The organism is Sphaerimonospora cavernae (assembly GCF_042435035.1).
Lineage (GTDB): Bacteria > Actinomycetota > Actinomycetes > Streptosporangiales > Streptosporangiaceae > Sphaerimonospora > Sphaerimonospora cavernae.
On sequence record NZ_JBHMQT010000032.1, the window covers coordinates 1 to 230686 of the forward strand.

Below are 230686 nucleotides of genomic sequence, written 5' to 3' on the forward strand. Positions count from 1 at the left end.
ATCGCCACCGCCGAAGGTGATCCGTCGCTCACCAGAACCGGCATGGTCACCGGATCCCCGAGTTTCATCGCGCCCGAGCGGGTGAGCGGCGCCCAGGCGGATCCGGCCTCCGACCTCTGGTCGCTCGGCGCGTCGCTGTACGCGATGGTGACCGGGAGATCGCCCTTCCACCGGGACAGCGGCGGGATGGCGGTGCTCGCGGCACTCATCAGCCGGGAGGAGGCCGATCTCTCACCCGTGCCGCCCGCGCTCCGTCCCGCCGTCGGCGGCCTGCTGGTCAAGGACCCCGCCCGCCGCATCGGCGCCGCGGAGGCGGACCGGCTGCTGGCCATGGCGGAGGCGAGCGACCCGGGCCAGGCCGTACGGCCGTTCCAGGCGGAACGGACGGCATCGGCCGCCGCCGGCGTCGAGTACCGGTCCCCCGCCACCCCGCTCCCGCAGCACCCACCCCTCCCGCGGCATCCGCCGACCCCACGACACCACCCGTACTCGTCGCATCCTCAGACTCCGCCTCCTCAGACTCCGCCTCCTCAGACTCCGCCTCCTCAGACATGGGCTCCGCCGGCACGGCGGAGGACACTCGGGGGCGGCGGCATGTCAGTGCTGATCGGTACGGCCCTGGTCCTCCTCCTGGGCGCGATCGGCGGCACATGGGCGCTGATGCAGGAGGAAGAGATCCCGAAGGGACGGACGCAGCCGACTGCGTCGGCGACCAAGCCGGCCCCGCAGCGCAAGGTGCTGACGCTGCTCCAGTTCCCGATGACGGGCGGCTGGTCGCTGCGGGCGCCCAAGGCGTGGCTCTCCGAATCCGGCGACGACGAGTACCGGTGGTGGAACCAGAAGAAGAGTGCCGTCCTCACGGTTCAGGTCGCCTCCCGGTCCGATCCGCACGAGGTGGGCGACGTGGGCGAGCCGCAGGGAATTCTGGCCAAACTGGAGGCCATTCAGCAGGCGGAACCCGGGAACGGATACCGCCGGGTCCGGTTCGGCAGGACGCGGGTGCCCAAGGGGCAGGCAGCGGAGCTGGAGTACACGGCCGTCGCGGCCAGCCCCGACCCGGAGAGCCCTGAGGTGAAGGGGAGATATCGGAGGGTGGTCCGGGTCGTCACGCTGGAGTCGGCCATATGCATCCTGGACTGGCAGGTGCAGGAGAAGTCGTGGAACGCCTACGAGCCGACAATGCGGGCGGTCTTCGATTCCCTCGTCTCCCCCGCCTAATGGGATGTCCGACCTTTCGAGAGGGCTCAGGGGGCGACGATGAGGGTCTGGGGAGCGATCTGGCGCATCAGGGTGCGTAGCCACAGCAGGTGTGCGGCCGTCTCGGCACCGCAGTGGCGGACCACGTCGAGCAGTTCCTCGTCCCCGACTCCCTCGGCGGCCTGCGCGATCAGCGTCCACGAGATCTCGCACTGGGTGGCCAGCAGATAGAGGTCGTGCAGGTCCCGCAGCAGGCCGAGACTGCCCCGCCGGGCCCCGGAGAACAGCGCGGAATGCATCCGCTCGGGCTCCTCGGACAGATGTGCCGAATACCTCCGGACGAACGGCTCCAGCCGGCGGGCGTTGTTCCCGCACTGCACGGCCAGACGCTCGCACACGCCGGTCAGGTCGGGCTCGTCGGGATGAGCGCGCCGTACGGCGCGCAGGGCGTCCGCCAACTCGTGCTGAGACCGGTGAAGCAAACCGAGGTAATGGGCGAGATGCATGCTCACCGGCCGTCTCCCTCCGGGTAGGTTGACCTGTCTGAGCTTCAGCCGCCGGCCGTCACCTCCCGGATCTCGTCAGGCCCTGATGGTCATGCAGGTCGAGTCAGACCTCCTCCAGCCGTTCGGACACCGGACCGCCCCCCGTCGTAGCCGCCACCCCGGACTGGATGAGGGGATCGAGAGGGGACGCGGCGGAGTAGACGCCGCCGACGTCGACCGCCACGGGTGCGACCGGCGGCGCCGGAGCGAGCAGCGGCTGCCTGGCGACCGCATCCCATCCCGTGACGACCGGCGCCCCGTCCACGGCGCCGTCCGCGCCCCCGTTCAGGACATTCAGGTGAGTGCCGCCGTTCACCCGGCCGTCCAGATGCCCGTCCGGGGACGGCGCGGCTCCGTCCAGGGGCATGGTGGCGGCGTGCTGCGGATGCTCGTACTCCGCGGCCCGCAGGAAGGCCCGGGCCTGCCGCCCGGGCGCCCGGTACGACCCCGAGCCGCGCTCGCCGCCGGGCTGTGCTCTTCGGTACGGCTCCTCGCCCGACTGTGCCCTCCGGTACGGCTCCTCGCCCGACTGTGCCCTCCGGTACGGCTCCTCGCCGTACTCGGCCCCGGTCACCAGGTCATGGCCGTACGTCTGGCAGGCGTCGGGGTCGGTGTTGAATCGTCCCCCGGCGTAGAGGCGCTCGGTGCCGTGTGAGGAGGACGGCGTGCAGGGCCATTGGATCCCGCCGCGGCGCAGCCGTTCGTAGGTGATGCCGGTGTAGTCACACGGGCGGCCCCTCGAGCACGCCTGCCACGCCTCGAAGGCCGACCGCGGATCGTGCCAGCCGATGAGCGGCGCGCCGTCCCGGTCGCGGAAGTCCATCCGGCGCGCGTAGTCGAGAAAGACGTCCAGGTCCGGCCGGGCCTCACCGGGCGGTTCCACGGCCTTGCCGCAGATGTGCACCGTGCGGTCGGCGCCGGTGACGGTGCCGAGCTTCTCGCCCCAGCCGGCGGCCGGGAGCACCACGTCGGCGAGCCGCGCCGTCTCGGTCAGAAACAGGTCCTGTACGACCACGAACAGGTCCTTTCGCCGCAGGATCGGGCCGGCGCCGGGCAGCGAGCGCACGGGATCGGCCCCCGAGATCCACAGCAGCCCGATCGAGCCCTCCTCCGCGTACCGGAAGATCCGCATGGCGTGCGTGGCCGGCCCCCAGCGGGGGAGGTCGACGTTCCACAGGGCAGCGAGTTCGCGCGCATGACGGGGGTTCGCCCAGTTGCGCAGCCCCGGCAGGCCGCCGGCCGCACCCGTCTCCAGCGCGCCACGCGCCGAGGGCGGCCCGCCCGCATGCAGCACACCGGCCCCCGGGCGGCCCAGCATGCCGCGCAGCAGGTGGACGTTGTTGACCTGGCAGGTGGCCGCCGTGGCCTGCCAGGCGAGGTGAAAGCCGCCCGCCACGACGGACACGAGCCGTTCCGCCGCCCCGAGGATCTCGGCGGCCTGCTCGACCAGCGTCACCGGTACGCCGCAGATCTCGGCGGCCCGCTTGGCCGGGTAGGCGTCCACGGCCCGGCACAGCTCGTCGAAGCCCGCCGTGTGGTTCGCCACATAAGCCTCGTCGTACCAGCCGTTGGCGATCAGCTCGTGCAGTAGGGCGTTCATCAGGGCCACGTTGGTGCCGCGCCGTACGGCCAGGTGGACGTCGGCCTCCCGCGCGGCCGGTGTGCCCTCCGGTCCGACGACGATCAACGCCGGGGGGCCGGGGCCGAGGCGGCGGTCGAGCACGCGCTCCCACAACACGGGCTGCACACAACTTGGGTCGCATCCCCACATCGCGATCGCGTCGCAGTGGTCGAGGTCGCCGTACGAGCCGGGCGGCCCGTCGGTGCCGAAGCTCTCCATGAGGGCCGCGGACGCCGCGGCCGTGCTCAGGCGGGTATCGCAGTCCATGTGCGGCGTGCCGATCCCGGCCCTGCCGATGACGGCGAGGGTGTAGTACTCCTCGAGGAACAGCCGGCCACCCGTGTGAAATCCGACGCGGCCCCACCCTCCGGGTCTGGCCAGCAACTCCCGGGACCGGGCGGCCACGCGGTCCATGGCGACGTCCCAGGTCGTCTCGACCAGCCGGCCGTGCTCCCTGACCAGTGGCCTGGTCAGGCGCCCTCCCCCGTCCTGCCCTGCGTGCCGCCGGCCCTGCCGGCCCTGCCGGCCCGGCCACTCCTGGGGGTCGAGCCGGCCGTGGTTGACCCGGTCGGCGGCCTGGCCGCGCACCCCCACCACGCGTCCGCCCCGAACCGCCAACTCGAGCGCGTCACCGCCCGAATGCAACATGGACACCGCGGGCACCCAGGACTCGACATCGTCCTCAGTGATCCCGTCGTCGAGAAGGACGTCGACCCGCACCGGCCAGGGACTGCCGGAACGGATCTCGGTGGGCAGTGCGTCGCGCAGACGTCCTGGGAGGGCCGCGGCCAGCCGTTCCACCGACCCGGGAGGCCCGTACGGCGTGCGCGACCCACTGCGCGACCCACTGCGCAACCCACTGCGCAAACCATTGGGGGCGGCGATCCGGTCCAGCACCTGACACCTCCGCGGTGACGATGTGTGAACGACGCTCCCCGTACCCGGTAGTACGCACCCCTCATCCAAGAATCGGGCGAACTGACCGGTTGCTTTTCGAATGCTTGCCAAACAGCGTTAATTACGGCCCGTGACCCCTTTCAGGGCCAGAGATCTGTAAAGTGCGTTTACTGGGGCCTGTCGACACGGCTGACCGGGATCGAACGGATCCCGTCACTTGGGGTAGGAATGGACGAACGTACGGCCCGGCCGGTCGTGACGGGCGCTCAACCGCGGCTGGTCGGCCGGCGGGACGCGCTCGACACGCTGCACGGCGCACTCGACGCGAGCCTCCGGGAGGGATTCCAGCTCGTCGCGCTGGCCGGTGAGCCGGGCGCGGGCAAGACACGCCTGCTGGGCGAACTGGCGTCGCTGTCCACCGAACGCGGTTTCGTCCAGCTGTGGGGGCGGGCCGCCGAGTTCGAGCAGGTGATGCCGTTCAGCGCGCTCGTGGACGCGCTCGACGACCACCTGGACACGCGGCGCCGGGAGATCGCCGAGACCCTGCGGGCCGCGCACACCGTCCCGCTGGCGCGGGTCTTCCCGGCGCTGGCCGCCACCGGTCCGGTCCCCGACCCACCCGAAGGGGAGCTCGATGACGATGACCGCAGCGGCCTGGGCCGCTACCGGGTCTACCGCGCGCTGCGCCATCTGATCGGCACACTGGCCGGGCCCTCGGGACTCGTGCTGATCCTCGACGACCTGCACTGGGCCGACGACGGCTCGATGGAGTTCCTCGACCACATCGTCAGGCACCCGGTGGACGCACCGGTCCTGATCGCGGCCGCGTACCGCCCGGCCCAGGCCACGCCGCGCCTGACCACGCTCGTCCACGGAGCCGGGCCGCGCGGCCACGAGATCACGGTAGGCCCGCTCGGCCCCGCGGAGGCCGCGGAGTTCCTCGGCCGGTCGGTGGCCCGAGGCCGCGGCCGGGCGCTGTACGAGGCGAGCGGCGGCAACCCGTTCTACCTGGAGGCCCTGGCCCGGATGGGCGGCGCCGACGTGACCACGCTGCCGCCCACCGCGCTGGCCGCGCTCCGGATCGAACTGGGCGGCCTGCCCCCGGCCGCGCTGCTCCTGGCCCAGGCCGCCGCGGTGGCCGCCGACGAGTTCGAACCGGCGATCGCGGCCATCGCCGCCGAGATGCCGCTGCCCGCCGCGCTGACCGCGCTGGACACGCTGGTGGAGCGGGACATCACCCGTGCTGCCGGCTCCGGCAGGTTCCGTTTCCGCCACCCGCTCGTACGGCAGGCCGCCTACGAGTCGGCCGCCCCCGGATGGCGCCTGGGCGCCCATGCGCGGATCGCCGCGTACCTCGCCGGTCTGGGTGCCCCCGCCACCGCGCGAGCCCACCACGTGGAGCAGTCGGGTTCGTTCGGCGACAGGCGATCGGTCGGCGTGCTGGTCGAGGCGGCCCGGACGGTCATCGCGCACGCGCCGGCGACCTCGGCGCACTGGCTGCGGGCGGCGCTACGGCTCATGCCGGACGACCAGGACTCACGCGAGGACCGCCTGGCGCTGCTGCTGGAGCTGAGCTGGGCCCAGGGCGTCAGCGGCAGGCTCGCCGAGGGCCGCGACACCGCCCGCGAGCTGCTGCGGCTGCTCCCGGAGAACGACTACCGGCGCAGGGGACGCGCGGCCCGGGTGTGCGCGCTGATGGAGCGCCAGCTCGACCGTCCGCACGAGGCCCGTGCGCTGCTGCTCGACGAGCTCAGCCGCATGCCGAACCCGCGGGCGGCCGAGGCGGTGCCGCTGCGGATGCGGCTGGTCGCCGAGAGCATGATGCGGGTCGACTTCCGCGCCGCGCAGGCTGTGCTGGATCTGATGCCGGACTCGGCCGACGACTGGGAGCCGGGTCTCGCCGTCGCCGTCGCCGCGCTGCGGCCGATGCCGGCCTTCGCCGCCGGACGGGCCGAAGACGCGCTGCGCAGCGCGGAGACCGCCGACCGGCTGCTCGCGGCGGCCCCCGACGAGCACCTGTCCGAGTGGCTGGACGCCGTCGCGTGGCTGTGCTGGGCGGAGAGCTACCTCGGCCGGTACGGCGACGCCCTGCGCCACTTCGACCGGGCCGCGGCCGTCGCCCGGTCGACCGGGCAGAGCTACATCCTGACGAACCTGCTGGCGGGCCGGGCCAAGACACTGGTGGCGCTCGGCCGGCTGGACGAGGCCACGGCCACCGCCGAGGAGTCCGTCGAGGGTGCGCGGCTGCTCGACTCGGGCCAGCAACTCGTCTTCGCGCTCACCCAGCTCTGCCTGGCGGCCACGTGGAGCGGTGGCGACGAGACCGCGGTGCTCGCCGGCGACGAGGCCGTACGGCGCGGCGTGGGCGGCGGCGAGGTATGGGAGGCCACCGCCCGCTTCGCCCGAGGCCAGGCGCTGATCAACGCGGGACGGCCGGAGGAGGGGGCCGAGGCCGTGCTGGACGCCTGCGACCGGTTCGAGTCGCCGAAGCTCGACCGTGGGACGCTGCTGCAGGCCTGTGAGTCGCTGGCGTGGGCGGCGGCGCTCCGCGGCGAGGACGTTCAGGCGTCGGCCTGGGCGGAGCGTACGGCGCGGCTCGACGACCCCCGGCTGCCGGCTTTCGCCGGGCTCGTCCCGCTCGCCCGCGCCCACGGCCTGCGCCGCGCCCAGCCGGCCGACTCGGCCGCCGCCGCCGAGGAGGCGGCCGGCCTGCTGACGGGATGTGAGCGGCGGCTCGACGCCGGGCGCGCCATGCTCGCGGCCGGCCTCGCCTACCAGGAGGCCGCGCAGCGGAGCCGGGCGCGCGACTGCCTCAGGACCGCCGCCGAGATCCTGGAGTCGTGCGGTGCGCGGAGCCTGACGGCGCGGGCGCACCGTGCGCTGCGCAGGCTCGGCGTCCGGGTGCCCACCGCCGCGCCCTCCGCCGTGCTCGGGCTGTCCCCCCGGGAGCTGGAAGTCGCCAGGCTGGTGGCACAGGGCCTGACCAACCAGCAGGTCGCCCAGCGGCTGTTTCTCAGCGTGCGCACGGTCGAGACGCACCTGTCGCGGATCTTCGCCAAGCTCGAGGTCTCGTCGCGGGTCGGCGTGGCCACCGCGCTGAACGCACCCGGCGAAGGCCGCGCGCGCTAGTTACGGCACTGGTTACGGGTTTTCCACGATGCCGTCGCACGGGCGAGACTGGGATGGTTGCCCCCGTGCCCTGAAGGCAGGGGTATGAGGAGGTGAGGATGGAGCACCGCATCCCGCGGTTCACGCTGGCGGGAGTGGACGACGCCGAGGTTTCGGTGCATCCGTTCGCCACGGAGGACGAACTGGGGCTCACCCTGACCCGGTTCCGCCGGGGCGGGCAGGACGGACGAGACGGTCACGACGACGTCGTGCTGCTCGTCCACGGCCTGACCTCGTCAAGCGACATGTTCATCATGCCGGAGCATGTGAACCTGGTCCGGTTCCTGCACCGCAACGGGTACGGCGACGTGTGGGCGCTGGATCTGCGGATGAGCAACCGGTTCCCGTACAACGTGGAGACCCGCCGCCGGGACACGCTGGACGACGTCGCCTGCTTCGACTTCCCGGCGGCACTGCGTGAACTCCGCCGCCGCACGGGGGCGCGGCGGGTTCATGTCATCGCGCACTGCCTGGGGTCGGTGGCGTTCCACATGAGCCTGTTCGGCGGCGTGATCGACGGGATCGCGAGCGTGGTCGCCAACAGCGTGGGCCTGACGCCCCGGGTGCACCCCTGGGCGCGGCTCAAGCTCATGCTCGGGCCGGCACTGCTGCGGTACGGCATGGGCCTGCCGTACCTGGATCCCCGGTTCCGGGACGCACCCCCGCTGACCGGCCGGTGGCTGCTGGCCAGGGCCGTCTCCCTTGCCCATCCCGAATGCGGCGAGCCGGCCTGCCACATGCAGAGCTTCATGTGGGGCAGCGGCAGGCCCGCAATGTACCGGCACCGCAACCTGCGGCCGCAGACCCATGTCCACGAGCGCCTCGCCGACCTCAACGGCGCCAGCGCGCTGCACTACTACCGGCACATGCGGAAGATGGTCGCCGCGGGGCGGGTGGTGCGGTTCGACCCGGGCGACCCGCGGCACGCGGCGCTGCCGCGCCACTACCTGGCCCGCGCCGCCGAGATCGACACGCCGGTCCTCTATCTGACCGGCGACCGAAACGATGTGTTCACCGACTCCAACGTGGTGTGCCACCGGCTGCTGTCACGGATCAATCCCGGGCGGCACGAGTTGCGGGTCATCCCCGGTTACGGCCACATCGATCCCCTGATCGGCGGGAACGCCCACCTGGACGTGTTCCCGCACATCCTCGACTTCCTCAAGCGGACTTCCTGAAGCGGCTGACGTCGCGGCGAAACTGAAAGCAACGGACATAGATGGAACACGTCGACGCTGTCGTGGTCGGCTCCGGATTCGGCGGAGCGGTGACGGCCTACCGCCTGGCCGAGGCCGGGCTGTCTGTAGTGGTGCTCGAGCGAGGCCGGCCGTACCCGCCCGGCTCGTTCCCGCGCGGACCCGCCCAGTTCGGCCGCGCCTTCTGGGACCCCGACGCCGGCCTGTACGGGATGTTCGACGTGTGGAGCTTCCGCGACTGCGACTCCGTCGTCGGCAGCGGGCTCGGCGGCGGGTCTCTCGTGTACGCCAACGTGCTGCTGCGCAAGGACGAGGAGTGGTTCGTCCACGAGCAGCCGCTGCCGGGCGGCGGCTACGAGTCGTGGCCGGTGACCCGGACCGAGCTCGACCCCCACTACGACGCGGTGGAACGCATGATCGGCGTCTCGCCGTACCCGCTGGCCCATCCCGTCTACGCCGACACGCTGAAGACGCGGGCGATGCGGGACGCGGCGGCCGAGCTGGGGCTCGACTGGCGGCTTCCGCCGCTGGCCGTCAGCTTCGCCCCCTCTCCCGGCGCCGAGCCGGGCCCGGGGTTGCCGATCGCCGATCCCGAGTACGGCAGCGTCCACGGGGTGCCCCGCCGCACCTGCCGTCTGTGCGGGGAATGCGACATCGGCTGCAACGACGGCGCGAAGAACAGCCTGGACCACACCTATCTCGCGGCGGCCCGTCATCACGGGGCCGACCTGCGGACGCTGCACGAGGTGCGCGGCATCCGGCCGCGGGTGAACGGCGGCTACGACGTGGCCTACATCGTGCACATGCCGCCCGCCTCGCCGGACGCCGGGGACCGCCTGCGGCCGCGGTGGACCGGCCCGCACACCATCAGCTGCGACCGCCTCGTCCTCGCCGCCGGAACGTTCGGCACGTCCCAGCTTCTGCTGCGCGACCGCACCGCGTTCCCCGGCCTGAGCCGTACGCTCGGGACGCGCTTTTCCGGCAACGGCGACGTGCTGGCGTTCCTGCTGCGGGCCACCGACCGCAGCAGGACCCGGCCGATCAACGCCGCCCGGGGGCCGGTGATCACGAGTGCGATCCGGCTGGGCGACTCCTACATCGAAGACGGCGGCTACCCGGCGTTCGTCGACTACCTGGTCGAGGGCGCCGACATCCGGGCCGGTCTCGGCCGGGCGGCGCGGTTCGTGCTGGAGCGGGTGCGCGGCCTGCTGACGCACGACACGAACCTGTCGGCCGAGCTCGCCCACCTGATCGGCCGGGGCGAGCTGTCGGGAAGCTCGCTGCCGCTGCTCGGCATGGGGCTGGACGTGCCCGACGGGGTGCTACGGCTGCGCGACGGCCGGCTCGACCTCGTCTGGTCGCCCGAGACGAGCAAGGACTACTTCGACCGGCTGCGCGCGACCATGCGCAGGATCGGCGACGTGCTGGGCGCCGACTACGCCGGCATGCCCTCCCGGTGGCGCGACCGGGTGATCACCGCGCATCCGCTCGGCGGGGCGCCCATGGGCCGCCACCCCGGGGAGGGGGTGTGCGACGCCTACGGCGAGGTGTTCGGCTTCCCCGGGCTGTACGTCGCGGACGGTGCGGCCATGCCGGGACCGGTCGGGGCCAACCCGGCGCTGACCATCGCGGCGCTGGCCGACCGCATGAGCACGAGGATGCTGGAGACGCGCCAGGATACGCCGGGACCTCTCGCCCATGGCAGTCCCGGCACGCGCAGCGCCACGCCGACGGCACTGTGGTTCATCGAGGAGATGCGGGGCCTCCTCGGGGCCGGCCGATGCGAGTTCAGGCTCACCATCACGGTCGACGACGCCGACCGATTCCTCGCCGAGCCGGAGCATCAGGCTCGGGCCGAGGGCTGGATCGACGCCGCCATTTGCGGGGGCCGGCGTCCCATCGCGCGGGGCTGGTTCAACCTCTTCGTCCCGGGAGAGGCACCCGACCACAGGCGCATGCGCTATCGCCTGCACTTCTGGGACGGTTCGAACCAGCCCCGCACTCTGACGGGCTGGAAGGACGTGCGCCACGGCCCGCCGACCCGGCTGTGGCTGGACACTTCCACGCTGTACGTCCGGCTGCTGGCCGGCCACGTCGCGGAGGACGAGGACGGGGACGCCGAGGAGATCGCGTCGGGGACGCTGCGGATCATGCCGGTCGACCTGGCCCGCATGCTGGCCACCTTCCGCACGGAGGGGCCGGACGGCGCGGCGGCGCTCGCCCGCTTCTGCGGGTTCTTCCTCGGCGAGCTGTGGGACGTCTACCGGCCGCGCCAGGGTGCGTAAGATCGCGCGCTAGATCACCCCTCGGCAACAAGCGTCGCGTTGGTTCTACCATTCGACCGGTTTCGCCCTAGAATCCGCCCTTGTGAACGAAGGTCACGAAGAGCCGCCGCGGCTTCCCACGCGGGAGCGGTCCCACCGGCCCGGAGGCGGACGGCACCGGCGGCCGCTGCCCGCGAATCTGCCGCCAGAGGCGCCGACCCTGGTCCTGGCCGTGCCCGGGAAGGTGGGGACCGCGGCCGACGACGTGGACGTGGCGGCCGAGGTCGCCTCCATCGTCCGGGTCGACAATCCCCAGATCGACCTTCGTCTCGTCTCGCTCGCCGACGGGGGCGCAGAACTGGTCAAGGAGATCGGCGTGATCTCCGCCGAGCGCACCGCCGAGGGCCCCGCCGCGGTGGTGGTCCCCCTGGTCACCGGTCCGCACCCCCGGTTGATGCGCGCGGTGCGCGACGCCGCGGCGCAGAGCGAGGCCGACGTCAGGATCACCGAACCGCTGGGGCCCCATCCCGTGCTGGCCGAGGCGCTGCACGTCCGGCTGGCGGAGGCGGGCCTTGCCCGTGCCGACCGGATGCGGCTGTTCAACGTCTCCTCGCCGGTCGACGGGATCATCGTCGTCACGGCCGGGGGTGACGAGGCGGCACGGGGGGCCGACGCCACCGCCGTCCTGCTGGCCTCCCGGCTGACCCTGCCCGTCGTCCCGGCGGCGATCGACGGGGTGCCGTCGGTCCGGGACGCCGCGGAAAGGCTGCGCAAGATCGGCGCCAACCGGCTGGCGCTCGTCCCCTTCGTGATCGGACCGGAGGCCGACCACAGTCGCATCACCTCGGCCGCCGAGGCGACCGAGGCGGGCTGTGCCGCTCCGCTCGGCGCCCACGAGGCGGTCGCCCGGATGGTGTGCGTTCGGTACGGCGCGGCCTTCGGCGGGCTCGACGGCTTCGACGACCTGTCCGATTAGACCATCCGCCTGATCAGACCATCTGGCTGATCAGATCAACGCCCGCCAGACCTCGATGGCGAGGACCGGGCGCATACCGACCGACAGGTAGAGGTCGAGGGCGGGCGTGACGTTGTTCGAATCAACGTGAAGGATCGTCCCTGCCCGGTGCGCCCCGGTCGACGGTGACCCCGGGCAGGGACGCCCACTCCACCCCCTGATGATCGATCCGCATGCGGTGGAAGCCGGTCGCGGGCTCGAACCCGCGCGCGCCGGCCGCGGCCCGCACCATGTCCCACAGGAGGTCCGCGGCCTCCGGATCCCTGGCCTGGACGTCGATGTCCACGTTGTCACTCATGCCCTTGCGCTGGGCGTAGCCCCAGCCCACCATCCGGTCGCCGGCGTGTAAAACCCAGGCGTCATTGGCGAGGTCGATCTCGGCGAGCGTGTCGGCTATGTCCTGGAAAGTCCAGTCCGGCTTGCCGATCACCTCGGCGTCGTGCTCAGCGACCAGTTCGTGGACCGCCATGGCGTCGGCCCGATCGGGCCGTCTGATGTCGAATTCGTTCACGCCATTGTTAGTACGATGCGACACTTGGCGGTGACTTGCGTGTGATTTGCAGGATTCCGAGTGGAGATCCGCGGGTCGGATCAGGGGTTGCGATCAGCGTTGAAGCGGTGTCCGATCAGATGAGCCCCATGGCGAGCATCGCGTCCGCCACCCGCTTGAACCCGTCGATGTTGGCACCGGCGACGTAGTCGCCCGGCATGCCGTACTCGTCGGCGGTCTGCAGACAGCGGCGGTGGATGTCCTTCATGATCTCCTGCAGCTTCCGCTCGGAGAACTCGAACGTCCACCTGTCGCGGCTGGCGTTCTGCTGCATCTCCAGGGCACTGGTGGCGACGCCGCCCGCGTTGGCGGCCTTGCCCGGCCCGAACGACACACCCGCCTGCTGGAAGACCCGGATGCCCTCGGGAGTGGTGGGCATGTTGGCACCCTCGCCAACCGCCATGCAGCCGCCCCGGACCATCGCCTCGGCGTCCTTGCCGGTGATCTCGTTCTCCGTGGCCGACGGCATGGCCACCTCGCACGGCACCTCCCAGACGCTGCGGCCGGCCACGAATGTGGCGTCGGTGCCCCGGCGCTCGGCGTAGGCGCTCAGCCGGCGCCGCTCGACCCCCTTGATCTGCTTGAGCAGGTCGAGGTCGATGCCCTTCTCGTCCACGACGTACCCGGAGGAGTCGGAGCAGGCGACGACGGTGCCGCCGAGCTGCTGCACCTTCTCGATGCAGTAGATCGCGACGTTGCCGGCACCGGAGACCACCACCCGCCTGCCGTCGAACGACGTGCCGCGCGCCTTCAGCATCTCCTCCACGAAGAAAGCGCAGCCGTACCCGGTGGCCTCGGTACGCACCTGCGCGCCGCCGTAGGTGAGTCCCTTACCGGTGATCACGCCGGATTCGTACCGGTTGGTGATGCGCTTGTACTGGCCGAACAGGTAGCCGATCTCGCGTCCGCCGACACCGATGTCTCCCGCGGGCACGTCGGTGTACTCGCCCAGGTGACGGTAGAGCTCGGTCATGAAGCTCTGACAGAAGCGCATGATCTCGCGGTCGGAGCGTCCCTTCGGGTCGAAGTCGGAGCCGCCCTTGCCTCCTCCTATCGGCAGACCGGTCAGACCGTTCTTGAAGATCTGCTCGAATCCCAGGAACTTGACGATGCCCAGGTAGACCGACGGGTGGAAGCGGAGCCCGCCCTTGTACGGCCCGAGCGCGCTGTTGAACTCGACCCGGAAGCCGCGGTTGATGTGCACCTCGCCCTGGTCGTCCTCCCAGGGCACGCGGAAGATGATCTGCCGCTCAGGCTCGCAGATCCTCTCGATGATCTTGTGCTCGGCATACTCGGGGTCCTTTCCGAGGACAGGCCCGATGCTCTCCAGCACTTCCCGGACCGCCTGATGGAACTCGATCTCACCCGGGTTGCGGCGCAGCACGTTGTCGTACACCGACGACAGTCTCTCGTGCAGCATCGACCATCCCTTCTCTTGATGTCGTGATATTGCCCGCTTCACTGTAAGCGCGACCGCGAGCAACGGCCACATCGGGGCAGGCCCGGCATATAGTCCAACCAACGAGGTGACACCAACGCCTCCCAAGACCCGGCAAAAAGCGCTCCTGCCCGGCAAACGACAGGCGGGCGAGTCCGGGGCCATACCCCGCACTCGCCCGCTCGTGTCATCTACAGCCGTGGCTTTGGTCGCAGTTCATCACTCAGCCGAGCCAGGGCATCTCCTCAAGCCAGCTCGGCCAGTAGAGATCGTCATAGTCGACCTCACAGTATGGAGCGTGCTCGCCCGTGGGCCGGCAGCCCGGCTGGTACGCGGGCGGACAGGTGTGCTTGCACGTGGGCGAATACGCCTTGCACGTCGGCGGGCAGGTGTGCTTGCACGCGGGCGAACAGGTCTTGCACGTCGGCGGGCAGGTCTTGCACGGGCAGTGAGAACCCGGCGGACCCTGAGGCCCCTCCGGACCTTGCGGACCTTGCGGGCCCTGAGGCCCTTGTGGACCGCCAGGGCCCTGCGGCCCCTCGGGCCCCTGCGGACCTGTCGAGCCCTGCGGCCCCTGCGGCCCCTGCGGACCTGTCGGGCCGGTCTCACCCCGCTCACCAGGAAGACCCTGCGGACCAGCGGGGCCCTGCGGACCAGCGGGACCAGCGGGACCTGCCGGACCCTGTACGGTCCGGATGCCCGGGAAGGGCATCGCTCCGCCTGCCGTGCCCGGGAAGCCAGTGTTGGGCATGCCACCGAAGCCGGGGGTGCCCCCGGCACCGGGTCCGTTTCCACCCATGATCCCACCGGGCCCACCGGTCATCCCGGGCCCAGAATTCCCACTCGTCGCACCGGGTCCCACCGTGCCGGGCGGGCCCGCCGGACCAGGCGGTCCAGGTGGGCCGGGCGGTCCAGGTGGGCCGGGCGGGCCCTGCTGGCTGCGAGACCCGTGCGGGCCGGCCGGTCCACGCCGGCGTTTGGCGTCTCGCTGACCCCGCCGCTTTTTGTGCCCGCCGGACGCGCGTGGCCCCGGCCTGGGCCCGGGCGAGACGAGATGCGGAGCGGGAACCCCGTCCATCGCGCTCAGCGGGCCGATGCGCTCCTTCGCCATCTGAGGATGAGCAGCGGCATTCACGGGCAACTGGGCCGACGCCGCCGCCCCCGTCATCGCCACTATCAGGGCATATTTACGGAGACGACGACCGGCAAGCAGACCGGAGACCGACCAGCTTCCAGGAAGAACCAATTGATGCTCCCTTTAGATGTTGACACGTCTACAGTTCCACGGCTTTCCGATGACGCCTGCCGAAGCTACCTCACCGGTAAGCGCCGGACCGCGCCCCCATAATCAGAACCAGGTAAACATAGGGCACAGGAAAGAAATGCCACCCGATTTCCCCCGACGTTTTCCCAAATAGATGACACAATCCAACGAAAATGGATTTGCCTGGCAAAACCGCACTTTTCCTGGGTGGCTCAGCGGCCGACACCTGTCCACATTTCGGGTCTTGGGGGGCGGATCATCCGAATCCGTGGCCTTGTCAGCGCGCATCGTCGTCGTCAGACGCTGCCGGGTATCGGATTACGGCGGACTTGCGGCGACAGCGACCGGTAAGCGACCCGGCAACCGACCCGCTTCCAGGAAGAATCAATTGATGCTCCCCTTTGATGTTAATACGTACACAGCCATCGCTTTCCCGGCGATGCGCGCTGGAGATACCCTGACGGAGACATTCGGACGCCGACCTTGACACCAGAAACGGGTAAACACATAACACGCACGAGACAATACGACCTCATTTTCTCGGCGTTTACGGAATAGTCCTCACGGTCGCCGAAAGTGGATTGAACATCAAGATCAGCACACCAGTGTCACGATTTCTCGCATAGGGCATCCAGTCGGACAAATCTAGTCTCGACGACTCAGCGACCGGCCGGGGTCGTCTGCGGCTCGGTTCTGGCGATCCGTTGCTGGATAGGGTGATCCGCATGGATTACGTACGGCTCGGCAACACCGGTCTGAAGGTCAGCAGGATCTGCCTCGGCATGATGAGCTACGGCGACCCGGCCATGATGGAGTGGCTTCTCGATGAGCAGCGCGCCGAACCTATCGTCCGCAGGGCCGCCGACGGCGGCGTGACGTTCTTCGACACCGCCGACATGTACTCGCGCGGCGTCAGCGAGGAGATCACCGGCAGCCTGCTCCGCAAGATCTTCCCCCGCCGAGACGACTACGTGCTGGCCACCAAGGTCTACTTTCCGATGGGCGACGCCCAGAACGACCGCGGCCTGTCGCGCAAGCACATCCTGTCCGCCATCGACGCCTCGCTGACCCGCCTGGGCACCGACCACGTGGACCTCTACCAGATCCACCGCTGGGACGAGGAGACGCCGATCGAGGAGACGATGGAGGCGCTGCACGACGTCGTCCGGGCGGGCAAGGCCCGCTACATCGGCGCCTCCAGCATGTTCGCCTGGCAGTTCGCCAAGGCGCAGCACACAGCCGATATGCACGGCTGGACCAGGTTCGTCACGATGCAGGGTCATTACAACCTCCTCTATCGCGAGGAGGAGCGGGAGATGGTCCCGCTCTGCCTCGACCAGGGGGTCGGGCTGATCCCGTGGAGCCCGCTCGCGCGGGGCTTGCTGGCCCGGGCCGGCGTGGCCTCCGACACCAGTCGCCAGACGGGGGACGGGGCACGGCAGCGGCAGCTCTACGGCGACGCAGACGGCCGGTACGGCGAGGCCGCGATCCTGGAGCGGGCGGCGCGGACGGCGGCCGAGCGCGGTGTCGCGCCCGCGACCGTCGCCATGGCCTGGCTGCTGAGCCGGCCCGGCATCACCGCCCCGATCGTGGGCGCGACCAAGGAGCATCACGTGGACGACGCGCTCGCCGCCGTGGACCTCGCGCTCACCGACAAGGAGATCGCCTACCTGGAGGAGCCCTATCTCCCCCGTCCCGTCCAGATGTGACGACGATCCCGGCCGGAAGAGACCGGGTTGCCCGGGGGCCGCGATGAGCGGCAGGCTGGGCGGATGCTGATCCGCCGGGAGACTCCCACAGACGTCGGTGCCATCCGCGCCGTGACCGCCGCCGCCTTCGGAAAGGAGCCCGGCCGGGTGCCCGTCGAGGCGGTGCTGGTCGACGAGTTGCGTGCCGACAAGGGCTGGCTGCCCGGCCTCTCGCTCGTCGCGGTCTCCCCCGCCGGGGAGGTCGTCGGGCACGTGGTGTGCAGCCGCGGCCACGTCGGCCCGGTCCCGGCGCTGGGCCTCGGACCGCTGAGCGTGCGTCCCGACCACCAGGGCCGCGGCGTGGGATCCGCGCTGATGCACGCCGTGCTCGGGGCGGCCGAGGCCCTCGGGGAACCGCTCGTGGCGTTGCTCGGCGATCCCGGCTACTATTCGCGGTTCGGTTTCGCCGCTGCGGAAGAGCACGGCATCACGCCTCCGGTGCCCGCCTGGGGACCCTATTTCCAGGCGCGCGTGTTCGACGAGCCCACCCCCCCGCCCCGCGGTCTGTTCACCTATGCCGAGCCGTTCTCCCGGGTCTGACCGCGCTGCGAGTCGACGCCTGCGAGTTATGGAGCGATCGGTTCAAAAGGATTGATTACTGACACGCCGGTGCCCAAAAAATCCCTGACATTACGGCTGACCAGGGTCCAGCCGTTCACTCTGGCGGTCGCCGCGATCAGACCGTCCATGGTCGGCAGCGTCCGTAGGGCGTTGAGCCTGCCCCACTCATCGGCCACAGCCGGGGTTACGGGGACGATGCGGTCACGGAACTGCAGGTGGAGCCCGTGCAGCCACCGTTCCAGCGCCACCGCCTGCTTGGGGTCGGTACGTCTCCGTGATTCAATGCCCCGCCGGATCTCTCCGACCGACAGACTGCTGAGGTACAGCGTGGGTCCATTGGCCTCGGCGATCCACCCCTTCACCTGTGCGCTCCCGTTTCGCTTGCGCACTTCGGAGATCACATTCGTGTCGAGCAGGTAGCCGATGCCCCTCATCCGAAGTCGACCTCTCGGGGCAGATCCCTGTTGCGGGGAAAATCGATGTCATCATCCCAGTCCGGGTCCGACAGGAGGAAATCCCGGAAGTCGGGAGTATCGCCTTTGAGGCGGTGGTATTCGGCAATGTCGATCACCACGGCCACCTCCTCTCCATGGCGGGTGACCACCTGGGGGCCTTCGCTCACCGCACGCCGGATGACCTCGCTGAAGCGCTGCTTCGCTTCCTGGACCTGCCACCCATTCATCAGTCACCCTTTCTGTCCAGGCTGTCTAGACCGAGCATAATCTCGCCCTCCCTCGGTCGCGCCCACTTACGCTGGCTTCATGGGACGGGTGAACGACGAGGCGGCGGCGGCGCTGCAGGAGTATGCCGAGCTGTTCGCGCTGAGCGGCGGCGACGCGTTCCGGGTGCGGAGTTATCAGAAGGCGGCGAAGTCCATCGCCGGCTTCCCCGAGGACCTGCGGCACGCCGACATCCGCAAGATCCCCGGCGTGGGCGAGGCCATCGCCAAGAAGGTCGAGGAGTTCCTGGCTCGGGGAAGCTTCCGCCAACTCGACGACCTGCGCGGCCGGGTGCCCGAGGGGGTGCGCGAGCTGACGAGGGTCCCGTCGCTCGGGCCCAAACGCGCGCTTTTCCTGTTCGAGGAGCTCGGGATCGACTCACCGGCCGCGCTGGCCGACGCGATCAGAGACGGCCGGCTGGCCGGGCTGAGGGGTTTCGGCCCCAAGACCGAGGAGAACCTGCTCAAGGGGGTCGAACATCTGGAGCTGTCGGGCGGCCGGGTCCACCTCGGAATCGCCATGGACCTGGCCGAGCGGGTGATCGCCTCACTGCCCGCCGAGCGGATCGCCCACGCCGGCTCGCTGCGCAGGATGCGCGAGACGATCGGCGACATCGACATCCTGGCGGTCGGCCCGCCCGGTCTGATGGACCTGTTCGCCCGCCAGCCGTACGTCACCGAGGTGATCGCGAAGGGCGAGCGGAAGACCTCGGTACGGACCGACCGGGGGCTGCAGGTGGACCTGCGGGTGGTGCCCGCCGAGTCGTGGGGCGCCGCGATGATCTATTTCACCGGCAGCAAGGAGCACAACGTCCGCATCCGGGAGATGGCCGTCAAGAAGGGCTGGAAGCTCTCCGAGTACGGCCTGTTCGACGGTGAGGATCATCTGATCGCCTCGGAGACCGAGGAGGACGTCTACGACGCGCTCGGCATGCGGTGGATCCCGCCGACGCTGCGTGAGGACGGTGGCGAGATCACCGCCGCGCTGCGCGGCGAGCTGCCCCGGCTGGTCGAACTCGCCGACCTGCGGGGCGACCTGCACACGCACACCGATCTGACCGACGGCATCGCCTCGCTGGAGGACATGGTGGCCGCGGCCGCGCGGTGCGGCCATTCCTACTATGCGATCACCGATCATGCTCCGGACCTGGTCATGCAGCGGATGACGCTCGGCAAGGCCCTCGCTCAGCGTGCTCAGATCGCCGAACTTCAAGCGAAATATCCGGAAATGCGGTTGCTGCACGGCACCGAGCTGAACATCGCCCCGGACGGCTCGGTGGACTGGCCCGGCGAGGTCCTGGCGGGCTTCGACGTCTGCGTCGCCTCAGTGCACTCGCACTTCCACCAGTCACGAGAGGAGATGACCCGTCGCTTCGTCGCCGCCTGCGAGAACCCGTACGTCCACGTCATCGGGCACCCCACCACCCGCAAGATCGGCAAACGGCCGCCGGTGGACGCCGACTGGGATGAGGTCTTCCGCGCCGCGGCCCGCACCGGCACGATCATGGAGATCGACTCCTACCCCGACCGGGCCGATCTGCCCTCCGATCTGGTACGGCTCGCCCGTCACCACGGGGTGAAGTTCTCGATCGACAGCGACTCCCACGCGATCCCGCACCTGTCTCACCAGCGGTTCGGTGTCGGGATCGCCCAGCGGGCCTGGCTCACCCCCGACGACGTGGTCAACACCTGGCCGCTCGACCGGCTGCTCGCACACCTGCACCGCGCCGCCGTTTAAAGCCGCTGATCAAAGCCGCTGGTTAAACCGGACAGGCCGCGGGGACTAGAGACATCGTGGCAGGTGGCTGGGTCTCCCGCTGGCCGTTGGTGCGGCAGTTGCGGGGAGAGGACGGCAGGCGGGAGGCGGCGCGCTCGGCGCGGACCGACGCGCTGCGGCCGCGGGTCGAGCGGGCCGACGCGGTCGCCCGGTCGGTCTGCCCCTACTGCGCGGTCGGCTGCGGTCAGCTCGTCTACGTCGAGGACGGCAGGGTCACCCAGATCGAGGGCGATCCGGACTCGCCGATCTCCCGAGGCCGGCTCTGCCCCAAGGGCTCGGCGAGCAAGCAGCTCGTGACCCATTCCGGCCGCGCGACGCAGGTCCTCTACCGCCGGCCGTACAGCACGGTCTGGGAGCCGCTCGACCTCGAGACGGCCATGGACATGATCGCCGACAGGGTGGTCAGCACCCGGCGGGAGACCTGGCAGCAGACGTGTGACGGCAGGGCGGTCAGGCGGACGACGGGCATCGCCCATCTGGGCGGGGCGACGCTCGACGTCGAGGAGAACTATCTGATCAAGAAGCTCTACACCGCTCTGGGCGCGATCCAGGTCGAGAACCAGGCGCGCATTTGACACTCCTCCACCGTCCCCGGTCTGGGGACCAGCTTCGGGCGTGGCGGCGCGTCCACGTTCCAGCAGGACCTGGCGGAGTCCGACTGCATCGTCATCCAGGGCTCCAACATGGCCGAATGCCATCCGGTGGGGTTCCAGTGGGTGACGGAGGCCCGGCTGCGCGGCGCGAAGGTGTTCCACATCGATCCGAGGTTCAGCCGGACCAGCGCGTCCGTCGACCGCTACCTGCCGATCCGGGCCGGGTCCGACATCGTGCTGCTCGGGGCGCTGATCAATCACGTGCTCGCGGGCGGGCTCGACTTCCGCGAGTACGTCCTCGCGTACACGAACGCGGCGACGATCATCAATGCGGAGTTCCGGGACACCGAGGACCTCGACGGCCTGTTCTCCGGCTACGACCCGGAGAGCGGCAGGTATGACCCGTCCTCCTGGGCGTACGAAGGCGACGTGGCGCGGATGCACACGTTGAGCGAGGGCGGTCTGGCGCACGCGGAGGCGGCCGGATCCGACTCCTATGGCGCCCGCGGGGCCGGGGCGAGCGCCCGCCCGCCTGCGGACCCGACGCTGCGCCACCCGCGCTGCGTCTACCAGATCCTCAAGCGGCATTTCTCCCGTTACACCGCTGACCTGGTCGAGGAGCTGTGCGGGATCTCCGCCGCACAGTTCGCCGAGCTGGCCGAGGCGATCACCGCCAACTCCGGCCGGGAGCGCACCACGGCCTGGGTGTACTCGGTGGGCTGGACCCAGCACACGACCGGGGTGCAGTTCATTCGCGCGGCCTCGATCCTGCAGCTCCTGCTGGGCAACATGGGCCGTCCGGGCGGCGGGATCCTGTCCCTGCGCGGCCACGCGAACATCCAGGGCTCCACGGATGTCCCGACACTGTTCAACCTGCTGCCGGGGTACATCGCGATGCCGCACGCCCATCGGCACGACGACCTGGACGACTACATCCGCCGGGAGGGCGCCGACACCGGCTTCTGGGGGAACCGACGCGCCTACGTGGTCAGCCTGCTGAAGGCGTGGTGGGGCGACGCGGCGACGGAGGAGAACGACTTCTGCTTCGACCACCTGCCGCGGCTCACCGGCGACCACGGGCACTACGCGACCGTGATGGGCCAGATCGACGGCACGGTCAAGGGCTACTTCGTCATCGGTGAGAACCCGGCGGTCGGATCGGCGAACGGCCGGGCGCAGCGCCTCGGTCTGGCGAACCTCGACTGGCTGGTCGTGCGGGACCTCACCCTGGTGGAGACCGCGACGTTCTGGCAGGACGCCCCGGAGATCGAGACCGGGGGGCCGCACCCCGGCGAGATCGGCACCGAGGTGTTCTTCCTGCCCGCCGCGAGCCACGTGGAGAAGGAGGGCACGTTCACCAACACCCAGCGGCTGCTGCAGTGGCGGGAGAAGGCGCTCGACCCGCCGGGCGACTGCCGCAGCGACCTGTGGTTCTTCTACCACCTGGGCAGGCGGATCAGAGAGCGGCTGACCGACGACGAGATCGACCGGCCGGTGCGCGAGCTGACCTGGGACTACCCCGAGGAGGGGGCGCTTCGCGAGCCCTCGGCGCGGGCCGTGCTGCGCGAGATCGGCGGCGTCGGGCCAGGCGGCCGGGCGCTCTCGCACATCAGGGAGCTGCGGCCGGACGGGTCGACGAGCTGCGGATGCTGGATCTACTGCGGGGTGTACGCCGATGAGGTGAACCAGGCCGCCCGGCGCAGGCCTGGGCGGGAGCAGTCGCGGGTCGCGCCGGAGTGGGGCTGGGCCTGGCCCGCCAACCGGCGCATCCTCTACAACCGGGCCTCCGCCGATCCGGAGGGCCGGCCGTGGAGCGAGCGCAAGCGGTATGTCTGGTGGGACGCGGACCGCGGTGTGTGGACCGGGGCCGACGTGCCGGACTTCGAGGAGGGCAAGCCGCCGGGCTACGAACCCCCGGAGGGGGCGAAGGCCGAGGCCGCGCTGCGCGGGACCGACCCGTTCATCATGCAGTCGGACGGCAGGGGCTGGCTCTACGTGCCGTCCGGGCTGTCCGACGGGCCGCTGCCCGTGCACTATGAGCCGCACGAGTCGCCGGTGCGCAACACCTTGTACGGCACCCGGGCCAACCCCGCCCGGCGCGCCTTCCACCGGCGCGACAATCCGTACAACCCGCCGCTCTCGTCGCGGTTCCCGTACGTGTTCACGACCAGCCGGCTCACCGAGCACCACACCTCCGGCGCGATGAGCCGGACCCTGCCGTATCTGACCGAGCTGCAGCCGGAGCCGTTCTGCGAGGTGTCGCCCGAGCTCGCCGCCGAGGTGGGACTGGTCAACGGCGGCTGGGCGACGATCGTGACCGCGCGCGCCGCGATCGAGACGCGGGTGCTGGTGACCGAACGGGTCAGGCCGATCCGGCTGCGCGGTACAACCGTGCAACAGGCGACCGTGCACCAGGTGGTCCTGCCCTACCACTGGGGGTATCGCGGGCTGGCGACCGGCGACGTGGTCAACGATCTGATCCCGATCGTGCTCGACCCGAACGTGTTCATCCAGGAGAGCAAGGCCGGCACGTGCGACGTGCTGCCGGGCAGGCGGCCAACGGGCACGGCGCTGCTCGAACTCATCGAGAGGTATCGGCGTGGCTGAACGGATGGGCTTCTTCACCGAGCCCGAGCAGGCGCCGGAAGTCCACCGGCCATGCGGACGACCAGCAGACCTGAAGCACCGCGCGCAGTTCTGGCACGGTCTGGTAGCCGACGCCCGCCCTGAGCCGTAGACCGGACACTGCGAATTGACCCAAGCAATGCTACGCGACCAGCCGTTAACTCGTTACACACTAGTGTTGCAAGCGTGATTACGAACAGGACAAAATGCCCTGATATTGTATCAAGCGATCGATACCCCCAAAAGAGGATCATGAAGTACGTAAGGTTCATCCCGGCCGTTCTGGCACTCGCTCTGGTCACCGGGTGCAGCGGACAGGTCACCCCTCAGTCCCTCATCAAAGAGCTCCAGGACGCTGGTTACTCCTGTGAATCTGGCGATCCAAGCCCCATGGGTGGCGGTGACAGCATCGTCGCGCGTTGTGGTAACGCCTGGGCTAACGTCTATCACAACCAGGATGAGCTTCTTAAGTACGGCTTGATGCCCAAGGACTTACAGCAGGCATACAAGGCTCGCGGCGGCAGCGCCTTCAAGTCCCAATGGACGATGACCGAAGACCTCTCGTACCCATTTTGGGAAATTCGCTGCCTCGACCAGGGCTGCGCCGAAGCCGCCAGCACTCTCACCTCGGTGAGGTCTTTTAACGGCACTCTCGATGCGCCTTAACGCACCGAGATGGCACCCCCGAAGAAGATTATGAAGACTGTTGGGTTCACCCTGGCCACCCTGGTGCTCTCGTTGATGACTGCATGCGGCCAGTCCGACGGGTCGGCTTCGACCTTCGTCCGGCAGGACGATGGTGGATCGTTCCAGTCCCTGCAGGAGTTGCTCAAGACGTTGGAAGACCTGGGCGCTCCTTGCACTGACCCCAAATTCATTCAGATGGAGGTCGAGAGCGCTCTATGCTGGAGTGGTTACGCCAACGTCAGGCTCTATGTGGAGGGGCCGGGCCAGAAGTTGCCGCGCCATGCTCTGTGGGCTAACCCGCCCGCATTCCGCGTGCGAGGTAAGAACTGGTACCTGCGGGCAGACGGCGATCCGGACTACGGCAGGAAGGTGAAGAGCCTTCTCGGCGGCGATACCTACATCAGGTAAGCCGATGACCCTTGCGCAAGGCCGAGGGGAGCCACCTGACGCACGGATGGAACCCCTCGGCCCCCGCGTCGGTCCGGAGAATCGACCAGGCCTGCGGATGTCGCCCGGTACGTCTACCATCGACTCATGGCGAACACCATGGAGGAACGCTTGACCTACCTGGAGTCGCGGGTTGCCGTGCTGGCGGCCGAGGCCGAGCGAACCGCGCGCCTGGAGGAAGAGGTTCGTACACTGCGGGCCCGCCAGGACGCGATGGCCGGTGTAGCGATCTCTGAGACCTACCGCATCGTGCAGGAGACGCACGCTGATGTCCGGGACCTGCAGGCTACCCAGGCACAGCAGGGCGAGATCCTCGCCAAGCACACCGAGGTACTCGGCCGGATCCTGGAGCGACTCGACGCGATTGACGCCAGGCTGTCCCACCAGTAGCACGCGCCCCACGCCGGGCCGGAAAATCGGGCCGGCGATGGTTCCCCCACGACGGGGTACGGGCTGCGCCGGCTGCTGGTTGGCCAGGTAGGCCTCCGTCTCGGTGATCAGCGCGGAGATGTCATCCGGCTCGGGGCTGGTACTAACGTCGTTCATGGGTCCTCTCCTGGTCTCGCAGGTGGGGGATCAAGGCCCTGAGCAGGTGTTCACAGCACCACTCGGGGCCGTTCGCGTTGTCAGCGGATTTGGTGGCCGAGTCCGTCACGACGGCCGTTGAAAGTTTTGTCCCACTCCGACCCGGGCAGAGACGCCTCAGCGTTCTCCCAGGTCTGGGCAGAAACTCGGACACTCACCATTCGAGGGCTTCCCGTGACGGACGTAGCACCACATAGGTACGGCTTCTTCACCGACACGAGCATCTGCATCGGGTGCAAGGCGTGCGAGGTGGCGTGCAAGGAGTGGAACGAGGTGCCCGACGACGGTTTCGTCTTCCTGGCCACCTCCTACGACAACACCGGGTCGCTCGGCGCGGACACCTGGCGGCACGTGGCGTTCGTCGAGCAGGACGGCCGGTGGCTGATGTCGTCCGACGTGTGCAAGCACTGCACGCATGCGGCCTGCCTGGACGTCTGCCCCACGGGCGCGCTGTTCCGCACCGAGTTCGACACGGTCGTCGTCCAGCCCGACGTCTGCAACGGCTGCGGCTACTGCGTCCCGGCCTGCCCGTACGGAGTCATCGACCGCCGGCAGGGGGACGGCCGGGCGTGGAAGTGCACGCTCTGCTACGACCGGCTGCGCGGCGGGCTGGAGCCGGCCTGCGCCAAGGCCTGCCCGACCGAGTCGATCCAGTTCGGGCCGCTGGACGAGCTGCGCGAGCGCGCCGGGGAGCGGGTCGGGCGGCTGCACGCCGACGGCGTGACCGAGGCCCGGCTGTACGGCGAGAGCGCCGGCGACGGCGTCGGCGGAACCGGTGCGTTCTTCCTGCTGCTGGACGCGCCCGAGACGTACGGCCTGCCGCCGGACCCGGTGGTGACCACGCGGGACCTGCCCGCCATGTGGCGGTGGGCCGGCGGTGCCGCGCTCGCCCTGGCCGCGGGCGTGGCCGCCTGCTTCCTGAGGCGGAACTGACGTGCCGAAACGACGGGATGAGACGGTGCCGGAGGCCGAGTTCCGCTCCTACTACGGCCGGCCGGTCATCAAGCGGCCCGTCTGGCACGAGCCGCACATGCCGGTCTATCTCTATCTGGGCGGCATGTCGGGGGCGGCCTCGATGATGGCCGCCGTGGCACGCGTCACCGGGCACGACCGGCTCGCGCTCACCGCGCGGGTGGCCGCGGCCGCCGGGGCGGGCGTGGGATCCGTCCTCCTCATCACCGAGCTGGGCAGGCCCGAGCGCTTCCTCAACATGCTGAGGTTGTTCAAGCCGACCTCGCCGATGAGCGTCGGCTCCTGGACGCTGGCCGCGCACGGCGGCCTGACGGCGATCGGCGCCGCCTGCGCCGTGACCGGCGTCCTGCCCGCTGTCGGGCGCGCGGCGACCGCGGGCGGCGCGGTGACCGGGCCCGTGATGGCGACCTACACCGCCGTGCTCCTGGCCGACACCGCGGTGCCGGCCTGGCACGAGGCCCTGCGCGAGCTGCCGTTCCTGTTCGCGGGAAGCGCGCTCGCCTCGGCGGGCGCGGCCCTCATGCTGACCACCCCCCGGGCCGAGTCCGGGCCCGCCCGCATCGCCGCCGTCGCGGGAGCCGCCGCCGAGACGGCGGCGGGCATGCTGATGGAACGCCGTCTCGGCCTGGTCGGCGAGCCGTACCGGCTGGGCAGGGCGGGCAGGTTGATGAAGGCGTCCCGGGCGTTGGCCCTCGGCGGCGGTCTGCTCGCCGCGGTGGCCGGGCGCAGCCGGGCGCTCACCGCGCTGTCCGGACTCGCCATCACGGCCGGTGCGCTGTGCACCCGGTTCGGCGTGCTCGAAGCCGGACGCGCCTCCGCCGCCGACCCGAAGTACACGGTCGTCCCGCAGCGGCGGCGTGTGGCGGCGGGAGTTTGATCTCAGGCCGACCCCTCAGTCCGACCCCTCAGGCCGGCCTCAGATCAGCCGCAGCGCGGCGGGCTCCCTCGGGACGAGCTCGCCGACGACCGGGGCGCCGGGGATCTCCCCCGCGATGAGCAGGCCGCCGGAGGTCTGCGCGTCGGCCACTAGGAGCAGATCCTCCTCGCCGAACCGGCCCGCGTCGAGGTGGGGCGCCACCCAGGCCAGGTTGCGGCGGGTGCCGCCGCTGACGTGGCCGTCGCGCACCGCCTCGCGGGCCCCCTCCAGATACGGCACGGCCGCGACGTCGACCACAGCGGTGACCCCGCTCGCCCTGGCCAGCTTGTACAGGTGGCCGAGCAGGCCGAACCCGGTCACGTCGGTGGCGCACCGGGCCCCGGCGGCCAGGGCCGCCAGCGACGCGTCCCGGTTCAGAGTCGTCATCGCCTCGATCGCCTGGGGGAACACCTCGCCGGTCGCCTTGTGCCTGGTGTTCAGGACGCCGACGCCGAGCGGCTTGGTGAGCGAGATCGGCGTCCCCGGCCGGCCCGCGTCGATGCGCAGCAGCCGCTCGGGATCGGCCAGGCCGGTGACCGCCATGCCGTACACCGGCTCGGGGCCGTCGACGCTGTGGCCGCCCGCCACGTGGCACCCGGCGGCCCGGGCGACGTCGAGGCCGCCGCGCAGCACCTCGCGGGCGAGGTCCATCGGGAGCGTCTGACGGGGCCAGGCGAGGAGGTTCACCGCCACGACGGGGGTGCCGCCGACGGCGTACACGTCCGACAGCGCGTTGGTCGCGGCGATCCGCCCCCAGTCGTACGGATCGTCCACCACGGGGGTGAAGAAGTCGGCGGTCGCGACGATCGCCCGGCCGCCTTCGACACAGACCACCGCCGCGTCGTCTCCGTCGTCGAGCCCGATGACCAGCTCTCCGTTCGGCGAAGGCGGCGTGAGCCCGCGCCCCGGTTGCTCACCCAAGGAGGGCCCGTGGGGATGCGCCGGTTGCGGTGCGAGCAGCTCGGCCACGATCGTCTCCAGCTCGCCCGGCGGGATCTTGCATGCGCACCCGCCTCCGCGCGCATGCCGGGTCAGCCTCGTCGTGTCCCTCTCCGTCGCCGTCATCGTCTCTCCGATCCGCCGCGCCCGTGGGAGGTTGGGTTCCCAGCCCGAATATCCCTCGTACAGCACGCCGCGTAGCGTACGACGCGCCGCGCCGGGCGGTGCCGTGACCTGGCCAACCGGCTCCGGTTAGATTTCCACGCGGAGTTCCGGTTCTCCTGGACGTCCGCTGCTCTTGGAGGTGTCTGGGCGCCTGGTGGCCCCCGCGGTCTTCAAAACCGACGAGGCCGAGGCTCTCGGCCTGGCGGGTTCGATTCCCGTCCACCTCCGCGTGGATCCACGAAGGCGGGTGCCGCGCACCGACGCCGTCCTGGCCGATGCCCGGCTGGCCGCCCTGACGGAGCGGCTCGGCCGCGCGGTGGTCAAGGACGCCGTCGCGCGCGCCCAGCAGCGGGTACGGCAGGGCGAGATCGGCCCGGAGTGCGTGACGGACGCCGCCCTGGCCGTGCTGCCGCCGCATCCCACGAGCCTCCGACCGGTGATCAACTTGACCGGTGTGCTGCTGCACACCAACCTGGGCCGGGCGCCGCTGTCCCCGGCCGCCGTCGAGGCGGTCACGGCCGCCGCCGGGGCGACCGACGTGGAGTTCGACCTGGCGGGCGGAGCGCGGGCACGCAGGGGACGCGGCGCGCTCGAGGCCCTCGCCCGGGCGGTGCCGGCCGCCGAGGACGTGCACGTCGTCAACAACAACGCGGCCGCTCTCGTGCTGGCGGCCACCGCGCTCGCCGCCGGACGGGAGATCGTGATCAGCCGCGGCGAAATGGTCGAGATCGGGGACGGGTTCCGAATCCCCGACCTGCTGGCGTCCACCGGTGCCCGGCTGCGCGAGGTGGGCGCGACCAACCGCACCACGCCCGCCGACTACCGGGCGGCCATCGGACCGGAGACCGGGTTCGTGCTCAAGGTCCACCCGTCGAACTTCCGGGTCGAGGGTTTCACCGGCTCGGTCGGGGTGGCGGAGCTGGCCGGGCTCGGCGTGCCCGTGATCGCCGACATCGGATCGGGCCTGCTGCGAGGCGAGCCGCTGCTGCCCGGCGAGCCGGACGCCGCGAGCACGCTCGCCGCCGGCGCCGACCTGGTGACGGCCAGCGGCGACAAGCTGCTCGGCGGCCCCCAGGCCGGCCTGCTGCTCGGCCGCCGCGACCTCGTCGACCGGCTCAGGCGCCATCCGCTGGCCAGGGCGCTGCGGGTGGACAAGCTGACGCTGGCCGCGCTGGAGGCCACGCTGCGCGGCCCCGAGACCCCCGTGCGCCGGGCACTGCACGCTGAACCGGCCGCCCTCGCCCGGCGGGCCGCCGCCCTGGCGGAGGCGCTGCACCGGGCGGGGATCGAGGCGAGAGCCGTACCCGCCGAGGCGACCGTGGGCGGCGGAGCGGCACCGGGCGTGAGGCTGCCGAGCGCGGCGGTCAGCCTGCCCGAGCGGCTCGCCGTGCCGCTGCGGACGGGCGATCCGCCGGTCATCGGCCGGTTCGAGGGTGGCCGCTTGCTGCTCGATCTGCGCGCGCTGCCCCCGGAGCGCGACGACGAGGTGCTGAAGGCCGTCCTCAGGGTAGGCCGGTGATGCGGGCCGACGCGGGATGGGTCCTCGGGGAGCGGGCCACCCGTCACCGCTGCGCGATGGCGCATCCCGAACTCCCGAACCGAGGAGGGCTGTTGCACGTCGTCGCCACCGCTGGACACGTCGACCACGGCAAATCGACGCTGGTACGGGCGCTCACCGGGATGGAGCCCGACCGGCTGGCCGCGGAGCGGCGACGGGGGCTCACGATCGAACTCGGCTACGCCTGGACGGCACTGCCCTCCGGCGAGCGGGTGGCGTTCGTCGACGTCCCCGGGCACGAACGCTTCCTCGGAACGATGCTCGCCGGGGTCGGCCCAGTGCCCGCCGTGCTGTTCGTCGTCGCCGCCGACGAGGGGTGGATGCCGCAGTCGGAGGAACACCTGATCGCGCTGCGAACCCTCGGCGTACGACTCGGCCTGCTCGCGGTGACCCGCGCCGACCTGGCCGATCCCGCTCCTGCCCTGGAGGACGCGCGGGCCCGCCTGGCGGAGGCCGGGCTGGGCGAGGCGGAGGCGCTGGCGGTGAGCGGGCGCACCGGTGAGGGGTTGGACGAGCTGCGCGCGGCGCTGGACCGGCTGGTGGCCGCGCTGCCCGCACCGGACATCGAAGCGCCGGTGCGGCTGTGGATCGACCGCGCGTTCACGGTGCGCGGCAGCGGGACGGTGGTGACGGGGACCCTCCCGGCGGGCCGCGTCTCTACCGGTGACGAGCTCGAACTCGACGGCGAGCGGGTGCGGGTGCGCGGCCTGGAGTCGCTGAAGGAGCCGGTGACATCCGTCGTCGGGGTGGCCCGGGTCGCCGTCAACCTGCGCGGGCGGATCGCACCGGAGCGCGGGCAGGCGCTCGTCACCCCCGATGCCTGGTATCCGGCTGACCTGGTCGACGTACGGGTGTCCCCCGCGGTCGCCCTGCCCGCAAGAGTCGTCGCGCACCTCGGCTCGGCGGCCGTGGCGTGCCAGGTGCGGCCGCTCGGGCCGGGCGTGGCACGGCTGCGCCTGGCCCGGCCGCTGCCCCTGCACCTGGGTGACGTGCTGCTGCTGCGCGACCCCGGCGCGCAGCAGCGACAGCACAGCGCACACGGTGTATCGCGGGTGCGGGCGGGGGCGACCGTACTCGACGTGCGCCCGCCGGCACTGCGCCGCCGCGGCGCGGCCAGGGAGCGGGCGTACGCGCTCGCACACGCGTCGGCGGACGCGGCGTCCCTCCTGCGCACGCACCTGCTGCTGCGGGATAGCGAGCTCGTCGCGATGGGCTGCCCGCCGCGGACACGGCCGGTGCTCGCTGACTGGCACGCCGACCCGGAGCACTGGGCCGGTCTCGCCGCCCGGCTTCCCGAGGTGGTACGGCGCCACGCGGCCCGCGATCCGCTGGAGCCCGGGCTGCCGCTGGAGGCGGCCCGCCACGAGCTGATGTTGCCGGACCGCCGCCTGGTCGCCGCGCTCGTGCGACCCCCGCTCGCCGTCGTGAACGGACGGATCGTGGATGGACGGATCGCGGCCGGCTCTGCACGCCTGCCGGCTCCGGTGGCCCTGGCCGTACGCAGCCTCCTAACCGGACTCGCCGACACACCGTTCCGTGCGCCGGAGGCCGGACGCCTGGCCGAGCTGGGCCTGGGACCACGCGAGCTGACGGCGGCCGTACGAGCCGGGGCGCTGCTGCGCGTGGCCGACGGCGTCGTGCTGCCGCCGGACGCCGATGAGCGCGCCGCCGCCCTGCTGGCCACGCTGCCCCAGCCGTTCACGGTCGGCCAGGCGAGGACCGCCCTGCGCACCAGCCGCAGGGTGGCGGTGCCGCTACTGGAGCACCTGGACCGAAAAAGGCTGACCGAGCGGCTGGACGACATCCACCGCCGCTGCCGTTGACGCGCTCCCCAGCCTGATGGGGATTCAGCCCGTGCCGCTTCATTCTCACGGATGATCTCTGTGGAGAGCCGGTGGTGGAACTCGCGGCGTGCATCAGCGACCTTCGCATGCTGACGAGCAACCTTCCGCCGGGCTTCGGCCTGGTTGTTCGGCCCCTTGGCCGTGCGGGGCAGGGACCGCCGAAGCTTCTTGAGTTTCTTCTCGGCGCGGCGCAGGAAACGCGGGGTGTCGAGTTTCACTGGCGTGCACCCCCTCTTCCCGAGGCCGCCCCGCTCAGTCAGGATCAAGTCCATGCGACTGTTGATTCTCGGAGGCACCTGGTTCCTCGGTCGAGCCCTGGCCGAGCATGCCTTACAGCGCGGTCACCACGTCACGACGTTCACGCGTGGAAAGTCCGGCAGCGACGTCCCCGGCACGATCCCGATTCGGGGAGACCGCACCAGCGTCGAAGACCTCACCGCGCTTGCCGTCCACGGCCCCTGGGATGCCGTCCTCGACACCAGCGGTATGACACCCCACCTCGTTGAGACGTCCACCAAAGCCCTGTCGGACGCCACGGAGCGATACGTGTACGTCAGCACCGTGAACGTCTACCAGGGCTGGCCCACGCTTCCCCTGAATGACTCCTCGTCTGTCCGCCCCTACACCCCGGAGGGGCCGCCCGGGGAGAGCGGTGCCGACGCCTATGGCCGGGAGAAAGCCGGCTGCGAGAAGGCCGTCAGCGACACCTTCGGTGACAGGTCCGTCCTGCTGCGGCCCGGCGTGATCGTCGGCCCTCATGAATACGTCGGCCGGTTCCCCTGGTGGCTCCGCCGTATCGCCGCAGGCGGTCGAGTACTCGCACCTGGCACGCCCGACTGGCCGATCCAGCCGATCGATGTCCGTGACGTCGCCGCCTTCGCCCTGGACGCCACAGAACGCTACCTGTCTGGGCCCTACACTCTCGCCGCGCCCATCGGCTCGGCCACGTTCGGCGACCTGCTGGAGACCTGTCGGCAGGTCACCGGCAGCACGGCCACGCTGGAGTGGGTGAACCACAACTTCCTGATCGAGCAGCGGGTCGGCGAGTGGACCGAGCTGCCGCTGTGGCGGCCGTATGCGGGAACGTGGCGGGTGGATGCTGCCCGCGCCCGGGCGGCCGGTCTGACTTGCCGCCCCCTGGCCGTCACCGTCGCCGACACCTGGGCGTGGCTGAACGACGGCGGTCCGCTTCTGGGCCACGAACGGGCCGCCGAACTCGGCATCAGCCCCGAGCGGGAGGCGGCGATCCTGGCCGAGTGGGACGCCCGGCGCGGCTAGGCTCCCGGCGGCAGTGCCCGCACCGTGCTGCCCTGGATGAACGAGGCGAGGTCGTCGCTGAGCTGCTCGGCGGCCCGCCCCGCCGGGGTGAGCGCCAGCTGAGTGCGCAGCCCGTTCAGCCGATGCAGGACGGGGAAGGTCCGCAAGTCTGCCGGTAGCTCCAGTACCTCGGTCAGCGTCTGCCGGGCGTTGGGCAGATCGCCGAGGATGACCCAGGCGGTGGCCGTCTCGATTCCGATGGTGGCCTCCACCGTCTGCGACCGGTCCTCGTCCGGTACCGCTTGGGCGTCCTCAAGGGCTTGACGGGTGTAGGCCAACACCTCGCCGGTGAATCGGCGGATGGCCGACTGATCGAAGTCCGCACGCCGTAGTTGCAGCAGCTGCAGCAGGGCCGAGCTGTAGCAGCGCTGTTCACGTACAGGATCCCAGTCGAACACGCCGCCGATCGCCTGCAGTTCGTCGCCGCGTTCGTCTGCTGCCCTGGCGTTCATCGCCACACGGATCGACTGGACGGTTTTGTCGGTCTCGCCCATGTGGGACCAGGCGCGGGCCGCGATGCTGTGCACCCGGGCTGCGGCAATTCCGACTGGCCGATGCTGTTCCGCCTTGCTGATGGCTACGACGGCATCCCGAGGCTGATTCGCCCAGTACGCGCTGGTGGCCATCATGCCGCGCGCCCACACCGCGAGCGGCACATGGTCGATGCTGGCGGCGTAGGACCAGGCAGCACGGGCGTGATCGACGGCCATTTTCATCTCGCCGAGATCGATACACACCTCGGCCAGCAGCGTGCTCGATACTCCGGCCAGGAAGTTCAGATCGGAGAGCTGCGCGGGTTTGCGGGTCTCGGCCATCTTGGCGAGGATCCGTTCGCGAACGGCGACCAACTCCGGGAACAGGCCCATCGGCGACCGCAGCAGGTAGGTGCGCGCCAGGTGGACGACATCGTCTTGCAGTTGCTCCATCGCCGCCGGCCCGAGTTCGCGTTCCGCGTCGCCCGCGGCATCCCTCGATTGGGAAGCGGCATCTTTCATCATTTCGTACATCCCCCTGGGCTGGACATCGACGGGCGCGGCAACCAGGTGGGCAGGGGTGAGTCCCTGACCCGGCTCGGTGTCGACGCCGTCAGTGGTGCTGGGAGCCGCTGCGAAAAGCTCACTCGCCGGCAGGTCGAAAATGTGCTCAAGCACCTCGCACGCCTTGGGGTAGGGCAGGCCTTTCAGCCGGGCCGACAGCCACCGATCCCACTGCCGCTCGCCGATCGCGAGGTTGTGGTAGCCAAGCTCCCGGGCTGCCGCCTCATAGGCACGGGAAAAGTGGCGGTAGGCCACCAGCCCCTTGGCCTGAGCGAGCTGCCTCAGCACAGTCACCATCGTGGCCCTTCCTGCCGGACGCGCCGCGGTTCTTGTGCCCAACGGTAGAACCGGGGGCGACACGGTGAAAGGAATTCCGGCCTTTACGGCAAGGAAGTCCGGACAAGTCGACCAGAAGTCGAAACAACGTCGTGGAGAGGTCGGCGATGACGCTTGTCCCGTCGTGGTGATGTCGACGCTGGGCAATGACGATTCACAGGCCATCACATTCACCAATTCCCCGTGAGGTACCGACCGATATGGAAACCGGCGCCTACTCTCCGCTTTCTCGGCCGTATGCGCTCTCACCCGCAGCGGAGGCGATCCGCCAGTTGGACGCCCACCTGTTCGCGACCCACGGCGTCACCGGCAGCATCATTGTCGGCACGGAGATGGCCATACTCCGGCTGAACGGCCTGACGGTGTGGTTCGCGGAGGGCGAGTTCCGCTGGACCAACGGCCTGCGAGACGCTGACGGCCTGCCGGACATGGACAGCGAATCGGCCACGAGGCCCGCGACCACTGCCGACCGCGTCTTCGAGCGCTATCAGCAGGTGCGGCACGAAGCCGGGTACTTCGCCGTCCGGATTGACTGACCGGCGATGCCGCCTGCTCGTCGTCGCAACCGACGTGCAGATACAAGATCCGCTCGTGGTCGGTCCTGACGCCGGCCCGCGACCCGTTCGCTGCCCAGACAGTCCTTCCGTGAACGGCTCTGGGAGCAAGAATCACCACGCTGAAGCACATCTCTCTGGACACCGAATCGAGAGGGGGAAACACACATCGTGGACGAGTTGAACCTGCCGAGTGTGAACGGTAATGCCGTACGGGTGACTGCCGGGGAGACATCGGTGATCGTCAGCTCACCGGACCCGGGGATCATCGACTGGATCACCGGCTACGTCACGCCGTGGTGGCACATCGCCTCCGCTAACGCTGCCGACGGTCCCCTGGTGGTCGCGACGGTGAGTGGAGTCGATGAGGTGGCTGCCGAAGTGGCCGCCGGCGCCTGGGAGGAGGTCGGGTATCCGCGTGCCACGACGCGCTACGCCCGCAAGGAGGACGACACTGTGATAGCGGTTACGCCAGGTGAGCGTGTCGCCTACCGCTATACCCCTTCCCTGCATCGGATGGACGTTCACGGCCACGAGTCGTTGACGCTGGCGCGGGCGAGTGTTCGGGTGGCACGGGAGCTGGTGCGTGCCCAGATGGTCGGGGCGGGATGGACGCTGTTGCATGCCTCGGCGGCCGTCATGCCCGACGGACGGGCGGTGCTCACGCTCGGCGGGCGGGGCGCGGGAAAGTCCACAGTGGCCTTCACTCTGGCGTCCCGTGGCGCCGGGCTGCTGGGGAACGACCGGGTGTTCGCCCGCGTCCACCGGGACGGTGGGGTGGAACTGGCGCCGTGGCCATCCGGTGCCGCCGTCGGTCTGGGACTGCTGGGTGCGCTGGGCTGGATGGATATCGCTCGCCAACGCCTTGCGAACGGAGCTGGCCCTCACCCGTCCCAGGACCCGCGGGTGACCGCCGCGCTCCTGGCCGGGACCACGACAGCCCTGCGGGAGGGCACTCGTGAGCTGAAAGCGCACATCCGGCCAGAGGAGTTTTTCTCCTGGTATGGGCTCACCGGTGCCTCGTCGGGGCGGGTGGCTGCGGTGCTCTTCCCCGCCTTCCATTCTGATGCGGAGCCCAAGATCGAACCTGGACGTACGGCCGCCGTGGCGGATGCGGACTTCGTGATGGGGGCGCAGGAGGACTCCTACCCCGATATCTTCGGCCTGACGGGAGGGTTGGGAGCGGGGTCCGCGCATGCCCGGGCCGCGGTCGCCGCTGAGCTGGACAAGCTGCCGGGCTATGCGGTCGTCCTGAGCCACGACCATGGCGCGAACGCCGTACTTCTCACGTCCGTCGCGCAGGGCGCGGACGCCGACGTGCCAACGGTGCGTGGCTGATGGGCAGGTGGGAGCGGCAGGCCCTGACGGTGTGCAGCGCGGGGCGGGTCCTGACGGTAGACGCTCCGGCGGGGCTGGCGTCATGGTGGCCGCAGATCACGCCGCATCTGCCCGGGGTCGCTTCCGGTCTCCTCCCGGCATCGGCTCCGCCATCCGCCCGTTTCATAAGGATGCCGGACGGGCTGGGGCAGAGGGATGTGCGGCGCTGGCTGGGGGCCCACCTGCACCGGTTGCACTTGGCGCACGGAACCGTCTGCGTGCACGCGGTTTGCCTCCAGTCGCCTGTAGGGGGCGGGGCGGTGGTGCTGCTCGGGGGACACGGCGCGGGAAAGACGCTGGTCGCGCTCGCCCTGACACGGCACGGCTGGCGGGTTCTCGCCGGCGACGTCACTCTGCTGGACTGCTCTGGTCCCGGCGACCCACTGGCGCTGGGCGGCACCAGTGCGTTCTTGATCCGGCGCGCCTCGGTCCGCCGCTGGTTTCCCGAGTTCGGACTCGAGTCCTCCGGGCCGCCCAAGGTGGACGTGAGCGACCGGCCCGACCTGGCTGTCCTTTCCCCCAGCGGTGATGTGCGAATCGCAGCCGCCCTGGTGGTCGATGTCGATGGCGGCCCCTTCGAGAGCAACGCTGCTGTCGAGCAGGTCGATAGGCATACGGCCGCGAACGTGTGGTTGAGAGCCAGTGGACACCTGTTGGAGCGCGTGCTCGACGCAGGGCACGGTGATGGAGTGGCGCTGCGCGAGGTCGAGGATGTCACGGCGTATCGGCGGCGTATTTCCCTGGTCCGTGGCCTGGCCGAACGCTTGCCGCTGTACACCGCCTTCGGGACGCCGGAGCGGATCGCGGCCTGCGCCGCTGGTCTGGTAGCCGATCATCAGTTGACCCGCGGAGTGGGAGACCGGCGATGACGGCCATGGATACGCGCGTTCCCCGTCACTATGCGGGTGCGCGCGTCGCTCTGGCTTACGGGCAGGCGCGGGTGCTGCCACCGCTGTCAGGCGGAGTGCCCACGGGCTGGGCGGCAGGGCGATGGAGCGTGTTGAGTCCGGGAACGGAGCGGCGGCACCTGACCGGCCCGCCACGAGAGGCCGGCTATATGACCCTCGGCCGCCGCAGCGACCAGGAACGTTGGGCTCTGGCGCCCGTGCCACATGGCGCGGTATTCGACCCGGTCTGCCCCGGTGCCGTCGTGGTGCCGGCAGGGGTGTCAATACAGGTTGCGGCGGTGGCCCGATTCCAGCAGATCGCAGTGCTGGGCCTGAGCCGCATCCCGGCCGGCGTCGACATCGACAACGCGGTGGTGGTCGGCTCGGGGCCGATCGCGCTTGGCTGTGTATTGGAACTGCACCGCCGTGGCGCCACCGCCGTGCGGGTGGTGACCGCGCGCAGGCTCACGTCGATCGCCACGATGACCTACGTGCGACGCGTGAGCGCGGCAGATCTCGGCACGGCTCCGCTCGTGATCGACGCGGCCGGTGCGCCGCGGCGTGCGGCGGGCTTGCTCTCCCCCGGCGGTATTCTCGGCCTGCTGGGAACGCCGATCGCTGAGGAGAGCATTTCAGCGCTGGCAGCGCATCGCGGCGGGTGGACGGTCCTGGGGATGCACGAACTCGCGCCGGCTGCGCCGGGCGGTTACCAGAGCGCCTACACCGCAGCCGTCACCTGGCTGGCCGGACACATCGATCGGGCGCTGGTCGAATCCTGGTGCCGCATCGTTCCCGGCCGACGCGCCCCGGAGATCTATCGACTGCTCGACTCGCCTGAACGTCCGGCTGAACCGGTCGTCCTCTTCGACTGGGAGACATCGTGATCCCAACGCAGGTGGGTCTGTACAGCATCTCGCTGCGCGGACTGGACGTCCCCGATCTACTTGTCTGGGCCGCGGAAGAGCGAGTGCCGTTCGTGCATCTGCGTGGCGGCTCACGTGGGTTTGATCTTTTGCGGCAGACGGCGAAGGCGCTGGGCGAGTGGCGCGCGTGCGCCGAGGACACGGGCGTGCCGGTGACCGGCGTCACCACGGATCTCGATCTGGCTGACCTGTTCACGGGATCGGCCAAGGCCCAGGTACGGGCGCGGGATGAGCTGGCCCGGTTCGCCGAAGCGGCCACGGTGCTGGGGGCGAGGTGGGTGCGGCTGCTGGCCCGCGCTGAACCGGGCGGCGCCTATCTGGCGGCTCTGTGTGATGACGTCGTGCCCTGGGTGCCGGTGCCGGTGCTGGTCGAACTTCATCATCCGCTGTGCCTCGCGCCTGCTGCCCGCACCATGCTGGAGGCACTGCTTATGCGTACGCCACGGCTACGGCTGCTGGCCGACACCGCACAACTCGCCGCTGCTCTCCTGCGTGCCGGGGACGAGAGCGGTTCCGCGCTCGCACGCGTCCTCGCGTATGCGGAGGTACTGCACCTGTCGGACTGCGGCAGGGGACTGAACAGTCCCGGCTCCGTCGACGTGGGCACGCTCGCCGCCGCCCGGATCGCTGCCGGTCAGCAGGTCGAGGTCGCGGTGGAGTGGACCGGTGCCCTGCGCACCCCGGCCGAGTGCCTTGCCCGCTACCGACGCGCGGTCGCATGGTGGCACAGCCGTCTCGGCGAACCGCAACGATCCCGGCACCTCGGGCATCCGGCCAAGCCCCAGTGTGACAAGCCTCAGTGTGGTTGGCCGTTCACCAGCGGTGACGTGAGAGAAAAGGAGCAGGGAGACATGCCGAACCCGGCCGCCGTGCAGGTCACCGAGGTCCTGGCCGACGCCTACGGTCTTATCGGGGCAAGGTTGGCCCGGCTGGACGGACAGGTCAGCATCAACTATCGCGCGACGACGGCCGAGGGCCGCAGAGTGTTCGTCAAGAGCTACACCTGCGGCTCAGACCTCGCGGCGGAGGAGGAGGCGATCGCGCAGACCAGGCTGGCCGGTGACCATGGTGTGCCGGTCGCCGCCATCGTCCCCTCGGTCACCGGCGAACTGATCACCCGCCGTGGCGATACCGCTGTGTCCGTCTGGGAATGGCTGCCGGGCCACTCCGTGGAGAGCGGGTTCAACGCCGTGCAGCAGGTCGCCACCGGCCGGATGCTGGGCCGTGTCCACCGTGCTTTCGCCGGCCACCCGGCCAACGCCCACCCCTCTCCCAGAGCCAACCGATGGCTCAACCCTGATCTGAGCAAGCGCGTGGCGACAATCGACACGCTCCTGGCCCTCATCAAAGATCGAACGGAACAAGAGCCCTTCGATCGGCAGGCCGCCGACACGTTGGCCGAGCGCCGTACTCAACTGCTGCGTCTGCCAAGCTTGATCGCCGCGTTGCCTCCACTACATGCCCAGGTGCTGCACGGCGACTACAGTCCCAAGAACCTGCTCTTCCACGGCAACGCCATCACCGCGGTGGTGGACTTCGGCCCGGCGGAGCCGTTCCTGACCAGCTACGAACTGGGTCGCATCGCGTTCGATCCCCGGTCCGTCGCGCTCGGGGAGGACTGGATCGCCTCCGGCATGGCCCTGGTGGCCGCCTACCTGGAGGAAAACCCCTACCTGCCCGCCGCTGACGTAACCGCCTGCGCCCGTGTCGCCCTCATCCAACTGATGGTCAGTCTCTACGGCGTCAAAGAGCACTACCTGCAGCCCGGATTGATCCAAGACGACCTCGATCGGTTCTGGCTGCTGCGCCACCGCGCGGCATCACGTCTGCTGCACCACTTGGACGAGGTCGAGGAAGCGCTGGCGACCGTCGCCCCCAGCAGTTCTATACAGCGCGGGTAAACGGCCGCCCGCGCTCCGCCATCCGGCGGCCCTGATCCATTCATGAAGGAAGGAATCCCCCAGATGAGCACCACATCCCCCGAGGCTGGCCAGGCGCCCTGGACGACCCTGCGCGGACCGATCACCAAAGAACAGATCCACGCGATCACGAAGGCAGCCGCCACAGCGCACCGACTCACCGCTGACCACCCCACCGACCGCGTCGTACGTCTGACCGACCCGGCGTGTCCGTCGTCCACGGTAACGGTGCGCTGGAAGCCGCTTCCGCCACAGCCGCCCCGCACGCTGGGCTATCAACTCCCCCCGCCGTCCCAGGTCGAACTTCTCATCACCCCCGGAACCGGCGAGGTCAGCCACGTCCTCGCGGTAGAACTTCATGAGCGCCTGGCCGAGGCCACGCTGCCGTACACCAGCAGTGAACTGGACGGAATCCGTGATTCCATGCCCCTTCTGCGGCGTTACAGCAGCCCTGACCCTATCTTCGAGTCATGGGCGCTGATCTTCCGCGATCACTTCCTCGAACACAGCGTCGGGTTCGTCCTCGGCATGGAGAATGCCGGGATTCCGGCTCAGTGGATCTACGTCTTGGACAAGGGTGATCGCACGGCGGGCCGCGACCGTATCCGCGCTACCTTCCGCACACGCGGCTACCGCACCGGCCTGCTGGACAACACCGCTGTCAACGAACCCGGCGCTCACGCTGCCGAGCTGGAACGCGTCATGACGGACATCGATGCGTTCATCGACGACGCTCATGCCGCCGGCCGCAAGGTGCTGGTGGTGGACGACGGCGGGCTGCTCGCCCGAGGATATGGCGGGGCGGCTGCCGCGCGGCGTGTCGATGCCGCCCTGGAGTTGACGGTCAGCGGCATCAAGCGCATCGCCGCCGCCGGCCCGCTGGGCATACCGGTGCTGAACATGGCCCGCAGCACGGTAAAGACCAGGCTGGGTTACCGGGAGATCGCCGACTCCTGCACGCGTAGACTGCGCACGATGCTGCCCGACCACAAGGTCATCGGCCGTCCCGTGCTGCTCATCGGCTACGGCACGCTCGGGTCACGCATGGCACCGGCATTGCGCACGCTCGGCTGCCGGGTAACCGTCGTCGACACCGACCTGCCCGCTCTCATCGACGCCGCCGAGGCCGGTTATGCCACCTACCGCACCGCGGCCGAGGCCCTGCGCAGCACCAGCGCGTTCCTCGTGATCGGCACCACCGGTGAGCCAGCACTAACCGAAAAGGACCTCGCGCTCCTGCCCGACGGCGCGCTCCTTGCCCCGTTCGCCACCCGTGATTTCTCCGTCCTCACCGAGCATGCCGAGAAAGCAGCCGAGATCCCCGGCATCGGGCTACAGTTCCGCTTCGATGACGGCCGCGCCATCACCCTCCTGGGAAACGGCCGCAGCTTGAACCTCTTCGAGGCCGACTCCATCCCCAACCAGGGCTACGACGCCTACCGCGCCGCCACACTCATCGCCACCCGGCACCTGTGCACCGACCCCGACCGCGTCCCACCCGGTCTGCATACCCAACCAGCCGACCACGCCATCGCCAGCGCCGGCCTTTTCGAGGCCTACTACGACCTCCACCTCGCACCGCACAACCACGCCCGCCGACTTCCCGCTACCGCGACGGTGCGGGAACGCCCTGTGGCCAACGCATGTGTGGTCGGCTACGGCGTCGCCGGTCGCCTGCACGCCACGATCCTCGAAGATCTCGGCGCCCGCGTGACGATCATCGACCCAAAGCATCAGCACCTGCCCAAGACCCAACGCGCGTTCACCCAGCAGGTCAGTGATCTGCCCCCGAGCGTGGCCGAAGGCGTCGACCTGTGGTCGATCTGCTGCCCCACCACGGACCACCTCCCGGTCCTACGAGCCGTCCTGGCCCACAACCCCGCAGCACGCATCCTGCTGGAGAAACCCGCGTGCCAGGGACACGAGATCGACACCTTCGCCGACCTGCTCACCCGGCACCCGATGTCCCGCGTCGTCGTCAACGACCAGTACCGCCGCTCCCGGGCGGTGCCCGCGCTCAGCGGCCTGATCGCCCGCTTCGAGCCCGACACCGCGATCAACCAGATCGCGATCACCTTCACCAAGGACCGCAGCGGAGATATCACCACCGGCAGATTCATCGATCGCGACTACGGAGTCCTGGGTTATGAGTGGCTGCACATGCTCGCCGTCTTCGCCGGGATTCTTCCCGCTCCGATATTGGACGGCTATCTGACAGGCGACCCGGGATCCAGCCAGTTGTGGGCGACCTACGACCCGAGGCTGTTCGTCGCCGCGCTGACCGAACGCACGACTGTCCACCACGATGAGGGCAAACCGCTCCACCTGGAACTGGCCTCCTCCATCCTCGGACCCAGCATTCTCCTGGGTCACGTCCCAGCACCCCGTCCCCCCTGGCGGCAGGACATCCGGCCCTCCGATGACCGACACCGGCACGTCGCCATCCATGCCGGCACCACCCACTTCGCCCTGCACCTCGAACCCGTCACCGCCCCCGACGGCTGGCAACTCGACCGCAACCACCACCGTCTCACCGCGACACGCGACGGCCGAATCCTCCACGACGAAGTCCTTCACGACTCCCCCATGGAAAACTCCATACGCCACGCCGTCTCGCAACTCACCGGCACGACGCCATTGCCATCGCTCGACCTCACCCCGCTGCGACGCATCGCCGCACTCGCCAACGTCCTGCACAACACCATGCCCCAGTACATCGGATCATCCCCTGGGCACCGGGCCAGCGCGTGAAGCCGCCCAACCGAGCGTGTCATCGCTTTCGAGAAGGCGGAGCACCAACTGAGGCAGCCGGCCGCCGATCGGCGGCCAGCACGGGGCCCACACGCGGCACGAGCGCCGCGTACACGAAGGCGGCGCGGTTGGGATGTGTCGAGGTAGCGGGCCGCTGCCTCTGGTCGATCTCGGCCTGACGCACCCATCCTCGAAGCACCTCGCGGTGGACGCCGAGCCGGCCGAGCACCCGGATGATCGCCCCAGGAGCGCCGCCAGTCTGCCAGCGGATCTCAAGGCGCGGCTTCTGAGCCTTTGCGTACGGCTTACCCGCCTGTGGGCTGTGGCTTCGGCCGGATCGCCGGGCGTCCCGTTACCGTCATCCCAGAGAACCGGAATGTGATCCCACGGCCGCGAGCGGGAGGACGGCGATGCGCCAGTTGACGGCACTCGACGCCCAGTTCCTGAGCGTGGAGTCGGCCACGACGACCACCCACGTCGCCGGCCTGGCGATCCTCGATCCGACGCCCGCACCGGGTGGCTCGGCCGGTCCGGTCGCGGGCGGCCCGAATAACCCTCGTGGCCCGAACAACCCTGACTGTTCAGGCAACCCTGGTGGCCCGGTGACCCGCGACCGCCTGGTCGCCCTGCTGCGCGAGCGTCTGCACCTTGCCCCTCCGCTGCGGATGCGCCTGGCCAACGTGCCGTTCGGACTCGACCGGCCGTACTGGATCGACGACCCGAAGGCCGACCCGGACCGCCACGTACACGAGACCGTTTTGCCGGCCCCGGGCGACGACCGGCAGCTGGCCGAGCACGTGGCCGGGATCCACGCGCGGCAGCTGGACCGGCGGCGTCCGCTGTGGGAGGCGCACCTGATCCACGGCCTGGCGGGCGGCCGGGTCGCCCTCTACATCAAGGTCCACCACTGCGCGATCGACGGCGTGTCCGGGTCGGAGATCCTCTCCTCGCTGCTCGACCCGTCCCCCGAACCGCGCGCCGTCGAGCCCCCGCCCGAGGTCTCGCCACCCGATCCCGGGCCAGGGGTCTTCGGGATGCTGGCCGGGGCGATCACCCGGTCGATCGTCCAGCCGGTCGAGACGCTGTGCTCGCTCGCCCGCGCCGCGGCCGACCTGGACGCGCTGCCCATGCTGGCCGTGCCGCGCACGCCGTTCAACGGTCCGATCACATCCGAGCGGGCCTTCTCCTTCGGATCGGTCCCGATGAGCGAGGTCAGGCGGGTCGCCCGGGCCTTCGGGATGGGCCCGAACGACGTCGTGATGACGCTGTGCTCCTCGGCGCTGCGCCGCTGGCTGCTGGCCCGCGACGCGCTGCCCGGCCGTCCGCTGGTCGCGGCCGTCCCGGTCGCGCTGCGCAGGTCGGCCGGCGGGGCGGGCGACGGAGTCGGCAACCGGATATCCGCCATGATCACGCCGTTGGCCATCGACGTGGCGTGCCCCAAGGAGCGGCTGTCGGCCGTCCGCTCGGCGATGGCGACGGCCAAGCGACGCTTCGCGCGCTCCCACAGGAGCTGGCTGAGTGACGTCTGCGCCGTGCTTCCCTCGACGCTGTCCACGCTGGCCACTCCGGTGGCGTTCCGGCTGGCGGGGCTGGCCGGGGCCGGGGTGAACCTCATCGTCTCCAACGTCCCCGGACCGCGGACGCCGCTCTACCTGTGCGGGGCGCGGATGGTATCATACCACCCGCTGTCCGTGGTGACCGACGCCACCGGCGGGATCAGCATCACCTGCGTGTCCTACGACGGGCGGCTGGACTTCGGCATCGTCGCCTGCCCGTCCCGGGTGCCGGACGTGTGGAGCATGATCGGCCACCTGCGCGACTCCATGGACGAACTCCTGGATCTCCTCTGACCTATGCGAGGTTGCCGAGTGCGTGGGCGATCAACTCGGCGACGGCATCGGGGTCGATGTGGTGACCGGTGAGCAGGCAGAGGCTCTCCTGGTAGATCAGGACGGCGGCGAACGTGGCGGCCGCGGCCTCCAGCCGGGCGGCGTCCCCGCGGCTGCCCGGCAGCGCGAGCTCCAGAGCGAACCGGGCCCGCCTGATGATCTCACTGTTGAGGCGGCCCAGCCGCTCGCGGACGCTGCGGTGGGTGTCCGCCTCACGGAACAGGATGCGCCGCATCGCCGGGGAGGCACGCAGCGGAATCCGGCGGGCCAGGCGGGACAGCGTGCCGGCCGGGTCTCCCGGGAAGGCCTCGACTTCCTCGTCGGTCACCACCGTCCGCTCGTCCACCAGCGAGATGAGCACGTCGATCTTCCGGGGGAAGTAGTGGAAAACGAGCCCCTTGGGCACCCCGGCCAGCTCCGCGATCCGCGCCGTGGGGGTGGCGTCGTAGCCGCCGCCCGCGAACAGCTTCTCGGCCGCGTCCATGATGCGCGCGCGAGCGCCGGCGTCCGGCGCTTCCTTCCTGTCCACAGGGCAGACGATAGCCACTGCCGACCCCCTCACACCATGCCGCCACGGTCAGGGCGGCCACACCCCGACCGTGGCGTACGGACGATCATCAGACGATCAGTGCTGGGAGGCCTTCTCGGCGCCGAGGCCGGTGAGCGAGCGGACCTCGATCTCGGCGTACTTCGCCGCGTTGTGCTCCTTGCTGAGGATCGTCCCGAGGTATCCGGCGAGGAAGCCGATCGGGATCGACACGATGCCGGGGTTGGACAGCGGGAACCAGTGCCAGTCGGAGTCGGGGAACATCGACGTCGCCGCACCGGACACCACCGGCGAGAAGAAGACGAGGATGACCGACGCGATCAGACCGGCGTAGATCGCCGAGACCGCGCCCGCCGTGTTGAACCTCTTCCAGAAAAGGCTGTAGAGGATCGCGGGCAGGTTGCCGGAGGCCGCGACCGCGAAGGCCAGCGCGACCAGGAAGGCGACGTTCAGCGACTGGGCGAAGACGCTCAGCGCGATCGAGACCGCGCCGATCACGAAGGCGGAGATCCTGGCGACCACCACCTCCTGACGCTCGGTGGCGTTGCCGCGCTTGAACACGTGGGCGTACAGGTCGTGCGCGAAGCTGGAGGAGGACGCGAGCGTCAGCCCGGCGACCACGGCGAGGATCGTGGCGAACGCGACCGCCGCGATGACCGCGAGCAGGATCGTGCCGCCGACCTCGCCGAAGATCAGCTCACCCGCCTTCTGGGCGAGCTGCGGCGCGGCCGTGTTGCCCGTCTTGTCCTGCGCCACGATCGCGTCGCGGCCGACCAGCGCGGCCGCGCCGAAGCCGAGCACCAGCGTGAGCAGGTAGAACACGCCGATGATGCCGATGCCCCACTGCACGGACTTGCGGGCGTCCTTCGCGGTGGGCACGGTGTAGAAGCGGATCAGGACGTGCGGCAGGCCGGCGGTGCCGAGCACCAGGGCCAGGCCCAGGCTGATCAGGTCGATCTTGCCGGCGAGTCCCTGGGCCTCGGTGCCGTACTTCAGACCGGGCTGCAGGAACGCCTCGCCCTTGCCGCTCTGCGCCGCGGCGTCGCCGAGCAGGCCCGACAGGTTGAACCCGAACTTGCCGAGGACGAGCAGGGTGATCAGTGCGGCGCCGGTCATCAGCAGAACGGCCTTGACGATCTGCACCCAGGTGGTGCCCTTCATCCCACCGAAGACCACGTAGATGATCATCAGCAGGCCGACCGCGATGATCGTCCAGATCTTCCCGGCCTCGGAGTGAACGCCCAGCAGCAGGCCGACCAGCGCGCCGGCGCCGACCATCTGGGCCAGCAGGTAGAAGATGCTCACGACGATCGTGGACACCCCGGCCGCGGTGCGCACCGGGCGGGGCGACATCCGGAACGCGAGCACGTCGGCCATGGTGAACTTGCCGGAGTTGCGCATCAGCTCGGCGACGAGCAGCAGCGCCACCAGCCACGCCACCAGGAAGCCGATCGAGTAGAGGAACCCGTCGTAGCCGGACAGCGCGATGATGCCGGCGATGCCCAGGAACGACGCGGCCGACATGTAGTCGCCGCCGATCGCCAGGCCGTTCTGCAGGCCGCTGAACGACCGGCCGCCCGCGTAGTAGTCGGCGGCGGTCTTCGTGTTGCGGCCGGCCCAGAAAGTGATGCCGAGCGTGGCGGCGACGAAGACGACGAACAGGATCGTCGACAGGGTCTCGTGACTCACTTGTCCTCCTCCTCGGCACGCAACTCGTCGGCGATCGGGTCCAGCTTGGCGGCCGCGTGCCGCGAGTACAGCCAGGCGATCAGGAACGTCGAGACGAACTGCAGGATCCCGAACAGCAGGGCCACGTTGAAGTGGCCGAACAGCGTGGTCCCCATGAAGTCGCGGGCGAAGCCCGACAGCAGCACGTACAGCAGGTACCACACCAGGAACGCGACAGTCATCGGGAAGGCCCAGGAGCGGTAGCGCCGGCGCAACTCCTGGAACCGTTCACCCGCCTGTATCCGCTCGTAGACCGATGAATCATGCTGAACGGTCACGTGCCCTCCTTCGACAGTGATCTGGATCACCTCAACGTATGAGCCCGCTCCCAGCCCTTTCGAGACCCGCACGGCGACGCGTCGCCCAGCCGTACCGCCCGGTCGTTCACATGAGAAGCACGTGCGACGAAAGGTCGATCCCGCGCGCCGAACGGTCGAGCCTCAGACCGAGCGCGGACGCCAGTCGCCACGGTCGACGTTCAGCGTCTCGGGGGTGTGCAGGCGGACCATCGTCCTGGCCACGCCGGGCGGCACCCGCGACGGCGTGAGCAGGGAGACCAGGATCATCACCGCGAACGCCACAGGCACCGTCCAGGCCGCCGGCTGGGACAGCAGCGCGCCCGTCCAGCCGTCGTACGGCCCGCCGGTGATGGTGGCGAGCACGGCGACACAGGCGAGCCCACCCCCGACGAGCAGTCCCGCCATCGCCCCGGCCGTGGTAAGCCTGCGCCACCAGATGCCCAGCACGAGCAGCGGGCAGAACGACGAGGCGGCCACCGCGAACGCCAGCCCGACCACGGTGGCGACCGGCAGCGACCTGGCGGTCCCCGCCAGCACGAACGGCACGACGACGGCGAGGACCGTGGCGATCCGGAACGAGCGCACCCCGCCGCGCAGGATGTCCTGCGCGATCACGCCCGCCACCGACACCGTCAGCCCCGACGACGTCGACAGGAACGCGGCGAACGCTCCCGCCGTGACCAGCGCGGTCAGCAGTTCGCCCAGCGTCCCGCCGATCACCCGGTCGGGCAGCGCGATGACCACCGTGTCGCTCTCCGGCAGGCCGTACACCCGGCCGAGGTAGCCGTAGGCGGCGGGGATCAGGTAGAAGGCGCCGAGCAGGCTCAGCACCACCAGCGTCGTCCGGCGGGCCGCCCGCCCGTCGGGGTTGGTGTAGAAGCGCACGAGCACGTGCGGCAGCCCCATGGTCCCGAGGAACGTCGCCAGGATCAGCGAGTACGTCTCGTACACCACGTGGTCGCGGCCGTGCAGCGGCAGCGCCCACGTGTCACCCGGGGCGAGCCCCGGCGCGCCGTCGGCCCGCCAGGCGAGCAGCATGAACACCAGCGGCACCGCGAGCGCGGTGAGCTTCAGCCAGTACTGGAACGCCTGGACGAACGTGATCGACCGCATCCCGCCCGACAGGACGTTGACCGCGACCACGACGGCCACCAGCAGGCAGCCCGTCCAGGCGGGCGCGCCCGTGATCGTACGGAAGACCAGCCCGGCGCTCTGGAACTGCGGCATCAGATAGAGCCAGCCGATCAGCACGACCAGCACGCTGGAGACCCGGCGCACGGTCATCGACTCGAGTCGCGCCTCGGCGAAGTCCGGCAGCGTGTACGCCCCCGACCGGCGCAGCGGGGCCGACACGAGGACCAGCAGCACGAGATAGCCGCCGGTCCAGCCGACCGGCAGCCAGAGCATGTCGGCGCCGTGCGCGAGGATCAGCCCGGCGATGCCGAGGAACGACGCGGCCGACAGATATTCGCCGCCGATCGCCGACGCGTTCCACAGGGGTGAGACCGTCCGGGACGCGACGTAGAAATCCGAGGTCGTGCGCGAGAAGCGGATGCCGAACGCGCCGATCAGGACCGTCGCCAGCAGCACGATGACGACCGCGGTGATGCCGCTCACTCAGCATCCGCCGGGTCCGCGACCGGGTCCGCCGGGGCGACCGGGTCCACGATCTCGGCGAAGTCCCGCTCGCCCCGCTCGGCCTGCCGGACGTAGAGCCACGCGCCGACCACGAAGGCGGGGTAGATGAACCCGGCCAGCACCGCCCACGCGAGCGGCACGCCCAGCAGCCGTACCTCGCCCAGCTCGGGGACCAGCAGGAACAGCAGCGGCAGTCCGCCCACCACGCAGGCGAGCAGGGTGCAGACGAACAGCGCCAGGCGGAACTGGGTCCGCACCAGCGACCGCATGTAAACCTCGCCGAGTTGGGTCTGCTCGTCTATCTCGCGGGTCAGCGGATGGCGGGGGCGGCGCGCGGCGCCGGTACGCGGACTGGTCACCACGACCCGGCGCGGCTTCCCGCTCATCGCGCACCCATCGGCTCACCCATCGCACTCAGCATGACTCATCCGTCCCGCTTGGCCCGGCGGGCACGACGCACGAGGAGATCGCGTAGCTCCCGGGTATGACGGCGGCTGACCGGGATCTCGGTCTCCCCGACCCGTACGACGCACTTGCCGGAGTCTATGTGCAGCTCGTCGATGTGCTTGACCGCGACGAGATGGCTGCGATGGACCCGCAGGAAGCCCGCCGTCGCCCAGCGCTCCTCCAGCGTGGCCAGCGGGATGCGCACCAGGTGACTGCCGCTCGCCGTGTGCAGCCGGGCGTAGTCGCCCTGGGCCTCGACGTACCGCACCTCGGTGCTCGCCACGAAGCGGGTGACCCCGCCCAGCTCCACCGGGATCGTGTCCACCTCCTGGCCCTCTGACGAGTCGGTACGGCTCCCGCACACGCGCCTGATCGCCTCGGCCAGACGCTCGGGCCTGACGGGCTTGAGCAGGTAGTCCTCGGCCTTGAGCTCGAACGCGTCGACCGCGTGATCGTCGTACGCGGTCACGAACACGATCTTCGGGGGCCGGGTGAACCTGGTCAGCAGCCGGCCGAGCACGACGCCGTCGAGGCCCCGCATCCGGATGTCGAGGAACACGGCCTCGACGGGCCGGCCGTCCGCCATCGCTCGATCGAGCAGCTTCAGCGCGGCGGCCCCGTCACGGGCGGTCAGCACGTCTCCGATCCGCGGGTCGGCCCGCAACAAGTAGGCGAGATCCTCCAACGCGGGCTGCTCGTCGTCCACCGCCAGGACGCGCAGGCCGGTCACCACACACCCCTCTCACCGCCGACGATCCCCTAGAGAGTGATGACCCGGGCACTGGAAAGTCAACGACTCTCACCATCACGACAGGGTTACGTCCGATGTCAGGAGCGGTACGGGCATCGCCGGCGGATCAGGTCCGGCGGCGCAGCAGGGTGGCGGGGTCCACGGTGACCCGGAACGGCTCGGTGATGGTGACCGGACCGCCGGCCAGGACGTTGTGCCTCTCCTGGTACTCCCCGGCGACGAGTTCGAAGGCGATCAGTCGCGGCTCCGACTGGTCGAGACGGACCACCCAGTAGTAGGGGATGCCGATGCCCGCGTACACCTGCCGCTTGGTGATCATGTCGCGGGTGACGGCGTCCTTGCCGGTGATCTCGATGGCGAGCAGGATGTCGTGGCCGGTGAGCAGGTCGTACCCACCCTCGGTCAATTTGTAGGGGATCGTGACGAGGTCCGGACTGCGATAGCCGGGGTGCGGGCCGGGGATATCGACATCGAGCGGTCCGAGGGTGACCACGTCCAGCCCCGCGTCCTCTGCGGCATCATCGAGAAGACGCATGAGTCGGTTGGCGACGTACTGGTGCTCGGGTGCGGGGGAGTTCATGACCAGGAGGTTCCCGTCCTCGATCTCGTACCGGAATCCTTCCGGCAGGTCGCGCGTGTCCTCCCGGGTCCATGGGTAGAGCGGCCCGTGCTGGCCGAACTCGATCGTCATAGTCATCAGGGTAGGTCCTCCGGGCGTCGTGCGGCCTGACCAGGAGAGACGCTATACGTAATCAATTGGATACGTACAGTGTTTCGAATGGTAAAGGTTCGCAGTGGTAAAGGATCACCCGGGTCAGGCCGAGACGGCCGGGTGGTATTTGGGGAGCCGGAGCGTGACCTTGGTGCCGGCGCCGGGGGCGGTCTCCACCACCAGGCCGTACTCGTCGCCGTAGACCTGGCGGAGCCGCTCGTCCACGTTGGCCAGGCCGACCCCGCTGCCGCCCGTGCCGGAGCGGTCCTCCCCCGCCAGCACCCGCCGCAGGCGTTCGGGATCCATGCCGGCGCCGTCGTCCTCCACGCTGATGGCGCATTCGGCGCCCGCGTCCTCCGCGATGATCGTGATCCGGCCGACGCCCTCGAGGCCGTGCCGTACCGCGTTCTCGATGAGCGGCTGCAGGCACAGGAACGGCACGGCGACGGCGAGCACCTCCGGCGCGATGCGCAGCGTCACCTGGAGCTGGTCGCCGAACCTCGCCCGCTCCAGCGTGAGATAGCGGTCGATCGACCGCAGTTCCTCGGCGAGCGTGGTGAAGTCCCCGTGACGGCGGAAGGAGTATCGGGTGAAGTCGGCGAACTCGAGCAGCAGCTCGCGGGCTCGTTCGGGGTCGGTCCGGACGAACGAGGCGATCGTGGTCAGCGAGTTGTAGATGAAATGCGGCGAGATCTGCGCACGCAGCGCCCTGACCTCGGCCTCCATCAGCATGGTGCGCGACCGGTCGAGCTCGGCCAACTCGAGTTGGGAGTCGACCCAGCGCGCCACCTCCTGCGCCGCCCTGACAAGGCCGGCGGAGGCATGATCGCCGTACACCGCGAGCGAGCCGACCACGCGGTCGTCGGTCGTGAGCGGTACGACCACGGCGTGCCGGACGGGGCACTCGGGCGACCCGCAGTCGAGCGGGAGCACCTGGGTCCTGCCGTCCTCCAGCGTGGCTCCGGCGTGCCCGAACGCCTCACCGGCGTGGTGCTCCCCCGCGCCGTCGTAGACGAGCAGCTCATCCCGATCGGTGATCGCGATGGCCGGAGACCCGAGCAGCTCCCGCAGGTGGCGCGACGCCCTGAGCGCGCCGGCCTGGGTCAGCCCGGCCCGCAGGGGCGGCGCCGCGAGTGAGGCCGTGTGCAGGGTCTCGAACGTCGCCCGCTCGGCCGGACCGCTGCCGAGGTCGCGGCGGCCGCGCAACACCCGCCACAACACCACGGCGGGCACCCCGATGAGCGCGGCGACGACCAGAGCGGCTACGACGGGTTCCACGCCGCCGGAGCCTACTCGGTCACCTCCCCGGCTACGTGAACAGCCCGGTGAGGCCCCGGCGCCCCCTTCTGGCCGGCCGCGTCACGCGGGCCATTCGCGCCATGCGCCGCATCCGCGCCATGCCGGCGCTCCGCACCGATCCGCGCATGGGCGTGCGGCCGATGCCCGGTATGCCTCGCATGCCGAAGATGTTGCGCAGACCCGACATCCGGCGGAGGCCAGACCCTCGCCGCAGGCCAGAAATCCGGCGCAAGCCGGACCCTCGCCGCAGGCCAGAAATCCGGCGCAGGCCCGACGTCCGCCGCAGGCCAGCCATCTGACGTGAACCAGATATGTGACGTAGACCGAACATCCGGCGCAGGCCCGAGACACCGCGGGTGCCCTGGACGGCCATCTTCGGTGTGGTCCGCCGGTTCCGGGCCATCCGGGTGATCCCGCGTAGGATCATGAGCCCGGCGGCCAGCGTGCCTGCCCCCGTCGCGGCCGTCATCGGCCGCCGCCTGGCCTGCTCCGTGACCTTGCCGGCCGCCCCCTTGACCGGCTCGGGCGTGACCGCCCGCACCCTGTCGGCCACCCCGGCGGCCTTCTCCCGCGCCAGCGTGGCGGTCGCGTGCATCCGCTCCTGCGCCCGGCCCTTCAAGTCGGCTTTGGCGGCGAGGGCCTCGATGGTGTCGCCGAGGTCGTCGCGCGTCCGCTCGATGTCCTCGCGCACTCTGGTGACGTCGTCCCCCGGATTGCCACGCTGACGGCTGCGCTCGTGCTGCGCCGGCGGAGCGTCGAGGAGTTGCGGTACGGCGTTCCGCGACTCGGCTTCCGTCACCGGTTCGGCGACGTCCTGTCTATGTACTCCCATGCGTCCGGCAGTGGTCCGAGCACTTCCGGGATCGGTCTCGGTCATCTGCGTACGCTCTCCTTCATCATTTCGAGATCCGTCTTGAGGCTCTGGATCGTCTGGTCCGGGGTCGGCCTGGTGACCTGGGACACCTGCTGCTTGCCCATGAGGCCGAGCAGTCCGGCCACCAGCAGCAGCCCGACGCCCACGATCAGGGCACTCGCCCACGTGGGCATCACCAGGGCCAGCCCCAGGATCGCGGCGGCCACCAGGGCCGCGGCCCCGAGCAGCGCGACCACTCCCGCGCCACCGAGCAGCCCGGCTCCGGTCCCGGCCCGCTTTCCCTTCTGCGTCATCTCCAGCCGCGCCAGCCGCAGCTCGTCGCGCACCAGGCGTGAGACGTCATCGGACAGCCTCCGGACGAGCTCGCCGGTGGACAGCGTTTCCACTTGGTTGGTCATGGACTGCCTCCCTTCCGGATTGGGGAGCGCCTACCCCCAGCCGAGAGGCCTAACCACGGCCCCGCGCAGGGCCGACTCGCTCGCGGCGGAAGATGAAATTTTCAGTAACGCGACGGCGAGGCATTCCCCATGCCGGGCAAAAGGCCAGCCCTCGATCGGAACGGCGCGAACGCCGTACCGTCGCCCGTGACCCGCACCCCCGCCTGACCTTCCCAGCAGACCGCCTCCCCCGGGCGGGCCCGTCTCCGGGGAAGGCGGGCATCCATTTTGTCGCTCTTTACGGCTGACGCCCCGGATCAACCGCTGGTGATCGTGACGGTCTGGGGGGACTCGTCGACGTGGAGGGTGAAGATGTCGGGACGGCCGTAGTGGCCGGTGGCGTCGAAATCGAAGCGGGCGCGAGCGAGGTCGTCGAGGTCGAGCTCGGCGGTCAGGATGCCCTCACCTCCGCGCAGCGGCCCGGCCAGGACCTCGCCGAGCGGGGAGACGATGACGGAGCCGCCGCCGATCAGGACGGTGTCGGGCTCGTCACCCTGAACAGGGTGCAGGTCGGCGGGCAGGGCGTCGCGACGCAGGTACTGGCTGGCGCAGAGGACGAAGCAGCGGCCCTCCAGGGCGATGTGGCGCATCGTGGCCTGCCAGGCATCGCGGTCGTCCACCGTCGGTGCACACCACAGGTCGACGCCTTTGGCGTACATCGCCGTGCGGAACAGCGGCATGTAGTTCTCCCAGCAGATCGCCGCACCGAGGCGGGCGATGCCGGTGTCGATGACGGGAAGGGTGGAGCCGTCGCCCTGGCCCCACAGGTAGCGCTCGGCGGCGGTCGGCATCAACTTGCGGTGCAGTCCCAGGTAGCCGTCGGGGCCGAAGAAGAGCGCCACGCAGTACAGCGTGCCGCCCCGGCGTTCGACCGCGCCGACCACGGCGTGGCAGCCGAGCTCCCTGGTGAGTGCGGCCAGTGCCCCGACCTCGGGGCCGGGGATCTCGACCGCGGCGGCGTGGTAGCGACGGAACAGGTCACGCCCGGCCGAGGTGCGGCTGCCGACCGTGATGCCGAAGTCCAGGCCCTTGGGGTAGCCGCCGAGGAACGCCTCCGGCAGTACGACGACCCGGGCGCCGCGGCCGATGACGGCCTCGCGGATCAGTTCCTCGGCTCGGGCCAGCGCGGCCGGCGTGTCGAACAAGGGAGCGGCCGCCTGGACGACGGCGACGGTCACGGTGCGCTGGGGTTCAGAGGAGGCGGAGGTCATGCCGTCGAGGATAGAAACTCTTCGGCCGTCGCGCTCCACTCGATCATCCACTTCGATCGCTCTTCGAGCTGCGCCTGTCAGGTGGCGTGCGATCACCCAACTGCCGCGACGACATCTGGAGACGTTGCCATGACAGACCACGAGCTCTCTTCTGAGGACTTCGGGCTCGAAGACGAGTTTGATTTCGATGAGGAGGAGTACGGAGACGACGATGGCGAGGAGCGACTGGATCTGGAGAGCATGGATGTTTATCAGCTCCTTGAGGTATCCGTTGACTCCGACACGGAGAACGACGACAGGATCGTGGCGGTTGAGAAGCTGATAAAGCTTGGTTCCTCATCAGCCGCGGCGATCCAGTGGCTGATGCACTCGCGTCACCTTCACCGGCTTGAGGGGTTCGATCACCGGAGCGAGGTGAACGATCTGGTCACCGGCCTCTCGCTCAGTGCTGAGGATCGAACGGCCGGACTCAAGGTGATCATTGAGGACACGCGTCTGTCCGACGTCGATCGGGCATCGGCGTTCGCCAAGAGCCTTGGCGACGGTCCCGGAAGAACGGCCAGATATGGATCTCTCAAGCCACTCATTCCCACACGCAATCTGATCTTCGGTCTTGAAGAGATGATGAGCGAGGGAGATCCGCTGCCGGCCATCGATGTGATCAGGGAAATCGCCGCCGACCGCAGCCTCATGGGCAAGGAGCGGGTCCGGGCGGTCACGGCGCTCACGGACGATGGCGACTGCCGGGATGTGGCTGTGGAGTTGTTCCAGGAGTTGCTGCAGGATCCGACCCTGGTCGATGCTGCCGCTCGGAAAGATGCCGAGGAGTGGGTCAACGCCCTCGGAGAGTAGTGCGACCTAGATCGTCCGGTTGATCGTGGCTGACCTCAGGTCGGCACTCGCACGCCATCTCCCTCGATGCGAACGACACCCGCTGCGGGTCGGGCTCCGCAGTGTTGAAGCGAAGGCCGGTTCTGCTTCAACAAGGAGCGGTGCGGGGCTGCCTTATTACGCCGAGCTTTAACATGCACCACCCCGAGGTCGCTGTATTAAAGATCAAGGTGCCTTCGCTTTAATATGCGAGCGGACGCGGCCGAGTAGTGAACCTCTCCGCCCACAAGCAGTGCCCCCGGCCCTGGGCCTGCGGAGCCTGACGCAGGAGCCGACGATCTATGCGTTGCGGTCGGCTGAGCCGAGGGCGAGGAGTTCGCGGAACTCACCGACGGCGGGGCGGTCGCGCTGGTCGTACGGTACGGCACGCAGCACCATGCGTCCGGTCTCGATGATGTGGTGGCTGCGATAGGGGGACGGGAGGGGATCGATCACCCTGGCCGCAAGGCGCATGCCCTCGTCGACGCCGCCCTGGACCACCGTGCAGAGTGCCTCGTGGAGCCGGACATTGGCACCGTACTGGTAGGTGCGAGCGAGCCCGAGCACGTCCTCCCGAGCCCGGTCCGCCGCCGACTCGACGCCCGCACCAGCGTAGACCCAGCTCTCGGCGAAATGGATCTGATCTGGTTTCCAGAAGCCGAAGGAGTCCGGCACGACGCCCGCTCCGGCCAACACGGCCAGGGCGTTTACCGTCTGCCGTGCCTCGTCGTGCCTGCCGAGCATCGTCAGGGCCTTCGCCCGGGTGGTCAGCAGGTCGACGCTGGGGCCGCTGGCGATCCGCTCGGCACTGTCAAGAAGGCGCAGGACGGTCTCCGGATCGCGCTGGCCGTATAGGCCGTGACCAGCCTCCTCGCCACGGACCAGCAGCCGCAGTCGCAGATCGCCCGAGGCGTCGGCCGTCTGGCGTGCCGTACGCCACCAGCGCAGCGCTCCCCCGTGCTCGCCCAGCCGGGTCAGCGCGTTGGCGTGGACGGACGACAGCGCAGCCGTGAACCGCTGCAACTCGACCGCATCAGCCGGGCTCGCGGTCTCCAACTGTCGCCGCACGGCCAGCAGATCGACCAGCAGATCAGCCGCCACCTGGGCCGGAGGACGCGTCCGCAGCGCGTACAGGTGATCCGCACACGCCAGGTCCCACTCCTCCAGACTGCGGAAATCACCGCCCACGGACTGATCGAGCAACCGGCGGACGGGTTCACCACACACGCCCAGCACACCGATCCCGGCGGCGGCAAGCTGCAGAAGACGACGGCGTTCCGTGGCGACCTCCTCCTCGGCGGGCCTGTTCATCGCCACCGTACGCAACCGGTCCAGCTCAACGACAGTGCCGTGCAGGGCCACAAGTTGTTGACCCGCACCCAGGGCCGCATCGAGACGGGTCACCACATCCGCGTGCGGACGAGCGAGCCCACGCTCCCATTTCGACAGGTCGCCGTCATCGACGTACGCCGCCTTGGCGACCTCACGCTGACTCAGGTGCCGCACATCCTCCCGCCAGTGCCGTACGGCAGCACCCAGCAGATGCCACCCCGACAGACTCGGATCCACCGGCTCAGAAACACGCGGCATGCCATCCCCCGATCAGTCATTGTCACTTTCTGAAATCAAATGATTACAGAAAGGACTGGCAAAGGCCAGGTAGATCAGGGCTGCGAAAGCTTCTTCGGAGGCGACGTGAGGGGCCTCCGGTTGCTGGTCGTCGCTGGAGGCCGGGGTTCCAGCGTCCAACCTCTTCCGAGCCTCCCGCCCGGTGCCCATGATGGCCACGGAAGGTCGATGACCTGGAAAATCAGGCGGGACCCGCAGGCGTTCGCAGCGCCGTACGGGTCCCTTGATCAGGAAGAGGTGTTCCTGACCTATGTCAAACGATAGGGCCAGCACGTCTGGCACGGCGTTCGCCGGGTGGCGGATCATGCGGAGCGACGCCGGACGCCTGTGGGCCAGCCGCGAGAAGCCGTTCTCCTCGGCGGCCGAGAACGCGGGCGCCTACCGCACGGTCGACGGCGACGACCTGCGCGAGCTGTGCCAGGCCATCGTCGAGCAGGAGAGCCTCGCCGACCTGGCGGTGACTCGTGATCAATAGCACTGTCGCCGACAACGGAACGAACGACCACGCCCGGGGCGACAGCACACGCGACGGTTGCCCGCCGTGGTGCATGGACGCCCATATCGACGAGCACCCCGACGAGCGCATCCACAACGCCTGGGTCCAGGCCGTCGACCTGCACGCCATCCCCCTCGCGGGGCTCCCTCAGCGGCTCTGGCTCGACCTGGTCCTCTGTCACGGCGACCACGAGCCTCGCGTCACCTCCAGATCGACGATCGCTCCCTCGTCGAGCTGACGATCACCGAGGCACGGGACACCGGGCTCCACCTCATCGGCCTGGCCGCCCTTGCCGACATGGAGACTCCATCGATCTCCCCCGCCCGCCCCTGACGCCCGCACCCGGGCAGTGCCCATGTCCGCCCACGCCCCGATGCTGTCGTAGGGCTTCTGTCCTTTCTCACGGAAGGTGGCGCGCAAAGCAACGCTCTGGCCTGCGGTACGCCAACTTCGGTGAGGCACCGAACGGGCTGTCGTCTCAATGAAGTTGGCGTGCGCCGGAGGAGTGCGGTCAGCGTCTCATTTGATCTGGCGCGTGATCATGGGAGTGCGTCCCGGCTCGCGTGCGCCGCCAGCTCTGCTGGCGTGTCGGCGACGTCAGGTAGGTGAGACGGAGCGGCAGATGCCGCCAGGTTCGGTGAGACCGCGCCAGCTCCCGTGAGACAGGACAGCTTCTTCGTTTCGTCGGAACCCAGCCGCTCACTGGGTTCCGACATTGTCAGCGGGACGTTTAGAGTTCGATCATGCCGATGCTTGCCGAATCCGCGACACCGCCCGGCTCGATGGCCGCGCTGCCCCAGCCCGAGATCCATGCGGACGGCGTGGTGCTCCGGCCGTGGCAACCGTCGGACCGCCCGGCCGTCGTGGCCGGGTACGCCGACCCGGCGATCCAACGCTGGCACTGCCGGTCGATGAGCGATGACGAGGCGCGCGACTGGATCGACGCCTGGGCGGACCGATGGCGAAGTGAGAGCGGCGCCGGGTGGGCCGTGCTCGAAACGGGCCATGTCGTCGGGCAGATCAGCCTGCGCCGGGTCATCCTCGCCGAGGGCCTGGCCGAGGTGTCGTACTGGGTGCTGCCCAGCGCACGCGGTCGCCGCATCGCCGTCCGAGCGCTGTCCGCGATGACCGCGTGGGCCTTCGAAACGCTCCGGCTGCACCGCATCGAGCTGTGCCACTCCACGGCGAATGCCGCGTCCTGCAGGGTCGCGCAACGCGCCGGCTTCCCCGCAGAGGGCACGAAACGCGGCGAAGCCCTCCACGCCGACGGCTGGCACGACACGCACCTACACGCCCGCCTCGACACCGACGTCTGATCGCGAACTATGCGGTGCCGCCGACGGACCCGAGGGTGAGGAATTCGCGGAACCTTCGGCTGGGTCATCCGTCCTCGGGCCCGTGCGAACCGGCGAAGCGGAGGTACGGCGCGGCCAGGGCCGCTTGTGGAGACCGCCCGTTCAGGCCGTGCACGTACAGGGAACTAGCGCATCGCTCGCGACAGGGTTTCAGCCGGTGGGGCGTTCGGGCTCGTCGGAGAACAGGTCGGCGGCGGACGTGGCGGTGACGGCACGCCGTGTCCATTCATCGAGCCGGTCCAGATCCGTACACATGGTGATGCGGGTGCGGTCGGCGTCGGAGACGGGGATGCCCCGCGCCTGGAGAATGGTCAACACCGCCCTGGCCTCGCCCTTCGCGAGCCCCTTCGCGAGGCCCTTCGCGAGGCCCTTCGCGAGACCTTCCTGAAGCCCTTCTTGAAGCCCTTCCTGAAGCCCTTCTTCAAGCCCTTCTGTTCGGCCGGCCTGAAGACCCTTGCCGTAGTGCTGGCGCGCGAAGGGGCTGTAAACCGGCCAGGCAGCTGATTCCATGAGCTTCTCCATCACGAGTTGGGCGGCCAGCGGGGCCAAGCGGTATGCGTATTCATAATATTGCGAAGCGTGTTCGCCGGGGAGGTGCTCCAGCGCTGCCATGAACGCCTCCACCACCGGCACATGCTCCCCGTGGGTCATCACCGACAACGCGGCCAGTTCCGGACGCGCCGCCGCCGCTACAGGATCGGTCACCGGCGGGACCTGCTCGGGGCCGATCACCTGGCAGGTGAGCGTCGTGCCCGGCAGGTTGGTGCGGATCGGCTCGGCCGCCCAGGCGGCGGTGTCGGCGTCAGGGCAGATCACCAGCGCCGTGACCGGACAGGACAGCTGCAGCCACAGCGCCGCAACGTACCTCGACAGCTGCCGCCGCTTTCCCTCCTCCCTCTTCCGCTGGATCTCCACGATGATGGCGTGCACGGGCGCATGCCGGGGCCCAACCGTGATCACAGTGTCGGGTCGCAGGTCCTGGGACGGACGGTCGTTGAGCTCGTTGCTCACCAGCTGGACCGGAAGCCCGCCGGGCACGTCCACGCCCAACTGGTCGCGCAGCATCTCCGTGGCGAGCTGCGGCCGGTTACGGAACATCAGATTGAGTGTGTCGTGCAGGGGGGAAGGCATGGCGCAACGTTACATCACAAATACTCTGTGTAATGAGACTTTTTCACTTCAACTCGTGGCGTCGCCGGTAGACCCGGCACGCTCACATGGGTGATCGATCAAGGTGTCAGCCACCGAAAGACAGGCCGCGCTCATCAAGCGCGGCGCGGAGCGCCTTCATCGCCGCTGGTCCCATGCCATGCAACTCCATGATCTCGACCTCGGTCGCCTGCGTCAGGCTCTCCAAGGTCGTGAAGCCGGCGCCCTGCAGTGCCCGCTGAGCCGGGGCGGCCAGCTTCGGCAACGGCGTCCCGTCTTCGGTGCTCATCATGGTCTCCCGCATATCAAAACGTCCGCGTAGGGGGCGCCGGCCGATCGGTGGGCCCGCAATGGCCAACGATCTGAAGGTACGGCACAGGCGGGACCGCACCGGCGATGACCTCGGCGGCGAGCGGGCACGGGCCACCCCATGTGCTGACAATTTCGTTGGAGCAGCAGGTCGCGAAGGTTCTTCCCGGCCGTCTGATCGGGCCGGAGACTGTGAAGGAGGTGGCAGCGAATGATCCGTCATACCGGATCTGACGGATATGTTCACGAAACGAGGCGATCGTAAATAATCTTGCCGCCGGAGTTGTCGCGTTCAACCGACATCGTGGGAGTCCGGCCCGTATGACCGATCCGTCACGCGCCCCTCAGCCGTCACCCACTCCTCAGCCGGCACCGACACCGCCGTCATCTCCGCCACCTCACGGCATCCAGCACTCTCCGGACAACATCCCGTCGCCGAGTGCTCAGCCCTCGGCCGCTCCGCCGCCCTCACCCCAGCCATCGTCAGGTTCACAGCCCGCTCCGACACCCTCCCCACGCCCGCAGACCGCCCCAACGCCCCCGCCTCGAGAGGTGAGCGGCGGTTTCTCGGGAATCGATCCCGCCGCGATGGACGACTTCGAGCGAGGCCTCGGCCGAGCGCAGGACGCACTCGGCCGGAACGAACCGCAGCTCCGCCGGGTATTGCAGCAACTCAACCTGGACACCTCACGCCTGGGCGCCCTGCGCGAGGTCCAGAGCTGGATCGGCACCACCCGTCCCGACCTGCGACGCCGCAGCGAGACGATCCGATCCGAGCACACCGAATGGGCGACCTCCTCCGGCGTACCCGGCGGGCTGACCGCCTTCAACGAGGAGCTGTACGGCAAGGCCGCCCACGATCCCGACGTCTACGCGGCGGTCGGCAAGCTGACCGAGGCGGCCAGGAGCGGCGAGGTCGACGAGAAGACCGCGGCCGCGCTGGAGAAGCGGACGGGAGACCAGACCTTCGCCGTCACGCTGATGAACGCGCTGGGCGCGGCGGGATTCCGCAATCTCATGACCAAGACGGTGAATCATCAGCAGGATAAGAACGTGGCACGGCTGCAGACCGCGCTCGGCAAGACCCTCGGCACAGCAAGCGCCAAGCTGAGCCCGGCCTGGCGTGACGAGCTCACCGACGATCTCGGCCGGTCCACCGTCGACTGGCGTTCGGGCTACGGGCTGGCTCTGACGCTCAAGGACGGCACCTTCGACTCCGCCTTTCTGGTGGCCGTCGCCAGGAAGATCGACGCGTGGAAGTGGACGGCGTACAACGCGCCGACCATCGGCATGAACCTCATGGAGGCGCTCAGCCGTAATCCCGCGGCGGCCCAGGACTTCTTCGCGGGCGATGCCAAGATGATGGAGCGCTACCTGACCTGGCAGACCATGCCCGACGGCGGTGCCGCGCTGGGCAAGGCGCTGGAGGCCGCCACGCTCACCTTCCGCGACCACGACGGTTCGCCGCAACAGCCATCGCGCGGCTACCTGTCCGCCAAGCTGACCTCGGAGTTCATCCACCTGGAAGCCCAACGCATCGACGAGGAATCTTCCCCCGATTCCCGCGTGCCCCCCACCACCACCGGCCACATCCTCGCCGGCTACATCGCCGACGTGAACCGTGCAGCTCAGAGCGGCCGAGACACGATCGCAACAGGAGTCACAGGGGCCGATCATCCCGGGGTTCCAGGTCAGGACCCCTGGGGAGCGCTATTCAGCAAGGCAGACTTGCGCCAGGTGATGCAGAAGGCGTTTACGGACGACCAGGCATTCGCCGCTGTCCTCGCCGCCCAGACGGCGTTCACCGGGCGGCTTCTCGATCAGGGCGCGAGTGAGACGGCCGCCCGGCGCGACATCGTCCCCCTCCTGGCCAATGCGAAACAGGTTGGGGCGAGCTTCGGCATGATCACCGATGCTGCGGGGCTGGCCAAGATTGAGGAAGGCAAAGATCTCGACGAGGCACAACAGCGGAACATGAAGGTCCTCACTGCGGTGGTCAACACCGGACTGGCCATCCCACAGGCGGGGGCATGGCCGATCACAGCAGGAGTCGTGGGCGCGTGGACCGGCCTGATCGAGGACAGCGTCAAGGGCGACGCCGAGACCAGGGCCCGTAGTGACGCCAACGCGGCCGTCGACCGAACCCGCAGCCTCCTACACGACCTCACGTCACAGGCCATGCTCAAGCACGGCCTGTTCGGCTCGGCTGACCCGCCCGCCTCGACCCATCCATGGGCAACCCTTGAAGGCCTGAAGAAGGGGGACGACCCGCGTGACAATCCCAACAACTTCCTCAAGAACGATGGCCGAACGCTCATGACCAGGGACGAGATGACCGACGAAAGTGCGACCAACAGCACCGATAAATATCGCCGACTCGAAGCCTACGAACGCTGGCTCCACGAGGGGCCCTCCGGGAACCCCTGGTTGAAAGCCGAAGATCGCGTGGATCAGGGCTTCTCTGATGGATTCGCGCAGTACGGATCATGATGAGAAATCTACTCATCGCGATAGCGATTGTGTTCGGGCTGACCCTGGCAACTGGCTGTCAGCATGATGAAGCCAAGGTTGACCACACACCACTGCCGACGGTGGCCGCTCCTCCCTACATCTGCGAACACATCCCCCTGCGGGCCGTGGAGCTGATGACTGGGCAGCACGACCCGCTGGTTCGCGGCCATTTCGATCTCACGCTGTCCGGAGGCCTCGGTGATGGGAGTTGCGTGGTCTATCGGCCTGGCGGCAATCGACTGAAGGTGCTGCAAATCGGCCTGACCCCGCAGGGGTATTCCGGTGGCGTTGAGGAGCAGCTCCACCTCGGCGCCCTCCCGCTGCCTGAGATTGTTCCCGGCGCTACCGGCTACTACTTCAAGGACCCGAACAGCACTAACAACGCTGCTCACGCGTTGCTCGTCTGGGGTAATGCAGAGCTCGGGATCGATCTGGTGATCGGTGTCGAGGGGCGGGACAACGCGGCTGATGTGGTGGCGTTGATGAAGCTGATCGCGCCGAAGCTGATAACCGACGCCAGCGCCCCCGGGGCGACCGTGTCCCCCTCCCCCTGAGAAGGAGTGATCACAGCATGGCCATGTTGGTGCCCAATCCGCTCCATCGGGCGTTGGGAGATGCCCTGCGTACGGCGGAGCCGCTGTTGCAGGAGATCACGAGCGGCATCGACACGCCGTTCCGGGCCTTCCACTCGGGCGGGGTATGGACGGGACCGGCCGCGCAGCGGTTCGACGCAGAGCTTGCCCACCATCGCGCCCGTGTCCGCGACAGCACCGACGCCATCCTGGCCGACCTACGCCAGGCGCTGGCCGGCACGCCGCCCGAGGTGACGGACGAACAGGCCAGGACGATCAGGATCAGGTACGGCCTGGCCTGAACGAGTCCGGCAGGCGTTCGTCGGGTGGCGGATCATGCGGGGGGCGCCCTTCTGTCTCCTCCTCACCGCTTTCTATGCCGACTCGGAAGTGATGCACCTGGACGAGTGGTGGGGCCACGAGGTGGACATCAACTTCCGTCCGGCGTCTCACCCGGCGGATCGTTCGGGTTCGTCGATGAACAGTTCGGCGGTGGAGGTGGCGGTGACGGCGCGCCGTGCCCATTCATCGAGCCGGTCCAGGTCGGTGCAGCCGGTGATGCGGGCGCGGTCGGTGTCGGAGACGGCAACGCCCCGCACCTGCAGGACGGTCAGGACCGCCCTCGCCTCACCTTCCGCCCGGCCTTCCGTCCGGCCCTCTTCGAGGCCCTTGCCGTAGTGCTTACGGGCGAAGGGGCTGTAGACCGGCCAGGTAGCCGAAGCTGATTCCATGATCTTCTCCATCATGAGTCGGGCAGCCTGCGAAGCCAAGCGATAGGCGTATTCATAGTAATGCGGAGCGTGATCCTCAGGGAGGTGTCCCAGCGCGGCTATGAACGCCTCTGCCACCGGCGGCTGCTCCCCGTGGGTCATCACCGACAGCGCGGCCAGCTCCGGATGCGCCGCGGCCTCCGCCGGATCGGTGATCGGCGGGATCTGGTCGGGGCCGATCACCGCGCACCTCAGCGTGTAGCCCGCCAGCTTGGTGTCGATCGGCTTGGCCGCCCACTCGGCGGTGCCCGCGTCCGTGCAGATCACCAGCACCGTGACCGGGCAGTCCAGCTGCAGCCACAGCGTGGCGGCATACCGGGGGATCTGCTTCCGTTTCTCCTCGTCTTTCTTCTGCTGGATCTCCACGATGATGGCGTGCTCGGGCGCATGCCGGGGGCCGACCGTGATCACCGTGTCGGCGTACCGGTCCTTCGACAGGCGGTCGTTGAGCTCGTTGCCCACCACTTGGACCGGAAGCCCGCCGGGCACCTCGACGCCCAGATGGTCGCGCAACATCTCCACGGCGAGCTCGGGCCGGTTGCGGAACATGAGGTTGAGTGTGTCGTGCTGGGGGGACGGCATGACACGAAACGTTACAACATAATTACAATAAGTGCTTGTCAATCAAGGGGCCATCCGCAGGGAGACTGTGACCTCGCCGAGGCGATCAGAGCCGTCGGCTCCGGTTTCACCCGCTGAGCCGTCACGTCCCGGGGAGTCTTCCCGGTCATGGACGACCCGCCGGCGTCCTGCTGAGAGCACTCTTCAGCCGTGCCGCGGCGGCCAGGGCGGGCCACAGGCGGGTGGCCAGGTTGCGGACCTGGATGCCGCGTCGCGTCGCGGGGACCAGGAGCGCCGAAACCTGACCGATCATCCGCTGCTTGGGGTCCACGAGGCGCCGGTGCGCGGCCTCGTAACCGCGAAACGCCGCCCGGGGGTCGTCCGGACAGGCGGCGAGTTCTTCGGCGAGGGTGTGCGCCCCCACCATGGCCAGGGTGCTGCCGTCACCGAACAGCGACACGCAGGACGCGGCGTCGCCGACGAGCGCGACCCGGCCGTTCCACCAGCGGGGCAGGCGTACCTGGCTCACCGAGTCGAAGTAGAGGTCGTCGGCTGCGCGCACGTGCTCCAGCAGTTCGGGCGCCCGCCACGACACGTCCGCGAACGCGCCGGTCAGCATCCGCTTGTGCTGCTCGGTGTCGCGGTGGTCGATGCCGGGCTCGGCGGGGCCGCGGTAGAGGAAGAACGCGCCGCTGGGGGTGGCGCTGACGGCGATCGCCTTGCCGGGTGTGTTGTGCATGAGGATGTCCCGGCCCAGTCCGGCCGCCCCGCCGTCGAGAGGCGTCGTCGCGACATAGAGACCCATGTGGCGGACGAACTCGCGCTCGGGGCCGAACGCGAGCCTGCGCGTCATCGAATGCAGGCCGTCGGCCCCGATCACGAGGTCGAATCGGCGGGGCGCGGCGCGGTCGAAGGCGACATCGGCTCCGTGCTCGTCCTGTTCAAGGGTGGCGATGGAGTCGTCGAAGAGGAACTCGACGTCGTCGCGGCTCGCCTCGTACAGGATCGAGGCGAGGTCGCCGCGAGGTAACTCGACCTCGTCCGGCTGCTGAAAAGCGCGCATGTCGATCCGGCCGACGCGCCCGCCCGCCGCGTCGACGAAGCTGACGCCCGTCGTGCCGACGGCGGCCTCGCGCAGCCGGGGCAGGACGCCCATCCGCTCGGCGACGTCCACGGCACGGCCTCTGACGTCGACCGGGTTTCCACTGGAACGCGGCTTCTCGGCATGTTCGACGACCGTGACGCGGAAGCCGTACCTGGCCAGCCAGTAGGCCAGGGTGGGCCCGCCGACGCCGGCTCCGGAGATCAGCACCGTTCGCTGTCTCATGACAACCTCTCCAACCGGAGGTATTTCCTCCATATAGCAGACGATACTCTAAGTGGAGGAAAATCATCCAATTAGCAGATCGCGTGGGGTGACAGTGGAGACGCGGAAACAGCCGGGGACGACGGGGCTGCGCGCCGACGCACGCCGCAACCGGGACCTGATCGTCGCCGCCGCCCAGGACCTGCTCCTGGAACGGGGTGCCGACGTGCCGCTGGAGGAGGTGGCACGCCAGGCGGGTGTCGGCATCGGCACGCTCTACCGCCGGTTTCCCGATCGTGACGCGTTGCTCCGGGCGGTCGGTGAGGAGTGTCTGCACCGCCTGGAGGATCTGGCGGAGAGCGCCTGGCGTGAAGAGCCGGACGCCTGGCACGCGCTGTGCCGCTTCCTGCGCGGCTGCGTGGAACTGCGAATGGGCGTGCTGTCGGCGAAGCTGGAGCCGCACCTGAACCAGCGACTGCGAGCCGGCCACGACCTGCACGAGATGCGGCAGCGGGTGGCCGCGGCCGTCCTTCGGATGACCGAGCAGGCGCAGGCGGACGGCACGCTGCGCGACGACATCGGCCCCGGCGACATCGCTCTGCTGATGACCATGCACGTCTACACGCCGCCGGCCATGCCCGCCGAGCAGGCCACGGCCCGAGTCTTGGAGATCGTGCTGAGCGGCCTGCGCGGCGGGTCGGCACCCGCCCTTCCCGGGACCGCGCTCACCGGCGACGACCTGCACCGCTACATCGCGGTGGAGTAAGGCTCAGCCGGATTCGATTTCGAACCCGCCCGTCTCGTGGCTAACGCGGCGTGAGGCCGGGCGTCTGCTCCTGGCCGAAGGTGATCACGATGTCCTTGCCGTTGGCGTAGCTGACCACGGGCCGCCGGAGCATGTCGCCCACCCTGCGGGCGACCGCCTGGAACAGCTCCACCATCTCCGGGGTGTCGGCGCTGATCCGGAACCGACCGCTGGCGGCGAGGTGCTCGGCGACGAGAGGAACGAAGGCCGCCTCGGCCCTGACCTTCTCCTCCGTGCTGAGCGGGGTGCGCCGAGGCGCGGGCCACGTGCCGACAGGGTTGGTCATCAGGTCTCCTCGTCATCGTCCTGAGTAAGTCCAGCATGCCGGAAAAGTGATGGCGCTGGGGGGTGGACTTCGCTGCTAGCGTTCCGGGGTGGCGGGAGGAGCCGGGGCGGGAGGAGACGCATGCTCGTGATCCACGCGGCCTGGGACGGCGGGAGGCTCGTGCTCTGGGCCGAGGAGACGACGGACGCGGAGCTCGTCACCTCCTCCCGGGCCAAGCTCCGCCCCCATCCCTTCGCCGCTTCGGCGGCGGCCCTGACCGCCGAACTGCCGCGCTGGGGAGACGCAGCGGCCGAGGCGGCGGGCAAGGCCGTGTCCGGCGAGGCGGTGCTGCTGCTGCCGAGCTCGGCCGGCGGCCCCCTGCCCTCCCCCGAGACCGGCCTTCAGGTCGGCGCGCGTCAGCCCAGGATCAGATCGTGGCGGGTGCCCGCGCTGCTGGTCGAGCCGGGCCCCGCGCTGCGCATGCTGACCGCGGGGCCGCTGACGACGGCGTTCGAGCCGCCGCCGACGGCCGGGCCGTCTCTGCGCTATCTCGCCGCCGTCGCAGCGCACGCCCATGAGCTGGTACGGCGCGGCCGGGTGCTGCCCCAGCTCGTCGCAGAGGACGACGGCTACGCGGCGCGCTGGCGGCCCGTGCTGACCGGGCCGCAGGCCGCCCGCTTCCGGGAGCTGGCCGCCGCGATGCCGCCGGTGTGCCGTGCCGTACGGGAGGAGCGGCCCTCCGCCCACGTGCTGATCGAGGCGCTGGCGTGCCTGGTCGACGCGGCCGTACGGCAGGCCCTGCCCGAGCGACTGCTGGGCGGGCATCGTCCCGGGCAGCGCAGTCCGCTGGCCGACCGGTGGACGGCGGCGCTGACCGGGGACGCGGTGGCGCTCCCCGGTGTGAGCCAGGCGGACGCGGAGAAGCTGGCCCTGCCGCTGCAGGAGTGGTTCCGGGCGGCCCACCAGCTCGACGGCCCGGTCAAGGTGTGCTTCCGCCTCGTCGAGCCGGAGCCGGATCCTGAGCTCATCTCGTCGCTGAGTCCGGACATCGCCGGCGAATACCGCGAACGCCCGGCCGTAGCGGACACCGGCGCGTGGCGGGTCGAGTTCGCCCTGCAGTCGGCCGAGGACCCGAGCCTCTATGTGCCCGCTCCCCTCGTCTGGGCCGGCGAGACCATACCCGGCCTGCCCGGGCGCCCCGACGAGACGCTGCTCGCGGGCCTGGGCCGGGCGGCCCGCCTCTACCCGAAGATCGACGACGCGCTCCGGGAGGCCCGGCCGGCCCGGATCGAGCTGGACGTGGAGGGAGCCTTCTACTTCCTCCGCCACGCCGCGCCGCTCCTGCAGTCGGCCGGGTTCGGCGTGCAGCTGCCCGCCTGGGCGGGCCGTACCAAGCTGGGTCTCAAGCTCACCACACGTTCTCGCAGCGGACCCGGTGCCGCCGCTGACCAGGGATTCGGGCTGGCGCAGCTCGTGGACTTCCGCGCCGAGCTGGCCATCGGCGACGAGACGATCAGTGAGGCGGAGCTGGCCGAGCTGGCCAGGCTCAAGGTGCCGCTGATCCGGGTGCGCGGGCAATGGGTCGAGCTGGACGCCCGGCAGCTGAACGCCGCGCTGAAGGCCGTGGAGCGCCGCGGCTCGGGTCAGACGACCGTCGGGGAGATCCTCCGGGAGGTGGTCGACGGCGGGGACGCCGACCTCCCGCTGGTCGAGGTGGACGCCGACGGCCTCCTCGGCGACCTGCTGTCCGGTGAGGCCGACCGCCGTCTCGAACCCGTCGCGACTCCGGCGGCCTTCCACGGCACGCTCCGGCCGTACCAGGAGCGCGGCCTGGCCTGGCTCAGCTTCATGTCCCAGATCGGGCTCGGCGGCATCCTCGCGGACGACATGGGCTTGGGCAAGACCGCCCAAACACTTTCACTCCTCGCAAAAGAGCGTGAATCCGGCGAACCGGTGGGGGCGACGCTGCTGGTGTGCCCGATGTCGCTGCTCACCAACTGGCAGAAGGAGGCCGCCAGATTCGCCCCGTCGCTGGACGTCTACCTCCACCACGGCGCGGGCCGACTGCGCGGCGAGGAGCTGGCCGAGCGGGTCGGCGCCGCCGACCTCGTCCTCACCACGTACGGCACGGCCCTGCGCGACCGCGATGCCCTGGCCGGGTTCGGCTGGGGCCGGATCGTCTGCGACGAGGCTCAGGCGATCAAGAACAGTGCGGCCAGACAGGCCCAGGCCGTACGGTCACTTCCGGCGCGGACCAGGCTGGCGCTGACCGGCACTCCCGTGGAGAACCACCTGGCCGAACTCTGGTCGATCATGGAGTTCTGCAATCCGGGCCTGCTCGGGCAGGCGGCCGCGTTCCGGCAGCGCTACCAGGAGCCGATCGAACGGCACGGCGACGAGGCGGCGACGGCCGCGCTGAAGCGGGCCACCGGGCCGTTCGTGCTACGGCGCCTGAAGACCGACAAGACGATCATCTCCGACCTGCCGGAGAAGATGGAGATGAAGGTCTGGTGCACGCTCACACCGGAGCAGGCGAGCCTCTACCAGGCGATCGTCGAGGACATGATGGACCGGATCGCCGCAAGTGAGGGCATCGAACGGCACGGCAACGTGCTCGCCACGATGACCAAGCTCAAGCAGGTGTGCAACCATCCGGCGCACCTGCTCAAGGACGGCTCCCGGCTGCCGGGCCGCTCGGGGAAGCTGGCCCGCCTGGAGGAGCTGGCCGAGGAGATCGTCGGCGAGGGCGACAAGGCGCTGGTTTTCACGCAGTACGCCGAGTTCGGCTCGATGCTGCAGCCGTATCTGACGGCCCACCTGGACCGCCCCGTGCTGTGGCTGCACGGCGGGCTGCCGAAGAAGCGGCGCGACGCGCTGGTGGAGCGGTTCCAGAACGACGACGAGCCGATGATCTTCCTGCTGTCGCTGAAGGCCGCGGGCACCGGGCTCAACCTGACCGCGGCCAACCACGTGATCCACGTCGACCGGTGGTGGAACCCGGCCGTGGAGAACCAGGCGACCGACCGGGCGTTCCGCATCGGCCAGCGTCGCAACGTGCAGGTCAGGAAGTTCATCTGCGCCGGGACCCTGGAGGAGCGGATCGACGAGATGATCGAGCGGAAGCTGGCGCTGGCGCAGAGCGTGGTCGGCACGGGCGAGGACTGGATCTCCTCCCTGTCCACCGAGAGCCTGCGGGAACTGTTCCGGCTCGGCCCCGAGGCGGTGGCGTGATGGCGCGGCAGCAGTCCGGCTGGTTCGAACCGTCGCGGCCGATCCGGGTCGAGGGCGGCATCCGGGTGCGTAACAGGCGCGGATCGATCGGCGAGCGGTGGTGGTCGCGCAGGTTCGTCGACATCCTGGAGCGCGTCTGCGACTCCGGCAGGCTCAGCCGCGGCCGCTCCTACGCCCGCTCCGGCCAGGTCCTCGACCTCGAGATCGGGCCGGGTCTGGTGAAGGCCCGGGTGCAGGGCTCGCGGAGGACTCCGTACCGCGTGACGGTCGGCATCGCCGCCTACGGCCGCGAGCAGTGGCACGAGCTGGTCGGCGCGCTGGCCGCGCAGGCGCTCCACCGCGCCAAGCTGCTCGCCGGAGAGATGCCGCCGGAGATCGAGGACGTGTTCCGCGGCTGCGGGCTGCCGCTCTTCCCCGAACAGCGGGGGCTGGAGATGGACTGCTCCTGCCCGGACTGGGGTTTCCCGTGCAAGCACCTGTCGGCCGTGCTGTACGTCCTGGCGGAGGCGTTCGACGACGACCCGTTCCTGGTGCTGGCCTGGCGGGGCATGGCCAGGGACGCGCTGCTCGACGCCCTGCGCCGAAACGACGACGGCGAAGCCGATGGCGGCGGGAAGCCCGGGCTCCTCGACGTGGCCGACGTCCCGTTCGTCGAGCGGATCGACGACTTCTACGAGCCGGGTGTCTCGCCGGCGCGGCTGTCCCCGTCCCAGGGTCCCTCGGACGGTTCGGAGGCGCCGCCCGATCTGCTGCTGCGGGCGCTCGATCCGCCGCCGGTGAAGGCGCGGCACATTCCGCTCCTCGACCTGCTGCGGCCCGCCTACCGGTCCTTCACGGAGTAGGGATCAGGTGTCGACGAAGTCCGCCGGGACCATCACGCGGACGCCGCCCGGGATCGTCCTGATGAGCAGCGGGGTGCGCAGCCGCACCTCTCCGTCGATGTCGGCGGCCATCGGCGGGTCGGTCTCCACCAGCATCTCGCCGCCGGTGACGAAGGGACCGCCGGCGAGGCTGCGCCATTTGCCGGTGGTGGCCCTGACCAGGGTCTCGCCGACCAGCCGCAGCCACTTGCCCGAGCCGAGCTGGTAGGCGACGAGCCCGCGGTCGTCGATGCCGGCGTCCTTGGCGATCTGCCGGCCTCCGTGGTGGCGGCCGTTGGCGATGTTGAGCTGGTGGGTGAGCAGTTCGTGGCGCACGCCGTCGACCGTGACGAAGGCCCGGAACGGCCGGTGGCCCGGGAGGATCCGCATCGCGGTCAGCGGGTATGCGACACGGCCGAGGGCGCGCTTGACCAGGGGTTTCACGGTTCCGGCCACCTCGACGGAGACGCCGAAGCTGGTCAGGCCGACGAATGGCCGATCACCGCACATGCCGAGGTCGATGTCGGCGACCTTGCCCCCGGCCAGCGCTCTGATCGCGCCGGCCAGGTCCAGGGGCAGACCGAGGCTGCGGGCGAAGTCGTCGGTGGTGCCGAGCGGCAGCACGCCGAGGGCGACGTCGCGGCCGGCGATGTGTTCGATCGAACTGCTGAGCATGCCGTCCCCGCCCCCGACGATCAGCAGATCCGGCTCGTCGGCGAGGGCCCGGGTGATGGACTCGCGCAGCCGCGCCGGGCCGGTCACCGCGTGCACGCCGGTGAGCCGGAAGCCCCCGGCCCGGAGCAGCCGCAGCGCCTCGGGGTAGCGGCGACGGCCCCGGAGCGACCTGGTGTTGACGACGACGGCGGCCATCCGCTTGTCGTGGATGGCCGCCGTGTGCTCCGCCGTGGTCCGCATGAGCTCACATGCTAGGCGTTGCTTTCACTTGTCATCACCCGTCAGGCGTCACTTCTTGGCGGGCGTGACGTAGAGGAGCGCGGACTTGTTGTTCGGCAGCGGGCTGACCAGCTCCACCTGGACGCCCAGCTGCTTGCCCACGTCGCCGGGGTTGCCGGTGCCGAGGATGGGGCCGCCGATGTCGGTGCCGTACAGCTCGGTGGCCGGGGAACCGTCGGGGTGGACGATCCGGGTCGTGTACGGCTCGTTGTCCTTGGACGGCACGACGACCGAGGCGTCACGGTGCCGGAAGTACAGCGCGCCGTCCCTGATCTCCAGGCCGGGGTACCAGCCCTTGGCGTCGGTGAAGGTCTTCACCGCCGGCAGCTTGCCGAACGAGGTGCAGTACTCCGTGAACGGCTCGCCCTCGATGCACTCCTTGAACGGGTAGGTGCCGAAGAAGTTGAACGCCGCGTTGGACGACTGCGGGCGGGACGGCAGATTCTTCAGGACGCTCCCGTCCTTCGCGGCCGCGGCACCGGTACGGCGCAGCGGCTCGAAGTGCGAGTCCACGAGGAGGAGCTGACCCTTCGGACCGACCGACGGCAGGTCGAACACCGGGTCCGACACGTTGTTGTTGTTGCGAGCGGCGTCGCGGTACCAGACGAGCAGGCCGGGCGCGTTGTACTTGATCCTCTCCACCTTCCACGCGCCGTCGCGCATGAAGGACGTGTCGTAGGTGTACTGCAGACCGTTGTCGAACCCGTCGAGGTTCCGCCACTCGGCCAGGTAGTACTGCGCGGCCTTCAGCTCGCCGGAGTGGGTCACCCAGCCGGCGCCGGTGGTGTCGGTGAAGGTGCCCTTCGTGGCGGTCCAGCCGTTCGCGCCGTTCTCGACGTCGTCGCTCCAGACGGTCGCGCCGCCACCGGTGACCGAGAAGTCGTCGTTGAACCAGCCGCGCTCCATGGCCGCCGCGTCCGTGGCGTACCGGAAGCGGACCTGCACGGACTTGCCGGCGAACGGCGCGAGGTCGACGTACAGGTGCACCCAGCCGCCGCTCTCACCGGTCATGCCGTACTTCTTGCCGCCGTAGTCCTGCAGGCGCTTGTTGGGGTCGTCGTAGTCGTCGCCGGTGCTGGCGAGCTCGCCGCCGTCGAAGTAGACCTTCTGCTCGGTCCAGGTGGCGCCGCCGTCGTCGGAGACCTCGAAGAAGCCGAAGTCCCAGTCCTGCTCGATGCTCCAGTCGCTCCACCACTGGAACTTCGCGTCCGCCGCGGCCGGGACGTCGACCGTCCTGGTCAGCTTGGAGTCACCCCAGGACTGGTCGTTGTTGGACCACCACAGGTTGGCGCCGCTGTGCGGAGTGGACATGACCACGTGCTTGTCCGGCAGGTTGATGCGCACGCCGTCCTCGGTGCCCTTGGGCGTATTCGAGGTCTGGCCGACGACCATCATCTCCTTCTTACCGCCCGGCTCGACGATCTTCGGATCGGCCCAGCCGAGCACCCACTTGTCCCACAGGCCCATGTGAGTGGGCATGGCCTGGATGATCGGCCCGGCGTGGGAGCCGCTGGACATGAGGTCCCAGAAGTCCACGGCCGAGTCGCCGTTGCCGCTGGTGTCGTACAGGTCCGGCAGACCGAGGTCGTGGCCGTACTCGTGGGCGAAGACACCGACGCCGGAGTCCTCCGGCTGCACGATGTAGTTGGAGATCTTCACGTTCGTGCCGGGAACGGTGTAGCCGCCGGCCACGCTGCTGGAGTGCGCCCAGATCGCGAAGGTCCCCTCGGCGCCGCCGCCGCCCGACTTGTCAGCACCGGCGTGGATCAGCACGAGGTGGTCGATGACGCCGTCCGGCTCGTCGTAGTTGCCGTTGCCGTTGTAGTCGGAGACGTCTTCCTTGTCGTAGTCGGCCCAGGGGAACGACGGGTTCTGGGCCGCGAGGGCGTTGACCGCGTCGATGGCGAGCTGGCCGGGGCCGCGCGGGTTGTCGGGGTGCCCCGACATGTCCTGCGGAATGGTGCCGCACTTGCCCGCGGCGTACCAGGCCTCGGAGTGCGGGACCTTGATCCAGCCGACCGCCTCACCGCTGACGGTGTAGGCGCCCTTCGACAGCTCCTCGTACATGTTCTTCATGGTGTAGCCGGAGAGGTCGATGCCCTTCCGGCCGTCCCGGGGGTCGGTCAGGTCCGTGCGGACCCGCTTGGTGATCCCCCTCGAGCTGTAGAGCATGTCGTTGTAGTGGGTCGTGCTGAAGTCCGGCACCCACATCGTGTTGTTGTCCTTGCCCCCGCCGGCCGCGAGCGCCGGGTCGGGGATGCGGTTGTGCAGCGGCCCGTTCAGCTTCGTGCCGGGCGGCTCGGTGACGCAGTCGTTGACGTCGTTGATCGTCTTGGGGTGCGACCAGCCGGAGAAGTCGTCGTTGGCCTGGTCGTTGAACTCGATGAGCAGCGTGAGGAGCTTGGCCTTCTTGGTGGTCTTCGACCTCTTGTAGAAGTCGGAGGGGTTCTGCCCGGTCCTGATGGCCTCCCGCTCATGCTTCGCGAGGACCCGCGCGGCGACGGGGTTGCCCATGGCGAACTTGCGGTCGACCGAGTGCGCCAGGGCCAGCGTGCGCCGGGCGCCCTTGTCGGGGACCCGCTCCTCGGTGAGCGTGGTGTCGCTTTGGATGCGGGGCGGAGCGTAGTTGATGTAGTAGTCGTTCGCCGAAGGCTGGTAGCCGGCGGTGGGGGTGGCGGCGGGGGTGGCCGCGCCGAGGGCGGCCAGACCGCCGGCCACCAGGCCCAGCGCGGGCACCATCGCGGCAAGACGCCGGAGTCTGTTGGACAACGAGATCCCTTCCCGTCCGGGGTTCCCGGACGCCCATGCTCGGCGCGCCGGGATGAGCGCGCATCGGGACCTTAAGGGAAAAAGTAAAGAGAACCAATAACGGTTGTAAAACCGTGATCTATCCGGAAACTTAGGCAAAGTTCCGGTTACCACCGCTGCCGGGAACATGCCGTAAAGTCCAGGCGTGGAAGACCTTATCGCCGCACTCCCGGACGGGCGGGTCCTCACCGACCCCGACGTGACCGAGTCGTACGCCAGAGACCGGACCTTCGTGCCGCCGGGCAGGCCGCTCGGCGTCGTCCTCGCCGAGACTCGGGACGACGTCGTCACGACGATGCGCTGGGCGACCGAGCACCGGGTGCCCGTCGTGCCCCGCGGCGCGGGCACCGGCCTCGCCGGCGGGGCGACCGCGACCGACGGCTGCCTGATCCTCTCGCTCGCCAGGATGACCCGGATCCGCGAGCTGTCGCCCCAGGACGAGATCGCGGTGGCCGAGCCCGGCGTCATCACCGCCGACCTGGACCGGGCGGCCCGCGAACACGGGTTGATGTACGCCCCCGACCCGTCGTCGTACGAGGTATCCACCATCGGCGGCAACCTCGCGACCAACGCGGGTGGGCTGCGCTGCGTGAAATACGGCGTGACCCGCGACTCCACGCTGGGGCTCGAGGTCGTACTCGCGGACGGGCGGATCATCAACACCGGCCGCCGGACCGTCAAGGGCGTGACCGGATATGACCTGACCGGCCTCTTCGTCGGCTCTGAGGGCACGCTCGGCGTGATCACGGCGGCGACGCTGCGGCTGCGGCGGGCGCCCGCCGAGCTCGCCACGGTCGCCGCCGAGTTCACCTCGCTGCGCGACGCGGCGTCGGCCGTCTCCGCGATCATCGCGGCCGGCTGCAACCCGTCGCTGCTCGAGCTGATGGACCGTACCACGCTGGAGGCCATCGACGAGTGGAAGAACATCGGGCTGGAGCCGGGCACCCGCGCGATGCTGATCGCCCAGTCCGAGAGCTCGGCGGACCAGATGGCCAAGCTGTGCGAGGCGGCGTCGTTCGTCGCCGTCTCGTCGAGCCCGGAGGAGGCCGACGAACTGATCGGCCTGCGGCGGCTGGCCTACCAGGCGAAGGAGCGACTCGGCCAGTGCCTGGTCGAGGACGTGTGCGTGCCCAGGTCGGTGCTGCCTGACATGATCTCCACCATCGAGGACGTGGCGGCCCGGCACGGCGTCAGGATCGCGACCGTCGCGCACGCGGGTGACGGCAACACGCACCCGGTCTTCATCTTCGAGCGGGGCCTGGCCGAGCCGCCGCCCGAGGTGTGGGCCGCCGCCGACGAGGTGTTCCGGGCCGCTCTGGCGCTCGGCGGCACGCTGACCGGCGAGCACGGCGTCGGGGTGATCAAGAGACGCTGGCTCGGCCTGGAGACCGGCCCGGTGGTCACCGAGATCCACCAGGGCATCAAGCAGGTCTTCGACCCGCTCAACATCCTGAACCCGGGCAAGGCGATCTAAGGTCCTGCCCTGTGGATCTTCTTGCCTCCCGCGGTCGCCGAAGTTTCACGGGACACTCCCTGACCGCTGCTAACGTTTCCGGCCAGGTCACATTGTTTGGTGCTAAACGGGGGCAATGGTGGCGTTAGGGGCAGGCGATCCGAGCCGGCTCGGGCCGTACGAACTGGTCGACCGGATCGGCGAGGGCGGCCAGGGCATCGTTTTCCTGGGCCGCGGCCCGACCGGCGAACCCGTCGCGGTCAAGCTGCTGCATCAGCGGTTCGTCATCGACCGCGAGGCCAGGCAGCGGTTCCTGCGGGAGGTGGCGCTGGCACAACGGGTCGCCCGCTTCTGCACCGCGCCGGTCCTGCACGCCGATCTCGCCGGCGACCGGCCGTACATCGTCAGCGAGTACGTCTCCGGGCCGTCGCTGCGTGAGCTGGTGGAGCGTGAAGGTCCCCGCCGCGGCGCGGCCCTCGAACGCCTCGCCATCAGCACGGCCACCGCCCTGGTCGCCATCCATCGGGCCGGGATCACCCATCGCGACTTCAAGCCGGCGAACGTGCTGATGGGCCCGGAGGGGCCCGTCGTGATCGACTTCGGGGTGGCCAGGGCACTGGACTCGCCCCAGGCGACGGCCACCGGCACCACCATCGGCACGCCGTCCTACCTGGCACCGGAGCTGCTCAGCGGCGGAACGGCCACATCGGCGGCCGACATGTTCGCCTGGGGCGTCACGATGGTGTTCGCCGCCACGGGGCGGCCCGCGTTCGGCGCGGACTCCATCCCCTCCGTGATCACCCGCATTCTGACCGCCGAACCCGACCTCGGTCTGCTGACCGCGCCGCTGCGGGACCTCGTCGCGGCCTGCCTGGCGAAGGACCCCGCGCTGCGCCCGTCGGCCGAGGCGATCGTCACCCAGCTCACCGGCGGACCCACCGTGCCCGTGGGCATGCCGCCCGTACGGCCCGGCTCGGCGGAAGTCGGGCATTCGGCGGGGCGGCGGAGGCCGCGCACGCCGGTGCTGCCGCTGGCCCTGGCGGCCGTTGTCGCGGTGGCGGCGGCGGGAACCGCGACCGCGGTGTCGCTCAGCGGCGGCGAGAGCGGGCAGGCCACGGCGGAGGCGCTCACCACGGACGGGGCCGAACCGGGCCGGACACCGGCGAATGTCGTTCAGGTGCCGGCCCGTCCGCGCACCCCGTCTCCCTCTCCATCGGCCCGGAAGCGGCCCACGCCCGGCGCCCGGCACACCGCCGCCCCGATCAGGCGGTCCGACCCGACATCCGTCCCGACGTCCAAGCCGACGCGAGTCCCCTCGCGGGGGCCGTCACCGACCCCGTCGCGAAAACCCTCCCAGCAGCCCTCACCGGAGCCCTCACCGAGCCGGACGCCGCTGCCCTCTCCCACGCCGGCACCGGAGCCTCCGCCCAAGCCTTCCGCGACGCCTGCTCCCAAGCCCTCGCCGAAACCATCGCCGAAGCCTTCCCCCACGCCTCCCCCGAAGCCGAACCCGTACACGGCCGCAGGGGTCTGCGGGGCCGGCTTCAAGGTGATCGACTCGCACGCCTACGGCGGCCAGGCGACCACCTACCTGCTCTACGACGCGTCCACCGGCAGGAACTGCGTGATCACGCTGTCGAAGTACGTGGTCCCCGGGAAGATCAAGATGAGTGCGGTGCTGAAGGTGAAGGACGGCGGATCCGCCACCGACTCCGGCACCTATACCGTGTACGCGGGGCCGCTCAGGCTGCCCGCGGCGCGCAAGTGCGTCACCTGGGGCGGCGGGTACGGATCCGCCACGTGGAGCAGCGGGTGGTCGCACTGCGGTTAACCTTCATCGCAGCCGATCTTTCCTTGACAGAGGGGGGCTTGATGGAACCGTTGGTTCGCCGGGAGCAGGCGGGCGGTGTGGCGACTATCACGCTCGACTCGCCGCACAACCGCAACGCCCTGTCGGCCCGGCTACTCGGCGAACTGGACGACGCGCTGGGCCTGGCCCTGGCCGAGCCGTCGGTCCGGGTGATCGTGCTGACCGGCGCCGGGCCGGTGTTCTGCGCCGGCGCCGACCTGAAGGAGCAGCGGAGCGGCGGCGCACCGGTCACCGCGTCCTTTCCTGACGTCCTGCGCCTGATCTGGGAGAGTCCCAAGCCGGTCGTGTGCCGGCTGAACGGCACGGCCCGCGCGGGCGGCCTGGGCCTGGTGGCGGCCTGCGACTTCGCCGTCGCCCCCGACACCGCGTCGTTCGCGTTCACCGAGGTGCGTCTCGGGGTGGCCCCCGCGATGATCGCGGTGACCTGCCTGCGGCGGCTCGATCCCCGGGCGGCGGCGGAGTACTTCCTGACCGGCGAGGTCTTCGACGCCCATCGCGCGGTGGAGGTCGGGCTGCTGACCCGGGCCGTGCCGGCCGGCGACCTCGACGCCGAGGTGGCCCGCTACACGGGCATGCTGCTGCGCGGCGGCCCCGAGGCGCTGGCCGCGACCAAGCGGCTCGTCCGTGAGGTGCCGCTGATGTCTTTCGACGAGGGGCTGCGCCGCATGGCCGACCTGTCGGCCGAGCGCTTCACCTCGGCGGAGGGCCAGGAGGGCATCCGGGCGTTCCGGGAGAAGCGGCCTCCCTCCTGGACGGCCGGCTGAGCAGCGCCATCACTTGTTATGGTTGACCTTAACCGAATCCGTATGGGTCGACCATAACGAAAGTGGTAGGTGCATGGCTGAACAGCTGGGCAAGCCGACCCGGGTGCTGGATCGGGACCGGGAGTGGGCGCTGCTGCGGGAGTTCGTGGAGGATCCGGCACCGCAGCTGCGCGTGGCGATCATGTCGGGGCGGCGCCGCAACGGGAAGTCGTTCCTGCTGGAGGCGCTCACGGAGGCGGCCGGTGGCCTGTACCTGACCGCCGTGCAGGAGGAGGGTCGGGTCCTGGCCCTGCAGCGGTTCAGCGAGGCCGTGGCCGAGCACGCGGGCGTACCCGTGGGTGCGTTGCGCCTGGAGGGGTGGGAGGAGGTGTTGACCACCGCGCTGGATGTGGTCAACCGTGCGCCTGGAGCTCCGCTGCTGGTGATCGACGAGTTGCCCTACCTGCTCCAGCACTCCCCTGAGATCCCCGGACTGCTGCAGTTGCTCTACGACCGCTCGCAGTCGGGAAAGGCGCCGGGCGGGCGGATCGTCCTGTGCGGTTCGGCGATGAGCGTGATGAACGAGCTGCTGTCGGGCACCAAGCCGCTTCGCGGCCGGGCCATGCTCGACCTGCGCCTGCAGGCGTTCGGCTACCGCACAGCACGGGAACACTGGCAGGTCGACGATCCCGAGGTAGCGCTGCTGGTGAACGCCTGCGTGGGCGGCGCTCCTGGCTACCGGCCCCTCGCGCCCGGTGGGAGTCCGCAGAGCACGGCGGAGTTCGACGACTGGATCCAGCGCACACTCCTCGACCCCGGTCGTGCCCTCTACTCACGGGTCGAGGCGGAATTCCTGCTGCGTGAGGACCCGCGAATCACCCATCGCACCCTCTACTACGACCTGCTGTCCGCGGTCGCACAGGGCGCCTCCACCCCGGCGCGGATCGGTGGCCTGCTGGAACGCCAGCGCTCAACTGTGATCGCCCCACTGGAGGTGCTCGAGTCGGCGGGCTACCTGCACAAGGCGCAGGATCTCCTCAAGGCCCGCAGCCCCGTGATCACCGTCGCCGATCCGGTGATCCGCTTCAACCAGCTGATCACCCTGCCGCTCGTGGACATGGTCGAGCACGGCCGCGCCCGGCAGGCATGGCTGGAGTCCCGCCCCACCTTCCACTCCAAGATTCTTGGACCGCACTTCGAGGCCCTCGTCCGCCAGTGGGTCCGCGCCTTCGCTCCGGACGAGACCGCTCTCCGAATCGGTGGGGTGGGCTCCACCGAGGTGCCCGACCCGGCGGCGAAGACGAAGCATGAGGTGGATGTGCTCGCGCTCGCTCCGGGCGAGCGTCCCCAGTCGGCCCATGCCCGGATCACTCTCATAGGCGAGGCGAAGGCGACGATCCAGCCGCGCGGTGTACGGGACGTGGAACGCCTCGAGCACATCCGGGACCTGCTGGCGGGCCTGGGCCACCACGCCGAGGACGCTTCCCTGGTCTTGTGTTCCCTCCACGGCTTCCACCCAGATGTTCAGCAGGCGGCGGCTCGACGCCGTGACCTGCTCCTGGTCGACCTCACGGCGTTGTACGGGGACGGACCGGTACGCGGCGGCCAGTGAACGACGATTCTTGAGCCCCGGGGTCGGCAACTCACTCAGAAGACGTCATGACCGGCATAATGTCCCGAAGCGGACAAATTCCCTCAAAGACAGGAGAGACATGCGGGTATCCGACGAGGTCGCCGGGGCGCTGGCCGACGGCAGGCCGGTCGTGGCGCTGGAGTCCACCATCATCTCCCACGGGCTGCCCCAGCCCCGCAACCTCCAGGTCGCCCTGGAACTGGAGGGGATCGTCCGGGAGGCGGGGTCCGTACCGGCCACGATCGCGGTGCTGGACGGCGTGCCGCACGTGGGTCTCGACAAGACCGGCCTGGAGCGGATCGCCACCGAGCCTGGCCTGCGCAAGCTCGGCTTCCGCGATCTCGCTCCGGCGGCGGCCCTGGGCCTCAGCGGCGCGACCACGGTCTCGGGGACCTCGTTCCTCGCCGCGAGAGCCGGCATCCGGGTGTTCGCCACCGGGGGACTCGGCGGAGTGCACCGGGGCTGGACGGCCGTGCAGGACGAGTCGGCCGACCTCGACATGCTGAGCCGTACCAGGATCACCATCGTCTGCGCGGGCGTGAAGTCGATCCTCGACGTGCCCGCGACGCTGCAGCGCCTGGAAACCAGGCAGGTCACCGTCGTCGGCTACCGTACCGACCACTTCCCCGGCTTCTACCTGCACAGCTCGGGCGAGCCCGTCGACTGGCGCGTCGAGACGCCGGCCGAGACGGCAGGCATCATGCGCGCCCAGGACGCGCTGGACGGCCCGGAGACCGCGCTGATCGTGGCCAACCCGGTCCCCGTCGAGCTGCAGCTCGACCCGTCGCTGCACGATCGTGTGCTGTCCGAGGCGCTGCGGGCGGCGGACGAGCGGGGCGTCACCGGCCAGGCGATCACCCCGTTCCTGCTGGAGTACCTCGTGGAGGGCACCGGCGGCGCGTCGCTGGAGGCCAACCTGTCCGCCGTACGGGGAAACACCCGCCTCGCCGCCGAGATCGCGGCGTCCTGGACCGCGCGAACCTGATGGGCGGGGGGATCTGATGACCGGCCTGCTGGTGATCGGCGACGTCGTCACCGACGTCGTGGCGCTGCACGCGCACCCGGTCGCCACCGGCACCGACACACCCGCCGACATCACGCTGCGTCCGGGCGGCTCGGGGGCGAACACCGCGGCCTGGGCGGCCCATCTCGGCGTGGACACCCGCTTCCTGGGCCGGGCCGGCCGCGACACCGGCGAGTGGCACATGGCCGAGCTGGCGCGGACCGGGGTGCGGCCGCACGTGCGGATCGACCCCGAGCAGCCGACCGCGATCGTGATCTCGATGGTCGACGGCGCCGCCGGGCCAGGTAAGGGAGAGCGGTCCATGCTCACCAACCGCGGCGCCGGCGGCCGCATCGGAGTGGCCGACTGGACGCCCGCGCTGCTCGACGGGGTCGGGCACCTGCACCTGTCGGGATACACGCTGTTCGCCGAGCCGGGGCTGGAGCTGGCCCGGCTGGCGATGCGGGAGGCGGCCGGGCGCGGCGTGACCATCAGCGTGGACCCGGCCTCGGCCGGATTCCTGCGCGGCTTCGGGCCCGAGCGGTTCCTCCGGGAGACCTCCCCCGCCGGGGTCGTGGTGCCCAACCTGGAGGAGGCCCTGCTGCTCGCCGGGGAACGGCGCGCCGACGCGGCGGCCGAGGTCCTCAGCACCCGGTACGGCCTGGCCGTCGTGAAACTGGGGGCCGAGGGTGCGCTGCTCGCCCGGGGCGGGAGGGTGATCGCGCGTGCCTCCGCACCCGCCGCGGCCGTGGTCGACTCCACGGGCGCGGGAGACGCGTTCGCGGCAGGCCTCCTCGCCGGCCTGCTGTCCGGGCTGGCTCCCGATGACGCCCTCCGGAAGGGTTGCGAGGCGGGATCGGCGGCGGTCGCGCAGGTCGGTGGCCGACCTGTGGCCGACCGGTCGCCGGGAACTTTATCCTATTGACACCAATTGCTCGTCAGCGGCGTAAGCTGCACCATTAGCACCATGCGTCACTCGCGGGAGGGTTCGGTCAAACCGATGGACGCCGAGTCAAGGATCTGCCTGAGCGACATGGTTCCCGCCCTGCGCTGGAGCCGTCCGCAGCAGGTGGCCGAAATGCTGGCCGACCCACGCCTGCCCGGCGGCTGGTGGGCCTCAATCACGCTCGGACGGGCCATGGAGGCGACCGGTGTCGACTGGCTCTGCGAGCGGCTCGCCCGGCTGGCGGTGGGCCGCTGGGACCATCTCCCGCTCACCGACCTGCTTCCCGCGCTACAGGTGCACACCGTGGACCCGGCCCTGCCCGGCTGGCCCGAACCGGTTCGCTCACTGGTCAACGGCCTGGGCGGCTGGTACCGGCTGCGCCGCCTCACCCCCTGCGACCTGCAGGCCCCCGCCGCTCCCGCCTCCCCCGAGGTCATTCTCGCCACCGTCTTCCGGGAGATCTTCGGCCATCTCGCCTCCTCCGGGACTGAGCCCGCCGCCGCGGCCCGGGCGGCAGCCGTACCGGCCTCCACCGCGGCGACGCCGACGCACACGGGGCCGATGCAGACGGCACCGATGCGGGCGGCGTCGCGGCAGACAGGGCCCATCACGACAGGGCCTGTTCCGGCGACGCCCGCGCAGACGGCACCTCCCCAGGCGGTTCCGGCACGACCTGCCCCCATGGCCGCCCCCATGGCCGCGCCCGAGCCTCCGCCGCCGCCGAGCGAACACCCGATGGTCGTGCTCGTGGACGGACTGTTCCGCGGCTGGGACCCGCTCACCAGGGCCGTCGCGGCCCAGCGGCTGTTCGCGGCCGAGCCGGTCGGCCTTCGCGAGCTCGCCCACAACCTCAACGTCGACCGCGATGCCCTGTCCCACGCGCAGCGAGCCGCAGAAGAGCGGGTGCTCCAGTGGCTGCGTTCCTCAGACTCCGCGCCTCTCACCGGTCACCTGTTCGGGCTGACCGAGTGGCTCGGCGCGGCCGCCACCCAGGACCAGCTCATCGCCGCCGACCCCTCCCACCCGGTCGAGGTGCCGGCCCTCGGTGTGCCGCTGTGGCGGGTGCTCGTCACGCTGATGCCCGACCGCCGCCTCCAGGACGGCTGGCTCGTCGTCGGCGACCTGTTCGGGCTGCGGGACAAGACCCGCCAGCTCCTGACGGGCAAGCCCGCCGACGCCGACGTCATCGAACTGCTCGGCCGTCTCGGCATCCGGGCGCACTCGGCCAGGGCCTGGCTGGAGTCGATGCCCCGGCCGGAGGCACCCACCGCACAGCCGGAAAAGCCCGCGCCACTGCCCCGCCGCACGCCCGGGGCGAACGGCCACCAGCACCGTGGCGGCGTACCGATCCCCTCGCAGGCGAACAACGGGCCCGACGCGGCGACCGCGCTGGCCGCGCTGAACGCGCTCACCGGCGGGGCGCCTCGGCAGCAGCCGCACCAGCAGCAGCAACCGCGCCAGCAGCCCCGGCCGCATCTCGTGCCGGGTCCCCGCCCGTCCTCCAGCCCCGCCTCCGACCCGCGCCGCTGGCAGCGGATCGACGTCACCAGCGAGCATCTGCGGGGCGGGCCGGTGGCCGTCCCCGAAGGGTACGCCGCCCAGCTCGGCATGCGCCCCGGCACGCTGCTGTCGGTCACCGGACCCGGCGACAACGCGGTCGTGCTCGTCTGGCGGGACCGGCAGCCGGTGTTCGACTCCCTCCAGCCCGTCCTGATGCGGCTGAACGCCCAGCCGGGGGACTCGGTCTACGTCACCGTCGACGGCTACCGCCTCGACGCCCAGCTCACCTCGCTCACTTCGTGATCTTGCGAATACTCGCAGATTGACCGGCTGACCTGGTCATTCACCTGTCGTGATCTTGCAGAAACTCGCAATCGTCCCCCTTGACCTGCGATTATACCTTTCGTGATCTTGCACTCAATACTGCAAGATCACGCACGACAAAGCCGCAGGCAGAGCAGCCTCCGTGCGAGTCTTCGCAAGATCACGGGGGGAGGGGGGATTCGGAGGGAAATCTGGGGCTGGGGTGGTTACTTGCACATTTTGCGGTAGTAGGTGCCGGCCACCTCGTACTTCAGGGCGCCGTAGAACTCGGCCGCCCGCCGGGTGGCCATCGCGACGTAGCCGGCTCCCCGCGAGCGCGCCCACGTCTCGAACTCGACGAGCAGCCTGCGGCCGATGCCGTGGCGGCGGTAGCCGCTGTCGATCATCGCCTCCTCCACCCAGGCGACCGGGCCGTTGGCGAACAGCGTGAGATGCGAGAAGCCGAGCAGATAGCCCCGGACCACCCCGTCGAGCGTGGCCACGATCAGCAGCGTGTCCTCGTTCTCGAGGAGCCGCGGAAAGGCCGCGTCGAACGGCGCACGCTCCGGCCGGAACGTCAGAGCGAACTCACGCGCCAGCGCGAAGATCTCATCCGCGTCGGACTTCTCGGCCTTACGGAGCACCAGTTCACCAGACGTCATGGGAAGACTCTAGGTTTACCCGGGGGAAAACGTCCAATGCCGTACGGCAGCGGTGAGACAGGCATCTCACCGGCTCATCGGGCGTCGACCGACGCGCCGGAGCACCGCCACGGCGGCGGCTCCGCGGGTCGTGTGTGGACATTTTCGTGTTCCGCAGTGAAACATCGGGCCGTCGAAGCTCCGTCCAAAGGGGGCACAGGAGGAGGAGCCACCTCCGCCCGGCCTTCGGCGGAGACGGAGCCTGTCATGCACCTCTTCTCCAGAATCATCCCCACCCCCACCTCCGACTCTCGGCGACCCTGGGGAACAACTTCACCGCGTCCAGTGGGCCGGCCGCCGACCTTTACGCCCCGAGATCGGGGCAGATGACGCTCACCCTCGACGGGGCGGCGGAATCAGCGGATCGATCGGCATCGTCGGCTATCGGTCGTACTCCGGATGGGGCGCCTACAAGGCGAAGATCTCCGGGTGACCGGTGGGTCCGGAGCTGCAGATTATGGTGAATCCCATCAAATGACGTGGAACGTTCAAAGACGCGCTCATACGATCCGCGCTATGAACGACCTTTTGGCCGTATATGCTCGCTGAACTGCTCGTTCCTCGCGAGCTCACCGATGAGGAGTTGGCACACCGCTGCATACGCGGAGACCGCCCGGCCTTCAATGAGTTGGCCCACCGGCACCAGCAGCGCATGTACTCGATCTGCCGGCGGATCACCTGCGACGAGCAGGACGCCAAGGACGCACTGCAGGAAGCCCTGATCGCCGCTTGGCGGCATATCCGAGACTTCGAGGGGAGAGCACACATCGGCACCTGGCTGTACCGGGTGGCCACCAACGCCGCGATCGACGAGGTCCGCAGGAAAGCGCGACGCCCGGCGCCCTCCGGGGAAATGGTCCTCCGCCGCACCGACTCGTCGCCACTGGAGGACGCCGTGAGCGACCGCATGACGGTCGACTGGGCCATGGCGAAGCTCCCGCCGCAGTTCCGGGCGGCGATTGTCCTCCGCGAATACTGCGGCCTGTCTTATCGGGCAATCGCTGAGATTCGGGACATACCGCTCGATACGGTGAAATCTCAGATCTCCAGGGGTCGGCAAGCGCTGGTCGAACTGCTCAAAATGTCATGAAGAAAAGCCACATGTCATGCTGAAATGATGTTCCTAAACGCGGGCCGGCTGACTACTCTTTCTGCCACACCGACACCGATCCACCCGGTGAAGGCAGGAGCCTGTGGAACGATCCGAAGAGCCGAGGCGCTGGCCTAGGGGTAGTTTCCTGGCAAGCCTGAATCCCGGCGACCGCGACGCGTTGCTGTCGATGGGGACCAGCCGCCGCTTCGACGCGGGCGCCGTACTGGTGCGGTCCGGAGAGCCGGGCACCGACGTGGCGCTGCTGCTCGACGGGTGCGTCAAGGTCATGGCGGACTCCAAGGAGGGGCGGCCCGTCCTCCTCGCCGTACGCGTCTTCGGCGACCTGATCGGGGAGCTGGCCGCACTCGACGAGAATCCGCGTTCGGCCACCGTGATCGCCGCGGTGCCCACTCGGGCCCGCGTCATGAGCCGGCAGGCGTTCCTCGGCTTCGTCACGGGCCGGCCCGCCGTCGGACTCACGCTGCAGCGCTCCATCGTCGCCAAGCTGCGCATGGCCACCCGCTACCGGATCGACGTCAGCGGGGCACCGGTCGTCATCCGGGTGGCCCGGATCCTCGATCAGCTCGCCGACTCGTACGGCCGGGCCGAATCAGCCGAGGTGCACATCGACGTCCCGCTGACGCAACCCGAAATAGCCGCGCTCGTGGGCGCCGCACTCCCCAGCGTCGAGCGCGCCCTCGCCTCGCTCAGGAAGGGCGGCATGATCTCCACCGGCTACCGGCACTACGTGATCCGGGACCTCGGGGCGTTACGGAGGCTGGTGAGTTGACCGGCACTCCGCCCGCGATCCGCCGGCTGTGCCTGCGACTGGACACGGAGGCCTACAGCGGACGCGACTGCCGCGCGCAGGTCGCGGTGCAGAGCCGGCTGCGTACGCTGACGGAGGCGAGCTGCCGATGGGCCGGTGTCGACATCTCGCGGTGCGAGTACCAGCCGAGCGGCGACGGGATACTCGTGATCTTCGCGCCGGGCATCGACGAGGGACGTGCCGTTCCCCGACTGCTGCAGGGCCTCGCCGACGGGCTGCGCCACGGCAACACCCTGGACTGGCCGGGAGACCGCATGCGGCTGCGCGCCGCGCTCGGCCAGGGGACGGTGCGGGTGGCCCCGAACGGGTACGTCGGCAGGGCCGTGGTGACGGTCTCCCGGCTGGTCGACGCGCAGCAGCTGCGCGCTGCCCTGGCCGCCCGGCCGGACCGCGACCTCGCCGTGATCGTGACCGACGACCTCTACCACGACATGCGGCACGACGCGCCCGCGCGGACGGAGGAGCCGTACGAGCGGGTGCGGGTGTCGATCCCCGGCAAGGGGTTCGAGGTCGACGCGTGGATCTCGGTGCCCCACCCCGGCTCCCTCCTGCGGCAGCCGTCAGGGCGAGCCCCGGAGGGAGGGACGGTCAAGCCGTCGGACCTCGCGATGCCGCTGGGGCTGGCCGGCGCGCTCGGCCTGGCGGCCGTCCCGGCCTCCGACCCCGGCTCCGACCCCGGCTCCGGCTCCGGCTCCGGCTCCGAATCCGGCATGGACGATTTCGGCGGCCATGACCCGTCCGCCCACGATCCCGTCGCTCACGATCCGCACAGCCCCGATCCCCACGGCCCCGATCCCGGCCATCACGCCGATGGCGGTTACGGAGATCCGGGTTGATCGGAAACATCGGCCGACCGGGAACATCGGCCCCCGCGGCATCGTCCAACAGGCCAGCCAGTACAAGGGCCGGTGGAAGAAAAGGGAGGCCTGCGCGTGGCCGGGTGGACGCTCGCCATCGACTTCGGGACCTGTTTCACCACCGTCGCCACGGCGGAGGGCGGCCGCGTGGAGATCGTCGAGGTCGAGAACAGCCGCTATCTCCCGTCGCTCGTCTGCCTGGGTGAAGACGGCGGTCTCATGGTGGGCCGCGCCGCCGTCAGCCGCGCCGCCATCCACCCCGAGCTCGCCGAGCCGGTGCCGAAACGCGCCCTGCTCGGCGCCCCGTACGTCCGGCTCGGCCACCGCGACGCGCCCGTGATCGATCTCGTCGCAGCGGTGCTGACCAAGGCGAGCGGCGAGGCCGTACGGCGTCGCGGGAGGCAGGCGCCCGACGCGGTGATCATGACCCACCCGGCCGCCTGGGGAGAGACCGAGCGGGCGCTGCTGTCCCAGGCCGCTAAGCGGGCCGGGCTGTGCCGTTCGAGCCCGGGCCGTCCGGGACCGGGCCGTCCGAGCTTCATGCCCGAGCCGGTCGCCGCCGCTGCGCGGTACACGACGGACTCGACGCCCGTGGGCGGCCACGTCGCGGTGTTCGACTTCGGCGGCGGCACGCTCGACACCGCCGTGCTGCGCCGTACGGCCACCGGGTTCGAGCTGGCCGGGCCTCCGGGCGGCGACCCCCACCTCGGCGGCCTCGACCTGGACGAGGCGCTGCTCGCGCTGGTCGAGGAGGAGGCGGGCCGCGTGGACCCACAGGCGTGGGACGCGCTCGTGACCGGCGACTCCCTCCGCTCGAAACGCGCCAGAGCCCAGCTCCGCCGCGACGTCACCGAGGCCAAGGAGGCCCTCTCCGACCACCTGGCGTACAGCATCGTGCCCGACGGATTCGCCGCTCCGATCCGCATCTCCCGCGCCGCGTTCGAGGCCAGGATCGACAACCTCCTCGCGCGCGGGGTGGAGGAACTGCTGGTCACCGTCGAGCAGGCCGGGATCACCCCGGCGGACCTCGCTGCGGTCTTCCTGACCGGCGGCTCCAGCCGGGTGCCCCGGGTCGCCTATCTCATCGCCGACATGCTGGGCGTCACGCCCGCGGTCCAGGACGATCCGAAGTGCGTGGTCGTGCTCGGCGCGCTGCGGGACATGACCCCGGCGCCCGCCGCCGTGCCGCGGCCCCGGATCCTGACCGCGCAGACCGCCTACCGGGCGGGCCGCGTGCCGCCCGAGCCCGTACCCGCACGTCCGGCGGCGCATACGGCACTGGCGCGTATGGCAGCACTGCCCTGGAAGGCGACGCACGGCGCGGGCGGGCGCGTGCTCGCCGCCCGGGAGGGGATGGTCTACGTGGGCGGCGCCCGGATCACCGGGTACGACTCCGAGACCGGCATCCCGGTGTGGAGCAGCCGTGACACCCCGCTGCTCGAGCGGCTCGCCCTGTCCGGGAACACCCTCTACGGCCGGGCCGGCGACGCGCTCCTCGCGCTCGACGCCGGGAGCGGAGGCCCGCGCTGGGCCTATCGCGCGTCCGGAACGGTGGTGCCCGCCGGAGACGTCGTCTACGTCCACGACTCCGGCCGGCTGCTCGCGCTCGGCGCGGACAGCGGACGCCTGATCTGGCACCGTTCCGCGGGCGCGCACGGCATCGCCGACCCGGGCGAGGGGGTCGTCTACGCGGCGGAACGCACCGAGGTGACCGCCCTCGACGCCAAGACCGGCGATGTGCTGTGGCGGTTCCGCCGCGCCTCGCGTACGGCTCCCGCCGTGCTCGGCGGCGTCCTGTACGGCACCGGCGACGGGAAGCTGTTCGCCCTGGACGCAGGGACCGGGGAGCTGCGGTGGGAGGTGGCGAGCGGGCCGGGGACGCCGATTCTGACCGATGACACGGTCGTCATCGCGGGCGGCGGCGGCTCGGTCGCGTCGTACGACCCGAGGACCGGCCGTCTCAGGTGGAAGGCGACGGCGAGCGCGCGGACTCCGCTGCCGCCGTCCGCCGGATCCGGCGTCGTCTGCGTCCAGGAGGACGCCGGCTGCCTCTGCCTGGACGCCGCCGACGGCCGGGTGCGCTGGCGGGCACGCGGCGTCCGCGGCGTCCCCATCGTCGCCGCCGACGCGGCGTACGCGGTCGTGGCGAGCCCGGGCCGTACGTCCCTGGGCGCCCTCGACCTGGCGAGCGGGGCCGTCCGCTGGGCGATCGACCTCGGGCGGGCGGCGGTGGCCGAGCCGCTCCTCATGGACGGCCTGCTGCACACGCTGACCGCCACCACCGGGTCGACCTCGACGGTCCTGGCCATCGACGCGGCCACCGGCCGGATCTGAGTTGGGAGAGACGATATGACTGCCTGGTCCCTGGCGATCGACTTCGGTACATGCTTCACCTGCGCGGCCGATCAACGGGCTGAGAGTCGCTCCCGTTGCCGCCATCTTCGGAGCGAACGCCTCGGGGAAGACCAACGTGCTCGCCGCCATGCGATGGATGCGGCACGCGGTGCTCGATTCCGTGGCGGATTGTGCCCGCCTCAAGGGAGTGCCGAGGCAGCGGTTCGCATTGGATCGTGAGGCGGCGCGGGAGAGCTCGCTGTTCGAGGTCGACGTGGTCATCGAAAGCAACCGCTACGTCTACGGCTTCGAGGTGTCCGACGTCCAGGTGGAGACGGAATGGCTGCACGTCTATCCGCAGGGCAGTCGCCGTCGGCAGGTCTGGTTCGATCGGGACGCGGAACGGGTTGATGAGTACCGCTTCCCCAGCGACCGGCTCAAGGGGCCGAAAAAGCCGCTGATCGAGTACACCAGACCGAACGCGCTGTTCCTCACGGCCGCCGGTTCCTTGCGAGTCCGGCAACTGCAGCCCTTGTTCGCCTGGTTCAACGACAACCTCTGGCTGGTCGGCCCAGACAACAATCAGCATGAGCGCGATGCCCACACCAGGCGGGAACTGCTGAAACCCGACTTCCGCCGACGCGTCGAAGGCATGCTGTCGGTCGCCGATCTGGGTGTGACAGGCGTTGACGCGGAGGATCGGGGCGATGAGCCACCTGAGATCTCCCTCGTCCACCAAGGTCAGGACGGCCCCGTGCCGTTCGACATCCGTCGTCAGGAGTCGTACGGAACGCTCGCCTGGCTGGCCTTTCTCGGCCCGATGCTCAACGCGCTCGACACCGGCGCCGTTCTGCTGGTCGACGAGCTGGATTCCAGCCTGCACCCGGTACTCGTCGCCGAGGTGATCCGGCTGTTCGAGGATGTCGTCGCCAATCCGCGGGGCGCCCAGTTGGTGTTCACCGCCCGTGATGTGACGCTGCTCAGCAAGGCGCATCTCGAACGGCCCCTCGATCGGGATCAGGTCTGGAAGAGGCGTACCGGCGAGTCCGAACTGTATCCGCTCACCGATGCCGGCGTACGCAAGGACGAGAGCATGGAGCGCGGATACCTCCGGGGCCGGTACGGCGGGGTGCCAAGGATCGGTCTCAGAGACGTGGCCGTAGAAGTCGGGCAGCACGCATCCGAAGCCAACCCATGAGACATCGAGATCAAGGACCTACAGAAGCTCGAAGTGTCCGAACCGGGAAGACAGCACCGCGTGGAAGTGTCGGGAGTCCAGGGTTGCGATCTTGGGGGTGCTCAGGCGCTCGGCCGTGACCATGACGGAAGCATCGGTGATGCCGAGGGGAAAATCGTGGTAGCGGGCAACGAACTCAGCGATCCGAGGCCGGTCATCCACTGCCACGGGTTCGACGCGGAAGGCACCGGCGGTGATGTCGTCGATGAGGGCGAGTTCGGTCTCCGCAGCCTTCTTCGCGCCTACAGCACGCTTCACCCGCGTATTGATGAAGTAGGAAACCTCGGCCAAGACGAGCTGAGGTTTCCTACTTCATGAAGTAGGAAACCTCGGCCAAGACGAGCTGAGGAATCACGAGCTGACCCTCAAACCCTTCCAGAAGAGCGACTGACCTGGCGTGGTCAGGGTCATCTGCGGAAAGGTAGGCGAAGACAGGGCCTGCGTCGACGATCAGTCTCACGCGGTGCCGGTCGCTTCCCCACGCATGTAGGCCTTGAGATCGCGGGCGTGCGGTACGCGGCTGCCGGCGTGCAGCACGCCCTTGCCCGCGCTGAACCGCCCTGCGGTCGACGCTATCTGGCCGTCCGGCTGTGCAGTTCCCGCTCACCTTCGATCAGGCGTACTTCCCGGAGTACCGCGAGCCGACAGGGTGGGACCGCGAGCTGACGGGCCCTGGTGCACACCCGCAAGGTCGAGAACGGCTCGGAGAGCCTTGGTTCCGGCTGGCATCCGGCCGGTGCGCTCCGCGCCGGCCGGCAACTCGCCACACTCCGGTGCCCGAGCCCAGCCTGGTCGCGCGCGGTAGTTCGATGACAACTCCCTTGGCCTTGACCATGCTGAGCTTGCCGGCGTCCAGGATCAAGATGCGCTGCGGCGTGACCACGAACATGCGGTACTCGTTGATGGCAAGGAAGATGAAGAATCCCGTCAGCCCGAAGAGCCAGTTGCTCAGGGTCTGACCGCCGAAGACGGCCTGGATGGTCTCACCCGGCCGCAGATATGGCGCAGCTGATGACCGCATCGAATCACGAAGTGCCAATGTTTCCCTCCTACGAGTGACTATGCGTCCTGGCTTGCCGTGGGGCTGGCCAGGTGCCGTGTCCGAGTGGATGGCAGACCGTTGGACGACGGTCCGGGGGCCGAATGTTCCCACGGCTGGTGGGTGACATTCGAAGACGATCTTGAAGATTTGGACGGCGGGAGGAAACAATCGTGCCGGGCGAAACGTCCAACACGTCGAATCGAAAGGCCTCGCCACCGCCGCTGACAATCCCTTCGAAGGACCACCGCCCGACTGGAGGTCGACGTCCCAGAGCTCCCCCCAACACCCGATCACCGGCCCGGATTCTGAGTTGGAGAGATGACCATGGCTGAGTGGTCCCTGGCGATCGACTTCGGTACGTGTTACACCGACACCACCACCTGGCAGGTCATCGTCGGAGACCTACCGCTAAGCGTGACGCGCACGGAGTTCGAAGCAGCAATCATGGAGGACCTGCGTGCGACGATCACCGCATTCGAAGAGGTGGTGACCAGAGCGGGCCTGTCACCCGGCGAACTGGCGGCCGTCTACCTCACCGGCGGCTCCAGCCGCATCCCCCTCGTCGGCGACCTACTCAGCCAACTCCTCGGCTGCACCCCCGACCTGGCAGGCGACCCCAAAGCCGTCGTCACCCTCGGCGCGCTCAGGGCGTGGGCCACTGACCCGAGCGAGACCGAGGAAGAGAAGTACGCGGGGCCGACGCGGGCTGTCGGGCGACCCGGCGGCCGCCCGATGGCTCAGGGGCCGCTGCTGCCACCTGGACCCCAGGTGGTTTCAGTGATCCCCAAAGTGCCCTACTTCTCCGAGCCGAACCCCGAGGCCAGGGGCGTAGCGGTCGGCAAGTCGCCGGTGGCCCAGCTGGCATCGCTCGCGATCACGGGAGCGATGGACATGGCGACCAAAGACCGGCAGATGCAGCAGGCGCTGCACACCGCCCGTGGGGTCTTCGATCGGTTCCTCAGCCAGATGGCGCTCTTCTGCCTCGGCTCGACGGACCCGGATCCTGACACGGTTCGCGAGCGGCTGGAAGAGCAGCACGAGATGTGGGAACCACTGCTGGAACGGCAGGAGGACGCTCTCGCCGTGAGCCACATCCGATCAGTTGCCGAGGACGTCGTCGCCTTCGTCCGCGAACACTATCGAATACTTCCCCAGGTGCCCGTCATCAAGCCCGTCAACGCGTGGACCAACTTGTGGATTTCGTCCAAGATGAAAAGCCGCTGGGCCGCCTACTCCACCTATCTGGAAGGGCTCGCGGCTTTCTTCGAGCCACCCGTGGAAGTCGACGGGCTGGGGCAGGCGATGCTGGGACTGCGTGGGCCCATCGCGCAGGCGAACGATATCCACATCCGGATCACAGCCATCGTGGGCTTGAGGAGCACGCCGATGTCGACGCGCGTCGAGCAACTCAGCGCTCAGCTGGAGCAACTCCGCGAGATCCTGCAGGGGATCGACAAGCAGGTACGGAAGGCCGTCGCAGAGGGAGAGCTGTGATGGGGGCGGCGGGTGGGGGGCCGTTGTGTGGGGCGGTGGCGCGGCTGTGCGAGGAGGCGGAGGGCCGCTTCCCGGAGGGCCCGGCGCGTACGGCGGTGCGGGAGGTGGCGGCACGGCTGTCGGAGCCGACGCTGCGCGTCGCGGTCGGCGGGCGGCTGAACGCCGGGAAGTCCACCCTGGTCAACGTGCTGCTCGGCCGGCGGCTCGCGGCGACCGACGCCACCGAGTGCACCCGGGTGGTCACCTGGTTCCGGCACGGCAACCGGGACCGGATCGAGGTGACGCCACGCGACGGCAGGCCGTACGAGATCGCGATGGGCCCCGGCGGGATCCCGGCCGATCTCGGCCTGCCGTACGGGCAGATCTCGTCGGTGACCGTGCACGCCCGCAACGACGTGCTGCACGGGCGGCACACGGTGGTGGACACGCCGGGCCTCGACTCGCCGACCGGGCTGGACGGCGACTCGCTGGTGGCGCTGCGGCAGGCGGACGCGCTCGTCTACGTGATGCCGCTGCCTGGCAAGGGGGATGAGGAGGCGCTGGCGGCGTTTCGCGCCGCGCTGTCGGGGTCGGGCCTGTCGATCGTCAACGCGGTCGGCGTGCTGAGCCGGATCGACGAGCTCGGCACCGGGAAGGGCGACCCCTGGCCGGAGGCCACCCGGATCGCGGGGGGCTACGAGGCACGGCTGCGCGCCCTGCTGTCCGGCGTCGTGCCGGTGGTCGGGATGCTCGCGCAGGCGACGCTGGCCGACGGGCTGACCGACCAGGACGTGCGGTGGCTGCGCGACCTGGCGGGGGCGGCCCCGGTGGTCGAGCGCAAATATCTGCTCTCCTCCCTCGACGACCTGCTCGGCTGGCGGGACTGCCCGGTCTCCCCCGAGAGGCGCCGTCGGCTGTGGCGGCTGCTCGGCGGCTACGGCCTGCGCGAGAGCCTGGCCCTGATCGACACCGGTACGGCGGGGCGGGCGGAGCTCACGGCCGCGCTGTGGCGGCGCTCGGGCGTGGAGGGCCTGTTCGACGTGATCCGGCAGCGGTTCGTCGACGGCGCCGACGGCCTTCGGGCCGGCGCGGCCGTGGCGGCGCTGGAGCGGATCGGCTGGGGCACCGTGTCGCCGGCGGAGCGCATGGCCGTGGCGGCGCTGCGCGCGGGCCTGTCCCGGGTGCGCGCCGAGCCCGCGATGCGCCGCGCGGAGCTGGCCGCGACCCTCAGCTCGGTCGTGGCGACCGGGGCCGCCATCCCCGCCGAGTTGGAGGAGGACGTGCTCGCCCTGCTCGACGACACGGGCAGGGACGGCGTGGCGACCCCCGCCAGGATCGCCCGCCTCAAGCGGGCGGAGTCCTCCTTCTCCCGGTCGACGGTACGACTCGCGCGGCTCGCCCGCGAGATGTGCGAGGCAACGCTGTACCGGGGTCGTTGAGGCACGGGGTCGTTCCCGTGCCGGGCCGTTGATGTCGAAACGTGCCGGAACATTCGCGGGCGTGGCCGTCGTCCAAGCACCGACAGAACTCCGACTCCGGCAGCAGCGGAAAGAACCGACTCATTTGACCTCCTCCTCTCTTCGATAGAAGGGGAGCCCAGGCTCTAGGAGAGATTCGATGGATGGATGGGCGATAGGCTCGGTGGTCGCCGCAGCCGCCTCGTTCGTCGCAGGCTGTGCATCCGGCCTCGCCTACGCGCGACGGGGCGCCCCGCCGGCCCCGCCCCCGCCGGAACACGAGGCCAGCACGTGGGCCGAGATCGACTACGAAGATCTCGCCGGAGGGCCGGCGGAGGAGCCCGCCGCCCAACCGGCCCGGGACGGGGAGCTGATCGGCATCTGCATCGACATCGCGAACCGGCTTCGGGACGACAATCCCGCGCTGTGGGAGCGGCTCAACGAACGACTCGCGAAGGTGGGCGTGGACGCGGTCGTCCCCGACGGGGAGCCGTTCGACCCGGAGGTGTACGACGCGGTGGACCGGCAGCCGACCGACGATCCAGCGCGGCATCTGACCGTGGCCTCGACCCTGTTCGCCGGTTACTCCGACCGCGGCACGTGGGTGCGCAGGCCCGAGGTCATCGTGTACGTCAACGAGGACCCGGCGGAAGAGACGGCGAAATGACCGGCACGGGCGAGGTGCGCCGGCTGCTGGGCGAGGTGGCGGACGCCGCCGAGGAGTTCGGACGAGAGGAGGCCGCGCGGGCGGTGCGCGCTGAGCAGGCGCGGCTGGGTGCGGGCGCCGCGACCGTCGTCGTGGTCGGCGAGAAGAAGCGTGGCAAGAGCTCGCTCATCAACGCGATCGTCGAGCGGCCCGGCCTGCTTCCGGTCGACGCCGACGTGGCGACCAACGTGCACCTGACCGTACGGCACGCCGGGGAGCCGGTGGCCCGGGTGTTCGACGGGCCGGAGGAGTCGGGGCGGTCAATCTCGATCGACGACATCGCCGAGTACGGCGCGCTCGATCCGCTGACCCAGGCCCCGCGCCATCCCGGTGTCCGGCATGTCGAGGCAGGCCTGCCGAGCGCGCTGCTGGCCGAGGGCCTGATCCTGATCGACACCCCGGGTGTCGGCGGGCTGGTGGCCGGTCACACCGCGCTCACACTGGCGGTCATCGACCGCGCGGACGCCCTGCTGTTCGTCGTGAACGGATCAGGCGAGTTCACCGAGTCGGAGCTCCAGTTCCTCGCGCAGATCACCGACCGGACCGCGACCGTGGTCTTCGCGCTGGCCCAGATCGACAAGTACGCCGAATGGCAGAAGGTCCTGGACCGCAACCGTGAGCTGCTCGCACGCCACGCCCCGCGCTTCGCCGGCGCCCCCTGGCATCCGGTCAGCGCGCTGCGCTACGAGGAGGCCGCCGAGGCGGAGGCCGACGGCAGGCCGGACATCGCCGCCGATCGCCGGGCGAGCAGCGGGGTACGGAACCTCCTCGACGGGCTGCGCGAGCGCGTGATCGCCAGGGCGGAGGCCGTACGGAACGGCAACGCGCTCCAGGTGGCCGCGACGACGGTCGGGGACATCCACGCCGCGCAGCTCACGCTGCTGGAGTCGCTGCGCGGAGATCCCGAACTGGCCCGGGCGGTGGCGGAGCGCAGAGACCGGCTGAAACGGGTGCAGAGCGCCGACGCGTCGTGGCGGTCCCGCCTGCAGACCAAGATGGCGGATCTGGAGCGGGAGCTCCACCACCGGCAGGGGCGACTGCGCAACGACCTGACCACGGAGGCGAACAACAAGATCGCCACCGGGACCCCGGAGGAGCTCCGCGCCTTCCCGCGGGAGATCGAGGCGGCGGTCGAGGCCATGTGGCTGGACCTGGACAACCGGCTGCGCAAGGGCGTGAGCGCCATCGCCGCGGAGACCGCCGCGGCCGTCGACGCCGAGGTCGCCCAGGTGTCCGAACGCAACCCGCTGCCCGACCGGCTGCGGCTGCCCGCCACCGGCATCCCGGAGGCGGAGGATCCGATGCAGGGCGGCACGGCCGAGCGCATGCTCACCACGATCGGACCCGGCCTCATGACCTTCGGCATCCTCGGGAACATCGTCGCGCCGGGCGTGGCGGCGCTCGCCGGCGTCGGAGCCACCGTCTATCTCCAGCGCGCCCGCAAGAAGCGCGAGGAGGCGGCGGCCGGCCGCAGGAACGCCGCCCTCCACCTGCAGATGGTGCTCCGCGAGATCCAGACCGAGGTGCCCGCCGCGATCCAGGGGGCGCTGCGCGACCTTCGGCGTCGAATCGAAGAGGGGATCTCCGCGCAGCTGGCCGACCGCGTCCGCGCCGCCCAGGAGGTCCTTGCCGAGTACGAGCGCATGGCCGCGGCCGCCGAGGAGGAGGTCGCGAGCAAGCGGGCGCTCGTCCAGTCGGGCGTGGACGAGCTGGCCGGCCTGCGTGACCGGTGCGCCGCGCTGGCCGCCGGCCCGGCTTCGGCATGACCGAGTCCGGCGACGACGGCTGGTGGTCGATGTCGCAGTTCCCGGAGACCGACCCCGATCAGGCGATCGGGCCGGACGACCTCGACGCCCTCCAGGCGGCGATCGGCTCCGCCCCGGTCGAGTCCATCCCCGAGGAGACCTGGCAGGGAATGATCCACGACAGCCGGCTCACCGCCGGTGACCCCAACCATTGGTTAGGAGAAACCATGTCCGAGATGACCTGGGACGACGGCCACTACACGAGCGACGACGTGATCGAGGCGGCGGATCACACCGGTTACCTGTCCATGGACGACTACATCCACGACAACAACGGCATGGACCCCGACGCCTGATCGCCCGGCCGTACGGAAAGTCGGCGAACCTGCGGCGGCCCGGGAGAAGCGCTCCCGGGCCGCCAAACGGCCAGCGGCACCGGCGGGCTGAAGACCGCCGTGCCACTGGCCGTTCCGCTGTGGTGCGAGCGCGGGTGAGGGAATCGCGGGTGCCGGCGCCTCGGCCAGAGTGCGGAGCGGACGAGGTTCGCCGGCGGCTTCAGGTCATGCGCAGGGGGGCATCGTTGCTTGGTCTGTTCTGGTGTATATGAATACGTCCGGAACGTACCCCCCGCCGTTTCCTTGGTTGATCCCGTTCCACAGGGTGCTGGCCACTCCATCGGGACGGACGACCTGGTCGCCCTGAGCGGTGCAGACGATGTACACCTGTGAGTTGTTGGGGATATATCCCACAATAGGTGCGTTCAACCGTGGAAATTGGAGGACAGGCAGCTGATTTCCGGTAGGGGATTGAGCCACTCCCACGAAATAGCGCGGCTCCTCCACACCATTCTTAGCGCCTCTGGTCGGCACCGACCCTGGAGAGTCGTCCGTCTCGGAGGTGTCATCCTCGTCCTCGTCCTCCTCGGACGTGTCATCCTCATCCGTCTCAGGAGTGGCAGCTGCCTCGGAAGTGTCATCAGCCTGAGGGGTGTAGATGATGGCCTCCGGCGAAGTTGACGCCGAATCGCTCTTGCCGAGATTCGGTAACAGCCACCCCAGCAGCCCGACGGTCACGACGACGGCGCCAACGGCCAGCCACACCCGCGCGGGTGACCGCCTGGGCTTCGGAGAAGGCGGCGGAGGAGGCGGCGGAGGAGGCGGCGGCGGGGGCACGACGACCGTGGTCTTGTCAGGCTGTGGGTGGGACTGGGGCTGTGGGTGGGACTGGGGCTGCGGTTCGTGCTGTCGCCGCAGGGTTCGCAGGGCACCGAGGGCGACGACGGCCTTGGGGTCGCCGCCGACCGCCGGAGGAGAGCCGAGAGCCTGGGCCATGAGGTCGGTGACGAGGGGGATCCGGCTGGAGCCTCCGGTGAGGTAGACGCTGCGAAGGTCGCTGACGGTGAGTCCCGCCGCGGCGACGGTCGCGAGGAAGCCGTCGACCGTGGATTTCACGTCATCGTGGATGGCCTCGGTGAACTCGGCACGGGTGACGCGGACCGCGATCCCGGCCATCACCGTGCAGCCGAGGGACTCCGACAGCCCCTCCTTGGCGGCGGTCACCTCCTGGCGCAGCAGCATCTGGCGGCGTCTGTCCTGATCGGTGGTTCCGGTGGACATGGCCTGCCACGCCTGCGGGTCGGCGGCCATGGCATGGGCGGCGACGATCCCCGAGAGGGCGTCGTCGAAGTCCTCGCCGCCGATCCGGTCGTCGCCACTCGGCTCGCCGACGACCTCGAACCCTTCGCCCGTACGGCGGAGCACGGCCACGTCGAACGTTCCGCCTCCAAGGTCGTAGATCGCGACGTGCTCCCCGGGCTCCACATCATGCTCGGCGGCGTAGTAGGCGGCGGCCGCGACCGGTTCGCTGACGAAGTGCGGGTCCGTCAGCCCGGCGCGGCGGGCTGCCTCGCGCAGCCGGTTCACGTCGTCTTCGCCCCACATGGCGGGGTGGGTCAGCACCACCTGGTCCGGCTTGCCCGAGCAGCGCCGGTAGGCCTCCGCGAGGACCTTGGTCAGGATCGCCGTGACCAGGTTGATCGTCTCCACCGGTACGCCGCCGAGCAGCACCCGCTCCCCGCTCACCAGCGCTCGCTTGGGCAGTCGCTCGGCCCGTCCGGGAAACATGGTCGCCTGGTTCACGGCCGCGCGGCCGACCAGGAGGCGCCCGTCATCGTCCCGGTAGACGAGCGAGGGAACGTATCTGCTGTTGTCGATCTCCAGCATCTCGGTGCGGTCACCGATCCGGATCGCCGCCGAGGTGAAGGAGGTGCCGAAGTCGATGGCGAGAGCCCAGGTGCTCATCACGTCACGCGCCTTCCGTGGCCAGGCGGCGACGGAGGCCGGCGATCTCGGCGCGAAGTCGGACCAGCTTCTCCCGCTGCGCTCTGGCCTCGGCGCGCGGGGCCTCCCGCTCGATCTCGGCGGCCTCGCGGTCCCGTTCGGCTCTCGCCAGCGCCTCTTCGAGCTCGGCCTCGCGGAAGGCGATCCGCTCGGTGACGGCCTCCTGCACCTCCCCCAGCACCTCGGTCAACATCTCCTGAAGCGCGGAAGGCAGCGTCTCACGCGCCCGGCGCAGCGTGTCGTCGGTCATCCGGCGCAGCTCCTCCTTCGTCTTGGCGACCCGGCGGAAGACGAAACCCGCGATCACCGCGCCCACGCTGGCGACGACGCCCAGAGCGAGGCCGAGCTTGCCGTACCTGGGAAGCTTCCGGATCCTGCTGCCGAGCCCCGAGGCGACACCGCCGACCGCCGGCGCCCACTCCGTGAGCTTGTCCTTGATCTGTTCCGCCGACAGAGAGCCATGGGCGGCTCCGTCGACCGGCGCGGGCCAGTCCATGGGCTCGCCGGAACCGCTCCCCCGGTATGTCGCGGAGTCCCACCGGTCAAGCAGGATCTCCGCCCTCGGGACGTAGACGCCGTGAACGCCGAAGCGGCCGGCGAGCTCTCCGACGAGCTTCTCGGCGCCCGTGTGGACGGTCCCCTGGAGGTCGAGGACCAGGCCCCGGATCCCGTCCTCCAGGCTGCGCGGCACCTCCCTGAGCGTCTCCCAGCCGCCCGAGTCGATCGCCTGCCGGGTCCGGCCGCCGACCCGCAGCAGACCCTCGTCCAGCTCCCGCCGGAGTGTCGACTCGAGCCCGCGGAAACCGACGCCGAGCTCGGTGCGCCACTGGGCGCCTTTCCCGCGGAGCGCGGCCAGCTCCGTCTGGCGTTCCCGCACGGAGGCGGTCAGCCCGGGGTCGAGCTCCAGGGAGCGCAGCCGCAGTTCCAGCTGCTCGTCGAGGGTGGTGGTGATCGCGTCGGCGGAGTCGAGCACCACCTTCAGCCGGTCGGCGGTGATGCGCAGCATCACGTTGTCGCGCAGCTCGGCGAGCAGCGGCGCGAATCCGCTGCGCTCCATCAGCTCCGCCGCGCGTTCTTCCCGGCCCTCCTCGACGGCCCGGTCGGCGTCCTGCTTGGCGCGGCTGCTCACCGGATACCAGGGCGCCGTGGCGAACCGCGAGCCGCGCAGCAGGCGATGGTTCTCCTCAAGCGCGGCGCGCCAGCCGCGATGGGCCTTGTCGATCCCGGTCAGCACGAACAGGACCGTGTGAACGCGCTCGGTCGCTCGTTCCAGGAACGCGAGCTCCGACGCGTGCAGCTCGGAGGAGCCGTTCACCACGAAGAGCAGCGCGTCGGCACGGTTCAGCGTGGCGAGCGTGATGTCGGCGTGCCCGGCGATGAGCCCGCCCACTCCGGGCGTGTCCACCAGCACCAGCCCCTCGGACAGCAGCGGCGACGCGACGCCCAGCTCGACCCGGTCCACGCCCGGATGCCGCTCCTCCCCGGTATCCGGGTCGACAGCGGCGGTCTCGTCGACGTACTCCGGCATCTCATCCAGCTTGATCTTCAGGCCGTCCGGGAACGCACCGCCGTACACGATGGCCTGGTCCTCGCCGGCGTACGACACGGCGACGTGCACCCGGGTGGAGATGTCCGTGTCGACCGGCAGCAACTGCCGCCTGCTCACCAGGGCATTGATCAGTGAACTCTTCCCCCGGTTCTTCTCACCGACCACCACGATCGTTGAACCGGGCAGCACTGCCAGGGTGCAGTCCTGGGCGAGAATTGTCGCGCTGTCGATATCTCCCACTGCCCGGGCCATGTCGGCCACGGCCGCCACCGCCAAGATGACCTCATCTGCGAGCGGGTGCCGGGATGCCTGAACCATTTCTCCTCCTGCCGCTGGATCGCCCCTTAGACGACGGGCCGCGGCAGGAATGTTTCTTACGGGAGAGAGAAATACATCGTCTCGAAGATCTCGCGCACCACGGTGGCGTGCAGCCTGGCCCTTCGGGAAATGGCGGCCTCCAGGATCTTCCACTCGTCGATGAGCTCACCGGTCCGGCCGCGCAGCGCGTCCGGCGAGGCGTCCCCAGGCAGCCCGACCCGCTGGGCGTCCGTCACACCGGTCATCAGCGTGTGCAGTTGGTCGGCGTTCCGTTGCGGCAGCGGCAACGTCCCGGCCGCGTGCGCCTGGGCGGCATCCGCCAACTCCACCCGGCGCAGCGCGGGATGCCGTCCGAGCTCCCGCAGCAGGATGCGCAGGCGACCCGCGACGTCCTTCTCCGCCGGGCCGGCGAGCTCCACCGCCGCGCGGAGCGCGGCCACGGCGGCGTCGGCGCGCAGCGCGTCAGCGCCCGCGACGAGCCGCTCCTGGACGCACTCCAGCAACCGGTCGATCCCCGATCTCTCGCACAGCGCGTCGCGCAGCGCCGCCAGGTCCCGGGCCCCGTGGTCGATGGCGTCCACCGCCTGCCGGATCCCGTAGAGGTCGAGCAGGCCGAGCAGCTCCCGCCGCATTCCGGTGTCGACCGGGACGGCGTCCGGCGCCATCGACAGGAAGTCGTCGTCGTAGGGGAGCATGTCCTCAAGCGTGCCGCGGTCCGCGGCGGCGAGGATGCCCAGCGCGTGCCGGTGCCGCTCGGTCAGCCGCTCGCAGCGGGCGGTCTCCGCCAGCATCGTGGCGACCGGGATCACCTCGGCCACCAGACCGGTCATCCGGCCCGCGGACCGGCCCGCGACCTTGTCCGCCTCCCGCCACACCTCCTCCAGGCCGGTGCCCAGGCCGAGCTGGTCGATCCTGGTGAGCACGCCCAGCACGTTCGCCGCCGACAGGCGTGAGCCGCGCATGGTCTCCTGGAACTCCCTGAGCGCTTCCGCGTCGCCCTCGCCCGGCTGCGGCATGGCGAGAATGAGCGCGTCGGCCTTGCGGATCGACGCCATCGAGTAGTCGTCCAGGGCGCTCACGGCGTCCCGGCCCGGCGTGTCCATCAGGGTGTAGTGCCGGCCGATGGCCTTGTTGGCCGCTTCGACGACGAGGTGGCTGACCTCGGTGTGGTCGTACGGCATGGACTCCGGCACTCCGCCGCCGACCCGGGAGGGGATCGAAACGGGAGGTCGGTCGTCGTGGAAATGCACCTGCACCCGGTTCATGTGGTGGCCCCTGAACCACGCGGAGACCAGGGTGGTCTCGGTCCCGCCCGTGGGGGCGAGGCGCTGGCCGAGCAGGGCGTTCACCAGCGTCGACTTTCCGGCGTTCAGCCGCCCCCCGACGGCGACCACGAGGGTGTCGTCGGCGAGCCGTTCCGCCACGGCGCCGACCGCGTCGGCGAACGGCCCCGGCCGCAGCGCCGCCAACGCCTCGGCGCACATGCCGCGGACACGGTGGCACAGGTCGTACGTCGCTTCCGCCACACGAGCCTCCCCGGCGAGCCACGGGGGACGGCTCGCCAGGCACGGATTGTTCCGTTTCACCCCGAGATCTTCAAGGTCGTACGGCGGGTGTCAGGCGTCCATGCCGAGCTCGCGGGCGATCAGCATGCGCTGCACCTCGCTGGTGCCCTCGCCGACCTCCAGGATCTTGGCGTCCCGGTAGAACCGGCCCACGGGGAACTCGTTCATGAAACCGTAGCCGCCGAATACCTGGGTGGCGTCGCGGGCGTTGTCCATCGCCGCGTTCGACGAGACGAGCTTGGCGATGGCGGCCTCCTTCTTGAACGGCAGGCCGGCCAGCATCCGCTCGGCCGCGTGGTAGTAGGCGAGCCTGGCCGTGTGCGCCCGGGCCTCCATGTCGGCGATCTTGAACTGCATGGCCTGGAAGCCGCCGATCGTGCGGCCGAACGCCGTACGCTCACGCGCGTACCGCAGCGACTCGTCCACGCAGCCCTGCGCCAGGCCGACCGACAGCGCTGCGATGGCGACGCGGCCCTCGTCGAGGGTGCGCAGGAACTGCGCGTAGCCCCGGCCGCGCTCGCCGAGGAGGTTCTCCTCCGGTACGCGGCAGTCGGTGAAGGACAGCTCACGGGTGTCGGAGGCCGACCAGCCGACCTTGGAGTACTTCTTCGACACCGTGAAGCCCGGTGTGCCCGAGGGGACGATGATCGTGGAGATCTCCGGCCGTCTGCCCTCGCGGCCGGTGATCGCCGCGACGGCGACGAACCCCGTGATGTCGGTGCCCGAGTTGGTGATGAACGCCTTCGACCCGTTGATCACCCACTCGCCGCCGTCCAGCACGGCGGTCGTCCGCATGCCGCCGGGCACGTCGGTGCCGCCGCCGGGCTCGGTCAGGCCGAAGGCCCCGAGCATCTCCCCCGAGGTCAGCTTCGGCAGCCAGCGCGCCTTCTGCCCGGCCGTGCCGTACCGCAGGAGGGGCATCGCGCCCAGCGAGACCGCCGCCTCCAGCGTGATGGCGACCGAGGAGTCGACCCGGGCCAGCTCCTCGAGCGTGAGGCAGAGGGCGAAGTAGTCACCGCCCATGCCGCCGTACTCCTCCGGGACGGGCAGGCCGAACAGCCCCATCGCGCCCATCTTCCGGACGATCTCGTACGGAAACTCGCACCGCTCGTAGTAGTCCCCGATCACCGGGGCCACCACCTCGCGGGCGAACTCCTCGACGGACTTGCGCAGCTCGATGTGCTCGTCGTTGAGCATCTACGACTCCTTGGAAAGAGCTTGGACGACCCGGGACGGGCTCGGACGGCCGAGCAGGTCGGCGAGCCACAGGCTGGTGGCCACCAGCGATCTGACGTCGACGCCGGTCTCCACGCCGAGACCGTCGAGCATCCACACCAGGTCTTCGGTGGCCAGGTTGCCGGTGGCGCTCTTGGCGTACGGGCAGCCGCCGATGCCGCCGGTGGAGGCGTCGACGACGGTGATCCCCCGGCGCAGCGCGGCGAGGGTGTTGGCGAGGGCCTGGCCGTAGGTGTCGTGGAAGTGGACGGCGAGGCGATCCGGCCCGACACCGGCCGCCTCGAAGGCGTCCAGCAGCGCGTCCACGTGGCCGGGCGTGCCCACACCGATCGTGTCGCCCAGCGACAGCTGGTAGCAGCCCAGATCGAGCAGCCGCCGGCCCACGCGCACCACCTGCTCGGGCGCGACCGGGCCCTCCCAGGGGTCGCCGAAGCACATCGAGACGTACGCCCTGACCCGCATTCCGCCCGCCAGCGCCCGCTCGACGACCGGGGCGAACATCTCGAACTGGGACTCCACGGTCCGGTTGAGGTTCCGCTGGGCGAACGACTCGGTGGCGCTACCGAAGATCGCGATGTCGGTGACACCCTGCGCTGTCGCACGGTCCAGCCCCCGCTCGTTGGGGACCAGCACCGGATAGCAGACGCCCGGCTCGCGCGGCATGCCGGCAAGCAGCTCGGCGGCGTCCGCGAGCTGGGGCACCCACTTGGGGTGCACGAAGCTGGTCGCCTCGATGGTCGTCAGGCCCGCCTCGGCCAGCCGCCGGATGAACTCCCGCTTGACCTCGACGGGCAAGGTCACGGACTCGTTCTGCAGGCCGTCGCGCGGCCCCACCTCATAGATCGTCACTCGCATGCCGTCACCCTCGCCAGGATCGCGTCGAGCTCCACGGACTGGCCGGGTCTCGCCCGCAGCTCGGCGAGCACGCCGTCGACCGGCGCGGTCAGCGTGTGCTCCATCTTCATCGCCTCCACGATCAGCAGCGGCTGGCCCGCGGTCACCGGGTCGCCCTCCGCCGCCTTCACGACCAGCACGGTCCCGGGCATCGGACTGCGCACCACCCCGTCTCCGGCGTGGGCGGTCGCCTCGCGGTCCCGCCCCGGCTCGGCCCGGGTGATCCGCCAGGCGTGGCCGCCCTCCTCGTGCCACAGCGCGCCCAGCCAGAGCGCGCCGTGGTCCCGCGCCAGCGCGTACCGCCGGGTGACCCCGCCGACCGTGACCGCCGCCTCATCGCCGTGCCGGTCGCCGTACGGCGTAAGCCGCGCCCGGCCGAGTGAACGACCGTTAACTTCGATCTCCGCGTCGTCCACCGTGCCGCGCACCCGCACGGGCACGCCGAGCCGGTGGAGGGTCCACGCCCGCTCCCCGATCCGCCAGCCGTCCGCGACATCCCATGGGTCCCCGGTCGGATGGCCGGTCCCCGCCTGGAAGACGAGCGCGGCCGCCGCGAGGACCTCGTCAGGCACAGCCGCCTCGGTCGTGTGCCGTTCGGCCGCGTGCCTCTCGACGAGGCCGGTGTCGAGAGTCCCCGCGGTGACGCCGGGATCGGCCAGCAGACCGCGCAGGAACGCGACGTTCGTGGTCACGCCGAGCAGCACGGTCGACCCGAGCGCCCGGTCGAGGGCCGCCAGCGCGCCCGCCCGGTCGGGGGCCCAGGCCACGACCTTCGCCAGCATCGGGTCGTAGTCGCTACCGACCACCATGCCCTCGGCCAGTCCAGAGTCGACGCGAACGCCGTCGCCATAGGCACCGCCCACCCGGATGCCCGTACCGGCCGGCTCGCGCAGCGCCAGGATCCGGCCACCGGTGGGCAGGAAGTCTCTGGCCGGGTCCTCCGCGTAGACGCGGGCCTCGACGGCGTGGCCGCGCAGCCGTACGTCCTCCTGCCCGAAGAGCAGCGGCTCGCCTGCGGCGATCCGGAGCTGGAGCTCCACGAGATCGAGTCCGGTCACCATCTCGGTCACCGGATGCTCCACCTGGAGCCGGGTGTTCATCTCCATGAAGGAGAACTCGATCGGGCCCCCGGTGGCTGACACGCTGCCGGACACGATGAACTCGACGGTCCCCGCGCCCACGTATCCGACGGATTTGGCCGCGTCGACCGCCGCGGCGCCCATCCGCTCCCGCGTCTCCGCGCTTATGCGCCCATCAGCAGGGCCGAGCAGCGGCGAGGGCGCCTCCTCGATGATCTTCTGGTGGCGACGCTGCAGGCTGCACTCGCGCTCACCCAGATGGACCACGTTCCCATGGCCGTCGGCGAGGACCTGGATCTCGATGTGCCGGGGACGCTCCACCAGCCGCTCGATCAGCAGCGTGCCGTCCCCGAACGCCGCCAGTGCCGTACGACGGGCCGACTCCAGCGCGGCGGGCAGCTCCTGCGCCGACCACACCGGCAGCATGCCCTTGCCGCCGCCCCCGGCCGAGGGCTTGACCAGGACCGGGAAGCCGATCGCGGCCGCGGCCGCCACGAGATCGTCGTCCGGCTCCGCGCCGCCCGGCACGACCGGCACCCCGGCCCGGGAGACCGTCTCCTTGGCCCGGATCTTGTCGCCCATCGCCTCGATCACCTCGGCGGGCGGCCCGACGAACACCAGGCCGGCGGCGGCGCACCGGCGGGCGAACTCGGCGTTCTCGGCGAGGAATCCGTACCCGGGGTGGATCGCCTCGGCCCCGGTCGCCCGGGCGGCCTCGATGACGGCGTCGATGTCGAGGTAGCCGCGGTCGAGCCGTACGGCGAGGTCGGCCTCGCGCACGTGCCGGGCGTCGCGGTCGGCGTCGCTGTGGACGGCGACCGAGCGGACGCCCATGGCCCGCAGCGTCCGGAGGATCCGGACCGCGATCTCTCCTCGGTTGGCGATCAGAACGCTCTGGAACATCACTGGCTCACATCCGGAAGACGCCGTAGCCGACGGGTTCGAGCGGGGCGTTGGCGGCGGCGCCGAGCGCCAGACCGAGCACGGTCCTGGTGTCCGCCGGATCGATCACCCCGTCGTCCCAGAGGCGGGCCGTCGAGTAGTAGGGATTGCCCTGGTGCTCGTACTGCACCCTGATCTCGTCCGCGTCGGCGTCGCCGACCATGGTCAGGACGGTGGCGGCCTGCTCCCCGCCCATGACGGAGATGCGGGCGTTCGGCCACATCCACAGGAAGCGCGGCGAGTAGGCCCGGCCCGCCATGGCGTAGTTGCCCGCGCCGAACGACCCCCCGGTGATCACGGTGAACTTCGGCACCCGGGCGCAGGAGACCGCCGTGACCATCTTCGCGCCGTGCTTGGCGATGCCGCCGTGCTCGTAGGCCTTGCCGACCATGAAGCCGCTGATGTTCTGCAGGAAGACCAGGGGGATGCCGCGCCGGTCGCACAGCTCGATGAAGTGGGCGCCCTTCAGCGCGGACTCGGCGAACAGGATGCCGTTGTTGGCGATGATCCCGACGGGGTGCCCGTGGATGCGGGCGTAGCCCGTGACGAGCGTCGGGCCGTACTCCGCCTTGAACTCCAGGAACCTGCTGCCGTCGACGACCCGGGCGATCACCTCGCGCACGTCGTACGGCGTCCGCGTGTCGGTGGGGATGATCCCGTACAGTTCGCGCGGGTCGCAGACCGGCGGTTCGGCGGCGGCGACGTCCCACGGGCGTGGGGCACGCGGGGCGAGGGTGGCCACGATGTCGCGGACGATCCGCAGGGCGTCGGCGTCGTCGGCCGCGAGATGGTCGGTGACGCCGCTGATCCGGGAGTGGACCTCGCCGCCGCCCAGTTCCTCGGCCGTCACCTCCTCACCGGTCGCCGCCTTCACCAGCGGCGGGCCGCCCAGGAAGATCGTGCCCTGGCCGCGGACGATCACCGCCTCGTCGCTCATCGCCGGGACGTACGCGCCGCCGGCGGTGCACGAGCCGAGCACTGCCGCGATCTGCGGGATGCCCCGGGCCGACATCGTGGCCTGGTTGTAGAAGATCCGCCCGAAGTGCTCCCGGCCGGGGAACACCTCGTCCTGCTTGGGAAGGAACGCGCCACCCGAGTCGACCAGGTAGACGCACGGCAGATTGTTGTGCAGCGCGACCTCCTGGGCGCGCAGGTGCTTCTTGACGGTGACCGGGTAGTACGTCCCGCCCTTGACCGTGGCATCGTTGGCGACGATCACACACTCGCGGCCCGAGATCCGGCCGACGCCGGTGATGATCCCGGCCGCCGGGGCCTGGTCGTCGTAGAGCCCGGTCGCCGCGAGCGGCGACAGTTCCAGGAACCGGCCGCCCGGATCGAGCAGCGTGTCCACCCGGTCCCTGGGCAGCAACTTGCCGCGCCCGACGTGCCGCTCGCGGGCCCGCTCGGAGCCGCCGCGCGCCGCTGCCGCCAGTCGCTCACGCAGATCCGCCGCGAGGCGCTCGTTCGCCTCGGCGTTCCGCTTGTACGGCTCGCCGCCGGGGTCGCATCGGCTCTCCAGCACCGGCCATCCGCTCGTGCTCATGCCCGGATGTTAACCATCATTAACTTGCTTCGTCTACCATGGGGGGCCATGGCCACCCCTACCCGCAATCGCCGCGCCGAGATCCTGGCGGCGGCGGCGGAACTGTTCGCCGCACGCGGCTTCCACGGGGTCCGGATCGAGGAGATCGGCGCGGCGGTGGGGATCTCCGGCCCCGCCCTGTACCGGCACTTCAGCGGCAAGGAGGCGCTGCTCGCCGAGATGCTGCTCGACATCAGCGTGCGGCTGCACGAGCAGGGCGCCCGGCTGGCCACCACGGCCGACCGGGCCGAGGCCGCGCTCGACGCGCTGCTGCGCGGGCACATCGAGTTCGCCCTGGGCGAGCCCGCCCTCATCCGCGTCCACGAGCGCGAACTCGACAACGTGCCGGAACACGCCCGCCGGGCGATCCGCCGGTTACAGCGGCTCTACGTCGAGGAATGGGTGACCGTGCTGACCGAGCTGCACCCCTCCTGCCCGCCGGCGCGCCTGCGCGCGGCCACCCACGCCGTCTTCGGCCTGCTCAACTCCACCCCGCGCAGCGCCGGGGAGCTCCCGCCCGGGGCCATGGCCAAACTGCTCCACCAGATGGCCCGCGGCGCACTCACGTCCACAGGGCACACATGAGTGCCTTCGGTTTGTCCACGTTGACTCGTGGCAGATTATGGGGGCTTTGCCCCCATGTGGGGGTGGAGCCGCGACCCCATACTGGCCTCCGTGAACCTAAGGACACCCACCGGAGCCGGTGAGCAGGCAAAAGGTACTCGTGCGAGGTTCGTCGGCGGCCGTACCGGGGAGAAGCCGTGGTCGGACTACCCTGGCCCGGACGCGGAAAGTCTGGATCTCCCACAGGTAAGCGGCGCTCTCGAGGCTGTGCGCACCTGGCTCTTCTCTGCTGACAACCGGGCGCTGGCACTGACGGGTTGCCCCGGTATCGGTAAGACCAAGCTGTTGGCCAGCCTGCGCGAACATCTGTCCCTATTCGACGACATCGCCGTGTTCGCCGCCTCCGCAGGAGACCAGGAGCCGTCAGGTGACCTCTTCGAGCGTTTGGACAGGGCCATCGGCGCGATTGGTCCGAGGTCACACCTGGTGGTTCTGGTCGACGACATCGGATTCCTGGACCCCGGCCGACGGCACGCCCTGCTGGAGCTGCCGCATCGCAACCCGCAGGTCCGCATCGTCCTCACCACGCACCGCAAGGACGAGCTGGACGGGGTGCTCACCCTGCCGATACGGCCACTGAGCGGCCCGGTGGACCAGATCACGTCCGATGCCGATCCGGCGCACTCCAGTGAGGTGGTGCGTTTCTTCCTCCGCCGCCTACGGCGCCGCGACCCGACATTCACTCTCGCTCCGGAAGACATCGGCAGCGTGACGCGCGTCTGCGCCGCCTCGTTCGGCATCCCGTCGGATGTCGACATGCTCGCCGACCTCGTCGCCCGGCACGGCCTGACGGCCGTACACGAGTCGGTGAGTGAGGACACCCCCCGCAATCGTCTGGCCGAGCTCCTCGGCGACACAGACTCCGCCCACCTCAGCCTGACCGGCGACGAGATGGTCGTCCTCGCGTCGATCCTCGCTCTGCCGGGCGGCGCCGGGATAAGCGTCCTGCGGCATTCACTGCCGCGTTGCGACGTCGACGGCCTGACCCGTTCGCTGGTCGAGCGCGGCCTGGTGTTCGGCGCCGAGCCCGGCCAGGGCGAATCCCGTGGCCGCTATCACCTGCGGGTGACCGGGTTCGCGGCCGCGAGCTGGTGTGCCGGCCAACCCGAGGTGTCGTTCGCGGCCATTCGGCAGTCTCAGGCCGACTACCTCTCCGCCCACATCAGACGCATGGCCGCCGGCTGTTTCTCCGAGTCGCAGCGCACCGTTTTCGCGGAATTCCAGTATGAGCAGCGCAACATGCGATGTGCGATCACGGAGCTGGTCGGCAACGGCAGATACGCCCAGGCAGTCGCACTCATGTGCGATGCCCTGCCGCTGCTCGCCCGCACCTGCGGGGTTACCGAACTGCTCCCGCACCTCCTGCCCATCATCCGGGAATACGTCCCGGCCACTGCGCAGGAACGGTATTCGCTGGCTGAGCTGGCCGTACGGGTCTTCGCCGCCGCAGGGGAGCAGGAGGCGGCCGAGGTCTGCTTCGAGGACCTGTCGAGGCTCGCGGTTCCGGACAGAACGGAGATCGCGCTGCTGGGCAACCTGGTCTGCGACGGTCGCGGGTCCGAGGAACTGGCCGAGGCTCTGGCCGAATGTGTCAGTGCCGACAGAAAGCGGGGAGATCTCACCCGGCTGAGCGAGTCGGTCAGCGAGTACATCGCGTGTCTGACCCGGATGCGGCTGTTCGAGCGGGCCGACGCCGAGTGCCGCACAGCATTGTTCGAAGCCATGCGCAACGGCGACGAGTACGCCGCCGGTTCCCTGCTGCTGTGGCGGGCGGTGGCCGCGTGCGCCACCGGATTGGGCGACGCGCGTCCTTACCTTGAGCGTGCTCTGACGAAACTGCTGCCGCTCGGGCCGGCGGCGACGATGTCGGCGGTCGCGACAGTGACCGAGGACCACCATCCTCGCGATCCGCACCAGGACGGCATCGATCTCGCGATGGTCTCCGGCTCGCTCAGCCGGACCTGCGCGCATCGGACTGACGGCGCCTCAGCGTGGTGGTCGGTCGTGGCTGAGGCGGACAGACGGCTTTCCATCCGCATCGGCGCGATTTCGCTGCAGCGGTGGTCGGCGGCGGGCGCCTCCGTCGACCTCGTCGATCTGCTCTGCGAGATCCTGCAGCGCCGCTGGAATGACAACCCGGCGGACGCCGCCATGTCTCGACGCCCCGGCATGGCACCCCTCGGAACGGCGGATCCGCGCCTGCTCAAGGAGCGGTCGGAGCTCACCGCCCGCGAATCCGAGGTGGCGAGCCTGGTCGCCATGGGATTGACCAACAAACAGATCGCGCGTCGGCTCCGCATCTCTGAATGGACGGTCATCAACCATCTCCGCCAGGTCATGCGGAAGCTCGACTGCAACTCGCGGGTGCAGGTCGCGCGCTGGGTGCACGACCTGGAGTCCACAGCCACCCCGGCGGAGGCCACCCGCCCCTAGGTCATGTCCCTCCCGCCGGGCCGAACACGGGTCAGGCGCACGCGATTCCGTCGAGTCCGGACCCGGCCAACGCCGGCGCCCGAGGGTCGAACCGGCCGACGGCGACGGTGTGCAGCCGGCCGGGATCGACGAGACCGCGGAAATCGTCCGCCATCCGCGCCGCGTCCAAAGAGCCGAGCCGGTCGAGGTGATCATCGATGTACGACTCGTCGATCCCGCATGAGACGAGTTCCGTGTACTGCTGGGCGACGGCCAGAGTGGACTCGTAGAGCTCCGCCGCGGTGCTGATCATGCGGCGGCGAACCCGCTCGAACAGGTCGGGGTCCACCGCGCCGTCGCGGACCTCGTGCAACACCCGCAGGATCGCCCCTGCCGCCCGCTCACTGTGCTCGGCATCCACCGCTCCGCTCACCACGAACATTCCCCCCGAGAAGAACGGCAGGAATCTCGCCTCGACCCCGTATGTGAGGGCCATGCGGCCGCGTAGTTCCGCATTGAGCAAGGAGTTCGGGCCCGCCCCGAGCAGCTCGGCCGCGGCCCTGGCCGAGGGCCACCGCGGATCCAGACGGTCTGTCGCGAAGCATCCCAGCATCAACCTGGTCTGCGGTCCACCGCGCCCGGGACGGCACAGCAGTCGCGGCCCGCCGCCGGGGGCCGGCGGTCGGTCGGCCACCGGGGGGCGGTCCCGGCCGGGATAGCCGCCGAAGACGTCGGCGACGGCCTTGGCCACGTCGAGCATCGACAGATCGCCGACAACGATCAAGGTCATCTGCCGCGGGCCGACCTGAGTCTCGTACACCTCCACGACGTCGGCCAAGGTCAGGTGTCGCCACGACCGCTCGGTGCCGCTCATCGGGCGGCTGTACCGGCTCGCGGGGTCGAGCACGGACTCGTGCAGCAGCTTGTTGGCCAAACCGGCCGGGTCATCCGATTCCACGGCGAGTTCGGAGGCGACCAGACGCCGGTGGGCGTCGAAGGAGCGGGCCGTCGGCTCGAAGCGCAGCAGCATGGCCGCGAGCGCCTCGAACAGCCGCGGCAGTTCGAGCACGGGGCAGTCCGCCAGGACCGCCGGGCCTCGATGACCACATTTGGTGGTGATCATTCCGCCGGCCTTCGCGACGTCGCTCACCCGGCCGGCCTTGGCATGCGGCGCGTCGGCGAGCATCATCGCGGAGTACGCCCCCACCACTCCCTCGGTCCGGGGGGTTTCCACCGCGGTGGGCAGGCCGACGACGACGGCGACCGATGCGACGAACCGGCCCGGCATGTCCACCAGCTTCACTCGCATCCCGTTGTCGAGCAGGAACGTGCGTGCGGCCGGAAAGCGCCAGGCGCGCGGGGCGGTCATGCGATCCATGTGGGGTTCCCCAGAGGGTCGGTGTGGAAGGCGACGACCGCCGGCCGCGCCAGCGATCCTGCGGCGATCGCCGCGACCTGGTCGGCGGTCACGGCGCGGACGGCGGCCAGGCGGCCGGTCACCCCGGCGGGGTCGCCGGACCAGGCCTGTTCACGGCACAGCTCCTCGGCGCACGTCCGGGCGCCGCCGAGCACGGCCAACTGCTCCTTGCCGCGTTTGGCCTTCGCCGCGGCGAGCACGTCCTCGCGCAGGCCGGTGCCGGCCAGGTCGGCCAGGCGGGTGGTCACCGCCTCCTCGAGCTCACACAGGTCGACACCCGCCGGCGCGACAATCTTGATCAGCCCGAGCGACGGGCCGCGGCCGCAGCGACCATGCTGGGCCATGGAACCCAGCAGCCGGTAGTAGTCGGCCAGATCGGCTCCGAGCACCGACCACGAGGCGCCCGCGAGGGCCGCCATGGCGACTTCGCCCGCCGCTGCCAGGTGCTCGCCCGCCGCGGGGAGGGCGAAGGCGTACCGCAACATCCCGGTCCGCTGCCCCTCCCGCACATCCTCTCGCCGGTAGCCGCCGGCCTCCGGCCCGGAGAGCACGAGCGTCTCGGGCCGGGGTCCGGCGGGCAGCCCGCCCAGGTGGCGTGCGGCCAACTCCATGGCGTGCTCGGGATGGACGGACCCGACGATCGACACGACGAGGCGTGCGGCCCCGTAGTGGCGCTCGATGAACCGTTCGACATCGACCGGTGTGATCTCGGCGATCTCTTCCGGGTCCCCGAGCGACGGCTTGCCGAACGGATGGTCCGCGCCGAACAGCAGCCGCAGGCTCCGCCGCAGCCCCGAACCGAACCGCCCGGACTCCTCACGTTGGCGGATCTCCTCCCGCACGATTCCGCGCTGCCGCTCCAGGCCTGCGGCCGTGATGCCCGCCCTGCCGCGCCTGATCCGCTCCACGGCTCTGGACAGCAGCTCGGGCAGCGTCTCGGGCGGCCCGGTGTCGACGTAGTTTGTGCATTCGTAGGCGGTGGTCGCCTGGGTGGATCCGCTCGGCTGAACGGATTCGGCCGCGCCCTCGGCGGGGTCGGACATCACGTGTTCGACGAGGTGCGCCAGCCCCGATCGCCCGGCGGGGTCGTGGATCGAGCCCGTGCTGTGCCAGACGTTGAGCGCCACGAACCCCAGCAGGGGGTCGGGCCGGACGATCACGGTCGCCCCGCCGGGGAGCCGACGGCTCACCACCTCCATCGGCAGGCGCGCAGGTGTCATGAGCATGTCGAGTTTCCTGTTCCGCCGGCTCCTTCGCCGGCTACGAGAGCGCGGCCGCCATAACGGCCTCGCCTTGATCGTGGGCCACCGCCCGATAGGCCGGGCAGGTGGCCAGCAGGGTCTCGTGATCGTCTACGGCCACCACACGGCCGGCCTCCATGACGGCGACGGATCGGGCGGCGGCGATCGTGGACGGACGGTGAGTGACGACCACCACCGCCCGCTCGCGGCCCAGCCGTGCCAGCAGGTCGACGAGCCGCATCTCGTTGATGCCGTCCAGGTGCGCGCTCGGCTCGTCGAGCAGGAGGATCTCCGCGTCGGTGAGCAGCGCACGGGCGATGGCCAATCGCTGCTCTTCGCCGCCGGACATCTGCACGCCCTCGCCGAGGACGGCGTCGAGCCCATCCGGCAGTGCCCGTACGGTCTCCTCCAGGCCGACCGCGCGCAGGGCGTCCAGCAGCTGTTCGTCGGTCGGGTCGTCCTGTCGGCCGAGGGTGAGATTCCGCCGGATGCTCGTGTTGAGCATCGTCCGGTCCTGCTCGACCAGTGCCATCCGCCGGCGTGCCTCACCGATCGGCCAGGCGTCCAGGGGGGCGCCCAGCAGCTCGACATGTCCGCTGCTCGGCTCCGTGAACCGTTCGACGACGTTCAGCAGGGTGGATTTGCCCGCCCCCGACGGCCCGACGACGGCGAGGACGCCCGTGCGCGGCACTTCGAGCGACACATTGTCGAGCACGAGCTTGTCCGCCAGTGTGACATCCACCTCGCGGAGCCGGAGAGCGGGCGCCTGCGGAGGCAGCGCGGGCGCCGGCCCGGCGTCGGGCGGCTCGGCCTCCGCGCCGAGCACCTCGTCGACCCGGGTGGCGGCGGCCCTTCCGACCTGGATCCTGCCGGCGCCCTGAGCGAGCGTCATCAGCGGGTTCACCAGCTGGAAGAGGTACATCAGGAAGGCGACGAAGCCGGCGATGTCGATCGCGCCCGACGACAGGCGGATGCCGCCCACGGCGAGAACACCGATGATCGCGATTTGCTGGCCGAGCCCCATGAGCGGGCTGATCGCCGCCTGCGCGCGGGCCGCCCGGATCGCCGAGGTGGCCGCCGCGCCGGTCGCCTCCTGCAGCGGCTCGACCGCACGGTCTTCCGCACGGTACGCCTTGACGGTAGAGATCATGGTGAACACGGACTGGGCGGACTGCGCCAGGCGGCCGAGCGCCGCCTGCTGGCTCTGCGCCGCCTTCCGCATGCCGACCAGGAAGGCGCGGATGGCGATCGAGGCGACCGCGAAGGTGCCCACGGTGACGGCCAGCATCACCCAGTCGAGCAGCCCCATGACCGTGATGTAGGCGGCCACCATGACCGCCGAGACCGGCAGGACGGTGACGCCCGTATCGGTGATCGCTCGTAGCTGCGCCGCGTCGGGACCCATCCGCGAGACGATCTCGCCCACCCCGATGCGGCGGATCACCGGGACGCGCAGCCGGACGGCGTGGCGCACCACCGCGATGCGCACATCCTCGATGGCGCGTTCACCGGCCGAACTCAGCAGGTAGGACGACCAGCCGCCGGCGAACGCCCCGGCCAGCACGCATGCGACCAGTTGGACGATCGGCACGGTCAGGTCGGTGTGCCGGCCGCCGATTCCGCTGAGGATGCGCGCGATCAGCAGGGGTGTGACGACCCCCGAGGCCGCCGACAGCAGCGCCAGCATGACGGCCGCCGAGAGCTGAGCACGCCGGGACCTAACCGACCGGGACAGCAGCCGCAGCGTCGGCGATTCCGGACGACGTGACATCGGCTTCTCCCTTCCGCGTTGTGCGGGTTCGCCGCTCGGCGAGCGCGGCGAATATGTCCCGGAGATCCTCGATGGTCGCCTGCGTGCCGTACATGTTGCTGACCGAGGTGGGGTTGATGACCACCTCGTCGACGCCTATCGCGTGGAATTTGGCGATCTCGTCGGCTATGTGGGACGCGTCGCCATAGAGGTAGATCCCCTCCTGGACGAGTTCGCGCGCGCCCGAGACCGGGTCGGAGGCGTCCACATCGAGGCCGGCCTTGCGCAGCATGTCCGTGTAGTGGGGGGCCTGAAGGTGGCTGATGCTGCCATGCTGGGCGAGCAGCATCGGGTTGCGTCCGGGCCGCCGCACCGCGGCATGGACCACCGAGACGATGCGAGGCGGCGCCTGCACCCCTCGTGCCCCCTCGGCCACCGCCGGCATCACGACGTTCTCGAGGTAGTTCAGCGGGGTCAGCCACGTCATCGCGAGGTCGCCGCTCCGGCCGGTGATCCGCGCCATCCCCGTGCGAAGCACACCCGCCCCGATCTCCACCTTGGGCGTCTCCATCGGGGCGAGCCTGGCGTGCACCTTGAAGTGCTCGCCGTCATGGGCGACCGCCTGATTGTTGGCCAACCTGCGGGCGATGTCGATGAACTCCCCCACCGCGGTGGCGGGCTTGGCGTAGGGCGCTCCCCGCACGCTTTTGACGAACTGGGGATAGGCCGCGCCGTAGCCGATGGCGACAGGATTGTTCATCAGCCGGGCGAGAGAACGCGCCTGCACAGCGGCGTCGTAGGGGTGCCGCAGGACGATCAGCCCGACGGCCATGCCCACCGAGATCCGGCAGCCGGTGCCCGCCAGGTAGGCCAGGGCCGGATGCGACTCGATGCGCAGCGACTGGCCCAGCCAGAGCCGTTCCGCTCCGATCTCCGGCACGAGCCGGCCGTACGGCACGATCGCGTCCGGATCGGTGGGCTGCTGCGGGAACATGAAGGACACACGGGTGGACGTCATGACACCGCCCCCGAGGTGGTCGGCGCCCAGTCGGGGCTGTCGTTGTTGCGGTGCGGCGCCCGCGGATCGACGTTGGCCTCGATGAAGGCGTCAGCGACCGCGGTAGGCAGATCCACACCCTGGAACAGGTGCGCGGCGACCGCATGGGCGATCACGGCGGTGCGGTGCTGGCCGAGGCTCATGCGGCCCCAGCCGATCCGGGCGTCTCGCGGCTCCCAGCCGAAGGCCACTCCGTCGGCGATCGGACGGGTCATGACCGAGTGCTCGGGATTCAGCCCCGGCAGGTGTCTGACCGCGTCGACAACGCCGTCCACCGTGTGCCATGACTCCTCGGTGAGGTAGACCACGATCGCGTCGCGCCGGGGGTACCAGCCCGCCCTGGCCAGAACCTTCGCCCGGTAGGTCACCCCCTGGGACTCCAGGTGCGTGAGTACGGCCTGCCACACGGCCGGAGCCGTCGACGCCTCATCGACGTGCAGGTACAGCCGGAGGACGTGCTTGCCGGACGCGTGGCCGCCGGCCGAGCCGTCGACCAGGAAGAAACCCGGGGAGAGAGCCGGGCGGATCGAGGGCAGGTCGAGCGTCGTCCTGGTGCCGATCTCGGGCAACGGGGACAGCACCTCGGCCCCGGGGATCCGCAGGCGGACCCGCCCCACGTCGAACAGGGCGTGCTGGCCGAACGGTCCGTCGAGCAGGGCGGACTTCACGATCGCCGGCGTCTTGCTCGTGCGGTGCGGGGTGGCCTCGCGCAGCAGGTCCTCGAAGTCGTAGTCCCGGCGGGGATCACGATCATCGGGGCGGCGTCCGGAGCCGGAGTGCCAGTGCCGGTAAAGCACCCCGCCGAGCTCCTGGCCCAGGCGCGTCTGGCTGTCCTGTGAGATCGTCTCGTCGCCGACGGTCACGCTCTTGCGCGCGTGGTCGATCCGCAGCTCGTCGAGGGTCTGCTCCAGTTCGTCGAGCAGGCCGGTGTGCACGGTCGTCATGGTGTCAGTCCTCTCCAAGGCCGATGGTGGCGGCGAATCGCTCGGGCTGGATGAGGGCGTTCCTCCCGATCCCGGCCGTGCCCCGCTCGACGGCGCTGAGCCTGCCGCCGTGCACCGCGCCCGCGAGCAGGCGGTCGAAGAAGTGCCAGCCGATATATCCGGTGGCGCGGACCGCCAGACCGTCGTCGATCTCCGCGACCTCCCGGTAACCGCACCAGAAGCGGCGGATGTGCTCGCGCACGTTCGCCAGCTGCTGGTCGCCGGCCGCCACGATGGCCTCATGGGCGGCGCCGGGGGCAAGGGCGGGATCGACGTCGAGCTCGGCGAACATGCGCACCACCGCGTGGTGGACGAATTCGCCGGCGAAGCTGCCGACGTCACGCGCCGGATCGGAGTAGCGGAACTCCTCCCAGTCGACTACGTAGAGGTCGTCGCCCGCGAATAGGAACTGGTCGAGCCTGATGTCTCCGTGCACGGCCGTGGCCGGGGCCTCGGCCGACGTGCGGTGCAGCCGGTTCAGCGCCTCCACCAGCACTTTGTCGTGCTGGAGCATGGCCCAGGCCTCGACCTCGCCCCCGCTGCAGTTGGCGTAGTCCTCTGGGCTCAGCGCGTAGAAGGCGGTCGCCTTGCGGCCTTCGACGCCTTCGGGGAGATCGGCCGCCGGTCTGGGCAGCCGGTGGATCTCGCCGAGAATCCGGCCGATCCGGTAGGCCGTCTCGGTGTCCAGCTCACCACTGGCGAGCAGGTCGGCGCCGGTGCGCGATTCGGGCACGTAGTCGAAGACCAGCAGACCTTGCTCGAGGTCACTGCCGCGGAACGGCACGGTACGCAGTTCGTCTGCCCGGTGCCCGGCGATCACCTGCTGGAACGCGAGCATCCGGCGCATCCGGGTCTCGACGTGAGCGCGATCGCCTCTCAGGCGTTTCACGAACAGGTCGCCCGCTTCGACGGTGGGGACTCGCCAGTTGTCGTTGCGTCCGACGAAGCTCTGCATGTCAGCCACGATCGGGGTGGCGCCGCTGACCGAGGCGATGGTTCGCGTGAATTCGGCCGGGCGCTTCATGGGCCTGGCCGGCACCAGACGTGCCGTCATCGGCGTCTTTCGGCCGGTTTCCTCTCTCACATCCATGACCGGAACCCTAGGGAGGCTCCAGAGTGACGCGATATCGCAATAACTCACCGGCAGCAGGCATATGACAGGTGCCTGACAAGAGCTTGCCGGCATTGACGGACATTCGCGCCCCGAATAGCAGGAGAACCGCAGTGTCCTGCAGGTCTATGACAGGTCAGGCGAGTCTGGAATACGCAGACTTTCGCCATTTCCCCCCGAGTGGCGATTTGTTTGGGTAGTGCCCGGACCGGAATGCACCCGGCCGGCCGTGCCTCGGCGCGGCCCTACTCGCAGACGACAGGCAGGTTTCGATGACGGACGAACTGATCGCGGGTTATGCGAACTACGCCTCCACCGAGGCGATCCTCCAGGAGCAGCAGAACGCCGCCGTTCAGCACGAGCAGGCGCTGCTCTCGATCACGCTCACCTTCACCATCACCATCACCGTCACCATCTGACGAGGAGCGGCCCGATGAACGAACTGATCGCAGGTTACGCGAACTACGCCTCCACCGAGGCGATCCTCCACGAACAGCAGACCGCCGCCGTTCACCAGGAGGTCTCTCTGATCACGTTCTCGAACTCGTTCTCGCTCACGATCTCGATGTCCTACACCATCGTCAGCATCTGACAAGGAATGGCCTGATGAACGAGCTGATCGCGGGTTACGCGAACTACGCCTCCACCGAGGCGATCCTCCACGAACAGCAGACCGCCGCCGTTCAGGCGGATATCGCGGTGATCCAGGTTCCCAGCCTCACCTACTCCATCACCGCCTACCCCTACACCGTCGTCACCGCCACCGTCACCTTCTGACAAGGAGCAATCCGATGAACGAACTGATCGCCGGCTACGCGAACTACACCTCCACCGAGGCGATCCTCCACGAACAGCACACCGCCGCCGTCAAGGACGCGAACGAGTCGATCACTCTGACCGTCACCGTGTCCTGGACCTGGACGTGGACCTGGACCTACTGAGTCCGCAGCGCCTGAGCGGTGGACGGGGGCCGTCGAGCCGTCCACCGCTCACGTGGCGCGTCATGCCGCTCGCTCTCATCACGGAGCGGTCTACTGGAGGAGCGTGGCCGCGTACTCACGTAATGCCGCCCGGTCGGGCAGCCCCGTCTTCGACAACAGGCTGGCCACATGCTTTTCCACCGTTCGTGGCGAGATGAACAGCCTCTCGCCGATCTCGACATTGCCGCGCCGTTCGGCGAGCAGGATCAGCACCTGATGCTCCCGCACGGTCACCCCTCGGTTGCGCAAGGGTGCGGGCAACTCATCGTGACCGGTCCGGCGGTAGGTCACGGCGGCCCCCGCCTCGCGCAGGAGCGCGCGGCAGGCTCCGGCGACCGCGGTTATTCGCACCCGATGGAAGTACTCCTCGGCGGTGCGCAACCAGGCCAGCGGCTCTCCCCACTGGTCTGCCAGGGCCGGCTCCGCAATCAGCCGCAGTCCCAAGTGTCCTGCCAGCGGATACGGCTCCGCCGCGGAGCGAGCCACCTCCAGCGCGCCCATCGCGCCCTCGGCATCGCCTCGCCTGCCCAGCAGCACCGCCTTGGCCAGGTAGAGGAAATGGCGATTCCATCTCAGCTCGGCGGCGGGCTCCTTCTCCGCGATCTCCCATTCGGCCAGACCCACCTCGGAGGTGAGCGCGTCCATCAGCACGCCCAGGCCGTACCGGCCGGTCATGTAGTAGATCGTGGGATGTTCGTCCTCCCACTCTCGGGCCCGCGTCAGCAGTTCGCGGCAGCGGTCGCGGTCCTCTTCCAGCAGCGAACACATGGCCAGGCACAGACCGTAGACCACCGGCATGTGGAGGCTCTGCTCCCCACCCCATCGGCGAAACTCCACCAGCGCGCGCTCCATGTCCGAACGTCTGGCCTGATGCGCGGCGAGGGTCGCCTGGGCCAGCAGCAGATACTGGGTATAGGCGGTGTGGCCCAGTCGGATGGTCGTCTCGATGCAGGAAGCGGCGATCTCGTCGGCGGTGTCGTACTCTCCCCGCAGCACCCGCACCATCGCGAGCGCGGCCTCCGCGCTGTGCACGAGGCTGATCGCGCCCGCCCGAGCCGCCGACCGGCGCACCTCTTCCAGCGGCTCGCTTCCCCCCGTACGCATGCTGTGGTTGCCCGCCAGACGCAGCATCGCGCGCAGCTTCCACAATGTCAGGTCGTGAACCTCCGCGATCGCCTGCATCCGGGTCAGGCACCGGTCGGACTCGTCGAATCCCCGGACTCGGGAGAGCATGGCCATGCGCTCCCATGCCTGGCAGGCGACCTCGGGTAGCGGGATGCGCTCGGCGACCTCCGCCGCTCGTCTCGCCAGGGCCTCCGGGACCGCCATCTCCTGTGTGTCGTGCTGGAGCACTCCATGGTCGGGGAACAGGAGCCCGGCCTCGATCACATCGATGGCGGCTGTGCGGGCCTCATCGGGGCAGGCGTCCAGGAGCCTGCGCACCACCGCCACGTGAGCGCGGCCGTCGCTGATCCCGCCGGTCTCCGCGGCCACCCAGGCCAGCTCGGTCCGTAAATCGATCTCATGGCGGATGGTCATGGTGAGGTCGTCCGCGAGCGAGATGTCCTTGGCCAGCGCGAGGGCCCGGTCTGCCCCGCCGCCTTCGGTCAGCGCATGCAGGAGCTGCCGAAGGGTGCGTGCCCGCAGATCGGCCGGCGCCGCCTCCTCCAGGGTGTAGGCGCGTTCCAGCATCGTCGCGGCGAGGTTGGCGGCACCGCTGTTCAGATAGCGGGAGCCCGCCTGCGCGAGCAAGCGGGCCGCGGCCAGGGTGTCCCCGCCGGCCAGCCGCAGGGTGGCCGCGATCTGGCACCATTCGCCGGGCAGGTCAGGATGCAGGCGCTCAAGCGCGTCGGCCGCCCGTTTCGCTAATGACGCGCGCTCGGCGGGGATCAGTGACGCGAGCAGGGCCTCGGCCGTCAACGCGTGCCGGAAGGCGTACCAATCGCCCGTGGACTCGTCATCCGGTGTGATGAGCCATGCCATGGTCGCCGAGCGCAGGATCTCCGCCATCTCTTGATCCTCCAGACCGAAGGCCTCCTGTATGACCGGGACCGGAAACCGGATTCCGAACACGGCGGCGGTCCGGAGCAGATCGTGAGTGCTCGGTCCGAGCGCGGCGAGGCGCATGCTGATGCTTCGGGCCAGCGTGGTCGGCGCCTGGATCGCCGAGTCGGTGCTCAACTGCCACTGCTCGCCCTCGTGCCGCAACGCCCCCATGCCGACTATCACACTGATGAACTCCTCGACGAGGAACGGCACGCCGGCTGTTTCACACTCCAAACGTGGGATGAGTGGCGACGGGAGGTCGCCTGGGGGGTTCAGGCAGGCCGCGGCCAGCCGCCTTGTCTGCGGCGGCGACAGCGGCGAAAGCTCGATGATCGCGGTGACCTGCCGTCGCGCGCATGCGTAGGCGAGGGTGAGGGCCGGGCCGGCGTGGCTGCGGAGGTTGACGAGTACGACGGCGGGCACTTCGGCGAGATTGTCTGCCAGGTACTCGACCAGAGCCAGCGTGTCGGCGTCGGCCTCGTGGAGATCTTCGAGGACCAGCAGACAACCGGTGTCGCGGCCTATCACCGTCAACAGCCGTAACACCGCTTCGGCCAGGATCGTCTTCGATTCGAGATGGGCGGCGGCCCCGTCCTGCCGCCATTCGGGGATCAGCGTGGTCAGCGCCGGTAGGTAGGGAGCCAGGGTGGGATCGCTGGGCGGCTGCCGGGATCTGGTGAAGGAGAAGAGGGCTTCACTGAGTGGTTTGAAAGGAACGTCCGCGCTGACGCTGCTACCGCGTCCGCGCAGCGTCGTCATTCCGGCCTCACGGGCCCGATGAAGGCATTCCGCCGTCAGCCGGGACTTGCCGATGCCGGGATCGCCCACGATGAAGACCACGCCGCCCCGGCCTTTCCCGGCCGCGACCAGGTGCGTGTCGAGCAGTTCAAACTCACGATCTCGACCGATTAGGACTGGTGAGGTGTACTGCATGGCGGCAGGATATCTGCCGCCATACAGGACATCTGGGTTTACGATGTGTCAACGGAAACGTCGATCTCCAGATGAGCGTCAGGTTTGTCGTGGCCGCTCAGCGCGGTGCGCTGACCGAGATGGGAAAGGAGCCATCGTCCGGCAACGCGATGACCATGTCCGTGGCGGTCTCCGGCGATCGGAGCACGAGCGTTGCCGCCGTCGTCAGTCCGGCCAGCACCAACGCACGCGTCAGGGGGCTGGCCGTTGCCATCAACCTGGCGGCCCTCCCCCGGTGCTCCGCCCGCTCATCTGACGATGTCACCTGCTCATTCACTTTTCTCTCCTTTCAGAGGATGACCGCAGCAGCAGCACTGATGCGGTGCTTTCGGGGGCGGCGAGCCTGAACAGCCCATGGCCGATTCCGGCCATGCCGTCAAGCAGCCCAGGGGTGGAGATGTGGCCAGGCGTGCCGCAGCGTGCGCCGCTGTCCACCGACGCGAGCAGCCTGCCGACACGGCGATGCAGGGATCGCCGAGCCGCCAGGCCCCCCCGAGGCGCACGGTCCCCCCGCGCCGCCAGGGCACTGAGCGCCTCCAGGCACCCCAGCTCTCCGTGGCACAAGCCGTGCCCGCTCAGGGGAACGTCGAGGACAGGAGGCGACGCCGGGTCATCCAGGAGCGCCAGGGCATCGGGGAGAACGTCGGCCAACGCCAACCAGACTCCGGGCAGACCATGGCACCAGGTCTGCCCCTCCGCCGACTGCGCGGCTCGTTCGAGGAGGTCGGCGCCGGTTGTTCTCGACCCATATCTGGCGAGTGCCCAGCCGACCCCGGCCAGCCCGAAGGCGAATCCCGGCGGCAGGTCGGCCGAGGGCGCCGCCGACTCCAGTCGTTCCGCGCACTCGCCGGCCAGACGCGCGGCGGTGGGCGACCCGGTGACGTCGTGAACGGCGAGCATGGCGGCGAGACAGCCTGCCACGCCGTCATAGACGTCCAGCCGGCTTTCGTCGGTGACCGCGGCGCCGGCGAGCTCCACGGCCGGCTCCACCCAACCGGTCACGTCACCATCGCCGAGCAAGTCTCCAAGCTGGGATAACGCGTACGCCATGCCGCCGAGGCCACCGAAACCACCGCATCCGACGACGTCGAGGAGGGGCCTGTGGGCCGCCAGGGTCTCCAGCAGCCGGGGAATCGGCTCCAACGCCTGCCGGGCGATCTCCATATGGCCGGACGTGCCGGTGGCGTGACCCGACTGTGCCAGGAACAGGGCTACTCCGAGGTATCCGGTCGCCAATCCGCCGCCCAACGGCATAATCGTGAAGCGGCGATCGTCCAGAGCCTCGAGCCCCAGCCAGTTGACGGCCCTGCCCTGCCGGTACAGCGTCCGGCACAACCGGTCGGCGATGCTTTCGGCCGCGGCGAGGAGAATCTCGGGGCGGGGTTCCTCCTCGGCCTGAAGCGGCCCCGCGTCGACCGGTGCGCCGGGATCGTGCCCTCGGCCACCCACCCGCGTCGCCAGTGACGCCTCTATGACCCACTCCTGCCGTTCCCGGTCGGCAGGTCCCATCCTCGAAAGCTTTCCGGTCACCGACTCGAGGCCGCTCTGGGGCAACTCCCACGGCAATCGGCCGGTGTCGCCTCCGTAGATCGCACGAGAGCCGGGACTCGCCCAGAAGTACGGAATATCCCCTGCCCGCAGATCAGCCCGCTCTGCGGGTATCGCGGCCAAGCGGGCAGAGTCGTCCACGGACATCGCCCGCAGCAGCTCGAAAAAGCCCTCATCGCGACCGGCGGCGTCCGCCATCACATCGGGATGGGTCGATTCCGTGAGCAATTCGTCATAGACACGCGTCGGTCGTAGCAGCATCCGCACCTTGACCTGTCCGAAACGGGGTAGCAGCCGGCGTGCCAGCTCCTCCCGTCCACTCACGATGGCCTCGTAAGCCTCGCGGAAACCCGCCAGCAGACTCGGTGCGTAATCAGCCGGATCGGCGTCCACACCGCACAGTCGCGGCCGATTGTCCGCCCCGGCGAACCGGACGGGCCCGCGCACCAGCCGCATTTCGTCCGTGCCCGCGTCCTGCCATGCGGCGGCGGAGAACGGATAGACCGAATCCTTGTCTCCGCCCAGTGCGGACACGTCCAGCGAACCCTGGTCACCGGTCAACATCGTGGGCAATATGGCCGTGCGCTGGACGGAGTCGTGCAGCGCGAGAAGCGCTGGATCGATCACGGCGGAGCCGGCGATCACCGGATGAAAGAGGGTCTCGACGTCCACCAGCACCGGCTGGTCGCCGCAGGCGATGACGTTCTCGTAATGAATGTCGCCGGCGTTGAGCGTGTAGAGGAGGGCCAGCAACCCGCCCGTACGTCGATAGAACGCCTCCACCTCGGCCACATCGGCACAGGGCCGCGGCTGGACGAACTCCGCCCAGCCGTACCGCTCTCCGCCCATCACTCGCAAGGTCCGCAGCTCGAGGTCGGGCGCACGGCCGTTGAGCCACCGCACAACCTCGTTGAAGCGAAGGTGAGCCTCCACAGGTCGCGGTCGGTAGACGATCTTCACTCCGGTGTCGAAGCTCAGCACCGAGACCGCCCGACCCCCGAGATGGGGATCTCCCGTGGCCGTGAACTCGACCAGGCTTCCCGGCTCGCACCCCAGCGACTCGCGAATCCCCAGATGATCCGCCGCGAACCGCGTCAACAGTTCCTGTCCGCTGTCCACTGCCCGATCGGCCGCCCGGGCCAACAGCTCACCCAGCACCGGATATGCCTTCAGGGACGCGTCCAGCCCACCCTTGGTCATCTGACGTACGAAGTCGGCGAAGCGTTCAGCCGGCGTGGCGCCCGACAACCGTCCTCCGGCTCGTCGCGCGTCGAGTTCGAACGCCAGAACCCGGCCGGCGATCCGCACCAGCATGGCAGACAGGTCCGCGGCGAACCGGTCACGGATCTGGGCCAGGTCGAGGTCGTCTTTCAGGCACGAACATTCGGCAACCAGTCGATCGGCCGCATTTCCGACAAACGGGTCGAAAATTGTGGAGAAGCTTTTCGCCCCGACCACGCCGACGCTCTCGGGGTCGAGGGCGACAGCACAGGACGCGGCGTAGGACAGGTCCGCGGCGCGCCCGGCGACGGCCTGGAGGGGAAGAGGGACGTCGCCGAGTTCCGCATGGTGCATCCAGCCATTATGCCGATCAGTCCACAAAAGAAAATAGGGACTAAATGCACACTACTGCTCCATATCGGGCTATTCGTGGCCAACAGCGACGAGCGTGTCGTAGGCGATCTCCCGCCCGTCGAGCGCCCGCACCGGCTTCCCGTGGACGTCCCGGTCACGCCGCGCCCGCCGCTCTACCTCTGGAGGAGGTCGCGGGCGGCGCGCTCGATGTCGGCCTCGGACATCAGGACGGTCTGCGCCGCCGCGCCGAGCGGGACGAAGCTGTCGCGGGAGGTGACGCGGGCGATCGGGCCGGTGAAGCCGTTGTCGAGCAGCGCGGCCATCACGCTCTCCGAGACGCCGCCGGTGCGGCGGGTCTCGTCGGCGATCAGCACCCGGCCGGTGAGCTCGGCCGCGCGCAGCAGGTCGGCCACCGGCAGCGGCGCGAGCCAGCGCAGGTCGAGCACCCGGCAGCCGATCTCCTCGGCGGTGAGCTTCACCGCGGCCCGCAGGCTCATCCTGACCCCGTTGCCGAACGTGACGATGGTCAGATCGCGGCCCTCGCCGTACGAGCGGGCCCGGCCGACGGGCACGTGCGTCTCCGCCCAGCGGGCCGGCGGCGCGTACGGCGCGAGCCAGCCGCCGTCGCCCTCCTCGAACAGGTCGCGGGTGTGATAGAGGGCGATCGGTTCGAGGAAGACGCAGACACTCCCGTCCACGCGGGCCGCGGCGAGGCAGGTCCGCAGCATCGCGGCGGCATCGTCCGGCCGGGCCGGCGAAGCGAGAATAATGCCGGGAATATCCCTCAATGCGGCAAGTGAGGAATCATTGTGGAAATGTCCCCCAAATCCCTTTTGATACGCATATGATGCCACACGCAGGACGAGCGGGTTGCGGTACGCCCCCTGTGAGAAGAACTGCAACGTCGCCGCCTCACCGCGAATCTGATCGAGCGCGTTGTGCAGATAGGCGAGATATTGCACCTCGGGCACCGGCAGCAGCCCGGACATCCCCGCGCCCAGCGCGAGCCCGAGGACGGCCTGCTCGTCGAGCAGGGTGTCGAAGACCCGTTCGGCGCCGAACCTGCGCAGCAGCCCCCGCGTCACGCCGTACACCCCGCCCTTGCGTGCCACGTCCTCCCCGAACACCACGACCCCCGGGTCGAGCGCCATCGCGTCGGCCAGCGTCCGGTTGACGGCCTGGGCGAACGTCAGCCTGCCCTCGAGCTCCGGCATCGTCCCGCCGAACGCCCGGTCCCGATCCGGGGCGACCCGCGCCGCCTCGGCGGCGACCGCGTCGGGACGGCGCGGCGCGATGGGCGCCATCACCTCCTCGGCCGAGGCCAGCCGCGGCCGGCGTGTGCACTCCATCGCGAGCTTCAGCACGTGGTCGCGCTCGGCCTCGTAGCGGTCCAGCAGCTCGTCCGGCAGCGCGAGACCGGCCTCGACGAGCAGCCGGGCCGTACCGACGAGGGGATCACGCTCGAGGTCCTGGGCGATCTCCTTGCGGGTCCGGTAGGCGATCTCCACGTCGGAGCCCGCGTGGCCCATCAGCCGCACGGTGCGCAGGTGCAGGAATGCGGGGCCCCGGGTGGACCTGACATGGTCGACGGCCCGCAGCGCCACGTCGTAGGCCTCGGCCAGATCGCAGCCGTCGGCCTGGAAATACTCCAGCAGCGGGTGCCTGGCCTGTTCCACCCACTCCGGCGGGGTCTTCACGCTGATCCCGATCCCGTTGTCCTCGCAGACGAACAGGACCGGCATCTGAAGGCCGCGGAACCTGCCATAGGCCGCGGTGTTCAGCCCGGTGAGCGCGGAGGCATGGTTGGCCGACGCGTCGCCGAAGCCGCAGACGGCTATCGCGTCCGCCGGCCACCCGCTCGGCACATCGAGCGCCCGGGCCCGCTCGATCGCGAAGGCCACGCCGGCGGCCCGGGGCAGATGGCTGGCGATCGTGGAGGTCTGCGGGATCACCGCGAGGTCCGGGTGGCCGAACACCTTGTGCCGCCCGCCGGCGATCGGCTCCTCGGCCGAGGCGGCCAGCCCGAGGAGCACGTCACGCAGCCCCTCCTCCGCCAGCCGGCCCGCCTGGGCCGACCGGGCCAGGTAGAAGGCGCCCGAGCGGTAGTGCAGGAGCGCGGGGTCGGACACGCGCAGGGCGGCGGCGACGGCGGCGTTGCCCTCGTGACCGGCCGACCCGATGGTGTAGAAGCCCTCGTCCTGCTCGCGCAGCACGCGGGCGGCGATGTCGAGGAGACGGCTGGAGAGCTGGACCGCGAAGAGCTCGCGGCACATTATCCCGGTCAGCGTCGTGCCCGGCCGCACCGGAAGTGTCGGATCTTTCGGCGGCCCCGGCGTCAGCGCCCCGACGGCCTCGGCGAAATGAGTCTCCACAGCGTCCCGCGTCACACGCCTGATTATGTCGCAGCCCACCGGCTCTCGCTTGTGGACCGATCCTTTTGACACAGATTGATGACAATAAGTCAGACGGCTGAACCTTTGCCGTTATTTGGACGTCTACTCATTGGCCAGCACCAAGCAAACCAAGCACCCTCACAAGGAAGGCCGGCAAATGTTGAAACGCATTCATGCCCTGGTCGCGGCGGTGGCCATGGGCGGCGCGATGTTCATCGCGCCGCCCGCCGCCGCGACCACGGCGCCCCCGGCGCCGGAGCACCTGGCGGTGTCGCCCACCCCCGTGATCGTCAGCACCGACACGGGCACGGCGGCGACGTTCACCTTCGAGACCGCCGCGGACACGAGCGGTTCGGCCAGGCTCATCGACCCGCGCGGCCACCACGTCTCCCTCACCGTCAGCGGTACGGGCACCTACACGGCGACGCGCACGTTCACGCCCGCCGACAGGCCCGGGTGGTGGAAGCTCGTCGCGACGGCGACCAAGGACGGCGAGTCGACCCGCGCGATCCAGCCGTTCCAGGTCAAGGTCCAGGTCCAGCGGGCGACGAGCCTGGACTTCGACGCCTCACCCGACCGGGTCGGGCGGGGTGACAGGGTCGACCTCCGCGGCACGCTGAAGGTCAAGGAGCGCACCTGGCAGGGCTACGGCGGCCAGCGGCTGAACATCATGTTCAAGCCGCTCGGCGGCTCCTACAGCCGCGTCGCGACGGCCACCACCGATTCCAGCGGCCGGTTCCGGGTCGCCGAGCGGGCCTGGCAGTCCGGCTGGTGGCGGGCCGAGTTCGCCGGGACCTCCGACTCCCAGGCCGCGGTCAGCGACAGCGACCGCGTCGACGTCAGGGCCTCGGCACGCGACAGCCGCATCACCGGGTTCGACGCCTCCCCCGATCCCGTCGCCGACGGCGGGACCCTCCACCTGCGCGGCACGCTGCAGATCGGCGACCGGTGGGACTGGGACGGCCACCGCGGCCAGCAGGTGAAGATCATGTTCAAGCCCGACGGCGGCCACAGCTGGCGGTACGTCACCTCCGACCGGACCGACTCCCGCGGCCGGTTCCAGGCCGACGTGACGGCCACGGCCTCCGGCTGGTGGCGGGCCGAGTACGCCGGCTCGCACGGCGTACGGGGCTCGGTGAGCACGGCGGAGCACGTGCGCGTGCGGACGCCCGAGCCGCCGGTGGTGGTGATCCCGCGGTCGGCCGCCACCCGCATCGTCAAGTTCAACGCGGGTCCCGAGCCCGTCAAGCGCGGCAGGACCATGTACTTCCGGGGCACGCTCCAGATCTGGGACCGCGGCTGGGACGGCTACGGCCACCAGAAGGTCACCGTGCAGTTCAAGAAGGCGGGCACCAGCCACTGGAAGACCGTGAAGAGCACCCGGACCAACGGTTCCGGCAAGTTCTACACCACGACCAAGGCGACGTCGTCCGGCACCTGGCGGGCCGTCTTCGCCGGCAACGCCGACGCCAAGCGCTCGTACTCCCACCGGGATTACGTGTGGGTCAGGCGCTGAGCCATGAACCACTGAGGCACTGAAGCCTGCCTCGCGGGCGCCCGTCCCCGGACGGGCGCCCGTCGGCATGTAGGAGGTCGGCCGCGGAAAGCCGTACGATTCGGGCGGAGGTGACCCCCCTGAACCTGCATGAGCTGACCGCGATCCAGCCTCCTCCCCCACTGTGGCTGGTCGTGCTGTCCGGGTGCGCCGCCCTCGCACTCGTGGCGTACGGCCCGGCCTGGCACGCCACCCGAGGGCTGATCACGATTGCCCACGAGGGCGGCCACGCGCTCGCGGCCGTCCTGACCCGCCGCCGGCTGAGTGGCATCCGCCTCCACTCCGACACCTCCGGTGTCACTTTGACCAGGGGAAGACCGACCGGCCCCGGCATGATCGTCACCGCGGCCGCCGGCTATGTCGCGCCCTCGCTGATCGGGCTAGGTGCCGCCTGGCTGCTGGCCGCCGGACACGTCACGCTGCTGCTGTGGGCCGTGCTCGCGCTGCTGGCCTGCATGCTGTTGATGATCAGAAATTTCTTCGGCGCCGTGGCGCTGCTCGTCGTGGGCGGTGCGATCTTCGCGTTGTCCTGGTTCGCCCCGCCCGAGGTCCGGGCCGCCTGCGCGCACGCCGGGGTGTGGTTCCTGCTGCTCGGCGGGGTTCGCCCGATTCTGGAGCTGCGGTCCAAGCGGCGGCGTGGCCGCACACCGGACTCCGATCCTGACCAGCTCGCCCGACTCACCCGCGTCCCAGCCGGCCTCTGGGTGGTGTTCTTCCTGTTCGTCTCCGTCGCCGCACTCGCCGCGGGCGGCTACATGCTCATCAGCGGCCACCTCATCGAGCTGCCGGCCCGCTGAGGATCGAACCGGAGCGACGCTTGAGGACGCGGATCTGGGCCGGGATGCGCGTACGCAACTCGGCGACGTGGCTGACGATGCCCACGGCCCGGCCGCCCTCACGCAGGCCGTCCAGGATGTCGAGCACATCGTCGAGGGTCTCCTCGTCGAGCGTGCCGAACCCCTCGTCCACGAACAGCGTGCTCATCTCGGGACCGCCGGCCTCGTCGGCGATCACATCGGCGAGGCCCAGGGCCAGGGCGAGCGAGGTCACGAACGTCTCACCGCCGGACAGGGTCGCCGGATCGCGGGCCGCCCCCGTCCAGCCGTCGAGCACCCGCAGCGCCATGCCGCCACCCGAGCGGGCCCGGTCGCCCGCCACCCGCCCGAGATGATGTTCCAGCAGATAGCGCCCTCCGGACATCTGGTCGAGCCGCACGTTGGCCGCCGCGACCACCTGGCCGAGCCGCTCACCCAGCACGTACGAGGAGAGCGGCATCCGGTACTGGTTGTCGGCGGAGGTGCCGGCGGCGAGCCCGGCCAGGCGCTGGGCGAGGCGATACCGTTCCGCGGCGGGCAGGTACCGCTCGTGGGCGCGGCCGAGTTCCCCGGCCAGCCCGGCGAGCTGGCCGTACCGCCCCTGGGCTCGGTCCGCGGCGGACAGCCGCGTCTCATGATCGCGCTCCGCCCGCTCGTGTTCGGCTTCGAGCGCCGCCACGTCCGGGTCCGGCGCGGCAGCGGCGGCGGCGAGCTCGGGATCGGCGAGCTGCGCCTCGACGGCGGCCTCGTCGGCGGCGAACCGCCGCAGACGCTCGTCCATCGCCTCGCGATCGGCTTCGTTCCGCACCGCGTCCCCGGCCTCCTCCACCGTCGCGAATCCCGCCTCGGCCGCGGCGGCCCGCGCCGCGGCCAGCGCGTTCTCCCGCTCCCGCTCGGCGATCTCGGCCGCGGCCGTCGCCTCGGCCGCCTCGTGGAGCAGCGCGACCTCGGCGGCGAGCCGGTCCAGCCGTGCGGCCAGGGACGCGTCCTCGCCGCGGTGGGCGTCGAGCAGCGTGGCCAGCCGCCTCTCCTCCTCGGCGAGCCGATCGCGGTGCGTCCTGGTCTCGGCCGTCTCGAGCTCCGCCGTCCGGGCGCGCTCCTCCACCTCCCCGAGCTCCGCCGCGAGCCGCCGCGTCTCCTCGGCCAGTCCGGGTTCCTCCGCCGCCTCGGCGTCCGCGGCGCGCAGCGCCTCCCGCGCCGCCTCGAGGGCGCCTACGGCCGTGCCCTCCTCCTGTGGACCGGCGGCGGCCAGGGCCTGCTCGTACGCCGTGCGCGCCGCGGCGGCGGCCGCGACGGCGTCGACGGCGACCGTGATCAGGCCCACCTCGGTCTCGATCCTGTCCCGCCGGGCACGGACGTCGGGGTCGTCGCCCAACGCGTCGGCCAGGCGCGAGGACAGGCGGTCGCGCTCGGCCAGCAGTTCGCGCTCGCGGGCTCGATGCCCGGTCAGCGCGTGGCCGGCCTCCTCGGCCTGCCCGCGGAGCTCCTCCAGCTCGGCGGCGAGCCGTAGGACCTCGGCGGCCAGCGCCGGTTCACCGGCGGCGACCTCCCGCTGCGCCGTGTGCTCCGACTCCGCCCCGGTGAGCAGCCCGGCGGCCTCGTCCTGCGACAGCTCCTCCGCTCTTCCGGCGACCTCGTCGAGACGGGCCTCCAGCCCGGCGACCCGCGTCTCGGCCGCCTCCCTGTGCTGCCGGGCGGCCTCGAACGCGTTCTGCGCGTTCTGCTCGTCTTCGGCCGTGGGTGCGAAGTCCGCCGGCGCGGCGGGGGCGGGGTGCTCGCCGGATCCGCAGACCACGCAGGGACTGCCGGGCACCAGTTCGCGGGCGAGCTCCGCCGCCATGCCGTCGATGCGGGCGCGGCGTACGTCCTGGAGCGCGTCTCGCGCCTGCTGGGCCTCATCGACCGCCGCCTGGCGTGCCGCCTGCGCCTCCGCCAGTTCCGCCGTCAGGACGTCCCTGGCCTGTGCCGCATCGAACCGTTCCCGCGCCCTGTCGCAGGCGGCCCGCAGGCCGGGCACCCGGGCCGCGGCCGACCGCGCCTCGCCCAGGCGGGCCTCGGTCTCATGCAGCACCGTGGGCGACTCGGCCAGCCCGGCGAGCGCCGCCGCCTCCCGCTCGGCCGCCGCTTCGGCCTCGCGGCGCGCGTCGGCGAGCAGGCCGTCGATCTCACGAAGACGCGTCTCCTCCGCCGCCCGCTCCTCCAGCTTGACGAGCTCATCGCGGCGCGACCGCTCCGCCTCGGCCAGGTCGGCGGCGGCCCGGTCTCGGGCAGTCAGGTCCCCGGCAGTCAGGTCCCCGGCAGTCAGGTCCCCGGCAGTCAGGTCCGTCGGCAACGCCGCGAGGGCGGCCTCCTGTGCGGCTCCGGCGGCGGCCAGGTCGGCGGCGCGGGCCTCCCGGCGGCGGATCTCCTTCAGATCGCGTTCGGCCGCGTCGCGTTCGGCCGCCAGCCCTGCCCGCCGGGCGGCGGCGATCCTGGCCTGCGTCAGCCGCGTCTCGGCCTGTTCCCGCTCACCGGGCAGGACGGCCAGGCGTGCGGCGGCCTCGGCCGCCAGCCCGGTCAGCTCCACCATGCGGCGCTCGGCCGTGTCGTGATCCGCCCGGACGGTGGTCAGCCGCGTCTCATCGGGCAGGAGTTGCTCCAGCCTGGTCATCTCGGCCCGGCGTTCCCGCTCCCGGTCTCGAAGGGAGCCGTCCCGCGGGGAGTCGCCGGCGACGAGGGGCAGCGCGCGGCCGACCGCGTCGCCGGCCAGCCGCCGCGCCTTGTCGGCCGCCTCGGCCCGCTGGCCGGCCTGGCGGATCAGCGGGAGCACCCGGTCGGCCCTGGCCGCCTGGTCGAGCATCGACCGCAGGTCGGCCCGTTCCTGAGCGGCGCCGGCGAGTTCGTCGCGCCGGGCCAGGGCGGCGGCGTGCCGCCGGCGACGCTCGGCCAGCGCCCGCCCCTCCTCCAGCCGGGACCGGGCGGCCGTCAGCGCGGCGGCCGCCCCGGACCGCTCGGCCGCGGTGGCCGTGACCATCTCGGCCGCAGCCTCGAGCAACGCGGCGGACCACGCGAGCGGGTCGTCCGCCGGGTCGGTTCCCGCCGCCGCGTCCTCGTCACCCTCATCGGCGGCATCGAGCCCCTGATCGAGCACCGCCAGCAGGTCGGCGCCGGACGCACCACGCATGCGGTCGGTCACCGAGACGACCGCGTCCCGGAGCGCCTGCCGCCGGCGCCCGGTCTCGGCGCGGTGATCGGCCAGCCACTTCTCCAGGTCGGTGAAGAACCGCACCGAGAACAGACGCTCGAGCAGCTCGGCCCGCCTGTCCCCGCTCGCCCGCAGGAACTGCGCGAAGTCGCCCTGCGGGAGCAGTACGACCTGGCAGAACTGCTCGGCGGTCATGCCCATCAGGTCGTTGATCAGGTGGCCGGCCTCGTCACTGCGGGTGCTGCGGGGCGCCCACTCGCCCGCGATGTGCTCCTCCAGCAGGGTCTTGGCCTTCTCCTCCATGAGGCCGGTGCCGCGCAGCTTGGGGCGCATCCACGCGGGCGACCGCGTGATCCGCAGGCGGCGACCCCTGATGGTGAAGTCGAGAACGACCGCGGGGCCGCGGTCCGGCGGGGCGTGGTCGCACCGCAGGGTTCGCGCCTTGTCCCGCTGCCCGGGCACCCTGCCGTACAGCGCGAAGCAGACGGCGTCGAGCACGGTGGTCTTGCCCGCGCCGGTCGGCCCGTGGATGAGGAAGAGCCCCGCCTCGCCGAGCGCGTCGAAGTCGACCTCCTCGGTTCCCGGGAAGGAGCCGAACGCGGTCAGCCGCAGGCGGTGCAGTCTCATGACGCCTCCTCGATCCGGCAGGCCTCCACGGCCTGCGCGAGCACTCTCGCCTCCGCCTCATCGGCCGGCTCGCCTCGCACCACGCGCACGAAGTCGAGCGCCACGTCGATCTCCGCGCGCCCGTCGATCCTGACCGGGCGGGCGGGGGCGTCGGACGGGCCATCGGGCTCGAAGGAGAGCGCCAAGGTGTGCGGGAAGCGGCGGCGCAACCGTTCCATGGCCTCCCTGGGCCGGACCGGGTCGGTCAGCGTCACCTGCAGCCAGTGCCCCTCCCGATCGGCGTACCGCCGGTCGGTCAGCAGGTCGTCGATGTGCCCTCGCAGCGTGCCGACCGGGCGGGGGACGGGCGCGGGGACGAACTCCGCGCGCGCGGCGCCCTCCGGCGGGAGATCGACCAGCCAGGAGCCTTTCACGTGGCCGGCCTCGGAGAACGAGTAGGCGATCGGGGACCCGGAGTAGCGGACGGTCTCGCTCATCGTCTGCCGGCCGTGCAGGTGGCCGAGCGCCGCGTAGTCGATGCCGTCGAACGCGTTCAGCGGCACGTGGGACACCCCGCCGACGCTGATGTCCCGCTCGCTGTCGCTCGCCTGCCCGCCGGTGACGAAGGCGTGGGCGAGCACGACCTTACGCCGGGCCGGATGGGCGCGGATCCTCCCCATGGCATGGCGGATGGCGGCGGTGTGGCTGCGCTCGGCCAACTCCCATCGGTCCTTCACCAGTTCGGGCTCGAGATAGGGGATGCCGAAGAACGCCACGTCGTCGACGAGCACCGGCTCTTCGGCCCTGTCGGGGTCGGTGCGCAGGTGCACCCGCTCCATGAGGGCGGAGCCGAAGCCGAGCCGTACGGCCGAGTCGTGGTTGCCGCTGATCAGCACGGTGTGCACGCCCAGCGCCTTCAGCCGGGCCAGCGCCTCGTCGCACAGCGCCACCGCGTCCACCGGCGGCAGCGCCCGGTCGTACACATCGCCGGCCACCACCACGACGTCCACCCGCTCGTCGCCTACGGTCCGGACGAGATGGTCGACGAACGCGGCCTGAGCGTCCAGCAGGCTCTCCCGATGGAAGGACCTGCCCAGATGCCAGTCGGAGCTGTGCAAGACACGCATGTCGCAGGAAGCTAACAGGTTCGTGGCATTCCCGTCGCCCCGACGGTCGGAAAATATACCCAGGCCCGAAAACGAGTAATGACTTAATCTGGACTCGGTATCGAAGTCGTACCGGGAGCGGACTCATGAACGTCGGCCGGGGGACGATTGGGATGATCGCCGGCATCCTGCTGGTGGTACTGGCCACTCTGGGCTACCTGCTCTCGCCCCCGACGTTCGACCCCGCCCCACTGGCCGCCTCGGAGAGCTTCCACTCCCTTCCGCCGCAGCCCGCGAGCGAGACCCGCCCCGTCGCCGCGACCGCGCCGATCAACACCCAGACGGTCATGGTGCCGGCCCGCGACGAGACGCTGAAAGCCGTCATCAGATATCCGCTGACGCCCGGCAGACACCCCGCGATGGTCTTCGTGCAGGGCTCGGGGTCGGGCAACGGCTCGGAGTTCGACCAGCAGGCCGAGTGGCTGGCCAGGGCGGGCATCGTGACCCTCGCCTACGACAAGCGCACGGTGGGCTACTCCTTTCCGCACCGCGACTTCTCGCTGCTCGCCGACGACGCCCTGCGCATGCTGCGGGTGCTGCGGCAGCGGCCCGACGTCGATCCCGCCAGGGCGGGGTTATGGGGGGTGAGCGAGGGCGGCTGGGTCGTGCCGATCGCCGCCGGCACCGGGGAGGCCGCCTTCGTCGTCCTGGTGTCCTCGCCGAACGTCTCGCCGATGCGGCAGGTCGCCTGGGCGCTGAACGAGCAGCTGCTGCGCCTGCACGCCCCGCCCGGCGTGCGCGACCTGCTCACCCGCGCGATGGGCGGGGTGGGCTTCGAGTTCCTCCGCCACGACGGGGTCCCCGCGCTGCGCGGGATCAGGCAGCCCGTCCTGGCCCTGTACGGCACCGACGACCCGTCCATCCCGTTCGTGGAGAGCACCGACACGCTCGTCAACGCCCTCCGGGACGGCGGCAACGCCGATTACACGATCCGCTTCCTCGCCCGAGCCGATCACGCCATGCGGATCGGCGGCGGGCCGTACGCGCCCGCGTACCTGCCCACACTCGCCAACTGGATCAGGGACCTGCCCGGCACGGCCGAACCCGCGGTGGCGATGGCCGGGGCGACACCGGTGCAGCGGTTCGAGGCCAGTGACGTGCCGGCCGCGCCCTGGTACGGCCACACCACCATTCTGTGGCTGACCCTCTGCCTGGCCGCCGTCGGCTATGTCGCCGCCCCGGTCACCGAGATGGTCGTCCGCCTCCGGGCCCGCGATCCCCGGCTCCAGACGGACCTCGAGAGGTGGCCCGCCATCCGGCGGCGGCTACGCCGGATGGCCTGGGTCGGGCTGGGCGAGCTGGCCGCGGTCATCGCCTTCATCACGCTGATCGTGCTGTTCTCGGTCAACCAGGCCGGCGCGTGGCCCGCCGTACAGGCCGGGTGGCTGGTCGTACGGCTGCTCGCCGTGGTGATGCTGGTGCAGGAGGTGACGGTGGCGGCGGCCGTCATGACCGCGCTGCGCGCCGGGTGGGAGCCGACGCTCTGGCAGCGCTGCGTGCTGGCGGGTGTGCTCGGCGGCACCGCGCTGCTGCTGGTCACAGCCGCCTACTTCGGGCTGTTCGCCATTCCCTGGTGAGCGTCAAATGGCGGTATCGAGTCTCCCGTCCGGCTCAGCGAGCCGGGCTTTCCTCCGGCGTGACCGCTTCGATGGAGGCGTGTCCACGAGGCGAGAACCGACTGAGGGGCGAGAAACGACTGAGGAGGCGGGGCGGGGCACCGCGCTGATCGGCTGGGTGGCGCTGTCGGCCGTGCTGCCGGGGGCCGCGCACCTGCGGGCCGGGTGGCGGCGCACCGGGACGGTGCTGCTCCTCACCTATCTGTCCACCGTCACCTGCGTGGTCCTGGTGGCCGCCGGCGCGGACGCGGGGCTGGCCGGGCGGGCGCTCAACTGGTTGAGTCAGATCGCCGCGGTCGCGGGGGCCGTCGCCGTCGCGTGGTTCTGCCTGATCATTCATTCATATTTCGTGCTGCGGCCGGGGCGGCTGCCGTACCCGGGGCAGATCGCCACCGGGCTGATCGCGGGGGCGCTGGCGGTGACCATGGCGGCGCCGTTCGCGCTCGCCGCCCGATATCTGGCCGTCTCCCAGCAGACACTCGACTCGGTCTTCGGCGCGTCGGACGCCGGACCGGGCCGGCCCGGCGATCCCTGGGTGGGCCGGGGACGGATCAACGTGCTCCTGCTCGGCGGAGACTGGGGCCGCGACCGGATCGGCATGCGGACCGACAGCATCAACGTGGCGAGCGTGGACGTCCACACCGGCAGGACCGTGCTGCTGGGCCTGCCGAGGAACCTGGAGCACGTCCGTTTCCCCCCGGGCAGCCCGATGGAGCGGCGCTTCCCCTACGGTTTCGAGCTCCCCGAGTCCAAACCCGGCTGGCGTGAGGACCTGCTGTTCTCGGTATGGCAGTACGCGGAGGATCACCCCGAGCTGTTCGGCGGACGCCGCGGCATGGGGGCCGAGACGCTGAAGCAGACCGTGGCGTACACACTCGGCATCCCGATCGACTGGTACGCGCTGGTCAACATCTGGGGGTTCGCGAAGATCATCGATGCGCTCGGCGGCCTCGTGCTCACCGTCGACCACGACATCGTGTTCGGCCGGTACGACGAGGGCCTGCTCCCGGCGGGCACCCGGCGGCTCAGTGGCGCCGAGGCGCTGTGGTACGCCCGGTCCCGCACCTACAGCGACGACTTCGCCCGCATGCGCAGGCAGCGCTGCGTGTTCAACGCGCTGCTCGCCCAGGCCGATCCGGCGACCGTGCTGCGCCGTTTCACCCGGATCGCCGCAGCCGCCCGGGGGATCGTCCGTACCGACATCCCCCGGCCCATGCTGGAGCACCTGGTGCCGCTCGCGTGGAAGGTGAAGCAGGCCGGGGTGACGAGCCTGCAGTTCATGCCGCCAATGATCAGCACGGCCCATCCCGACTGGGACCGCATCCGCGAGCTCACCGCCAGGGCGATCGAGGCCCGCCCCGCCCCCAGGTGGCCTGCGCCGTCCCCCGCGGCCCCGTCCGCCACCGCCCCGATCTCCGACGGCTGCGGCGCCGCCTAGACTGAATCACATCAAGTTGGCTTGATGTCGGTGCTGCGGAGTGGGAGAGGCCGGATGCCCCAGCTCGAACCGGATGCGATCTGGCTGAAGCCGGGGCAGGTCGCCGAGCGGGCCGGTGTCGCGGTCTCCGCGCTGCACTACTACGAGAGCCTGGGGCTCATCCGGAGTCGCCGCACGAGCGGGAACCGGCGCGAGTACAGGCGCGACACGTTGCGGCTGATCGCTTTCATCCGCGCCGCGCAGCGGGTGGGCGTCTCGTTGGAGAAGATCAAGGATGCGCTCGATCGGCTTCCACGGGAACGCGTCCCCACGAAACGCGACTGGGCCCGACTGGCCCGCCAGTGGCATGACGACCTGACCGCCAGAATCGAGGAGCTGACCGCGCTGCGGGACCGGTTCTCCGACTGCATCGGCTGCGGCTGCCTGTCACTGCGGTCCTGCCCCTACTCCAACCCGGACGACATGCTCGGCAGGAAAGGGCCCGGGCCCCGGCGCCTTCCCTGTCGGTAACGGCCGTGCCGGTCACCCAACCGTGATCACGATCTTGCCGCGCCCGTGCCCTGTTTCGAGTTCGCGATGCGCGTCGGCGGCGCGGTCCAGCGGATACGTCGAGCGGATCAGCGAGGTGATCTCGCCCTTGCCGTACAGCTCGGCCAGGTGGCCCAAGCGCTCCGCGGAGCGGGTGCCGGAGAGGGTGGCGACCCCGACCTTCGGACCTTCCTCGTGCGCATAGATCGTCCGCGTCCGGGTGAGGTCCTTCGCCAGTTCCAGCGTGGCCGCCAGCGCTTCCCTCCCGGCGCCGTCGAGGACGACGTCGACGCCGTCGGGCGCGAGGCCGCGCACCCGGCCGACGAGATCGGACCGGTAGTCGACAGGTTCGGCGCCGAGTCCACGCAGGTAGTCGTGATGATCGGAGCGCGACGTGCCGATCACACGCGCGCCGCGCAACCGTGCCAGCTGTACGGCGAACCCGCCGACGTTCCCGGCCGCGGCATGGATCAACACCACGTCTCCCGGCCCGGGCCCGACCTCCTCCCAGGCGATCTCCGCGGTCTGTGCGCCCGCGGTGAACCCGCCGGCGACCTCCCATGGCATCGACGGCGGCTTCCGGACGATCTGGTCGGCGCCGACGACCACGTACTCGGCGTAGCACCCGAGCAGGCCGAAACCGAGCACCTCCTCACCCGGCCGCCACCCGGTCACGCCATCTCCGACGGAGTCGATCACCCCGGCGAACTCGTTGCCCGGGATCGACGGCAGCTCACCGGTCGCGTACGACGGGCGCCACCCCTCCCGGACCGCGAGATCGAACGGCTGAACCCCCGCCGCTCGCACCCGTACCCGTACCTGACCGGCGCCGGGCACGGGGTCGGGAACCTCACGCGTCTGGAGCACCTCCGGCCCGCCGGGCTCGGTGACATAGGAGACCTTCATGGATCTTCCTCTCATCGTCGGGAAGTCCACCGTCCTACATCAAGTCGACTTGACGTCAAGCCCGACTCCCCCCTCCCCCCCAAGGCCCGTGATCTTGCGAATCCTCGCATATAGAGCCGTGAACAGGGATTTCACGTTCGTGATCTTGCATTTTCTCGCAGACATACCCTCTGAGCAGCGAAAACACTGTCCGTGATCTTGCACCCACAACTGCAAGATCACAGACCGCATAGGTGCAGGTCAGATGGCTCGCCTGCAAGAATCTGCAAGATCACGGAGTCAATTCGCGCAGGTCAGAAGGGTGAACTGCGAGAAACTACAAGATCACGGAGTGTCGGGTCTGGGGCGGGGGCCTAGACCCGGAAGGACTCGCGGGCCAGACGCCGTACCCGCGTCTCGTCCACGGTGTGGCCGAGGCCCGGCTGCGTGAGCGGCACGGCGACGACGCCGCCCGAGGCGTCGACGGGCGGGAGGACGACCTGGGCGCTTCGCGGCGGCTCGGCGACGTCGCTCGGCATCGAGCAGCCCGGCATGCTCGCCACCGCGACGGTGGCGGCCCGGGCGAGACCGGCGCCATGCCCGCCGGCGCAGATGATGTCCCAACCGGCGGCGACCGCGTGGTCGTGCACGAGCCGTACGGCGCCGAGCGAGCCGAGCAGCGCGGGACGCAGCAGCAGCGCGCGGCCGGCGTTCAGGCCGACCGCCTCGTCCAGCTCGGCCACGGAACCGACCTCGACCGCCACCGCGGCGGTCACCCGGTCCTGCAGGTCGGCACTGGTCAGCAGATCCTTGAACGGCCGCTCGATGGCGACGACGCCGTAGGCGTCCAGCGCCTCGAGTTGGCCGATCCCGGTGTAGGCGCCGTGTCCGTCGACGGCGATGGCCAGGCCGGGGTAGGCGGCGCGGACCGCCCGGAGCGGCTCGACGTCCCAGCCCGGGTGGATGTCGAGCGTCACGTGGCCGTAGCCCGCGCAGACGTGCCGATTCACCCTGGCGATCATGCTTTCGACCGAACGGTCGGCGGCCAGCCGCACGGTCCCGATGAGGGAGGTACGGCTCCCGCCGAGGGCGTCCGCCAGCGGGACGCCGTTCATCCGGCCCCACAGGTCCCAGCACGCCATGTCGCCGGCCGAGCCGCCGGGGATCTGGCCGAGCTCGGCCGGGTGTTCCCAGTCGACGCCGATCAACGCGGGAAGCGACCGCTCCACGTGCGGTGCGGGCCCGACGAACTCGCCCCAGCCGGTCATGCCGCCGTAGTCCGTGAGTTTGACCAGCGTGGTCTCCGGACGCCTGCCGTACGGCAGGGTCATCCTGAAGACCTCCAACTCTCGGACGCGCGGCACCGTAACCCCCTCGCCTAGACCGTACGCCCACGGGGCCGGTGCTCGTTTCGTGGTGACCAGCAGGTCATCTCCGCCCGCCAGGGTCGCAGCGCGTCGCAATAATACTGCTTTATCCCTCTTATCCCTCCGCCGTTTCTCACCCTCCGCGAAGACCGCGCCTCTCCAGTCGTAGCGCAGATCATCCCCGCAGGTGCGGGGCCGACTCCACCTCTCGGACACGCGGCACCGGACCCCCGGATCATCCCCGCGGGCGCGGGGCCGACGGCCCGATCAATCCGTTGGCACGGTCAATCCACGCGAACATCTTTGAAGAAACGTCGCCACTTCCGGACATTCGGGGCAATAACGCGTGAGTAACAGTTCAAGACGACCTTAGCGAAGCCGGGACCGTCGCGAGTAGCGTCCTCGACATCGTCTCGGGTCCTTCCCCTTGGACTCCGGGAGGGGGCGGTCTCCGGTTGAACGGATCCTCGAGTCCTGTGGAGGAAATGGTGCGTCGGCGCGCGGTTGTCAAGAGTGGTGCTCTGCTCGTTGTCGGTGCCTTGGCGCTGGCGGCCTGCGGGACTCGGGCCGACGAGACCGGGAGCGGGTCCGGCGGTGACCAGAAGGTCGTGAAGATCGGTGTGATCGCCCCGCTGACCGGCAACCTGTCGGCGATCGGGCTGGGCATCCGCAACTCGGTCGATCTGGCGATCCGCCAGGCGAACGAGCAGAACGCCATCCCCGGCTGGAAGATCGAACTGCGTGCGGAGGACGACCAGGCGACCCCGCAGGTGGGCCAGCAGGCGGCCAGCACGCTGGCGGACGACACGGCGGTCGCCGGAGTGGTCGGTACGTACAACTCGAGCGTGGCCCAGAACGTGATGCCGGTGCTCGACAAGGCGAGCATCGTCCAGGTGTCGCCCGGCAACACCGGCCCGGCGCTGACCATGGGCGAGGACCTGGACAATCCGAAGCGGCCGTACCACAACTACTTCCGCACCTGCACCACCGACGCGATCCAGGGACCGTTCGGCGCGCGTTACGTCTACAACACGCTGGGCATCAAGAAGATCGCGACAATCAACGACAAGAAGACGTACGGCGTCGGCCTGGTGGCGCAGTTCACCAAGGAGTTCAAGGCGCTCGGCGGCGAAGTCGTCTCTGAGCAGACGATCAACCCGGACGACACGGACTACTCCTCGGTGATCGCCAAGGTCGCCGCGGCCAAGCCGGACCTGCTCTACTACGGCGGGGAGTATCCCCAGGCCGGTCCGCTGAGCCGGCAGATGAAGGCACGCGGGCTGAACGTCGCCCTGATGGGCGGCGACGGCATCGTCGACCCCAAGTACATCGAGCTCGGCGGCGACACCTCCGTCGGCGACTTCGGCACGAGTGTTGGCGCGCCGGTGGAGTCGCTGGACTCGGCGAAGGCGTTCGTGGAGGCCTACGACAAGGCCGGGTTCAGCGAGACGTACTCCGCGTACGGCGCCTACGCGTTCGACGCGGCGAACGCCATCATCAACGGGCTCAAGGTGTCGCTGAAGGACGCGACGGAGATCAACAAGGACGTGCGCGAGGCGACGATCCAGGCGGTGCAGAACATCTCGTTCGAGGGCACCTCCGGGCACGTGGCGTTCGACGAGTTCGGCGACAACACCACGAAGATCCTCACGGTCTACAAGGTCGACGGTGACAAGTGGGCGCCCGCCCACACCGACACCTTCAAGTAGTCCGTCAGGTGTGGTGACGGGTCCTCGGAGGTTCGGGTGCTCACCCAGTTCGTGCAGCAGTTGGCCAACGGAGTGGTGCTCGGTGCCATGTACGCCCTCATCGCGTTGGGCTACACCATGGTCTACGGCATCATCCAGTTGATCAACTTCGCACATGGCGAGATCTTCATGATCGGCGCATTCGGCGCGTTCACCGTGTACCGGTACATCCTGCCGGACGGGACGAGCCTGTGGATCGCACTGCCGTTGATGCTGCTCGGCGGCATGATCGCCGCGGTGGCGGTGGCGGTGGCGATGGAGCGGTTCGCGTACCGGCCGCTGCGGAACGCGCCGCGGCTGGCCCCGCTGATCACGGCGATCGGGGTGTCGATCGCGCTGCAGGAGGCGGTGCGGCTCTACTACCCCGATGCCCGCTCGAAGCTGGCCTTTCCGCAGTTGATCACCGGGGCGCCGATCCCGATCGGGTTCGGCGCGAGCGTGGACCGCGCCTCGGTCGTGGTGGTGCTCGTTTCGGTGATCTGCATGGTGGCTTTGACCCTGTTCGTACGGCGGAGCCGCATGGGGCGGGCGATGCAGGCGACCGCGCAGGACCCGGACACCGCCCGACTGATGGGGATCAACATCGACCGGGTGATCGTAATGTCGTTCCTGCTGGGGGCGGCGTTGGCGGCGGTGGCCGGGATGGCGCAGGGGCTGTACCTGGGACAGATCGACTTCCGGATGGGGTTCATCGCCGGGTTGAAGGCGTTCACCGCCGCGGTGCTCGGCGGCATCGGCAACATCCAGGGCGCCGTGGTGGGCGGATTCGCACTCGGCATCGTCGAGGTGATGGCGGTGCAGTACATCCCCGGCCAGTTCGGCGGCGGGGCATGGAAGGACGTGTGGGCCTTCGCGCTGCTGATCTTGGTGCTGGTGTTCCGGCCGCAGGGGCTGCTGGGTGAGCGAGTGGCGGACAGGGCATGAGCGGCGGCGGAGCGACCACCGAACAGCGGCGGCTGATCGACAGGGCCCGGGGGCGCGTACCGGCCACGACGGCCCGTGCGGCGGCGCTGCTGGGTGCTGTTCTGAGCCTCGCGTCGACGTTCCTGGCCTGGTCGTACGGCAGCGCGTTTCCCGGGAACCTGACGATTTACGGCTATCCCGGCGGGGCGCAGGTCTACGTGCTGGTGCTGGCGCTGGTCGCGATCGTGCTGCTGCTGCTCGAGGTCAGTCCCCTGCGCCGGGTGCTGGCGCCGGGCGGCACCGGAGGCGCGGTCCGCGTGCTCGCGTCGGGCGTTTTCCTGGTCACGGCGTTCACGGTCCTCGCGATCGGCGTCGAACTGGGCGGGCTGATCAACGTCGAGTGGGGCGGCTGGGTGGCCCTCCTGGCCGCCGCGGTGTTCGTCGTGGCCGGCCGGTCGCTGCCGGATGACCGCCCGGCGGTGTGGTCGTACCGTCTGCCGGACTGGGTGGAGTTCCTGGTCATCGCCGTGGTGCTCGGCCTCGCGCTGGCCGCCTTCGTGGAGGCGCTCGCGATCCCCGAGTGGGAGATCTTCCTGTGCTTCCTGGTCGCCCTGGGCGGCGCCCTGACGGCGGCATGGCGGCTGGGACTGGTCTCGTGGATCTCCGAGGTGGGGACGCGGCACCGGGGGGTGACGGTCACCGCGGCGTTCCTCGTCGCCGCGGCCTTCCCGTTCACCCAGGGCTCGGACAACCACTGGCTGAACGTGATGGTCAACGTCGGGATCTTCGCCACGACGGCGATCGGGCTGAACATCGTGGTGGGCCTGGCCGGGCTGCTGGACCTGGGCTACGTGGCGTTCCTCGGCGTGGGCGCCTACGTGGGGGCGCTGCTGTCCGGTGCGGCGGCGAGCACGATCGGCTGGAATCCGCCCTTCGCGGTCACGGTGGTGATCGGCGCGGTGATCACCGCGATCGTCGGGGTGCTCATCGGCACGCCGACGCTGCGGGTACGCGGCGACTACCTGGCGATCGTGACGCTCGGCTTCGGCGAGATCTTCCGGATCGCGGTGAACAACCTCGACGGCAGCACCGGCCCGCAGGTGACCAACGGCCCGAACGGCATCCCGGGGATCCCGGACCTGAAGTTCCTCGGGATCGACTTCGGCCAGTCCCACACGGTCTTCGGCATGAACCTGGGATATTTCGCGAACTACTTCTTCCTCGAACTGGTGCTGATGGCGTTCGTGATCCTGGTGTTCTCGCGGATGAACAACTCCCGGCTCGGCCGGGCCTGGCTGGCGATCCGTGAGGACGAGGTGGCCGCGCAGGCCGCGGGCATCAACACGTTCCGATTGAAGCTGCTGGCCTTCGCCCTGGGCGCGACGCTGGCGGGGATGGCCGGGACGATCCAGGCGCACGCCATCTCCTCCATCACCCCCGACTCCTACCAGTTCCTCAACTCGGCGTTCCTGGTCGCCGCCGTGGTGCTCGGCGGAATGGGCACGGTCACCGGGGCGCTGCTGGGGTCCGTGGTGCTGCTGCTGCTGCCGGAGAAGTTCCGGTTCTTCCAGGACAACAAGTTGCTGATCTTCGGTGTGACGCTGGTGCTGGTGATGCGGTTCCGGCCGGAGGGCGTGATCGCGAACAAGCGCCGGAAGGCGGAGTTCCACGAGGAGGAGATCTCCGAGGAGCTCGCGGAGGGGGCCCGATGACGGCGGACAGTGGGCTGGCGGCGCGTGAGCCGGTGCTGCGGGCGTCCGGGGTGACGATGCGCTTCGGCGGGCTGACCGCGGTCGACGGCGTCGACTTCACGGTCGGCGAGCGGGAGATCGTCGGGTTGATCGGCCCGAACGGCGCGGGTAAGACGACATTCTTCAACTGCCTGACCGGCATGTACGTGCCCACGGCGGGCCAGGTGATCTACCGCGGGACGCCGCTGTCGGGCAAACCGCACCTGGTCACCAAGACCGGCGTCGCCCGCACCTTCCAGAACATCCGGTTGTTCCCCAACATGACCGCGTTGGAGAACGTGAAGGTCGGCCGGCACTGCCGTACCACCGTCGGGGCGCTCTCGGCGCTGGTGCGTGGCCCGAAGTATCGGCGGGAGGAGCGGGAGACCGAGGCCCAGGCCCGGGAGTTGCTCGACTTCGTCGGCCTGGCCGACGCGGCGGATGTCCTGGCCCGCAACCTGCCCTACGGCGACCAGCGGCGACTGGAGATCGCCCGGGCCCTGGCCAGCGACCCCGGCCTGCTGCTGCTGGACGAGCCGACCGCCGGAATGAACCCTCAGGAAACCCAACAGACCAAGGATCTGGTGTTCAAGATCCGGGACCGCGGCCTGGCCGTGGTGGTGATCGAGCACGACATGCGGTTCATCTTCACGCTGTGCGACCGGGTCGCCGTGCTCGTCCAGGGCCGCAAGCTGATTGAGGGAAGCCCGGGCGAGGTCCAGCACGACGAGCGAGTGATCGCCGCCTACATCGGCACACCGGCTGGATCGGAGCAGCAGACATGACCGCGATGCTCGAGGTGGACGACCTGCGAGTCGCCTACGGCACCATCCTGGCGGTCAAGGGGATCAGCTTCCGGGTCGAGCAGGGTCAGGTCGTCACGCTGATCGGCGGCAACGGCGCCGGCAAGACCACCACGCTGCGCACCCTGTCCGGACTGCTCAAGCCCGCCGGCGGGCAGATCAGGTTCAAGGGCCGGCGGATCGACGGCACCCCGGCGCACAAGATCGTCGAACTGGGGCTCGCGCACTCGCCGGAGGGCCGGCACATCTTCCCCCGCATGACGATCGAGGAGAACCTGCTGCTCGGCGCCTACCTGCGCCGTGACGGCGCCGGGGTCAATCAGGACGTGCATCGGGCCTACGACCTGTTCCCGGTGCTCGGCGAGCGCCGCAGGCAGGCCGCCGGGACGCTTTCTGGCGGCGAGCAGCAGATGCTGGCCATGGGCCGGGCGCTGATGAGCCGGCCCGAGCTGCTCATGCTCGACGAGCCCTCGATGGGCCTGTCCCCCATCATGATGCAGAAGATCATGGAGACCGTCGCCGAGCTCAGGGCGGCCGGCACCACCATCCTGCTGGTCGAGCAGAACGCCCAGGCCGCGCTCACCCTCGCCGACCGCGGCTATGTGCTGGAGACCGGCCGCATCGTGCTCGAAGACCATGGGCAGGCCCTGCTCGGCAACGACCAAGTCCGCAAGGCCTACCTCGGCGAAGACTAGAGTTCAGTCCGGGCCTGTCGGGCGACTCCGATAGACCTTCATCCCCGCAGGCGGCAGGGCCTACACGGGCGCCACGAATCCTAGACAACACAGAACTCGTTGCCCTCTGGGTCCTGCAGCACCACGGCGTAGTACTCCATGTCCGGCTCATCCATGATCCGCAGCACGGCGGCACCAGCCGTGGTCAGCCGTTCCACCACAGTTGTGACCCGCTGCGTGCGAATCGCCAATGGGACGTCGCGCCCACCACCTACTTTCAGATCGAGGTGCACCCGGTTCTTGGCGACCTTGGGTTCTGGAACCTGCTGGAACCACACCCGCGGCCCCTGCCCGGTGGGATCGACGATCGACTCCGGGCTCTCGCCGGCACCGACGGGCAGCTCTTCTTCAGGCACCCCCATGTCCGCCCAATAATCCCGCCACGTGGCATGTCCCCCCGGCGGAGGTTCGGGCACGTATCCCAGAGCCTCGCTCCAGAACGCCACCAGTCTCCGCGGATCGGCGCAGTCGATCGTCAGCTGCAGTGTCATCTCCATGCCTGGAGCCTGCCAGACAGGTCTGACATATCTCGGTCACGACTGCTGCCCCAACCAACCCCTCCCCCTGCACGATCTACTGCAAGATCATAAAAGTACAAGATCACTAACTCAGACTGTCCACGGTTTGAGGGGATTGCTTGGGCCGACCCGAAGAGTTCGGCCTAGAGCTTCGGGCCGTGCGAAACATCCCGCGGGCGCAGGGCCGACCGGGCAGCTCGGACGAGCGCCTCGACCCCGGGCGGATCACCCCCGCGGGCGCAGGGCCGACGACCGGTTCGGGCGGACCCCCGGCCGGGGGCGGGATCATCCCCGCGGGCGCGGGGCCGACCGGTGAATCGTGGCGTTCACCCTGAGAAACTCGGGATCATCCCCGCGGGCGCGGGGCCGACAGGCCCTGAGCGATCCGCAGCGCCGTCCACGTCGGATCATCCCCGCGGGCGCGGGGCCGACTTGTTGCCGCGGTACTCGCGCAGCGCGGCCCGCGGATCATCCCCGCGGGCGCGGGGCCGACGAATGGCAGGCTCCGGGACAGGGACCGGGCCGCGGATCATCCCCGCGGGCGCGGGGCCGACATCTTATTCGGGTCGCACATCCTCGTGCACGTCGGATCATCCCCGCGGGCGCGGGGCCGACAGGCCACAATTCTCGGCGTTCTGTGACCGTAACGGATCATCCCCGCGGGCGCGGGGCCGACGACCACGTCTACCCGCGGCTCGACGCCCGACTCGGATCATCCCCGCGGGCGCGGGGCCAACGATCGGGCCTCCGACAACGCCCTGCATGATGAGGGATCATCCCCGCGGGCGCGGGGCCGACGGGCGGGGCTTTTGTCGTCTATGCCGGGCACCGGGATCATCTCCGCGGGCGCGGGGCCGACCGGATCGCGTCGAACGTCGACGCGTCGGACCAGGGATCATCCCCGCGGGCGCGGGGCCGACTGCTTCAGTCGTCGGCGGACCCAGCCGACCGGGGGATCATCCCCGCGGGCGCGGGGCCGACACCTTCGACGGTGAGGCGATCCCGAGCATCTCCGGATCATCCCCGCGGGCGCGGGGCCGACGTGGTCGCCTTCGTGGCCGAGGTGGCGGACGCAGGATCATCCCCGCGGGCGCGGGGCCGACATGGCGAGCAACGCACCTCCGCACCGCAACATGGGATCATCCCCGCGGGCGCGGGGCCGACTCGGCACCTGGAGAACTGAGCGGGTCAGTCGTGGGATCATCCCCGCGGGCGCGGGGCCGACACGTTCGAGGCGCCGTAGTACTGCTGAGCCAGCGGATCATCCCCGCGGGCGCGGGGCCGACCCGGCAACGACCAGCGCGCGAACGTCGTACAGAGGATCATCCCCGCGGGCGCGGGGCCGACCCACCGCACGAGCGATGGCCCGCGAGGGTGGGGGGCGGGCGCGGGGCCGACGTCGTGGTCGTCGTCGTGGTGGTACGGCTCGACGGATCATCCCCGCGGGCGCGGGGCCGACGTAGGGCGCTCCGTTGGCGCCCCACAGGACGTAGGATCATCCCCGCGGGCGCGGGGCCGACTCGTAGTTGTCGTGCAGCGCCTTCCGTGCCGCCGGATCATCCCCGCGGGCGCGGGGCCGACCGGAGGAAACACTCCCGGGGGAAGGTCTTCGCGGGATCATCCCCGCGGGCGCGGGGCCGACCTGCCGCTCCAGCTCGGCATCCGCCGGATCATCCCCGCGGGCGCGGGGCCGACGATTTCCACGTCCCCCAGGCGCTGGGCTGTGTGGGATCATCCCCGCGGGCGCGGGGCCGACGGCGATCGGCGACGCGAAGACCGAGTTGGATGAGGATCATCCCCGCGGGCGCGGGGCCGACCCAAGGCCGGGTCGTACGGCTACGCCGCGGCGGGGATCATCCCCGCGGGCGCGGGGCCGACACACCCTGCGGCGAATACAGCGCGAACCACCAGGGATCATCCCCGCGGGCGCGGGGCCGACCAGGTCGAGCAGCCCTGCCAGGGCGGGCAGCGGGGATCATCCCCGCGGGCGCGGGGCCGACGTGCGGTGGCGGTGATCGAGGCCCGGCCCACGGGGATCATCCCCGCGGGCGCGGGGCCGACACTTGCTGACCTGGGTGTTTGCTGAGCTGGGTGCTGTTTTTCATTCACTTCGTTTTGGTCTTTTGGGTTCTCTCGCCGACCTTATATGACCGATCGCCGTCGTTTTGTCGGCGCTGGCTTCTATGGTGCTGGTCGTCGGTGTCGAGGAGGCGGTCATGGACGAGCGTGAACTCGGATTCCTTCAGGATCCGGACGTGGCACGACAACTAGGCGTTTTGTGGGGGAAATCGGCTGCTAAGGCAGCAGGTCGTGTGAATCTGCTGATGTGTCATCTCCTCGACACCGCTGCGGTCGCTGAACAGATCTGGGACCGTTACCTCGCCCCGTCCACCAGGACGTTGCTGGAGGAGGTGGCGGGAGGGCCTGGGCGTGGGCGGCGATTCTTCGCGTGGCTGTGTGGCATTCATGACTGCGGGAAGGCGACTCCGGCGTTTCAGCAGATGGACGAGGCCGGGGCGCAGGCCGTACGGCAGGCGGGGCTTACCTGGATGTCCACGGGGCAGCAGCGCTGGCGCCATGATCGGGCCGGCGGGAAGCTCATCCGGGATGTGCTGAGTGGGGCCGGGTGGCCTGAGGAGCAGATTTCGTGGATATGGCCATTAGTCGCCGGACACCACGGGAAGTTTCCTCCGGCGGGGCAATTGATCGAACCCGTCCGCGCACGGGGTCATCTGCATGGCAAGGGCCCCGCATGGCGGCGGGTGCAGTCGGCGGTTGTCGAGGTCTTCACTCGCGAGCTAGGGTTCGACGGCCTGAAGGAGGTCCAGCCGGTACAGGTGCCCAGCCGCGCCGATCAGCTGCACTTGAGCGGTCTGGTTGTGATGGCCGACTGGATCGCCAGCGATGAGCGACATTTCCCGGGAGTGGATGATCTACGGGACGTGAGCCTCACTGCCTCTCGCGAGCGTGCCGGCCTGGCGTGGGAAAAGCTGGGGTTACGGGGCGGCTGGGGCATGCTCGGCATCCCAGGAGATGAAGCTTTCGGCGACCGTTTCGGGCATGGGCCGCGCCGGTCGCAGGAGCTGGTGATGGACGCCGCCCGGCGTATGGCGGGCCCAGGCCTGGTGATCGTCGAGGCCCCGATGGGAGAGGGCAAGACCAAGACCGCATTGATGGTGGCGGAGATCCTGGCCGCGCGGTTCGGAGCCGATGGGGTGTTCGTCGGCATGCCGACCCAGGCGACCAGCGACCCAATGTTCTCCCAGGTACGCGCCTGGGCGGCACAGGTATCGCCGGGACTGGAGTCACAGGTGGCGCTGCTGCACGGCAAGCGCCGTTTCAACCCTGAATGGCAGGCGCTGCTGGAGGATGCCGGCGACTGTCCCGACGATATCTACGGGACGGTCGACGAGGACGCCCTGTATGGGATGTCACCGTCAGATGACGGGGAGGCCCCCGAGCGGCGGGCCCCTGCGGAGTGGTTCCTGGGCGGCAAGCGCGGCCTGCTGACCCCGCTGGTAGTGGGAACGATCGATCAACTGCTGTTCGCGGCGACCCGTACCAAGCATGTGATGCTGCGGATGGCCGGGCTCGCGGGCAAGGTCGTGATTTTGGATGAGGTGCACGCTGCCGACGTGTACATGTCGCGATTCCTTCTGGAAGGACTGCGCTGGCTGGGGCAGGCCCGTGTCCCGGTCGTGCTGCTGTCGGCGACGTTGCCGCCCGCCCAGCGGCGTGCTCTGGTCGATGCCTATCTCGCCGGCGCTGCCTCACGCGAGGAGCCACCGGCACTCGACCTGCCCACCTCTGGGGGCTACCCGAACGTCACCGCCGTCTGGCTGCAGGAGGCGGAGCCGCACGCGATCCTCGATGATTGCGCGTCCTGGCGTCAGGATCTCCCGGTGCGGGTCGAGGTACGTGCCGAGCCCTCGCGCGCAGCATCGGAGCCCGAAGGCGGCGGCACGCATGCGGATGTCGCCGAACTCCTCGCCGACCGGTTAAGAGACGGCGGCTGCGCCTTGGTGATCCGCAACACCGTCGACCGCGCGCAGGACACCTACCGGGCGCTACGTGCCCGTTTCGGGCAAGCCGACGTGTTCCTCCTGCACGGCCGACTGCATGCCGCGCACCGGGCGGACCGTACGGAGACGGTGTTGGCCCGGCTCGGCCCGTCGGGTAAGCCTCGCCCGCGCACCATCGTGGTGGCCACCCAGCTCGCCGAGCAGTCGTTCGATGTCGATGCCGACATCCTGATCACTGACCTGGCCCCGATCGACCTGCTCCTCCAGCGGATCGGCCGGCTCCACCGCCATGACGGCGTCCCGCGCCCTGCCCCTGTCGGCGAACCGTGTGTCGTCATCACAGGATTCGACCCCTCAGGCACGCGGGCCCCGTGGATCCTGCCGGCCAGCGAAGCGATCTATGGCCGCTACCTGCTGCTGCGCACGGCCGCGCTGGTGTGCGCGGCCGACAACCGGGACTGGAAGATCCCCGGCCAGGTCCCCGAGCTGGTCGCCGCCGTCTACGGCGAGAAGCCGGTCGTGCCCGAAACGTGGGCACAGGAGGAACGAGCGGCGTTCGCCATCTGGGAGGAAGAGCAGTGGGCTCGCGCCAAGAGTGCCGAGAAGTTCCTGCTTACCCGGTTCAAAGAGCATGAGAATCCGACCCTGGAGGGCCTGCACTACGCGGAGACCAGGGGCAGCGATGAGATCGTTCAAGCCATCGTCCGCGACGGGGAACCCAGCGTCGAGGTCGTCATCGTCCACCAGGACGAGCGCGGCTACACCTCCTGGACGGGGCGGCGTCTTGGAATCAACGGCGAGGCGCCGCCCCACCTGGTCGATGAGGTTCTCGGCGGCACGGTGCGCCTTCCGACCAAGCTCGCCGCAGCGGCCACCAGCGAACTCCAGCCGCTGGAGGGCTGGCGAGACCATCCGTGGCTTCGCTACAGCAGGACCCTGACGCTCGACACCCACGGCCGGGCGACCCTCGACCGATTCATGATCCGCTACGACACGGATCTCGGACTGGTCGTCGACAATCCCCAGTAGCGGCTCAGGCTCCATCAGGGTGCCCGGCCGGTCGCAACGCCAACAGGTAGCGACCGGCCGGGCACGCGACCGCGTCCGAGTCCTTCCGCGAACGTCAATTGACGATCGCAGAGGATCCGGCTGGCGCGATCCCCGCAGATGCGGGGCCGAAGCGCGCGCTAGGCCAATCGTTGGACCATCCCCGCATGGGCGAGGCCGATAGCCACCCAACTGACACATCGCGCCAGGGAAAGTGAACCACCTTCGGTCTGTGAAGCGCACGGGGATGTGGCCCGTAGTCCTGATCCGCTGCGAGCGACGGCCATCGCCCCCTACAATTCCGTGGCAAGGGACAGGTAAATGTAGGCCTATCGTATTCATAAGCCTTCCTGACCTGGAAGGGGAGGAAGAACCATGCCCGATGGATGTCGCTCTTCGCGTCTGCCTCAGCGTCGGTACACGCCGGAACTGAAAGACCACGCCGTCCGGATTGTCCGGGAAGCCATCAAAGAATCTGGAACATCGTACGGAGTGATTACGCAGGTGGCGCGCCAACTCGGCATCGGGCCGGAGTCTCTGCGGACCTGGGTCCGGAATGCCGGGATCACTGGTTCCCGACGTCTGGAGGCCGCGAGCACTGATGTGCGCCTCAAAGAACTGGAGCGCGAGGTACGAGAGCTGCGCAGGGCCAACAAGATCCTCAAGCGAGCCTCCACCTTCTTGGCACGCCAGCTCAGCATTGCAGCCACGCCCTGGTGACATCAGCAGAGTCTCCGCATCCAGATCGCCCTCAGCGGCCGCCGCCGTACGGGCTCGCTGGGGTACCCGTGTCTCGCTTGCCGATGGCTCTGGTCACCACCGCCCGGGCACTGCGCTCGCTTTCGAACGAATCGGCTCCCGACCGCGACTTTTCCGCCAATGCCCGTCCCAAATGACGGAATTCGGACGAGGAAATATCGGTGGGGCAGAAAATGTCGGTGGCCGCCTCTACGCTCACACCAGACTTTGTTGCTCTGGTACGCCACTTCCCCCTAAGGCAGGCCATGGACCAGTTCGACCTCGTACGTGACGGATGGCTGCCGCTACGGCGGCGGCATGACGATGCTCTGCTTGAGGTGGGGATCGAGAGGGCCCTGACCGAGGCAGACACCTTCACTGAGTTGGTGGTCGAGCTTGCGACGCAGGTTCCCGCGCTGCTGAGGCAGGTATTGTTGCCAGTCGTCGCCGACGCCGTGGGCCTACCCGCCGATCGTGCGGAGTGGCGGAAGCGATTTGAGGCTGGAGCGTTCAACGAGACCGAGCGTGACCAGATCCGCCTGTATCTGGCAAACCATCACGGCCGGTTCCAGGCTTTCGGCCAGACCCCCTTCGCGCAGGTGGGCCAGTTAGAGGCGGCCAGCGGGGGGACCAAGGGCTCGGGATTGCTGGTGGCGACGGAGTCCACGGGCAACAACGTGCCGCTGTTCGCGGCGCGGACCGAGGCCGAGCCGCCTGCGTTGACGCCGGCGGAGGCGATGCGGTGGCTGGTGCACGCGCACTGCTGGGACACCGCGGCGATCAAGACCGGCGCTAAAGGCGACGCCAAGGTCAAGGCGGGCAAGACGACGGGCAACCCCACGGGGCCGCTGGGCCAGCTCGGCGTTCTCATCCCTACCGGTCACACGCTGTACGAGACGTTGTTGCTGAACCTGCCGATCGGGCCGACGTCCGTGCTCGGCACGCCGCACTGGCGGCGTCCCCCGGCGGGCCCAGCATGGGCTGCTGCCGGTTACCCGGACGGGCTGCTTGATCTGTGGACGTGGCAGTCCCGCCGTATCGGGTTGATTCCCGAGGACACGCCACAGGGTGTGCGGGTCAGGCGCGTGATCGTCGCGGCAGGGGACCGCATGCGAGAACTTCCGGAGTGGGAACCACACACGGCATGGAAGTACGACAAGCCTGTGGCGAAGACCAAGGCGGCCGATCGCAAACCCCGTCGGCACGTCCCCGGCAAGGCGATCTGGCGTGGCCTGGAAGCGCTGTTGGCTGTCCACCGGAGTGACCTGGACAGCGGTTCGGTAGAGACGAGCAGCCTGCTGAGGCAGGTCGCTGACCTGCGCGCGCTTGGAGCGCTCCAGGAAGACTACCCCTTGCGGGTGGAGGCGTTCGGAATCACCTACGGCACTCAGTCGGCCGTCATCGACGACGTCTACCACGATCGGATCCCGTTGCCGGTGGCCGCGCTGGAGCCGGACGCCGAGGTGTATGGGGTGCTGGTGGAGATGACCAGCCAGGCAGAGCAGCTTGCGCGGGTGATCAACCACCTGTCGGCGGACCTGCGGCGGGCCGCTGGGCTGGATCCGATCCCGTGGGATAAGGGCCAGCGCCCCGGGGAGCAGCTTCTCCACCGCCTGGACCCCGTCGTCCGCCGTGTCCTTGACCATGCGGGCGGGCTCAGTGACGAACAACTGGAAGCGGTGCTGCTGGCCTGGGAACAGGTCGCCTACCGGATCACCCGCGAGGGCGCTGATGCGGTGTTCGCCACGGTGCCGGAGTCCGTATTCGCCCCACGCCACAGCGGCGACGAGGAGGCCTCCGTCACCAATCCCGGACTCGGGACCGTGGAATGGCGGCTTCGACGCGACCTTTCGGCCATCTTGCCGCGCGCCGCAGAGCACCGGCGGGCGGCCTGACCCGAGTCACCCGACCCGCCTACTTCGATGATGGAGCGTGATATCGCGATGGCAACCCCGTACTGGAATCGTGCGGCATCGGATGGGACCTGGCTTACCGACACAAGGACCAACCACCCGCTCGGCCCTCCGCCAGGAGAGGACCTGGCAGCGATGCGGGCCGGGCTCGGCCGCAGTTTCGGCGAGGTGCCGAAGCTGTGGCCGTACTACACGGCCGAGATCGATGATGAGCTCGCCCGGCGCGGCCTGGCGTCCATAGAGCAGAAGGCCGAGCACGCCGCGCTGGCCCTCTACGGGCTGCACCAGCAGTCCAAGAGCGTCTCGATGCACCGGCCCGGCGTGCGGCTCGGCACGGCCCTGGCGCGGTTGCGCACCAGCGACAAGTTCAGCCAGAAAGCAGTCGACGACCGGGTAGAGGCGGCGGCCACGACCACCACGGTGGATGGGCTACTGATCCGGCTGCGAGGCCTGGTCGATCTGCTGCGCACAATCAACCAGCCTCTCGACTATGACCATCTGATGCGGCTTATTCATCACTGGCACTACGACGACCGTCGTCGTGCCGCCCGCCGCCAGTGGGCCCTGGACTACCAGGTCTGGAAGCAGAAGCCGCCGGAGGATGAACCTCCACTCGGGTCCTGAACTGCGTCACCCTTTTAACGAGATCACCGGAGATAACGATGACCAAGCACCAATACGTCGATTTCCACATCATCCAGACAGTTCCCCCTGCGAATTTGAACCGGGACGATCAGGGCAACCCGAAGGACGCCCGGTTCGGCGGGGCACGCCGTGCCCGAGTGTCGTCCCAGGCATGGAAGCGCGCCACCCGGCGTGCGTTCGACGACAAGCTGCCCGAGGCCGATCAGAGCACCCGTACCAAGCGCATCGCCGGGCAACTGGCCGGGCGCATCGGATCACGCATCGGCCTGAATGGCGAGGCGGCGGCGCGGATCGCCGGCGCCTTGCTGGAACCGCTGGGCATCAAGGCCGGTAAGAAGGCCGGGGACACGGCCTACCTCCTGTTCTTCGGTTACCGGCAGCTGGATGAGATCGTCGATCTGATCGCCGACCAGGCCAAGGATCTGGCCGAGTTGGACGATGAGAAGCTCAAGGCGGCTACGAAGGACCTGGCCGTCGCCGAACGGCTGAAGACCGGCCACCCGCTCGGGGTGGCGCTGTTCGGCCGGATGGTCGCCGACATCCCCTCCCTGAAGGTGGACGCGGCCACCCAGGTCGCCCATGCCATCTCCACCCACGCGGTGGAGATCGAGTCGGACTACTACACCGCTGTCGATGACGAGAACGAGGCTGATGAGTCCGGCGCCGGGATGATCGGAAACATCGGCTTCAACGCCGCGACGCTCTACCGGTACGCCACCGTCGGCGTTCACCAACTCGTGGACAACCTCGGCAGTGTGGACTCGGCGATCGAAGCGGTAGGCCGGTTCGCCGAGGCATTCGCGCTGTCGATGCCGACCGGGCACATTAACTCCTTCGCCCACCGGACCCGGCCCAGCCTGGTCGCGGTCGTGGTCCGCGACGACCAGCCCGTCAACCTCGTGTCGGCTTTCGAACGCCCCATCCGGGGGACCGAAGGGATCGCTGCTGCCTCAGCCGTACGGCTGGCCGCCGAGTACGCGCGATCCACTCAGCAGTGGGGGGATGAGCCCGTGCACGTCGGGGTCTGTCACGCGTTCGACAATGACGCCATCGACGGGGCGTTCGGCGACAACCAGACCTTCGTCCAGTTGCTGACCGGCCTGGACGACGCGCTGACCGTCTCGTGGAAGACGGATTGATGGCCGGGCCCGACCCTGGCCAGGCCGCCCTGGTGCTGCGACTGGCCGGGCCGCTGCAGTCCTGGGGCGACCAAAGCGAGTTCAACCGGCGCGACACCCGCCCGCAGCCGACCAAGTCCGGCGTGATCGGACTGCTCGCCGCCGCCGCGGGCCACCCGCGAGAGGAGCCGCTCGGCGATCTGCTCGGGTTGACCATGGGCGTGCGCGTCGACCAGGAGGGCACCCTGTTGCGGGACTACCACGCCGTCAGCGACTACCAGGGTCGCCCGCTCCCCCAGGCAGGGGTATCAGCCAAAGGCGTTCAAAAGCCAACCTCGCCCGCCAAATACACTCACGTCACTCAGCGGTTCTACCTTCAGGACGCGGTGTTCGTCGCTGCCGTAGCAGGCCCGGCGCCGTTGATGGAGTCCCTGGCCAAGGCCATCACCCACCCCGCCTTCCCCCTGGCGCTGGGCCGGCGTTCCTGCATCCCGTCTCAGCCCATCCTCCTCGGGATCACGTACGAGTCCATACTTGAGGTGCTGACCACTCAGCCGTGGCAGGCCGGGGACCACGCCCGCGCCGCGTTCGAAAGACGGCACGGACGGCTGGCCCGCATCGATCGGATGGTGACCGTTGAAGCGGCCGACGGCGATCAGATCCTGCACGACGAACCCGTGTCGTTCGACCCACGTGACCGCCGTTACTCCACCCGCCGGGTCAAGCATCTGTGGCGGCCAATCCCCACCGGATTCGACAACCCGGTCGCGCCCGCCGACGCCTCCTCAGCGCACGATCCGTTCGCCCTGTTGGGCTGGTGACCTTCGATGACCTACCTGTCTCGCATCAGAATCAACCCGCTGCGCGCTCAGAGCCGGGCCATGCTGGCCAGCCCCAGAGTCATGCACGCCTACGTCTGTGCCGGAGTTCCCGCGACCCCCGACAGTGAGCGGATCTTGTGGCGGTTGGACGTCGACAACTCCCACCGTCCCCTGCTGTTCGTCCTCACCCGGTCCAAACCCGACTGGTCGCACCTCGTCGAGGCGGCCGGCTGGCCCGACGCCGACGGCGAACACTTCGCCATCGGCGACTACACGGCACTGCTCGCCAAGGTCACCATCGGCCGCGAGTTCGCGTTCCGGCTTACGGCCAGCCCGATCCAGAACACCAACCGCCCCGACAAACCGACTCCCGCCCAGGCCGAGCGGATCGCCGCCGGGGACCGCAGATCGTTCCGGCTCGCCCATCGCACCGCGACCGCCCAACTCGGCTGGCTGCTGGACCGCACCGTCCGGCACGGTTTTGAGATCCCCCCGGCCCGCACCGATCCCCCGATCACCGACCTCACCGACGACAAGGCCGCACCCGCCCCCGACGTACGGCTCATCGCCCGTAACCGTCAGGCGTTCACCAAAGGCGACCGCGGCAAGCAGATCATCCTGCACACCGCGACCTTCGAAGGCCGCCTGCGCGTCACCGACACGGCCCTGCTCGCCAGCGCCCTGCTGGGCGGTATCGGCCCGTCCAAGGCCTACGGGTGCGGACTGCTCACCCTCGCCCCGCTACCAACCGGCCGGTGAGGTGAGATGGCTGACATCTGGTGGAAAGCCCACCCTCACGACCTGCACCGCGTCTCCGACCGCGTCTCCAGCGTCTACGTCGAACGTAGCCACATCGACCGCGACGAGAATGCCGTGGTCATCATCAACAAGCGCGAGACCGTCCGCGTCCCCGCCGCGATGGTCGCGGTCATGCTGATGGGACCCGGAACCCGCGTCACTCACGGCGCGATCCGCCTGCTCGCCGATTCCGGCACCACCGTGTGCTGGGTCGGCGAACAGGGGGTTCGCATGTACGCCGCCGGACTCGGCCCCGCACGCGGCGCCGCACTCCTGCACCGCCAGGCATGGCTCGTCACCCGCCCCAAGGAACGACTGAACGTCGCCCGCGCCATGTACGGCATGCGCTTCCCCGGCGAGGACGTCTCCACCGCCACCATGCAGCAGCTCCGCGGACGCGAAGGAGCACGCATCCGCAAGCTCTACCAGGCGCATTCCCAACGCACCGGCGTCGCCTGGAAGCGCCGCGAATACCGTCCCGGCGACGCCCACGCCGCCGGTGACGATCTCAACCGCCTCCTGTCGGCCGCCCACGCCGCCCTGTACGGCATCTGCCACGCGGTCATCGTCGGCATCGGAGCCAGCCCTGGCCTGGGATTCGTTCACACCGGCTCGGCCATCTCCTTCGTCTTGGACATCGCCGACCTCTACAAAGCCGACTACACGATCCCCCTGGCCTTCGACCTCGCTGCCAAAGGCCTCACCGAAGAACGCGACGCCCGCATCGGCCTGCGCGACCGAATCGCCCAGACCCGGCTCCTCGATCGCATCGTCACCGACATCAAAACCCTCCTGACCCCCGAAGGATCAGACCTCCCCGACGAGGACCTCAACCGACTCTGGGACGACCAACTCGGCACCGTCGCCGGCGGCACCAACTGGGCGGACGAATCCGACATGATCATCAACCTCGGCCTCGACCTCGTCCAACCGACGATGGGCGACGATCACATTGCCGTCATCGGCCCCGAGTTCGACACCCCCGGCTCGGCCTCATGACCGTCATCGTCCTGATCGCCGCGCCCGAAGGCCTCCGCGGCCACCTCACCCGCTGGATGGTCGAAGTCAACGCCGGAGTCTTCGTCGGAAACCCCAGCCGTCGCATCCGCGACCGTCTATGGGATCTGCTCGCCGTGCGTATCGGAGACGGGCAGGCCATCCTTGTCGAGCCCGCCAGCAACGAACAAGGATGGACTGTCCGCACCGCAGGCGAAGACCGCTGGCACCCCACCGACTACGACGGCCTCATCTTGTCGGCCCGTAGCCGAATCCAACTGAATGAAAACCACCTCCCCGCCCGCTAAACGCCCAGCTCAGCAAGTGTCGCCCCCGCGCCCGCGGGGATGCTCCGTTCCCACACGCCGTCGTCCAGGCCGGTCAGGGGTCGCCCCCGCGCCCGCGGGGATGCTCCCGCCCGCCGGGTGATGCGCTCGCATTCCTCCTCGTCGCCCCCGCGCCCGCGGGGATGCTCCCGGGTACGCGCCGGGCGCGGTCAACCTGAGCGTGTCGCCCCCGCGCCCGCGGGGATGCTCCTCGGAGTCTCACCGTGCCAGAAGATCGACTTGCGTCGCCCCCGCGCCCGCGGGGATGCTCCCTCCGTCATCTCGTCGATGGCCTTCGTGGCGCGGTCGCCCCCGCGCCCGCGGGGATGCTCCTGGACGCTCAGCGATCCGGTGCTGCTCAGCCGGGTCGCCCCCGCGCCCGCGGGGATGCTCCGTCCGGCAGCAGACCACCCTCGGGTACACGTTCGTCGCCCCCGCGCCCGCGGGGATGCTCCTGACCGGCTGTGGCTCGCGACCGGCAACAACATGTCGCCCCCGCGCCCGCGGGGATGCTCCCTGGTTCGTCGAGTCCGTGTTGGTCCGCCACGCGTCGCCCCCGCGCCCGCGGGGATGCTCCGCCGCCGGTGACGCCCACGCGGCCGGCTTGTTCGTCGCCCCCGCGCCCGCGGGGATGCTCCGCCCGGCGGGAGCAGGCGGTTGAAGAGTTCGGCGTCGCCCCCGCGCCCGCAGGGATGCTCCTAGCGTTCCACCGGTGTACGTCCATCCAAAGTTGTCGCCCCCGCGCCCGCGGGGATGCTCCACGTCCATGCCCGTGCGGAGGATCTGCTCGCCGGTCGCCCCCGCGCCCGCGGGGATGCTCCCGCCTCGTCGACGTCGCCGTTCAGGCTGTCGAAGTCGCCCCCGCGCCCGCGGGGATGCTCCGCCCTTGTCGGCTTCGACGGCGATCCGCCGCAGGTCGCCCCCGCGCCCGCGGGGATGCTCCCTGCATGCGGAGCCACCACCGCTCCACGGCGGCGTCGGCCCCGCGATCGCGGGGATGCTCCTATGATCGCCGAGTATGCCCGGCACAACGGGCACCCGATCTGCTGCGCGAACGGATCGATGGGACCACCGGGTACTGAGAATGGCACCGCGGAGGCTTGTAGGCAGGATGTCTGGCGGAGAATACGGTGTAATCGAGGCTCCAGACACCAAAAAATCCGGAGGTCAGCGGTGACTCGTCAGATCTTTTCCGTCATCGGGGGCAAGGACGTCGCGTCCGGCACGGCCTATGAGTCGATCAACCCGGCGCGGCCCGACGAGACCGTCGCGGCCGTGGCGCTGGCCGACGCCGCCACGTTCACCGGCGCGTGCCGTACGGCGGCCGCCGCGCAGCGGGAGTGGGCGCGGGTCCCGGCGCCGGTGCGGGGGCGGGTGATCGCGTCGATCGGCCGCCTGGTCGAGGCCAACACCGAGGCGCTGGCCGGGCTGGTCACCGAGGAGATCGGCAAGCCGTACGCCGAGGCGCTGGGCGAGGTGCGGGAGATCGTCGACACCTGCGACTTCTTCCTCGGCGAGGGCCGCCGCCTGTACGGCCAGACGGTGCCGAGCGAGATGCCGGACAAGAGCCTGTTCACGTTCCGGGTGCCGGTGGGCGTGGCCGCCATCGTGACGGCGGGCAACTTCCCGGTGGCCGTCCCCTCGTGGTATCTGGTGCCCGCCCTGCTCTGCGGCAACGCCGTGGTGTGGAAGCCCGCAGAGTATGCCGCGGCCTCCGCGCACGCGCTCTACCGGCTGTTCGCGGCGGCCGGGCTGCCCGCCGGCGTGCTGAACGTCGTCTTCGCCTCCGGCGCCGACACCTACGACGGCCTGGAGCTGGCGCTGACCGAGGGCACCGTGCACAAGGTCGGCTTCACCGGCTCCAGCGCCGTGGGCCGGAAGATCGGCGAGCTGTGCGGGCGGCACCTGCAGTCGCCGTGCCTGGAGCTCGGCGGCAAGAACCCGATGGTCGTCATGCCCGACGCCGACCTCGACCTCGCCGTGGAGGGCGCCCTGTTCTCCGGGTTCGGCACGGCGGGGCAGCGGTGCACCTCGCTCGGCACGGTCATCGTGCACGAGGAGGTCCACGACGAGTTCCTGGCCCGGTTCGCCGAGGCCGTGCAGAACGCGAAGATCGGCGAGCCGACCGGCGACGTGCTGTACGGCCCGCTGCTGGACCACAGGTTCGCCGAGCGGTACGAGGAGTACCTCACCTGGGTCCGGCCGCACCACACCGTGCTGCCCGGGCCCACCGGCCGGATGGACGGCACCGGCCTCTACTACCACCCCGTCATCGTGGACGGGGTCCGCCCCGACGACCGGCTGTTCCTGGAGGAGACCTTCGGCCCGATCGTGGGGGTGACCACGTTCGGCACGCTGGACGAGGCGATCGAGCTGGCCAACCGGCCGGGGTACGGACTGTCGTCGTCGATCTACACCACCGACCCGAAGACGGCGTTCCGGTTCCGTTCCGGGATCTCGGCGGGCATGGTCAGCGTGAACAACTCGACGTCGGGCGCCGAGGCCCACCTGCCGTTCGGCGGGAACGGCAAGTCGGGCAACGGCAGCAGGCAGAGCGGAATGTGGGTCCTCGACCAGTTCACCCGGTGGCAGGCGATGAACTGGGACTACTCGGGCCGACTGCAGAAGGCTCAGATGGACGTGGCGGAGATCACGCCCGATCTGGGCTTCCGCATCTGATCACTCGGGGCCGCGGCGGCCGTCGTATCCGAGCAGCCGCATGGCGACGTCCGGATCCATCGCGGCGGCCAGCAACTGGGCGCGCTCAGCCGCCCGGTCCCTGGCCGCCTCGGCCTGCCTGCGTGCCCTGCGCTGTACGCGAGCCACCACGACGGCCGCGGTCAGACCGGTGATCAACGCGATGAGCGCGACGGCCAGCGCGAGCACGAGACCGCCCGGCATGCCCTTCGGCGGCTCGGCGAGCACCATGCCGAGCGGCACGAGCAGCAGCACGGCCGCGACCCCGCCGGTGATCGCCCAGAACGTGCCGCCGGACGACTTGGCCGGAACGGGAACGGACGCCACCGGCGGCGGCCCGCTGTTGCGGGTCGCGAAGCCGTCGTGGCGGACAAAGGTGGGGGCGGCGACCAGCACCGGCGGCGCGCCCGGGCCGCTCGGACCACTCGGACTACTTGGGCCGCTCCGGCCAGGCGGGCGGGTCAGTGTGGCCGGCGGCGCCGCCGTGGCCACCGTGGCCGCGGGCGCTGAGCCGGCCGCCGACGCTCTGGTCAGCTCCCGCCGTGGCGGCACGGGCAGCTCCACCGGGACCGTGCCGTGGCCGCGGTGCGCCTGCGCGGCGGCCTCGTGGTACGACTCGATCTCCGCGTAGAACTCGTCGGAGCCGTAGACGCTGCCGTCGACGAGCGGTCCCCTGGCGCACTCGATGACCGCGACCACGTCGTCGCCGCCCAGCGTCTTGTGCTGTTCCAGGGCATGGGCGACCGCGAGCACCTCGCGGCGGTTGTCGCGCAGCAGGTCGGCGGTTTTCTCCAGGAGGCGGGCGAGGTTGAACTCGATCCGCTCGGGGATCAGGTCGGGCAGCGGATCGTCGCGTACGCCCCCGGACTGCCGCTGGGCCGCCTTGCCCTCGCGCAGTCCCAGCTCCTGCAGTGCCGGGAGCGAGGCCACGCCGATGCCCATGCCCCAGTGCGCCTCCATGAGCCCGGTCAGCATGGTGGCCGACTGCAGGTCGCCCGACACTCCGGAGGAGTTGTCCTCGCCGAAGAACATCCGTTCACCCGCCAGAGAGGCGAGGGAGACCATGATGTCCGCCTCGTACTCCGACCTCCACCGGGTGAACTGGTCCTCGGGTTTGATGCTGGCGACCATGCCGAGATAGTCGGCGCCCTTCTCGATCGTCGCGATGTCGATCTCAAGGTGGTGCCGGGTGCGGTAGGCGACCACCGCGTGGCAGGCCTCGTGCACCGCCACCGCGTGGCGCTCGCGCTCGATGTACTCGACGTCCTCGGGCGGGCCGAGCTGCTTGAGCCGCTTGGCCCGCTTGACGTCGGCCCAGGTGATGACGTCGTGGCCGTCCCGGATCGCGGTGATGAGCGACTCGTTGACCAGGTCCTTGATCGTGGCCCCGGTGGCGTACGGGGTGATCGTGGCGAGCTTGTCGATCTGCTCGTCGGTCAGTTCGTGCCGGACCTTGCCGAAGTAGCCGTGATAGGTCCGGATCCGGCCTGCCTTGGACGGATAGCCGACCTTGTAGATGCGGTCGATCCGGCCCGGCCGAAGCAGCGCCTCGTCGAGGGCCTCCGGCAGGTTGGTGGCCATCATGATCAGGATGCGGTACTTCGGCGGCGGTTTGGGCCGCATGCCGAGCAGCCGGCGCACGTACCGGTTGACGAAGCCGCGCGGCTTCTTCAGGCCGGAGATCTCGGTGAGCAGCGCCTCGAGGGTGCCCATCCCCCCGCCACCGCCCATGCCGCCGCCGAACACCATGCGGTTGGTGATCAGATGGCGGGTGTCCTCGTCAAGGTAGGCGAAACCGTTGCAGCCGGCCCGCTGAGACGATGCGGCCTGAACGGACGCGGCGCGGCCCCAGCCACCGGCGCCGCCGGGCCCGGCGGGTCCGCCCTGGGCCAGCGCGCCGCGGTTGCCGAGCGAGTCGGCCTCGTCGAAGAAGACGATCACCCCGCCGTAGCGGAGGGCCAGCTTGCGCAGCTTGCGGAACAGCGACTTGACCTTGAGCACACCGACGCCGAAGAACATGTTGATGAACGCGCCGGGGTCCACGAAGACGTACGGCTTGCCGGTGGAGCCGGCCACCGCCTCGGCGAGCAGGGTCTTGCCGGTGCCCGGCGGCCCCCACAGCAGGATGCCGCTCGGCACGTAGCCGCCCTTGGCCTCGATCTCGTCGGGCCGCTCCAGGAAGACGATGTTCTCCTTCACTCGTTCGACGACGTGGTCCTGGCCCCACACGTCGGAGAAGCGGGTCTTGATGTCGTCGGGGTAGTAGACGTCGACGCCGCCACGTGACAGGAACCAGAAGATCGCGACGAACTGGCCGACGGCGAGCAGCATGAGCAGCACGACCTGCAGGACCGTGGGCAGGAATCCCCAGATCGTGGCGGGCACGCTGTACAGCGCCTCGACTGGGGAGACGTGCTGCACCTTGCCTAGCACGAGCGCGATGACCGCGATCCAGATGAACCATTTGACCGCGCGGGCGATGCGGTAGCGGTTCCAGTCGTTGAACCTTCGGTGCGTCCAGCGGTTCCAGCCGCCGAAGACCCGGCGCGTCCAGAACCGGTGATAGGCCGCCGAGCGCTCACTGATCAGGAAGTGCGCCTGCCTGGCGGCCTCGATCCCGGCCAGCCACAGGACCCACGAGGAGCCCTCGATCATCCGTACCAGGGCGTCGTGCGCCGACATGAGGCCGGGGAAGGCGACCATGTCGTTCCACATCAGCGCGCAGAACGCGACGGCGAGCAGGATCAGGAACTTCACCCGATCCCACAGCGCGAGTCGCTTCCTGGTCGCCGAGTCTCGGTCGGCGGGACCGGACCCCGGTGCGCGAAGGCTCATACGAGGGACTCCTTCATGGGATGAGGATGCGCTTGACCTTGAAGGACTTGGCGATCAGATCGATCTCCGCGGCGCGCTCGCGATGGCACGCGGGCGAGCAGCGGACGACCAGGCTGGAGATCCGCGTCCCGTCCGCCGACAGGTAGGCGGTCTCGTCGTACGTCTGCGGGGGCCCGATCCCGTGCCGCAGGGTGAAGACGCTGCGCACGCCGCGGACCCCGTCTTCGACCGGCAGCACCCGGTCCGTCAGCAGCTTGAAGTCCTTGTACGGATAAATCCCGCTCTCGTCGAGTCGGCGGCGCACGTCTTCGGAGAGCGCGACAGGAAAGCCGAGGGAGTTGCGCAGCATGTTCAGCGAGGCCTGGTTCCGCTGTTCCTCGCTGAGCTTCTGCACTTTGACGAGCACGAACGGCCGGTCGTCGGCTCCGGACGCCCCGGTCACCAGATGATTGATCGACGGCTGCGGGTCGGCGTCGTAGGCCACGATCCAGACGGCCTGTCGCAGGGCCGACTGGTCCTCCTCTCCGAAGACGGCCTTCTCGATCGCCTCCTGGTCGACCTTCCGCCACTGGGCGGGCACCTTGAAGTAGGTCGCCCCGTCATCGTCGCGTACGTACGTGTATTGAGGGCCTGCGCAGCCGGACAGCAGCGAAGCGGCGAGCGTGGCCCCCATCAGAGCCCGAACTCTGCCCAGGTCGTGTCCTAGCGGGTGCACGAGGTAGTGATGCCCGTTTTCCCAAATCTCCCTCGCAGGCACGTTCCACGACATTCCCACAAATTTGACCAAATCGTGCTCGAATTATGATTGGTGTCGTGACATTGAACCCCGGGACCGCCACGCTATCAGGATCTGTCTTTCCGGCGTGTAACACCTGGCGACCTCGAACACGACATCTTCATGCGTGATGTCAGGCAATCCTTGGCCGGTGGGGAGCTGAGCATATGGACGGGGTGGCACTGGAACGCATGTTCTCGGAGGTGTGGTCCGGAGAGAAGCTCACCGATCGGGACCGGCGTCTGCTGCTGCTCGGCCTACTCGTGGGCGACGGCGTGGACGACATGATCGAGATCCAACTCGACGCGGCCCTGCGCACCGGTACGCTGACCCCGGAGGAGTTGCGCGAGGTGGTCTCCTTCCTCGCCCACTACGCGGGCTGGACCCGCGCCTCCCGGCTCGACGCCAAGGTCGAGAAACTGATCGCCAGGGTTCTGGGCACATCGGAGCGTTGAACGGCCGAAAGCAAGGCGCGATTAGAGATCTGGAAAACCTTCCACGAAACGGCGCGACGGTGGGCGCGACGGAATAGGGCGGCGGGTTAGCTTCTCCGACGTGATCAGGGAGGAGCCCACATGAAACCGGACAACCGGATTCGTGTCATGGAAATCATCGCCCGGATGAACGTCGGCGGCCCCGCCACCCAGGTGGCGGGGCTGTGCGAGCGGCTCGACTCCGACGAGTTCGACCACCGCCTTTACGCCGGCTATGTCGACGGCGGCGAGGGTGACCACCTGAACCTGCGCGACACGTTGATCCCGGTTCACCGCATCCCGGGCCTCGGCCGGTCGGTCAGGCCTGCCGACTACCGCGCACTCCGCCGACTGGTCGCCGCCATGCGCGAGTTCCGGCCGCACATCGTCCATACCCGGACCGGCAAGGCCGGGGCGCTGGGACGGCTGGCGGTCCGGCTGTCCGGGGTCGACGCCGCGCGCATCCATGTGTTCCACACCCCGCTCCCCCGCGGCCGCCCGTCACGGCTCAGACGGTCGCTGCGCGTCCGGCCGCAGCGGTTCGTCACGGCACGGTTCGTCGCGGCGGGGTGCGACCGGCTGGTCACCGGCGGCTTCAATGTCAGGGACGACCTGTTGAGCGCCGGCGTCGGCCGTCTGGAGCAGTACGTCGTGATCCCGCCGGGCGTTCAACTCGGGCCGATTCCCGATCGCATGGCCGCCCGCCGATCCCTCGGCATCCCGGCCGACGTGCCGGTCGTCGCCTACGTCGGGCGCCTTTCCAGGGTCAAGCGGCCGGACCGGTTCGTGGAGGTGGCGCGCGAGGTCCTGGAGCGGATGCCCGACTGCCGCTTCCTCATCTGCGGCGGCGGAGAGCTCAGGGAGGAGGTGGAGCGGGCGATCCGCCCGGTCTGGGACTCCTTCCGCCTGCTGGGCTGGCGCCGAGACGTGGAGACCGTGTACGCGGCGGCCGACGTGCTGCTGCTGACCTCCGACAACGAGGGCACGCCACTGGCACTTGTCGAGGCCGGAATGGCCGGGGTCCCCGTCGTGTCCACCCGGATGGGCAGCGTCGACGAGGTCGTCAGGGACCGGCGGACCGGTCTGCTGGCCGACCCCGACGTGGCGGAACTGACCGACCACACCGTACGCCTGCTGAAGGATCCCAGCCTGGCCCGGCGGATGGGCGAGGCGGCCCGCCGGTGGACGACGCGGGCGTTCGGGGTCGACCGGCTCGTCACCGACACCGAGGCGCTCTACCGGTCGCTGTGCGGCGTGCCGCGATGAGACGCCCGCCGATGAGGGGCGTCGCGATCGCGGCGATCACCACGGCGCCGGTGGCAGCCTCCGGTTTCGCCGACTGGCGGGTCGCCCCGATCCTGCTGGCGGCGTGGGCGGTCGCCGTGCTCGGCGTCATCGATGAGATCTCGCCGCTCCCCGCGATAACCCGGCTGAGCGTGCAGTCGCTGGCCGCCGGCGGGATCGTGCTGTGCGGTCTGCAGATCACCCTGACCGGTGAACTGCCGGACGGACCGGTCACGGTGATGTGGACGGTGGCCGTGACGAACGGCTTCGCCCTGCTCGACCGGTTCGACCGGACCGCCGTGAGCGCCGCGGCGGTGACGGCCGCCTGCCTCGCCTGCGCGGCACTCGCCTCGTCCCAGCCGGCCCATGCCGTACTGCCCGGCGCGCTGCTTGCGGCACTGGCCTGCGCCTGCCTCGCGGGCCGGGGAAGCCGGCTGGGCCCATCCGCCTCGCCGTTCACCGGGTTCGTCCTCGCCGCCGCGGCGACCGCCCTGACCTGCGGGCGCGGCAGCGGCACCATCGTCGCAGGGCTGCTGCTCCCCACGTCGATCGCGATCGCGGGGGCCGCGTGGGCGGCCCGGAGGGGTGCCGCCCACGGTCGGGGGCGCTGGATTCAGAGGCGCTGGGCTCAGAGGCGATCGACGTTGGGCCCCGCGCACCGATCGCGGCAGTCGAACACGAAGGCGCTTTCGCGCTGGACCAGCTCATAGTCGAACCGGTCGAACAATCCGCACATCGTAGGATTTATCACCCTCAGCCGATTGGCATTGCCCTTCACCCACTCGGCTTTATTTATCTTTACGGTATTCTTAGTTCGAGATTCCGAAACACCCGCTCGGCCACTCACATCGCGTGATTTACTTCGACTTCAGGAGTAACCATCTGATGGCCTAGCGGGCACGGGCGTTCCATTGATGCCCGGGTAAGGAAGATCGAGGCACATGGCGACGCTCACCTCCATCGGCCACGCCGGGCTCTTCGTCGAAACCTCCACGTTCACCTTGGTCTTCGACCCCTGGATGAGTCCGCACGGAGCCTACATGGGTTCGTGGTTCCAGTTTCCCCGTAACGATCATCTCGACATCAAGAGCCTGACCTCGGCGACCTATGTGGCGATCTCACATGAACATCTCGACCACATGGACTCCTGGTTTCTGGAGCAGCTCAGCGACGAAACCACGGTGCTGATCCCCGCATATCCATCGGACACATTCGCCAACCGGATTCGCGAGTCCGGAGTCGACAGAATCATCAAAATCAATTCATGGGAGCCTTTTCCGCTGGACAACGACGGCTCATGGATCATGACCATCCCTCAACTGTCTCCGATGTTCCATGACTCGGGGTTCCTCATCGTGACCGAGGGCAGGTCGGTACTGAATTGCAACGACGCCAAGTTGACCGCGTCGCAGGCACGCCGCGCCAAGCACCTGGCAGGCGGCCGGCTCGACGTCATGGCCGTGCAGGCGTCCTCGTCGGCCTGGCATCCGATGTGCTACTCGTACCCGGTGGAGGAGGAGCGGCGCATCGCCATGGAGAAGCGGATGATCAAGCTGCGTGCCGTTCACCGTCTGGTGCGTGCCACAGAACCGGAACTCGCCCTTCCCTTCGCCGGCCCGCCCTGCTACCTCGACCCGGAGTTGCGCGGCCTCAACCGGGTGCTGGACACCGAGCACGGGGCCTTCGTCCACCCGGAAGCCGCCAGGAACTGGCTGAGCGAGCACCTACCCGGCCAGGCCTGGGAGACATTGAAGCCGGGTGACCGCCTCGATCTCAGGACCGGCGAGATGACACGGGATCCCGTTTCGGCGGAGTTCAGCTTCACCGAGGGAGTCGAGGAGTACATCCGGCGCTACGCCGAGGATCGGGCGGAGGTCCTCGAGAAGATCCGGGTCGAGTACCCCGAACCGGGCCCCGGCTTCCCCGAGCGCTTCGTCAACCACTTCTCCCGGCTGGGCACGCTCAGCGACTACTTCCTCGACCACATCGGCATGACGGTCCGTTTCGAGATCACGGGGCCGAACGGCGGAGTCTGGGACGTCCGGATGAACGCGGACGGCCTGGCCATCGGCCCGGCGGCCACCGAACGGCCCGGTTACACGATCACCGTGCGGGGGCGCTGGGTCGAGCCCGTCCTGGCCGGCGACCTCGCGTGGGAAGACCTGCTGCTCTCCTTTCGGATTCGCCTGGACCGCGACCCCGACGTGTACAACGGCTACCTGGTCGGGCTGCTCAAGCACGCCAACGCACCGGCCCTGGAGGCCGTCGAGGAATACGAGACCGGCAGGGACGAGACCGAACGCATCACCGTCACCGATGGCGACCGGGCGTTCGAGATCGCCAGGTACTGTCCACACGCGGGCGAGGACCTGTCGATCAGCGCCGTCATCGAGGACGGCAAGATCCACTGCCTCAGTCACAACTTCGCCTTCGACCTGGCCACCGGTGCGTGCGTGAACGCGCGATGCGCTCCCCTGGCCACCCGTGAGATCTCGCCGTCCTGAACGTGCAGGGAGCGACCGGCCCCCGGTCAGAGCCGTTCCACATTGAAACCCCGGCACCGGTCGCGCGTGTCGAAGACGAACGCGCTGGCCCGGCGTGAGCGGATTCCGCGAGCGTGCTTCGGAGGTCTGTAAAGCCCTGGCAAGGACACCGCCGCACGCGAACGTCGGTCCCCCTCGCCTCTCCGCACGCCGCCAAACTGACACCGCGCCGTCCGTCTTCTCGTCGACAGGCATCCCGAACGGCTCAGCCACCGGGAACCGCGGCATCCGAACCCTTACAAGCGGCGACTGGAGGATCGATGTGCGGGATAGCCGGAACGGCGACCACGCTGACCCCGGACCCCGACCTGGTCCGCCGTATGTGCGATGTGATCGTCCACCGCGGTCCCGACGGCGCCGGCTACCACGACGACCGGCACGCCTCACTCGGCATGCGCCGCCTGGCCGTCATCGACGTCGCCACCGGTGACCAGCCCGTCCGCAACGAAGACGGGACCATCGTCGCCGTCTTCAACGGCGAGATCTACAACTACCCGGAGCTCCGCCGCGAACTCGCCGCCAAAGGACACCGCCTCCGCGGCCGAGGCGACTCGGAAACCCTCGTCCACCTCTACGAAGAACACGGCGCCGATCTCGTCCACCGGCTTCGCGGCATGTTCGCCTTCGCCATCTGGGACCGCACCCGCCAACGCCTCCTCCTCGTCAGAGACCGCGTGGGGAAGAAACCCCTGTACTGGCGGGCGGACGGCACCACCATCCACTTCGCCTCCGAGCTCAAATCCCTCGCCCAAGACCCCCGCATGGCCCGCGGCATCGACCTGGTCGCCCTGCACCACTACCTGACCTACCAGTACGTCCCCGCCCCCTGGTCGATCTACGAGGGGGTGCGGAAGCTCTCGCCGGGTCACCTTCTCATCTGGGAGCGAGGCAGAGTCACCGTACGCCGCTACTGGAGCCTCGACCGGACCGGAGGCGGACGGGTGGACGAGCGGGAGGCCGAGGAACAACTCCGGGAGCTCCTGCTGGACGCGACCAGGATCCGCATGGTCAGCGAGCGTCCCATCGGCGCGTTCCTCTCCGGCGGCATCGACTCCTCCGCCGTCGTCGCCGCCATGGCCCTGCAGAGCTCCGAACCCGTGAAGACCTTCTGCATCGGTTTCGAGGACAGCAGGTACGACGAGCGGAACAAGGCCCGGATGGTCGCCGACCGGTACGGCACGGACCACCACGAACTGGTGGTGTCCACCGACCTGCTCGACATCCTGCCGCGCCTGGCATGGCAGTTCGACGAACCCTTCGCCGACTCGTCCGCCATCCCCAGCTTCTACGTCGCGCAGCTCAGCCGCAGGCACGTAACCGTGGCACTCAACGGCGACGGAGGCGACGAATGCTTCGGCGGCTACCAGCGGTACGCGCTGATGAACCAGGCACGAAGGATCCCCACCCTGCCCCGCCCGCTCGCGGCGATGTCCACGCGGGCCGGCGACCTCATCACCCGGCGGAGCCACGCCCGGTCGTCTCTCCGGCGACTCGGCCGGTTGATGCGGTTCGCTGCGGAGCACCCCACCCGTCGCTACGCCGCCCTCATGTCCTGCTTCACATCGGACCAGAAGGCCGGCGTCTACAGCGACGCGCTACGCGACCGGCTCGCGGGGACGGACAGCCACCTGCTCCTTGAGGCGATCTACCGCGACTCCTCGGCGGGCACCGACCTCGGGCGCGTCCTCGATGTGGACGTCATGAGCTATCTGCCCGGTGACCTGCTCGTCAAGGTGGACATCACGACGATGGCCAACTCTCTGGAGGCGAGATCGCCGTTCCTCGACCATCACCTGATGGAGTGGGCGGCGTCCCTTCCCGATGGCCTGCATGTCCGCGGCGGCCGCACGAAGCTGCTGCTCAAGCGCGCGGTCGCGCCCTGGCTGCCTCCCGAACTGCTGCGCTGTCCGAAGCAGGGGTTCGGTGTTCCGCTCGCCGCGTGGCTCCGCGGCGAGCTGCGCGACCTCGCCCATGACGTGCTCACCGACGACACCGCGCGGAGCAGGGGCCTGTTCCGGCCGGAGGCCGTACGGGACCTCCTGCTGCGGCACGCGAGCGGCGCCGACCACAGCGACCACCTGTGGGCCCTGCTCCAGTTCGAGCTGTGGCACCGCGCGCATGCCGAGCCGAGCGGACTCATCGGGGCGCAGACGGGTTGCCCTCGAGCCGGGAACCGCTGAGCACGATCAATTCAGCACAGAGAGCAGCAAGGGAGAGTTCCGCCGTGTCTCCGAGAAAGCAAGCCGATCTCCAGCGCGTCGCGCTCCTCAACGGGCAACTGGGACTGGGAGGCGCTGAGAGGCAACTGTCCCTGCTCGCGCTCGAACTGCGGGCGCGGGGCGTCGAAGTGTGCGTGCTCCTGCTGACCAGAGGAGGGCCCCACGAGGCGACGTTGCGCGACGCCGGCATCGCGGTGCACCATCTCGGCTTCGTCCGGTGGTCGTCCGGCCCGCTGGCGCCGGTATGGAACATCCGGGCCTTCGGCCGCATGGTGCGTCTGCTGCGCCGCATCGAGCCCGACGTCCTGCACGCGTTCCTGATGGAGAGCTACCTACTTGGGACGCCTGCCGCGCGCCTGGCCCGGGTCCCCGTGATGGTCTCGGGGCGACGCGGCGTGAGTAACTTCAAGAAGCGCAACTGGGCCTTCGAACTCGGCACCATGGTCACTCGCCTCGCGGATCACGTGGTCGCCAACGCGGTGGCCGTCGCGCGGGACGCCCGTACGGTCGAGCGCATCCCCGCACGCAAAATCAGCGTGATCTACAACGGGCTTTCCCGTTCGGCGTTCGACCCGGTGGAGCCCGAGCTCATCGACACCCGGCTGCCGGTCGTGGTGTGCGTGGCCGGGCTGCGCCCGGAAAAGGGGCATCGATTCCTCATCGACGCCGCCGCCATCCTGTCCCGTCGAGGACGCCCCTGTACGGTCGCGCTCGTGGGCGACGGCGCCGAGCGGGAGAACCTCGAAGCGCGGACACGTGCGCTCGGCGTCGATGTCCGTTTCCTGGGCACCCGGATGGACGTGCGGCCGCTGCTGGCCGGGGCCGACGTGGTGGCGCTCCCCTCGACCGCCGAGGGCTTGAGCAACGCGATCATGGAGGCGATGGCCGCCGGCCGGCCTGTCGTCGCGACGGCCGTCGACGGCAACCCCGAACTACTCGAGGACCGCGGTGTCCTCGTCCCTCCCGCGGACGCCGTGGCGCTGAGCGACGGGATCCTGCGTGTGCTGGACGATCAGGAGTTCGCGGCCGGACTCGCAACCGCGGCACGTGCGTGGGCGCGCAAGAACCTCGACCTCGACGCCATGGTCGACGAGCATGTCGCCCTCTACCGCCGCCTGCTCGAGGAACGATGTGCGAGGTAGCCGGCTCCGTGTCCCGGTCATGAGCTCCTCCCTGACCGCCGTCGCCGGCATACTGGCCAGCCGCGTGCTGCGGCTGGCCCTGGGAGCGGTGACGGGAGTGCTCATCGCGCGCACCCTGCAGCCCGAGGGCAGGGGCGTCTATTCCGTGATAGCGACGACGGCCGGCGCCGCCATCGTCGTGGGCCACCTGTCGTTGGAGAAGTCGCAGATCGCCTTCTGGCCGGACTTCTCCCGCCATCGGCCGCTCATCACGAACGCGCTGGTCCTCGGCATGTCCCTTGGAACATTCGCGGCGCTGGCCACGGCCGGGTTCGTCATGGTGAACGACCTGCCCGGCACATTTCCGCTGTGGGCGACGGCGCTGCTCGTCATCCCGTTCGGCAGCGCTTCCGTGAATTTCACCGCGATCCTGCTGCTGCGGTCGCAGCGGAAGGCGGTCAACCAGGCCACGGTGATCGCCTCGATGGTGCAATGCCTGCCCATCCTCGCCCTCGCGGCGGCCGGGCACGTCACCATCACGAGCGTGGTCATCTGCTGGGCCGCGTCCACCGTCGTGCCGTTCTTCATCTCGCTCCGGGCCCTGTGGCCGATCTCCCCGCGCTGTGAGAGGAGTCTCGTACGGCGCCAGGTCAGCCTTTCCGGCCGCTACCACGTCGGGCTCGTGGCGTACAACTTCCTGCTCAGCGCGGACATCTTCCTGCTGAGCGCGATGGACTCCGCGGCCACCGTGGGTCTCTACACGGTGGCCGTGACGATCACGAGCCTGGCCCGGATCCCCGCGGACTCGATCACTCAGGTCGTCCTTCCGAGACAGGCCGTCAGCGGAGCACTCGAGGCGGAGCGGGTCACCGCCCACACGCTGCGGCTCACCTTGCTCATTTCCACAGTCTTCCTCGGGCTGGTCGCCGCCGCCTCTCCCTGGCTGATCCCACTGGTGTACGGCGAGGCCTTCGCCACGAGTGTGGCTCCCCTGCTGGTGCTCGCTCCCGGCGCGGTCGCGCTGACCCTGGTACGGCCGGTCGAACAGTACCTGGTGCGGCTCGGCCGGCCGATCACGATGACGGCGATCTCCTGTGGGGCGCTGGCAGTGAACCTGCTCCTCAACCTGGTGGCGATTCCGCGGTGGGGAGCGGTCGGCGCGGCGCTCGCGTCGACCGTGGCCTACACGCTGCTGGCGTCGCTGGAGGCGGCGTGGTTCCTCCGATCGGCGCGGATGTCCGCGTCCGAACTGGTGCCGCGCCTTGCCGATCTGCGCAGGGCACCGGTCTCCGCCGCCTACTCCGATGAGGAGACGCCGCGAGCGGACAGCGCGCCGCAGCAGGTTCCCTGACCGCGACACCCGAGGCGATCGCTCCGGTCCTCTTCTCGTCGCCGCGCGGCCCTGGTCCAGGCGACCGCGGCCAGCAGGCTCACGACCATGACGATCGGCATCCGCTGCCGGAAGATGAGACCGACGTTGGACATGCTCGTCGCGTACACAATCGTGGAGGGCACGATGAAGAGAAGCATCATCATCAGCGTTCTCCGATGTCGGCCCCACAGCTGACGCGCTCCACGCACCGCGCAGAAGAGCAGGTAATACCAGAGCAGCGTTTCGATTTTCGCGAGCTGCAGCACAGCGCTTCCGCCCATCCAGGGAAACGGTGACAGCAGTGTGTAGGCGAGCTTCGGCGCGAACGCGCTCCACGGGTTCCCACCGTCTTCGAAGACGACCCCGGAACCCCCCTCCGCGTTCGCGAGGCGGACCGTCTCCGACTGCCCACGTTCAAGCTGCGCCTGCATCGGTTCGACCACCGCGTTCCGCGTCGCTTCGGGAAAGAACATGACGGGCACCAGCAGCCCGGTGAGAAGGGCGAGGGCGCACAACGGGAGAGCGCGCCTGGCCCCGACGAAGCCGAGGACCAGAGGCAACCCGCACATGAACACCATGTAGGGGCGCACGTGCCACAGAGCCCACAGCAGTGGCAGGAGCAGCAGCAGTTTCCGTATGTCGAATCTCTGGACGTTCGAGGCGGCCAGTCCCAGGCACGCCACGACGCAGAACACATTGAAACCGTCTTTGAACGTGTCCGACGTGTGCAGCAGGAACGCGGGCATGAACGCCGTCAGAACGAGAAGCCGGTAGGAGGCGCGTTCGTCGGCGCCGATGATCCTGGCGAATCTGTACATGATGATGCACAGTGCGCACGCGATGAGCGCGATCACAGACGTGCATGCCAGGAGGGCCGGTCCGTCGCACACGTAGAAGATGAGCGCGAAAAGATTGCACGGCACCGCCACGCCGTCGAGGGCGCTGATCTGATCGGAGGTGACGAACTGGAAGCCCTCACGTTGCCAGTACGCGACGATCTCCAGTGCCCTGTACTCGTACGTGTAGTTGTCGCCCCCGTACGGCAGCAGACCACTCCGCACGATCAGGACATGGATGACCAACCGTACGACGAACGCCAGGAGCAGCACCCGCAGGGCCCGCCACGCCACGTCTCCGTTCAGGAAAGTCTGGACAAGAAAGACAAGCATCATCGCGGAAATCGCGACGACTATGTATTCCACAGAGAATCACCTGAACGATATGGCGCACGGAACGGGAGAGCAGAAACGTCTCGACACTGTAACCCGGTAAACGTGCAGGTCGCCGGGCACGCGGCCGCCGAACGTTCCAAGTCACGGCAAAGGATCCGGCAACCGATCAGACCCGCGGCCGGCATCGTATGGCGCCGTATGGCGCCGTTTTCCACGCAGCGGAGACCCGTCGGGAACACCATGAGAATATCTCTGGAAAGTCGCCGGAAGGAGGCCCCGGCTCGTCGCGTCCCGGCGCCGATCAAAAGCCCGGCAAGAAAACGATCGGGCGGATGCGCCCGAGCCCGTCCGGGCCGATCGGGTAGCCAGGCTTGCTCCCATGGCGACATCTGACATGCGTTCCAGGGGGTCGGCATGAGAATTCTGCACATCGGACATCGCCTGCCGCCGGAGCCGGGCGGCAAGGAACGTTACATCGAGCGCCTCGTCCATGAGCAACTCCTCCGCGGGCACGAGGTCGTCCTCGCGCATCGGCGGGGCAGCGCGCCACACGGAACGGAACTCCTGCCGCTCACCCGCACCGCCATGAGCCGGGCCGTGTCGCTGAAGTCCGATGAGATCGCGTTCGCCATGGAATGCGCGAAGGCCCTCCGCCGGATGCGCGGCATCGAGATCATCCACGCGCACGGCGATCACCGCGAGGCGCTTCACCTCGGCCCGCCCGCGCGGCGGCTGGGCGTCCCGCTCGTGGTCCATGTCCACGGCGCGCTGAACATCCGCCACCGGCGGATCATGCCGTGGGCCTTCCGCGATGTCGCCGGGTTCATCGTGTCGGGTACGAGACCCGGAGCGAACCTGCTCGCGGCCGGGGTCCCCGACAGGCTCATCCGCTCGCTGCCGGCCGGCGTGGACCTCGCCCGTCTCACCGGGATCCGGGAGAGCGAACAGGTCGAGCGCGGGCTGATCGTCAGTGTGGGGTCGCTGCTGCCGGTGAAGAACCATCCGCTTACCATCGCGGCGTTCCACGAGATCCAGGCCGCGCATCCGCACGCGCGCCTCGTCATCGCCGGGAGCGGCCCGGAACGGGCCCGGCTCGAACGCCTGGCCGGCCCGGCCGTCCGCTTCACCGGGCAGATCCCGCCGGACGAGGTCTACCGCCTGGTCAGCCGGGCCGAGGTCTTCGTTCATTCCTCCCATCTGCTGCCCACCATCGGCGAGGGGATCCCCACCGCACCGCTCGAGGCGCTGGCGCTCGGCGCCGCGGTCGTCGTCTCCTCTGCGGCGTCACTCGAACCCGCGGTCACCGACGGGGCCGCCTACCGTGTGTTCCGCTCGGGATCGGTCGCCGATCTGGCCAGGCACCTGCGCGCGCTACTCGGCGACGACGCGGCGCGGCGGCGGATGGTCGCGCGCGGGGTCCGCGCGGCGTCCGATCTCGACTGGCCCCTCGTGGCCGGGCGCATCGAGGAGTGGTACGAGCGGCTGAAGCGTACGAGGGGAACCGAGATCTCGATGCCCTCGTACGCCGACACCCTCACACCCGGGCTTCACGCCCGTACCAGGTCCTCGTAGAGCTCTTCGAACCATTCCGCGGTCGTGGCCATGTCAAGGCTGTCGGGATCGCTCTGGGCGGCGCCGGCCCGCAGCTCACGGTGGGTCCGCGGGTCCATCGCCTGAATCACGGCTCCGGCGAGGGCGTCGGGCGAACCGGGGTCGGTGAGAATGCCGTTCCGCCCCGAGGTGATCAGATCGGGCAGCCCCCCGACCCTGGTGGAGACGACGGGCACCCCCGCCGCGAGCGCCTCCATGACCACGACGGGCAGCCCCTCGTGGCGGGAGCTGAGAACGAGGAGGTCGGCCGCCGCGACCAGCCTCCTTGCTCCGGGCACCGGCCCGAGGACGCGCACCTGCCCGCCGAGGCGCCACTGCTTCACCTCGTGAGCGGTCTCGTCCCGCAGCGGCCCGTCACCCGCGAGCAGGAAGACGGCGTCCGGACGGGTCCGTATCACCTCGGCGGCCGCCTGAAGGAGCATGCGGTGATTCTTCTCGGGCCGGAAGTTGGCGACGGTGACGCACAGGAAGGCGGTCTCGGGCACGTCGAACTCACGCCGCACGTCGGCCGCCCGGGCGGCCCACCGCCGCTGCTCCCCCACGTCGACGCCGTGTACCCGGGTCAGCACGCGGCGGGAACCGACGACGGCGCGAGACCGCGCCACAGTCGGTGACACGGCTACGGTGCGGTCGTCCAGCCCCCGAGTGAGCCGGTCGAGATACATCGTCTTCGGCCATCGCACGCCGTGAACCGTCGAAACGAGAACGGGCCGGCGCCTGGTGAGGCGGACGAACGGGCGGAGCGCGATGGCGGGCGCCGGAGAATGCACATTCAGCACATGAGGCGCTGTCCGGCGGACCGTGGCGACAAGCCTCGCGTAGACCAGCGCCCGCGGGCACGAACTGAGGTCGATGACCGTCACCCCGGCCGCGCGCAACCGCTCGATGAGCTCACCGGTCGACGTCCGCAAACAGATCACCGTATAGTCCACCACGCTGTTCACGATCCGTCTCCGGGCCGCCACAAGTCGCTCGACGAGCAGCACTTCGGCCCCTCCGGTGTCGAGGGTCTTCACGACCTCGCACACCCTGACACCGCTCATGGCGGGCCCGGCCGGTGTCACCACATCAGCGTGATCGCAGCCGAAATTGGAATGACGGTCCATGCGTTCCACCTACCGATTCTTTGTCTGCGCCATTCGGAACCGCGGGTTTGAAATGCCTGGGGATCACCGTGCTTCGGCTCGGCGAGCGTGCCGGAGGATATGTAAAGGAAATCATCATGAGAGGCGCAGGCAAGCGGAACACGCTCCCCTTGTCCTCTTCTTTCCAGCGAACTCGGACCGCTCGTCCACACTCGGGCCAACAGCGGGTCACACCGTCGTGACCAGCTACTTTGTTCTACTCACCCAAGCCGACAGCCGCTCGATCAGGTACGGGTAGCGAATCTGGAAACTTTTCGCCGCGACGGTGAGCGCACCAATGCGGAAATCCTCCGGCAAGTTAGCTTGTCCGTCGTGAGCCACGCCTATCAGTGAGGAGCCCTATGAAGCCGGACAGCCGGATTCGGATTATGGAAATCATCGCCCGGATGAACGTCGGCGGCCCCGCCACACAGGTTTTGGGACTGTCGGAGGGCATGAACTCCGAGGAGTTCGACCACCGGCTCTACACCGGCCACGTCGATGACGGCGAAGGCGACCATCTGCGCCTGCGCGACGCGTCGGTCCGGGCGCATCGGGTGGCGGGCCTCGGCAGGTCGGTCAGCCCGGCGGACGACGTTCGGGCCCTTTTCCGCCTGGTCGGCGCCATGCGGAGGTTCCGGCCGCACATCGTGCACACCCGTACGGCCAAGGCCGGAGCGCTCGGCCGTACGGCGGCCCGCCTGTCGGGGGTGGGGGCGGCGCGGATCCACGTGTTCCACGGCCACCTGCTGCACGGGTACTTCTCCCCCGCCAAACTGCGCCTTTACATAAGCGCGGAACGGGTGCTCGCGTCGATGTCGGACCGGCTGGTGACCGTCGGCGCACAGGTCCGCGACGAACTGCTGGCCGCCGGCATCGGCCGGCCCGAGCAGTACGTCGTCATCCCGCCCGGCGTACGGCTCGGCCCGGTGCCCGGTAGAGATGCGGCCCGCGCCGAGCTGGGACTCCCCCGCGACGCGCCGGTCGTCGCCTACGTCGGACGGCTCACCCGGATCAAGCGGCCCGACCGCTTCCTCGACGTGGCCCGCGCGGTGCTCCATCGCGTGCCCGCCTGCCGGTTCCTCGTCTGTGGCGACGGCGAACTGAGGCAGGAGCTGGAGCGCGGCGTCCAGCACGTTCGGGGCTCCTTCGACCTGCTCGGGTGGAGAAGGGACGTCGAAACGGTCTACGCCGCCGCCGACGTGGTGCTGCTGACCGCGGACAACGAGGGCACGCCGTTGACGCTCGTGGAGGCGGGCATGGCCGCGACGCCCGTCGTCTCCACCCGGGTCGGCAGCGTCGCCGAGGTCGTGCGCGACGGACACACCGGCCTGCTCGCCGCTCCCGACGCCGCCGAGCTCGCGGAGCACGTCGTGCGGCTGCTCTCGGACACCGGCCTGTCCCGCCGGATGGGCGAGGCGGCCCGCGACTGGACGACGCGCGCGTTCGGCGTCGAACGCCTCGTCTCGGACACCGAACACCTTTACCGATCACTTCGCGGCGTCTCCCGGCACCGCCCCACTCTTGAAAGCAGCAACATATGAGGATCCTTGTGACAGGGGGCGCCGGCTTCATCGGCGCGAACCTCTGCCGCGCGCTCATCACCCGGCCCGAGATCGAGGCCGTCACGGTGCTCGACGACCTCAGCACCGGGGAACGACGCAACATCGACGACATCGGCGTGGAGCTGGTGACCGGGAGCATCCTGGACCGGGAGTTGCTCGCGGACCTCGTCTCGGAGGCGACGACGGTCGTGCATCTCGCCGCGCGGCCCTCGGTGCCGAGGTCGCTGACGGACCCACTGTCGTCGCACACGGTCAACGCGACGGGCACGCTCCACGTCATGGAGGCGTGCCGGGCGACCAGGCCGCACGTGATCCTCGCCTCCTCGTCCTCCGTCTACGGCAACTGTGCCGAACCGTACAAGCACGAGGATCTGCCCACCCGTCCGCTCAGCCCGTACGCCGCGAGCAAGCTCGCCGCCGAGGCGTACGCCCTGGCGTACGCGGAGAGCTTCTGCCTGCGTGTGCTCCCGTTCCGCTTCTTCAACGTGTACGGCCCCATGCAGCCGGCCGGACACGCGTACGCGGCGGTCATCCCGGCGTTCGTGTCCGCCGCGCTCAGCGGCGAACCGGTGCCGATCTACGGCGACGGCACCCAGTCGCGTGACTTCACCCATGTCGGGACGGTGGCCGAGGTGCTCACCGACGCGGTGGTCCGCCAGGTCACGAGCGGCACCCCGGTGAACCTCGCCTACGGGACGCGGGTCTCGCTGCTGTCCCTGAAGGACGCCCTCGCCGCGGTGTTCGGCCGTCCTGTGGAGGCAACGTTCCTGCCGCCGCGCCCGGGCGACATACACGCGTCGCAGGCGTCGCCTCGGCTGCTAGCCGAGCTGTTCCCCGGCGTGCGTCCGGTGCCGCTGGATGAGGGCCTCTCCCGGACCGTTGAGTGGTTCGAGAAGAACACCGGCACTCCCGCCTGATCGCGCCCCCTCCCGACACATCCGTTTCCCGAGCCGTCATTCAACCTCAGCGCACCATGTCACGGGAGAATTCGGTGACCAACTCACCAAGGCGCACATACCTGATTACCGGAGGGAGCGGCTTCGTCGGCTCCCATCTCAGCGACGCGCTGCTCACACGCGGCGACTCAGTCGTGGTTCTCGACAATCTGTCGACGGGCCGGCGAGCCAACCTCGCCCCACACCCCAACCTGCGTTTCGTCCAGGGATCGGTGCTGGACGAGCTGGTGGTCGACGAGCTCGTCCACCAGTGCGACGCCGTCGTCCACCTCGCCGCCGCCGTCGGGGTGAAGCTGATCGTGGAGCAGCCACTGCGCTCCTTCACGACGAACATCCGCGGCTCGGAGATCGTGATCGAGGCGGCCCACCGCTATCGCCGCAAGATCCTCGTCGCGAGCACGAGCGAGATCTACGGGAAGAATTCCGGCGGGCCGCTCACCGAGACGTCCGACCGCGTCCTGGGCAGCCCCGGCGTCCTCCGGTGGGCGTACAGCACGGCCAAGGCCGTCGACGAGATCCTGGCCAACGCCTACCACCGGGAGCGCGGCCTGCCCGCGGTCACCGTCAGGTTGTTCAACACCGTCGGACCTCGCCAGAGCCCGGCCTACGGCATGGTCGTTCCGCGGCTCGTCAGGCAGGCGATCATCGGTCTTCCGCTCACGGTTTTCGGTGACGGCACCCAGACCCGCTGCTTCGCCCACGTGCTCGACGTCGTGGACGCCCTGGTCCGGCTGCTCGACCATGACGGCGCGGTCGGCCAGACCTTCAATGTCGGCCGCAGCGACGAGGTGAGCATCCTGGAACTCGCCAAACTGATCGTCGAGCTGGCCGGAAGCATCTCCGGGGTCGACCTCATTCCGTATGCCGAGGCCTACGGCGCGGGCTTCGAGGACATGGAGCGCAGAGTCCCCGACACCACGAAGCTTCGCGAGCTCACCGGGTGGGCGCCACGCCGCACACTCGATGACATCCTGGTGGAGAGCATCGCCGAGGCCCGTGCGGAACTGGCGGCCTCCCGGCGATGAGCGGCTCGGCTCTCCTCACCGCGGCGGTCAGCGGGTTTCTCCTCGCCGCCGCGGCAACCCATGTGCTCCGCCGGGTCGCTCTGCGCTGGGAGTTCACGGATCGCCCCGGGGGCCACAAATCACACAAGCGGCCCACTCCGTACCTGGGTGGCGTGGCCATCGCACTCGGCGCCGTCGTTCCCCCGATCGCGCTTGTCGGCCTGCCCGATGAGCGAGTCGCCGGGATCATCGTCGGGGCCCTGGTCCTGGCCCTGCTCGGTCTGATCGACGATCTGCGGTCGCTCCGCCCGCTCACCCGGCTGACCGTCGAAACGCTGGCCGCCGTGGGCGTGGTGCTGACCGGGGTCCGGGCCACGGTGACCGGCACGTGGCTGGACGTCCCGATCACGGTGCTGTGGATCGTCGTCATCACCAACTCCTTCAACCTTCTGGACAACATGGATGGCGCTCTCGCCGCCGTCACCGTTGTCAGCGCCGCGATCCTCGCGGCGGCCGCCTTCGTGTCCGCCCGACCGGTGGCCGGGCTGATCCTGGTGACGCTGCCGCTGTCCGTCCTGGGATTCCTGCCGTACAACTGGGCCCCGGCGAAGATCTTCATGGGGGACGCGGGCTCGCTGTTCATCGGATTCGTCCTCAGCTGTTCGGCCGCCCTGCTGATCACCGGTCGGGACACCGGCACCGCGATCGCCGGCCTGCTCCTGCCGACCTTCGTCGCGACCGTCGACACGGGAGTCGTGGTGCTGTCACGGAGGAGGGCGGGACGGCCGATCATGCGGGGCGGGACCGACCACCTGTCCCATCGCCTGTGCCGGCTCGGTCTCAGCAGGAGTCTCGCGGCTCTCACACTCGCCGCCCTCGCCGCCATGACCGGCATGCTGCACCTGGTGATGACGCTGCGCTGGATCTCATCGCTCACCGCCTCGCTCATCGGTCTGGGGTCCGCCTGCATTCTCATCGGCCTGCCTCAGCGGGTGCGCGTCTATCCGCCGGTTCAGCCGCGGAAAACTCCTACAGGAAAGCGGTAAGGAACATGGAAGCGCTCTATTACGTACGACTCGTACGCAGAAACTGGCTGTTCCTCCTGCTCTCGCTGCTCGTCGGAGTGGGGGTCGCCGTCGTCGTGACCGTGAACACCCCGCCCAAGTACCCCGCGACGATCTCCATGCTGGTCTCGGGGGATGAAAAGGAGGGCGGCGTGGCCGCCGCCCTCCAGGCCGGCGCACTGTCCCAGCAGCGGGTGCGGTCCTACGCCACCCTGCTGACCAGCCGCCGGGTGATCGGCCAGATCGCGGCCGGCCGGGACGTTCCCGAGCTCCAGGCGAACATCACCGCTGAAGTCATCCCCGACACCGCTCTGCTGCGCGCCACCGTCACCGACACCGACCCGGCGCGGGCGGCCCAGCGGGCCAACGCCCTGGGGGCGGCATTCACCAAGCTGATCGACCAGATCGAGCGGCCCTCCCCCGGAAGCCGTCCGACGGTCCGGGTCACCGTGGTCGATCGGGCGGAGATCCCACGCGCACCGGTCTCTCCCAAGCCGTCGGTCAACGTGGCGCTCGGCGTGCTGCTCGCGCTGTTCGTCGGCATCGGCGCGCTCACGCTGCGCGATCGTCTGGACACCTCCGTCAAGACCTCGGACGAGCTGCGGCAGGTTGCCAAGATCCCGGTCCTCGGGGTGATCGGGTACGAGCGGGACGCGCGGCGTCACCCGTTGATCCTCCGCGGCGACGGCCGATCGTCGCGATCGGAGTCCTTCCGGTCCCTGCGGACGAACCTGCAGTTCATCGGAGTCGACAGCCAGCCCAAGTCCCTCGTCGTGACCAGCTGCCTGCCGAACGAGGGTAAGTCCTCCACCTCCACCAACCTGGCGATCACACTGGCGCAGGCGGGCTGGCGCGTGATCCTGGTCGACGCCGATCTCCGCCGCTCTCGCATCGCCGACTACCTGGGCATCGAGGGCGCCATAGGCCTCACCGACGTCCTCATCGAGAAAGCGCACCTCCATGAGGCCGTCCAGGCGTGGGGCCGGCCGGGCCTGTCGGTGCTGCCGAGCGGCCAGGTCCCGCCGAACCCCAGCGAACTGCTCGGGTCGAAGGGGATGCGTTCGGTGCTCGCTCGGCTCACCCAGGACTACGACATGGTGATCCTCGACGCGCCGCCGCTGCTGCCCGTCACCGACGCGGCGGCACTCGGCGCGGTATGCGACGGCGCGCTGTTGGTCGTGCGGTACGGCAAGACGCGGCGCGAGCAGGTGACGCGAGCCGTCGAACTCCTGTCGTCGGTCAACGCCCGGCTCGTCGGTGCCGTACTGAATTTCACGCCGGTCAAGCAGGACGGCTACTACGGATACGGCTACGACCCGGAGCCGGAGCGGGAGACGTCGGAGGTGTTCAGGGCGCCGGCGGGTGTTTGAGCAGCCGGAGCGGCGTGGCGAGCGACTCGGCGATCCGTCGAGCCGCGTCCCGGAAATCCCTGCGGGAGCCGCCGTAGGGGTCGGCGATGTCGGGCTGGTCCACCCGGACCAGCCCGCGTAGCGCTCTCGTCTCAGTGACCAGAGTGTGAGCCCGCCGTACCGGCTCGCGATGACGCGCGATGTTCTCGGCGGGTACGGCCCGAGCCAGCGCGCCGAACTCGGCGATGGTGAAGGTACGGGCTGCCGCGAGCGGATGCATCGTCACCACCGCGGCACGGTGCTCTGACGAGGCCGCGAGCACGAGATCCGCGGTTGTCACCAGCTCGGCGGTGAGCGGGCGCGAGCTGAAGCCCGCCGCGTCCCCGCCGAGCCTGGCCAGCTCGCGCCGCGCTCGCTCGGCCATCGGCCGACCGGGCGCGGCGCGGGTCCCCGCGCTGATCACGCTGAGCGGAGATCCCGGACCGAGTGCCGACCGGGCCAGCCGCTCCGCCAGCGCCGACCGGCAGATGTTGCCGGTGCACACGAACAGGATGTGAAAGCCGCCGTTCATGGGCGCGACCGTAGGCCGTCCTCGGCGCGCCGCCGCCCGCGGCACGCCGTTCTTTACGGTCAGGGGGCGCAGTTCTGGCCTTCCTGCCGGATCACGGTCTGCTGAGACCGGACGAGCGGTTGCACCGGGACCACCGGCGCGACCGTGGAGCCGGGCTCGAGCAGATCGAACTCGATCGTCCTCACCTGACGGGGGGCGAACTCCAGCACGGTCGAGTAGACGGGATGCGACCGTTCCGTCTCCGCGTAGAAACCGACGGGCCGGCCATCGAGGCGCGCCGCGATCGCCCTGGCGCCGATTCCCGCGTAGAGCGACACCCACAGCCGGTTGGAGCCGGGGGGGTGCGAACGTCCCGGGGAGTCGAGCCGATCGGTGACGTAGGTGGGCAGCTTCCCGGGCGGCACATCGTTGGCGAGCCGGATCCTCACCGTGCTGGCGCGCAGCCCGTCGCCGCGGCAGGGCCCCAGCGTGTAGGTCAGAGAGCGCTTGAGGTAGTAGTCCAGCTTGGTGCCGCCCGAGTTATTGATCACCAATCCGGCGAACGGCCCCCGCCGCTCCGGCAGCACACCGCCGAGCGGGGTGGCCGCGAGACGCCGCTCCTCGGCGTCCCTGCGACTCCAGATCTGGATCCTCCGCTCCTCCACGATTCCCGACAGGACCGGAAGCACCCGGGCGGGCTCGGCGAAAGCCTTGGAACTGACCAGCGCCTCGCTGACCGCGGCGGCGATCCTGATGAGGAACCTCTTACGCTCCGCCGGATCCGGATATCGGACGTACGCCGCGCGCTCGGTGAGGTCGACGACGTTGCCGGCTGTCACCCTCTCGCCTCCGGGCAGTCTGACCGGCCCGATCAGCTCCAGCAGGTGGGCGAGGCCGGCCGGGTCGGTGGCGATGGCGCCGTCCAGGGACCGGCCGGTCTTCCGCTGCCACAGTCCAGTCCAGGTGGCCGCGGCGTACGGGAAATGCGGCGACAGGTTGGAGACGGAGAGCATGGAGGTCGCGCCCCGGCCGTAGCGTGAGCGGAAGTCCGGCCCGAAGTCGGTGACAGAGGTGGAACTGAGAGCGAGTCCGTTGTTGGCCGAGAGCCGCTCGATGCCGAGCCTGCCGTGATCGGCGGTCAGGATGCCGAACGCGCCGACCAGGCCCCCGGTGCCGCGTGCCTCGGCGTTGGTCTGGAATGCCAGGAAGTAACGGCGCGGGCCGTCGCGCCCGAGCATCGGGGGGATCAGCGAGGCGGCGTCCGCGCCCGTACGCACCCAGCCGCGCAGCCGATCCACCTCACGCAGCATCGTGTCGCGTGCCTGGTCCAGGGCGGCCACTCCGGTCCGCGCCGGCGTCCCCGCCACCAGCGACCGCACCGCGGCCAGTCGTGTGACGGCATGGTCGAGGACCGGCGCCGCCGCGTCGAGGCCGGCCAGGATCGGCCGCAGATCACCGACGGCCGCGGGTTCGGCCCCCACCTCGATGAGCGGCGCGCCGGCGCGTTCGATGTCGGCCAGCACGTCGGTGACCTGCGCGACGGCTTCGGCCAGCCCGCGCGTGGTCGTGGCACCGTCCCCCACGACGGGAGCGTGGGTGAACAGCCGCCATTCGGGGCGGTCGGTGATCCGCCGCGCCTGCGCCGCGTGTCGCCGGGCGTCCGCCAGCGTTCCGGCCGCGGACGCCACCGCGGTTCGCGGGTCGGCCGAACGGAGCCGGAGCAGATCGGCCCTGGTCGCCTCCAGATGGTCTCGCACGCTCAACGCGAGGTGCGCCGACCAGCCCCCGGCCAGCACGAGGCCGAGGGCCAGCGACGGCAGGCCGATGACGACGGCCCGACGACTTCTCCTACCGAGCACCGGAAGACCGGCGGCGCCGTACGGAGATCAGCATGCAGCCGATGGCGGCGGCGAGCAGGCCGAGCCCGGCCGCGGCGATCCCGGCCGGCGCACCGGTGAACGGCAGGCGGCCCGCGATGCTCGCCGGCATGCCGCCTCCCGGCCCGGCGGCCTGCGCGGGCCCGGCACCCATCGGCCCGGCCCCCATCGGTCCGGCACTCATCGGCATCTCCTCCGGTCCGACGGCCTCTTCAGGAGCCGCCTCCCCGGCGGCCTCATCCGGTGCCTCTTCCTCCTCCGACTCGTCGGAATCGTCAGACTCCTCCGGCTCGGCCGCCTCGGGAGCAGTCTCCTCCCATGGCCCGGCGGCTACTCCCGGAGCGGTTTCGTCCCATGGTCCGGCGGCTGGTCCGGCGGCCGCCCCCGGAGCGTTCTCCACGCCCGGCTGAACGGCGGGTCCCACGGGAGCGGCCTGATTCTGCGCCGCCGGCCCGACGATGGGCGTAACCTGATGCGTCGTCCCGTTTGGCGTCCCGTTTTCGCCCGTTCCCGGGCCCATGCCGTTCCCCGGCCACATGGTGGGCATGTATTGCCCAAAACCGCCTTGGGGGTACCAGCCCGGATATCCCCCATAGCCGGGATAGCCCACGTTACCCGGGTTGCCCTGGACGGCCGGGGCCGCCTGGTTGGCCGGGACCACCTCGTCGACCAGGACCGGGTTGGTCTGCGCCTGCTCGATCTGCGCAGGTTCGGACTGGAGCTGGGTAGCCGGCGTGACGACTTGCTGGGCCGGAGGCACGAATGCCGCGATGGGCGCGGCGGGGAGGGGCGGATAAGGACTCGTATCCCCCCGAACCACGACACTGGACGGCGACAGACCGGTCGCGGCCGCCGCCATCCCTCCCGTCGTCAGGGTAAGTCCGCCCGCGGCCGTCACCGCCAGCAGAATGGGTATCGTATTATTTCTCGCCACTTGGACCCCCGATAACCGTCGTTCAGGTCATAGCGCAGTTCGCCCGAAATGCTGGCGACTTGTTCGCCACTCGACAGTTATATGTGTCCCGTGAATGAGCGCCCCGCCCCGCCACACGATGCTTACCGAGAGATCGGTGACCGTTCCCGGTTCATTGACGAACCGCACCCGCCCCGGCTCCCGGCCGACCTTGGACCGAGGGTTCGGCGATATGTGGGACCTGACCTACTTCGCACCGGCCGAACGGCGGCGCCGTACGGAGACCAGGGCGGCGCCGGCGCCCGCGGCGAGCAGGCCTGCCCCCGCCAGGGCGATCCCCGCCGGTGCGCCCGTGAACGGCAGCCCTCCGGGGATGTGGCCGGACGGCGCGCCATCCCGCAGCACGGGGATGTGTGGCGGTGCGATGTCCCGCGGCGTCTTCCCGGCAGGCGTGAAGCCCCCCTGCGGGGTGGTCGTCTCCCCTGGCGGGTTCACCACCGGCCCGGAGGCGTCCCTCGGGTCCGGCCGTCCCCCCGGCTGAGCCGGCCCCCCGGGTGCGTTCCCCTGTCCCGGCCATCCGGGTTGTCCGGCTCGTTCGGGCTGTCCGGGCCGTCCGGGGGCGTTCCTGCCACCGGTGACCACCCCTGGCACGACGACGGACAACGCCACAGCGGGATCTTCCGGTGCCGTTCCCCTGCCCGGCCTCCTCGGGCAGGGGACGGGGACCGGTTGCCCGCAGCCGCCCCGGGGCGACACCCCGTCTCCCTCGCGCGCCCCGTCTCCCTCGCACGCCTCGCCGTACTCATGGACCTCCTCGCCCGCGCGCGCGCCGTCGTCCGCGGGCGCTCGGGTGTTCGCATCGCCTGGGCCCGCCTGCCCGGCCTCGTCTGCCGGGCCGGCAGGAGCCTCCTCGCTGACCCCACTGGTCGCGGTGGCCTTCCTGTCACCGCACGGGGTGGCCTGCCGGCTGCACGCGGCCCGATCGCCGGCGTCGTTCCGGCAGTGGTGGGCACGGCCACCCTCATCTGCCTCCCCGCATCGGGGCTTCTCGAGGCAGCCGTGGTCGGTCCGCTTCAGCCGGTTGCCTCGGCAGCCAGGGCCTACCGGCCAGTCGCGGTTGATGTGGCTCGGCCCGCAGACGGCCGGCCCGTGCCGAGGTATGAAGATCGCCAGCGACGCGGCGAGGACCGGCGGGGTGAGACTCGTGTTCTCCCACGCTGTGGCCTTGGGCGGCGGGCAGGGCGCCGCGACCGCGATCGCACTGGTGCCCAGCGCGAGGCCGCCCGCGGCCGTCAGCGCCAGAAGAATTGGTCCCGCATGCTTCCGTGTCACCTGGACTCCCATTAACTGTTGTTCAGGTCTGTACGGCATTCGCCCCGATCAGGTGCCGTATTTGCCAGCCAACAGTTATATTCGGCGGGGCCGGGGCCCGTTCCCTCATCTACCTATTGCTTACCGAATCATCGGCCGCCGTTCCCGATTCGTTGACGTTCGGCCCGCGTTTCGTCCGCATCGGCTCTCCCAAGGAATGCCGCCGACCTCGGCGGTGCCAAAGAATTCACCGATCTCCGGCGAACGGCCGCCGCCTCCCGTCGAACGAGGCGATACTCGACCTGTGCTCACCGACCTGACTTCACCATGAGGACTCTGCGCGCCATCGGCGAGCTCGGCATCTCCGTGGGACTGGTGCTGCTGCTGTTCTACGCGTACCTGCTCTGGGGCACCGACTCCTACACCGAGGGGCAGCAGCACACGCTGCAGCGGCAGCTCGACCATATGTTCAGTCGCGAGACCACAGGGAAGAGGGGCGGCCACGCCCTGGGCAGGATCAGGCTCGGCCACGCCCTCGCGCTGCTCCGCATCCCACGGCTCGGTTCCGATTACAAGTACGCCATAGTCGAGGGCGTGGGAGCGGATGAGCTGCGCAAGGGGCCCGGCCATTACCCCGGTACGGCGATGCCCGGCCAGATAGGAAATTTCGTGATATCCGGGCATAGGACTACCTATGCGGCGCCGTTCAACCGGGTCGACGAGCTACGACGCGGCGACGACATCGTGGTGGACGCGGCGGACGCGCGGTATACCTACCGGGTCGACCACAAGGAGATCGTGGACCCGACCGATCTGGCCGTCGTCGACCCCGTGCCCGGACACCCCGCGCTGCGACCGTCGAAGGCGATGATCACGATGACCACCTGCCACCCGAAGTATTCGGCACAGCGACGCCTGATCGTGTACGGAGTGCTCGCCACCCGCGAGGAGCGCTCATAAGGGGATGGGCATGTACGGATTCATCTGGCGACGGCTGCCCGGCGGCACCGCGGCACGGGTGGTCGTGTCCCTGCTGCTGATCGGTGCCGTGGCGGCGCTGCTCTGGTACGTCGTGTTCCCCTGGCTGACGCCGCTGCTGCCCCTCGACGCGATCTGATCGGCCCGGCCCCCTGGAAGGGACGGGCCGGGAACTGCGATCAACGACCGATGTTGGCCTCGTGGCCGATGGCCAGGCCGGAGTCGACGTCGAAGAAGTGCAGGTTGTGCGTGTCGACGACCAACTCGACGTCCTGGCCGGGGCGGACGTGGCTGCGGGCGTTGACACGCGCAGTCCACAGGGACTTGTTGCCGCCCAGCGGCAGCGAGGTCTCCTCCTCGTCGCCGTCGTGCTGAGCGGCCATCGCGTCCTTGTGCTCGACCGGCGGAGCGTCGATCGTGAACAGCACGTTGATCTCGGAGCCCAGCTCCTCGGTGACGTTGGCGCGGACCGGCACACGCACCCAGCCGCCGATGCTGCCGTGGGCCGCGCGGGAGTCCTCGAAGTCCGACGGACGGATGCCGAGGATGATCTTCTTGCCGAGGTAGCGGTCGAGGCCCGGCTTCTCCGCGAACGTCGAGTCGGGGACGGGCAGCCGGTAGCCGGCGAAGACGACCGCCGCGCCGCCGTTGTCCCGGATCAGATCGGCGTAGGTGACGTTCATGGCCGGGGAGCCCATGAAGCCGGCGACGAACAGGTTGACCGGGTTGTCGAACAGGTTCTGCGGGGTGTCGACCTGCTGCAGCACGCCGTCGCGCAGCACGCAGACGCGGTCGCCGAGGGTCATGGCTTCGACCTGGTCGTGGGTGACGTAGACCGTGGTGACACCGAGGTTCTCGTGCAGTTGGTTGAGCGAGGCGCGCATGGAGACACGGAGCTTGGCGTCCAGGTTGGACAGCGGCTCGTCCATGAGGAAGGCCTGCGGCTCACGGACGATGGCGCGGCCCATGGCGACGCGCTGGCGCTGACCACCGGACAGCGCGGCCGGCTTGCGCTTGAGGTACTGCTCCAGACCGAGCATCCGGGCGGCCTCGCCGACCCGCTTCTGGATCTCCGGCTTGGACATCTTGCGCAGCTTGAGACCGAAGGCGAGGTTCTCCTCGACCGTCATGTGCGGGTAGAGCGCGTAGTTCTGGAAGACCATCGCGATGTCCCGGTCCTTCGGCGGCAGGTGGTTGACCACCCGGTCCCCGATCAGGATCTCACCGCCGCTGATGTCCTCCAGCCCGGCGACCATGCGCAGCGCGGTGGACTTGCCACACCCGGAAGGGCCGACCAGCACCATGAACTCGCCGTCCCTGATCTCGAGGTCGAGGCCGTTCACGGCCTTCACCCCGCCCGCGTAGATCTTGTCGACCTTGTTCAGAACGATCGATGCCATACCGGCCCCCTGGATAGAGAAGATGTGGATACGTTTTCACAACTGTCCCGTGAAACCCCGGTCAGTGTCAAGATTTCGATTGATTCGGCCATGAAACTATGATGGAATCGTTCCCATGAACGGTCCAATGCAGCGCCGTATGACGATCAAGGACGTGGCGGAGGCAGCGGGTGTCGGGGTGGCGACGGTGTCTCGCGTCCTGTCGGGCGGCTCGGCGAGCGCGCAGACGCGGGAGCGTGTGCTGGCCGCCGCCGCGCGGCTGGACTACCACCCCAGCGCACTCGGACGCAATCTGCGCCGGCAGCGGACCGGCGGCATCGGCCTGCTGATCCCGGACATCACCGATGCCTTCTACGCCAAACTCACCGACGGCGTGCTCTCATGCGCCCGTTCGTACGGCGAGCCGGTGACGGTGGGCGTCACCGGCGACGACCCCGAGCGGGAGGCCGAACTGATCGGCGCGCTGATCGAGCAGAGCATGGACCGGGTGATCGCCGTCCCCTCACGCGACGGGGAGACGGCCGGGGAAATCTGGGCGCCGGCGCTGCGGGCCGGGCTGAACGTCGTCTTCGCCGACCGCCAGGTCCGGGCCGACGTGCCCAGCGTGGTCGCCGACGACGCGGCGGGCGTGCTGACGGCGATGGAGTACCTCATCGGCCTGGGCCACAGGAAGATCGCGTTTCTGGCGCGGCATGGGCAGTCGCGGCGAGTGGCCGCCTTCACCGACGCCCTGACCTCGCTCGGCGTCCCGGCCGATCGGGGACTCGTCGTGCACGCGCGAGCCAGCCGCGACTCGGCGTACGCGGCGGTCGCCGGGCTGCTGCAGAACCGGCCCGACGTCACCGCGCTCCTGGCCGGGGGCAACGTGCTCGGCGAGGCGGCCGTGCTGGCCGCGCGCGAGCTCGACGTGCGGATACCGAGGGACGTGTCGCTGATCATGTTCGACGATGTGCCGTGGGCGGAGCTGTGCTCTCCCCCGCTGACCGTGGTCGCCCGGCCGGCGCAGGACCTCGGCTACCGCGCGGCCGAGCTCGCGCTGCGGCAGGGACGCCGCCCCCGCACGGTCGCCCTGCCCACCGAACTGGTCGTACGGGCCAGCTGCGGACCTAGGGCGCGATGACCTTCTCGACCGCCTCGACTATCTCCGGTGCCTCCGGCTCGACACGCGGGCGGAACCGCGCGACGACCTCGCCGTCCGCGGCGACGAGGAACTTCTCGAAGTTCCACTGGACATCCCCCGCCTCCCCCGAGGCGTCCGGGACCTCGGTGAGCGCGACGTAGAGCGGGTGCCTGCCCGGGCCGTTGACCTCCGTCTTCTCCAGAAGCGGGAAGTCCACGCCGTAGGTCGTCGAGCAGAACTCCCTGATCTCTTCGGCGGAGCCGGGCTCCTGGCCTCTGAACTGGTTGCACGGCACGCCGATGACGGTGAGCCCGCGGGACCCGTACGTCTGCCGCAGCCGGACCAGGCCGTCGTACTGCGGCGTCAACCCGCACCGCGATGCCACGTTGACCACCAGCGCGGCCCGGCCGCCGAGCAGATCGCCGAGCGTCGCCGACTCGCCGTCCAGTGTGTTCACAGGGATCTCGAGGATGCTCATGCCGTGACTCTAACCGCGCCCCGCACGAGGGTCGGCGAAGGGGGCTGGATCGGCAAAGAATCACCCAGCACGGTCCGGCGTCGGGGGCTTACGGCCGCATGCGCGTATTTCAATCCCGCTGAGGACCCGTCGCGGCGCCCACCGGGAAACCGGATCCGGTGCAGGCCGAGCGGACGGCCGCGCTCAGCCATGGGCGCGGTACGGCACGGCGGGCACGGTGTCTGCCGCCGCCCGCCCTCCGCACGCGACCCGACGACAAGGACCGACTTGGACAGCAACAGAAGCGCGCGACGTGCCGCGGCCACCGCCGTTGTCGCCTTCGCCGTCACCGGCTTCGCCAACTGCCCACCGACATGGGCGCGGGAGGGGGTCCCCCCGGGGACCCATCCGCCCTCGGCCGCTCACCTGGGAGTGTGGCGGACCCAGGCCAAGGCGGACACCCGGAAGGCCCGCCGGGCTGACACCAAGGAGCGCAGCAAGGCCTTCGCCTTCCGGCTCGTGACCCGGCGCTCCTGGTCAGGCGACCAGTTCCAGTGCCTGGACAGCCTCTGGACCAGGGAGAGCAACTGGGACCACCGAGCTCACAACGCGGGCTCGGGCGCTTACGGGATCCCCCAGGCACTGCCCGGCAGAAAGATGCGCTCGGCCGCGAGCGACTGGCGGATCAACCCGCGGACCCAGATCAAATGGGGGCTGAGTTATATCGAAGCCCGGTACGGCTCGCCGTGCGGCGCCTGGGGCCACTTCCGGTCCCACAACTGGTACTGACGTCCTGCTCGCTCCCCGGGGGCGGCCGGCGCCGCCGCTACCCCTCTCGCCCGGCGGCCTGCTCCGCCCGCACGGCCATCGTCTGGACGAGCAACTCCAGGCCGAAGTCGAACTCCTCCTCGTGGTCGCAGGCCATCAGATCCGGTGCGAACGCGCTCACCATGGGGAACAGGGCCGGGTCCACCTCCGCCACCGCGATGTCGGGTCGCACCGGCGCGAACGTCGGGGTGACCCCCACCTCACGCAGCAGGGAGCCGACGATGTAGGCGATGAACACACGCAGCATCTGGACCGCCTCCCTGCCGTCGAAACCGGCGTCACGCAGGGTGGCCAGGGCGCGTTCGACCGGCAGCAGCCCGGCCGTCGACCTGAGCTGCCGACTCACCACGACCATGGTGCAGCGTGGATAGTGGTGGGCGATCTGCCGGAACGCCCTGGCCTGCATGCGGACCCGCTGCGTCCAGTGCGCCGCCGGGTCGTCGGTGAACTCGATCTGCGACAGCACGGTCTCGGCCACCGCGTCTAGCAGCGCCGACTTGTTCGGGACATGGTTGTACAGGGACATCACCCCGACACCCAGCTCCGCGGCGATCCGGCGCATGGACACCGCGTCGGCGCCCTCGCGCTCGATGACGGCGATGGCGGCGGTGACGATCCTGTCCCGGCTGAGCATGACCAGTTCCTCCCGCGCCGTTGACGTACGTACAGCGTACGTGACACGCTCACATGTACACGTACGGTGTACGTCAAGGAGGCTCCCGTGTCGACGCACGAGCTCTACACCATCCCCGCCGAGCTCTCCACCTGGGACGTGGAGATGGCCGGCGCCGCCCGCTTCACCTGGGAGTACGACGAGGGCCGCGATCGCATGCTCGCCCTCTACCAGAAGGGCAAGGACAAGCAGTGGGACTCGGTCAAACGGATTGACTGGGACCTCGAGGTCGATCCGTACGACATCCTCGGCATTCCCGACCAGACGATCGCGATCTACGGCACCCCGTTGTGGGAACGGATGGACGAAAAACAGCGCCGGGATGTGCGCAGGCACGGCGCGGTCTGGCAGTTCTCCCAGTTCCTGCACGGCGAGCAGGGGGCCATGATCTGCTCGGCCCGGATCGTCGAGTCGGTACCCGATCTGGACTCCAAGTTCTACGCCGCCACTCAGACGATGGACGAGGCGCGGCACGCCGAGACCTATGCCCGGTTCCTGCAGGAGAAGGTCGGGCTCGCCTACCCGATCAACAAGCATCTGAAGGCGCTGCTGGACAGCACGCTCAGCGACTCCAGGTGGGACATGCCCTACCTCGGCATGCAAGTGCTGATCGAGGGGCTGGCGCTGGCCGCCTTCGGCGTGATGCGCGACATCACCACCAAGCCGCTGCCCAAGCAGATTCTGGCGTACGTGATGCAGGACGAGGCCCGGCACGTCGCCTTCGGCCGGATGGCCCTGCGCGACTATTACAGCAGCCTGTCCGAGGCCGAACTGCGCGAGCGTGAGGACTTCGTCATCGAGGGCTGCTACCTCATGCGGGACCGCCTGCGCGGCCAGGAGACGTGGGAGAACCTCGGCCTGTCCAAGCAGGAGGTCGCCGAGGCCATGGGGTACGTCGACCAGTCCGAATATCTGCGACTGTTCCGGTCGCTGCTGTTCAGCCGCATCGTGCCGTGCGTGAAGGACATCGGACTGTGGAGCCCCCGCCTGCAGCAGGCCTACGCCGACATGGGCGTGCTGGAGATGGCCGGGCAGAGCCTCGACGCGCTGATGAAACAGGACGAGGACATCGCCGACAAGCTGGACGCCGAGCGCTTCGCCGCCGAGGAGGCCGAACGCCACGCGGAGGTCGCCGAGACCATCGACGCGGCCCAGGGGAACTAGTCGGTCGTGATCGGTACGGCTCAGGCCGCCGCGGCGATCACCACGGCCAGTGCGCCGACGACCACGGCCAGCGTGCCCAGCCAGGCCAGCCGGGCGTCCGCGGTGACGTCGAGGGGGTGACCCTCGCGCATCGCCCGCTCCACCCGCCGGAACCGGACGCCCGTGCGGACCAGCAGCACCGCGCCGCTGAGCGCCGCCAGCGCGAAGGGCGCCACGATCCAGGCAGGGGCCTCGTGGCGCAGCGCCACCCCCGCCGAACCCAGCGCACCGGCGGCCAGGAGCGCCGCCGTGCGGACCCAGGCCAGCCGGGTGCGCTCGCTCTGCAGGCCCTTGTCCGCCATGGTCGAGTCACCTGTTCACGAGGACGAACACGAGCGCCAGCACCGCCACGGCCGCCACGCCGTACCCCAGGAGGGGGGCGAGCGCGGGCGGCGGGAGCGGCTCGTCCCGGCGCAGCGCCACCTGGATTCGCCGCCACCGAGGATAGGCGGAGCCGGCCGCCACGGCGGCCAGCAGCACCAGCACGACGGCCAGCGGCGTGCGCACCCACGATCCGAAGACGTCCGCCGGCGCCACCGCCAGGCCGATGCCCCCTGCGCTCAGAGCGAGCGAGGTGCTGAGCCAGGTGAGAAACGTGCGTTCGTTGGCCAGCGTGAACCGCGGATCGGGTTCGTTCCCTTCCATGGCAATCAGGCTAGTTCTGCCGTATTTCCCCTGGATTTACCGGGGTTAGGACGTCAGCGTCCCCAGTCGTCCTCGTGTCGCTGGCCGAGTTGCTGTTCGTCCGGGCGCAGGCGCTCGCCGGTGGCGTACATCGGATCCGGGACGTACGGCCGGGCCACGCCGAGGCCGAGGGGGTCATCGGGGTCCACGTCGGGCTCGGGCGAGGGGGCGGCTACCAGGCGATCCGGAGCGGAGGCCCCGCGGGCGACGAGCACGTCGTTGGAGACGGGTGGGGGGATCGGCGGCCGAGCGTACTGTCCTGTGCCCGGGTAGTCGGGATAGTCCTGGTACGGAGCCTGGTCCTGCTGATAGGGCGTGTTGTCCTGGTAACCCTGCTCCTGGTAGCCCTGGTCCCGGTAGGCGACCTGCTCCTGGTAGCCCTGATCCTGGTAACCCTGGTCCCGGTAGCCGGCCTGTTCCCGGTAGCCCTGCTCCTGGTACGCCGCCTGGCTCTGATAGGCGGTTTGATCCTGGTAGGCGGCGGTCTGGTCCTGGTACGTCCCGTGTTCCCGGAAATCCTGGTCCTGGTAACCCTGGTCCTGGTAGGCGACCTGATCCTGGTAACCCTGATCCCGGTAACCCTGATCCTGAAAACCCTCGTGCGGCGGCGCGTATCCCTCTGGGCCCGCAGGGGCCGGTCCATCCGGGATTTGGGGACCCGAGATCTGGGCGTCCGGGATTTGGGCATCCGGGATCTGGGGGCCCGGGAACGGTCCGGTCGCCGGATCATCGACGCCCTCGCCATCGTGGCCGCCGACCTCGGCGAGCCCTTCGTCGAGGGTGTCGATCAGACGGTCCACTTCGGCCATCGGCATCCGGAAACTCGCGGTGCACATCTCGCCGCGCCACAGACTCAGCACCAGCGTGCCTTCGTGCCAGGTGACCCGGAGCACGCGGTCCTGACCTCGGGCGTCGAAGAACACCTCACCGAACGACGGCAGCGGGACAACTTCTGACATGGCAGACATAGTGCCTTTACCTGGCCTTATCCGTCCACTCGACCTCTGTAGGTCACCACTGATCTCGAAAGCGTGCGGATTCAGTGTGCCATGCCGATCGGCGTCGGGTTTCTGGAACGTCAGGATGTGCCCAGGTGGTCACGCAACGAATGTCGGTGGCAGCGGGTACGGTTCTTCCCGTGCCCAAAGACCTGCCGCCCGTCGAAGAGTTGCTCACCGTCGCTGTGAAGGCGCTCGGGGGGGCCGAGCGTCTCGGACAGGTCAAGATGGCCCAGGCCGTTCAGCAGGCGGTGGAGGACGGCGAGCACCTCGCGGTGCAGGCCGGCACCGGCACCGGCAAGTCGCTGGCCTACCTGGTGCCCGCGATCCGGCACTCCGCCGAGACGGGCGATGCGGTCGTGGTCTCGACCGCGACGATCGCACTGCAGCGCCAGCTGGTGGACCGTGACCTCCCCCGGCTCGCCGACGCGCTGGAGGCCCACCTACCGCACCGGCCGGAGTTCGCCATTCTCAAGGGCCGCCGCAACTACCTGTGCCGGCACAAGATGAGCGCCGACATGCCGGACGACGAGGAGGAGCAGCTCTTCGACCCGCGCGAGGTCAGCGCGACCGGTCGGATGGTGCAGCGCATCCTGGACTGGGCGAACGAGACCGAGACCGGCGACCGCGACGAGCTGGTGCCCGGTGTGAGCGACCAGGCGTGGCGGCAGTTCTCGGTGAGCGCCAGGGAGTGTCTGGGCGCGCAGCGCTGCCCCAGCGGCGGCGAGTGCTTCGCCGAGTTGGCACGCGAGCGCGCGGGAGAGGCCGATGTCGTGGTGACCAACCACGCACTGCTGGCCATCGACGCCATGGAGGAGTTCGCGGTCCTGCCCGACCACGACGTGGTGATGGTGGACGAGGCACACGAGCTCGTCGACCGGGTGACCTCGGTCGTCACCGGAGAGCTGTCGGAGAACAGCGTGGCCCTGGCCGCCCGCCGGGTGGGCAGGCTGATCGAACAGGGGCTGGCCGACCGCCTTCAGGAGGCGGGCGAGGACCTGCGCGCCCTGCTCGCCGTGGCCCCGCCCGGCCGGATCGACGACCTGCCCCGGTCACTGGGCGCGACACTCGCGCTGGTGCGCGACGCGGCGTCCGCCTGCCGTACGGCCCTGGGCCCGCGAGGTAAGGATGACCAGGACGCGGCGGCGCGCAAGGCCGCCTTCAGCATGCTCGACGAGATCCACGACACCGCGCAGCGGATGCTCGACGCGTTCGGGCCGCCGCCGGAGGGCGGCTCGACGAGTGATTCCGGCGGCGGTTCCGACGGCGACTCCGGGGGGAGCGTGTCGGAGATCGACCGGGCCGAGGTCGTCTGGCTCGATCCTGCGCACGAGCACGGACGTGGCCGCATCCCGCCGGCCCTGCGCGTGGCGCCGCTGTCGGTCGGCGGCATGCTGCGCGACAAACTTTTCGGCGAGCGGACGGTCGTTCTGACGAGTGCGACGCTTGCGCTCGGCGGCACGTTCGACGGGCTGGCCCGCCAGTGGGGCCTGGGCGCCGACGACTGGACCGGTCTCGACGTCGGCTCACCGTTCGATCACCCGCGCCGGGGCATCCTCTACGTCGCCACGCACCTCCCGCAGCCGGGCCGCGACGGGCTCCCTGAGGCGTATCTGACCGAGATCGTCGAACTGATCGAGGCGGCAGGAGGACGGACGCTCGGGCTGTTCTCCTCCATGCGGGCGGCCAAGGCCGCCACCGAGGCCCTGCGCGAGCGGCTGGAGGTGCCGTTGCTGTGCCAGGGGGACGACTCCACGTCGCAGCTCGTCAAACAGTTCGCGGCCGACCCGGCGACCTGCCTGTTCGGCACGCTCTCGCTGTGGCAGGGCGTCGACGTGCCGGGGCCGTCGCTCTCCCTCGTCGTCATCGACCGGGTCCCGTTTCCCCGGCCCGACGACCCACTCACCTCCGCCCGGCAGCGGCACGTCGCCGCGAAGGGCGGCAACGGCTTCATGACCGTCGCGGCCACCCACGCCGCGCTGCTCCTGGCCCAGGGGACAGGCCGGCTGCTTCGCTCGATGGACGACCGGGGGGTCGTCGCCGTACTCGATCCGAGGCTGGCGACCGCGCGATACAGCGGGTTCCTGCTGAGCTCGCTCCCTCCGTTCTGGCGCACCACCGACCCGGCCAAGGTCCGCGACGCCCTGGGTCGGCTCAGCGCCGCCGCAGGGGCGTGACCGGGTCGCCGACGGAGATCGCGCCCGTGTTGCGCGGCACGAGGCGGATGCCGAACCAGGTCTTGCCGTCCCACTTGCGGTGCCGCGCCAGCGTGCGCAGCGGTTCCCTGCCCTTCATGGCGGTGGCGGGATCGATCATGGTGACCGCGCAGCGGTCGCAGATCACGGTCACGCGGAAGTCGACCTCCCCGATCCGCACCTCCGCCCAGCCGTCCTCCTCGTACGGCTCGGCGCCGTCGATGACCACGCTGGGACGGAACCGCGCCATTTCGAGCGGCTGAGGGGGATCCTCGCCCCGCTCAGCGGCGCCTTCGATGATCCACTCGTCGAGCCGCTTCAGCGACGAGAGCGAGGTGAGCAACAGCGGCGCGTCGGAAGCGAAGCTCACCGTGTCGCCGGGTAACCCGCCGTGCCGGGGAGCGACCGGTCGGCGACGTGGGTCATCCAGCCATACGAGTCGTGCCGGGTGACCCAGCAGCCAGGTGAACCAGCCGTGGGCCTGCGGGGCGGCCAGCACCGCATGATCGAGACCGCTGAAGCCGACAGGGACCCTCTGCCCGCCCTCGGCCGGAGGAAGGGTCAGATCCGGCATCCCAGGCGCGGTGAGCGCCAACCCGCCGTCGGCGAGGTTGCGGGCCGTCACGGTGAGCTTCTTGGGGAACTCGCCGAGCCGGAGGTCGTCGCCGCCCGCACCGATCACGGCCCAGCGGCGATCGCCTGCCAGTCCCCAAGGTTCGACCACCGCGCTCTCTCGGGAGCTCCCAGACCCTGACTTGAGCGGATAAATCCGGATGTCAGATAGCTGCATGATCGCATTTTAGGTCGCCATTGCAAGATCACGAAGGGAATTTCGGCTGGCCAGGGCGGGTGCGAGCAAGAAACTACAAGATCACGAAGGGGGTGTCCACAGGTCAGAAGGCATGTGTGCGAGCAAGTGCAAGATCACGCGGGGGGTGGGGGGAGGGGGGTGAGATCGGGGCGCTTGGGGTCGAGGCCGTCACCGGAGGACCTGCCGCGAAGCCGGCGGCCGATCCACGGGCCGAGGTGCTCCCTGAGCCAGCGCGCGTCCTCCCGGCGCCTGGCCCGGGGGTCCGCCCACTCGCGCGGCGGCCACGTCTTGCGCCAGTCGTCGTCGATCGGCACGCCCAGCACGTCGAGCACCTTCGCCGCGACCAGGCGGTGGCCCTCGGCGTTCATGTGCAGGCGGTCCTCGCTCCACGCCCGCCAGTCCCGCAGGCCCTGCATCGACCACTGGTCGATCAGGCGGCAGCCGTACAGATCCGAGATCGAGCGGACGTGCAGGTAGAAGACGGCGAACTTGCCGCGCGCCCGGCGCATGATCGGTATGTCGCGCGGGTCGACGCCGGTGAACAGCACCACTTCGGCGCCGGTGGCGCGCAGGTCGCGTACGGCGGCCGCCAACGTCTTGGCCATCCGGTCGGGGTCGCTACCCGGCCGGAGCAGATCGTTGCCGCCCGCGCACAGGCTGACCAGATCCGGCCGCAGCTCGACGGCTCTGGGCACCTGATCCTCGATGATCTGGTCGATCAGCTTGCCGCGCACCGCCAGGTTCGCGTACCGGAAGCCGGGCTCGAGCTGAGCCAACCGCTCGGCCACCCGGTCGGCCCAGCCTCGAAATCCCGTCGTCCCGGCGGGACCGGGGTCGTTCAGCCCCTCGGTGAAGCTGTCGCCGACCGCCACGTACGACCTGTAACCCATCGATCCCGCCCTGAACGTCTTTTTGCCGTTACGTTACTCCTCAGTATCCGCGATCGCGCGCAGCGCGAGCTCATAGGAGCGCATGCCGAAACCGGCGATCGTGCCGGTCGCCACCGCCGCCACCACCGAGGTGTGGCGGAACTCCTCCCGGGCGTTGGGGTTGGAGATGTGCACCTCGACCAGCGGCGCCGTACGCTGCGCGATCGCGTCACGCAGGGCATAGGAGTAGTGCGTGAACGCGGCCGGATTGAGCACGACGGGCGTGCGGCTGTCGGCCGCCTCGTGGATCCACGACACCATCTCGGCCTCGTCGTCGGTCTGCCGCACCTCCACCGAAAGACCCAGCTCGCGGCCGGTCTCCCGGCACAGGGCCGCCAGATCCTCGAAGGTCTGCGCGCCGTACACGTCGGGCTCCCGGCTGCCGAGCCGACCCAGGTTGGGGCCGTTCAGCACGAGCACCAGCCTCACCGTGCCACCTTCCTGTAGGCGGCCTCCAGCAGTTCCTCGGCCGGGTCCTCCAGGCGGGAGACCTGGGCGATCCCGTCGAGCACGATGAACCGCAGCTTCGCGCCGCGTGCCTTCTTGTCCACTCGCATGTGGTCACGCAGGTGCGGCCACGCGTCCCGCCGGTACGACGTGGGCAGCCCGACGGACTCCAGGATCGAGCGGGTGCGGTCGACCACGTCCTGGCCGATCCTGCCGTCCAGCCGGGACAGTTCGGCGGCGTAGACGAGGCCGATGGCGACGGCCTCACCGTGCCTGATGCGGTAGTCCTCCACCCGTTCGATGGCATGGGCCAGCGTGTGCCCGTAGTTGAGGATCTCCCGCAGGCCGCTCTCCCGCAGGTCGGCGCCGACGACGTCGGCCTTGACCTGGATCTTCCGTTCGATGAGCTCCCGGGTGTGCTCACCCTCCGGGGTGCAGGCGCCGGCCGGGTCGGCCTCGACCAGCGTGAGGATCGCCGGATCGGCGATGAACCCGCCCTTGATGATCTCGGCGAGACCGGCGACGTAGTCCTGGCGCGGCACGCTCACCAGCGTGGCCAGATCGCACAACACGCCCACCGGCGGGTGGAAGGCGCCTACGAGGTTCTTGCCCTCGGGAGTGTTGATGCCGGTCTTGCCGCCGACCGCGGCGTCCACCATGGCCAGCAGCGTGGTCGGGACCTGCACCACCCGCACGCCGCGCAGCCAGGTCGCGGCCACGAACCCGGCGAGGTCGGTGGTCGCTCCCCCACCGACGCCGACGACCGCGTCGGACCTGGTCACGCCGTACCGCCCGAGCGCGGACCACAGCCCGGCGGCGATCTCGACGCTCTTGGCCGCCTCGCCGTCCGGCACCGGCAGCGGGACCACCTCGTACCCTGCCGCCTCGATCGCGCCGCAGACCGGGCGAGCGATCTCCGGCAGCCCGGCCGGGTGGATCACCGCCACGCTCCGCACCCCGTCGCCCAGCAGGCCGGGCAGTTCGCCCAGGACGCCGGTGCCGACCACGACGTCGTAGGGGTTGTCGCCCCGCACGGTGATCCGCGTCGTGCTCACTGCTCCCCCGTTTCGCCGACGGTCTTCTCGGAGCTCGTCTCGGCGCTCTCCTCAGGGGCGATCTCGGCCGCGATCTGCGCGGCCACGTCCTCGGGGTCGCGTTCGTCGGTGGCGACCGTGATCGCGGCGAGGCTCTCGTAGATCGGGCGGCGCTCCTCCATCAGCTTCCTGAGCCGGCTGCGCGGGTTGAGCACCAGCAGCGGCCTGGCGGAGGCGAGGCCCACCCGCCTGACCGCCTGATCGAGGCCCACCCGCAGGTAGACGACGCGGCGGCCGGCGAGCAACTCCTGGGTCGGCTCATGCAGGATCGCCCCGCCGCCCAGCGACAGCACGCCCTCATGGCCGTGCACGGCCTCCCGAACGGCTGCCGCCTCCAACTCACGGAACCGGGCCTCGCCGTCCTCGACGAAGATGTCGCTCACCGACTTGCCCGCGACGGCCTCGACATCGCTGTCGGTGTCGCGGAACGGCACACCGAGGCGGTCGGCGAGAAGCCGCCCGACCGTGGATTTCCCCGAGCCCGGCGGGCCGATGAGAACCACGAGTGAATTCATGATCAGGACCTTATTGTGTTATTTGATCACCAGGGATGACAGGTACCCCGCGAGGTTGCGCGCGACCTCCTCGACGGAGTCGCCGCCGAACTTCTCGACCGCGGCGTCGGCCAGCACCAGCGCCACCATCGCCTCGGCGACGATCCCGGCGGCCGGCACCGCGCAGACGTCGGACCGCTCATGGTGCGCCTTGGCCGGCTCCCCGGTCAGCACGTCGACCGTCGCCAGTGCGCGGGGCACAGTTGAGATCGGCTTCATCGCGGCGCTGACCCGCAGCGGCTCGCCATTGGTCATGCCGCCCTCGATCCCGCCGGCCCGGTTGGTGATCCGGCGCACGCCCTCCGCGGTGTTCTCGATCTCGTCGTGGGCACGTGAGCCGGGGCGGCGCGCGGTCTCGAACCCGTCGCCGACCGCCACCCCCTTGATCGCCTGGATGCCCATCAACGCCGCGGCCAGGCGGGCGTCGAGCCGCCTGTCCCAATGGGTGTAGCTGCCCAGGCCCGGCGGCAGGCCGTACGCGATGACCTCGACCACGCCGCCCAGCGTGTCGCCGTCCTTGTGCGCCTTGTCGATCTCGGCGACCATCGCGGCGCTCGCGCCCGGATCCAGGCAGCGCACCGGGTCGGCGTCCACCGCGGCCATCTCGTCGGGGCCGGGAAGCACCTCGGGCGGGGCGCTCGCCTGCCCGATGGACACGACGTGGCTGACGATGTCGACGCCGATGGCCTGCTTGAGGAAGGCCCGCGCGACCTGGCCGAGCGCCACCCGGGCGGCGGTCTCCCGGGCGCTGGCCCGGTCGAGGACCGGCCTGGCGTCGTCGAAGCCGTACTTCTGCATGCCTGCCAGGTCGGCGTGCCCGGGACGGGGCCGCGACCGCGGCGCGTTGCGCGCCTGCCCCTCGAGGACGGCGGGGTCCACCGGGTCGGCCGCCATCACGGTCTCCCACTTCGGCCACTCGGTGTTGCCGACACGGAGGGCCACCGGCGAGCCGAGCGTGCGGCCGTGCCGTACGCCTCCGGAGATCGTCACGACGTCCTGCTCGAACTTCATCCGCGCACCCCGGCCGTAGCCGAGCCGCCGTCGGCGCAGCGCCTCATCGATCTGGGCGGTCGTCACCTCCACGCCCGCGGGCAGGCCTTCCAGGATCGCGAGAAGTTCGGGGCCGTGGGATTCCCCGGCGGTCAACCAGCGCAACATGGTGACAAGTCTTCCATGAGCGCCCGACTGCGCCGTCACCAGACACAGTGGTTGTGGACGAACGCCGCCGGCCCGGCTTCATTCGATGGGTGCGGCTGCCGCCGCGAGTGCGGCCACGAGCATGAACGGCCCGAACGGGAACTCGGTCTTGCGCGTCCCCCGCCTGGTGACCAGCAACCCCACCGCGTAGAGGGCGCCCAGAAGGAAGCCGCCCATCCCCGCCGCGACCGCCGTCTGCACCCCGAGCGCGCCGGTCAGCAGGCCGATCAGCCCAGCCAGCTTGACGTCGCCGAGACCGATCCCGGTGGGACGGCCGAACCACATCACCGCATAGAACGAGACGAGCACGCCCCCCGCCGCGATCGCGTCGAACCATCTTCCGGACGGCGCGAGCAGGGCCAGCAGCACCGGATAGGACGGCAGTGTGATCACATCCGGCAACCGCCAGGTCCGCCAGTCGATCACGGCGAGCGTGACGCCCACGACGACCGCGTACAGCCAGGCCGCCGTGACCCAGCCGCCCGCTCCCGGGACCCGCCAGGCGACCAGGGCGGCCGCCACCGCCGTCGCAGCCTCCACCACGTACGGCCTTCGGGGCACCGGCGCGGTCCGCACCGCCACGTCGAAGGCCTCCCGGATCTCTCCGGGATAACCGGCCGGGCCGAACCCGGCTGCGAAGGCACGGACGTACGCCCCGGCGACCAGCCCCAACGCCGAGACACCCGCGACGACAAGAGGAGTCACGCCGCCGACACTAGCGGCGGTCCCGCCTGCCCCACCAGCGCCTCTTGGAACGTTCGACGCTGTCGCCCGCCTCGATCCTGGCGACGGTCGCATCCGGTACGGCATGGGCGAACCGGGCGAGCGCGGCGGGATCGCGTCTGGCCTCCTCGACGAGCGAAAGCGCCTGCAGCATGCCGCCCTCGATCACGAACGGGATCGGGCCCGCGACGTCGACGACCACGGCCGCGGCCTCCTCATGCCGTGCGGCCTGACAGACCTGGGGGGCCGTGGCCTGCACCGGGCGTGCGTCCGGCCGCCACTTCTTCATCGGGTCGACCCCGGTGAACGCCAGCACCGCCTCCCTGCCGTCCCTGCCGACCAGTTTGGGGAGCGCCATCTCGCTCTCCTTCTCCTGGCGCAGGCCGTGTTCCCCCACCTCCGACTCGGTCAGCAGGGCGACCACCGGCACCAGCAACCTGGTCTCGGCGAGGGCGGCCAGCACGTCGGCGGCCGTAGCCGTACCGGCCTGGAACCCGGCCAGGGCCGAGGCGACCGCCTTGTCGGCGCCGCCGTCGTCGTCTGGGCGCAAGGGCTGCGGAATCACTGGCACGCCTGCCAATCCTAGTGCCGCCCCCTCACCTCCCCTCGCCCCACCCGTTGTTCACCTGACCTCAGACGCGCCGGCGCGGACCGAGAGCGGCCATTCGCTATCCGGATAACGACCCTCGCCTGACGGATAGCCGGACATGCCGCGGATGCCTACTCTCCAATATGGACATTCTTGACGGCCGGGTGAGAACCACCAGGGCGTAACGACAGGGCCGAGGAGACAGTGATGACGAATATCCAGATCATGGACCGCGCCGCCGACGCCGTGGCGCCGTCGCTCGCCCGTGAATACACGTCTCCGGTGCCGCACGTGCTTCAGGCGGCCAGTGTGATGCGCCACCGCGTGCAAGGTGTGCTGGCGGCCTGGGGAATGCCGAAGACCGCGGCCCAGGAGGCCCTGCTGGTGATCTCCGAGCTGGTCACCGAGGGCATCCTGCGCGGGCTGCCCCCGGTCGAACTGCGTCTTTCCCTGCGCCGTGACGGCGTGCGCACCGTCATGCGGGTAGAGGTCTCCGACTCCGGAGCAGCGCTCGCCCCGGCCTGGCCGGTCCGCGTGCCGCGGCCGGACGAGCATGGGTGCGGCAGCGCCGTCGTCAAGGCGTTGGCCGTCCGGTACGGCACCGACAGCCGCTCCGGCACGGTCACCCGGTGGGCCGACCTGCCGGCCTTCTGACGTCAGGGCCGTGCGGGTCAGCGGCGCAGCGTCTCCGAGGGAGTCTCTCCGAAGCGTTTCCGGTAGGCGAGGGAGAAGCGTCCGAGATGCATGAACCCCCAGGCGTAGGCGACATCCGTGACGGTCGTGGTGCCGGGGACGCCGGCGGTCAGTTCGGCGCGCACCCGGTCCAGGCGTACGTCCCGCAGATAGGCCATCGGCGTGGTGTCCAGATGGCGGCGGAAACCCTCCTGCAGCGCCCGCGCCCCCACCCCGACGGCCTCGGCGATGTCCTCCACGGTGAGCGGCTCGGCCGCGTGCGCCTCGATCAGCTCCATGGCGCGCTTCACGGCCGGTGGCGCGACCCGCGGCTGCTCGCCGAGCAGGGCCGGAGTGTAGTTGCTGGGCTGCGCCAGCAGCAGCTGAGTCATGAGCAGCCCCTCCACCTGCTTGACGGCCAGCGGCTGGCTCAGCATGCCACCGGTCTGCTCCGCCTCACCCCGCAGCAGGTCGATCACAGACAACCAGGACCGGGAGGCGGGCCGGGTCAGGTCCATGCCCAGTGTGAAGGTGAGCGGCCTGCGCAGCTCCCGCCCGAGCATCCGGCCGAGGTGGGCTGAGAGCGCGGAGCGGTCGAACTGCACCATGAGTTGCGGGTTCCCGGCCGACCAGTGCATGGACATACCTTCGGTCGGCGACAGCACGGCGGCGCACCCGGGCGTGGCCACGACTCGTTCCCGGCCGGCGGACACCTCGGCGGCGCCGGCGAGCGGGATCTCGACGAGGAAGAAGCTCTCCCACGCCGCCGCTGTGATCAGCACCTCGGCTCCGTAGTCGAGGTAGTAGAGGCCGGTTTCGTCGAACGACAAGCCGTTCATCCGGGTGTCGAGACGTGCCCCTCGTTCCGCGAGGTTCAACCCGTGGGGAGCGTAGGCATCCCCGACCCTGGCGCGCGCCTCGTCCAGGTCCTGTGTACGGAACCGCTCATGCGCGGCGAGCGGTAGCGGCTGAGCGGCCATGCCCACCTCCCCAGGATCAACGATCCGACAGGCACCAAGGCCCGGGGGGACAGCGTTCGCACCGGATCGGTGCTCAACTCGCATGATAGGAGCCACGACACGGCGGAGTCGACGAACTAGAACGCCTTCTCGTGCCCATCGGAGTCAGATTCATCAGATAAGGCGATGGCCTTGGGCCGTACCGACCGCCGTCGCCGGTGCGGCTGCCTTCAGATCGTCGAGCGGACGGCGTCTCCCCTCATCGCCCGAGCGCCAGATAACCGACCATGACGTTGGTGCTGACGAAAGGGCGTTTTCACAGCACCAACGTCATGGTCGATGTGTTCCGACAGTCGGCGAACCCTGGTCGCGGCGTCAGGAGAGGTCGGCGATGGCGATGACCGGGCCGCCGCCGGAGGGGCCCTGGTGTACGGCCGCCACCGAGACGAACACCGCCGGATCGCCGGTCACGCTCGCCACGACACCGCCGACGGTGGCCTTGATCTGCCGGTGCCAGTGCACATCGGAGTCGTCGAGCATGATGTTGCGGCGGCCGCGCACCCGCCCGGACGGGTCGGCCTCGCACTTCAGGAACAGGTTGACCAGCCGGTCACCGAGATCGCTCGGGTGCGGCCGCTCGGGCAGCTCGATGCCCGCGTCGCGGATGGCCGCCCAGACGCCGTCGGTGTCGAGGGCGTCCTTCATGACCGAATGCCCGGCGCGGTACCGCCCGCCGATGCCGCGCACGTTGCCGACCACCACGATCTGCGCGCGGTCGAGCTCCACGCCGCTGGAGCACGAGGCGACCGATGAGTAGAGCGACAGGTCCTTGTGGATCTGCTCGGCCGTCGGCATCTCGATCTCGCCGAGCGCCACGGCGATGCCGAGAGCCGTGGTGGAGTTGGAGATGTCCATCGACTTGAGCGTGTCCTCGGTGACGACCGTCTGGCCGCGCTCCTTCGCGTCGGTGATCGTGGCGAGCGTGAGCAGCGGCGTCTTGGTCTGCACGTAGTGCACGTCGGCCGGGTCGTCGATGCCCGCGATCTTCATGGCCTCCCGTACTCCGGCGGCGACCTTCTCCACCATCGCGGGCCTGCCGATGTCCTCGGGCAGGATGACCTCGCTCATGGCCACGCCGACGCTCAGGCGCGGCTCATCGGACTGTACGGCCTGGGCAGGGTCGATCGTCGCGAAGATCGTCGCGTGCGGGCTGAGCACGCCGTCGGTGCCGCCGGACCAGACGAGCGGCACCTGCGCCGCCTCTTCGGGCGTACGGGTGCCCTTGGCGACGAGAACCTCGCGGAAGGCGCGGTCGGCCAGGATCCGGGTGTAGTCGTTGACGCCGCCGTTGCCTTCGGTCTTGCCGATCACCGCCAGCACCCGGTCGGCCTCGATCACTCCGTCGTCGATGAGTCGTGCGAGTCCGGCAGCGTCGGTGACGCTCTCGATGGCGACTTTCCGTACCTCGATCGGATCCGGCATCTATTCCTCCACCCCTCTGGACACCCTTGTCCCGATATTTCCTGATAGGGCCTCGCCGATGTGTTCCAGCGAGGTGATCACGGCACGTTCCCCGCCCTGCTCGACGAACCGCAGCGCGGCCTCCACCTTGGGGCCCATGCTGCCGCTCGCGAAGTACCCCGCGTCCTGCGACTCGCGCAGCTCACGCACGGTCACCGCCTCGACGGGCTTGGCGTCCGGGCCGCCGAACCCGACGACGGCATGCGGCACATCTGTCGCGATGACCAGGTCGGTCGCCCGTACGGCCCGCGCCAGCACAGCGGCGGCGAGATCCTTGTCGATCACGGCCTCGACGCCGCGCAGTGTCCCATCGGGGTCGCGGACGACCGGCACTCCCCCGCCGCCGGCGGCGACGACCGTGTAGCCCATCTCCATCAGCGCGATGGCGGCCGGGGCGTCCAGCACCTCGACGGGATCCGGTGAGGCGACCACCCGGCGCCAGCCGCGTTCGAACCGCCGCCAGGTCTGCCCCTGCTCCTCGAAACGCCGGGCCTCGTCCTCGTCGAAGTACCGCCCGATGGGTTTGGTCGGACGCTGGAACGCGGGGTCGTCCGCGTCGACCAGGGTCCTGGTCACGACCGTGGCGACCCGGACCGGCTCGGGCGCCGGCGCCTGTTCGAGGGCGTTCATGATCAGGTTGCCGATCGTGCCCTGGGTCTGCGCCACGCACCAGTCCAACGGGACCGGCGGCACCGTGTGAGCGGCGAGCTGGTTCTTCAGGATCAGGTTGCCGACCTGGGGACCGTTCCCGTGGGTGAGCACGACCTGGTGGCCCGCCGACATGAGCGCGGCGACATGGGTCATCGCACGCCGGACGGCATGCCACTGATCCGCCGGTGCCGCGCTCCCGTCGGAGGTCGTCATGGCGTTGCCGCCCAGCGCGATCAGTACGCGTTTACCCACATCAGGCAAGCTATCCAGCCCGCGGCACGCCTTCATTGGCGACATTCGCCCACTGCGCACCTGTTCCTCGGCAAGGTTCGCTGAGGTCGCATTCAGGCGATCCGTACGCGTTGATCGGGCGGCAGAATCGGATCATGCCCCCTGTGAACGAGCAGCCCGAGAAGCTGGAAGCCACCGAGATGGGCGCCGCCTTCGCGGCCCGGCGCGAGCTCGGCCCGCAGTACGAGCTTGAGCTCGCCGAGTCGCTCGCTGACCGGATCAACGCGGTGATCGACAACCGGCTGGCCGCGCAGAAGGTACGGCGCCCGCCGCTGGACTGGGCCCAGATGACACTCGGCCTCGGATCCCTCTCTCTGGCGATCCCCCTCGTCGCGATCACCGCCGGTACGGGCGGCGGCACCGCCGCCATGCTTCTCATCTTCGCCGTGATCGCGGTCGTCAACCTCGCCTACGTCCTCACCCGCGCCCTCCACCGCCGCGACTGACGACCTTCGCCGGTATCCGTATCGGCATCATCCGATACGGATCTCGTCTTCGACGGCCTCGCAGACAAGCTGGTATTTGTCACCGTGCCCGGAGAGGAAGAAGGGTTCCTCTGATCGGCTTGTTCGGGGCCAGAGTGAACACAGCGTTGCCGTGCTCGGCAACCGCTTCCTCGATCCGTGGCAGGTTCGCCACAAGGAGCGCTGCTACGTCTTCAGCAGCGAGGATTCGCGTATCTCGCAGGATGACCTGACCACCGTCGGGCACGTCATGCCGGAAGCCGCGAGATACTTGGTCAGCTTCTTGTCGGAGGTCACCAGCATCCGAACGCTGGCACAGCACCACTCGAAGACCTCCTCGTCGCTGCTCTGCGCGAGTTCGACGTCCCACGTATGCACCACGTCGATGCTCGCGGCGCGGAGAGGCGGCATCAAAGACCGTTGAAGATTCTGATCGAGAAGGATCTTCACGCGCTCTCCGCCTGCGGGATGTAAATCTCACGCTGGATCAGGGAGAGGGCATAGCCGAGCGCCTGGCGGATGTCTTCGGGCTCGATGAAAGGGAACGCTTCGATGACGCGCTCGTCGTCCCAGCCGTTGACGTGCAGTTCCACCAGGTGCTCAGCCGTGAACCGGTACCCCCGGATACAGGGCTGGCCGCCCATCTTGCCCGGTTCCACGGTCAGGCGATCGAACCCGGGTACTGTCTGCGTCACGTGGGACGTCATTGAGCGAGGCGGTTGAGAAGGGACTGCCAGCGGTGGGAGGCTTCCACTGCCAGCTGATGGACCTCTTCGTCGCCGTCTGCACGGGCAAGGTGCTCGCCGATCGCGGTAACGACGATCTCCGGCACGCCGCGGCCTTCTATCCCGGCGTGGCGATGGAGAACCCTGGTCAGCTCGTGAGTCAGGTGAATGGTCATCATGCTCACGCCACCTCCATGCTCGCTGCAGGACAAGTCACGGAGAGCATACGGGTCCGCACACGGCGTTGGCAGAGGTTGGCTGGCGGGAGAACGCTCAGATCACGGCTGCCCAGCCGCGCTATGAAGAAGCGGGGGCACCCCGATTGGGCGCCCCCGCTGCTGTTGAGGTGACTGAAGGTCAGACCGCGGCGAGGGCGGCCTCGGCCTCGAGGGTCGTGGCGACGGCGTTGACGACCGCCGCGATCTTGATGGCCTCCTGGACCTGCTCACGGGACAGGCCCGCGGAGCGGACGACCTTCTCGTGGGACTCCAGGCACTGGCCGCAGCCGCCGATCGCGCTGACGGCGAGGCTCCACAGCTCGAAGTCGAGCTTGTCCACGCCCGGGTTGCCGATGACGGTCATCCGCAGCCTGGCCGGCATCGTGGCGTACTCGCCACCGATCAGGTGGGCCGAGCGGTAGTAGACGTTGTTCATCGCCATGATGCTCGCCGCGGCCTTGGCCGCGGTGTACGCCTCGGCCGACAGGAAGTCGGCCGCCTCGCTCGACACCTCGGCGATCACCCGCTGGGACTTCGTCGCGACCGCCGTGGCGAGCAGCGTCCCCCACAGCTGCTGCTCGCTCAGCGACGAGGTGGTGACGAGCGATCCCAGGTTGAGCTTGATGTCCTTGGCGTACCCGGGCAGGGCGCCCTTGAGGTTGTCGATGGACATCAGGCGCCCGCCAGCAGCTTCTGGGCGTCGAGCGTCTCCTCACCCTTGTTCCAGTTGCACGGGCAGAGCTCGTCGGACTGGAGGGCGTCGAGGACCCGCAGGACCTCCTTCACGTTCCGGCCCACCGAGCCTGCCGTGACCATGGTGAACTGGATCTCGTTGTTCGGGTCGACGATGAAGGTGGCGCGCTGGGCGACGCCGTCCTCACCGAGGACGCCCAGCTCCGACGTCAGCTCGCGCTTGATGTCGGACAGCATCGGGAACGGCAGCTCGCGCAGGTCGGGGTGGTTCTTGCGCCAGGCGTGGTGAACATATTCGGAGTCGACGGAGACACCGAGCACCTGGGCGTCGCGGTCGGCGAACTCCTCGTTCAGCCGTCCGAACTCGGCGATCTCGGTCGGGCAGACGAAGGTGAAGTCCTTAGGCCAGAAGAAGACGACGCGCCACTTGCCGTCGTAGGTCTTGTGGTTGATCGTCTCGAACGCCTTCTCAGAGTCGAGCGAGACGCAGGCGGTGAGCTCGTACTCGGGGAACCGGTCACCCACGGTAAGCATATGAATCCCCCCTCCTCCGGGACGTCATCGTCCCAGACGCCGGATTTGTCCCCTTCAGATTGCCGGAACTACCATTGATATGAGAAATCGAGCAGTTGGACCAATCTGAGAGGTGATCCCTATCAGTGAACCGCTCCCGACCATAGCCCAGCTGCGGGCGTTCCTGGCCGTGGCCGAGCATCTGCACTTCAGGGAGGCCGCTACGGCCCTCCGCATGAGCCAGCCCGCCCTGTCCAGCGCGGTCGCCGCTCTGGAGGAGACCCTGCAGACCCGGCTGCTGGAGCGGACCACCAGGAAGGTGCTGCTCACACCCGCCGGCAGGCGGGTGAGCGTGCACGCGGCACGAGTCCTCGCCGATCTCGACGACCTGGTCGCCGATGTCGCCCGGACGCGGGAGCCGTTCAGCGGGCCGACCCACCTGGGCGTCATCCCGACCGTGGCACCCTACCTGCTGCCGCTGCTGCTGCCGATGTTCGCCGGGCGTTTCCCCCGCCTGAAGCTGATCGTCCAGGAGGCCAAGACCGAGACGCTCCTGGCGGAGGTGCGCGAGGGCCGGCTGGACATGGCGGTGCTCGCGCTGCCGACGGACGTGACCGGCCTGGCCGAGGAACCCCTCTATGACGAGGACTTCCTGCTCGCCCTGCCCTGCGATCACCCGCTTGCGCGAGACGACGCGCCGCTGAGCCGGGACGCACTGCAGGGGCTGGACATCGTGCTGCTCAACCAGGGTCACTGCCTGCGCGAGCAGGCCATCGACGTGTGCCGCGAGGTGGGCGCGCGGACCACGATGACGACGTACGCCACCAGCCTGCCGACACTGATCCAACTCGTCTCCGGCGGTCTCGGCGTGACGCTCATCCCCGAGCTGGCGGCCCACGCGGAGATCGGTAAACCCCTCGGGCTGGCGCTGCGCCACTTCGAGCGGCCGCCCGGCCGCCGGATCGGCCTGACCTACCGCGCCACCTCTCCCAGGGACGGGGAGTACGGCGAGCTCGCGGCCGCCATCCGTCTGGCGATCCAGGCCGAGCGTCTGCCGGTCCGCATCGTCGGGGAGGTCGTCACCGAGGACGCCGACTGCGCGGCGTTGCCGCACGAGAGTTCCTTTACAAGGTAGATCCGCTGCTGAGATGGCGCAGGCGGGTGACGGCCTCGGCGATGACCTCGTCCTTCTTGCAGAACGCGAACCTCAGGAAGTGCCGGCCGCGGGAGACGTTGTCATAGAAGGCCTGGGTGGGGATGGCGACGACCCCGGCGAGCTCGGGCAGCCGCCGGGCCAGTTCCAGTCCGTCGTCGAAACCGAGCGGCCGGATGTCGGTCTGCACGAAATAGGTGCCGGCCGGGCGGAGCACCCCGAAGCCGGCCGTCTCCAGCCCGGCGATCAGCCGGTCGCGCTTGGCCTGCAGATCGGCCCGCAGGCCGTTGACCCAGTCCATCTCCTCGCGCAGGCCGTACGCGACCGCGAGCTGCCAGGGGGCGGCGGCGGTGAAGGTGAGGAACTGCTTGACCGCCTGCACAGCGGCGACCAGCGGCGCCGGGGCGCAGATCCAGCCGGTCTTCCAGCCCGTCACGCTGAACGACTTGCCCGCCGATGAAATCATGACGGTCCGCTCGCGCATGCCGGGCAGCGTGGCGAGCGGGACGTGCTCGACACCGTCGAAGGTCAGGTGCTCATAGACCTCGTCGCTGATCGCGACCAGGTCGCGTTCCCGGCAGACCTCGGCGATGGCCTCCAGTTCCTGCCGGTTGAACACCGTTCCCGTCGGGTTGTGCGGTGAGTTGACCAGGACCGCCCGGGTACGCGGGCCGACCGCCGCCGCCAGTTCCGCCGGGTCGAACGTGAACCGCCCGGCGTCCACGCGCAGCGTCACAGGCCGGCGTACGGCTCCCGCCAGCGCGACCGCGGCGGCGTAGGAGTCGTAGTAGGGCTCGAAGACGATCACCTCGTCCCCCGGCTCGCACAGGGCGAGCACGGCGGCGGCGATCGCCTCGGTGGCCCCGACCGTGACCAGCACCTCCCCGTCGGGGTCGTAGGCCAGGCCGTACCACTTCTCGCGGTGCTCGGCGACCGCCCGGCGCAGCTCGGGGACGCCGGGGCCGGGCGGGTACTGGTTGAACCCGTCGCGGACGGCCTCCACTGCGCGTTCCAGCATCCGCGCGGGTCCGTCGGTGTCCGGGAAACCCTGGCCGAGGTTGATCGAACCGGTCTCCACGGCCAGCTTGGTCATCGTCGCGAAGACGGTCGTGCCGAACTCGCGCATCCGTCGTACCAGCGGCTCGCTCACGCGGGCCAGCGTAGCGGGCGGCACCGACGAACCGGCACACTGTTGAGCGTGACGCGCGTAGCCCTCTGCCAGATCCCGGTCGTCCACGAGCCGAAGACGAACCTCGAGACCGCCCGCGACGCCCTCGCCCGCGCCGCCGAGCAGGGCGCGGAGCTGGCCGTGTTCCCCGAGGCGACGCTGACCCGGTTCGGCGGCGGCGTGACCGAGACCGCCGAGCCGCTGGACGGGCCGTTCGTGTCTGGGCTCGCCGACGCGGCGCGCGAACACGGCATCGCGGTCATCGCGGGCGTTTTCGAGCCGTCGGGGGACGGCAGGGTCTTCAACACGGCCGTCGCCCTCGACGCCGGTGGCCGGCTCGCCGCGGCCTACCGGAAGATCCACCTGTTCGACTCGTTCGGCGCCCGCGAGTCCGAGCTGGTCGCGCCCGGGGACGTCCCGGCCGTGGTCGAGCTGGCCGGGCTGCGGATCGGCCTGATCACCTGCTACGACGTGCGCTTCCCGGAACTGGCGCGCGCGCTGGTCGACCGGGGCGCCGACGCGTTCGCGGTCATCGCCGCCTGGGGCAGCGGGCCCATGAAGGAGGAGCACTGGGTCACCCTGGTCAGGGCCAGGGCCATCGAGAACACCACGTGGACGATCGCGGTCGGCCAGGCGCCCACCCCCTCGGCCAGGGACGGGTTCGGCGTGGGCCGCAGCATGCTGGTCGACCCGATGGGGGTCGTACGGCACGACCTCGGCCCCGGCCACGCCGTACAGGTCGGGGAGATCGACCCCGCGGTCACAGCGAGCACGCGGGCGGCCCTTCCGTGTCTGGACCACCGGAAGCTCAACAAATCGTAAACTGATCCCCATGAGTGAGCCAGAAGGCCGGAACCGGATGCTGAAGGTGATCTCACCGAGGCTGCTCGTGCCGTACCTGTCGGGCCGACGGACGATCATCTCGGGGTACGTCTACCGCGAGCAGGACTGCGCGCGCCTCACCAGCCTGGCCGCCCTCGTCGAGGCGCTCGACCTGGGCTTCGACGGTTCGGAGCTGACCCCGGAAGTGCCCGAGTTGTACGTCATGCGTTGGTGTGCGCGGGACATCGACACCTACGTCGTGCCGTACGGCGAGCAGATGGGCGGGGATTGGAGCGATGCACCGCCGTTCACGGGCAACGGATTCACCACCTCGCGCGAGCACGTGGTGCCGCAGTTCCACACGATGCCGATGCCGATCCCGGCAGAAGCCGAGATCGTGCACCTGACCGGCTCCGGGGAGCGCCGGTTCGCCGACTACGACGGGCTCACCTGGCGGCCGGCCGCATGACCGAGAACGAGCGGACCGAACCCGCGGGGCTGGGCTTCATCGCCGGCTACCGGAACCGGACCTTCGCCGCGGCGATCGGGCCCGGCGGCGACGATGTGGCACTGTTCAGCGAATCGGCGGAGGACGGCTTCACCCGCGCCGGGAGTTACTGGCGGCTGCGGGTGCACCGGGCCGAGCTGGAGTCGCTGACCCTGCTGCGCACGGTCGGCGCGTTCGGCGGGGAGCCGTGCCTGGTGCTCGACGAGGACGACGGCGACGGTGAGGGCGAGGAGGGCGGCCTGCACATCGCCTACCTCGGGCACAGCGGCACCCGGGCCGAGAACCTCGGCTACTGGCTCATCGACCACGGGGCCTACGAGGTCGTGGTGCCACGCGAGGAGGTCCAGGCGATCCGCGTCGAACGCGTACCCGTGCCGACGACGCCGGCGAGCGGCGATCAAGAACTGGGTGACGAGCCCAGCGATCGGTAGCGGGCGAACCGGGCGGCGAGGCGCTCCCGCGCCGGCTGCCCGAGCAGACCGATGATCTCGTATTCGAGCGTCCTGGCCACCCGGCGGCAGAACTCCTCCGGCTCGACGGCCGCATCCGGGCATTCCGGAACAATCCGGTCGACGATGCCGTCTCGCTCGAGGTCGGCCGCCCGCACGCCCTGGGCCTCGGCGATCCGCGGGGCGAAGTCCGTGGTCCGATGCATGATCGCCGAGGCGCCCTCGGGCGGGAGCGGGGACAGCCAGCCGTGCTGCGCGCAGACGACCCGGTCGGCGGGCAGCAGGGCCAGGGCGGCGCCGCCCGCGCCCTCCCCGAGCAGGAGGCAGACCGTGGGCGCTTCGAGCATGACCAGGTCGGCCAGCGAGCGGGCGATCTCGGCGGCCAGGCCCCCCTCCTCGGCCGCCTTCGACAGCGCCGCACCCGGCGTGTCGATGACCGTCACCAGCGGGAGGCCCAGCTCGGCGGCCAGGCGCATGCCGCGCCGGGCGACCCGCAGCCCGGCCGGGCCGAGCGGGCCCGCCACGCGCTGGCGCCCCCAGTCCTGGCCGAGCACGACGGCCGGAGCCGTACCGAACCGGGCGAGCGCGAGCAGCAGGCCGGGGTCCTCCTCGCCGGTCCCGGTGCCGTGCAGCGGGGTGACGTCGTGGGCGGCGAGCTTGAGCAGGGCCCGCACCCCGGGCCGGTCGTCGCGGCGCGACCGGGTGATCGCCTCCCAGGCCGGCACGTCGGCGTCCGCCTCCTCCGGCTCCGGGCCCCGATCCAGCTCGCTTGTGGGCGCGCAGAGCACGGCGAGCGCCCGGATGGCGACCTCGCGGGCGTCCTCCGCCGACACCACCGCGTCCACGAGGCCGTTGGCGAACAGGTTCTCCGCGACCTGCACGCCCTCGGGGAACGGGTACCCGTACAGCGCCTCGAACACCCGAGGCCCGAGGAAGCCGATCAGCGCACCGGGCTCGGCGGCCGTGACGTGGCCGAGCGAGCCCCACGAGGCGAACACCCCGCCGGTGGTCGGGTGGCGCAGATACACGACGTACGGCAGGCCGGCGGCGCGGTGGGCGGCCACCGCCGCGGTGATCTTCACCATCTGGGCGAAGGCCAGCGCGCCCTCCTGCATGCGGGTGCCGCCGCTGGCCGGCGCGGCCAGCAGCGGCAGCCGTGCGGCGGTGGCCCGCTCGACGGCCCTGACCAGCCGTTCGGCCGCCACCACCCCGATCGAGCCGGCCAGGAAGGAGAACTCGCAGGCCACGATCGCGACCCGGCGGCCGCACAGCGTCCCCTCTCCAGTGATCACCGATTCGTCGTATCCGGTCCTGTCCCGGGCGGCCGCCAGTTCCTTCGCGTACGGCGAGCCGGGGGCGGCCCGGTCCACGGGCGGCTCATCCCACGACCGCCACGAACCGGCGTCGAGAACCCGGGAGATCAGCGTGCGGGCGTCCGGCCGATTCCCCCTTTCCGTACGGTTCATCCGCTCTGGCCGATTCACTCCCTGCGACCTTCCTCCGTCTGCTCCCGCTCGCGCAGCCAGTCGAGCACGGTGTCGTTGTCCTGGCCCAGGGCGGGAGGCGGCGTGTGACGATGAGAGTCCTCGCGATTGGACCCTTCCGGGGTCTCGAAGCCGTCCGGGGTCTCGAAGCGCAGTGGCGGGCCGGGAAGCTCGATCGGGCCGAGGACCGGATGGTCGACGGTGACCAGCAGGCCCTGGGAACGGACCTGCTCCCAGGCGTACACCTCGTCGATCGACCGGATCGCGCCCGCCGGCACGCCCAGCTCGCCGAGTGCGGCCAGCCAGTGCGCCCGGCCGTGCACCGTCAGCGCCTTCTCCATGTCCGCGATCAACTCGTCCCGATACGCGAACCGATCCCGGTTCGTCGCATATTTCGTGATTTCAGGGTCGATGTCCAACAGCGTGGCCACCTTGCGCCACTGCCCCTCGTTGGCCACCGCGATCTGGATCATCCCGTCGGCGCAGCGGAAGGCTCCGTACGGGGCGATCGACGCGTGATGGTTGCCGCCCGCCCCGGGCACCCTGCCGCCGACCGTCCAGGCCGTGCCGTGATAGGAGTGCACCCCGACCACGGAGGCGAGCAGCGACGTCCGCACGACCCTGCCCCGTCCCGTCCGCTCGCGCTCGTACAACGCGGCGACCACGCCGTAGGCGCCGTGGATGCCGGCCAGCAGGTCGGCGATCGAGGCGCCCACCCGGTACGGCTCGTCTGGCGACGGCCCGGTCAGCGACATCAGCCCCGCCTCCCCCTGGGCGATCTGGTCGTACCCCGGCCGGCCGCCCTCCGGGCCGTCATGACCGAAGCCCGTGATCGACAAGATCACCAGGCGCGGGTTCAGCTCGTGCAGCCGCCGGCACGACAGACCCAGGCGGTCCAGCACCCCCGTACGGAAGTTCTCGATCAGCACATCGCTCTGCCGGACCAGCCGCTCGATCAGCTCACGCCCCTCATCGGACTTCATGTCGACCGTGATGGACCGCTTGTTACGGTTGGCCGCAAGGAAATAGGTGGAAATTTCGTGATCGGGGCCGACGAACGGCGGCCCCCACCCCCGCGACTCGTCCCCCGACGGATGCTCCACCTTGATCACATGGGCGCCCAGGTCCCCGAGCATCTGCGCCCCGTGCGGCCCGGCCAGCGCCCGGGAAAGATCCAGAACGACGATGCCGCTGAGGGGTCCCTGCACGATTCAGCCTCCAGAGTGTCGCGCCACGGAGAGCCCGTTCCGGCCTCCATGTCACAGCCTGGCAGGTCACCCGCGGGCTCGACAGCCCCGCGACGTGCCAAGGAACCCCCAGCGTTTTGGTTGGATGTGGACGCCCGCGCCCCTTCCCTCAGGTCTCAGGCTCAGCGCCTGTGCCGCTGTTCCCGCCACTGGTCCACGAAATGGCGCAGCCGCTGCCGCGTGTGCGGGTCGCGGGTCATCGTCCTGGCCTTGTCACGGGTCTGGCGGCCCGACTGGCTGTTCAGGTAGTTCCTGATCCGCTCCATAATCGACGGCATCTGTCGTCACCCCCCGTACGCCGGACTGTTTACCGGCTTATCCGGATACGGTTACCCACCGTCGCCAAGGTCAATCACTCACGCGGCCTAATTTGCCCTCGTTTGTCGAGGCCTCGGCAAGCGAATAGTGATGAAGCGCCTGCACAGCGTAACGATGCCTGCCATGCTTGGGGCACCAATCGGTCATTCGAAAAGGGGGCGATGATGGCCGCGCGCCACTACTTTGCCAGGACCGAAGACGGCTACCACGTCGACGATCCCTCCCATGTGGCGCTCGTCGTGTTGATCAACGAGTTGAACCACGTGGACAATACCTTCATCACCATCCAGCCGGCCATCGGTGATCCCGGCTGGCACGCGTCGGTGTCCCTGCGCGAGGACGACACCTACGAGGTCGTGTGCCGGGACGACCTACGACAGGACCACCGGATCAGCTCCCTGACCGACCCCGGCCGCGTCGCCGACGACCTGTCCAGTTGGCTGGCCGGCTGCGTCGCCGACACGACCCCCTGACCGTTCGCCATCAATGGCTGGTCTACCGGGAGGTCAAGCCCAGCCGCCCAGGCTGGAGGCGGCCGCCCGGGAAACCTTGTCGGGAGTGGCGCGGAGCTCGGCCTCGAGTTCGGTGAGTAGGTGCTGCACGGCTGTTTTGACGCGTGCTCGGCGGCCGCTCACTTCCTCGCCAAAGGTGCGTGCGGTCGGTCCCACCCACACCGGTTGCCCGCCGAACTGCGCGCATGCCCGGTCCAGGGCCGTCTCCAGCATCTGGGCGTGCTCCTGAACGGCCGCGAGCGCAGCCCGCAGGTCCTGGTACCTCGGGTTGGGCACACGATCGTCGTCGAGGGGCACTGTCGGACTCCTGGCGCTGTGAAAGTGTCGAAAGGGGTGTGAATTACAGGGTGGCACGGCGGTTCTTCTTGCGATTATGTGGGCGGAAGACGGTTCCGGCCAGACATTGGAGACGAAGACGATGCCCGTCATGCCCCATCGTGTACGGCTTCACATCGCCGCCGTCGCGGTCCTGACCCTACTCGCAGCAAGTGCCTGCACCTCGGATGAAAGCCCCACGGCAGCCAAAGCCGGACAGGCCATCAAAAAGCATATCCTTCAGCTACTCAAGGAACGAAACGCTCAGAACGTCACGATCACCGACCCTGGCGGCAAGAACATCCCCTGCGGTGACGACAAAGCCAAGCAAACGTTTGCCGCCAGGGCGACGGATGCCGACCCCCAAGCACAACCTCAAATTATTAAGGATACTCTGGTCGCCGCGCTCCGCCGAGTGGCGCCGTACGAAATAATCTCGGATAAATTTGATGCCAGGCCGATCGAGCTGAGAAACGCTGAAGAAGCTACAGTTCTGTTCCTCGGATCCCCAGGCGAGGGCCGTATCGATGTCCGAGGGGAGACGCGATGCCTGACGGCAGATTGAATTTAATCATCAAATTCGAGTGCTCGACTTCGGGCACGGGACTTCCGTCCATCGAACACGTCTGAGAGTTCGCTTGTTCTCTCTCCTATCGTGTTTCTGTCTCTGCTTCCCTGACCGTTGGTTATGAACCATTGGTCGAGGGCGCGGAGGCCGGGGTTGCCGGATTTGGCGATGTCTCCGAAGGGGCGGAGTCGGCCGTTGGCGTCGGCGATGGCGGCGCCGGGTGGGCAGTCGGCCTGGTAGTCGCGGGGGGTGACCTTGGCGGGGAACCCGGCGTCCATCAACGCTTGGGCGATGGCATGCTGACGGCCGAGCGTTTCCGCCTCATCGGTACGGCGGATCTCCTCCATCTTCGACGGCGACTCGTCTTCATAAGTGTCGTAAGCGGACCATCCGGAGCTCAGAGCGGTCCAGAAGATGGCGCCACCCATACCGGGAACGGCGAGACCGCCGACCCCCAGGGCCGTGCCGAATCCGAAGCTCCACGCGTCACCGGCGTCGTCGGCGGCTTGGTCGATCGGCCGCCCCAGCGCTTCAGCTGCGGCCAACTCGAAGCCGCGGACGTTGCCCAGCGCGGCGAAAACATCGTCCAACTGCTTGGCATCCCCGCTCTTCAGCACGGCGGGCGCACTCTGATCGATCAGGCGTCGGGCGAGATCGCCCATGACCACCTCGAACGGGCGCAGGCTCGCAGGCGAGCCAGCGAAGGTCTTGACGAACCGAAAGGTGTCCTCCGGGCTCAACCGGAACGCCGGTTTCAGCCCCGGCACCCGCGAATCCACGGCCCCGAACTGACTGGGCAGCAACTGGTTGGCGTCGCCGAGATTGGCTCCCTCGGTCATCTCGGTCGCGTACGCGCCCGCGAGCTCGGCGAGGTGGACACGCGTCGGCGCCGCGAAGTCGAATCCAGAGGTCTGTGTCATGACCATGAACGCGAATCCTGCGGCGGCCTCGCTGTGTGCGCCGTCATGCTCGTCGTAAGCACCGGCCGCGGCCGCGAGCACCCGCCCGAAAGCGTCGGCAGAGGCGGCATCCACCGCGGCCCGATCATTCAGCGCCTTGAGGACAGTCACCAGATCAGGCCGTTGATCCGGCCTCCGGGTCACCGGGCTGCCCAGGTCCGGCAGCCTCGGCAGCGGGCTGTCCTGGGTCACCATGCTGATCGCCAGTCGCGCTGCGGCGGGATCGTTGCCCAGCGCTTTGAGGTACGGCGTGAGCGAAGCGCCGACCCGCGGTGGCCCAGAGGTCACCGATTCACCCAGCGGCAGGAATGCACGCGCGGCGACGACTTGGGCCAGCCACTCGGTGGGAAAACGCCCGGCCGACAGCAGGTCGCCAGCCCCTTCCGGTTCGTCCTCGACCTGGTGTTCCATGGCCTCGCGCACGGCGACGAAGCCGGCGACATCCGCACCGCCGCTGACCGCGGTGCCGAAGGCGCGGCTGACGGTCGCGACCGCCTCGTCTTCACTCTCCCCCAACCACCGCCGCAACTGGCCGGGAAGCTCCGTGCTCCGACGCGCGCCCAGTCTCGCGAAGAAGGCCGCGGCGAACTCCGGATCGTGCTCGTGCTCGGCGAGTACCGCCACGATCTTCCGGTACTCCTCGTTACCGTGCAGGTCCCAGAAACCATCGATCTCTGCGCAGGCCTGCGCCAGGTCCCGGCCCTGCCGCCGGGCCTCCTCCGGGGACAGCAGCCGTTTCTCGTCGTACGGCACCAGGCCAGCCGACCCGCCGAGCCCGGCGACCGCATCGGGTGACCAGCCAGGCAAACGGGCTGTGTGCACCGCCAGCGAATGCCGTCTGCGGAGCTCCGGCAACTGGTCGTCGATCCACCGCTCCACCTCACGAACAGCGGCGAGCGACGACGCCGGAACCCCGTGCGCGGCGAACACCCGGCCGATCACCTCGGCATGTTCCCCGATGACCTGTCGGGCACGCTCCAACTCCCCGACGAACCGGCCCATCAGCTCCGGAGTGATGCCCGAGAAGTCCGGTGAAAGCGGTCCCGTTCCCGGCGGCATGGATCCCACGCGCTGTCGCCCCCTTCACACGCCCGAGTTCCCAGATCACCAAAGTAACCCCGGGATGTCGGATGGCGGCGACGATTGGCCCTGGTGGAGCATCGAGCGCTTCCGCTTGAGCCCTGGCCCAGTTCCTGACTACGGCGTATGCGCCGGAGGTTCGATGACGAACCAGACGACGCAACGCGGACGCTCCTCGAAGAAACCCCACCGGCTGGAAAGGGCGCGCAGCAGGCGGAGGCCGTGTCCGGACTCGGGAAGGTCACCGTCTTGATGCCCGCGCACGCACGGAGACGTCTCCGCCCCGTCGTCGACGACTTCGACCTGCACGCAGTCATCTACGTCGAAGATGACCACGACCCCAATCGCGGCCGAACGGGTGTGGCGCACCGAGTTGGTGAACGTCTCCGACAGCAGCAGAACAGCGTCATCCAGGCAGGGGTGGTCGTCCAGGATCGTCCGCAGCCATCGCCGGGCCTGCGTCACGGCCTCTGCGGTAGCCGGGAATCCGGCCCTCTCCAAAAGTCGGGCGTGCGGAGCGTCGCTGATCGTCTCGTTGAGCATGCGGGATCTTTCGTGAGGTGTCATGAACACTGGGAATCGGGCACGGAGGACTGCAGTTGGTCGGCCGTTCGAAGATATACATCCAGACATCGCCACGTCTAGACATAGCCATGGGTTCGACTGGATGAACCTACGTCTAGACAGGGATGGTGACGATCGATCCGTACAGTGATATTCCGGCATATAAGCAACTCGCAGCGGGACTCCGGACAATGATCGACTCGGGCAGTCTCGCGCCCGGGCAACGCGTCCCCTCCGAGTCCGACCTTGTGCAGCGCTACGGAGTCGCGCGGGAAACGGCACGGAGGGCCATCGCGCTGCTCCGCGCCGAGGGTCTCATCCAGACGATCCAGGGACAGGGCTCGTTCGTCGCGGATCGGCAGGAAGCCGTCACCATGCGATTCCCGAGCGGAACGGAGGTCGCCGCCCGTATGCCCTCACCTGAGGAACGCCGCGCGTTCGGCGTTCCCGAGGGGGTTCCGATCTTCATCGTGCGCGACCCCGCGGGGCGGGAATCCAAGCTACGGGCCGACAGAAATGTGATTCTGTTCGCGGAAGAATGAATGCCCAACCGATACCCTCGGACGACGTCGGCCAAGATCGGAGCGGCTCAGATCGTGTCGACCTCCGCGTAGGGGAGGCCGCCGGAGAGGCGGGCATATCCGGGGCCGCGGTCGAAGAACGGGGTGTCCTCGGGCGCGGCCGCGCGCAACTCCGCCCGCAGCCGCTCGGTCGCCTCGGCGTCGATCCGCAGGTCGTCCCGCGGACCCGACAGCACGACGCCGTAGTCGTCGCGGGCGCCCTCCACCGACACCTTGCCGTCGCGGACGTCGGCCGCGACCCGTTCGGCCGGGCGGTCGTACGGCGAGCCCCAGCCGCCGCCCCCGGTGGTGCGGATCCTGACGATCTCTCCGGCCCGCACCGGGAAGTCGTCGACCAGGCCCTCCATCTCCACCCCGTTGACGGTGACGACGAAGGGCCGCCCGGCGTGGCCGCCGTTCACGCCCCAGCAGGACAGGATCGACCGGTCCGCGATCGACATGAATGACGCGTCCCGCAGCATGCGGATGTGCTTGTCGTAGCCGAGGCCGCCGCGGAACTCCCCCGGCCCGCCGCTGTCGACGGCCAGCCCCAGCCGCTCGACCCGCATCGGCCAACGTGCCTCGGCGAACTCGACCGGGATGTTCCGCGAGTCCGGCACGACGTGGATCGTGTCCTCACCGTCGGCGTACCACCGGCCGCCGGAGCCGCCGCCGAGCACCTCGCGCATCAGGTACGGACCGTCGTCGGAGGTTCCGTACACGCCGGTGTAGCGGATGGTCTCCTGGTCGGCCGGCATCCGGCCGCCGGTGGCCTTGGCCAGCACCCCGGCCAGCACGCCCAGCAGTCTGAGGATGACGAACGTGCGGGCGTTGGTCGGCGCCGGGAAGATCGGCGTGAGCAGTGTGCCCTTCTCCGGGAAGACCATCGTGATCAGCGGCACGACGCCCTCGTTGACGTCCAGCTCGGCCATCCGCTCGGGCGTGTCGGCGAGGTTGCGCAGGATCGGGGCGAGCCATTTCTTCAGGAAGACCCCGTCGGCGTAGTCGCCCGCGTGGTTGATCGGCCCCTTGGCCTGCGGCGAGGTGCCGGTGAAGTCGATGGTCAGCGGCGCTTGCGCGGAGTGGTCGACGGTCAGCGTGATCCGCTGGGTGTGCAGCCGCGGCTCGTCCACCCCGTCGTGCTCAGCGTAGTCCTCCCAGACGTGCACCCCTTCGGGGATCTTCGCCAGCAGCTCCCGGCGGAACGTCTCGGTGGTCTTGGAGATGATCGCGTCGAAGCAGCTCTCGACGGCCGCCCGGCCGTACCGGCCGAACAGCTCGCCGAGGCGGCGCGCCCCCATCAGGCAGGCCGAGCACTCCGCGTCGAGGTCGCCGGCGAGCGAGTCGGGCATCCGGGAGTTGCGCGTCATGATCGTCAGTGCGGCGCGGTTGGGCACGCCCCGGTCCCACAGCTTGATCGGGGGGACCATGAGGCCCTCCTCGAAGGCGCTGCGGGCGTGCGAGGGCATCGATCCCGGTACGGCGCCGCCGATGTCGTCGTGGTGGCCGAACGCCTGGACGAACGCCACGACCTGCCCGGCGTGGAACACCGGCACGGTGACGCACAGGTCGGGGAGGTGTCCGATGCCGCCCTCGGACAGGTAGACGTCGTTGTGGAAGAAGACGTCGCCCGGCCGCATCGTCTCGATCGGGAAGTCCCGCACGATCGGCTGCACCAGCGCCGAGTACGACCTGCCGGTCAGCTTGCGCAGCCGTACGTCATGGATGCCGGCCCGGAAGTCGTGCGCGTCGCGGATCATCGGCGACCTGGCGGTCCGCGCGATCGCGGTCTCCACCTCCGTCTCGACGGAGGCGAGCGTACCTTCGACGATCTCCACGAGGATCGGATCGACAATGCTCAACGGTCGCTCACCACCAGCAGGTTTCCGTAGTCGTCCATGGTCGCCGTGAAACCGGGATGCACCGGGAGGGTCGAGCCGTACTCCTCGATGACCGCGGGGCCGCGCACCACGGCGCCGGCGCCGAGGCCGGTGCGGCGGTAGACGACCGTGCGGCCCCACTGCTCGTAGTACACGTCTCGGGTGCACACCGGGCTGGGCTCATCCTCCTGGCGCGGCCGCCGGGCGATCGCGGGACGGGTGATCGGGCCGATGCCGGACACCCGGAGGTTGACCCATTCGACGGCGTGCCGGGGGTCGTCGCGGTAGCCGTACCCGTAGAGCCGCTCGTGCTCGGCGTGGAACCGCTCGGCGACCGCGGCGGCCCACGCCTCGTCCACCGGGCCGTCGGGGGCGGCCACCCTGACCTCGTACGCCTGGCCGAAGTACCGCAGATCGGCGCTGCGCGCGTACACGTGGTCGGCGAAGCCCTCGCGGTCGAGCGCGGCGGCGGCCTCGGCCTCCAGTTCGGTGAAGATCTCCCCCAAGGCGTCGGGCGAGGGGTCGCGCGACACGTGCGTACGGACATAGTCGTTCTTGACGTCGACCGTGAGCAGGCCGAACGCCGAGACGTTGCCCGGGTCGGGCGGGACGATCGCGGCGCGCAGGCCCAGGATGTCGATCAGCGAGCAGGCCAGCAGCGGCCCGGACCCGCCGAAGGCGACCATCGGGAAGTCCCGCACGTCGAGGCCGCGCTTGACGGTGATCTGGCGGATGGCGTTCGACTGGTTGAACGCGCTGATCTCCAGGATGCCGGTGGCGCAGCGCTCGGGGGTCAGGCCGAGCTTTCCCGCCAGCGCCTCGATGCCGGCGCGCGCGGCCGCGACATCGAGGGGGATCTCGCCGCCGAGCAGGTGCGGGGGCACCCGGCCGAGGTAGACGTGGGCATCGGTGACGGTGACCTCGGTGCCGCCCTTGCCGTAGCAGATCGGACCGGGGTCCGCGCCGGCCGATCTCGGCCCGACCTTGAGCGTCCCCTCGGGTGAGATCCACGCGATCGAACCGCCGCCGGCCCCGACCGTCACGATGTCGATCATGGGGATCTTGCACGGGTAGCGGCCGATCGTGCCCTCGGTGGTCAGGGACGGCTCGCCGTCGACGATCACCGCGACGTCGGTGGAGGTGCCGCCGCCGTCGAGCGTGATGGCCCCGGAATGACCGCCCACGCCGGCGATCAGCGCCGCGCCGAGGGCGCCGGCCGCCGGGCCGGACAGGACCGTGGTGATCGGCTGGTGCACGACCTCGGACGCCGACAGGATCCCGCCGTTGCTCTTCATGACCGAGAACCCGCGGCCGAGCCGCTGCGACAGGTTGGCGATGTACCGCCGCATGATCGGTTTCACGGCGGCGTCGACCAGCGTGGTGACCGACCGCTCGTACTCCCGGTACTCCCGCAGGACGTCGCTCGACAGCGACACGACGGCGTCGGGGTGCTCCCGCGTCAGGACCTCGCGCATCCGCCGCTCGTGCTCGGGGTTCGCGTAGGAATGCAGGAAGCACACCCCGATCGCGGTCACGCCGTTGTCCCTGAACCACCGGGCCGCCTCGACGGCCTGCGTCTCGTCGAACGGCCGGACCTCCCGGCCGAGGTGGTCGACGCGCCCGCCGACGGCCTTCACGCGGTGCGCAGGGACGATCCTCGGTGGTTTCACCCAGAAGTAGGAGTTGCCGTACCCGTCCGGCACGCTCTGCCTGGCGATCTCCAGGATGAGCTCGAAGCCCTCGGTGGTGACGAACCCGAGATCGGCGGTGCCGCGGTCCTCCAGGAGCTGGTTGGTGGCGACGGTCGTGCCGTGCACGATCGCGACTGTGGTGAACACTCGGGGCGCACCGAGGTCCACGTCGCCGCCGGTGCCGTCATGGGCCTCCAGCACCTTGTGCACGGCCGCCATGAACCCGTCGGCGGGATTGGCAGGAGTCGATGGGGTCTTGGTCGTGATGATCTGACCGGTCTCCTCGTCGACGAGGACCACGTCGGTGAACGTGCCTCCGGTGTCGACCCCGATACGGACGCTGCTGGGCATGCTCAGTGTCTACCTGTCCGGACCGATCCACAGAACCGGCGCACTCTGCCGAATAATCGCCATCTCGTCGTCACACCCTGCCACCGGGATTCCCTACCCGCGCCGCTGCCGTCCCAGCAGCCAGCCGATGACGGCGCTGCCGAGCGCGATCCCGGCGCCCATGCCGAACGCGGTGAGCACCGGCCACGCCGGGCCGCCCGTACGCGCCGGCGCGGCGGGCCGGGTGAAGACCTCCGGGCTCCCACCTGCGGCGGCCGACGCCGTTTCGGATTCGGCGGCGGACTCAGGGGCGGACTTGGCGGCCTGCCCGGACAGGAGGTGACGCTCGACGGCGGAGAAGAATTCTCCGGCGGTGCGCTTGGCCACCGAACCGAGCATGCGCTGGCCCACACCGCCGATCATGCCTCCGACCACGGCCTCCGC

The 230686-nt window shown here is 69.8% G+C and carries 198 protein-coding genes, 1 tRNA gene, 1 pseudogene and 3 CRISPR repeat arrays (1 of these 203 cut by a window edge); of the genes and pseudogenes, 107 read left to right on the plus strand and 93 right to left on the minus strand.

Features of this window, described 5'->3' with window-relative positions; genetic code table 11:
* The coding region (locus ACFHYQ_RS13440; protein WP_446746297.1) for a protein kinase domain-containing protein at positions 1 to 1218 on the plus strand (1218 nt) is incomplete at its 5' end.
* Positions 1219 to 1244: 26 nt separating this feature from the next.
* Here ACFHYQ_RS13440 and ACFHYQ_RS13445 read toward each other — a convergent pair.
* Both ACFHYQ_RS13445 and ACFHYQ_RS13450 read right to left on the minus strand, forming a co-directional pair.
* Positions 1245 to 1709, minus strand: coding sequence for a hypothetical protein (locus ACFHYQ_RS13445; RefSeq protein WP_204016739.1), 465 nt, complete (start codon positions 1707 to 1709; stop codon positions 1245 to 1247).
* A 97-nt stretch (positions 1710 to 1806) separates the two neighbouring features.
* A complete protein-coding gene (locus tag ACFHYQ_RS13450; protein WP_394301459.1) occupies positions 1807 to 4260 on the minus strand; it encodes a molybdopterin-dependent oxidoreductase in 2454 nt (817 codons plus the stop codon).
* Between the two features lie 228 nt (positions 4261 to 4488).
* Between ACFHYQ_RS13450 and ACFHYQ_RS13455 the strand changes: the two genes are divergently transcribed.
* From ACFHYQ_RS13455 to ACFHYQ_RS13470, 4 genes are all read left to right on the plus strand, one after another.
* Positions 4489 to 7389 carry an ATP-binding protein gene (locus ACFHYQ_RS13455; protein WP_394301460.1) on the plus strand — a complete coding sequence of 967 codons (2901 nt, stop codon included), beginning with the start codon at positions 4489 to 4491 and terminating at the stop codon, positions 7387 to 7389.
* Between the two features lie 98 nt (positions 7390 to 7487).
* Complete coding sequence (locus ACFHYQ_RS13460; RefSeq protein WP_394301461.1) at positions 7488 to 8606, plus strand: alpha/beta fold hydrolase; 1119 nt, start codon at positions 7488 to 7490, stop codon at positions 8604 to 8606.
* 41 nt (positions 8607 to 8647) lie between these two features.
* The gene (locus ACFHYQ_RS13465) at positions 8648 to 10909 is read left to right on the plus strand and encodes an FAD-dependent oxidoreductase (RefSeq protein WP_394301462.1); all 2262 of its coding nucleotides are present in this window, start codon (positions 8648 to 8650) and stop codon (positions 10907 to 10909) included.
* 82 nt (positions 10910 to 10991) lie between these two features.
* Positions 10992 to 11864 carry a sirohydrochlorin chelatase gene (locus tag ACFHYQ_RS13470; protein ID WP_394301463.1) on the plus strand — a complete coding sequence of 291 codons (873 nt, stop codon included), beginning with the start codon at positions 10992 to 10994 and terminating at the stop codon, positions 11862 to 11864.
* A gap of 121 nt (positions 11865 to 11985) precedes the next feature.
* Here the strand turns inward: ACFHYQ_RS13470 and ACFHYQ_RS13475 are convergent, their stop codons facing one another.
* Positions 11986 to 12414 carry a hypothetical protein gene (locus ACFHYQ_RS13475; protein ID WP_394301464.1) on the minus strand — a complete coding sequence of 143 codons (429 nt, stop codon included), beginning with the start codon at positions 12412 to 12414 and terminating at the stop codon, positions 11986 to 11988.
* A gap of 115 nt (positions 12415 to 12529) precedes the next feature.
* The gene (gene gdhA, locus ACFHYQ_RS13480) at positions 12530 to 13873 is read right to left on the minus strand and encodes an NADP-specific glutamate dehydrogenase (protein WP_394301465.1); all 1344 of its coding nucleotides are present in this window, start codon (positions 13871 to 13873) and stop codon (positions 12530 to 12532) included.
* Positions 13874 to 15880: 2007 nt separating this feature from the next.
* On the opposite strand from gdhA, the gene ACFHYQ_RS13485 reads away from it, so the two are divergent.
* Both ACFHYQ_RS13485 and ACFHYQ_RS13490 read left to right on the plus strand, forming a co-directional pair.
* Positions 15881 to 16864, plus strand: coding sequence for an aldo/keto reductase (locus tag ACFHYQ_RS13485; RefSeq protein WP_394301466.1), 984 nt, complete (start codon positions 15881 to 15883; stop codon positions 16862 to 16864).
* Positions 16865 to 16927: 63 nt separating this feature from the next.
* Complete coding sequence (locus ACFHYQ_RS13490) at positions 16928 to 17443, plus strand: GNAT family N-acetyltransferase (RefSeq protein WP_394301467.1); 516 nt, start codon at positions 16928 to 16930, stop codon at positions 17441 to 17443.
* A gap of 26 nt (positions 17444 to 17469) precedes the next feature.
* Here the strand turns inward: ACFHYQ_RS13490 and ACFHYQ_RS13495 are convergent, their stop codons facing one another.
* Complete coding sequence (locus tag ACFHYQ_RS13495) at positions 17470 to 17898, minus strand: type II toxin-antitoxin system VapC family toxin (RefSeq protein WP_394301468.1); 429 nt, start codon at positions 17896 to 17898, stop codon at positions 17470 to 17472.
* The gene (locus ACFHYQ_RS13500; RefSeq protein WP_204016748.1) at positions 17895 to 18146 is read right to left on the minus strand and encodes a type II toxin-antitoxin system Phd/YefM family antitoxin; all 252 of its coding nucleotides are present in this window, start codon (positions 18144 to 18146) and stop codon (positions 17895 to 17897) included. Before ACFHYQ_RS13500 ends, ACFHYQ_RS13495 begins: the two co-directional genes overlap by 4 nt.
* 79 nt (positions 18147 to 18225) lie before the next feature.
* On the opposite strand from ACFHYQ_RS13500, the gene polX reads away from it, so the two are divergent.
* The 8 genes from polX (at position 18226) to nrfD (ending at position 26745) form a co-directional block, all read left to right on the plus strand.
* A complete protein-coding gene (polX, locus tag ACFHYQ_RS13505) occupies positions 18226 to 19920 on the plus strand; it encodes a DNA polymerase/3'-5' exonuclease PolX (RefSeq protein WP_394301469.1) in 1695 nt (564 codons plus the stop codon).
* A gap of 53 nt (positions 19921 to 19973) precedes the next feature.
* Positions 19974 to 23159 carry a formate dehydrogenase gene (gene fdh / locus ACFHYQ_RS13510; protein WP_394301733.1) on the plus strand — a complete coding sequence of 1062 codons (3186 nt, stop codon included), beginning with the start codon at positions 19974 to 19976 and terminating at the stop codon, positions 23157 to 23159.
* Entirely contained in the window at positions 23152 to 23289 is a 138-nt protein-coding gene (locus ACFHYQ_RS13515; protein WP_394301470.1) for a hypothetical protein, read from the plus strand. Before fdh ends, ACFHYQ_RS13515 begins: the two co-directional genes overlap by 8 nt.
* A gap of 140 nt (positions 23290 to 23429) precedes the next feature.
* A complete protein-coding gene (locus tag ACFHYQ_RS13520) occupies positions 23430 to 23843 on the plus strand; it encodes a hypothetical protein (protein WP_394301471.1) in 414 nt (137 codons plus the stop codon).
* 9 nt (positions 23844 to 23852) lie between these two features.
* The gene (locus ACFHYQ_RS13525) at positions 23853 to 24272 is read left to right on the plus strand and encodes a hypothetical protein (protein ID WP_394301472.1); all 420 of its coding nucleotides are present in this window, start codon (positions 23853 to 23855) and stop codon (positions 24270 to 24272) included.
* Positions 24273 to 24398: 126 nt separating this feature from the next.
* Positions 24399 to 24701: a hypothetical protein gene (locus ACFHYQ_RS13530; RefSeq protein WP_394301473.1), complete on the plus strand. Its 303-nt coding sequence runs from the start codon at positions 24399 to 24401 to the stop codon at positions 24699 to 24701.
* Positions 24702 to 25070: 369 nt separating this feature from the next.
* Positions 25071 to 25829, plus strand: a complete 759-nt coding sequence (locus ACFHYQ_RS13535) for a 4Fe-4S dicluster domain-containing protein (RefSeq protein WP_394301474.1) — start codon at positions 25071 to 25073, stop codon at positions 25827 to 25829.
* A 1-nt stretch (position 25830) separates the two neighbouring features.
* Positions 25831 to 26745, plus strand: a complete 915-nt coding sequence (nrfD, locus tag ACFHYQ_RS13540) for an NrfD/PsrC family molybdoenzyme membrane anchor subunit (RefSeq protein ID WP_394301475.1) — start codon at positions 25831 to 25833, stop codon at positions 26743 to 26745.
* Between the two features lie 39 nt (positions 26746 to 26784).
* Here nrfD and selD read toward each other — a convergent pair whose 3' ends face one another.
* On the minus strand, positions 26785 to 27915 hold the full coding sequence (gene selD / locus ACFHYQ_RS13545; protein ID WP_394301476.1) for a selenide, water dikinase SelD: 1131 nt from the start codon (positions 27913 to 27915) through the stop codon (positions 26785 to 26787).
* Positions 27916 to 28023: 108 nt separating this feature from the next.
* Between selD and ACFHYQ_RS13550 the strand changes: the two genes are divergently transcribed.
* The 3 genes from ACFHYQ_RS13550 (at position 28024) to ACFHYQ_RS13560 (ending at position 31269) form a co-directional block, all read left to right on the plus strand.
* A tRNA-Sec gene (locus tag ACFHYQ_RS13550) sits at positions 28024 to 28117 on the plus strand.
* Complete coding sequence (gene selA, locus ACFHYQ_RS13555; protein WP_394301477.1) at positions 28118 to 29407, plus strand: L-seryl-tRNA(Sec) selenium transferase; 1290 nt, start codon at positions 28118 to 28120, stop codon at positions 29405 to 29407.
* Positions 29407 to 31269 carry a SelB domain-containing protein gene (locus tag ACFHYQ_RS13560; RefSeq protein ID WP_394301734.1) on the plus strand — a complete coding sequence of 621 codons (1863 nt, stop codon included), beginning with the start codon at positions 29407 to 29409 and terminating at the stop codon, positions 31267 to 31269. Before selA ends, ACFHYQ_RS13560 begins: the two co-directional genes overlap by 1 nt.
* Before the next feature lie 47 nt (positions 31270 to 31316).
* Here ACFHYQ_RS13560 and ACFHYQ_RS13565 read toward each other — a convergent pair.
* Positions 31317 to 31562, minus strand: a pseudogene (locus tag ACFHYQ_RS13565) (transposase); the annotation flags it as partial.
* Here ACFHYQ_RS13565 and ACFHYQ_RS13570 point away from each other — a divergent pair.
* Positions 31561 to 32568 (plus strand): NAD-dependent epimerase/dehydratase family protein, encoded by a 1008-nt coding sequence (locus ACFHYQ_RS13570; RefSeq protein ID WP_394301478.1) that lies wholly within the window; start codon positions 31561 to 31563, stop codon positions 32566 to 32568. The pseudogene ACFHYQ_RS13565 and the gene ACFHYQ_RS13570 sit on opposite strands and share 2 nt — an antisense overlap.
* Here the strand turns inward: ACFHYQ_RS13570 and ACFHYQ_RS13575 are convergent.
* The gene (locus ACFHYQ_RS13575) at positions 32565 to 33941 is read right to left on the minus strand and encodes a hypothetical protein (protein WP_394301479.1); all 1377 of its coding nucleotides are present in this window, start codon (positions 33939 to 33941) and stop codon (positions 32565 to 32567) included. The genes ACFHYQ_RS13570 and ACFHYQ_RS13575 overlap by 4 nt on opposite strands.
* A 239-nt stretch (positions 33942 to 34180) precedes the next feature.
* Here ACFHYQ_RS13575 and ACFHYQ_RS13580 point away from each other — a divergent pair, with 239 nt between their 5' ends.
* The 7 genes from ACFHYQ_RS13580 (at position 34181) to ACFHYQ_RS13610 (ending at position 44241) form a co-directional block, all read left to right on the plus strand.
* Complete coding sequence (locus tag ACFHYQ_RS13580) at positions 34181 to 34516, plus strand: hypothetical protein (RefSeq protein WP_394301480.1); 336 nt, start codon at positions 34181 to 34183, stop codon at positions 34514 to 34516.
* 189 nt (positions 34517 to 34705) lie between these two features.
* Positions 34706 to 35872, plus strand: a complete 1167-nt coding sequence (locus ACFHYQ_RS13585; protein ID WP_394301481.1) for a hypothetical protein — start codon at positions 34706 to 34708, stop codon at positions 35870 to 35872.
* Positions 35873 to 36171: 299 nt separating this feature from the next.
* Positions 36172 to 36780: a hypothetical protein gene (locus ACFHYQ_RS13590; RefSeq protein ID WP_394301482.1), complete on the plus strand. Its 609-nt coding sequence runs from the start codon at positions 36172 to 36174 to the stop codon at positions 36778 to 36780.
* Positions 36777 to 37682, plus strand: coding sequence for a hypothetical protein (locus ACFHYQ_RS13595; RefSeq protein ID WP_394301483.1), 906 nt, complete (start codon positions 36777 to 36779; stop codon positions 37680 to 37682). Before ACFHYQ_RS13590 ends, ACFHYQ_RS13595 begins: the two co-directional genes overlap by 4 nt.
* Positions 37679 to 39622: a phosphotransferase gene (locus ACFHYQ_RS13600; RefSeq protein WP_394301484.1), complete on the plus strand. Its 1944-nt coding sequence runs from the start codon at positions 37679 to 37681 to the stop codon at positions 39620 to 39622. Before ACFHYQ_RS13595 ends, ACFHYQ_RS13600 begins: the two co-directional genes overlap by 4 nt.
* A 63-nt stretch (positions 39623 to 39685) precedes the next feature.
* A complete protein-coding gene (locus ACFHYQ_RS13605) occupies positions 39686 to 42391 on the plus strand; it encodes a Rossmann-fold NAD(P)-binding domain-containing protein (RefSeq protein WP_394301485.1) in 2706 nt (901 codons plus the stop codon).
* Between the two features lie 410 nt (positions 42392 to 42801).
* A complete protein-coding gene (locus ACFHYQ_RS13610) occupies positions 42802 to 44241 on the plus strand; it encodes a WS/DGAT/MGAT family O-acyltransferase (RefSeq protein ID WP_394301486.1) in 1440 nt (479 codons plus the stop codon).
* Between the two features lies 1 nt (position 44242).
* On the opposite strand, the gene ACFHYQ_RS13615 is transcribed toward ACFHYQ_RS13610, so the two are convergent.
* The 11 genes from ACFHYQ_RS13615 to ACFHYQ_RS13665 form a co-directional block, all read right to left on the minus strand.
* Complete coding sequence (locus ACFHYQ_RS13615) at positions 44243 to 44809, minus strand: TetR/AcrR family transcriptional regulator (RefSeq protein WP_394301487.1); 567 nt, start codon at positions 44807 to 44809, stop codon at positions 44243 to 44245.
* 96 nt (positions 44810 to 44905) lie between these two features.
* Positions 44906 to 46516, minus strand: coding sequence for a monocarboxylic acid transporter (locus tag ACFHYQ_RS13620; RefSeq protein ID WP_394301488.1), 1611 nt, complete (start codon positions 46514 to 46516; stop codon positions 44906 to 44908).
* Positions 46513 to 46833, minus strand: coding sequence for a DUF485 domain-containing protein (locus tag ACFHYQ_RS13625; protein ID WP_239089732.1), 321 nt, complete (start codon positions 46831 to 46833; stop codon positions 46513 to 46515). Before ACFHYQ_RS13625 ends, ACFHYQ_RS13620 begins: the two co-directional genes overlap by 4 nt.
* Before the next feature lie 162 nt (positions 46834 to 46995).
* A complete protein-coding gene (locus ACFHYQ_RS13630) occupies positions 46996 to 48471 on the minus strand; it encodes a sodium/solute symporter (protein ID WP_394301489.1) in 1476 nt (491 codons plus the stop codon).
* Complete coding sequence (locus ACFHYQ_RS13635) at positions 48468 to 48878, minus strand: hypothetical protein (protein WP_394301490.1); 411 nt, start codon at positions 48876 to 48878, stop codon at positions 48468 to 48470. The genes ACFHYQ_RS13630 and ACFHYQ_RS13635 overlap by 4 nt, the downstream gene beginning before the upstream one ends.
* A 38-nt stretch (positions 48879 to 48916) precedes the next feature.
* Entirely contained in the window at positions 48917 to 49669 is a 753-nt protein-coding gene (locus tag ACFHYQ_RS13640; protein ID WP_394301491.1) for a LytR/AlgR family response regulator transcription factor, read from the minus strand.
* Between the two features lie 127 nt (positions 49670 to 49796).
* Positions 49797 to 50381, minus strand: a complete 585-nt coding sequence (locus tag ACFHYQ_RS13645; protein ID WP_394301492.1) for a Uma2 family endonuclease — start codon at positions 50379 to 50381, stop codon at positions 49797 to 49799.
* A gap of 123 nt (positions 50382 to 50504) precedes the next feature.
* The gene (locus ACFHYQ_RS13650; protein ID WP_394301493.1) at positions 50505 to 51680 is read right to left on the minus strand and encodes a histidine kinase; all 1176 of its coding nucleotides are present in this window, start codon (positions 51678 to 51680) and stop codon (positions 50505 to 50507) included.
* Positions 51681 to 51711: 31 nt separating this feature from the next.
* A complete protein-coding gene (locus tag ACFHYQ_RS13655; RefSeq protein ID WP_394301494.1) occupies positions 51712 to 52533 on the minus strand; it encodes a DUF3618 domain-containing protein in 822 nt (273 codons plus the stop codon).
* A gap of 41 nt (positions 52534 to 52574) precedes the next feature.
* Positions 52575 to 52973: a phage holin family protein gene (locus ACFHYQ_RS13660; protein WP_204016762.1), complete on the minus strand. Its 399-nt coding sequence runs from the start codon at positions 52971 to 52973 to the stop codon at positions 52575 to 52577.
* Between the two features lie 296 nt (positions 52974 to 53269).
* Positions 53270 to 54223: a nitrilase-related carbon-nitrogen hydrolase gene (locus ACFHYQ_RS13665; protein ID WP_394301495.1), complete on the minus strand. Its 954-nt coding sequence runs from the start codon at positions 54221 to 54223 to the stop codon at positions 53270 to 53272.
* 129 nt (positions 54224 to 54352) lie between these two features.
* On the opposite strand from ACFHYQ_RS13665, the gene ACFHYQ_RS13670 reads away from it, so the two are divergent.
* A complete protein-coding gene (locus ACFHYQ_RS13670; protein WP_394301496.1) occupies positions 54353 to 55075 on the plus strand; it encodes a hypothetical protein in 723 nt (240 codons plus the stop codon).
* A 318-nt stretch (positions 55076 to 55393) separates the two neighbouring features.
* Here the strand turns inward: ACFHYQ_RS13670 and ACFHYQ_RS13675 are convergent, their stop codons facing one another.
* Positions 55394 to 56683, minus strand: coding sequence for a helix-turn-helix domain-containing protein (locus ACFHYQ_RS13675; RefSeq protein ID WP_394301497.1), 1290 nt, complete (start codon positions 56681 to 56683; stop codon positions 55394 to 55396).
* Positions 56684 to 56972: 289 nt separating this feature from the next.
* On the opposite strand from ACFHYQ_RS13675, the gene ACFHYQ_RS13680 reads away from it, so the two are divergent.
* The 3 genes from ACFHYQ_RS13680 to ACFHYQ_RS13690 all read left to right on the plus strand — a co-directional run bounded on the left by ACFHYQ_RS13680 (position 56973) and on the right by ACFHYQ_RS13690 (position 58534).
* Positions 56973 to 57197, plus strand: coding sequence for a hypothetical protein (locus ACFHYQ_RS13680; protein WP_394301498.1), 225 nt, complete (start codon positions 56973 to 56975; stop codon positions 57195 to 57197).
* Positions 57187 to 57456 (plus strand): hypothetical protein, encoded by a 270-nt coding sequence (locus ACFHYQ_RS13685; protein ID WP_394301499.1) that lies wholly within the window; start codon positions 57187 to 57189, stop codon positions 57454 to 57456. The genes ACFHYQ_RS13680 and ACFHYQ_RS13685 overlap by 11 nt, the downstream gene beginning before the upstream one ends.
* Positions 57457 to 57961: 505 nt before the next feature.
* Positions 57962 to 58534, plus strand: coding sequence for a GNAT family N-acetyltransferase (locus ACFHYQ_RS13690; RefSeq protein ID WP_394301500.1), 573 nt, complete (start codon positions 57962 to 57964; stop codon positions 58532 to 58534).
* Between the two features lie 189 nt (positions 58535 to 58723).
* Here ACFHYQ_RS13690 and ACFHYQ_RS13695 read toward each other — a convergent pair whose 3' ends face one another.
* Together ACFHYQ_RS13695 and ACFHYQ_RS13700 are read right to left on the minus strand one after the other, a co-directional pair.
* The gene (locus ACFHYQ_RS13695) at positions 58724 to 59704 is read right to left on the minus strand and encodes a FliH/SctL family protein (protein ID WP_394301501.1); all 981 of its coding nucleotides are present in this window, start codon (positions 59702 to 59704) and stop codon (positions 58724 to 58726) included.
* A gap of 106 nt (positions 59705 to 59810) precedes the next feature.
* Positions 59811 to 60011, minus strand: coding sequence for a helix-hairpin-helix domain-containing protein (locus ACFHYQ_RS13700; protein ID WP_394301502.1), 201 nt, complete (start codon positions 60009 to 60011; stop codon positions 59811 to 59813).
* 572 nt (positions 60012 to 60583) lie between these two features.
* Between ACFHYQ_RS13700 and ACFHYQ_RS13705 the strand changes: the two genes are divergently transcribed.
* Genes ACFHYQ_RS13705 through ACFHYQ_RS13715 form a run of 3 tightly spaced genes read left to right on the plus strand, consistent with a single transcriptional unit; the run spans position 60584 to position 63416 of the window.
* Positions 60584 to 62521 carry a hypothetical protein gene (locus ACFHYQ_RS13705; RefSeq protein WP_394301503.1) on the plus strand — a complete coding sequence of 646 codons (1938 nt, stop codon included), beginning with the start codon at positions 60584 to 60586 and terminating at the stop codon, positions 62519 to 62521.
* Positions 62522 to 62550: 29 nt separating this feature from the next.
* Entirely contained in the window at positions 62551 to 63096 is a 546-nt protein-coding gene (locus tag ACFHYQ_RS13710) for a hypothetical protein (protein ID WP_394301504.1), read from the plus strand.
* A gap of 17 nt (positions 63097 to 63113) precedes the next feature.
* Positions 63114 to 63416: a hypothetical protein gene (locus ACFHYQ_RS13715; RefSeq protein WP_394301505.1), complete on the plus strand. Its 303-nt coding sequence runs from the start codon at positions 63114 to 63116 to the stop codon at positions 63414 to 63416.
* 147 nt (positions 63417 to 63563) lie between these two features.
* On the opposite strand, the gene ACFHYQ_RS13720 is transcribed toward ACFHYQ_RS13715, so the two are convergent.
* Together ACFHYQ_RS13720 and ACFHYQ_RS13725 are read right to left on the minus strand one after the other, a co-directional pair.
* Positions 63564 to 64466: an RpnC/YadD family protein gene (locus ACFHYQ_RS13720; RefSeq protein WP_394301506.1), complete on the minus strand. Its 903-nt coding sequence runs from the start codon at positions 64464 to 64466 to the stop codon at positions 63564 to 63566.
* A gap of 145 nt (positions 64467 to 64611) precedes the next feature.
* Positions 64612 to 65772 carry an FAD-dependent monooxygenase gene (locus ACFHYQ_RS13725; RefSeq protein WP_394301507.1) on the minus strand — a complete coding sequence of 387 codons (1161 nt, stop codon included), beginning with the start codon at positions 65770 to 65772 and terminating at the stop codon, positions 64612 to 64614.
* 94 nt (positions 65773 to 65866) lie between these two features.
* Between ACFHYQ_RS13725 and ACFHYQ_RS13730 the strand changes: the two genes are divergently transcribed.
* Entirely contained in the window at positions 65867 to 66517 is a 651-nt protein-coding gene (locus ACFHYQ_RS13730; RefSeq protein ID WP_394301508.1) for a TetR/AcrR family transcriptional regulator, read from the plus strand.
* 40 nt (positions 66518 to 66557) lie between these two features.
* On the opposite strand, the gene ACFHYQ_RS13735 is transcribed toward ACFHYQ_RS13730, so the two are convergent.
* Positions 66558 to 66842 (minus strand): hypothetical protein, encoded by a 285-nt coding sequence (locus ACFHYQ_RS13735; RefSeq protein ID WP_394301509.1) that lies wholly within the window; start codon positions 66840 to 66842, stop codon positions 66558 to 66560.
* A 120-nt stretch (positions 66843 to 66962) separates the two neighbouring features.
* Here ACFHYQ_RS13735 and ACFHYQ_RS13740 point away from each other — a divergent pair, with 120 nt between their 5' ends.
* Both ACFHYQ_RS13740 and ACFHYQ_RS13745 read left to right on the plus strand, forming a co-directional pair.
* Positions 66963 to 70052 carry a DEAD/DEAH box helicase gene (locus tag ACFHYQ_RS13740; protein ID WP_394301510.1) on the plus strand — a complete coding sequence of 1030 codons (3090 nt, stop codon included), beginning with the start codon at positions 66963 to 66965 and terminating at the stop codon, positions 70050 to 70052.
* Positions 70052 to 70894 (plus strand): SWIM zinc finger family protein, encoded by an 843-nt coding sequence (locus ACFHYQ_RS13745; RefSeq protein WP_394301511.1) that lies wholly within the window; start codon positions 70052 to 70054, stop codon positions 70892 to 70894. Before ACFHYQ_RS13740 ends, ACFHYQ_RS13745 begins: the two co-directional genes overlap by 1 nt.
* 3 nt (positions 70895 to 70897) lie before the next feature.
* Here the strand turns inward: ACFHYQ_RS13745 and ACFHYQ_RS13750 are convergent, their stop codons facing one another.
* Positions 70898 to 71827: a diacylglycerol/lipid kinase family protein gene (locus tag ACFHYQ_RS13750; RefSeq protein WP_394301512.1), complete on the minus strand. Its 930-nt coding sequence runs from the start codon at positions 71825 to 71827 to the stop codon at positions 70898 to 70900.
* 48 nt (positions 71828 to 71875) lie between these two features.
* Positions 71876 to 74635 (minus strand): immune inhibitor A domain-containing protein, encoded by a 2760-nt coding sequence (locus tag ACFHYQ_RS13755; RefSeq protein WP_394301513.1) that lies wholly within the window; start codon positions 74633 to 74635, stop codon positions 71876 to 71878.
* Between the two features lie 184 nt (positions 74636 to 74819).
* On the opposite strand from ACFHYQ_RS13755, the gene ACFHYQ_RS13760 reads away from it, so the two are divergent.
* The 7 genes from ACFHYQ_RS13760 to ACFHYQ_RS13790 all read left to right on the plus strand — a co-directional run bounded on the left by ACFHYQ_RS13760 (position 74820) and on the right by ACFHYQ_RS13790 (position 84125).
* A complete protein-coding gene (locus ACFHYQ_RS13760; protein WP_394301514.1) occupies positions 74820 to 76148 on the plus strand; it encodes an FAD-binding oxidoreductase in 1329 nt (442 codons plus the stop codon).
* Positions 76149 to 76263: 115 nt separating this feature from the next.
* Positions 76264 to 77958 carry a serine/threonine protein kinase gene (locus tag ACFHYQ_RS13765; RefSeq protein WP_394301515.1) on the plus strand — a complete coding sequence of 565 codons (1695 nt, stop codon included), beginning with the start codon at positions 76264 to 76266 and terminating at the stop codon, positions 77956 to 77958.
* A gap of 41 nt (positions 77959 to 77999) precedes the next feature.
* Entirely contained in the window at positions 78000 to 78761 is a 762-nt protein-coding gene (locus tag ACFHYQ_RS13770; protein ID WP_394301516.1) for an enoyl-CoA hydratase family protein, read from the plus strand.
* A gap of 73 nt (positions 78762 to 78834) precedes the next feature.
* Positions 78835 to 80352, plus strand: coding sequence for an AAA family ATPase (locus ACFHYQ_RS13775; protein WP_394301517.1), 1518 nt, complete (start codon positions 78835 to 78837; stop codon positions 80350 to 80352).
* Between the two features lie 100 nt (positions 80353 to 80452).
* Positions 80453 to 81358: a pseudouridine-5'-phosphate glycosidase gene (locus ACFHYQ_RS13780; RefSeq protein ID WP_394301518.1), complete on the plus strand. Its 906-nt coding sequence runs from the start codon at positions 80453 to 80455 to the stop codon at positions 81356 to 81358.
* A gap of 16 nt (positions 81359 to 81374) precedes the next feature.
* Entirely contained in the window at positions 81375 to 82301 is a 927-nt protein-coding gene (locus ACFHYQ_RS13785; protein ID WP_394301519.1) for a carbohydrate kinase family protein, read from the plus strand.
* A gap of 42 nt (positions 82302 to 82343) precedes the next feature.
* On the plus strand, positions 82344 to 84125 hold the full coding sequence (locus ACFHYQ_RS13790) for a hypothetical protein (RefSeq protein ID WP_394301520.1): 1782 nt from the start codon (positions 82344 to 82346) through the stop codon (positions 84123 to 84125).
* Positions 84126 to 84352: 227 nt separating this feature from the next.
* Here ACFHYQ_RS13790 and ACFHYQ_RS13795 read toward each other — a convergent pair whose 3' ends face one another.
* The gene (locus ACFHYQ_RS13795) at positions 84353 to 84787 is read right to left on the minus strand and encodes a GNAT family N-acetyltransferase (RefSeq protein ID WP_394301521.1); all 435 of its coding nucleotides are present in this window, start codon (positions 84785 to 84787) and stop codon (positions 84353 to 84355) included.
* Between the two features lie 577 nt (positions 84788 to 85364).
* Here ACFHYQ_RS13795 and ACFHYQ_RS13800 point away from each other — a divergent pair.
* From ACFHYQ_RS13800 to ACFHYQ_RS13820, 5 genes are all read left to right on the plus strand, one after another.
* Positions 85365 to 85916 (plus strand): RNA polymerase sigma factor, encoded by a 552-nt coding sequence (locus tag ACFHYQ_RS13800; RefSeq protein ID WP_394301522.1) that lies wholly within the window; start codon positions 85365 to 85367, stop codon positions 85914 to 85916.
* A gap of 103 nt (positions 85917 to 86019) precedes the next feature.
* Positions 86020 to 86709, plus strand: a complete 690-nt coding sequence (locus tag ACFHYQ_RS13805) for a Crp/Fnr family transcriptional regulator (RefSeq protein WP_394301523.1) — start codon at positions 86020 to 86022, stop codon at positions 86707 to 86709.
* A complete protein-coding gene (locus ACFHYQ_RS13810; protein ID WP_394301524.1) occupies positions 86706 to 87584 on the plus strand; it encodes a hypothetical protein in 879 nt (292 codons plus the stop codon). Before ACFHYQ_RS13805 ends, ACFHYQ_RS13810 begins: the two co-directional genes overlap by 4 nt.
* A 96-nt stretch (positions 87585 to 87680) precedes the next feature.
* Positions 87681 to 89939, plus strand: coding sequence for an outer membrane protein assembly factor BamB family protein (locus tag ACFHYQ_RS13815; protein ID WP_394301525.1), 2259 nt, complete (start codon positions 87681 to 87683; stop codon positions 89937 to 89939).
* Between the two features lie 103 nt (positions 89940 to 90042).
* Positions 90043 to 91137 carry an AAA family ATPase gene (locus tag ACFHYQ_RS13820; protein WP_394301735.1) on the plus strand — a complete coding sequence of 365 codons (1095 nt, stop codon included), beginning with the start codon at positions 90043 to 90045 and terminating at the stop codon, positions 91135 to 91137.
* Positions 91138 to 91155: 18 nt separating this feature from the next.
* On the opposite strand, the gene ACFHYQ_RS13825 is transcribed toward ACFHYQ_RS13820, so the two are convergent.
* Positions 91156 to 91467 carry a PIN domain-containing protein gene (locus tag ACFHYQ_RS13825; RefSeq protein ID WP_394301526.1) on the minus strand — a complete coding sequence of 104 codons (312 nt, stop codon included), beginning with the start codon at positions 91465 to 91467 and terminating at the stop codon, positions 91156 to 91158.
* A gap of 322 nt (positions 91468 to 91789) precedes the next feature.
* Positions 91790 to 92215: a hypothetical protein gene (locus tag ACFHYQ_RS13830; protein ID WP_394301527.1), complete on the minus strand. Its 426-nt coding sequence runs from the start codon at positions 92213 to 92215 to the stop codon at positions 91790 to 91792.
* 327 nt (positions 92216 to 92542) lie between these two features.
* On the opposite strand from ACFHYQ_RS13830, the gene ACFHYQ_RS13835 reads away from it, so the two are divergent.
* From ACFHYQ_RS13835 to ACFHYQ_RS13855, 5 genes are all read left to right on the plus strand, one after another.
* Positions 92543 to 93712: an Hsp70 family protein gene (locus tag ACFHYQ_RS13835; protein WP_394301528.1), complete on the plus strand. Its 1170-nt coding sequence runs from the start codon at positions 92543 to 92545 to the stop codon at positions 93710 to 93712.
* Positions 93712 to 95130: a dynamin family protein gene (locus ACFHYQ_RS13840; RefSeq protein WP_394301529.1), complete on the plus strand. Its 1419-nt coding sequence runs from the start codon at positions 93712 to 93714 to the stop codon at positions 95128 to 95130. Before ACFHYQ_RS13835 ends, ACFHYQ_RS13840 begins: the two co-directional genes overlap by 1 nt.
* A gap of 178 nt (positions 95131 to 95308) precedes the next feature.
* The gene (gene grpE / locus ACFHYQ_RS13845; RefSeq protein ID WP_394301530.1) at positions 95309 to 95815 is read left to right on the plus strand and encodes a nucleotide exchange factor GrpE; all 507 of its coding nucleotides are present in this window, start codon (positions 95309 to 95311) and stop codon (positions 95813 to 95815) included.
* Entirely contained in the window at positions 95812 to 97620 is a 1809-nt protein-coding gene (locus tag ACFHYQ_RS13850) for a dynamin family protein (RefSeq protein ID WP_394301531.1), read from the plus strand. The genes grpE and ACFHYQ_RS13850 overlap by 4 nt, the downstream gene beginning before the upstream one ends.
* On the plus strand, positions 97617 to 97955 hold the full coding sequence (locus ACFHYQ_RS13855; RefSeq protein ID WP_394301532.1) for a hypothetical protein: 339 nt from the start codon (positions 97617 to 97619) through the stop codon (positions 97953 to 97955). Before ACFHYQ_RS13850 ends, ACFHYQ_RS13855 begins: the two co-directional genes overlap by 4 nt.
* Positions 97956 to 98159: 204 nt before the next feature.
* Here the strand turns inward: ACFHYQ_RS13855 and ACFHYQ_RS13860 are convergent, their stop codons facing one another.
* From ACFHYQ_RS13860 to ACFHYQ_RS13890, 7 genes are all read right to left on the minus strand, one after another.
* Positions 98160 to 99899 carry an Hsp70 family protein gene (locus tag ACFHYQ_RS13860; protein WP_394301533.1) on the minus strand — a complete coding sequence of 580 codons (1740 nt, stop codon included), beginning with the start codon at positions 99897 to 99899 and terminating at the stop codon, positions 98160 to 98162.
* A 4-nt stretch (positions 99900 to 99903) separates the two neighbouring features.
* Positions 99904 to 101805 carry a dynamin family protein gene (locus ACFHYQ_RS13865; RefSeq protein WP_394301534.1) on the minus strand — a complete coding sequence of 634 codons (1902 nt, stop codon included), beginning with the start codon at positions 101803 to 101805 and terminating at the stop codon, positions 99904 to 99906.
* 56 nt (positions 101806 to 101861) lie between these two features.
* Positions 101862 to 103331 carry a dynamin family protein gene (locus tag ACFHYQ_RS13870; RefSeq protein ID WP_394301535.1) on the minus strand — a complete coding sequence of 490 codons (1470 nt, stop codon included), beginning with the start codon at positions 103329 to 103331 and terminating at the stop codon, positions 101862 to 101864.
* Between the two features lie 90 nt (positions 103332 to 103421).
* Positions 103422 to 104567 carry an acyl-CoA dehydrogenase family protein gene (locus ACFHYQ_RS13875; RefSeq protein WP_394301536.1) on the minus strand — a complete coding sequence of 382 codons (1146 nt, stop codon included), beginning with the start codon at positions 104565 to 104567 and terminating at the stop codon, positions 103422 to 103424.
* Positions 104568 to 105461 carry a hydroxymethylglutaryl-CoA lyase gene (locus tag ACFHYQ_RS13880; RefSeq protein WP_394301537.1) on the minus strand — a complete coding sequence of 298 codons (894 nt, stop codon included), beginning with the start codon at positions 105459 to 105461 and terminating at the stop codon, positions 104568 to 104570.
* Entirely contained in the window at positions 105452 to 107482 is a 2031-nt protein-coding gene (locus ACFHYQ_RS13885; RefSeq protein WP_394301538.1) for an acetyl/propionyl/methylcrotonyl-CoA carboxylase subunit alpha, read from the minus strand. Before ACFHYQ_RS13885 ends, ACFHYQ_RS13880 begins: the two co-directional genes overlap by 10 nt.
* Positions 107483 to 107489: 7 nt before the next feature.
* On the minus strand, positions 107490 to 109064 hold the full coding sequence (locus ACFHYQ_RS13890) for a carboxyl transferase domain-containing protein (RefSeq protein WP_394301539.1): 1575 nt from the start codon (positions 109062 to 109064) through the stop codon (positions 107490 to 107492).
* 48 nt (positions 109065 to 109112) lie between these two features.
* Here ACFHYQ_RS13890 and ACFHYQ_RS13895 point away from each other — a divergent pair, with 48 nt between their 5' ends.
* Positions 109113 to 109688, plus strand: a complete 576-nt coding sequence (locus ACFHYQ_RS13895) for an SACE_7040 family transcriptional regulator (protein WP_394301540.1) — start codon at positions 109113 to 109115, stop codon at positions 109686 to 109688.
* Between the two features lie 90 nt (positions 109689 to 109778).
* Positions 109779 to 112160, plus strand: a complete 2382-nt coding sequence (locus ACFHYQ_RS13900; protein WP_394301541.1) for a LuxR C-terminal-related transcriptional regulator — start codon at positions 109779 to 109781, stop codon at positions 112158 to 112160.
* A gap of 31 nt (positions 112161 to 112191) precedes the next feature.
* On the opposite strand, the gene ACFHYQ_RS13905 is transcribed toward ACFHYQ_RS13900, so the two are convergent.
* Genes ACFHYQ_RS13905 through lxmK form a run of 6 tightly spaced genes read right to left on the minus strand, consistent with a single transcriptional unit; the run spans position 112192 to position 119677 of the window.
* Complete coding sequence (locus tag ACFHYQ_RS13905; RefSeq protein ID WP_394301542.1) at positions 112192 to 113517, minus strand: M16 family metallopeptidase; 1326 nt, start codon at positions 113515 to 113517, stop codon at positions 112192 to 112194.
* The gene (locus ACFHYQ_RS13910) at positions 113505 to 114782 is read right to left on the minus strand and encodes a M16 family metallopeptidase (protein ID WP_394301543.1); all 1278 of its coding nucleotides are present in this window, start codon (positions 114780 to 114782) and stop codon (positions 113505 to 113507) included. Before ACFHYQ_RS13910 ends, ACFHYQ_RS13905 begins: the two co-directional genes overlap by 13 nt.
* Positions 114783 to 114816: 34 nt before the next feature.
* Positions 114817 to 116568, minus strand: coding sequence for an ABC transporter ATP-binding protein (locus ACFHYQ_RS13915; RefSeq protein WP_394301544.1), 1752 nt, complete (start codon positions 116566 to 116568; stop codon positions 114817 to 114819).
* The gene (locus ACFHYQ_RS13920) at positions 116516 to 117565 is read right to left on the minus strand and encodes an LLM class flavin-dependent oxidoreductase (protein WP_204017780.1); all 1050 of its coding nucleotides are present in this window, start codon (positions 117563 to 117565) and stop codon (positions 116516 to 116518) included. Before ACFHYQ_RS13920 ends, ACFHYQ_RS13915 begins: the two co-directional genes overlap by 53 nt.
* The gene (locus ACFHYQ_RS13925; protein ID WP_394301545.1) at positions 117562 to 118548 is read right to left on the minus strand and encodes a T3SS effector HopA1 family protein; all 987 of its coding nucleotides are present in this window, start codon (positions 118546 to 118548) and stop codon (positions 117562 to 117564) included. Before ACFHYQ_RS13925 ends, ACFHYQ_RS13920 begins: the two co-directional genes overlap by 4 nt.
* A gap of 4 nt (positions 118549 to 118552) precedes the next feature.
* Positions 118553 to 119677, minus strand: coding sequence for a class V lanthionine synthetase subunit LxmK (gene lxmK, locus ACFHYQ_RS13930; protein ID WP_394301546.1), 1125 nt, complete (start codon positions 119675 to 119677; stop codon positions 118553 to 118555).
* Positions 119678 to 119970: 293 nt separating this feature from the next.
* Between lxmK and ACFHYQ_RS13935 the strand changes: the two genes are divergently transcribed.
* From ACFHYQ_RS13935 to ACFHYQ_RS13950, 4 genes are read left to right on the plus strand one after another with little or no spacing between them, the layout of a single operon-like run.
* Positions 119971 to 120117, plus strand: coding sequence for a hypothetical protein (locus ACFHYQ_RS13935; protein ID WP_394301547.1), 147 nt, complete (start codon positions 119971 to 119973; stop codon positions 120115 to 120117).
* A gap of 14 nt (positions 120118 to 120131) precedes the next feature.
* The gene (locus ACFHYQ_RS13940) at positions 120132 to 120290 is read left to right on the plus strand and encodes a hypothetical protein (RefSeq protein ID WP_394301548.1); all 159 of its coding nucleotides are present in this window, start codon (positions 120132 to 120134) and stop codon (positions 120288 to 120290) included.
* 14 nt (positions 120291 to 120304) lie between these two features.
* Positions 120305 to 120475, plus strand: coding sequence for a hypothetical protein (locus tag ACFHYQ_RS13945; protein WP_394301549.1), 171 nt, complete (start codon positions 120305 to 120307; stop codon positions 120473 to 120475).
* A 14-nt stretch (positions 120476 to 120489) separates the two neighbouring features.
* On the plus strand, positions 120490 to 120639 hold the full coding sequence (locus ACFHYQ_RS13950) for a hypothetical protein (RefSeq protein ID WP_204017774.1): 150 nt from the start codon (positions 120490 to 120492) through the stop codon (positions 120637 to 120639).
* A 90-nt stretch (positions 120640 to 120729) separates the two neighbouring features.
* Here the strand turns inward: ACFHYQ_RS13950 and ACFHYQ_RS13955 are convergent, their stop codons facing one another.
* The 4 genes from ACFHYQ_RS13955 to ACFHYQ_RS13970 all read right to left on the minus strand — a co-directional run bounded on the left by ACFHYQ_RS13955 (position 120730) and on the right by ACFHYQ_RS13970 (position 129206).
* Entirely contained in the window at positions 120730 to 123657 is a 2928-nt protein-coding gene (locus ACFHYQ_RS13955) for a helix-turn-helix transcriptional regulator (RefSeq protein WP_394301550.1), read from the minus strand.
* 97 nt (positions 123658 to 123754) lie between these two features.
* Positions 123755 to 123973 carry a hypothetical protein gene (locus ACFHYQ_RS13960; RefSeq protein WP_394301551.1) on the minus strand — a complete coding sequence of 73 codons (219 nt, stop codon included), beginning with the start codon at positions 123971 to 123973 and terminating at the stop codon, positions 123755 to 123757.
* Positions 123970 to 126819 carry a type 2 lanthipeptide synthetase LanM family protein gene (locus ACFHYQ_RS13965; protein WP_394301552.1) on the minus strand — a complete coding sequence of 950 codons (2850 nt, stop codon included), beginning with the start codon at positions 126817 to 126819 and terminating at the stop codon, positions 123970 to 123972. The genes ACFHYQ_RS13960 and ACFHYQ_RS13965 overlap by 4 nt, the downstream gene beginning before the upstream one ends.
* A 173-nt stretch (positions 126820 to 126992) precedes the next feature.
* A complete protein-coding gene (locus ACFHYQ_RS13970) occupies positions 126993 to 129206 on the minus strand; it encodes a thiamine pyrophosphate-dependent enzyme (RefSeq protein WP_394301553.1) in 2214 nt (737 codons plus the stop codon).
* 163 nt (positions 129207 to 129369) lie between these two features.
* Here ACFHYQ_RS13970 and ACFHYQ_RS13975 point away from each other — a divergent pair, with 163 nt between their 5' ends.
* Both ACFHYQ_RS13975 and ACFHYQ_RS13980 read left to right on the plus strand, forming a co-directional pair.
* Positions 129370 to 130728 carry a hypothetical protein gene (locus tag ACFHYQ_RS13975; RefSeq protein WP_394301554.1) on the plus strand — a complete coding sequence of 453 codons (1359 nt, stop codon included), beginning with the start codon at positions 129370 to 129372 and terminating at the stop codon, positions 130726 to 130728.
* A gap of 110 nt (positions 130729 to 130838) precedes the next feature.
* Entirely contained in the window at positions 130839 to 131564 is a 726-nt protein-coding gene (locus ACFHYQ_RS13980) for a M50 family metallopeptidase (RefSeq protein WP_394301555.1), read from the plus strand.
* Here the strand turns inward: ACFHYQ_RS13980 and ACFHYQ_RS13985 are convergent.
* Together ACFHYQ_RS13985 and ACFHYQ_RS13990 are read right to left on the minus strand one after the other, a co-directional pair.
* Positions 131542 to 135393, minus strand: coding sequence for an AAA family ATPase (locus tag ACFHYQ_RS13985; RefSeq protein WP_394301556.1), 3852 nt, complete (start codon positions 135391 to 135393; stop codon positions 131542 to 131544). The two genes, ACFHYQ_RS13980 and ACFHYQ_RS13985, sit on opposite strands and share 23 nt — an antisense overlap.
* Entirely contained in the window at positions 135390 to 136499 is a 1110-nt protein-coding gene (locus ACFHYQ_RS13990) for an exonuclease SbcCD subunit D (protein ID WP_394301557.1), read from the minus strand. Before ACFHYQ_RS13990 ends, ACFHYQ_RS13985 begins: the two co-directional genes overlap by 4 nt.
* Positions 136500 to 136624: 125 nt before the next feature.
* On the opposite strand from ACFHYQ_RS13990, the gene ACFHYQ_RS13995 reads away from it, so the two are divergent.
* From ACFHYQ_RS13995 to soxR, 3 genes are all read left to right on the plus strand, one after another.
* Positions 136625 to 138115, plus strand: coding sequence for an alpha/beta hydrolase family protein (locus tag ACFHYQ_RS13995; protein ID WP_394301558.1), 1491 nt, complete (start codon positions 136625 to 136627; stop codon positions 138113 to 138115).
* Positions 138116 to 138194: 79 nt separating this feature from the next.
* Positions 138195 to 139592, plus strand: a complete 1398-nt coding sequence (locus tag ACFHYQ_RS14000) for an LCP family protein (protein WP_394301559.1) — start codon at positions 138195 to 138197, stop codon at positions 139590 to 139592.
* Positions 139593 to 139646: 54 nt separating this feature from the next.
* Entirely contained in the window at positions 139647 to 140102 is a 456-nt protein-coding gene (soxR, locus tag ACFHYQ_RS14005; RefSeq protein ID WP_394301560.1) for a redox-sensitive transcriptional activator SoxR, read from the plus strand.
* 12 nt (positions 140103 to 140114) lie between these two features.
* On the opposite strand, the gene ACFHYQ_RS14010 is transcribed toward soxR, so the two are convergent.
* Positions 140115 to 141026, minus strand: a complete 912-nt coding sequence (locus ACFHYQ_RS14010; RefSeq protein ID WP_394301561.1) for an NADP-dependent oxidoreductase — start codon at positions 141024 to 141026, stop codon at positions 140115 to 140117.
* Positions 141027 to 141379: 353 nt separating this feature from the next.
* The gene (locus ACFHYQ_RS14015; RefSeq protein WP_394301562.1) at positions 141380 to 142369 is read right to left on the minus strand and encodes an enolase C-terminal domain-like protein; all 990 of its coding nucleotides are present in this window, start codon (positions 142367 to 142369) and stop codon (positions 141380 to 141382) included.
* Between the two features lie 488 nt (positions 142370 to 142857).
* Between ACFHYQ_RS14015 and ACFHYQ_RS14020 the strand changes: the two genes are divergently transcribed.
* Genes ACFHYQ_RS14020 through ACFHYQ_RS14040 form a run of 5 tightly spaced genes read left to right on the plus strand, consistent with a single transcriptional unit; the run spans position 142858 to position 148251 of the window.
* Complete coding sequence (locus ACFHYQ_RS14020; protein ID WP_394301736.1) at positions 142858 to 144081, plus strand: branched-chain amino acid ABC transporter substrate-binding protein; 1224 nt, start codon at positions 142858 to 142860, stop codon at positions 144079 to 144081.
* Positions 144082 to 144117: 36 nt separating this feature from the next.
* The gene (locus ACFHYQ_RS14025) at positions 144118 to 145044 is read left to right on the plus strand and encodes a branched-chain amino acid ABC transporter permease (RefSeq protein ID WP_394301563.1); all 927 of its coding nucleotides are present in this window, start codon (positions 144118 to 144120) and stop codon (positions 145042 to 145044) included.
* Positions 145041 to 146735, plus strand: a complete 1695-nt coding sequence (locus ACFHYQ_RS14030; protein WP_394301564.1) for a branched-chain amino acid ABC transporter permease — start codon at positions 145041 to 145043, stop codon at positions 146733 to 146735. The genes ACFHYQ_RS14025 and ACFHYQ_RS14030 overlap by 4 nt, the downstream gene beginning before the upstream one ends.
* The gene (locus ACFHYQ_RS14035; RefSeq protein WP_394301565.1) at positions 146732 to 147538 is read left to right on the plus strand and encodes an ABC transporter ATP-binding protein; all 807 of its coding nucleotides are present in this window, start codon (positions 146732 to 146734) and stop codon (positions 147536 to 147538) included. Before ACFHYQ_RS14030 ends, ACFHYQ_RS14035 begins: the two co-directional genes overlap by 4 nt.
* Positions 147535 to 148251, plus strand: coding sequence for an ABC transporter ATP-binding protein (locus ACFHYQ_RS14040; protein WP_394301566.1), 717 nt, complete (start codon positions 147535 to 147537; stop codon positions 148249 to 148251). The genes ACFHYQ_RS14035 and ACFHYQ_RS14040 overlap by 4 nt, the downstream gene beginning before the upstream one ends.
* A gap of 80 nt (positions 148252 to 148331) precedes the next feature.
* Here ACFHYQ_RS14040 and ACFHYQ_RS14045 read toward each other — a convergent pair whose 3' ends face one another.
* The gene (locus ACFHYQ_RS14045) at positions 148332 to 148787 is read right to left on the minus strand and encodes a VOC family protein (protein WP_394301567.1); all 456 of its coding nucleotides are present in this window, start codon (positions 148785 to 148787) and stop codon (positions 148332 to 148334) included.
* A 243-nt stretch (positions 148788 to 149030) separates the two neighbouring features.
* Positions 149031 to 150156: direct repeats of the CRISPR family, unit length 28 nt; unit sequence GGATCATCCCCGCGGGCGCGGGGCCGAC.
* A gap of 83 nt (positions 150157 to 150239) precedes the next feature.
* A CRISPR array of direct repeats spans positions 150240 to 150869; the repeat unit is 28 nt; unit sequence GGATCATCCCCGCGGGCGCGGGGCCGAC.
* Positions 150870 to 151024: 155 nt separating this feature from the next.
* Between ACFHYQ_RS14045 and cas3 the strand changes: the two genes are divergently transcribed.
* The 10 genes from cas3 to ACFHYQ_RS14095 all read left to right on the plus strand — a co-directional run bounded on the left by cas3 (position 151025) and on the right by ACFHYQ_RS14095 (position 163911).
* Positions 151025 to 153859: a CRISPR-associated helicase Cas3' gene (gene cas3, locus ACFHYQ_RS14050; protein ID WP_394301568.1), complete on the plus strand. Its 2835-nt coding sequence runs from the start codon at positions 151025 to 151027 to the stop codon at positions 153857 to 153859.
* Positions 153860 to 154252: 393 nt separating this feature from the next.
* Positions 154253 to 154597 (plus strand): transposase, encoded by a 345-nt coding sequence (locus tag ACFHYQ_RS14055; protein ID WP_394301569.1) that lies wholly within the window; start codon positions 154253 to 154255, stop codon positions 154595 to 154597.
* Between the two features lie 284 nt (positions 154598 to 154881).
* Positions 154882 to 156510 (plus strand): type I-E CRISPR-associated protein Cse1/CasA, encoded by a 1629-nt coding sequence (casA, locus tag ACFHYQ_RS14060; protein WP_394301570.1) that lies wholly within the window; start codon positions 154882 to 154884, stop codon positions 156508 to 156510.
* Positions 156511 to 156537: 27 nt separating this feature from the next.
* Positions 156538 to 157152: a type I-E CRISPR-associated protein Cse2/CasB gene (gene casB, locus ACFHYQ_RS14065; protein ID WP_394301571.1), complete on the plus strand. Its 615-nt coding sequence runs from the start codon at positions 156538 to 156540 to the stop codon at positions 157150 to 157152.
* Between the two features lie 38 nt (positions 157153 to 157190).
* On the plus strand, positions 157191 to 158312 hold the full coding sequence (gene cas7e, locus ACFHYQ_RS14070; protein WP_394301572.1) for a type I-E CRISPR-associated protein Cas7/Cse4/CasC: 1122 nt from the start codon (positions 157191 to 157193) through the stop codon (positions 158310 to 158312).
* Positions 158312 to 159112: a type I-E CRISPR-associated protein Cas5/CasD gene (cas5e, locus tag ACFHYQ_RS14075; RefSeq protein WP_394301573.1), complete on the plus strand. Its 801-nt coding sequence runs from the start codon at positions 158312 to 158314 to the stop codon at positions 159110 to 159112. The genes cas7e and cas5e overlap by 1 nt, the downstream gene beginning before the upstream one ends.
* A gap of 6 nt (positions 159113 to 159118) precedes the next feature.
* Positions 159119 to 159871, plus strand: coding sequence for a type I-E CRISPR-associated protein Cas6/Cse3/CasE (cas6e, locus tag ACFHYQ_RS14080; RefSeq protein ID WP_394301574.1), 753 nt, complete (start codon positions 159119 to 159121; stop codon positions 159869 to 159871).
* 6 nt (positions 159872 to 159877) lie between these two features.
* Positions 159878 to 160909 (plus strand): type I-E CRISPR-associated endonuclease Cas1e, encoded by a 1032-nt coding sequence (gene cas1e / locus ACFHYQ_RS14085; protein WP_394301575.1) that lies wholly within the window; start codon positions 159878 to 159880, stop codon positions 160907 to 160909.
* Positions 160906 to 161214 carry a type I-E CRISPR-associated endoribonuclease Cas2e gene (gene cas2e / locus ACFHYQ_RS14090; protein ID WP_394301576.1) on the plus strand — a complete coding sequence of 103 codons (309 nt, stop codon included), beginning with the start codon at positions 160906 to 160908 and terminating at the stop codon, positions 161212 to 161214. Before cas1e ends, cas2e begins: the two co-directional genes overlap by 4 nt.
* Positions 161215 to 161232: 18 nt before the next feature.
* Positions 161233 to 162236: a CRISPR direct-repeat array (repeat unit 28 nt; unit sequence GTCGCCCCCGCGCCCGCGGGGATGCTCC).
* 169 nt (positions 162237 to 162405) lie between these two features.
* Positions 162406 to 163911, plus strand: a complete 1506-nt coding sequence (locus ACFHYQ_RS14095) for an aldehyde dehydrogenase family protein (RefSeq protein WP_394301577.1) — start codon at positions 162406 to 162408, stop codon at positions 163909 to 163911.
* Here ACFHYQ_RS14095 and ACFHYQ_RS14100 read toward each other — a convergent pair whose 3' ends face one another.
* Complete coding sequence (locus ACFHYQ_RS14100) at positions 163912 to 166764, minus strand: AAA family ATPase (protein WP_394301578.1); 2853 nt, start codon at positions 166762 to 166764, stop codon at positions 163912 to 163914.
* 13 nt (positions 166765 to 166777) lie between these two features.
* Positions 166778 to 167437 carry a hypothetical protein gene (locus ACFHYQ_RS14105; RefSeq protein ID WP_394301579.1) on the minus strand — a complete coding sequence of 220 codons (660 nt, stop codon included), beginning with the start codon at positions 167435 to 167437 and terminating at the stop codon, positions 166778 to 166780.
* A 269-nt stretch (positions 167438 to 167706) separates the two neighbouring features.
* Here ACFHYQ_RS14105 and ACFHYQ_RS14110 point away from each other — a divergent pair, with 269 nt between their 5' ends.
* From ACFHYQ_RS14110 to ACFHYQ_RS14140, 7 genes are all read left to right on the plus strand, one after another.
* Positions 167707 to 167994 carry a carboxymuconolactone decarboxylase family protein gene (locus ACFHYQ_RS14110; RefSeq protein WP_204018902.1) on the plus strand — a complete coding sequence of 96 codons (288 nt, stop codon included), beginning with the start codon at positions 167707 to 167709 and terminating at the stop codon, positions 167992 to 167994.
* Between the two features lie 120 nt (positions 167995 to 168114).
* A complete protein-coding gene (locus ACFHYQ_RS14115) occupies positions 168115 to 169278 on the plus strand; it encodes a glycosyltransferase family 4 protein (protein WP_394301580.1) in 1164 nt (387 codons plus the stop codon).
* Positions 169279 to 169289: 11 nt separating this feature from the next.
* Positions 169290 to 170006 (plus strand): MraY family glycosyltransferase, encoded by a 717-nt coding sequence (locus ACFHYQ_RS14120; protein ID WP_394301581.1) that lies wholly within the window; start codon positions 169290 to 169292, stop codon positions 170004 to 170006.
* A gap of 231 nt (positions 170007 to 170237) precedes the next feature.
* Positions 170238 to 171800 carry a Rieske 2Fe-2S domain-containing protein gene (locus tag ACFHYQ_RS14125; protein WP_394301582.1) on the plus strand — a complete coding sequence of 521 codons (1563 nt, stop codon included), beginning with the start codon at positions 170238 to 170240 and terminating at the stop codon, positions 171798 to 171800.
* A 299-nt stretch (positions 171801 to 172099) separates the two neighbouring features.
* The gene (asnB, locus tag ACFHYQ_RS14130) at positions 172100 to 174019 is read left to right on the plus strand and encodes an asparagine synthase (glutamine-hydrolyzing) (protein WP_394301583.1); all 1920 of its coding nucleotides are present in this window, start codon (positions 172100 to 172102) and stop codon (positions 174017 to 174019) included.
* A 44-nt stretch (positions 174020 to 174063) separates the two neighbouring features.
* Positions 174064 to 175200 (plus strand): glycosyltransferase, encoded by a 1137-nt coding sequence (locus tag ACFHYQ_RS14135; protein WP_394301584.1) that lies wholly within the window; start codon positions 174064 to 174066, stop codon positions 175198 to 175200.
* 19 nt (positions 175201 to 175219) lie between these two features.
* On the plus strand, positions 175220 to 176530 hold the full coding sequence (locus ACFHYQ_RS14140) for an oligosaccharide flippase family protein (protein WP_394301585.1): 1311 nt from the start codon (positions 175220 to 175222) through the stop codon (positions 176528 to 176530).
* Here ACFHYQ_RS14140 and ACFHYQ_RS14145 read toward each other — a convergent pair.
* A complete protein-coding gene (locus ACFHYQ_RS14145) occupies positions 176476 to 177753 on the minus strand; it encodes a hypothetical protein (RefSeq protein WP_394301586.1) in 1278 nt (425 codons plus the stop codon). The genes ACFHYQ_RS14140 and ACFHYQ_RS14145 overlap by 55 nt on opposite strands.
* Before the next feature lie 384 nt (positions 177754 to 178137).
* On the opposite strand from ACFHYQ_RS14145, the gene ACFHYQ_RS14150 reads away from it, so the two are divergent.
* Complete coding sequence (locus ACFHYQ_RS14150; protein WP_394301587.1) at positions 178138 to 179295, plus strand: glycosyltransferase family 4 protein; 1158 nt, start codon at positions 178138 to 178140, stop codon at positions 179293 to 179295.
* Here ACFHYQ_RS14150 and ACFHYQ_RS14155 read toward each other — a convergent pair.
* Entirely contained in the window at positions 179271 to 180440 is a 1170-nt protein-coding gene (locus ACFHYQ_RS14155) for a glycosyltransferase (protein ID WP_394301588.1), read from the minus strand. The two genes, ACFHYQ_RS14150 and ACFHYQ_RS14155, sit on opposite strands and share 25 nt — an antisense overlap.
* Before the next feature lie 407 nt (positions 180441 to 180847).
* Here ACFHYQ_RS14155 and ACFHYQ_RS14160 point away from each other — a divergent pair, with 407 nt between their 5' ends.
* The 5 genes from ACFHYQ_RS14160 (at position 180848) to ACFHYQ_RS14180 (ending at position 186417) form a co-directional block, all read left to right on the plus strand.
* A complete protein-coding gene (locus ACFHYQ_RS14160; protein WP_394301589.1) occupies positions 180848 to 182002 on the plus strand; it encodes a glycosyltransferase in 1155 nt (384 codons plus the stop codon).
* Between the two features lie 8 nt (positions 182003 to 182010).
* On the plus strand, positions 182011 to 182940 hold the full coding sequence (locus tag ACFHYQ_RS14165) for an NAD-dependent epimerase/dehydratase family protein (protein ID WP_394301590.1): 930 nt from the start codon (positions 182011 to 182013) through the stop codon (positions 182938 to 182940).
* 74 nt (positions 182941 to 183014) lie between these two features.
* Positions 183015 to 184004, plus strand: a complete 990-nt coding sequence (locus ACFHYQ_RS14170) for an NAD-dependent epimerase/dehydratase family protein (protein WP_394301591.1) — start codon at positions 183015 to 183017, stop codon at positions 184002 to 184004.
* Complete coding sequence (locus ACFHYQ_RS14175; RefSeq protein WP_394301592.1) at positions 184001 to 185029, plus strand: glycosyltransferase family 4 protein; 1029 nt, start codon at positions 184001 to 184003, stop codon at positions 185027 to 185029. Before ACFHYQ_RS14170 ends, ACFHYQ_RS14175 begins: the two co-directional genes overlap by 4 nt.
* 5 nt (positions 185030 to 185034) lie before the next feature.
* Positions 185035 to 186417, plus strand: coding sequence for a tyrosine-protein kinase domain-containing protein (locus ACFHYQ_RS14180; RefSeq protein ID WP_394301593.1), 1383 nt, complete (start codon positions 185035 to 185037; stop codon positions 186415 to 186417).
* Here ACFHYQ_RS14180 and ACFHYQ_RS14185 read toward each other — a convergent pair.
* The 4 genes from ACFHYQ_RS14185 to ACFHYQ_RS14200 form a co-directional block, all read right to left on the minus strand.
* Positions 186395 to 186967 carry an arsenate reductase/protein-tyrosine-phosphatase family protein gene (locus ACFHYQ_RS14185; protein ID WP_394301594.1) on the minus strand — a complete coding sequence of 191 codons (573 nt, stop codon included), beginning with the start codon at positions 186965 to 186967 and terminating at the stop codon, positions 186395 to 186397. The two genes, ACFHYQ_RS14180 and ACFHYQ_RS14185, sit on opposite strands and share 23 nt — an antisense overlap.
* 59 nt (positions 186968 to 187026) lie before the next feature.
* Complete coding sequence (locus ACFHYQ_RS14190; RefSeq protein WP_394301595.1) at positions 187027 to 188805, minus strand: DUF4012 domain-containing protein; 1779 nt, start codon at positions 188803 to 188805, stop codon at positions 187027 to 187029.
* Positions 188795 to 189583: a hypothetical protein gene (locus ACFHYQ_RS14195; RefSeq protein WP_394301596.1), complete on the minus strand. Its 789-nt coding sequence runs from the start codon at positions 189581 to 189583 to the stop codon at positions 188795 to 188797. Before ACFHYQ_RS14195 ends, ACFHYQ_RS14190 begins: the two co-directional genes overlap by 11 nt.
* Positions 189584 to 189982: 399 nt before the next feature.
* Positions 189983 to 191068, minus strand: coding sequence for a hypothetical protein (locus tag ACFHYQ_RS14200; protein ID WP_394301597.1), 1086 nt, complete (start codon positions 191066 to 191068; stop codon positions 189983 to 189985).
* Positions 191069 to 191374: 306 nt separating this feature from the next.
* Between ACFHYQ_RS14200 and ACFHYQ_RS14205 the strand changes: the two genes are divergently transcribed.
* The gene (locus tag ACFHYQ_RS14205; protein WP_394301598.1) at positions 191375 to 192007 is read left to right on the plus strand and encodes a class E sortase; all 633 of its coding nucleotides are present in this window, start codon (positions 191375 to 191377) and stop codon (positions 192005 to 192007) included.
* A 10-nt stretch (positions 192008 to 192017) separates the two neighbouring features.
* Positions 192018 to 192164 (plus strand): hypothetical protein, encoded by a 147-nt coding sequence (locus tag ACFHYQ_RS14210; protein ID WP_394301599.1) that lies wholly within the window; start codon positions 192018 to 192020, stop codon positions 192162 to 192164.
* 40 nt (positions 192165 to 192204) lie between these two features.
* Here the strand turns inward: ACFHYQ_RS14210 and ACFHYQ_RS14215 are convergent, their stop codons facing one another.
* Positions 192205 to 193425 carry an ABC transporter ATP-binding protein gene (locus ACFHYQ_RS14215; protein ID WP_394301600.1) on the minus strand — a complete coding sequence of 407 codons (1221 nt, stop codon included), beginning with the start codon at positions 193423 to 193425 and terminating at the stop codon, positions 192205 to 192207.
* Between the two features lie 115 nt (positions 193426 to 193540).
* Between ACFHYQ_RS14215 and ACFHYQ_RS14220 the strand changes: the two genes are divergently transcribed.
* Positions 193541 to 194545, plus strand: coding sequence for a LacI family DNA-binding transcriptional regulator (locus ACFHYQ_RS14220; protein WP_394301601.1), 1005 nt, complete (start codon positions 193541 to 193543; stop codon positions 194543 to 194545).
* Here the strand turns inward: ACFHYQ_RS14220 and ACFHYQ_RS14225 are convergent.
* Positions 194532 to 195023: a glutathione peroxidase gene (locus tag ACFHYQ_RS14225; protein WP_394301602.1), complete on the minus strand. Its 492-nt coding sequence runs from the start codon at positions 195021 to 195023 to the stop codon at positions 194532 to 194534. The two genes, ACFHYQ_RS14220 and ACFHYQ_RS14225, sit on opposite strands and share 14 nt — an antisense overlap.
* 267 nt (positions 195024 to 195290) lie before the next feature.
* Here ACFHYQ_RS14225 and ACFHYQ_RS14230 point away from each other — a divergent pair, with 267 nt between their 5' ends.
* Positions 195291 to 195791 (plus strand): aggregation-promoting factor C-terminal-like domain-containing protein, encoded by a 501-nt coding sequence (locus tag ACFHYQ_RS14230; RefSeq protein ID WP_394301603.1) that lies wholly within the window; start codon positions 195291 to 195293, stop codon positions 195789 to 195791.
* 37 nt (positions 195792 to 195828) lie between these two features.
* On the opposite strand, the gene ACFHYQ_RS14235 is transcribed toward ACFHYQ_RS14230, so the two are convergent.
* Entirely contained in the window at positions 195829 to 196464 is a 636-nt protein-coding gene (locus ACFHYQ_RS14235; protein ID WP_394301604.1) for a TetR/AcrR family transcriptional regulator C-terminal domain-containing protein, read from the minus strand.
* Positions 196465 to 196551: 87 nt separating this feature from the next.
* Here ACFHYQ_RS14235 and ACFHYQ_RS14240 point away from each other — a divergent pair, with 87 nt between their 5' ends.
* Entirely contained in the window at positions 196552 to 197667 is a 1116-nt protein-coding gene (locus tag ACFHYQ_RS14240) for a ferritin-like domain-containing protein (RefSeq protein ID WP_394301605.1), read from the plus strand.
* Between the two features lie 20 nt (positions 197668 to 197687).
* On the opposite strand, the gene ACFHYQ_RS14245 is transcribed toward ACFHYQ_RS14240, so the two are convergent.
* Genes ACFHYQ_RS14245 through ACFHYQ_RS14255 form a run of 3 tightly spaced genes read right to left on the minus strand, consistent with a single transcriptional unit; the run spans position 197688 to position 199349 of the window.
* Complete coding sequence (locus ACFHYQ_RS14245; RefSeq protein WP_394301606.1) at positions 197688 to 198008, minus strand: DUF202 domain-containing protein; 321 nt, start codon at positions 198006 to 198008, stop codon at positions 197688 to 197690.
* A 7-nt stretch (positions 198009 to 198015) separates the two neighbouring features.
* A complete protein-coding gene (locus ACFHYQ_RS14250; protein WP_204017132.1) occupies positions 198016 to 198351 on the minus strand; it encodes a YidH family protein in 336 nt (111 codons plus the stop codon).
* Between the two features lie 53 nt (positions 198352 to 198404).
* Complete coding sequence (locus tag ACFHYQ_RS14255; RefSeq protein WP_394301607.1) at positions 198405 to 199349, minus strand: hypothetical protein; 945 nt, start codon at positions 199347 to 199349, stop codon at positions 198405 to 198407.
* A 149-nt stretch (positions 199350 to 199498) separates the two neighbouring features.
* On the opposite strand from ACFHYQ_RS14255, the gene ACFHYQ_RS14260 reads away from it, so the two are divergent.
* Positions 199499 to 201565: an ATP-dependent DNA helicase gene (locus tag ACFHYQ_RS14260; RefSeq protein ID WP_394301737.1), complete on the plus strand. Its 2067-nt coding sequence runs from the start codon at positions 199499 to 199501 to the stop codon at positions 201563 to 201565.
* On the opposite strand, the gene ACFHYQ_RS14265 is transcribed toward ACFHYQ_RS14260, so the two are convergent.
* The 8 genes from ACFHYQ_RS14265 to ACFHYQ_RS14300 all read right to left on the minus strand — a co-directional run bounded on the left by ACFHYQ_RS14265 (position 201543) and on the right by ACFHYQ_RS14300 (position 207909).
* Complete coding sequence (locus ACFHYQ_RS14265) at positions 201543 to 202373, minus strand: MOSC domain-containing protein (protein ID WP_394301608.1); 831 nt, start codon at positions 202371 to 202373, stop codon at positions 201543 to 201545. The two genes, ACFHYQ_RS14260 and ACFHYQ_RS14265, sit on opposite strands and share 23 nt — an antisense overlap.
* A 134-nt stretch (positions 202374 to 202507) precedes the next feature.
* A complete protein-coding gene (locus ACFHYQ_RS14270; RefSeq protein WP_394301609.1) occupies positions 202508 to 203284 on the minus strand; it encodes an SGNH/GDSL hydrolase family protein in 777 nt (258 codons plus the stop codon).
* Between the two features lie 33 nt (positions 203285 to 203317).
* Complete coding sequence (gene aroQ, locus ACFHYQ_RS14275) at positions 203318 to 203752, minus strand: type II 3-dehydroquinate dehydratase (RefSeq protein WP_394301610.1); 435 nt, start codon at positions 203750 to 203752, stop codon at positions 203318 to 203320.
* A complete protein-coding gene (aroB, locus tag ACFHYQ_RS14280; RefSeq protein WP_394301611.1) occupies positions 203749 to 204825 on the minus strand; it encodes a 3-dehydroquinate synthase in 1077 nt (358 codons plus the stop codon). Before aroB ends, aroQ begins: the two co-directional genes overlap by 4 nt.
* Positions 204822 to 205379 carry a shikimate kinase gene (locus ACFHYQ_RS14285; protein ID WP_394301612.1) on the minus strand — a complete coding sequence of 186 codons (558 nt, stop codon included), beginning with the start codon at positions 205377 to 205379 and terminating at the stop codon, positions 204822 to 204824. Before ACFHYQ_RS14285 ends, aroB begins: the two co-directional genes overlap by 4 nt.
* 18 nt (positions 205380 to 205397) lie before the next feature.
* The gene (aroC, locus tag ACFHYQ_RS14290) at positions 205398 to 206576 is read right to left on the minus strand and encodes a chorismate synthase (RefSeq protein ID WP_394301613.1); all 1179 of its coding nucleotides are present in this window, start codon (positions 206574 to 206576) and stop codon (positions 205398 to 205400) included.
* A gap of 78 nt (positions 206577 to 206654) precedes the next feature.
* The gene (locus tag ACFHYQ_RS14295; protein ID WP_394301614.1) at positions 206655 to 207320 is read right to left on the minus strand and encodes a prepilin peptidase; all 666 of its coding nucleotides are present in this window, start codon (positions 207318 to 207320) and stop codon (positions 206655 to 206657) included.
* Between the two features lie 10 nt (positions 207321 to 207330).
* The gene (locus ACFHYQ_RS14300) at positions 207331 to 207909 is read right to left on the minus strand and encodes an SseB family protein (RefSeq protein WP_394301615.1); all 579 of its coding nucleotides are present in this window, start codon (positions 207907 to 207909) and stop codon (positions 207331 to 207333) included.
* Positions 207910 to 208134: 225 nt separating this feature from the next.
* Here ACFHYQ_RS14300 and ACFHYQ_RS14305 point away from each other — a divergent pair, with 225 nt between their 5' ends.
* A complete protein-coding gene (locus tag ACFHYQ_RS14305; RefSeq protein WP_394301616.1) occupies positions 208135 to 208581 on the plus strand; it encodes an ATP-binding protein in 447 nt (148 codons plus the stop codon).
* A 17-nt stretch (positions 208582 to 208598) separates the two neighbouring features.
* On the opposite strand, the gene ACFHYQ_RS14310 is transcribed toward ACFHYQ_RS14305, so the two are convergent.
* The 3 genes from ACFHYQ_RS14310 to ACFHYQ_RS14320 all read right to left on the minus strand — a co-directional run bounded on the left by ACFHYQ_RS14310 (position 208599) and on the right by ACFHYQ_RS14320 (position 211982).
* The gene (locus tag ACFHYQ_RS14310; RefSeq protein WP_394301617.1) at positions 208599 to 209579 is read right to left on the minus strand and encodes an AraC family transcriptional regulator; all 981 of its coding nucleotides are present in this window, start codon (positions 209577 to 209579) and stop codon (positions 208599 to 208601) included.
* A gap of 354 nt (positions 209580 to 209933) precedes the next feature.
* Positions 209934 to 211040 (minus strand): barbiturase, encoded by a 1107-nt coding sequence (bar, locus tag ACFHYQ_RS14315; protein ID WP_394301618.1) that lies wholly within the window; start codon positions 211038 to 211040, stop codon positions 209934 to 209936.
* Positions 211041 to 211982, minus strand: coding sequence for a carbamate kinase (locus ACFHYQ_RS14320; RefSeq protein WP_394301619.1), 942 nt, complete (start codon positions 211980 to 211982; stop codon positions 211041 to 211043).
* 134 nt (positions 211983 to 212116) lie between these two features.
* Between ACFHYQ_RS14320 and ACFHYQ_RS14325 the strand changes: the two genes are divergently transcribed.
* Positions 212117 to 212467 carry a hypothetical protein gene (locus ACFHYQ_RS14325; RefSeq protein ID WP_394301620.1) on the plus strand — a complete coding sequence of 117 codons (351 nt, stop codon included), beginning with the start codon at positions 212117 to 212119 and terminating at the stop codon, positions 212465 to 212467.
* A 204-nt stretch (positions 212468 to 212671) separates the two neighbouring features.
* On the opposite strand, the gene ACFHYQ_RS14330 is transcribed toward ACFHYQ_RS14325, so the two are convergent.
* From ACFHYQ_RS14330 to ACFHYQ_RS14350, 5 genes are all read right to left on the minus strand, one after another.
* On the minus strand, positions 212672 to 212935 hold the full coding sequence (locus tag ACFHYQ_RS14330; RefSeq protein ID WP_394301621.1) for a DUF5615 family PIN-like protein: 264 nt from the start codon (positions 212933 to 212935) through the stop codon (positions 212672 to 212674).
* Entirely contained in the window at positions 212932 to 213180 is a 249-nt protein-coding gene (locus ACFHYQ_RS14335) for a DUF433 domain-containing protein (protein ID WP_394301622.1), read from the minus strand. The genes ACFHYQ_RS14330 and ACFHYQ_RS14335 overlap by 4 nt, the downstream gene beginning before the upstream one ends.
* An 8-nt stretch (positions 213181 to 213188) precedes the next feature.
* The gene (locus ACFHYQ_RS14340) at positions 213189 to 213395 is read right to left on the minus strand and encodes a hypothetical protein (protein ID WP_394301623.1); all 207 of its coding nucleotides are present in this window, start codon (positions 213393 to 213395) and stop codon (positions 213189 to 213191) included.
* Between the two features lie 172 nt (positions 213396 to 213567).
* Complete coding sequence (gene ahpD / locus ACFHYQ_RS14345; RefSeq protein WP_394301624.1) at positions 213568 to 214101, minus strand: alkylhydroperoxidase, AhpD family; 534 nt, start codon at positions 214099 to 214101, stop codon at positions 213568 to 213570.
* A complete protein-coding gene (locus ACFHYQ_RS14350) occupies positions 214101 to 214655 on the minus strand; it encodes a peroxiredoxin (RefSeq protein WP_394301625.1) in 555 nt (184 codons plus the stop codon). The genes ahpD and ACFHYQ_RS14350 overlap by 1 nt, the downstream gene beginning before the upstream one ends.
* A 112-nt stretch (positions 214656 to 214767) precedes the next feature.
* On the opposite strand from ACFHYQ_RS14350, the gene ACFHYQ_RS14355 reads away from it, so the two are divergent.
* A complete protein-coding gene (locus tag ACFHYQ_RS14355) occupies positions 214768 to 215769 on the plus strand; it encodes a LysR substrate-binding domain-containing protein (RefSeq protein WP_394301626.1) in 1002 nt (333 codons plus the stop codon).
* On the opposite strand, the gene ACFHYQ_RS14360 is transcribed toward ACFHYQ_RS14355, so the two are convergent.
* Positions 215759 to 216937 carry a pyridoxal phosphate-dependent aminotransferase gene (locus ACFHYQ_RS14360; protein WP_394301627.1) on the minus strand — a complete coding sequence of 393 codons (1179 nt, stop codon included), beginning with the start codon at positions 216935 to 216937 and terminating at the stop codon, positions 215759 to 215761. The genes ACFHYQ_RS14355 and ACFHYQ_RS14360 overlap by 11 nt on opposite strands.
* Positions 216938 to 216985: 48 nt before the next feature.
* On the opposite strand from ACFHYQ_RS14360, the gene ACFHYQ_RS14365 reads away from it, so the two are divergent.
* From ACFHYQ_RS14365 to ACFHYQ_RS14375, 3 genes are read left to right on the plus strand one after another with little or no spacing between them, the layout of a single operon-like run.
* Positions 216986 to 217777 (plus strand): carbon-nitrogen hydrolase family protein, encoded by a 792-nt coding sequence (locus tag ACFHYQ_RS14365; protein ID WP_394301628.1) that lies wholly within the window; start codon positions 216986 to 216988, stop codon positions 217775 to 217777.
* A 10-nt stretch (positions 217778 to 217787) separates the two neighbouring features.
* Positions 217788 to 218246, plus strand: coding sequence for a hypothetical protein (locus tag ACFHYQ_RS14370; RefSeq protein ID WP_394301629.1), 459 nt, complete (start codon positions 217788 to 217790; stop codon positions 218244 to 218246).
* Complete coding sequence (locus ACFHYQ_RS14375) at positions 218243 to 218716, plus strand: hypothetical protein (RefSeq protein WP_394301630.1); 474 nt, start codon at positions 218243 to 218245, stop codon at positions 218714 to 218716. The genes ACFHYQ_RS14370 and ACFHYQ_RS14375 overlap by 4 nt, the downstream gene beginning before the upstream one ends.
* Here the strand turns inward: ACFHYQ_RS14375 and ACFHYQ_RS14380 are convergent.
* The 3 genes from ACFHYQ_RS14380 to ACFHYQ_RS14390 all read right to left on the minus strand — a co-directional run bounded on the left by ACFHYQ_RS14380 (position 218683) and on the right by ACFHYQ_RS14390 (position 221743).
* Positions 218683 to 220200, minus strand: coding sequence for a carboxyl transferase domain-containing protein (locus tag ACFHYQ_RS14380; protein ID WP_394301738.1), 1518 nt, complete (start codon positions 220198 to 220200; stop codon positions 218683 to 218685). The genes ACFHYQ_RS14375 and ACFHYQ_RS14380 overlap by 34 nt on opposite strands.
* Positions 220201 to 220214: 14 nt before the next feature.
* Positions 220215 to 221426 (minus strand): CaiB/BaiF CoA transferase family protein, encoded by a 1212-nt coding sequence (locus ACFHYQ_RS14385; RefSeq protein ID WP_394301631.1) that lies wholly within the window; start codon positions 221424 to 221426, stop codon positions 220215 to 220217.
* Positions 221427 to 221587: 161 nt separating this feature from the next.
* A complete protein-coding gene (locus tag ACFHYQ_RS14390; RefSeq protein ID WP_204017158.1) occupies positions 221588 to 221743 on the minus strand; it encodes a hypothetical protein in 156 nt (51 codons plus the stop codon).
* Positions 221744 to 221944: 201 nt separating this feature from the next.
* Between ACFHYQ_RS14390 and ACFHYQ_RS14395 the strand changes: the two genes are divergently transcribed.
* Complete coding sequence (locus ACFHYQ_RS14395) at positions 221945 to 222256, plus strand: hypothetical protein (protein WP_394301632.1); 312 nt, start codon at positions 221945 to 221947, stop codon at positions 222254 to 222256.
* A gap of 33 nt (positions 222257 to 222289) precedes the next feature.
* On the opposite strand, the gene ACFHYQ_RS14400 is transcribed toward ACFHYQ_RS14395, so the two are convergent.
* Complete coding sequence (locus ACFHYQ_RS14400) at positions 222290 to 222592, minus strand: hypothetical protein (protein ID WP_394301633.1); 303 nt, start codon at positions 222590 to 222592, stop codon at positions 222290 to 222292.
* A 76-nt stretch (positions 222593 to 222668) separates the two neighbouring features.
* Between ACFHYQ_RS14400 and ACFHYQ_RS14405 the strand changes: the two genes are divergently transcribed.
* Positions 222669 to 223175 carry a hypothetical protein gene (locus ACFHYQ_RS14405; RefSeq protein WP_394301634.1) on the plus strand — a complete coding sequence of 169 codons (507 nt, stop codon included), beginning with the start codon at positions 222669 to 222671 and terminating at the stop codon, positions 223173 to 223175.
* Between the two features lie 2 nt (positions 223176 to 223177).
* Here the strand turns inward: ACFHYQ_RS14405 and ACFHYQ_RS14410 are convergent, their stop codons facing one another.
* Positions 223178 to 225205, minus strand: coding sequence for a hypothetical protein (locus ACFHYQ_RS14410; RefSeq protein ID WP_394301635.1), 2028 nt, complete (start codon positions 225203 to 225205; stop codon positions 223178 to 223180).
* 129 nt (positions 225206 to 225334) lie between these two features.
* Entirely contained in the window at positions 225335 to 225943 is a 609-nt protein-coding gene (locus tag ACFHYQ_RS14415; protein WP_394301636.1) for an ATP-binding protein, read from the minus strand.
* Here ACFHYQ_RS14415 and ACFHYQ_RS14420 point away from each other — a divergent pair.
* Positions 225910 to 226323, plus strand: coding sequence for a GntR family transcriptional regulator (locus tag ACFHYQ_RS14420; RefSeq protein WP_394301637.1), 414 nt, complete (start codon positions 225910 to 225912; stop codon positions 226321 to 226323). The genes ACFHYQ_RS14415 and ACFHYQ_RS14420 overlap by 34 nt on opposite strands.
* A 47-nt stretch (positions 226324 to 226370) precedes the next feature.
* Here the strand turns inward: ACFHYQ_RS14420 and ACFHYQ_RS14425 are convergent, their stop codons facing one another.
* The 3 genes from ACFHYQ_RS14425 to ACFHYQ_RS14435 form a co-directional block, all read right to left on the minus strand.
* Positions 226371 to 228203, minus strand: coding sequence for a hydantoinase B/oxoprolinase family protein (locus ACFHYQ_RS14425; RefSeq protein ID WP_394301638.1), 1833 nt, complete (start codon positions 228201 to 228203; stop codon positions 226371 to 226373).
* Positions 228200 to 230263, minus strand: a complete 2064-nt coding sequence (locus tag ACFHYQ_RS14430) for a hydantoinase/oxoprolinase family protein (RefSeq protein WP_394301639.1) — start codon at positions 230261 to 230263, stop codon at positions 228200 to 228202. The genes ACFHYQ_RS14425 and ACFHYQ_RS14430 overlap by 4 nt, the downstream gene beginning before the upstream one ends.
* A gap of 93 nt (positions 230264 to 230356) precedes the next feature.
* A protein-coding gene (locus ACFHYQ_RS14435) for an SRPBCC family protein (RefSeq protein WP_394301640.1) crosses the window boundary here: on the minus strand, positions 230357 to 230686 show its 3' portion. The gene runs 321 nt beyond the window's last position; 330 of the gene's 651 nt are visible here — the last part of the coding sequence; its start codon lies off the right edge, out of view; its stop codon occupies positions 230357 to 230359.

Coding starts and splice junctions, on each gene's coding strand:
- ACFHYQ_RS13455 (WP_394301460.1), top strand. CDS start 4,489: ATGGACGAACGTACGGCCCGGCCGGTCGTGACGGGCGCTCAACCGCGG.
- ACFHYQ_RS13460 (WP_394301461.1), top strand. CDS start 7,488: ATGGAGCACCGCATCCCGCGGTTCACGCTGGCGGGAGTGGACGACGCC.
- ACFHYQ_RS13465 (WP_394301462.1), top strand. CDS start 8,648: ATGGAACACGTCGACGCTGTCGTGGTCGGCTCCGGATTCGGCGGAGCG.
- gdhA (WP_394301465.1), bottom strand. CDS start 13,873: ATGCTGCACGAGAGACTGTCGTCGGTGTACGACAACGTGCTGCGCCGC.
- ACFHYQ_RS13485 (WP_394301466.1), top strand. CDS start 15,881: ATGGATTACGTACGGCTCGGCAACACCGGTCTGAAGGTCAGCAGGATC.
- ACFHYQ_RS13490 (WP_394301467.1), top strand. CDS start 16,928: ATGCTGATCCGCCGGGAGACTCCCACAGACGTCGGTGCCATCCGCGCC.
- ACFHYQ_RS13495 (WP_394301468.1), bottom strand. CDS start 17,898: ATGAGGGGCATCGGCTACCTGCTCGACACGAATGTGATCTCCGAAGTG.
- ACFHYQ_RS13500 (WP_204016748.1), bottom strand. CDS start 18,146: ATGAATGGGTGGCAGGTCCAGGAAGCGAAGCAGCGCTTCAGCGAGGTC.
- polX (WP_394301469.1), top strand. CDS start 18,226: ATGGGACGGGTGAACGACGAGGCGGCGGCGGCGCTGCAGGAGTATGCC.
- ACFHYQ_RS13520 (WP_394301471.1), top strand. CDS start 23,430: ATGAAGTACGTAAGGTTCATCCCGGCCGTTCTGGCACTCGCTCTGGTC.
- ACFHYQ_RS13525 (WP_394301472.1), top strand. CDS start 23,853: ATGGCACCCCCGAAGAAGATTATGAAGACTGTTGGGTTCACCCTGGCC.
- ACFHYQ_RS13530 (WP_394301473.1), top strand. CDS start 24,399: ATGGCGAACACCATGGAGGAACGCTTGACCTACCTGGAGTCGCGGGTT.
- ACFHYQ_RS13560 (WP_394301734.1), top strand. CDS start 29,407: ATGCGGGCCGACGCGGGATGGGTCCTCGGGGAGCGGGCCACCCGTCAC.
- ACFHYQ_RS13570 (WP_394301478.1), top strand. CDS start 31,561: ATGCGACTGTTGATTCTCGGAGGCACCTGGTTCCTCGGTCGAGCCCTG.
- ACFHYQ_RS13575 (WP_394301479.1), bottom strand. CDS start 33,941: ATGGTGACTGTGCTGAGGCAGCTCGCTCAGGCCAAGGGGCTGGTGGCC.
- ACFHYQ_RS13580 (WP_394301480.1), top strand. CDS start 34,181: ATGGAAACCGGCGCCTACTCTCCGCTTTCTCGGCCGTATGCGCTCTCA.
- ACFHYQ_RS13595 (WP_394301483.1), top strand. CDS start 36,777: ATGACGGCCATGGATACGCGCGTTCCCCGTCACTATGCGGGTGCGCGC.
- ACFHYQ_RS13605 (WP_394301485.1), top strand. CDS start 39,686: ATGAGCACCACATCCCCCGAGGCTGGCCAGGCGCCCTGGACGACCCTG.
- ACFHYQ_RS13610 (WP_394301486.1), top strand. CDS start 42,802: ATGCGCCAGTTGACGGCACTCGACGCCCAGTTCCTGAGCGTGGAGTCG.
- ACFHYQ_RS13635 (WP_394301490.1), bottom strand. CDS start 48,878: ATGAGCGGGAAGCCGCGCCGGGTCGTGGTGACCAGTCCGCGTACCGGC.
- ACFHYQ_RS13645 (WP_394301492.1), bottom strand. CDS start 50,381: ATGACGATCGAGTTCGGCCAGCACGGGCCGCTCTACCCATGGACCCGG.
- ACFHYQ_RS13655 (WP_394301494.1), bottom strand. CDS start 52,533: ATGGGAGTACATAGACAGGACGTCGCCGAACCGGTGACGGAAGCCGAG.
- ACFHYQ_RS13660 (WP_204016762.1), bottom strand. CDS start 52,973: ATGACCAACCAAGTGGAAACGCTGTCCACCGGCGAGCTCGTCCGGAGG.
- ACFHYQ_RS13665 (WP_394301495.1), bottom strand. CDS start 54,223: ATGACCTCCGCCTCCTCTGAACCCCAGCGCACCGTGACCGTCGCCGTC.
- ACFHYQ_RS13670 (WP_394301496.1), top strand. CDS start 54,353: ATGACAGACCACGAGCTCTCTTCTGAGGACTTCGGGCTCGAAGACGAG.
- ACFHYQ_RS13675 (WP_394301497.1), bottom strand. CDS start 56,683: ATGCCGCGTGTTTCTGAGCCGGTGGATCCGAGTCTGTCGGGGTGGCAT.
- ACFHYQ_RS13680 (WP_394301498.1), top strand. CDS start 56,973: ATGTCAAACGATAGGGCCAGCACGTCTGGCACGGCGTTCGCCGGGTGG.
- ACFHYQ_RS13690 (WP_394301500.1), top strand. CDS start 57,962: ATGCCGATGCTTGCCGAATCCGCGACACCGCCCGGCTCGATGGCCGCG.
- ACFHYQ_RS13695 (WP_394301501.1), bottom strand. CDS start 59,704: ATGCCTTCCCCCCTGCACGACACACTCAATCTGATGTTCCGTAACCGG.
- ACFHYQ_RS13700 (WP_394301502.1), bottom strand. CDS start 60,011: ATGAGCACCGAAGACGGGACGCCGTTGCCGAAGCTGGCCGCCCCGGCT.
- ACFHYQ_RS13715 (WP_394301505.1), top strand. CDS start 63,114: ATGGCCATGTTGGTGCCCAATCCGCTCCATCGGGCGTTGGGAGATGCC.
- ACFHYQ_RS13720 (WP_394301506.1), bottom strand. CDS start 64,466: ATGCCGTCCCCCCAGCACGACACACTCAACCTCATGTTCCGCAACCGG.
- ACFHYQ_RS13725 (WP_394301507.1), bottom strand. CDS start 65,772: ATGAGACAGCGAACGGTGCTGATCTCCGGAGCCGGCGTCGGCGGGCCC.
- ACFHYQ_RS13735 (WP_394301509.1), bottom strand. CDS start 66,842: ATGACCAACCCTGTCGGCACGTGGCCCGCGCCTCGGCGCACCCCGCTC.
- ACFHYQ_RS13740 (WP_394301510.1), top strand. CDS start 66,963: ATGCTCGTGATCCACGCGGCCTGGGACGGCGGGAGGCTCGTGCTCTGG.
- ACFHYQ_RS13745 (WP_394301511.1), top strand. CDS start 70,052: ATGGCGCGGCAGCAGTCCGGCTGGTTCGAACCGTCGCGGCCGATCCGG.
- ACFHYQ_RS13750 (WP_394301512.1), bottom strand. CDS start 71,827: ATGCGGACCACGGCGGAGCACACGGCGGCCATCCACGACAAGCGGATG.
- ACFHYQ_RS13765 (WP_394301515.1), top strand. CDS start 76,264: ATGGTGGCGTTAGGGGCAGGCGATCCGAGCCGGCTCGGGCCGTACGAA.
- ACFHYQ_RS13770 (WP_394301516.1), top strand. CDS start 78,000: ATGGAACCGTTGGTTCGCCGGGAGCAGGCGGGCGGTGTGGCGACTATC.
- ACFHYQ_RS13775 (WP_394301517.1), top strand. CDS start 78,835: ATGGCTGAACAGCTGGGCAAGCCGACCCGGGTGCTGGATCGGGACCGG.
- ACFHYQ_RS13780 (WP_394301518.1), top strand. CDS start 80,453: ATGCGGGTATCCGACGAGGTCGCCGGGGCGCTGGCCGACGGCAGGCCG.
- ACFHYQ_RS13785 (WP_394301519.1), top strand. CDS start 81,375: ATGACCGGCCTGCTGGTGATCGGCGACGTCGTCACCGACGTCGTGGCG.
- ACFHYQ_RS13790 (WP_394301520.1), top strand. CDS start 82,344: ATGCGTCACTCGCGGGAGGGTTCGGTCAAACCGATGGACGCCGAGTCA.
- ACFHYQ_RS13795 (WP_394301521.1), bottom strand. CDS start 84,787: ATGACGTCTGGTGAACTGGTGCTCCGTAAGGCCGAGAAGTCCGACGCG.
- ACFHYQ_RS13800 (WP_394301522.1), top strand. CDS start 85,365: ATGCTCGCTGAACTGCTCGTTCCTCGCGAGCTCACCGATGAGGAGTTG.
- ACFHYQ_RS13835 (WP_394301528.1), top strand. CDS start 92,543: ATGGCTGAGTGGTCCCTGGCGATCGACTTCGGTACGTGTTACACCGAC.
- ACFHYQ_RS13840 (WP_394301529.1), top strand. CDS start 93,712: ATGGGGGCGGCGGGTGGGGGGCCGTTGTGTGGGGCGGTGGCGCGGCTG.
- grpE (WP_394301530.1), top strand. CDS start 95,309: ATGGATGGATGGGCGATAGGCTCGGTGGTCGCCGCAGCCGCCTCGTTC.
- ACFHYQ_RS13850 (WP_394301531.1), top strand. CDS start 95,812: ATGACCGGCACGGGCGAGGTGCGCCGGCTGCTGGGCGAGGTGGCGGAC.
- ACFHYQ_RS13855 (WP_394301532.1), top strand. CDS start 97,617: ATGACCGAGTCCGGCGACGACGGCTGGTGGTCGATGTCGCAGTTCCCG.
- ACFHYQ_RS13860 (WP_394301533.1), bottom strand. CDS start 99,899: ATGAGCACCTGGGCTCTCGCCATCGACTTCGGCACCTCCTTCACCTCG.
- ACFHYQ_RS13865 (WP_394301534.1), bottom strand. CDS start 101,805: ATGGTTCAGGCATCCCGGCACCCGCTCGCAGATGAGGTCATCTTGGCG.
- ACFHYQ_RS13875 (WP_394301536.1), bottom strand. CDS start 104,567: ATGCTCAACGACGAGCACATCGAGCTGCGCAAGTCCGTCGAGGAGTTC.
- ACFHYQ_RS13880 (WP_394301537.1), bottom strand. CDS start 105,461: ATGCGAGTGACGATCTATGAGGTGGGGCCGCGCGACGGCCTGCAGAAC.
- ACFHYQ_RS13885 (WP_394301538.1), bottom strand. CDS start 107,482: ATGTTCCAGAGCGTTCTGATCGCCAACCGAGGAGAGATCGCGGTCCGG.
- ACFHYQ_RS13890 (WP_394301539.1), bottom strand. CDS start 109,064: ATGAGCACGAGCGGATGGCCGGTGCTGGAGAGCCGATGCGACCCCGGC.
- ACFHYQ_RS13895 (WP_394301540.1), top strand. CDS start 109,113: ATGGCCACCCCTACCCGCAATCGCCGCGCCGAGATCCTGGCGGCGGCG.
- ACFHYQ_RS13905 (WP_394301542.1), bottom strand. CDS start 113,517: ATGGATCGCATGACCGCCCCGCGCGCCTGGCGCTTTCCGGCCGCACGC.
- ACFHYQ_RS13910 (WP_394301543.1), bottom strand. CDS start 114,782: ATGCTCATGACACCTGCGCGCCTGCCGATGGAGGTGGTGAGCCGTCGG.
- ACFHYQ_RS13915 (WP_394301544.1), bottom strand. CDS start 116,568: ATGTCACGTCGTCCGGAATCGCCGACGCTGCGGCTGCTGTCCCGGTCG.
- ACFHYQ_RS13920 (WP_204017780.1), bottom strand. CDS start 117,565: ATGACGTCCACCCGTGTGTCCTTCATGTTCCCGCAGCAGCCCACCGAT.
- ACFHYQ_RS13925 (WP_394301545.1), bottom strand. CDS start 118,548: ATGACGACCGTGCACACCGGCCTGCTCGACGAACTGGAGCAGACCCTC.
- lxmK (WP_394301546.1), bottom strand. CDS start 119,677: ATGGATGTGAGAGAGGAAACCGGCCGAAAGACGCCGATGACGGCACGT.
- ACFHYQ_RS13935 (WP_394301547.1), top strand. CDS start 119,971: ATGACGGACGAACTGATCGCGGGTTATGCGAACTACGCCTCCACCGAG.
- ACFHYQ_RS13940 (WP_394301548.1), top strand. CDS start 120,132: ATGAACGAACTGATCGCAGGTTACGCGAACTACGCCTCCACCGAGGCG.
- ACFHYQ_RS13945 (WP_394301549.1), top strand. CDS start 120,305: ATGAACGAGCTGATCGCGGGTTACGCGAACTACGCCTCCACCGAGGCG.
- ACFHYQ_RS13950 (WP_204017774.1), top strand. CDS start 120,490: ATGAACGAACTGATCGCCGGCTACGCGAACTACACCTCCACCGAGGCG.
- ACFHYQ_RS13955 (WP_394301550.1), bottom strand. CDS start 123,657: ATGCAGTACACCTCACCAGTCCTAATCGGTCGAGATCGTGAGTTTGAA.
- ACFHYQ_RS13965 (WP_394301552.1), bottom strand. CDS start 126,819: ATGCACCATGCGGAACTCGGCGACGTCCCTCTTCCCCTCCAGGCCGTC.
- ACFHYQ_RS13975 (WP_394301554.1), top strand. CDS start 129,370: ATGTTGAAACGCATTCATGCCCTGGTCGCGGCGGTGGCCATGGGCGGC.
- ACFHYQ_RS13985 (WP_394301556.1), bottom strand. CDS start 135,393: ATGAGACTGCACCGCCTGCGGCTGACCGCGTTCGGCTCCTTCCCGGGA.
- ACFHYQ_RS13990 (WP_394301557.1), bottom strand. CDS start 136,499: ATGCGTGTCTTGCACAGCTCCGACTGGCATCTGGGCAGGTCCTTCCAT.
- ACFHYQ_RS13995 (WP_394301558.1), top strand. CDS start 136,625: ATGAACGTCGGCCGGGGGACGATTGGGATGATCGCCGGCATCCTGCTG.
- soxR (WP_394301560.1), top strand. CDS start 139,647: ATGCCCCAGCTCGAACCGGATGCGATCTGGCTGAAGCCGGGGCAGGTC.
- ACFHYQ_RS14010 (WP_394301561.1), bottom strand. CDS start 141,026: ATGAAGGTCTCCTATGTCACCGAGCCCGGCGGGCCGGAGGTGCTCCAG.
- ACFHYQ_RS14020 (WP_394301736.1), top strand. CDS start 142,858: ATGGTGCGTCGGCGCGCGGTTGTCAAGAGTGGTGCTCTGCTCGTTGTC.
- ACFHYQ_RS14030 (WP_394301564.1), top strand. CDS start 145,041: ATGAGCGGCGGCGGAGCGACCACCGAACAGCGGCGGCTGATCGACAGG.
- ACFHYQ_RS14035 (WP_394301565.1), top strand. CDS start 146,732: ATGACGGCGGACAGTGGGCTGGCGGCGCGTGAGCCGGTGCTGCGGGCG.
- ACFHYQ_RS14040 (WP_394301566.1), top strand. CDS start 147,535: ATGACCGCGATGCTCGAGGTGGACGACCTGCGAGTCGCCTACGGCACC.
- ACFHYQ_RS14045 (WP_394301567.1), bottom strand. CDS start 148,787: ATGGAGATGACACTGCAGCTGACGATCGACTGCGCCGATCCGCGGAGA.
- cas3 (WP_394301568.1), top strand. CDS start 151,025: ATGGACGAGCGTGAACTCGGATTCCTTCAGGATCCGGACGTGGCACGA.
- ACFHYQ_RS14055 (WP_394301569.1), top strand. CDS start 154,253: ATGCCCGATGGATGTCGCTCTTCGCGTCTGCCTCAGCGTCGGTACACG.
- casA (WP_394301570.1), top strand. CDS start 154,882: ATGGACCAGTTCGACCTCGTACGTGACGGATGGCTGCCGCTACGGCGG.
- casB (WP_394301571.1), top strand. CDS start 156,538: ATGATGGAGCGTGATATCGCGATGGCAACCCCGTACTGGAATCGTGCG.
- cas7e (WP_394301572.1), top strand. CDS start 157,191: ATGACCAAGCACCAATACGTCGATTTCCACATCATCCAGACAGTTCCC.
- cas5e (WP_394301573.1), top strand. CDS start 158,312: ATGGCCGGGCCCGACCCTGGCCAGGCCGCCCTGGTGCTGCGACTGGCC.
- cas6e (WP_394301574.1), top strand. CDS start 159,119: ATGACCTACCTGTCTCGCATCAGAATCAACCCGCTGCGCGCTCAGAGC.
- cas1e (WP_394301575.1), top strand. CDS start 159,878: ATGGCTGACATCTGGTGGAAAGCCCACCCTCACGACCTGCACCGCGTC.
- cas2e (WP_394301576.1), top strand. CDS start 160,906: ATGACCGTCATCGTCCTGATCGCCGCGCCCGAAGGCCTCCGCGGCCAC.
- ACFHYQ_RS14100 (WP_394301578.1), bottom strand. CDS start 166,764: ATGAGCCTTCGCGCACCGGGGTCCGGTCCCGCCGACCGAGACTCGGCG.
- ACFHYQ_RS14105 (WP_394301579.1), bottom strand. CDS start 167,437: ATGGGGGCCACGCTCGCCGCTTCGCTGCTGTCCGGCTGCGCAGGCCCT.
- ACFHYQ_RS14110 (WP_204018902.1), top strand. CDS start 167,707: ATGGACGGGGTGGCACTGGAACGCATGTTCTCGGAGGTGTGGTCCGGA.
- ACFHYQ_RS14115 (WP_394301580.1), top strand. CDS start 168,115: ATGAAACCGGACAACCGGATTCGTGTCATGGAAATCATCGCCCGGATG.
- ACFHYQ_RS14120 (WP_394301581.1), top strand. CDS start 169,290: ATGAGGGGCGTCGCGATCGCGGCGATCACCACGGCGCCGGTGGCAGCC.
- ACFHYQ_RS14125 (WP_394301582.1), top strand. CDS start 170,238: ATGGCGACGCTCACCTCCATCGGCCACGCCGGGCTCTTCGTCGAAACC.
- asnB (WP_394301583.1), top strand. CDS start 172,100: ATGTGCGGGATAGCCGGAACGGCGACCACGCTGACCCCGGACCCCGAC.
- ACFHYQ_RS14140 (WP_394301585.1), top strand. CDS start 175,220: ATGAGCTCCTCCCTGACCGCCGTCGCCGGCATACTGGCCAGCCGCGTG.
- ACFHYQ_RS14150 (WP_394301587.1), top strand. CDS start 178,138: ATGAGAATTCTGCACATCGGACATCGCCTGCCGCCGGAGCCGGGCGGC.
- ACFHYQ_RS14155 (WP_394301588.1), bottom strand. CDS start 180,440: ATGGACCGTCATTCCAATTTCGGCTGCGATCACGCTGATGTGGTGACA.
- ACFHYQ_RS14160 (WP_394301589.1), top strand. CDS start 180,848: ATGGAAATCATCGCCCGGATGAACGTCGGCGGCCCCGCCACACAGGTT.
- ACFHYQ_RS14175 (WP_394301592.1), top strand. CDS start 184,001: ATGAGCGGCTCGGCTCTCCTCACCGCGGCGGTCAGCGGGTTTCTCCTC.
- ACFHYQ_RS14180 (WP_394301593.1), top strand. CDS start 185,035: ATGGAAGCGCTCTATTACGTACGACTCGTACGCAGAAACTGGCTGTTC.
- ACFHYQ_RS14185 (WP_394301594.1), bottom strand. CDS start 186,967: ATGAACGGCGGCTTTCACATCCTGTTCGTGTGCACCGGCAACATCTGC.
- ACFHYQ_RS14205 (WP_394301598.1), top strand. CDS start 191,375: ATGAGGACTCTGCGCGCCATCGGCGAGCTCGGCATCTCCGTGGGACTG.
- ACFHYQ_RS14210 (WP_394301599.1), top strand. CDS start 192,018: ATGTACGGATTCATCTGGCGACGGCTGCCCGGCGGCACCGCGGCACGG.
- ACFHYQ_RS14215 (WP_394301600.1), bottom strand. CDS start 193,425: ATGGCATCGATCGTTCTGAACAAGGTCGACAAGATCTACGCGGGCGGG.
- ACFHYQ_RS14220 (WP_394301601.1), top strand. CDS start 193,541: ATGAACGGTCCAATGCAGCGCCGTATGACGATCAAGGACGTGGCGGAG.
- ACFHYQ_RS14225 (WP_394301602.1), bottom strand. CDS start 195,023: ATGAGCATCCTCGAGATCCCTGTGAACACACTGGACGGCGAGTCGGCG.
- ACFHYQ_RS14235 (WP_394301604.1), bottom strand. CDS start 196,464: ATGCTCAGCCGGGACAGGATCGTCACCGCCGCCATCGCCGTCATCGAG.
- ACFHYQ_RS14245 (WP_394301606.1), bottom strand. CDS start 198,008: ATGGCGGACAAGGGCCTGCAGAGCGAGCGCACCCGGCTGGCCTGGGTC.
- ACFHYQ_RS14250 (WP_204017132.1), bottom strand. CDS start 198,351: ATGGAAGGGAACGAACCCGATCCGCGGTTCACGCTGGCCAACGAACGC.
- ACFHYQ_RS14255 (WP_394301607.1), bottom strand. CDS start 199,349: ATGTCAGAAGTTGTCCCGCTGCCGTCGTTCGGTGAGGTGTTCTTCGAC.
- ACFHYQ_RS14260 (WP_394301737.1), top strand. CDS start 199,499: ATGTCGGTGGCAGCGGGTACGGTTCTTCCCGTGCCCAAAGACCTGCCG.
- ACFHYQ_RS14265 (WP_394301608.1), bottom strand. CDS start 202,373: ATGCAGCTATCTGACATCCGGATTTATCCGCTCAAGTCAGGGTCTGGG.
- ACFHYQ_RS14270 (WP_394301609.1), bottom strand. CDS start 203,284: ATGGGTTACAGGTCGTACGTGGCGGTCGGCGACAGCTTCACCGAGGGG.
- ACFHYQ_RS14285 (WP_394301612.1), bottom strand. CDS start 205,379: ATGAATTCACTCGTGGTTCTCATCGGCCCGCCGGGCTCGGGGAAATCC.
- aroC (WP_394301613.1), bottom strand. CDS start 206,576: ATGTTGCGCTGGTTGACCGCCGGGGAATCCCACGGCCCCGAACTTCTC.
- ACFHYQ_RS14305 (WP_394301616.1), top strand. CDS start 208,135: ATGACGAATATCCAGATCATGGACCGCGCCGCCGACGCCGTGGCGCCG.
- ACFHYQ_RS14310 (WP_394301617.1), bottom strand. CDS start 209,579: ATGGCCGCTCAGCCGCTACCGCTCGCCGCGCATGAGCGGTTCCGTACA.
- bar (WP_394301618.1), bottom strand. CDS start 211,040: ATGCCGGATCCGATCGAGGTACGGAAAGTCGCCATCGAGAGCGTCACC.
- ACFHYQ_RS14325 (WP_394301620.1), top strand. CDS start 212,117: ATGCCCCCTGTGAACGAGCAGCCCGAGAAGCTGGAAGCCACCGAGATG.
- ahpD (WP_394301624.1), bottom strand. CDS start 214,101: ATGTCCATCGACAACCTCAAGGGCGCCCTGCCCGGGTACGCCAAGGAC.
- ACFHYQ_RS14350 (WP_394301625.1), bottom strand. CDS start 214,655: ATGCTTACCGTGGGTGACCGGTTCCCCGAGTACGAGCTCACCGCCTGC.
- ACFHYQ_RS14370 (WP_394301629.1), top strand. CDS start 217,788: ATGAGTGAGCCAGAAGGCCGGAACCGGATGCTGAAGGTGATCTCACCG.
- ACFHYQ_RS14375 (WP_394301630.1), top strand. CDS start 218,243: ATGACCGAGAACGAGCGGACCGAACCCGCGGGGCTGGGCTTCATCGCC.
- ACFHYQ_RS14380 (WP_394301738.1), bottom strand. CDS start 220,200: ATGAACCGTACGGAAAGGGGGAATCGGCCGGACGCCCGCACGCTGATC.
- ACFHYQ_RS14390 (WP_204017158.1), bottom strand. CDS start 221,743: ATGCCGTCGATTATGGAGCGGATCAGGAACTACCTGAACAGCCAGTCG.
- ACFHYQ_RS14395 (WP_394301632.1), top strand. CDS start 221,945: ATGATGGCCGCGCGCCACTACTTTGCCAGGACCGAAGACGGCTACCAC.
- ACFHYQ_RS14405 (WP_394301634.1), top strand. CDS start 222,669: ATGTGGGCGGAAGACGGTTCCGGCCAGACATTGGAGACGAAGACGATG.
- ACFHYQ_RS14415 (WP_394301636.1), bottom strand. CDS start 225,943: ATGCCGGAATATCACTGTACGGATCGATCGTCACCATCCCTGTCTAGA.
- ACFHYQ_RS14430 (WP_394301639.1), bottom strand. CDS start 230,263: ATGCCCAGCAGCGTCCGTATCGGGGTCGACACCGGAGGCACGTTCACC.